204 protein-coding genes, 15 tRNA genes, 6 rRNA genes, 12 pseudogenes and 3 riboswitches (2 of these 240 cut by a window edge) are annotated in these 230,686 nt (G+C 46.1%); of the genes and pseudogenes, 74 read left to right on the forward strand and 163 right to left on the reverse strand.

All coding sequences use genetic code 11. The features are described from left to right. Positions 1-114: riboswitch (adenosylcobalamin (AdoCbl) riboswitch) on the forward strand; it begins 34 nt to the left of the window's first position. A gap of 35 nt (positions 115-149) precedes the next feature. The 3 genes from NST20_RS14125 to NST20_RS14135 are packed head-to-tail and all read left to right on the forward strand — an operon-like array spanning position 150 to position 2,921. Further along, positions 150-1,583 carry a terpene cyclase gene (locus NST20_RS14125; protein ID WP_342399711.1) on the forward strand — a complete coding sequence of 478 codons (1,434 nt, stop codon included), beginning with the start codon at positions 150-152 and terminating at the stop codon, positions 1,581-1,583. A 6-nt stretch (positions 1,584-1,589) separates the two neighbouring features. Continuing rightward, positions 1,590-2,345 (forward strand): DUF4430 domain-containing protein, encoded by a 756-nt coding sequence (locus NST20_RS14130; protein ID WP_342399712.1) that lies wholly within the window; start codon positions 1,590-1,592, stop codon positions 2,343-2,345. Between the two features lie 12 nt (positions 2,346-2,357). Further along, entirely contained in the window at positions 2,358-2,921 is a 564-nt protein-coding gene (locus NST20_RS14135) for an ECF transporter S component (RefSeq protein ID WP_342399713.1), read from the forward strand. Positions 2,922-3,846: 925 nt separating this feature from the next. Here the strand turns inward: NST20_RS14135 and NST20_RS14140 are convergent. The 5 genes and pseudogenes from NST20_RS14140 to adhP all read right to left on the reverse strand — a co-directional run bounded on the left by NST20_RS14140 (position 3,847) and on the right by adhP (position 7,523). Next, positions 3,847-4,452 (reverse strand): class I SAM-dependent methyltransferase, encoded by a 606-nt coding sequence (locus NST20_RS14140; RefSeq protein WP_019721595.1) that lies wholly within the window; start codon positions 4,450-4,452, stop codon positions 3,847-3,849. A 44-nt stretch (positions 4,453-4,496) separates the two neighbouring features. After that, positions 4,497-5,618, reverse strand: coding sequence for an FAD-binding oxidoreductase (locus NST20_RS14145; RefSeq protein WP_342399714.1), 1,122 nt, complete (start codon positions 5,616-5,618; stop codon positions 4,497-4,499). Positions 5,619-5,621: 3 nt separating this feature from the next. After that, positions 5,622-5,996: pseudogene (locus NST20_RS14150) on the reverse strand (DUF86 domain-containing protein). A gap of 34 nt (positions 5,997-6,030) precedes the next feature. Then, the gene (locus NST20_RS14155; protein WP_258921009.1) at positions 6,031-6,186 is read right to left on the reverse strand and encodes a nucleotidyltransferase domain-containing protein; all 156 of its coding nucleotides are present in this window, start codon (positions 6,184-6,186) and stop codon (positions 6,031-6,033) included. Between the two features lie 314 nt (positions 6,187-6,500). Further along, on the reverse strand, positions 6,501-7,523 hold the full coding sequence (adhP, locus tag NST20_RS14160; RefSeq protein WP_029141879.1) for an alcohol dehydrogenase AdhP: 1,023 nt from the start codon (positions 7,521-7,523) through the stop codon (positions 6,501-6,503). Between the two features lie 199 nt (positions 7,524-7,722). Here adhP and NST20_RS14165 point away from each other — a divergent pair, with 199 nt between their 5' ends. Next, a complete protein-coding gene (locus NST20_RS14165; RefSeq protein ID WP_019721598.1) occupies positions 7,723-8,088 on the forward strand; it encodes a hypothetical protein in 366 nt (121 codons plus the stop codon). Between the two features lie 307 nt (positions 8,089-8,395). Here NST20_RS14165 and NST20_RS14170 read toward each other — a convergent pair whose 3' ends face one another. Genes NST20_RS14170 through NST20_RS14180 form a run of 3 tightly spaced genes read right to left on the reverse strand, consistent with a single transcriptional unit; the run spans position 8,396 to position 10,588 of the window. Further along, the gene (locus NST20_RS14170; protein WP_342399715.1) at positions 8,396-9,757 is read right to left on the reverse strand and encodes an LXG domain-containing protein; all 1,362 of its coding nucleotides are present in this window, start codon (positions 9,755-9,757) and stop codon (positions 8,396-8,398) included. A gap of 4 nt (positions 9,758-9,761) precedes the next feature. Continuing rightward, a complete protein-coding gene (locus NST20_RS14175; RefSeq protein WP_118498860.1) occupies positions 9,762-10,040 on the reverse strand; it encodes a DUF5344 family protein in 279 nt (92 codons plus the stop codon). 2 nt (positions 10,041-10,042) lie between these two features. Then, positions 10,043-10,588: a DUF5082 family protein gene (locus tag NST20_RS14180; RefSeq protein ID WP_342399716.1), complete on the reverse strand. Its 546-nt coding sequence runs from the start codon at positions 10,586-10,588 to the stop codon at positions 10,043-10,045. A gap of 323 nt (positions 10,589-10,911) precedes the next feature. On the opposite strand from NST20_RS14180, the gene NST20_RS14185 reads away from it, so the two are divergent. Next, a complete protein-coding gene (locus tag NST20_RS14185; RefSeq protein ID WP_029141881.1) occupies positions 10,912-11,742 on the forward strand; it encodes a DUF1835 domain-containing protein in 831 nt (276 codons plus the stop codon). Positions 11,743-12,387: 645 nt separating this feature from the next. On the opposite strand, the pseudogene NST20_RS14190 reads toward NST20_RS14185, so the two are convergent. Next, a pseudogene (locus NST20_RS14190) lies at positions 12,388-13,723 on the reverse strand (IS1380 family transposase). 511 nt (positions 13,724-14,234) lie between these two features. Here NST20_RS14190 and NST20_RS14195 point away from each other — a divergent pair. The 10 genes and pseudogenes from NST20_RS14195 (at position 14,235) to NST20_RS14240 (ending at position 22,714) form a co-directional block, all read left to right on the forward strand. Then, complete coding sequence (locus NST20_RS14195; protein WP_326244632.1) at positions 14,235-15,380, forward strand: HesA/MoeB/ThiF family protein; 1,146 nt, start codon at positions 14,235-14,237, stop codon at positions 15,378-15,380. 123 nt (positions 15,381-15,503) lie between these two features. Continuing rightward, a complete protein-coding gene (locus NST20_RS14200; RefSeq protein ID WP_161655975.1) occupies positions 15,504-16,685 on the forward strand; it encodes an arginase family protein in 1,182 nt (393 codons plus the stop codon). Then, complete coding sequence (locus tag NST20_RS14205; RefSeq protein WP_161655976.1) at positions 16,682-17,218, forward strand: isochorismatase family cysteine hydrolase; 537 nt, start codon at positions 16,682-16,684, stop codon at positions 17,216-17,218. Before NST20_RS14200 ends, NST20_RS14205 begins: the two co-directional genes overlap by 4 nt. Next, positions 17,202-17,447, forward strand: a complete 246-nt coding sequence (locus tag NST20_RS14210; protein WP_342399717.1) for a hypothetical protein — start codon at positions 17,202-17,204, stop codon at positions 17,445-17,447. Before NST20_RS14205 ends, NST20_RS14210 begins: the two co-directional genes overlap by 17 nt. Positions 17,448-17,631: 184 nt before the next feature. Then, positions 17,632-17,904 (forward strand): transposase family protein, encoded by a 273-nt coding sequence (locus tag NST20_RS14215; protein WP_166633702.1) that lies wholly within the window; start codon positions 17,632-17,634, stop codon positions 17,902-17,904. A 230-nt stretch (positions 17,905-18,134) separates the two neighbouring features. Then, positions 18,135-19,040: pseudogene (locus NST20_RS14220) on the forward strand (transposase); the annotation flags it as partial. Between the two features lie 259 nt (positions 19,041-19,299). Further along, positions 19,300-19,695, forward strand: a pseudogene (locus NST20_RS14225) (transposase); the annotation flags it as partial. 203 nt (positions 19,696-19,898) lie between these two features. Further along, entirely contained in the window at positions 19,899-20,978 is a 1,080-nt protein-coding gene (locus NST20_RS14230) for a transposase (RefSeq protein WP_342399718.1), read from the forward strand. A 218-nt stretch (positions 20,979-21,196) separates the two neighbouring features. Further along, positions 21,197-22,183: a hypothetical protein gene (locus tag NST20_RS14235; protein ID WP_342399719.1), complete on the forward strand. Its 987-nt coding sequence runs from the start codon at positions 21,197-21,199 to the stop codon at positions 22,181-22,183. Positions 22,184-22,207: 24 nt separating this feature from the next. Beyond that, on the forward strand, positions 22,208-22,714 hold the full coding sequence (locus NST20_RS14240) for a S4 domain-containing protein (RefSeq protein WP_035191108.1): 507 nt from the start codon (positions 22,208-22,210) through the stop codon (positions 22,712-22,714). A 272-nt stretch (positions 22,715-22,986) separates the two neighbouring features. Here the strand turns inward: NST20_RS14240 and NST20_RS14245 are convergent, their stop codons facing one another. Then, a complete protein-coding gene (locus tag NST20_RS14245) occupies positions 22,987-24,000 on the reverse strand; it encodes a hypothetical protein (RefSeq protein ID WP_013860571.1) in 1,014 nt (337 codons plus the stop codon). A gap of 282 nt (positions 24,001-24,282) precedes the next feature. Between NST20_RS14245 and NST20_RS14250 the strand changes: the two genes are divergently transcribed. Then, positions 24,283-25,587: an IS1380 family transposase gene (locus NST20_RS14250; RefSeq protein ID WP_342399525.1), complete on the forward strand. Its 1,305-nt coding sequence runs from the start codon at positions 24,283-24,285 to the stop codon at positions 25,585-25,587. Positions 25,588-26,033: 446 nt separating this feature from the next. On the opposite strand, the pseudogene NST20_RS14255 reads toward NST20_RS14250, so the two are convergent. Together NST20_RS14255 and NST20_RS14260 are read right to left on the reverse strand one after the other, a co-directional pair. Further along, a pseudogene (locus tag NST20_RS14255) lies at positions 26,034-26,533 on the reverse strand (LURP-one-related family protein). Beyond that, complete coding sequence (locus NST20_RS14260) at positions 26,499-26,711, reverse strand: hypothetical protein (RefSeq protein ID WP_342399720.1); 213 nt, start codon at positions 26,709-26,711, stop codon at positions 26,499-26,501. The pseudogene NST20_RS14255 and the gene NST20_RS14260 overlap by 35 nt, the downstream one beginning before the upstream one ends. A gap of 232 nt (positions 26,712-26,943) precedes the next feature. On the opposite strand from NST20_RS14260, the gene NST20_RS14265 reads away from it, so the two are divergent. Next, positions 26,944-28,167 carry an IS110 family transposase gene (locus NST20_RS14265; RefSeq protein ID WP_237349286.1) on the forward strand — a complete coding sequence of 408 codons (1,224 nt, stop codon included), beginning with the start codon at positions 26,944-26,946 and terminating at the stop codon, positions 28,165-28,167. Positions 28,168-28,951: 784 nt separating this feature from the next. Next, a complete protein-coding gene (locus NST20_RS14270) occupies positions 28,952-30,415 on the forward strand; it encodes a transposase (RefSeq protein WP_342399478.1) in 1,464 nt (487 codons plus the stop codon). A gap of 296 nt (positions 30,416-30,711) precedes the next feature. On the opposite strand, the gene rlmD is transcribed toward NST20_RS14270, so the two are convergent. Next, the gene (gene rlmD, locus NST20_RS14275; RefSeq protein WP_342399721.1) at positions 30,712-32,085 is read right to left on the reverse strand and encodes a 23S rRNA (uracil(1939)-C(5))-methyltransferase RlmD; all 1,374 of its coding nucleotides are present in this window, start codon (positions 32,083-32,085) and stop codon (positions 30,712-30,714) included. Between the two features lie 233 nt (positions 32,086-32,318). On the opposite strand from rlmD, the pseudogene putP reads away from it, so the two are divergent. Then, a pseudogene (putP, locus tag NST20_RS14280) lies at positions 32,319-33,755 on the forward strand (sodium/proline symporter PutP). A gap of 276 nt (positions 33,756-34,031) precedes the next feature. Here putP and NST20_RS14285 read toward each other — a convergent pair. After that, positions 34,032-34,946, reverse strand: coding sequence for a diacylglycerol kinase (locus NST20_RS14285; RefSeq protein WP_061575004.1), 915 nt, complete (start codon positions 34,944-34,946; stop codon positions 34,032-34,034). A 343-nt stretch (positions 34,947-35,289) separates the two neighbouring features. Beyond that, positions 35,290-36,090, reverse strand: coding sequence for an arylamine N-acetyltransferase (locus NST20_RS14290; RefSeq protein WP_342399722.1), 801 nt, complete (start codon positions 36,088-36,090; stop codon positions 35,290-35,292). A gap of 514 nt (positions 36,091-36,604) precedes the next feature. Between NST20_RS14290 and NST20_RS14295 the strand changes: the two genes are divergently transcribed. Further along, positions 36,605-37,051, forward strand: coding sequence for a general stress protein (locus NST20_RS14295; protein ID WP_342399723.1), 447 nt, complete (start codon positions 36,605-36,607; stop codon positions 37,049-37,051). 244 nt (positions 37,052-37,295) lie between these two features. Here NST20_RS14295 and NST20_RS14300 read toward each other — a convergent pair whose 3' ends face one another. From NST20_RS14300 to NST20_RS14375, 16 genes and pseudogenes are all read right to left on the reverse strand, one after another. Continuing rightward, positions 37,296-37,502 (reverse strand): hypothetical protein, encoded by a 207-nt coding sequence (locus NST20_RS14300; protein WP_029142031.1) that lies wholly within the window; start codon positions 37,500-37,502, stop codon positions 37,296-37,298. 100 nt (positions 37,503-37,602) lie between these two features. Further along, complete coding sequence (gene gatB, locus NST20_RS14305; RefSeq protein WP_342399724.1) at positions 37,603-39,036, reverse strand: Asp-tRNA(Asn)/Glu-tRNA(Gln) amidotransferase subunit GatB; 1,434 nt, start codon at positions 39,034-39,036, stop codon at positions 37,603-37,605. Positions 39,037-39,048: 12 nt separating this feature from the next. After that, positions 39,049-40,506, reverse strand: coding sequence for an Asp-tRNA(Asn)/Glu-tRNA(Gln) amidotransferase subunit GatA (gatA, locus tag NST20_RS14310; RefSeq protein WP_017552719.1), 1,458 nt, complete (start codon positions 40,504-40,506; stop codon positions 39,049-39,051). A 12-nt stretch (positions 40,507-40,518) separates the two neighbouring features. Beyond that, a complete protein-coding gene (gatC, locus tag NST20_RS14315) occupies positions 40,519-40,809 on the reverse strand; it encodes an Asp-tRNA(Asn)/Glu-tRNA(Gln) amidotransferase subunit GatC (RefSeq protein WP_013860580.1) in 291 nt (96 codons plus the stop codon). A gap of 244 nt (positions 40,810-41,053) precedes the next feature. Then, on the reverse strand, positions 41,054-42,331 hold the full coding sequence (gene aceA, locus NST20_RS14320) for an isocitrate lyase (protein ID WP_029142032.1): 1,278 nt from the start codon (positions 42,329-42,331) through the stop codon (positions 41,054-41,056). A 217-nt stretch (positions 42,332-42,548) separates the two neighbouring features. After that, positions 42,549-44,144: a malate synthase A gene (aceB, locus tag NST20_RS14325; protein WP_029142033.1), complete on the reverse strand. Its 1,596-nt coding sequence runs from the start codon at positions 44,142-44,144 to the stop codon at positions 42,549-42,551. Positions 44,145-44,316: 172 nt separating this feature from the next. Next, complete coding sequence (locus tag NST20_RS14330) at positions 44,317-45,483, reverse strand: CamS family sex pheromone protein (protein ID WP_017552723.1); 1,167 nt, start codon at positions 45,481-45,483, stop codon at positions 44,317-44,319. Between the two features lie 41 nt (positions 45,484-45,524). After that, positions 45,525-47,531, reverse strand: a complete 2,007-nt coding sequence (gene ligA, locus NST20_RS14335; protein ID WP_342399725.1) for an NAD-dependent DNA ligase LigA — start codon at positions 47,529-47,531, stop codon at positions 45,525-45,527. A 72-nt stretch (positions 47,532-47,603) separates the two neighbouring features. After that, positions 47,604-49,172, reverse strand: coding sequence for a 3'-5' exonuclease (locus NST20_RS14340; protein WP_342399726.1), 1,569 nt, complete (start codon positions 49,170-49,172; stop codon positions 47,604-47,606). Between the two features lie 67 nt (positions 49,173-49,239). Then, positions 49,240-49,551: an HNH endonuclease signature motif containing protein gene (locus NST20_RS14345; protein WP_342399727.1), complete on the reverse strand. Its 312-nt coding sequence runs from the start codon at positions 49,549-49,551 to the stop codon at positions 49,240-49,242. A gap of 140 nt (positions 49,552-49,691) precedes the next feature. Next, complete coding sequence (ltrA, locus tag NST20_RS14350; protein WP_342399728.1) at positions 49,692-51,104, reverse strand: group II intron reverse transcriptase/maturase; 1,413 nt, start codon at positions 51,102-51,104, stop codon at positions 49,692-49,694. A gap of 707 nt (positions 51,105-51,811) precedes the next feature. Beyond that, positions 51,812-52,492: pseudogene (locus tag NST20_RS14355) on the reverse strand (UvrD-helicase domain-containing protein); the annotation flags it as partial. Between the two features lie 37 nt (positions 52,493-52,529). Beyond that, positions 52,530-53,225: a heptaprenylglyceryl phosphate synthase gene (locus tag NST20_RS14360; protein ID WP_110134318.1), complete on the reverse strand. Its 696-nt coding sequence runs from the start codon at positions 53,223-53,225 to the stop codon at positions 52,530-52,532. Between the two features lie 301 nt (positions 53,226-53,526). Next, entirely contained in the window at positions 53,527-53,859 is a 333-nt protein-coding gene (locus NST20_RS14365; protein WP_342399729.1) for a YerC/YecD family TrpR-related protein, read from the reverse strand. A 68-nt stretch (positions 53,860-53,927) separates the two neighbouring features. Beyond that, positions 53,928-54,935 carry a DUF3048 domain-containing protein gene (locus tag NST20_RS14370; RefSeq protein ID WP_342399730.1) on the reverse strand — a complete coding sequence of 336 codons (1,008 nt, stop codon included), beginning with the start codon at positions 54,933-54,935 and terminating at the stop codon, positions 53,928-53,930. A gap of 134 nt (positions 54,936-55,069) precedes the next feature. After that, complete coding sequence (locus tag NST20_RS14375) at positions 55,070-56,812, reverse strand: adenine deaminase C-terminal domain-containing protein (protein ID WP_342399731.1); 1,743 nt, start codon at positions 56,810-56,812, stop codon at positions 55,070-55,072. A 105-nt stretch (positions 56,813-56,917) separates the two neighbouring features. On the opposite strand from NST20_RS14375, the gene NST20_RS14380 reads away from it, so the two are divergent. Continuing rightward, the gene (locus tag NST20_RS14380) at positions 56,918-57,148 is read left to right on the forward strand and encodes a DUF2892 domain-containing protein (protein WP_014096909.1); all 231 of its coding nucleotides are present in this window, start codon (positions 56,918-56,920) and stop codon (positions 57,146-57,148) included. Between the two features lie 94 nt (positions 57,149-57,242). Here the strand turns inward: NST20_RS14380 and purD are convergent, their stop codons facing one another. From purD to NST20_RS14450, 14 genes are all read right to left on the reverse strand, one after another. Continuing rightward, a complete protein-coding gene (purD, locus tag NST20_RS14385) occupies positions 57,243-58,493 on the reverse strand; it encodes a phosphoribosylamine--glycine ligase (RefSeq protein WP_342399732.1) in 1,251 nt (416 codons plus the stop codon). 222 nt (positions 58,494-58,715) lie between these two features. Beyond that, the gene (purH, locus tag NST20_RS14390; protein WP_342399733.1) at positions 58,716-60,245 is read right to left on the reverse strand and encodes a bifunctional phosphoribosylaminoimidazolecarboxamide formyltransferase/IMP cyclohydrolase; all 1,530 of its coding nucleotides are present in this window, start codon (positions 60,243-60,245) and stop codon (positions 58,716-58,718) included. Continuing rightward, the gene (purN, locus tag NST20_RS14395; RefSeq protein ID WP_342399734.1) at positions 60,242-60,835 is read right to left on the reverse strand and encodes a phosphoribosylglycinamide formyltransferase; all 594 of its coding nucleotides are present in this window, start codon (positions 60,833-60,835) and stop codon (positions 60,242-60,244) included. Before purN ends, purH begins: the two co-directional genes overlap by 4 nt. Beyond that, positions 60,828-61,874: a phosphoribosylformylglycinamidine cyclo-ligase gene (gene purM, locus NST20_RS14400; protein WP_013860597.1), complete on the reverse strand. Its 1,047-nt coding sequence runs from the start codon at positions 61,872-61,874 to the stop codon at positions 60,828-60,830. The genes purN and purM overlap by 8 nt, the downstream gene beginning before the upstream one ends. Positions 61,875-61,893: 19 nt before the next feature. Further along, positions 61,894-63,318: an amidophosphoribosyltransferase gene (gene purF / locus NST20_RS14405; protein ID WP_342399735.1), complete on the reverse strand. Its 1,425-nt coding sequence runs from the start codon at positions 63,316-63,318 to the stop codon at positions 61,894-61,896. Continuing rightward, entirely contained in the window at positions 63,303-65,552 is a 2,250-nt protein-coding gene (purL, locus tag NST20_RS14410; RefSeq protein ID WP_342399736.1) for a phosphoribosylformylglycinamidine synthase subunit PurL, read from the reverse strand. Before purL ends, purF begins: the two co-directional genes overlap by 16 nt. Next, positions 65,536-66,219: a phosphoribosylformylglycinamidine synthase subunit PurQ gene (gene purQ, locus NST20_RS14415; protein ID WP_017552973.1), complete on the reverse strand. Its 684-nt coding sequence runs from the start codon at positions 66,217-66,219 to the stop codon at positions 65,536-65,538. Before purQ ends, purL begins: the two co-directional genes overlap by 17 nt. Continuing rightward, positions 66,216-66,470: a phosphoribosylformylglycinamidine synthase subunit PurS gene (purS, locus tag NST20_RS14420; RefSeq protein WP_342399737.1), complete on the reverse strand. Its 255-nt coding sequence runs from the start codon at positions 66,468-66,470 to the stop codon at positions 66,216-66,218. Before purS ends, purQ begins: the two co-directional genes overlap by 4 nt. Then, a complete protein-coding gene (gene purC, locus NST20_RS14425; RefSeq protein WP_029142044.1) occupies positions 66,463-67,173 on the reverse strand; it encodes a phosphoribosylaminoimidazolesuccinocarboxamide synthase in 711 nt (236 codons plus the stop codon). Before purC ends, purS begins: the two co-directional genes overlap by 8 nt. Positions 67,174-67,262: 89 nt before the next feature. Next, positions 67,263-68,558 (reverse strand): adenylosuccinate lyase, encoded by a 1,296-nt coding sequence (purB, locus tag NST20_RS14430; RefSeq protein ID WP_342399738.1) that lies wholly within the window; start codon positions 68,556-68,558, stop codon positions 67,263-67,265. Further along, positions 68,551-69,711: a 5-(carboxyamino)imidazole ribonucleotide synthase gene (gene purK, locus NST20_RS14435; RefSeq protein WP_328005183.1), complete on the reverse strand. Its 1,161-nt coding sequence runs from the start codon at positions 69,709-69,711 to the stop codon at positions 68,551-68,553. Before purK ends, purB begins: the two co-directional genes overlap by 8 nt. After that, positions 69,692-70,192 carry a 5-(carboxyamino)imidazole ribonucleotide mutase gene (purE, locus tag NST20_RS14440; RefSeq protein ID WP_118498877.1) on the reverse strand — a complete coding sequence of 167 codons (501 nt, stop codon included), beginning with the start codon at positions 70,190-70,192 and terminating at the stop codon, positions 69,692-69,694. Before purE ends, purK begins: the two co-directional genes overlap by 20 nt. Before the next feature lie 117 nt (positions 70,193-70,309). After that, positions 70,310-70,410: riboswitch (purine riboswitch) on the reverse strand. Positions 70,411-70,458: 48 nt separating this feature from the next. Continuing rightward, on the reverse strand, positions 70,459-70,671 hold the full coding sequence (locus tag NST20_RS14445) for an NETI motif-containing protein (RefSeq protein WP_013860606.1): 213 nt from the start codon (positions 70,669-70,671) through the stop codon (positions 70,459-70,461). After that, on the reverse strand, positions 70,668-71,210 hold the full coding sequence (locus NST20_RS14450; protein WP_013860607.1) for a DUF2179 domain-containing protein: 543 nt from the start codon (positions 71,208-71,210) through the stop codon (positions 70,668-70,670). The genes NST20_RS14445 and NST20_RS14450 overlap by 4 nt, the downstream gene beginning before the upstream one ends. A 150-nt stretch (positions 71,211-71,360) precedes the next feature. On the opposite strand from NST20_RS14450, the gene NST20_RS14455 reads away from it, so the two are divergent. Beyond that, positions 71,361-72,089 (forward strand): DsbA family oxidoreductase, encoded by a 729-nt coding sequence (locus NST20_RS14455; RefSeq protein ID WP_342399739.1) that lies wholly within the window; start codon positions 71,361-71,363, stop codon positions 72,087-72,089. Positions 72,090-72,241: 152 nt separating this feature from the next. On the opposite strand, the gene rrf (NST20_RS14460) is transcribed toward NST20_RS14455, so the two are convergent. From rrf (NST20_RS14460) to NST20_RS14485, 6 genes are all read right to left on the reverse strand, one after another. After that, positions 72,242-72,357 (reverse strand): 5S ribosomal RNA (gene rrf, locus NST20_RS14460). A 244-nt stretch (positions 72,358-72,601) separates the two neighbouring features. Then, a 23S ribosomal RNA gene (locus tag NST20_RS14465) occupies positions 72,602-75,534 on the reverse strand. A gap of 88 nt (positions 75,535-75,622) precedes the next feature. Next, a tRNA-Ala gene (locus NST20_RS14470) sits at positions 75,623-75,695 on the reverse strand. A gap of 13 nt (positions 75,696-75,708) precedes the next feature. Next, positions 75,709-75,785: transfer RNA gene (locus NST20_RS14475), tRNA-Ile, on the reverse strand. Positions 75,786-76,040: 255 nt separating this feature from the next. Beyond that, positions 76,041-77,594, reverse strand: a 16S ribosomal RNA gene (locus NST20_RS14480). Together the 16S, 23S and 5S rRNA genes with 2 tRNA genes alongside form the textbook arrangement of a ribosomal RNA operon. Before the next feature lie 334 nt (positions 77,595-77,928). After that, positions 77,929-79,239, reverse strand: coding sequence for a transposase family protein (locus tag NST20_RS14485; RefSeq protein WP_013858128.1), 1,311 nt, complete (start codon positions 79,237-79,239; stop codon positions 77,929-77,931). Positions 79,240-79,680: 441 nt separating this feature from the next. On the opposite strand from NST20_RS14485, the gene NST20_RS14490 reads away from it, so the two are divergent. Continuing rightward, on the forward strand, positions 79,681-80,931 hold the full coding sequence (locus NST20_RS14490) for a dicarboxylate/amino acid:cation symporter (RefSeq protein ID WP_017551439.1): 1,251 nt from the start codon (positions 79,681-79,683) through the stop codon (positions 80,929-80,931). Positions 80,932-81,108: 177 nt separating this feature from the next. Here the strand turns inward: NST20_RS14490 and NST20_RS14495 are convergent, their stop codons facing one another. The 3 genes from NST20_RS14495 to NST20_RS14505 all read right to left on the reverse strand — a co-directional run bounded on the left by NST20_RS14495 (position 81,109) and on the right by NST20_RS14505 (position 85,786). Beyond that, positions 81,109-83,088 (reverse strand): beta-glucoside-specific PTS transporter subunit IIABC, encoded by a 1,980-nt coding sequence (locus tag NST20_RS14495; protein ID WP_340703061.1) that lies wholly within the window; start codon positions 83,086-83,088, stop codon positions 81,109-81,111. Between the two features lie 408 nt (positions 83,089-83,496). Further along, positions 83,497-84,342: a transcription antiterminator gene (locus tag NST20_RS14500; protein WP_342399740.1), complete on the reverse strand. Its 846-nt coding sequence runs from the start codon at positions 84,340-84,342 to the stop codon at positions 83,497-83,499. 115 nt (positions 84,343-84,457) lie between these two features. After that, entirely contained in the window at positions 84,458-85,786 is a 1,329-nt protein-coding gene (locus NST20_RS14505) for an NCS2 family permease (RefSeq protein WP_013860613.1), read from the reverse strand. A 131-nt stretch (positions 85,787-85,917) separates the two neighbouring features. After that, positions 85,918-86,019, reverse strand: a riboswitch (purine riboswitch). A gap of 259 nt (positions 86,020-86,278) precedes the next feature. Here NST20_RS14505 and NST20_RS14510 point away from each other — a divergent pair. Further along, positions 86,279-86,632 (forward strand): hypothetical protein, encoded by a 354-nt coding sequence (locus tag NST20_RS14510; RefSeq protein WP_342399741.1) that lies wholly within the window; start codon positions 86,279-86,281, stop codon positions 86,630-86,632. Between the two features lie 80 nt (positions 86,633-86,712). Here NST20_RS14510 and NST20_RS14515 read toward each other — a convergent pair whose 3' ends face one another. Beyond that, positions 86,713-88,428: an ABC transporter ATP-binding protein gene (locus tag NST20_RS14515; RefSeq protein WP_342399742.1), complete on the reverse strand. Its 1,716-nt coding sequence runs from the start codon at positions 88,426-88,428 to the stop codon at positions 86,713-86,715. A 21-nt stretch (positions 88,429-88,449) separates the two neighbouring features. Beyond that, positions 88,450-89,667 (reverse strand): MFS transporter, encoded by a 1,218-nt coding sequence (locus tag NST20_RS14520; protein ID WP_342399743.1) that lies wholly within the window; start codon positions 89,665-89,667, stop codon positions 88,450-88,452. Positions 89,668-89,891: 224 nt separating this feature from the next. Here NST20_RS14520 and NST20_RS14525 point away from each other — a divergent pair. Then, positions 89,892-89,975: pseudogene (locus NST20_RS14525) on the forward strand (DNA-binding response regulator); the annotation flags it as partial. A gap of 240 nt (positions 89,976-90,215) precedes the next feature. Here the strand turns inward: NST20_RS14525 and NST20_RS14530 are convergent. Together NST20_RS14530 and NST20_RS14535 are read right to left on the reverse strand one after the other, a co-directional pair. Further along, a pseudogene (locus NST20_RS14530) lies at positions 90,216-90,497 on the reverse strand (ISLre2 family transposase); the annotation flags it as partial. Beyond that, on the reverse strand, positions 90,466-90,621 hold the full coding sequence (locus tag NST20_RS14535) for a hypothetical protein (protein WP_013860619.1): 156 nt from the start codon (positions 90,619-90,621) through the stop codon (positions 90,466-90,468). The pseudogene NST20_RS14530 and the gene NST20_RS14535, both read right to left, overlap by 32 nt. Before the next feature lie 346 nt (positions 90,622-90,967). On the opposite strand from NST20_RS14535, the gene NST20_RS14540 reads away from it, so the two are divergent. Both NST20_RS14540 and NST20_RS14545 read left to right on the forward strand, forming a co-directional pair. Beyond that, a complete protein-coding gene (locus NST20_RS14540; RefSeq protein ID WP_013860620.1) occupies positions 90,968-92,449 on the forward strand; it encodes a DASS family sodium-coupled anion symporter in 1,482 nt (493 codons plus the stop codon). Positions 92,450-92,487: 38 nt separating this feature from the next. Continuing rightward, positions 92,488-92,937 carry a hypothetical protein gene (locus tag NST20_RS14545; protein WP_237348639.1) on the forward strand — a complete coding sequence of 150 codons (450 nt, stop codon included), beginning with the start codon at positions 92,488-92,490 and terminating at the stop codon, positions 92,935-92,937. Here the strand turns inward: NST20_RS14545 and NST20_RS14550 are convergent. The 6 genes from NST20_RS14550 to NST20_RS14575 all read right to left on the reverse strand — a co-directional run bounded on the left by NST20_RS14550 (position 92,871) and on the right by NST20_RS14575 (position 98,351). Next, a complete protein-coding gene (locus NST20_RS14550; protein WP_342399744.1) occupies positions 92,871-94,559 on the reverse strand; it encodes a hypothetical protein in 1,689 nt (562 codons plus the stop codon). The two genes, NST20_RS14545 and NST20_RS14550, sit on opposite strands and share 67 nt — an antisense overlap. A gap of 170 nt (positions 94,560-94,729) precedes the next feature. Beyond that, the gene (locus NST20_RS14555; RefSeq protein WP_046721966.1) at positions 94,730-95,371 is read right to left on the reverse strand and encodes a hypothetical protein; all 642 of its coding nucleotides are present in this window, start codon (positions 95,369-95,371) and stop codon (positions 94,730-94,732) included. Positions 95,372-95,586: 215 nt separating this feature from the next. Further along, complete coding sequence (locus NST20_RS14560) at positions 95,587-96,417, reverse strand: hypothetical protein (protein ID WP_327076966.1); 831 nt, start codon at positions 96,415-96,417, stop codon at positions 95,587-95,589. Positions 96,418-96,429: 12 nt separating this feature from the next. Beyond that, positions 96,430-97,128: an ABC transporter ATP-binding protein gene (locus NST20_RS14565; RefSeq protein ID WP_026104572.1), complete on the reverse strand. Its 699-nt coding sequence runs from the start codon at positions 97,126-97,128 to the stop codon at positions 96,430-96,432. Between the two features lies 1 nt (position 97,129). Then, complete coding sequence (locus tag NST20_RS14570) at positions 97,130-97,495, reverse strand: GntR family transcriptional regulator (RefSeq protein ID WP_014096861.1); 366 nt, start codon at positions 97,493-97,495, stop codon at positions 97,130-97,132. 295 nt (positions 97,496-97,790) lie between these two features. Then, complete coding sequence (locus tag NST20_RS14575; RefSeq protein WP_327076965.1) at positions 97,791-98,351, reverse strand: PadR family transcriptional regulator; 561 nt, start codon at positions 98,349-98,351, stop codon at positions 97,791-97,793. A 113-nt stretch (positions 98,352-98,464) separates the two neighbouring features. On the opposite strand from NST20_RS14575, the gene NST20_RS14580 reads away from it, so the two are divergent. Continuing rightward, positions 98,465-98,968: a phenolic acid decarboxylase gene (locus NST20_RS14580; RefSeq protein WP_327076964.1), complete on the forward strand. Its 504-nt coding sequence runs from the start codon at positions 98,465-98,467 to the stop codon at positions 98,966-98,968. A 174-nt stretch (positions 98,969-99,142) separates the two neighbouring features. On the opposite strand, the gene NST20_RS14585 is transcribed toward NST20_RS14580, so the two are convergent. Further along, positions 99,143-99,784 (reverse strand): NAD(P)-dependent oxidoreductase, encoded by a 642-nt coding sequence (locus tag NST20_RS14585; protein WP_046721962.1) that lies wholly within the window; start codon positions 99,782-99,784, stop codon positions 99,143-99,145. 147 nt (positions 99,785-99,931) lie between these two features. Here NST20_RS14585 and NST20_RS14590 point away from each other — a divergent pair, with 147 nt between their 5' ends. The 6 genes from NST20_RS14590 (at position 99,932) to NST20_RS14615 (ending at position 104,827) form a co-directional block, all read left to right on the forward strand. Then, positions 99,932-100,369 (forward strand): Rrf2 family transcriptional regulator, encoded by a 438-nt coding sequence (locus tag NST20_RS14590; RefSeq protein WP_029142964.1) that lies wholly within the window; start codon positions 99,932-99,934, stop codon positions 100,367-100,369. A gap of 169 nt (positions 100,370-100,538) precedes the next feature. Further along, a complete protein-coding gene (locus NST20_RS14595) occupies positions 100,539-100,688 on the forward strand; it encodes an epipeptide YydF family RiPP (protein ID WP_029142965.1) in 150 nt (49 codons plus the stop codon). Positions 100,689-101,612: 924 nt separating this feature from the next. Beyond that, positions 101,613-102,596: a YydG family radical SAM peptide epimerase gene (locus NST20_RS14600; protein ID WP_029142966.1), complete on the forward strand. Its 984-nt coding sequence runs from the start codon at positions 101,613-101,615 to the stop codon at positions 102,594-102,596. Then, the gene (locus NST20_RS14605) at positions 102,577-103,335 is read left to right on the forward strand and encodes a hypothetical protein (RefSeq protein ID WP_035181029.1); all 759 of its coding nucleotides are present in this window, start codon (positions 102,577-102,579) and stop codon (positions 103,333-103,335) included. Before NST20_RS14600 ends, NST20_RS14605 begins: the two co-directional genes overlap by 20 nt. Positions 103,336-103,453: 118 nt before the next feature. Beyond that, on the forward strand, positions 103,454-104,083 hold the full coding sequence (locus tag NST20_RS14610) for an ATP-binding cassette domain-containing protein (protein WP_029142978.1): 630 nt from the start codon (positions 103,454-103,456) through the stop codon (positions 104,081-104,083). Between the two features lie 21 nt (positions 104,084-104,104). Then, positions 104,105-104,827, forward strand: a complete 723-nt coding sequence (locus NST20_RS14615; RefSeq protein ID WP_029142979.1) for a peptide ABC transporter permease — start codon at positions 104,105-104,107, stop codon at positions 104,825-104,827. 677 nt (positions 104,828-105,504) lie between these two features. On the opposite strand, the gene NST20_RS14620 is transcribed toward NST20_RS14615, so the two are convergent. Then, a complete protein-coding gene (locus tag NST20_RS14620) occupies positions 105,505-106,887 on the reverse strand; it encodes a transposase (RefSeq protein WP_342399745.1) in 1,383 nt (460 codons plus the stop codon). Between the two features lie 406 nt (positions 106,888-107,293). Here NST20_RS14620 and NST20_RS14625 point away from each other — a divergent pair, with 406 nt between their 5' ends. Continuing rightward, positions 107,294-107,488: a hypothetical protein gene (locus NST20_RS14625; RefSeq protein ID WP_029142980.1), complete on the forward strand. Its 195-nt coding sequence runs from the start codon at positions 107,294-107,296 to the stop codon at positions 107,486-107,488. 419 nt (positions 107,489-107,907) lie between these two features. Here NST20_RS14625 and istB read toward each other — a convergent pair whose 3' ends face one another. Both istB and istA read right to left on the reverse strand, forming a co-directional pair. Continuing rightward, a complete protein-coding gene (istB, locus tag NST20_RS14630) occupies positions 107,908-108,660 on the reverse strand; it encodes an IS21-like element helper ATPase IstB (RefSeq protein WP_035180281.1) in 753 nt (250 codons plus the stop codon). Beyond that, complete coding sequence (gene istA / locus NST20_RS14635; RefSeq protein ID WP_342399746.1) at positions 108,657-110,162, reverse strand: IS21 family transposase; 1,506 nt, start codon at positions 110,160-110,162, stop codon at positions 108,657-108,659. The genes istB and istA overlap by 4 nt, the downstream gene beginning before the upstream one ends. A gap of 709 nt (positions 110,163-110,871) precedes the next feature. Between istA and NST20_RS14640 the strand changes: the two genes are divergently transcribed. Beyond that, the gene (locus NST20_RS14640) at positions 110,872-111,087 is read left to right on the forward strand and encodes a transposase (RefSeq protein ID WP_029142982.1); all 216 of its coding nucleotides are present in this window, start codon (positions 110,872-110,874) and stop codon (positions 111,085-111,087) included. Positions 111,088-111,480: 393 nt separating this feature from the next. Here the strand turns inward: NST20_RS14640 and NST20_RS14645 are convergent, their stop codons facing one another. The 6 genes and pseudogenes from NST20_RS14645 to NST20_RS14670 all read right to left on the reverse strand — a co-directional run bounded on the left by NST20_RS14645 (position 111,481) and on the right by NST20_RS14670 (position 118,116). Next, positions 111,481-112,785 (reverse strand): IS1380 family transposase, encoded by a 1,305-nt coding sequence (locus NST20_RS14645; protein ID WP_061566667.1) that lies wholly within the window; start codon positions 112,783-112,785, stop codon positions 111,481-111,483. A 527-nt stretch (positions 112,786-113,312) separates the two neighbouring features. Continuing rightward, entirely contained in the window at positions 113,313-114,011 is a 699-nt protein-coding gene (locus NST20_RS14650) for a Crp/Fnr family transcriptional regulator (protein ID WP_029142983.1), read from the reverse strand. 533 nt (positions 114,012-114,544) lie between these two features. After that, positions 114,545-114,697, reverse strand: a pseudogene (locus NST20_RS14655) (sulfurtransferase TusA family protein); the annotation flags it as partial. Between the two features lie 18 nt (positions 114,698-114,715). Further along, a pseudogene (locus NST20_RS14660) lies at positions 114,716-115,067 on the reverse strand (YeeE/YedE thiosulfate transporter family protein); the annotation flags it as partial. A 51-nt stretch (positions 115,068-115,118) separates the two neighbouring features. Continuing rightward, complete coding sequence (locus NST20_RS14665) at positions 115,119-116,582, reverse strand: PLP-dependent aminotransferase family protein (RefSeq protein ID WP_029142985.1); 1,464 nt, start codon at positions 116,580-116,582, stop codon at positions 115,119-115,121. 310 nt (positions 116,583-116,892) lie between these two features. Beyond that, positions 116,893-118,116 (reverse strand): IS110 family transposase, encoded by a 1,224-nt coding sequence (locus NST20_RS14670; protein ID WP_237349286.1) that lies wholly within the window; start codon positions 118,114-118,116, stop codon positions 116,893-116,895. A gap of 410 nt (positions 118,117-118,526) precedes the next feature. Between NST20_RS14670 and NST20_RS14675 the strand changes: the two genes are divergently transcribed. Further along, the gene (locus tag NST20_RS14675; protein WP_026684643.1) at positions 118,527-119,150 is read left to right on the forward strand and encodes a LysE/ArgO family amino acid transporter; all 624 of its coding nucleotides are present in this window, start codon (positions 118,527-118,529) and stop codon (positions 119,148-119,150) included. Positions 119,151-119,874: 724 nt separating this feature from the next. Here NST20_RS14675 and NST20_RS14680 read toward each other — a convergent pair. The 6 genes from NST20_RS14680 to NST20_RS14705 form a co-directional block, all read right to left on the reverse strand. After that, the gene (locus NST20_RS14680) at positions 119,875-120,066 is read right to left on the reverse strand and encodes a hypothetical protein (RefSeq protein WP_234969536.1); all 192 of its coding nucleotides are present in this window, start codon (positions 120,064-120,066) and stop codon (positions 119,875-119,877) included. A gap of 33 nt (positions 120,067-120,099) precedes the next feature. Next, a complete protein-coding gene (locus tag NST20_RS14685; RefSeq protein ID WP_026104574.1) occupies positions 120,100-120,315 on the reverse strand; it encodes a hypothetical protein in 216 nt (71 codons plus the stop codon). A 33-nt stretch (positions 120,316-120,348) separates the two neighbouring features. Beyond that, a complete protein-coding gene (locus NST20_RS14690) occupies positions 120,349-120,528 on the reverse strand; it encodes a hypothetical protein (protein WP_326241547.1) in 180 nt (59 codons plus the stop codon). 33 nt (positions 120,529-120,561) lie between these two features. Then, positions 120,562-121,494, reverse strand: a complete 933-nt coding sequence (locus tag NST20_RS14695) for an Rpn family recombination-promoting nuclease/putative transposase (RefSeq protein WP_342399747.1) — start codon at positions 121,492-121,494, stop codon at positions 120,562-120,564. 372 nt (positions 121,495-121,866) lie between these two features. Beyond that, a complete protein-coding gene (locus tag NST20_RS14700; protein ID WP_014096852.1) occupies positions 121,867-122,091 on the reverse strand; it encodes a sulfurtransferase TusA family protein in 225 nt (74 codons plus the stop codon). A 13-nt stretch (positions 122,092-122,104) separates the two neighbouring features. Further along, positions 122,105-123,166, reverse strand: coding sequence for a YeeE/YedE family protein (locus tag NST20_RS14705; protein WP_046721781.1), 1,062 nt, complete (start codon positions 123,164-123,166; stop codon positions 122,105-122,107). A 276-nt stretch (positions 123,167-123,442) separates the two neighbouring features. On the opposite strand from NST20_RS14705, the gene NST20_RS14710 reads away from it, so the two are divergent. Further along, entirely contained in the window at positions 123,443-124,645 is a 1,203-nt protein-coding gene (locus NST20_RS14710; RefSeq protein ID WP_342399748.1) for an AGE family epimerase/isomerase, read from the forward strand. A 105-nt stretch (positions 124,646-124,750) separates the two neighbouring features. Here the strand turns inward: NST20_RS14710 and NST20_RS14715 are convergent, their stop codons facing one another. Beyond that, positions 124,751-125,650: an SDR family oxidoreductase gene (locus tag NST20_RS14715; RefSeq protein ID WP_342399749.1), complete on the reverse strand. Its 900-nt coding sequence runs from the start codon at positions 125,648-125,650 to the stop codon at positions 124,751-124,753. Between the two features lie 230 nt (positions 125,651-125,880). Between NST20_RS14715 and NST20_RS14720 the strand changes: the two genes are divergently transcribed. The 4 genes from NST20_RS14720 to NST20_RS14735 all read left to right on the forward strand — a co-directional run bounded on the left by NST20_RS14720 (position 125,881) and on the right by NST20_RS14735 (position 129,069). Next, entirely contained in the window at positions 125,881-126,954 is a 1,074-nt protein-coding gene (locus tag NST20_RS14720; RefSeq protein ID WP_014096843.1) for an iron ABC transporter permease, read from the forward strand. Positions 126,955-126,959: 5 nt separating this feature from the next. Beyond that, entirely contained in the window at positions 126,960-127,721 is a 762-nt protein-coding gene (locus NST20_RS14725; RefSeq protein WP_035190149.1) for an ABC transporter ATP-binding protein, read from the forward strand. A 15-nt stretch (positions 127,722-127,736) separates the two neighbouring features. Beyond that, positions 127,737-128,744, forward strand: a complete 1,008-nt coding sequence (locus NST20_RS14730; RefSeq protein WP_014096845.1) for an ABC transporter substrate-binding protein — start codon at positions 127,737-127,739, stop codon at positions 128,742-128,744. 133 nt (positions 128,745-128,877) lie between these two features. Beyond that, entirely contained in the window at positions 128,878-129,069 is a 192-nt protein-coding gene (locus NST20_RS14735) for a YbxH family protein (RefSeq protein WP_013860638.1), read from the forward strand. A 265-nt stretch (positions 129,070-129,334) separates the two neighbouring features. Here the strand turns inward: NST20_RS14735 and NST20_RS14740 are convergent, their stop codons facing one another. Both NST20_RS14740 and NST20_RS14745 read right to left on the reverse strand, forming a co-directional pair. Next, the gene (locus tag NST20_RS14740) at positions 129,335-130,474 is read right to left on the reverse strand and encodes an IS110 family transposase (protein ID WP_327076948.1); all 1,140 of its coding nucleotides are present in this window, start codon (positions 130,472-130,474) and stop codon (positions 129,335-129,337) included. A gap of 241 nt (positions 130,475-130,715) precedes the next feature. Continuing rightward, complete coding sequence (locus NST20_RS14745) at positions 130,716-130,901, reverse strand: DNA-binding protein (protein ID WP_342399750.1); 186 nt, start codon at positions 130,899-130,901, stop codon at positions 130,716-130,718. 410 nt (positions 130,902-131,311) lie between these two features. Between NST20_RS14745 and NST20_RS14750 the strand changes: the two genes are divergently transcribed. Continuing rightward, complete coding sequence (locus tag NST20_RS14750; RefSeq protein WP_237349286.1) at positions 131,312-132,535, forward strand: IS110 family transposase; 1,224 nt, start codon at positions 131,312-131,314, stop codon at positions 132,533-132,535. Positions 132,536-132,909: 374 nt separating this feature from the next. Beyond that, entirely contained in the window at positions 132,910-133,470 is a 561-nt protein-coding gene (locus NST20_RS14755; RefSeq protein WP_013860643.1) for a hypothetical protein, read from the forward strand. A gap of 246 nt (positions 133,471-133,716) precedes the next feature. Here the strand turns inward: NST20_RS14755 and NST20_RS14760 are convergent. The 3 genes and pseudogenes from NST20_RS14760 to NST20_RS14770 form a co-directional block, all read right to left on the reverse strand. Next, a pseudogene (locus tag NST20_RS14760) lies at positions 133,717-133,971 on the reverse strand (transposase); the annotation flags it as partial. Positions 133,972-134,086: 115 nt separating this feature from the next. Beyond that, on the reverse strand, positions 134,087-134,935 hold the full coding sequence (locus NST20_RS14765) for an MFS transporter (protein ID WP_342399751.1): 849 nt from the start codon (positions 134,933-134,935) through the stop codon (positions 134,087-134,089). After that, the gene (locus NST20_RS14770; RefSeq protein WP_017550689.1) at positions 134,892-135,551 is read right to left on the reverse strand and encodes an MFS transporter; all 660 of its coding nucleotides are present in this window, start codon (positions 135,549-135,551) and stop codon (positions 134,892-134,894) included. The genes NST20_RS14765 and NST20_RS14770 overlap by 44 nt, the downstream gene beginning before the upstream one ends. Positions 135,552-136,038: 487 nt before the next feature. On the opposite strand from NST20_RS14770, the gene NST20_RS14775 reads away from it, so the two are divergent. The 3 genes from NST20_RS14775 to NST20_RS14785 are packed head-to-tail and all read left to right on the forward strand — an operon-like array spanning position 136,039 to position 136,692. Next, positions 136,039-136,278 carry a helix-turn-helix transcriptional regulator gene (locus tag NST20_RS14775; RefSeq protein ID WP_029142769.1) on the forward strand — a complete coding sequence of 80 codons (240 nt, stop codon included), beginning with the start codon at positions 136,039-136,041 and terminating at the stop codon, positions 136,276-136,278. Next, positions 136,262-136,465, forward strand: a complete 204-nt coding sequence (locus NST20_RS14780) for a hypothetical protein (RefSeq protein WP_118498498.1) — start codon at positions 136,262-136,264, stop codon at positions 136,463-136,465. The genes NST20_RS14775 and NST20_RS14780 overlap by 17 nt, the downstream gene beginning before the upstream one ends. 29 nt (positions 136,466-136,494) lie before the next feature. After that, positions 136,495-136,692, forward strand: coding sequence for a DUF4177 domain-containing protein (locus NST20_RS14785; RefSeq protein WP_029142767.1), 198 nt, complete (start codon positions 136,495-136,497; stop codon positions 136,690-136,692). Positions 136,693-136,815: 123 nt separating this feature from the next. Here the strand turns inward: NST20_RS14785 and guaA are convergent, their stop codons facing one another. From guaA to NST20_RS14810, 5 genes are all read right to left on the reverse strand, one after another. Continuing rightward, positions 136,816-138,369 (reverse strand): glutamine-hydrolyzing GMP synthase, encoded by a 1,554-nt coding sequence (guaA, locus tag NST20_RS14790; protein ID WP_342399752.1) that lies wholly within the window; start codon positions 138,367-138,369, stop codon positions 136,816-136,818. Positions 138,370-138,640: 271 nt separating this feature from the next. Then, a complete protein-coding gene (gene nadE, locus NST20_RS14795) occupies positions 138,641-139,471 on the reverse strand; it encodes an ammonia-dependent NAD(+) synthetase (RefSeq protein ID WP_342399753.1) in 831 nt (276 codons plus the stop codon). 70 nt (positions 139,472-139,541) lie between these two features. After that, positions 139,542-141,008, reverse strand: coding sequence for a nicotinate phosphoribosyltransferase (locus tag NST20_RS14800; protein ID WP_017552455.1), 1,467 nt, complete (start codon positions 141,006-141,008; stop codon positions 139,542-139,544). Between the two features lie 28 nt (positions 141,009-141,036). Next, positions 141,037-141,591 (reverse strand): isochorismatase family cysteine hydrolase, encoded by a 555-nt coding sequence (locus tag NST20_RS14805; protein WP_328013525.1) that lies wholly within the window; start codon positions 141,589-141,591, stop codon positions 141,037-141,039. A gap of 93 nt (positions 141,592-141,684) precedes the next feature. Further along, positions 141,685-142,749 carry a dipeptide epimerase gene (locus tag NST20_RS14810; RefSeq protein ID WP_013860654.1) on the reverse strand — a complete coding sequence of 355 codons (1,065 nt, stop codon included), beginning with the start codon at positions 142,747-142,749 and terminating at the stop codon, positions 141,685-141,687. Between the two features lie 212 nt (positions 142,750-142,961). On the opposite strand from NST20_RS14810, the gene NST20_RS14815 reads away from it, so the two are divergent. Genes NST20_RS14815 through NST20_RS14825 form a run of 3 tightly spaced genes read left to right on the forward strand, consistent with a single transcriptional unit; the run spans position 142,962 to position 146,091 of the window. Further along, positions 142,962-144,635 carry a DUF6044 family protein gene (locus NST20_RS14815; protein WP_342399754.1) on the forward strand — a complete coding sequence of 558 codons (1,674 nt, stop codon included), beginning with the start codon at positions 142,962-142,964 and terminating at the stop codon, positions 144,633-144,635. A gap of 30 nt (positions 144,636-144,665) precedes the next feature. Continuing rightward, entirely contained in the window at positions 144,666-145,670 is a 1,005-nt protein-coding gene (locus tag NST20_RS14820) for a glycosyltransferase family 2 protein (protein ID WP_013860656.1), read from the forward strand. Positions 145,671-145,701: 31 nt separating this feature from the next. Next, positions 145,702-146,091: a GtrA family protein gene (locus NST20_RS14825; protein WP_013860657.1), complete on the forward strand. Its 390-nt coding sequence runs from the start codon at positions 145,702-145,704 to the stop codon at positions 146,089-146,091. A 397-nt stretch (positions 146,092-146,488) separates the two neighbouring features. Here NST20_RS14825 and groL read toward each other — a convergent pair whose 3' ends face one another. Both groL and groES read right to left on the reverse strand, forming a co-directional pair. Continuing rightward, complete coding sequence (gene groL, locus NST20_RS14830; RefSeq protein WP_118498513.1) at positions 146,489-148,114, reverse strand: chaperonin GroEL; 1,626 nt, start codon at positions 148,112-148,114, stop codon at positions 146,489-146,491. Between the two features lie 53 nt (positions 148,115-148,167). After that, positions 148,168-148,452 carry a co-chaperone GroES gene (groES, locus tag NST20_RS14835; protein WP_017552449.1) on the reverse strand — a complete coding sequence of 95 codons (285 nt, stop codon included), beginning with the start codon at positions 148,450-148,452 and terminating at the stop codon, positions 148,168-148,170. Positions 148,453-148,821: 369 nt separating this feature from the next. On the opposite strand from groES, the gene NST20_RS14840 reads away from it, so the two are divergent. Both NST20_RS14840 and NST20_RS14845 read left to right on the forward strand, forming a co-directional pair. Further along, the gene (locus NST20_RS14840; RefSeq protein WP_019720792.1) at positions 148,822-149,550 is read left to right on the forward strand and encodes a CPBP family intramembrane glutamic endopeptidase; all 729 of its coding nucleotides are present in this window, start codon (positions 148,822-148,824) and stop codon (positions 149,548-149,550) included. Then, complete coding sequence (locus tag NST20_RS14845; RefSeq protein WP_013860661.1) at positions 149,547-149,744, forward strand: YdiK family protein; 198 nt, start codon at positions 149,547-149,549, stop codon at positions 149,742-149,744. The genes NST20_RS14840 and NST20_RS14845 overlap by 4 nt, the downstream gene beginning before the upstream one ends. Before the next feature lie 37 nt (positions 149,745-149,781). Here the strand turns inward: NST20_RS14845 and tatC are convergent, their stop codons facing one another. After that, positions 149,782-150,546, reverse strand: a complete 765-nt coding sequence (gene tatC, locus NST20_RS14850; protein WP_342399755.1) for a twin-arginine translocase subunit TatC — start codon at positions 150,544-150,546, stop codon at positions 149,782-149,784. 150 nt (positions 150,547-150,696) lie between these two features. Next, positions 150,697-151,380, reverse strand: coding sequence for a redox-sensing transcriptional repressor Rex (locus NST20_RS14855; protein ID WP_019720794.1), 684 nt, complete (start codon positions 151,378-151,380; stop codon positions 150,697-150,699). A 313-nt stretch (positions 151,381-151,693) separates the two neighbouring features. On the opposite strand from NST20_RS14855, the gene NST20_RS14860 reads away from it, so the two are divergent. After that, entirely contained in the window at positions 151,694-153,613 is a 1,920-nt protein-coding gene (locus tag NST20_RS14860) for an ABC-F family ATP-binding cassette domain-containing protein (RefSeq protein WP_029142999.1), read from the forward strand. Between the two features lie 303 nt (positions 153,614-153,916). Here NST20_RS14860 and tsaD read toward each other — a convergent pair whose 3' ends face one another. The 21 genes from tsaD to NST20_RS14965 form a co-directional block, all read right to left on the reverse strand. After that, positions 153,917-154,933 carry a tRNA (adenosine(37)-N6)-threonylcarbamoyltransferase complex transferase subunit TsaD gene (gene tsaD / locus NST20_RS14865; protein ID WP_013860665.1) on the reverse strand — a complete coding sequence of 339 codons (1,017 nt, stop codon included), beginning with the start codon at positions 154,931-154,933 and terminating at the stop codon, positions 153,917-153,919. Further along, positions 154,934-155,389 carry a ribosomal protein S18-alanine N-acetyltransferase gene (gene rimI, locus NST20_RS14870; RefSeq protein WP_013860666.1) on the reverse strand — a complete coding sequence of 152 codons (456 nt, stop codon included), beginning with the start codon at positions 155,387-155,389 and terminating at the stop codon, positions 154,934-154,936. A 2-nt stretch (positions 155,390-155,391) separates the two neighbouring features. Beyond that, the gene (gene tsaB, locus NST20_RS14875; RefSeq protein WP_061567074.1) at positions 155,392-156,093 is read right to left on the reverse strand and encodes a tRNA (adenosine(37)-N6)-threonylcarbamoyltransferase complex dimerization subunit type 1 TsaB; all 702 of its coding nucleotides are present in this window, start codon (positions 156,091-156,093) and stop codon (positions 155,392-155,394) included. Beyond that, a complete protein-coding gene (gene tsaE, locus NST20_RS14880) occupies positions 156,090-156,545 on the reverse strand; it encodes a tRNA (adenosine(37)-N6)-threonylcarbamoyltransferase complex ATPase subunit type 1 TsaE (RefSeq protein ID WP_013860668.1) in 456 nt (151 codons plus the stop codon). The genes tsaB and tsaE overlap by 4 nt, the downstream gene beginning before the upstream one ends. Positions 156,546-156,742: 197 nt before the next feature. Then, positions 156,743-156,816, reverse strand: a tRNA-Met gene (locus NST20_RS14885). A gap of 16 nt (positions 156,817-156,832) precedes the next feature. Continuing rightward, positions 156,833-156,948: ribosomal RNA gene (gene rrf, locus NST20_RS14890) — 5S ribosomal RNA — on the reverse strand. Between the two features lie 412 nt (positions 156,949-157,360). Beyond that, a 23S ribosomal RNA gene (locus NST20_RS14895) occupies positions 157,361-160,292 on the reverse strand. 319 nt (positions 160,293-160,611) lie between these two features. After that, a 16S ribosomal RNA gene (locus NST20_RS14900) occupies positions 160,612-162,165 on the reverse strand. A 120-nt stretch (positions 162,166-162,285) separates the two neighbouring features. After that, positions 162,286-162,359 (reverse strand) — tRNA-Gly (locus tag NST20_RS14905). A 7-nt stretch (positions 162,360-162,366) separates the two neighbouring features. Continuing rightward, positions 162,367-162,440, reverse strand: a tRNA-Pro gene (locus tag NST20_RS14910). A 121-nt stretch (positions 162,441-162,561) separates the two neighbouring features. Then, positions 162,562-162,635, reverse strand: a tRNA-Arg gene (locus tag NST20_RS14915). 5 nt (positions 162,636-162,640) lie between these two features. Next, positions 162,641-162,725 (reverse strand) — tRNA-Leu (locus NST20_RS14920). 61 nt (positions 162,726-162,786) lie between these two features. After that, positions 162,787-162,861 (reverse strand) — tRNA-Gly (locus NST20_RS14925). Positions 162,862-162,877: 16 nt separating this feature from the next. Continuing rightward, a tRNA-Leu gene (locus NST20_RS14930) sits at positions 162,878-162,959 on the reverse strand. A gap of 7 nt (positions 162,960-162,966) precedes the next feature. Then, positions 162,967-163,042 (reverse strand) — tRNA-Lys (locus NST20_RS14935). Positions 163,043-163,047: 5 nt separating this feature from the next. After that, positions 163,048-163,122: transfer RNA gene (locus NST20_RS14940), tRNA-Gln, on the reverse strand. A 1-nt stretch (position 163,123) separates the two neighbouring features. Continuing rightward, positions 163,124-163,199: transfer RNA gene (locus tag NST20_RS14945), tRNA-Asp, on the reverse strand. A gap of 24 nt (positions 163,200-163,223) precedes the next feature. Next, positions 163,224-163,295: transfer RNA gene (locus tag NST20_RS14950), tRNA-Glu, on the reverse strand. 21 nt (positions 163,296-163,316) lie between these two features. After that, positions 163,317-163,407 (reverse strand) — tRNA-Ser (locus NST20_RS14955). A 4-nt stretch (positions 163,408-163,411) separates the two neighbouring features. Then, positions 163,412-163,486: transfer RNA gene (locus tag NST20_RS14960), tRNA-Asn, on the reverse strand. A 111-nt stretch (positions 163,487-163,597) separates the two neighbouring features. Then, the gene (locus NST20_RS14965; RefSeq protein WP_017553282.1) at positions 163,598-164,089 is read right to left on the reverse strand and encodes a SprT family protein; all 492 of its coding nucleotides are present in this window, start codon (positions 164,087-164,089) and stop codon (positions 163,598-163,600) included. Positions 164,090-164,238: 149 nt separating this feature from the next. Here NST20_RS14965 and cmpA point away from each other — a divergent pair, with 149 nt between their 5' ends. Then, entirely contained in the window at positions 164,239-164,355 is a 117-nt protein-coding gene (gene cmpA, locus NST20_RS14970) for a cortex morphogenetic protein CmpA (RefSeq protein ID WP_100181618.1), read from the forward strand. A gap of 22 nt (positions 164,356-164,377) precedes the next feature. Here cmpA and NST20_RS14975 read toward each other — a convergent pair whose 3' ends face one another. From NST20_RS14975 to acpS, 14 genes are all read right to left on the reverse strand, one after another. Then, on the reverse strand, positions 164,378-166,555 hold the full coding sequence (locus NST20_RS14975) for a Tex family protein (RefSeq protein WP_342399756.1): 2,178 nt from the start codon (positions 166,553-166,555) through the stop codon (positions 164,378-164,380). A gap of 74 nt (positions 166,556-166,629) precedes the next feature. Further along, positions 166,630-167,223: a PP2C family serine/threonine-protein phosphatase gene (locus NST20_RS14980; protein WP_026684338.1), complete on the reverse strand. Its 594-nt coding sequence runs from the start codon at positions 167,221-167,223 to the stop codon at positions 166,630-166,632. A 5-nt stretch (positions 167,224-167,228) separates the two neighbouring features. After that, entirely contained in the window at positions 167,229-168,008 is a 780-nt protein-coding gene (gene sigB / locus NST20_RS14985) for an RNA polymerase sigma factor SigB (RefSeq protein ID WP_014096815.1), read from the reverse strand. Beyond that, positions 167,986-168,456, reverse strand: a complete 471-nt coding sequence (gene rsbW, locus NST20_RS14990; RefSeq protein WP_342399757.1) for an anti-sigma B factor RsbW — start codon at positions 168,454-168,456, stop codon at positions 167,986-167,988. The genes sigB and rsbW overlap by 23 nt, the downstream gene beginning before the upstream one ends. 3 nt (positions 168,457-168,459) lie before the next feature. Then, positions 168,460-168,795: an anti-sigma factor antagonist gene (locus NST20_RS14995; RefSeq protein ID WP_026104587.1), complete on the reverse strand. Its 336-nt coding sequence runs from the start codon at positions 168,793-168,795 to the stop codon at positions 168,460-168,462. Positions 168,796-168,864: 69 nt separating this feature from the next. Further along, positions 168,865-169,875, reverse strand: coding sequence for a PP2C family protein-serine/threonine phosphatase (locus NST20_RS15000; RefSeq protein WP_342399758.1), 1,011 nt, complete (start codon positions 169,873-169,875; stop codon positions 168,865-168,867). Positions 169,876-169,889: 14 nt separating this feature from the next. Continuing rightward, complete coding sequence (locus tag NST20_RS15005) at positions 169,890-170,291, reverse strand: anti-sigma regulatory factor (protein WP_014096811.1); 402 nt, start codon at positions 170,289-170,291, stop codon at positions 169,890-169,892. Between the two features lie 4 nt (positions 170,292-170,295). Further along, entirely contained in the window at positions 170,296-170,652 is a 357-nt protein-coding gene (locus NST20_RS15010) for an STAS domain-containing protein (protein ID WP_017553290.1), read from the reverse strand. A 3-nt stretch (positions 170,653-170,655) separates the two neighbouring features. Beyond that, positions 170,656-171,483, reverse strand: coding sequence for an RsbT co-antagonist protein RsbRA (locus tag NST20_RS15015; protein ID WP_342399759.1), 828 nt, complete (start codon positions 171,481-171,483; stop codon positions 170,656-170,658). Between the two features lie 565 nt (positions 171,484-172,048). After that, a complete protein-coding gene (locus NST20_RS15020) occupies positions 172,049-172,399 on the reverse strand; it encodes a type II toxin-antitoxin system PemK/MazF family toxin (protein WP_013860680.1) in 351 nt (116 codons plus the stop codon). A gap of 4 nt (positions 172,400-172,403) precedes the next feature. Continuing rightward, positions 172,404-172,682: a hypothetical protein gene (locus tag NST20_RS15025; RefSeq protein WP_014096808.1), complete on the reverse strand. Its 279-nt coding sequence runs from the start codon at positions 172,680-172,682 to the stop codon at positions 172,404-172,406. Positions 172,683-172,834: 152 nt separating this feature from the next. After that, a complete protein-coding gene (alr, locus tag NST20_RS15030) occupies positions 172,835-173,986 on the reverse strand; it encodes an alanine racemase (protein WP_342399760.1) in 1,152 nt (383 codons plus the stop codon). A gap of 206 nt (positions 173,987-174,192) precedes the next feature. Beyond that, complete coding sequence (locus NST20_RS15035; RefSeq protein WP_342399761.1) at positions 174,193-175,209, reverse strand: outer membrane lipoprotein carrier protein LolA; 1,017 nt, start codon at positions 175,207-175,209, stop codon at positions 174,193-174,195. A 140-nt stretch (positions 175,210-175,349) separates the two neighbouring features. After that, positions 175,350-175,700: a holo-ACP synthase gene (gene acpS, locus NST20_RS15040; protein ID WP_029142790.1), complete on the reverse strand. Its 351-nt coding sequence runs from the start codon at positions 175,698-175,700 to the stop codon at positions 175,350-175,352. A gap of 281 nt (positions 175,701-175,981) precedes the next feature. On the opposite strand from acpS, the gene NST20_RS15045 reads away from it, so the two are divergent. After that, complete coding sequence (locus tag NST20_RS15045; protein ID WP_342399762.1) at positions 175,982-176,581, forward strand: rhomboid family intramembrane serine protease; 600 nt, start codon at positions 175,982-175,984, stop codon at positions 176,579-176,581. A gap of 236 nt (positions 176,582-176,817) precedes the next feature. On the opposite strand, the gene NST20_RS15050 is transcribed toward NST20_RS15045, so the two are convergent. Beyond that, complete coding sequence (locus NST20_RS15050; protein WP_019720981.1) at positions 176,818-178,242, reverse strand: DEAD/DEAH box helicase; 1,425 nt, start codon at positions 178,240-178,242, stop codon at positions 176,818-176,820. Positions 178,243-178,895: 653 nt separating this feature from the next. Here NST20_RS15050 and NST20_RS15055 point away from each other — a divergent pair. Beyond that, entirely contained in the window at positions 178,896-179,516 is a 621-nt protein-coding gene (locus NST20_RS15055; RefSeq protein WP_029142425.1) for a LysE family transporter, read from the forward strand. Between the two features lie 174 nt (positions 179,517-179,690). On the opposite strand, the gene NST20_RS15060 is transcribed toward NST20_RS15055, so the two are convergent. Next, positions 179,691-179,816, reverse strand: a complete 126-nt coding sequence (locus tag NST20_RS15060; RefSeq protein WP_257677603.1) for a hypothetical protein — start codon at positions 179,814-179,816, stop codon at positions 179,691-179,693. 64 nt (positions 179,817-179,880) lie between these two features. Here NST20_RS15060 and pgmB point away from each other — a divergent pair, with 64 nt between their 5' ends. The 10 genes from pgmB (at position 179,881) to NST20_RS15110 (ending at position 193,843) form a co-directional block, all read left to right on the forward strand. Continuing rightward, positions 179,881-180,564, forward strand: coding sequence for a beta-phosphoglucomutase (pgmB, locus tag NST20_RS15065; protein WP_342399763.1), 684 nt, complete (start codon positions 179,881-179,883; stop codon positions 180,562-180,564). Positions 180,565-180,570: 6 nt separating this feature from the next. Beyond that, positions 180,571-181,527, forward strand: coding sequence for a LacI family DNA-binding transcriptional regulator (locus tag NST20_RS15070; RefSeq protein ID WP_342399764.1), 957 nt, complete (start codon positions 180,571-180,573; stop codon positions 181,525-181,527). Positions 181,528-181,687: 160 nt separating this feature from the next. Further along, a complete protein-coding gene (locus tag NST20_RS15075; protein WP_342399765.1) occupies positions 181,688-183,379 on the forward strand; it encodes an alpha-glucosidase in 1,692 nt (563 codons plus the stop codon). 19 nt (positions 183,380-183,398) lie between these two features. Then, positions 183,399-185,204: an alpha-glycosidase gene (locus NST20_RS15080; protein ID WP_342399766.1), complete on the forward strand. Its 1,806-nt coding sequence runs from the start codon at positions 183,399-183,401 to the stop codon at positions 185,202-185,204. Positions 185,205-185,409: 205 nt separating this feature from the next. Continuing rightward, positions 185,410-186,681: an extracellular solute-binding protein gene (locus NST20_RS15085; protein ID WP_342399767.1), complete on the forward strand. Its 1,272-nt coding sequence runs from the start codon at positions 185,410-185,412 to the stop codon at positions 186,679-186,681. Between the two features lie 86 nt (positions 186,682-186,767). Then, positions 186,768-188,075 carry a sugar ABC transporter permease gene (locus tag NST20_RS15090; protein ID WP_342399768.1) on the forward strand — a complete coding sequence of 436 codons (1,308 nt, stop codon included), beginning with the start codon at positions 186,768-186,770 and terminating at the stop codon, positions 188,073-188,075. Position 188,076: 1 nt separating this feature from the next. Continuing rightward, positions 188,077-188,928: a sugar ABC transporter permease gene (locus NST20_RS15095; protein WP_251460121.1), complete on the forward strand. Its 852-nt coding sequence runs from the start codon at positions 188,077-188,079 to the stop codon at positions 188,926-188,928. 96 nt (positions 188,929-189,024) lie between these two features. Continuing rightward, positions 189,025-189,867 (forward strand): DUF1189 family protein, encoded by an 843-nt coding sequence (locus tag NST20_RS15100; protein ID WP_342399769.1) that lies wholly within the window; start codon positions 189,025-189,027, stop codon positions 189,865-189,867. Positions 189,868-189,896: 29 nt separating this feature from the next. Continuing rightward, a complete protein-coding gene (locus NST20_RS15105) occupies positions 189,897-192,179 on the forward strand; it encodes a glycoside hydrolase family 65 protein (protein WP_237348671.1) in 2,283 nt (760 codons plus the stop codon). Next, a complete protein-coding gene (locus NST20_RS15110; protein WP_342399770.1) occupies positions 192,176-193,843 on the forward strand; it encodes an alpha-glucosidase in 1,668 nt (555 codons plus the stop codon). Before NST20_RS15105 ends, NST20_RS15110 begins: the two co-directional genes overlap by 4 nt. Before the next feature lie 83 nt (positions 193,844-193,926). Here the strand turns inward: NST20_RS15110 and murF are convergent, their stop codons facing one another. The 3 genes from murF to NST20_RS15125 all read right to left on the reverse strand — a co-directional run bounded on the left by murF (position 193,927) and on the right by NST20_RS15125 (position 197,445). Continuing rightward, on the reverse strand, positions 193,927-195,303 hold the full coding sequence (gene murF / locus NST20_RS15115) for a UDP-N-acetylmuramoyl-tripeptide--D-alanyl-D-alanine ligase (RefSeq protein ID WP_342399771.1): 1,377 nt from the start codon (positions 195,301-195,303) through the stop codon (positions 193,927-193,929). Positions 195,304-195,362: 59 nt separating this feature from the next. Beyond that, a complete protein-coding gene (locus NST20_RS15120; RefSeq protein ID WP_019720996.1) occupies positions 195,363-196,430 on the reverse strand; it encodes a D-alanine--D-alanine ligase in 1,068 nt (355 codons plus the stop codon). A 241-nt stretch (positions 196,431-196,671) separates the two neighbouring features. Next, positions 196,672-197,445: a hypothetical protein gene (locus NST20_RS15125; RefSeq protein ID WP_019720997.1), complete on the reverse strand. Its 774-nt coding sequence runs from the start codon at positions 197,443-197,445 to the stop codon at positions 196,672-196,674. 442 nt (positions 197,446-197,887) lie between these two features. Between NST20_RS15125 and NST20_RS15130 the strand changes: the two genes are divergently transcribed. The 3 genes from NST20_RS15130 (at position 197,888) to NST20_RS15140 (ending at position 201,253) form a co-directional block, all read left to right on the forward strand. After that, the gene (locus tag NST20_RS15130) at positions 197,888-199,201 is read left to right on the forward strand and encodes a hemolysin family protein (RefSeq protein ID WP_017554381.1); all 1,314 of its coding nucleotides are present in this window, start codon (positions 197,888-197,890) and stop codon (positions 199,199-199,201) included. 158 nt (positions 199,202-199,359) lie between these two features. Beyond that, entirely contained in the window at positions 199,360-199,788 is a 429-nt protein-coding gene (locus tag NST20_RS15135) for a MerR family transcriptional regulator (RefSeq protein WP_061574549.1), read from the forward strand. Between the two features lie 82 nt (positions 199,789-199,870). Continuing rightward, on the forward strand, positions 199,871-201,253 hold the full coding sequence (locus tag NST20_RS15140) for a hemolysin family protein (RefSeq protein ID WP_019720999.1): 1,383 nt from the start codon (positions 199,871-199,873) through the stop codon (positions 201,251-201,253). A 95-nt stretch (positions 201,254-201,348) separates the two neighbouring features. Here NST20_RS15140 and NST20_RS15145 read toward each other — a convergent pair whose 3' ends face one another. Further along, positions 201,349-201,492 carry an Lmo0850 family protein gene (locus tag NST20_RS15145; protein WP_013860706.1) on the reverse strand — a complete coding sequence of 48 codons (144 nt, stop codon included), beginning with the start codon at positions 201,490-201,492 and terminating at the stop codon, positions 201,349-201,351. A 352-nt stretch (positions 201,493-201,844) separates the two neighbouring features. On the opposite strand from NST20_RS15145, the gene NST20_RS15150 reads away from it, so the two are divergent. From NST20_RS15150 to NST20_RS15160, 3 genes are all read left to right on the forward strand, one after another. Beyond that, complete coding sequence (locus NST20_RS15150) at positions 201,845-203,443, forward strand: SWIM zinc finger family protein (RefSeq protein ID WP_342399772.1); 1,599 nt, start codon at positions 201,845-201,847, stop codon at positions 203,441-203,443. Continuing rightward, a complete protein-coding gene (locus NST20_RS15155; protein ID WP_342399773.1) occupies positions 203,427-206,228 on the forward strand; it encodes a DEAD/DEAH box helicase in 2,802 nt (933 codons plus the stop codon). Before NST20_RS15150 ends, NST20_RS15155 begins: the two co-directional genes overlap by 17 nt. Before the next feature lie 89 nt (positions 206,229-206,317). Further along, on the forward strand, positions 206,318-206,752 hold the full coding sequence (locus tag NST20_RS15160) for a DUF4944 domain-containing protein (protein ID WP_013860709.1): 435 nt from the start codon (positions 206,318-206,320) through the stop codon (positions 206,750-206,752). A 23-nt stretch (positions 206,753-206,775) separates the two neighbouring features. On the opposite strand, the gene NST20_RS15165 is transcribed toward NST20_RS15160, so the two are convergent. Beyond that, positions 206,776-207,198 (reverse strand): YwpF-like family protein, encoded by a 423-nt coding sequence (locus NST20_RS15165; RefSeq protein ID WP_013860710.1) that lies wholly within the window; start codon positions 207,196-207,198, stop codon positions 206,776-206,778. Positions 207,199-207,547: 349 nt separating this feature from the next. Between NST20_RS15165 and ssb the strand changes: the two genes are divergently transcribed. Then, positions 207,548-207,907, forward strand: coding sequence for a single-stranded DNA-binding protein (ssb, locus tag NST20_RS15170; RefSeq protein WP_013860711.1), 360 nt, complete (start codon positions 207,548-207,550; stop codon positions 207,905-207,907). A gap of 6 nt (positions 207,908-207,913) precedes the next feature. Beyond that, positions 207,914-208,078, forward strand: a complete 165-nt coding sequence (locus tag NST20_RS15175) for a hypothetical protein (protein ID WP_013860712.1) — start codon at positions 207,914-207,916, stop codon at positions 208,076-208,078. A gap of 186 nt (positions 208,079-208,264) precedes the next feature. On the opposite strand, the gene fabZ is transcribed toward NST20_RS15175, so the two are convergent. The 26 genes from fabZ to NST20_RS15305 form a co-directional block, all read right to left on the reverse strand. Further along, positions 208,265-208,690, reverse strand: a complete 426-nt coding sequence (gene fabZ / locus NST20_RS15180) for a 3-hydroxyacyl-ACP dehydratase FabZ (protein WP_019721004.1) — start codon at positions 208,688-208,690, stop codon at positions 208,265-208,267. A gap of 130 nt (positions 208,691-208,820) precedes the next feature. Further along, positions 208,821-209,651: a flagellar hook-basal body protein gene (locus NST20_RS15185; protein ID WP_342399774.1), complete on the reverse strand. Its 831-nt coding sequence runs from the start codon at positions 209,649-209,651 to the stop codon at positions 208,821-208,823. Positions 209,652-209,678: 27 nt separating this feature from the next. Next, complete coding sequence (locus NST20_RS15190; protein ID WP_019721006.1) at positions 209,679-210,467, reverse strand: flagellar hook-basal body protein; 789 nt, start codon at positions 210,465-210,467, stop codon at positions 209,679-209,681. Positions 210,468-210,505: 38 nt separating this feature from the next. After that, entirely contained in the window at positions 210,506-211,507 is a 1,002-nt protein-coding gene (locus tag NST20_RS15195) for a rod shape-determining protein (protein WP_017553084.1), read from the reverse strand. A gap of 393 nt (positions 211,508-211,900) precedes the next feature. Then, positions 211,901-212,167: a sporulation transcriptional regulator SpoIIID gene (spoIIID, locus tag NST20_RS15200; protein WP_017553086.1), complete on the reverse strand. Its 267-nt coding sequence runs from the start codon at positions 212,165-212,167 to the stop codon at positions 211,901-211,903. Between the two features lie 323 nt (positions 212,168-212,490). Further along, positions 212,491-213,261, reverse strand: coding sequence for a M23 family metallopeptidase (locus NST20_RS15205; RefSeq protein ID WP_013860719.1), 771 nt, complete (start codon positions 213,259-213,261; stop codon positions 212,491-212,493). 81 nt (positions 213,262-213,342) lie between these two features. Continuing rightward, entirely contained in the window at positions 213,343-214,353 is a 1,011-nt protein-coding gene (spoIID, locus tag NST20_RS15210) for a stage II sporulation protein D (protein WP_013860720.1), read from the reverse strand. A 371-nt stretch (positions 214,354-214,724) separates the two neighbouring features. Next, positions 214,725-216,038 (reverse strand): UDP-N-acetylglucosamine 1-carboxyvinyltransferase, encoded by a 1,314-nt coding sequence (gene murA / locus NST20_RS15215; protein ID WP_041819519.1) that lies wholly within the window; start codon positions 216,036-216,038, stop codon positions 214,725-214,727. A 32-nt stretch (positions 216,039-216,070) separates the two neighbouring features. Then, complete coding sequence (locus tag NST20_RS15220; protein WP_013860722.1) at positions 216,071-216,811, reverse strand: YwmB family TATA-box binding protein; 741 nt, start codon at positions 216,809-216,811, stop codon at positions 216,071-216,073. Between the two features lie 232 nt (positions 216,812-217,043). Next, positions 217,044-217,280: a DUF1146 family protein gene (locus tag NST20_RS15225; protein ID WP_013860723.1), complete on the reverse strand. Its 237-nt coding sequence runs from the start codon at positions 217,278-217,280 to the stop codon at positions 217,044-217,046. 131 nt (positions 217,281-217,411) lie between these two features. Next, positions 217,412-217,822 carry a F0F1 ATP synthase subunit epsilon gene (locus NST20_RS15230; protein ID WP_013860724.1) on the reverse strand — a complete coding sequence of 137 codons (411 nt, stop codon included), beginning with the start codon at positions 217,820-217,822 and terminating at the stop codon, positions 217,412-217,414. A gap of 22 nt (positions 217,823-217,844) precedes the next feature. Further along, entirely contained in the window at positions 217,845-219,266 is a 1,422-nt protein-coding gene (atpD, locus tag NST20_RS15235) for a F0F1 ATP synthase subunit beta (protein ID WP_265114654.1), read from the reverse strand. Between the two features lie 75 nt (positions 219,267-219,341). Next, entirely contained in the window at positions 219,342-220,199 is an 858-nt protein-coding gene (gene atpG / locus NST20_RS15240) for an ATP synthase F1 subunit gamma (protein WP_071452167.1), read from the reverse strand. Between the two features lie 142 nt (positions 220,200-220,341). After that, positions 220,342-221,856 (reverse strand): F0F1 ATP synthase subunit alpha, encoded by a 1,515-nt coding sequence (gene atpA / locus NST20_RS15245; RefSeq protein WP_013860727.1) that lies wholly within the window; start codon positions 221,854-221,856, stop codon positions 220,342-220,344. Between the two features lie 23 nt (positions 221,857-221,879). Next, positions 221,880-222,416: a F0F1 ATP synthase subunit delta gene (locus NST20_RS15250; RefSeq protein WP_017553094.1), complete on the reverse strand. Its 537-nt coding sequence runs from the start codon at positions 222,414-222,416 to the stop codon at positions 221,880-221,882. Next, positions 222,413-222,934: a F0F1 ATP synthase subunit B gene (atpF, locus tag NST20_RS15255; protein ID WP_017553095.1), complete on the reverse strand. Its 522-nt coding sequence runs from the start codon at positions 222,932-222,934 to the stop codon at positions 222,413-222,415. Before atpF ends, NST20_RS15250 begins: the two co-directional genes overlap by 4 nt. A gap of 184 nt (positions 222,935-223,118) precedes the next feature. Next, positions 223,119-223,331, reverse strand: coding sequence for a F0F1 ATP synthase subunit C (atpE, locus tag NST20_RS15260; RefSeq protein WP_026104500.1), 213 nt, complete (start codon positions 223,329-223,331; stop codon positions 223,119-223,121). A gap of 65 nt (positions 223,332-223,396) precedes the next feature. Continuing rightward, entirely contained in the window at positions 223,397-224,113 is a 717-nt protein-coding gene (atpB, locus tag NST20_RS15265) for a F0F1 ATP synthase subunit A (RefSeq protein ID WP_014096761.1), read from the reverse strand. A 16-nt stretch (positions 224,114-224,129) separates the two neighbouring features. Continuing rightward, positions 224,130-224,504, reverse strand: a complete 375-nt coding sequence (locus tag NST20_RS15270; RefSeq protein ID WP_017553097.1) for an ATP synthase subunit I — start codon at positions 224,502-224,504, stop codon at positions 224,130-224,132. Positions 224,505-224,999: 495 nt separating this feature from the next. Further along, a complete protein-coding gene (gene upp, locus NST20_RS15275) occupies positions 225,000-225,629 on the reverse strand; it encodes a uracil phosphoribosyltransferase (RefSeq protein ID WP_013860732.1) in 630 nt (209 codons plus the stop codon). A 244-nt stretch (positions 225,630-225,873) separates the two neighbouring features. Continuing rightward, a complete protein-coding gene (glyA, locus tag NST20_RS15280; protein ID WP_342399775.1) occupies positions 225,874-227,118 on the reverse strand; it encodes a serine hydroxymethyltransferase in 1,245 nt (414 codons plus the stop codon). A 134-nt stretch (positions 227,119-227,252) separates the two neighbouring features. Continuing rightward, positions 227,253-227,816, reverse strand: coding sequence for a TIGR01440 family protein (locus tag NST20_RS15285; protein ID WP_041819525.1), 564 nt, complete (start codon positions 227,814-227,816; stop codon positions 227,253-227,255). Positions 227,817-227,830: 14 nt separating this feature from the next. Next, positions 227,831-228,271 (reverse strand): ribose 5-phosphate isomerase B, encoded by a 441-nt coding sequence (gene rpiB / locus NST20_RS15290; protein ID WP_019721016.1) that lies wholly within the window; start codon positions 228,269-228,271, stop codon positions 227,831-227,833. A gap of 260 nt (positions 228,272-228,531) precedes the next feature. Next, the gene (locus NST20_RS15295) at positions 228,532-229,821 is read right to left on the reverse strand and encodes a methyl-accepting chemotaxis protein (protein ID WP_237348682.1); all 1,290 of its coding nucleotides are present in this window, start codon (positions 229,819-229,821) and stop codon (positions 228,532-228,534) included. Between the two features lie 3 nt (positions 229,822-229,824). Further along, the gene (locus tag NST20_RS15300; RefSeq protein ID WP_019721019.1) at positions 229,825-230,274 is read right to left on the reverse strand and encodes a low molecular weight protein arginine phosphatase; all 450 of its coding nucleotides are present in this window, start codon (positions 230,272-230,274) and stop codon (positions 229,825-229,827) included. 346 nt (positions 230,275-230,620) lie between these two features. Continuing rightward, positions 230,621-230,686, reverse strand: partial view of a transposase gene (locus NST20_RS15305; RefSeq protein WP_342400433.1) — the end only. Its footprint extends 162 nt past the window's final position; the window shows 66 of its 228 coding nt (coding positions 163-228); its start codon lies off the right edge, out of view; it ends in the stop codon at positions 230,621-230,623.

Genomic DNA, 230,686 nt, shown 5'->3' on the forward strand with positions numbered 1-230,686 from the left:
GGTGAAATTCCTGTACGGTCCCGCCACTGTGATGGAAAAAATTTTCCTAAGTCAGATCTTTCTCCCAAGCTGTCGGTTTATTTGAAGCCTACGAGGTATAGGAGAAAAATTTTTGCCCTTGTATACCTCTTTTTGTACAGGGGTTTTTTATGGAAAGGAGAGCGGTAATGGTGGGGAAAAAATGGTTCGGGATTCTCTGGGGAATTGTTCTTATTTTTGTGTTATCTTTCCCGTCCGAAAGCTTTGCAGCAGTATCTGTCAGCAAAGACATAAAGAATACAGCATCATATTTTAAATCTTCCGCTTTAAACTCTGATTTTGCAGTAGCCGCACTGGCAAAGGAGAATTTGCTAACAGCCAATGAGATAAAGCAGTACCGGAAAGTTTTAACAGACCGGGTGAATGCCAAAAAGGTAACCGGTACGGAACTCGTTAAGACCATCATCGCTCTAAAAGCGATTGGAGAGGATCCGGAAAACTTTCAAAAGCAGAATTTGATCAAACGCGTATACGATACGGCGGCAGAAAGCTCGGTAACCGGATATGCCTATGATTTAATCGCTTTGAATACGGATGACTATGAGATTCCGAGTGATGCACCGAATACTCCTGCTAAAATTGCAGCAAAACTGGTTGATGCGGAACTTCCGGACGGCGGTTGGAGCTGGAGTTCTTCCGCCAAAAATTCGGATGTTGACTCAACCGGCATGGTACTGACCGCACTTGGCACTTATCAGGATAAACATGATAAAGATGTGAACACGGCAATCCGTGACGGCATTAAATACTTGAAGGCAGCAGAAAAAGAAAACGCCAGCTTTGACAACTACGGCATTAATTCGTGCACAACCGCCCAGGCCATCATCGGTCTTGTCTCTGTCGGCGTTGACCCGACAACCCGTGATTTTGTTAAAAAGGGCACGAATCCTATTTCTGCACTCAGCACATATAAAGATTCCAAAAACGGCGGATACAAATGGAAAACGACAAGCGAATCTTCAGACAGCTTTTCAACAGAACAGGTTTTCCAAGCCCTTGTCGCCTATGACCTTTTTCTAAAAGGAGATACCCTGTATAACTTCAGGAATATTAGCAGATCCCATGCCGGCAGTACGGGCGCAACTGATTCGGATGCCGGGGACAAGGATTCTGGCAACGACACTTCTTCAAATGGTAACGGGGCGGACAGCAGCAGCGGCCACAGCCCGGCTGCAGCCGCTACAAAAGTGGTTGAAAAGCATACGAAAGAAGTCGTAACCAAAACGAACACCATTACGAATACGAAAGACCATACGATTACGCATAACAACACCACTACAAAAACCAATACGGTGGAAAAACCGGCCGCAGCCAAAAAACAAACGCCGGCAAAAACAAAAACAGCTTCAAATGCAAAAAAAGAGGACAAACCTGCAACTGCAGCTGCCCAGGCACCCCCTGCAGAAGATGCGCAGCAAGAGCCGAAAAAAGTCGTCATTACCAAAACAACGGGTGTTTCTCCTGTGCACGGCTGGGTCGGTTCCCTTTCTGCGGGTGCAGGCGTCATCCTGCTAATCATCCGTAAAAAATTTCTGGGGGTATGAGCAGGAATGAAATATAAAAGTATCATTATTGATAGTATTGCCGTTTTATTGATTGCATTCGGCACCTGGTTTTTTATCGACGGTTTCCATTTTGAATCGAAAACCGTTAAAACTTATTCTGAAACAACACAAGTTGCAAACACTTCAGCGAAGGAAAAGGATACGGCAGCAAAAGACAGTACAACCGGAAAGAAAACGGACGCCGCCGGCAGCAACAAAACGGATGAAAAAAGCAATACGGGCGGATCCGAAAGCAATGCGGCGGATTCAGCTGCCCACTCCAAAAATGCTGAAGAAAAGGCTTCTGCAGACAGCAAGACGGATAAAGCACCTGCCACAAATACCAAAACGGCGGTCACATCCAGCACATCAACGAAAACGACAACCGGGGCTTCTTCGTCCGGGTCCGGCAGCAGCCACGCTTCCGGCAACACCGCAGCGCCATCTAAAGCAAAAGCCGAAACGGTTTCTTTAACCGTAAAGGGCTACAAAGGGCCGGTTTTCAGCGGCAAATACAGTTATAAAAGCGGAGACACTGCATTTTCCGCTTTAAAAAAAGCCGCCGCTTCTGAAGGCGTAAGCCTCGATTATTCCGGGTCCGGTGCAACCGTCTATGTAAAGGGCATTAATGGCCAGTATGAAGGGGATCAAGGCGGCATGAGCGGCTGGAAATATAAAGTAAACGGAAAAGAGCCAAACGTTTCCGCAGGGTCGTATAAACTAAAAACCGGCGATCAGGTTGTCTGGTTCTATTATAAATAGGAGATGCATAAAATGGGGAATCAGCCGCTTGAAAAAAGGAAGTCAGCGAAAACCGCTTCACGGCTGACAAGGAGAATGGCGCTTCTTGCCATGCTGGCGGCCCTGAGCGTCGCCGGGCGGATTTTGATGGCATCGGTCCCGAATGTCCAGCCGTGCACCGTGATCATCATTTGCAGTTCTTTTGTTTTCGGCATCCGCTTCGGTTTGGCGCTTGCCTTTTTGACGGTCTTCGGTTCCGACATGTTTCTCGGCATGGGGCTGTTTGCGATCATGCAATTTCTTGCGTGGGGGAGTATCGCGGTGCTTTCCGGCCTGCTCGGCAAGAAAGAGTTATACAAAAAAATCCCGCATCTCGTGTTATGTCTGTATGCAGCTTTTACCGGCTTCCTGTTCGGCTTTATGGTTTCATTAAATTATTTATTTATCGGCGGGCCGTTTGCGTTTTGGACATACTACCTCGGCGGGCTGTTGTTTGACAGCTACCATGCCGCGGGAAACTTCTTCTTTTATTTAATTTTAGGGCCGCTTTTAATCAAACTGATTGCAAAAGAAAAAACACGAATCGAACGCATTTAGCCTAAGGCTGCCTGTTTCACGCAGGCAGCCTTGTTTGGCTGTTGTCTGATATGGAGCACAACAAAAGATGTTGGGTTAACTTAATGGAGAGAATTTAAGTGAACTATTTGAGGTTGGTAATACTTTCGAGTTTATATAATGTTTTAACTGCTATGAGTCTTTCAAGATTCCATTGAATAGCACAATAAACAACAGCACCTCCTTCGTATCCATCAAAGGAAGTGCTGTCCTGTATACTTATCAACTATATAATGCTTACAAAGACGCTAAACCAAATACAAAGTCTTTCTCATCCCTGAAAAATCAAGTTGAACAGTTTGAAATGCAAGTCACACGGGACTCCATTCAAGAAAATAAATCAATTCGCAAGGCGGCTGAAAAGTTGGGCGTAAGCCATTCTACACTGGTCAAAAAAATGAAAAGGTGGAAAATGATCATAGAATAATGTTGAATTACCAAAATCCACTAGCCTTTTCCCCTCCCCCGGAATGCATAAAGAATCTAAGATCTACTGAAACAGCTCAAAGATACTTGAAAAGTAATGCTGCCTATCAATATTCTGGCAAAAAACAGCCGTTTCTAATAGAACTTACTATGGAACGGCTATTTTTTTCAGGGGTGCCCACTCCTCATCCATGTCCCCAGATAACCTTCCAATACGAATTCTTTTAACCCAGTCCATCAACGATGGCCATTTTTCAGGGGTATGGCTGGCTTTTACCTGGAAAAAAGCTTTATACCAGACATATGCCGTTCTGCGGCCATGGTGTCATGTCCGTACAATTCGGAAATTCGATGTCCTCAGCGGCTTTTTCAATATCTGCTGAGTGGGCGGGGGAAGGCGGATCAAAGTAAGCCTTCTCTTATCCAAGCATTCACTTCCTATGAAACCAAAGCTGAGTATCCATTCATTTCACCATCATCCTCACGCAAGCCGGTACACGACAAATTTTTCGTATGGATTATGCTTGTATAAAAGCGTTAGCGGGACTTCGAGTTTTTTTTCAAATGGTGTATGGTCTTCAAGGAAGTAAATATAGTCCTGCGACGGATAATATAAAATAATGTCTGTTTCCCGGTATGCTTCTTCCACCGAGCGTAAAATATTTTGCACAACCTTCATAAAGATTTGAACAGAAAACGGATTAAAAAAGTAAAAACGGTTGTCGTCCGGCAGTATCTTATAATTTTCGGCAAGGCAGCATATAAACCGAATACGGGCGGGCTGAACCGGGAATTTTCTCTCATAGCGTTTCTTGTTTTCGAGGGCTTCCCGGTACAACCATTCATTCATTTCAATGCCGGTCACGGTTGCGCGAAACAAATGATGGATATAAAAATTGAGCCGCCCTTTGCCGCAACCGAAGTCTACCACATGGTCGCTTTTATCCAGTTCATAATGATCGAACAGTTCATCAAGCGCATGATAAGGCGTCGGCTCATAACGGTTGTAATGCAGTGATGCATTAAACCCTTTTTGCTCACCGGTTGTTTTGATATGCAAAATTCCGTCAAAGTAGGAATCGTTCATTGTTTCGCTCCTGTTTTTTCTTGATAAAAGACCGGCCCTGCTGTTTATAAAGGGGCAATTGCCTGTTCCAGCCCGTACGGTGACAAATCCAGTTCTGTTTTCCGGCCGAGTGCAAGCCTTGCAAGCTCAGCGCCGAGAAAAGGGCCGGCCGTTAAACCGGATGCCCCGAGCCCGTTTGCGCAAAGTAGCCCATCATAACCGGGCCATGTGCCGATCACAGGCAAAAAACCCGGCGTGAACGGCCGGAATCCGACTTTCACATCAACAAGGTAAGCTTCAGCCAAACCCGGTGCAACCGGCAGCACTTTATTTAAAACTTCGTGGACCCCTCCGGCTGTTGTGTGCAAATCAAAAGCTTCCGTGTTTTCATGGGTGGCGCCGGCAATGATACGGCCGCCATCGAATGCCAGCAAATACTGATCATTCGGCGGCATGACGACCGGCCAGCTGCTTGTGTCCATACCTTGCAGTTTTAAATGGAGAATCTGCGCTTTTTGGTGGCTGACTTGAAAAGCCGCACTGAGCGGTTTGAACAAATCTTTTGCCCATGCACCCGCTGCCACAATTGTTTTGTCCGCATGCAGCGTGCGGCTTCCGACTTCAACCCCGATGACTTTTCTGCCTTCCACAAGCAGCCGGGCATTGCCATGAATGACTTTGGCTCCGCGTTTGCAAGCAGCATTTAACAGGCAATTGCGCAATGCCTTCCCGTTTACGCGCGCGGCACCGCCGGCATAGACCGCACTGAACCCTTCGTCCAGAATCGGAAACATGGCATGCGTCTCGGCGGCAGACAGCCGTTTTACTTCCCCGATTTCAGGCGCATCTTCCCTTCGCTTTAACGCGCGTTCCTGCATTTTATCAAGCTTTTCTTCATCTGTATGTATGCTGAGAGCGCCAGTCCGTTTATAACCGGTTTCCGTCTCCCCGTCTTTTTCCAATTGGGCAATTAAATCAGGATAGTATTTTGCACCTGCTTTTGCGAGCCGGTACCAGTCTTTGTTGCGCCGCTGCGACAGCCACGGGCATATGATACCGGCAGCCGCTTCCGTTGCCTGCCCGGGATCCGCCCGGTCAACCAGTGTAACAGCTGCGCCCGCTTTTGCAAGATGGTATACAGCAGATGCCCCAAGCACCCCGCCGCCAATTACGATATATGATAGCATGAGTTACGCCTGCTTTCTGTAAAATAAGATTTGCTTTAAAATATCCAAATCAATGGCCTGGTCATCATGAACAGCGATATTCTGAAACCCAACCATTGCCTTTCATTTTGCGGCCGTTTCTTCATTGATCAACCCCGTTCGCTTTCAGCAGATCAAAAGCCTCCCTGCTCGTCTGTGGGAGCCCGAGCTGTTCTTTTGCAGCAATGTGCATGGGCCAAGTCAATCGATGCTTCACAAGCACGCTGGATATTGAGAATGATGGAGTCCTGTTTCGTAAAGTCCTCTAAACTTGCAGGAGAGCCGCTAATACACTTCCCGGACACGTTTCAGGCAGCGCTCAATGGTACTTATCTTGTTCAAGACCACTTCATCTTCCATACACAGCCCCGTTTTTTGCAATATTTTTCAATATTTAGGCACGTTCCTCGTTAAGCTTTGCATACAAACGATACGCCAGCATTCGTTTTACATTCAGGGCATTTTCATTTTTCATATCCATGACGATGCCGGTTGCAAAAATCTGCGCCTGAAATACAGTAGGGGCCTGGTTCAGATCAATAAGATCCACATCCTTATTTAATCTATCTGCAAGTTCCTGGGCAAATAAAAAACATTCATAGGGTGCCAGTATACCGCCTTCTTTGTAAAAGCGATGTCAACATCACTATCCGGCCGGGCATATCTTTTGCATACGAACCGAACAATGATAAAATCCGGATCTATTTTTTCTTTTAAAAAAGCAATGATTTCCCTCCGCAAGTTCGGCGCCTCCCTGTACACGGTACTCATCCCTATTATACGAACAAACCGGCAAAAAAGCGAAAAATCCCCGTGCAAACAGGGATTTTCATTTTCGCTTACTTTATGATGTTTTGCCTGCACTTATTTCAACGACATATCCAGAACCATCCTGCCTTGTATTCTGCCTTCTTCCATTTCCTTAAAAACATCTCCAACTTCTTCCAGCCTGCGCGTTTGCACAACCGGGACGACTTTTCCTTCCGCACCGAACATAAAAGCTTCCTCAAGGTCTTTTCTTGTGCCAACCAAAGACCCGACGACTTCTATCCCGTCAAGGACTGTTTTCACAATTTCAAGATCCATTGTTTCCGGAGGGAGCCCGACAGCAACGACTTTTGACACCGGCCGTACGGAGTGGACAGCCTGGTTGAATGCCTGTTTTGAAACAGCCGTTATCACTGCAGCATGCGCGCCGCCAACTTCTTTCTGAATCCACTCAGCCGGATCGCCATCCGTTTTGGAATTAAAGGTGAGATCAGCACCGACTTCTTTTGCCAGTGAAAGTTTGTCGTCATTGATATCGACCGCAATGACTTTCGCATTAAATACATGTTTGGCGTACTGGACAGCAAGGTTCCCGAGGCCCCCTGCTCCATAAATGACAATCCATTCGCCCGGCTTCACATCTGCGACTTTAATGGCTTTATAAGTGGTTACACCGGCACAAGTAATGCTTGTCGCCTGCCTTGGATCCAGCCCTTCCGGCACTTTTACGGCGTAATCGGCTTTGACAATGCACTGCTCTGCCATGGCCCCGTCGACACTGTAGCCAGCATTTTTCACTTCACGGCAAAATGTCTCATTTCCCGTTAAACAGTACTCACAATGCCCGCAGCCTTCAAAAAACCAGGCAACGCTTACACGATCGCCCACTTTAAGAGAAGTGACACCATCCGCGACTTCCCTGACAATGCCGACCCCTTCATGGCCGAGAATGCGTCCCGGCACATCGCCAAAGTCGCCCTTTGCCACATGCAAATCCGTATGGCAGACACCGCAGTATTCGATATCCACCAAAGCTTCCCCGTACTCAAGCGGACGCAACTGCACATCTTTGACCTCTACCAGCTTTTGCTTATCAGAACTGACGACTGCTGCTCTCATGCAGATCCCTCCCGGAAAACTAGTTTGATACTTTGCAATCTTCATTTTCATTATAATGGCCTCTCTCTGGGCGATCAAGATTTTTTTGGAAATTTTTCGGGTTTTCCACCCCGTATATGTCTGGCTTACCTTCTTTGAAACAGGGTATAAAAATAAAAACCTCTCTGCCATACTGCGATGAGAAAATAGGTGAGTACGCATGAATATGGAAAAGCTGAGTAAAGTGACCCCGGGTGTTTATAAAATTGAAGAAAATTATGTTGGCGAAGCCATGAAGAACCTTCAGGAAAACCAATTGATCATTCAAGGCGATATTTTTTGGCACAGCCATGAAACAAAGAAAGTGAAACTGATGAAGCGTGCCAGTTATTTAGTCGGATACAATCCGTTCATGAAAATGGATTACGACTATTTAATAGAATTAAAAAGTTTGCTGGAAATTTTGCTTGAAGACAAAGATCCTGACCTCGTCCATTGCACAATTAAAAATGCCAGATGGATTACAAAAGATTATATATACACGATCACGGATAACAAAATCAACATTGAAGTGAACCTGGCTTAACTTTTTAGGGCAGGGCCTTTGTGAAGGCTTTTACAAAGCAGGGGGCCCGGAGCCTCTGGGCCCCGGCGCCGAAATCCAGATCATGAAAGGAGCGCAGGCAAAGACAAGGCTTAAATTTATACTTACTTGAATGAACAGACAGGCTTGGCGGTTTAACCCCCGGGCCTGGTTTCATGATTTAAAGTGAAATAGGCATTGGTTTTTAAACCACTAAAACAAAAAATTTATCATTTTGACGAACCTCGAGGATGATGTTTTCATGTGTGCGTCGTAAACGAATTCATCCCCTTTTTTGCATAGAGAACTTTTATGTTGCCTTCTGAATCCTGACTCCCAGCTCATCCAGCTCATCCATCACATTATACGGAATTTTTACAGGCCCTGCCCCGGCAGCTTCAAGTGCAGGAGCAAACCCTGTATTGACTTTCAGATTCCCGGTCTTGGCAACTTTCGCAGCTGTGCCCAGTTTGCTGAGGCCTTTGTCGCCAAGAAGAGAAATTCCAATAGAAGCAAGCCCGTAGGTGAAGAACTCAGTCCGGCTTTTGGCATCGCCGTGGATGACATCCCGTTCAAAAGCTTTTTGGACAGCAAGCCCCATATACTTTGCCATATCGACCGATTTATGTGCCGTGCTTTTCAAGGTTGCAATTGGGGAGGATAAGCGCTTGTTTCCATCATTTCCGAGTGCAGCATAAGTATCTTGATCTAAAACGGACTTTCCTAATGATACAAGACCAGTGTAAATTTCACCGACGGTCTTTCCGGCGCCGTCATAAAATCCATTCCAAATGTCAACCAGCAGCGGGTCGTCCGGATTTTCTGAACCGGGGATGGCCTCTTTTGGGATTTCATTGACCAGTTCATAATAGGGCTGCTTGCTCGCGGGCTTGCGGTATTCCATCACCATGGCTCCGTCTTCATAGAAATGGAACTTAACGGACAAATGGCCTTCAAAGTCCTTGACGTCTACGGTTTGAACCGGTTTTACGCCGGCTTTTTGAATGAGCCCGCCTTCCAAACTGCGGTAGGCTTCGGTTGTGACAAACTGTTTCGGGTTGTAAGTGGCAATATCAAACGAACCGCTACCCGCCATCGATTCCATTTGCCGGACAAACTTCACCATTGTATCGATGTCCTGGTCTAAAGCTTCGAGGGAGCGGGTGGCTTTTGTATCAAAGTCATATAGCTGTTCCAGCGTCCTGGTTGCTTTTTTCCGCGCTTTTTGGATTGGATACAGTTTTTCATCAATGTCCAGTTTGGGCAGTGCAACAAGATCCGAAACTTCCTGTATTGCAGTATTGGCGTCTTCCAGCAAGTGTCCAACGGTATTTTCCAGCTTTTTCAGTGCGGGGATGACGCTGTCCTGGATAAAAGCTTCTTGAATATAGCCGTTCGGATCGGGCTCGAGAGCTGATAAGTCTTTAAGAATCTCGTTCAACTGCCCGTTGTACCCGACTAAAAATGACTGCAGGTATATGAGAAACGGCTGGTGAAAATCCCGGAAGTAGCCGCGTATGGCATTCCCGGCCTTTCCTTTAAATGCATCTTCCATATTTACAAAAGAGTCGATCGCCTGCTGAAGGCCCGTGATATGTTCAGCCTTCTCCTTCAAATCCCTTTGCATGTCCGTGGCCGCTTGTTCAAATGCTTGGACATCAAGAATTTTCATTGCTTCACCTGCTCATCGCCCGGCCTTCGAAACCTTTTTCCAATTGTTCATCATATTCTTTCATGGCATGGACGGCTTTTTTAGCTGCAGCCTCATTTTTTAATGTGACGGCCTGATATGCAGTGAGCAGGTTCTCCAGTTTTTGGTTCAAATAAGCAAGCTGCTGAAGGGAAGGTAAAGGATACGAACCCCTGCCATCCATTGAAATGTCCAAATTTTGGGCTTGTGAGCGAATCTTTGCAAGCGACTTTTCAACTGATTCGAACTGGATTTTGACTTCCATCTTCACACCTCTTTTTTGCGCATTTTTACAATTTCGGCTTGGATGGCTTTTTCAATCTGGATGTTTTGAGTGATGAGCTTGCTGATTTTCTCGTCCAGCAGTTGCAGGGCTGAATTGATTTGCTTTTCCGTTGCGTTATAGCTTTCAAGCAGTTCGTTTTTTCGGACTGCCTGGAACTGCTTCGCGAGTTGCCCCTCCCAGGTTGAGGCGGACAGGGCGGGCTGGAGAGAGCGCTTTTCTTTCTCCGCCAGTGCGTGCTTTGATTCCAGCAATGCCTGTTTGCTTTTTTTCAGACGTTCCAATTCTTCCTGGTTTTGTGAGAGTTGAAGATTCATTAACGGAATGATACTCATGTTTACCCCCGGATTTCGTAATATTTTGGTTTTATTATCCAGCGAAGCGGAAACGTTGTCAATTTGGTGAACGGCGGCACATAGGTAAATGGAAGGGGGAGATGACAGAAAAACACAGAAATATGCACTTATTTGAAAGCCAATCTGACTCTTTTTCCATAAAATTTTCCAAATAACGGCAATAAAATAGGCCATTCGATGCAGATTTTAGAATGGCCATTTTGCAATCTTTCATTGTGGCACACAAAAGTTTACAGGGGACTAGATCTTGCATAACTCGGCATAAAAGCATCACCTCTTTTTTCTCCAAAATTAAATGTTAAAATAGAAGAAAAAAATAAATGGTGTGGTTCAATTCACCTGAAGGCTTAACGAATCTCTCTTATCATATACGACACATGAAGGATTTGATAGGTTTTCTATTCGATCTGTATCCAATAGAAGGTTTCTCGGGCAATTTCTGGTTTGGTTTGGATGGAAGGAAGGAAAACGGCAAAACTAAAGGAGAAAGATAAAGAATGATACATATTCTATTTGGTGCCTCCGCTTCAGGCAGCTTGAAACATGCATTAAGAAAAATGGGGCTTGACAAGAAGGATAAGGTCATCTCCTTTTCGGATATATTTTCCATTGGCCCCATTTACAAGTTAAATAAGGAAATCGGAGTTAAGTCCAGATTTAAGTGGATGGAAAAGTGCATGAGTGATGAATTTGATGAACTTCCAGATTATCTCAAAGAATTTAAAAGATCACTCAATCAGATCATCTCAGTAGCTGAAGGGGAGCATGTAACAATTTGGGCCGCTGATAATGCACACGAACAAGCAGGATTGCGATTTGCTGTATATCTTTTAAAAGATAAAAATATTGATATAACCGTTATAAATACGTCAAAAGAGTATGAAAAGCGATTTCCGGTAAAAAAGGTCAAATATACATTGCTTCATTCAGGCGAAATGATCCCTGAAAAATTCCAACACTTATATGAACATGGAACTGGAAATCTGTTAACGGACCATGATAGAACAAGTTTGAAAAAAGAATGGCTTAATCTTGCAGAAACCCGGGAGACTTTACGGATTTGGCAGAATGGAAGAATATTTGGCGTTTCAGAAGACTATTTCGATGAATTTATTACAGGCAAAGTAAAAAAACTGCATGGTACAGGAAAGGAAAGAGCATTTATAAAATCAGCCCGGGTCATTGGTGAGGTAATTGGGCATTTAGACCAATACGTGGGGGATTCATTTCTCGAATATCGCGTAAGAAAGCTAATTGAAGCTGGCGTATTTGAATCGAAAGGCCGACTTGAAGCGATGCGCTTTTACAGCATAAGACTTAAATGCTGACATTATGGTTGCAAAGTATAAATGATTGCTTCCTGGAATAGAAATGCAGAATCATAACATAAAAATGTTCTCCATGGTCTTGCACGAAAACTGCAGCGAGAACCGGATTCTAAATAGGCAGTGATTACCAGCAACAGAGGAAGCAGCAGATCTTTTTCCCTCTTTTCAACTAATGATTCCATGAAACAGTACATTTATTTCATTGCCCCTTCCCCGGTTTTTCCGGGGAAGGGCCTTCAGTATACCCAACTTTTGTGAATTAACGCGGCAGCCTTGCCCGCCTGTCCGGAATCGGGTCCAATGCCCCTTCTGCGCAATTTTGATACCAATACGCAACGGTTGACACGTCATCTTCCCTTTCAAATAGGTGAATATCATCATTTCCTATTTGCTGTAATGTTACTTTTAAATTTTCCCTGAATCCGTGACGAAAATATAACAAACGCCGTTAATAGGTAGATTTCCCAAGAGTAAGGATATAGTGGTGTCCGACTATTCGATAAATGCACTTTTAGTGATTCAGTATGTAAAAATTTCCCTGTTTCATTCGTTTTTGTGCACGCCAAATAAATCTGCAAATTTCCATTTTTTGCAAGTTTTCGTTTTTTTATTTCTTTTTTCCTAGTAGTCTATTGATCGGGATGTTTAGTAAAAGGCTTGATACAAACGAGTAAAGACCGGTAACCATTTGTTGGTCTCCGCGACTTTTAATTTCCATTGCCGGCCACGGAAAACCAGCTTTGAGGCCAGTGTGATCATATTCTGGATGACGGTTCGGATTCTTCTTCTTGTTGTTTTCTTTTTCAATGGCGTATCTTGTTTTTTCAAGCTTTCTTGTCCAATCAAGCGAAGCAGGTTATACGCAAATACACCGAAATGGAGCACAAGGCCATTCGTTTCATATTTGCCCGATGGCAACCGTTCCAGATCCAGTTCTGATTTAATTTCACTGTGAAACTGTTCGCATGTGCCATGGTCATGATAGAGAGAGATCACCACATGAGGCGGCACTTCAAGATCTGTCCAGTAGGTTTCAAATTCATATTCGGGAATCAAAAAAATCTGGCCGTCTCTTGAGATGGTTCTTTCGATCACTTTAAAGACTTTTCGGATGGTTCGTATCTGGTCTTTTAATTGAATGGTTTCGGGGATGGATCCAAGGTAAACCTTCTTTCCTTCCCGTTCTTCACAACAGATCCCATATTTTTGGGCAATATGAAGCCAGTCTTCTGCTTTTTCCTTACGAGGATTGCGTTTGATAACAAAGCTTGCATGTTCTTCCAAGAAAATGATGAGATTATCCCGGCTGTCATTTCCGGAATCAAGCCTGATAAGCAATGGCTGATCCGTTAATCTCCTGGCAGATTGGATGATTTCCTTGATAAAATTCAGCGTACCTTTTTGGCAGTGGTCATTTCCCTTTCACATCTCAACATGCAGGCAGTAGCCTTCCTGCCCAATGTAAGCGAACATAGGTGCATAACCGTCGCAGCCTTTATAGGTTCTTTCCACTTCTTCTTTTTTTGTTTTGGAGTTATCAAAAGGGGAGACATCCAGATCAACCGGGATATACGGCTTGTCTTTGGCGTAAACTGGGCTAATTTCCGCATTTGTATGCGGTCAGATTCAGCGATTCTTCATGCAAGATCGCTTTCCATTTTTCCGTCAAGGCGGCTTGATCCAATCGCTGCCTTAAAGTCGGGCTGGAAGGAACCCTTTGGATATCCAAAGCCAGTGCAAAAAAGGCATCTTTGCCGAAGGTTTCAATATTGTCATAATCACTTTTTCCTTGGCAAAGCAGGCCAATATAGGATTTGGCTACATCAGCATTGGAACAAACGGGATTTCTGGAAATATCAGGGAGTCAATAGGCATTTAACCTGAAAGCTAAATTCGTTTGATTTAGTAAAATTCCTACTAACGCTAAACCGCTTTGGGCAACAATCCGTTCTTTCGTGGCTTCTATCACTAACTTTTTCATTAGATCACCTGAATGTGGAATGAGTTAAATTTAATGGATATGCTTATTATACTAGATTTCATGCGAATGGGTTAACGTTAAGTGAAAATTCCGTCACGGATTCAGGTTATTTTTTAATGTTGCACCTCAAAAGGGTACCCGTTATACAGTAACAGGTACCCTTTTCTTCTCAGCTAATTTCGGTGATGCAAGGATACCAACGTTTGGTAAGCTATCAAATGGTAACCTGTGAATGGGGTATGAGGAAATGTAAATGGGTGAATGATTGACCCAACTTACCTGAAGACTAATCTTTCTCCCTCATTATCATGATGCAGCGATTTCATATACGACGCATGAGGAATATGGAGGATTTTGGAGTATCCTTTAGAAAAAAAGAGTAATATGGGGATGGGGCTTTATTTTTGGGGGAATATTGCCAAATTGAAGCCTAATTAGGATTTTACAAATATTTATATTCTATGTACAATTCTGTATATAAGATAAAACACAAAGACTAGGGGGAGGTATTTTGAAGTATCCATTAGTACGTAAGCATCTCATGATGGTACCCTTCGGTAAGAAATTGTCTATAGGAACTACTCCTAATGTGGCAATTGAAATTGAAGATCCTGATGGAGTGATTTATTCTGTATTATCCATTTGTGATGGAAAAAGAACAGTAGAGGAAATACATAGAACTGTATTGGACAAATTCCCCCATACGACATTAGAGAATGTAATGGAAATAATAGAACAGGTTTCATCAATGCCTTATATTATGGATGATGCAGCACTCGCTGAAGAATCCAATTTGAATGAATATTTAAGGGAAAGGCATAGCAGAAATATTAACTTTTTAACTAATTTTGACCCCGACGGTAACAAAAAGTTTGAATATATGCGAAAAATCATAAATACTACTGTTGTTTTAATAGGACTTGGCGGGGTAGGTTCTTCAATTTTATATAATCTTGCCTCACTTGGAGTAAAAAAAGTAATTGGAATTGATTTTGATAAAGTAGACCTATCAAATTTAAACCGTCAGATTTTATATAGAGAAAAACATGTTGGTATATATAAAACAGAAGCTGCTTCAGAAACAATTCGGGAATTTAATTCTGACGTTGAATTTATTCCTATTAATATGAAACTAAATAATTACAATGATATTTTAGACATCCTCAAGGAACATGATGCCGATTTTGTAATCTGTGCAGCGGACAAGCCGCCCCTTTGGATTTACAGATGGACAAACCAGGCATGTTTGGAAATGAATATACCTTGGATTTATGGGGGGAATAGCGAAACCACTTCTTATTTCCAGACGATTATTCCTTATGAATCCGCTTGTTATCAATGTAAAGAAAAATATATTTTTGCTAATTTTCCAGAGGCCGTAGAGAAATACGAGTCGATTTTAGCTGGAGGATATGAAGCACAAAATAACTGCTTGACTGCATCTTCAAATGTCCTTGGTTCTTTTATTATATTTGACTTCATTAGAATTAGGACAGGTATGGCGCCTCCACTTTCAACAAATAAGTTGACTTATTTTAATTATAAAACATATGAAATTGATAGGGAAGATGTACCCATTATGGATACGTGTGATTGTCAAAGAGGAATATTGAAAGGGGGTGAAACCAATGAAAATCACAATCAAAGTATTAAATGATGTAGAGTTGACAAAACGTGGCGGACGCAACACTCTTAACCCAGAATCTTAATAAGTTTTTTCTAAACCGGACTATTGAATGGCAGTTCGATAGTCCGGTTTTACTAAAAGGGAGGAATATTTATGCTAACTCTCAACAAAGAAATTATTTCTCTAAAAAAAGTTAATGATTATTATCATCTGAATAATATAATAACGGGTCAAGGCATAGAAATAAACAAGGAAACTTTGGAGTTCATTCGAGGGTTTGAAGCTGAATTATCTCTTAAAGATATAGAAGGGAAATTTGGATTGGATCTGAACGAAAGCAAAAATATTATAGAAACTTTGGTAATGTTGGGTTTTCTTAAAAATAGTCAAGTATCAGAAAACGTTGAGATTATTAATAACTCACTTTTTGAAAAACGAAATAAGAATAATTTATTTTTTGACAGTTCTAGTGAGCCAAGTAATGAGTATCAAATTGGTTTGCTTGGTATTCCATATGATGGTGCTGTAACCGGTATTCCCGGAACAAAATTAGCACCAGACAATATTAGACAATTTACCTCGGGGTATACCTCCAATATTACTAATATTGACGGAGTCGAAAAAGTTTATACTTTAAGTTCAGCTCTATACAACCAACAATTAACTTTCGATTTAGGTAATATTCTTTATATTCCAGGGGAATCTTCTTCAAGTTTACATAAAAGAATTGAAACTGCATACCGCTTTTTAAAGAAATCATTCAAACAGGTATTCTTTGCTATCGGAGGTGATCATTCAATAACTACACCAATTTTGAAATCGTTCGATGAAGAAATTACCTTAGTTAAAATAGATGCCCATTATGATTCAGTGATACCCTTTAAAAATCAGCCCATAAACCATAATAATTTTATAAATTATGTACGGGAAATTGAAAATATAACAGAAATTATACATATAGGTGTAAGAGAGCCTTTAACCCCTTCTATGATATTGAAGAATGATAAGGTAATTACTTCAGAAGAGATTATTCACACTCAATGGAAGGAAAAGTTGGAAAGGTCTATTAATAGAAATAATAGTATTTACATTTCTATTGATATAGATGTATTAGACCCTTCAGAATCTCAAGGTACAGGGTATTTGGTTCCTTTTGGACTTAAACTAAATCATTTGATTGAAGTAATAAACTTTTTGACTGGTTATAAAGTAATTGGAGTTGACCTTGTTGAATTTAATCCATTATTGGATAAGAACAACCAAACAATGTATGTACTATTGAATGTTATTGAGAATACTATTAAAAAACTGGTTAAAAAGGAGATTCTTTTATGAAAGCACTACTTGTTTTAGATATGCAAAATGGAATATTAGAAATGAAAGACTTTAGTGAAGAAAGGAATAAAATCAAGAACATTATAAAAAGGTTTAAAGATGCGAAAGATTTGGTGGTATTAACAAAACATATAGATAAGGATCCAAATAGTCCGTTAGCCGAAAATAATGAAAAGAGTGATATTGATAAGGAATTTGCTCAATATGCGGATCTTACTATAACCAAAACCACTCCAAGTGCATTTTTTGGTACAAAGTTAGATTCTATTTTAAAGGAAAAAAATATTGATCATCTATATATTACAGGATTTAATACAGAGTATTGCTGTTTATTTACTGCTATAACTGCATTTGAAAAGGGATATAAAGTCACTTTTATCGAAGATGCAACAGGAACTGTTAATGATGATGATACCTATGAAATGAAGGGATTGGATATAAACGATTTTGTAGGTTGTATATTGGATTGGTCGGGTATAATTGAGGTTCTTTACTACGAGGAGTTTGAAGAGCAATATGCTGCATCAATATGAGAAGGCTATTGTATCAATAAATAGTGACCAGGATGTATCTTGTGAATTTTTTGAGGACTTAGTTGTAACCGATGAAGGTGAAGAAGAGATTTATGTCGGAAGAACCTTATTAAATCGTTTCATTTTAGTTCCAAGAATTGCTGGAGAAATTATTAGAGAGATAAAAAGTGGGAAGTCTATAGCTCAAGTTTCTTCCCTTTTGGATAAAAATAACAGCTCTGAGGAGTAAAAATTTTTCGTGATAATTTAACTATTCCCCCCCAAAAATGCGGCTAAATATGTAATAATTTAAATAATTAGAGCTTGCTGGACGAATATTTTGGCATGGCTTAGTGACAAGTCGAATACAAGCTAAAATTTGATTCGTTCAGCAAGCCCTAATTAAACTTGGCTGTTTTGAGGGGGTTTTTATTTTGGTTACTAGAAAAGAAAAAAGAAATCGTGAAAAAGAAGCAAATTATTTTTTCGAGTTCCTTAAAATTCAGAAGCATTTTTTCAAAGACCTGATGAATAACCTAAAAAAGGTAGCAGACCACCGACATCAAAGCTATATCACTTATGGTCCAGAGGTCCTTTTATTTACGATGATGTTGAAAAATATGACCGGCCTAAAATCCATGAGAAACATGAGTGAGAGTTTTAATAAAGAAGAATGTATTAAAAATGTAGGGAAGGTGTTAGGCTGAGGTAATTGCGATGTTACAGACTCCTTGTAGCCCAAGGGTTTGAAAAAAGGATAAAAAAATTTTCCCCCTAAAAAGAGGGGGAAACAAGCAAAAATGATAAAAAAATAAGGAGTGGACAAAAATTCCACCCCACTGAAACAAAAACAGGTGAACCCGTTTCCCCAGTAGGTTAAAATAGTTTTAGGACTAACATCTTAACACTGGGAGTTAACACTGGGAGGTTCACCTGTATGGCTATTATACCACAAATGAGTCTGTTTACATGGAAAGAAATTGAGATTCTTGGAGATTTAGACCGTCTTCGCCTTGTACTGGACTACATGCCTGATGAAGCGTTCATGCAAAGCCTTGAAAAGAAAAGGGGGAAGGGCCGTAATGACTACCCCGTTCGTGCCATGTGGAATTCTATCTTGGCAGGCATTGTATTTCAACATGAAAGCATTGAGAAATTACGCCGTGAACTCTCCCGTAATGGCCAATTAAGGGAGATGTGTGGCTTTGAAGGGCAGGTTCCAACTTCATATGCCTATACGCGCTTTCTAAAATCCCTAATCCGTGACGAAGAAATGATGGATAAAATGTTTGAGACTTTGGTAGAACAGCTCCTGGAACGGTTGCCGGATTTTGGTAAACGCTTGGCAATCGACAGCAAGGCGATCTCATCGTTTTCTAAACATCCGAACAAGCATGAAACCAAGGATGGCCGCCGGGATCTGGATGCAAATCATAGCCAGAAGGTTTACAGTGGTGTGACAAAAGAAGGCAACCCATGGCAAAAAGTTGTGAAATGGTTTGGCTACAAACTGCATCTGGTGGTGGATGCAACCTACGAGTTACCGGTAACATTCAAGGTTACAAAAGCGTCTGAGTCAGACATTACGGAAGGGCATAAACTCTTAGAGCAAATGGAAGAAAAGCAGCCAAAGCTTCTGAAAACAGCGGAAACGATGGCGGGAGACCGGGGTTATGATGACACGAAGCTGATTACGAAACTCTGGGATACGTATAAGATTAAGCCCATCATTGATATTCGCAATATGTGGAAAGACCCCGACAAAACACGATTACTCCCGGGAAAGGAAAACGTCGTTTATAACTACAAAGGAACCGTATCCTGCGTATGCCCTGAAACAGGTTGTTTATTGCAAAATTAAAGTGCAGAGATGTGCAAAATTCCTATGCAAATGGTTATGCAGAGGGGCTTTACATGGAGGGGTAGCCATGATAACCTGTTTTGGTTTGCCAAATCTGTTACAGCTGGCCGCTTGGCAAAAGAATCATGGCTGCAGAGGCTCCATGTCAAGCCCTTAATAGCGAGAATTCAGATTGAATTTTTATGCGGTATAAACGAATTTATATACTGCAATACTCTGCACTTTTTTCTTGCAAAAAACAACAGGTAAACAACGGGAAATGTGCAACGGGGGATTTGAGAAAGACCGCCAGAAACTAAAAAAACTTTGCCCGGCGAAACAAATGGGAGTGACATGTGAAGGCAAGGCTCAATGCCCCGTGGCACAAGGGCTCCGTATCTCATTATCTGAAGACAGGCGTATTTTTACACCCATTGATCGATCGAGCTATAAGTGGAAAAAAGAATACAACAGACGTACAGCTGTAGAGCGCGTGAACAGCCGGCTTGATACTTCTTTCGGCTTTGAACTTCATACAATTCGGGGAATGGCTAAAATGAAGCTGCGTTGTGGACTGGCACTCTGTGTCATGTTAGCCATGGCCTTAGGCCGGATCAAAGAAAACCAGGCTGAAAAAATGAGAAGCCTCGTTTCTTAACTTATCCACATAAAGGAAATGAATTTCAAAAAAAGCGCTTGTGGATCATTGGATTCGTGCGCCCTTTTTTAGATACATTTCTATATTTTTTCAACAATTATCTGATAACAGTACATTTTTTAAGCGTGCAAAATTGACTTTATAGTGAAAATGGGCATATATTTATCTGACAATATTATATTTCTGGTGGTGTTCTATTTGCATTGAAAGAAAAATTGTTAACATCGCAAAAAGCTCTAGGCTTAGATTCTCTTGAAGAACTTCCACATTATGATACAATTAACGACTTTTTATCTGGCTTAGATGTAAATGAATTAGAAAAAATTAGAACGTATATGATTAAAGAATTATTGAAAAAAAGGTCTCTCGAGTCTTATCGAATTGAAGGAAAGTACTGGGGTGTCATCATTGATGGAACTGGATTACACACCTTTCATGAGAAACATTGTAAACACTGCCTGAGACGGGCATATACAAATAAAGAAACAGGAGAAACGAACGTACTTTATATGCACCATGTACTTGAAGCCAAGCTTGTCGTGGGGGATATGGTCTTCAGTATTGCCTCCGAATTTATCGAAAATGAATCAGAAAATGTTTCTAAGCAAGATTGTGAATTAAAAGCCTTCGACAGGCTGGCAAAGAAAATAAAAAAAATATTTAAAAGACTACCGATTTGTATCTTGGGAGATAGTCTCTATGCATGTGAAACGGTATTTAATCTGTGCAGGGCGCACAAATGGAAATATATATGCAGATTTAAGGAAGGGAGAATTAAAAGTATCTCGACGGAGTTTAAGGCAATAAAAGAGCTGGAACAAAGTAAGGATCAGAATTCATTAGTTTGGGTGAATGATATTGCCTACAAAGACAGAACGGTCAATCTGATGGAGGCCACAATGAAAACAGAGGATGGGAAATCGAAAGAGTATGTATTTATAACGGATATTAAAATCACGAAAAAGAACGTGGAACGACTCATCGCTGCAGGAAGAAGCCGCTGGAAGATTGAAAATCAAGGATTTAACGAACAAAAAAATAATCGTTACAATATAGAACATGCCAATAGCCAAAACTACACAGCCATGAAAAATCATTATTTATTAGTTCAAATAACAGATATTATTAGACAGCTGTTTGAAAAAGGTTCGTCAATCTTAAAAGCACTCAAAAAAACGGCAAAAGAAAAATCCTCAAATCTGTTGGAATCGTTTCGGACACGTATTTTAACAGACGAGGATTTCACCCATTTAAGTAAGCCAATACAAGTAAGGTTTACTTAATGGTTATATTATAGCAAAGGATGTGATGTAAAAAAAGGTTTTTTTGAAGTTATCCACAATTTTAAAAAAGAAATTTGCAAATTCGGCTCTTTTTGACTTTGAAAGCAGAAAAAATAGATGGAAAAATTTTCTAAATGTGGATAAGTCATTTTATCATAAAACATCTAAAAATTGATGAATTTACTCTTCAGAACTGTAAAAATAAGATTGAGGTTGACTTGAAAGATTTTCTTACTAATCTAATACACTTGAATTTTATAAAAAGGGTAGGTACTATTGATTTGCCTTCTGAAGAAATACCCAAAAGTGAAGGTATCACTTTTAGATTTATTAAACAAAAATATGTAAAGTGGATTTTTACTATACCTACTGGAATTGCCTATTTAATTTTTGTTTCTGTATCGCTCTTTTTGTTAATAAGTGGAAGAACGGGATTACCAATACCTACATTTGATGAAGTGTTTTGGAGTAAATCATTGTTGAAAGTGGTTTTAAGTTTAATAATACTTGATGTAATTTTTAGTTCTTGTCATGAATTATTTCACTTTTTATCAATAAGGGCAATTAGCGGCGGTCTTGGTTTTATGTCCCTTGGAAGGAGACTTACTCATTTGGTTTTTCAGACTAAAATCGAAAACATATGGGTAATACCCCGGAAGAAGAGATATATTATTTATTTATCTGGTATGCTTTTTGATTTATTTTTAATAAGTATTTTTACGTACGTTGCGTATTTTCAAGTTGGAGAGCAAAATTTGATATATCATTTATCAAGATTTTTGATCTTACTATTAATAATGGGAATGATATTTGAATTTCGATTTTATATGAAAACGGATTTATACTACGTAATTAGCGATTTATTAAAGTACCCAACTTTGTTTGAAGAGTCACTTGAAATTGTTAAAAGTATGTTAACATTTAGTAGGATTAAAGGGAACTATTTGAAAAAGGTTTGGGTCTATTCTCTATTTATGTTTTTGGGGAGCATTATTGATATTTGGATTACTATTAAATATTTTATTCCATCAGTTTTATCTGTGTATTCTAATATAACAGATTCATTTGTTTCGGGTAACACTGGAGAAATCATTGCAAATATATTAACAATATCACTAATAGGAGTAGAAGCGCTATTCGTCATTTATTTCTTTTTGAGAGATAAATATAAACAAAAGAAGCAAAGATTAGTAAATTTAAAATGAAAATTTCCATTGAGGTGTGTAACGATGAATATTATTACCTACAATTGGTCCATTCATAACGGGGAGAAAGTTGAAACTGTGGTCAAATATTGCCCAAATTGCGGAAAGGTAGTAAATTTTTATGACACATTAATGAGAAGACATAATTCAAACGGAAAAAATATTTATAAATTTACTATTTTTAAATGCGAAAAAAACCACACTTGGAATAGAAAAGAGAAAATCTTTAAATCGTATGACCCTAAGTTGGAAATTAAAAATAGGGATTTTCCGAATGAAGCACCTCGGAATTATAACGAAAAAATCAACTTGGTTACACACTTAAAAAACGGTTTTAATAAGATTTGTATTAATATAAATTATTTAGATAAACCTGTTCGTATCGATAAGTTGCTTGGAAATCACCTCATTGATATAAGTAGGAATCAAATTTGTTCATTAATTAAAGAAGGGAAAATACTATTAAATAAAAATGTAATTAAAAATAATACTCTTGTTAAAGAAAAAGATACAATAGAAATATTCATTTGATAAGAAATAAATTTATTTAAAGAGAAATAAAAAAGTAAATGATTATTTTCAGGGGATCAGTTTTATATTTTTATATTTAACCTGTAAAATTGAATAAGGAGATACCAAATCTTAACAGTATCCGAAATCCCATTGTTTTAACTTCTGATTACGAATATAGGAATCTACCACCTCTACCATCCCAATTACCAACCTTCTTACAGGTGAATATACGGAACCAAGGATTGGCGTGCCAATCCTTGGTCCTTGTTGAAGAATGTTACTGCATGTCTTCATTTATTGTTAAATTCGCCGTTTTCTTTTAAATATTGATAGGTAAATTGCAGCTCTTCCCTCGGCCTTATGCCTTTTTTTACAGCCGCCTCGTATTCTCTTAGCCAATAATCTTTCTGATTGTATGTTTTAAGCTTATTAAGCAATCTAAACAATGCGTCTTCTTTAGATTCTTCCTGAATATTGCTTTTAAAATAACGGATAGCTGACTCATATTCACACAGTTCCATCTTTAGTTTGAAAACCGTTTCAACCAATTCATTTATATTTCGCTCCCGGCTATATTCGTCATCCTTCCAAACCCATGTCTCTTCTGGCGTTATCGTTCGCTGCTTCAATCCCATTAGAAACTGATGGCATTGTTCGATTGCTATTTCTTTAGCATCCACAGTTCTCAAATTCGCAATGAACACGTTGAATAAATATGACCGCAGTGTATCCATGTCGAGATGATAATTAATAATTTGTTTCAGGGCAGAACTTATAGTTTCTTTGTTAATCCCCATACTAAATTTTCTTTTTAGAATAATATCGAATAATTCCACTTGCTCCATACCAATAGATCTAAAGGGATTGTCTGTGTTAAAGATGTAATAGCCACACCCATAACATAACATTTCATATAGTTTTTCGAGTAAATCTGTAGCACGCTTCCCTTCGTTTCCTTCAACGGGTACCTGTTGCAATTGTTTTATGTATGATTTGACCTTGAATCGCCACTTGGGACGTTCCTTTTTGCTAACATACCGATTTGGGGCAATGTAATTTTGTTTATAAGCATTTTGAATGAATTGCGTAATTTCACGTTCCAAATCATTAAGGTCAACATGTTTTTCTTTCTCTTTTTTTATCTTTTCAGCTTCTTTGTACTGCTGAAAATCTTGCAACATCCCATCAATTTCTTTTTCATCACGCACTTTTTTCGGTATCGCCTTATACAATTCAATCATCATTTTGCTTAAGTCGTCCTTACTGTATTTTTCAAGGAGCTCTCTCAGCTCAGTGACACGCATTTAACATCCCTCCCATTCTTTTAAAAAACTCCCGGATTCCCGGCATTTGCTTGTTTCAATCAACAAATGTTACTCAATGGTATCTATTTTATTTACCATGTAACCCTCTGTTTAAATAAAAATTTTAAGTGATAAACTTCGAAGGTAAATTACTTATAACAAACTGTTTTTATCCTGAATTACGAGAGTAAAGCAGAAGCTTAAAATAAAAAGGTGCCCCGAATCTCTGGTATAATTGGGTTTGTATAGAACTACCAAACCAGAAAGGAGGGCACCTTTAAGGTGAATTATATCACTTCTGTCTCGAAAATCAAATATGCGTTTCGTTTAAAGAAGAGTACGAATTTTAGCGGGCTGCTCCCGATTTTGCAGTTTCTGGAAAGAATGAAGATTGAACAGACCTTCCGGGATTTTGACTGCTTGAAAAAATACAATGCCAAATATCCTTTAAGCAAAATCTTTATATACCTGGTGATTGGCTGGCTGTCCAATTGTTCCCGGCTATCTCATTTCCGGACTTTGCAGGATGATCCTTTAATCATGGCATTTATGGGCGGGAAATGCCCGCACTATACCCTTTTAAATAAAGACCTGCTAAGAATTGAAAAGTTGGAGGGCGCTGATCTTGAATTCAAAGAACGCATGATGGATTTGATTGAACCCTGGCTTGACAAGGAGCTCATTCTGGATTTTGATTCAACCGTGGAAACCGTCTATGGGGGCCAGGAAAAAGCAGGGGTCGGAGTAAATCCCTACAAGCCGGGAAGAAAAAGTTATCACCCTCTTCTTGTATTTGAAGGGAAATCCCGTCTTTGTTTAAACGCCAGGCTGAGGGAGGGAAATTCCCATTCTTCTCAAGGGGTACTCGGTTTTGCAGAAGAGACCTATCAGCTGCTTTCTCCCCATTACCCTATTCGTTATACCCGTTTTGACAAAGGATTTGGTGGAGAAGATTTCTACAGTTACTGGGAAAACGGTGGGATTGGCTATACCGGCAAACTGAGGTGGACTTCGAGACTTAAAAAAAGGGTTGAAAACGATGATTCACCGTGGATCCGCTATGTTGACGACGAATTGACCGTGATAGAGGGAAAAGCCGTTGATTACCAGGCAAGTTCCTGGAAGAAGCCAAGAAGAGTTGCGGTAATTCGTAAAGCTGACAAATATGAGGAAAGTCAGCTTCAAGCTTGTGATTTTTTATGGAAGTATGAAGCGATTGTGACGAACATGGACTGGGAACCCATTGATATTTGGAGATTCTATAACCAAAGGGCTTGCATGGAAAACTACATCAAAGAGTCAAAATATGGATTCTCGATGGGCAAGATTTCAACGCATTCATTTGACGCCAACCAAATGGATCTGCTGATTAAACTGCTGGCATACAATTTATTCGAGATCTTTAAAAAAGAACACTGTCCGCCAGCGTATCGCTCTTATACGATCAGGAGATTCCGGAGGGAATTCATCTACGCGGCTGGCGTGCTGGTCTATCACAGCCGAAGTGTCATTTTAAATATTTGTGAAACATACGCCCATAAAAAGGCATTCCGGCAAATGATTCAAAGTGTACGGCTGATTGACTGAGTGTGAAGGCTGAAACAGAATACTGGAAATTGAAACGCCCGCAAATGTGGGGAGGGGGCAACTGTGGCCTTAATAACCCAAAAATAGGCAGTTGTGATTCCATTTTTGATAATATTATCCATTTATTTTCCATATGATTCCAATTACCTGCATCAATCTAGTAAAGTTTTGCACTTTCTTAATTTGGGTTTATGTTTTCATTGGATATAGTTTTTCCTATCTGGTTCTTTCATTATATTTACACTCCTTTCATTTTTCAATATATCTTTTATAAGTTCACATTTTTATTTGAATTACATAATTAATCCGCTTTCATCCAGCTTTTAATCCTTTTCTTCGGTATCACACTCTTCACATCTGTCAAATCTATGGAAATGTGTATGTGCAAACCATAAGTTTAAAAAAAGGGTGTGATACCCAGAGTGATTAAAGTGTCACTTTTCCCTTTAATATGTTGCTGGCGAGTTTGCAGCTGCCTGATCAGCCTTTACACAATCGATGGCGACAACGATAGCTATGAGAATCGTTTCCATTTCTTCTTTTAAGATTTGAATTTTGTAACTATCGCCCCAAGTAAACCATTCCTTACTAACTTTACCGACCACTTCTCACCGTGCCGCAACACTTCAAAATCCATATCCAGCCAATTCCCACGCACTTCAATTCCTGCCGCATCAATCGTATAGCGTGCCTTAAAGAAGGATAGCTCTTTCTTTATTGTTAACACTTCTCGTCCATTTACCTCGACAATAAACTTTGGAAGAAAGCTAAACGCCTTTTTCGTAATAAGCGCGACTTCCTCTCGTTTTGTATTCATAATCGAGAACGTCTTAGGGATTTGCAAAAAGCTGCCCTCAACATAATAAACATCTCGTTCCTGTTGATCCTTGACCGTAAATTTGCCGCTTAAACTAAAAACCTTCTGCTTCATATATAGCTGCTTCATACCCGTCCTCCTCGTATAATAAGTTTAAATCCAAAGTGGATGTCAATTTCCAGTTCATTCTGCTGCTCATTGACAAGTGAATATAAGATTTTGTATTCCGGGCGAGCCCGGAATACAAGTTCGGACTTGGACGCTTCGCGATGTTCCCGGATAATGGTCTTAGGATCGTTTGGGTCAATGCTTCCCCTCCTTGTAGCCTGACTACTCGAAAAGTCTGCATCCCCAGGTTCTTGCTTGAACGTCTAACCCGTAGGCCGTTCCTCCGGATCTCCGTGCTGGAAATGAGCAGTTCCAGGCAGCCCACGGCCCGGATGAGTTCTCATACGCGAGGCTGACAGATCGGCAAGCCATCTGGGGATATCCCGAAGCGTCCGATTCCATCGATCCCAATACAGAGAGGAGGAAATCATATGCCCTTATTTGTCGGTATTGACGTGAGCTCCAAAAACCTCGATGCCTGCCTGATGGATGGAATGGGGGAAACGTTAGCCACCCAAACGGTGACAAACAATCTTCCCGGTGCCTCTGAGTTAAGAGACACCATCCTCCAACATGCGGAGGCGGATGACACCATCCAGATCGCCATGGAGGCCACATCTGTGTATAGTTGGCACCCGGCAATGTTTTTCCATGAAGATCCCGAGCTGAAACAGCGTCGTACAAAGGTGTTTACCCTGAATCCGAAGCTGGTGAGAAATTTCAAAAAGGCTTATGCCGAGATGGACAAGACCGATCCCAAAGATGCCTGGGTAATTGCGGACCGCTTGCGTTTCGGGAGATTGCCGAAATCCGTGATTCAGTCAGAACAATACCTTGCCCTTCAACGGTTAACACGGATGCGCTATCACCTGATTCAAAGTTTAACCCGGGAACAACAGGTATTTTTGAATCATCTGTTTTTCAAATTCAGTGCCTTTAACCTTGAAGTGGATACATCGGTCTTCGGCCATGCCATAACGGAATTTTTGCTTGAGGCCTATAGCCTCGATGAAATTGCCCAAATGCCTCTGGAGGACTTAGCGATGTATCTCCAGACCAAAGGCCATGGCCGCTTTAGCGATCCCGAGGATTTGGCCGCATCCATCCAAAAAGCTGCCCGGTCCTCTTACCGGCTTTCTAAATGTGTGGAGGATTCGATTGACTTGGTCCTGGGCAGTTCTATTGAGATCATCCGGCATCTTAAACGCCAAATCAAGGATTTGGATAAGGCGATTGCCCGCGTTCTTGATGGAATCCCGAATACCCTCCAGACCATTCCGGGAATAGGCCCGGTGAGCTGTGCTGGGATTCTCGCTGAAATCGGCGACATTGAGCGCTTTGACGACCAAGCCGCGATCGCAAAATTTGCCGGATTGTTCTGGCCCCGCCACCAATCGGGTGATTTTGAGGCTGATGACAAAATGCTTGCGCGTACAGGCAATCGTTATCTCCGGTATTACCTGGTTGAGGCTGCCAATCTGGTCCGGCGACACGAACCTGAGTACCGCGCCTTTTACCAAAAGAAATATCGTGAGGTGCATAAGCACTCACACAAACGCGCCCTCGTCTTAACGGCAAGAAAACTGGTGCGCCTGATCGATGCGCTGCTCCGCAACGATCAAATTTATGCGCCGAAAAAGAAGGTGACGCGATGAGGTAACCAGGTAACCATCATCGATAGCCTGAACTTGAAAACTTCCAGATTATTCCAATTATCTGGAGGCTTAGTTCAGTATTGCCATTTTTATGACATAGAGCCAACAAAATTTCCAATTCACTTGTTTTTAACCCTTGACATCACACCGTAGGACTTTATTTTAAAGGAATTTTTTATGATTCTATTCTCTCACATTATACCGAATCCACCAATGGGTTGACATGGCTGTTTGTACTAGAATAGAAAAATAATCTTGAATATAGAAGTTAAATTAAATGCTCGTTTGTTTAATAGTCTTTGGACACTATATAAAATGCACTAAACCTTGTTATTCTGTTTCCTAGCCCTGAAGTTACAAAGGCTCAAGACATTCCTTTTGCACAAAAAATAATTCGATAAGATATTGTAGGAAAAGTAATCGAAAGAGACATCGTAATTTAGAGCCCTTGCCAAAATGCTATATCCCCTGAAACTGTAAGCAGTCAGACAATTAAAGGTCGTTGATTTATTCCACTAAAGAAAAAAGACGTTTGTAGGAACATTATGACAAATGTAAAAATAAATTGTGAGTTTTTGATTTTAATGGGGTAAATTTATTTATTATAAGTGTCTAAATTTTTCCACTTTGGTCGGTTTTGGGCGGGTTTCAATAGATTAAGCTACTCATTCCTGTGGTAAATATTGTAAAACGGAAAAGGATGATTTTTTTTGAAAAAAAAGAGCCATGAAAGCCACTCCTTTGTTAAGATATAAGTACGACCAAATATCCAGGGAGTGATTTCATGACTATTTCTATTCTAACACAAACCAGAGACTTTTCAATACAACAAAATTTGATTCCCCACAATTGGCAAGACTATGCCGATATACCATTTGTCATTCCAGCCATGTGTTTCCCATGGGAGATTTTTAAGCCGATTGAACGAGAATACTACACCCTTTTATATTTGCACCTAAAAAATGAAAGAGCACATGATCCTTCTAATGAAATACAACCGGCACTATTTTCAATAACGGAGGAAGAAGACAAGTCTGCGTCTTCATTATTTCGTCCCTCTCCCGCAGGGAGAAAACCGCATCCTTTCATGCCCTTTTTTCGTGCTTTTGAACTGGCCTCTTTACAGTATATTGAAGTGATGGTGGAGAGTGTCTATTTGCAAGTGAAATCAAACCCGCTATTTGCCACCATGTGTGGATTTACGGAGAAAATTCCGAGCTACCGTTCCTTTGCTCGTTTTGATCAAATCATGACAACAAATGGTCTTTGGGAAAAAGCCCGGCTATTGGTTGTTGAATATAATAAAGGGGAAGGCGTGGTTGAAACGAATGAGGAAGCAGCCGCCGTGGATACATCGCATATAGAGGCAGAAGCAACCTTGAATAAAACAAGGAAGACGTGTTCTTGTGAGGGTAATTGCGATTGCCCCAGAGTCCTTACGGACGACAATGTAGGGGTAATGCGTAAAAGTAATGCAGTCTCCTATATTGCGCATAAATTATCAATGGTATGCGGGGTGAGATCCGGTTTGCCTTTGACGCGGGAAGTATTTAAAGGAAATACACCCGATGGGAAAACATTAGAACCGACATTGGAAACGTTTAAGACAGAGCACCCCGAGATGGCTGAGCAGTTGAGCTTTATCCTGGCAGATGGAATCTACCAAACGCCGGAAAATCAAAAAGTGACAAAGGATGTATTACAGGCGAAATTGGTGGCACCGATCAATCCACGGAACCGTAAAGATAAACCAACTACCGCCCGAGGGATTGAAAAAATCAACCGGTACGGCACTCCCATCTGTATCAGTGGGCATAAAATGGAACTTAGAGGATCTGATCGGGAAAAGGGGCAATATATTTACACTTGTCCTGTATTTCATCCAAATGCCAAGCAAGAAGGTCTCACCTGCCCGCTAGCGAATCACGCGGAATGTTGTAATGGGGCAGCACAAGGAAGAGTATTTAGGATAGACTTTGATCAAACGCCTCAAGTAGATGTCGAGTTGCCTCAACATGGGCGCACATTTGAAGTGTTATATAGTGCCAGGACGATCATCGAAAGAATCTTTGGCATTCTAAAAGACGGATACAGTCTCCGTCGTGTTCACAAGCGTGGGAAACAGGCAGTTGAAGCTCATGTAGATCGATGCATGATATCTATGCACATCATGGCAAATATGGCGTACCATCAGACAGGAAAGGCCAATTGTGGATGGACACGCAATCGGCTGCAAAGAGCAAATTAAGTTATTCACAGGTGGATATGTGAATAAATAAAATGAGCGTTTCCTTTCCACAAAGGGTAGTGAAAAAAACCCATTTTGTGAAGGCGGGATACGTATGCCCTTTTTTTGAAGGAAAATGACCGTTTTACTTCTATTGAATTGAAAATCTGGATGAAAAGGCAAAAAAACCGGGATAATTAATTTTCCAGAGCCTCGCTCAAGGGTATATTTTTATTTTGGCAGAGGCTCTTAATATGAAAAAGACCCAGAAATCGAAAATGAAATCCGGGTCTGAATGGGAAATGTTTTATATTATTCTACATCCCAAACAGCAATTTTGTGACGACTTCCACATGTGTCGTATGCGGAAACATGTCAACAGGCTGTACTTCCACTGTACGGTATCCTCCCGTTTCCAGGAACCGCAAGTCTCTTGCCAATGTTGCCGGGTTGCAGGAGACGTAGACGACTTTTTGCGGTTTCATCTCCAGGATGGTTTTGAGCAGGGCTTCGTCACAGCCTTTGCGCGGCGGGTCAACCACTAAGACATCTGCCTTGTTGCCTGCCTCGTACCATTTTGGGATGACCGTTTCCGCTGTGCCCGCTTCAAACTCCACATTCGTGATACCGTTGAGCGCCGCATTTCGCTTTGCATCTTCAATCGCTTCCGGAACGACTTCGACTCCGAACACTTTGCGGGCTTTTTGCGCCAAAAACAGTGAGATCGTGCCGATACCGCAATAGGCGTCAATCACCGACTCGTTGCCGTTCAAACCCGCGTATTCAAGGGCTTTATCATAAAGCACCTTTGTCTGGACGGGGTTGACTTGGTAAAAAGAAAGCGCGGAGATGGCGAATTTCACATCCCCGATTTTATCGTAAATGGCCTCATTTCCCCACAGTACTTTGGTTCTCTCCCCCAAAATCACGTTTGTGCGCCTCGGGTTGACGTTGTGCACGATTGACTTCACCTGTTTCAGGCGCGACACAATCGCATCCACGAGTTTTTTCTGGTGCGGCAGTTCCGCTGTTCTCGTGATCAGCACGACCATCAGCTCGCCGGTCTCCCTCCCGTAACGCGCCATGATGTGGCGGAGGACGCCGCTGTGATGTTCTTCGTCGTAAGCCGGGATGCGAAGTTCCCGGCAGATTTCTTTTACTGCCCGGACAGCTTCGTTTACCGCCGGAAGCTGGATTACGCTCTCATCGGCATCGAGTATTTCATGGGTTCTCGGTTTGAAAAAGCCGGCTACAAGTTTTCCGTCTTTTTCGCCGACCGGCACCTGGGCTTTGTTCCGGTAATGCCACGGGTTGTCCATGCCGATAATCGGGTGGATGCTGGCGCCTTCAATTTTCCCAATCCGGGCAAGTGCCTGACGCACCTGATTTTCCTTGTACTTGAGCTGGCCGGTATAGCTTATATGCGCAAGCTGGCAGCCGCCGTATTTCGGCGCCTCTTCTTTCGGGATATCGACACGGTACGGGCTCTTTTCGTACAGCTCAAGGAGGCGGCCGATCCCGTAGTTCTTGTTGGCTTTGATGACTTTAATACGAGCTTTCTCCCCCGGCAGGCCGTTTTTAATAAACAGCGGGTAGCCGTCCACCTTCGCTACCCCTGCGCCGTCATGCGTCAAATCTTCAAAAACAACCTCTATTTCTTCGTTCTTTTGGACCGGTAATGTTATTTTCATGGCTGTCTTCCTTTTCGTCTTAATGGCTACGGAAATTTTAACATATAGCGGCCTTGAATGCGAAAAACAATCCGTTGCCGCAGACTGTTTTCTTGAATATTCGGCCGGTTTTAAAAATACACCTTTATTAAACAGATATTATGATGATAAAATGTTGTTGAAAGGACCAAAAACAAAGGGGGAAACGCTTCTTGAGTGATCAAACATTAAAAATGATTTCCATCGCCATTTATATGGTGCTGATGCTCTGGATCGGCTGGGTGGCTTACCGGCGGACGAGCAACCTCGATGATTATATGCTCGGCGGTCGTTCGCTCGGCCCTGCTGTTGCCGCTTTAAGCGCAGGCGCTGCTGATATGAGCGGCTGGCTGTTGATGGGATTGCCGGGGGGCATTTATCTGACCGGGCTTGCCGATGCATGGATTGCGATCGGGTTGACGATCGGGGCATATTTAAACTGGCGGCTTGTGGCACCGCGTCTCCGCTCCTATACAAAGGTGGCCGGTGATTCCATAACGATCCCTTCTTATCTTGAAAACCGTTTTAAAGACCCGACCAAAATGCTGCGGCTTGTTTCCGCACTTGTCATTTTAATTTTCTTCACGCTTTATGTTTCTTCTGGGATGGTATCCGGAGCCGTCTTTTTTGAAAACTCATTCCATACGTCCTATTATGTAGGGTTGGTCATCGTGGCGGGCGTGGTTGTACTGTACACGCTTTTCGGCGGATTTCTCGCTGTTTCATGGACTGATTTTGTCCAGGGGCTGATCATGGTCATCGCACTCGTGCTCGTGCCGATTGTCGCTTTTACCAAAACGGGCGGGCCAGTTGAAACCTTCCATACCGTGAAATCGATCAATCCGGATTTGCTTGACTTTTTTAAAGGGACAACGGCATTGGGGATCATTTCCGCGCTCGCGTGAGGGCTCGGCTATGTCGGCCAGCCGCATATTATTGTCCGTTTCATGGCAATTAAATCGGTAAAAGAAACAAAAAGCGCGCGCAGAATCGGGATCAGCTGGATGATTTTATCGCTGATCGGCACATCCCTTACTGCGCTGATCGGGATCGCTTATTTCCATCAGCCCGGCCATAAATTGGATAATCCGGAAACGGTTTTTATCCAGCTTGGGCAGATTTTATTCCATCCGCTCATTGCCGGATTTGTGCTGGCAGCAGTGCTTGCGGCGATTATGAGCACCATCTCATCCCAGCTGCTTGTCACTTCAAGTGCGCTGACAGAAGATCTGTATAAGCTCTTCTTCCGCCGCAATGCTTCGGATAAAGAGTTGGTATTTTTCGGCAGGCTCGCGGTGCTTGTCGTTTCTGTTGCCGCCGCGCTGCTTGCTTTAAACCGCGATTCCACCATTTTGCAGCTCGTCAGCTATGCATGGGCCGGGTTTGGCGCATCATTCGGGCCGGTGATCTTTTTGAGCCTGTTCTGGCGCAAGATGAACCACTGGGGTGCCCTTTTCGGTATGATTGTAGGTGCCGTGACAGTGATAGTCTGGACCGTGTCCGGCCTGGATGCCAAATTATACTCCATGGTACCGGGATTTGCCTTTAACCTGATTATCAGCATGATTGTCAGCATCGCAACCTACAAACACCATGCGGGCATCGAAGAAGAATTTAACGACAGCCTTTCCGCAATGAAAAAGGAAAGTTGATTGTAAAAAACGTCGGAAGCTTTTTATACTGCTTCCGGCTTTTTCAATGGAGCAGGGGTTGCACAAAATGCCGGGTTGGACTACAGATTTAAAAAACGCCGGCAGTCTGCGTGTATGCTTCCGGCGTTTAATCTTGTCCTACAGGCATTATTTCCAATCAGAGATGGCTCAGATTTCCAAAATCTGGGACTGCTTTCCGGTCTTTTCACCAAGGCGGTTGGTGCTAAAAACCCAGGATGACAGTGTTTTCACAAAAGCCCGCTTCCCGTTCTTTTGTCAGTCAACCCTGTCTTGCGGGCGGATTTTGTCAAGCGGCGCAAAGACTTCGAGATGGCGGTACAAGTTTTCAAAAACGGCAGGGGCTTCTCCGCCGAGTTCGCCGTCCAGATTTAATAAAATTTTATCCGGCGAATGAACTTTTACGCGGCTGGCGGAGGTGTAAATGACGTTCGGGTCATTCAGATGTTCGCCGCGCAGCGCAAGGGTAACAGCCCGAATGAACTCGGCCAGGTTCGTTTTTTTTAAAATCATTAATGTAAACAGGCCGTCATTGATCGAAGAGTCCGGAGCAAGTTTTTCAAAACCGCCGATGGAATTCGTCAGGCCAATTAAAAACATCATCGCTTCGCCTTCAAACAGCTTCCCGTCATATTCAATCGTCATCTGGGTCGCGCGGATCGAAGGCAGCATTTCAATTCCTTTTAAATAATAAGCGAGCTGGCCGAGCATCGTCTTCAGCCGGCTTGGCACATCATATGTCAGTTCCGTGAGCCGCCCGCCGCCTCCGATATTGATAAAATATTTCTCATTCATTTTCCCGATATCAACCGGAAGGGTATCGCCTTTTACGATAATTTCCGTTGCCGCCTGCACATCACGCGGGATTTGCAGTGCGCGCGCAAAATCATTTGTCGTACCCATTGGGATGACGCCGAGTTTCGGCCGGTAATCCTGTTCGGCAATGCCGTTGACGACTTCGTTGATCGTGCCGTCCCCGCCGGCTGCCACGACAATATCATACTTGCGTTCAACCGCTTTCCTTGCCGCTTTGATGGCATCGCCGGCGCCGGTTGTGGCATGGCAGGATGTTTCATATCCGGCCAGCTCTAATTTTTGCAGCACATCCGGGAGATGGCGCTTAAACGCTTCACGGCCGGAAGTCGGGTTATATATGATTCTTGCTCGTTTCATTCGCATCATCCTTATTTATGTTGATGTACATGCGTATTATGTAATCCCGTTTCGTGCAGGCAAAGGACAGTTTCCCCAAAACAGATCCGGATAGGGAAACTGATCGATATGTTGTCCGTTCTTTCTGCATGGGGCAAATCCTTCATGCATCCACTGAATTATCATACAACTTTTTTGGAAAAAAATCCACTAACAGCGCGGTGCGGTGTGCGCCTTGGCTGCAAAAAGGCGCCTTTTCGGCTGCCGTGTTCGTGGGGGCTGCCTTATGTGGTTCAAGAAAAGGGAACGTGCAGGCACGGATGATTTGTGCGTGCACCCTAAAACTCTCCATACTTGCGCATCATCACCGGCTGAACAACCGGATGCCGCGCTCATCCAGAAATTGAATCGTTTCCAGCAAAGCATCTTCGCCGATCTGGTACACTTCCCCGATGGTATCTTTCCAGCGGCCGAAGTCCCGCATGTGCAACTCGCGGATATTGCGGTAGTTCATAATCTTTAATGAGCGGTCGCGCAAATAGTAGCATTCCCGCCCGTTGAAGCGCACGGCGGTCACCCTGCGCATCGTCTGGTTGGCGTTGTCGTCAAGGTAAGATGCACGGATATCTTCTTTCAAATCGTCTTCCGTAAGCGGCAGCCACTCAATCGTTTTTTTCACAAAAGATTTCCCGTTGGAACGGCGGTCGATTTCGTAACGGCCGGGCTCAAGCTGCGTAAAAATGATGTCTTCGCCAAAACCGTGGAGCACGTAGCGCCGTTTTGATTCAAGTTCAACCGGCTTCATGATCGGGGAGCCGTAGCCGACATCCACATACAGTTTTTTTCCGTTCAATAAAACCATCAGCGCAACATGGCCGGGCACCACACGCACAAAGGAGCATTGAAAACCGAGGCTGCGCAACAGCCGCGCAAAATTGATGTTTAATGTAAAACAGGTGCCGCCCCATCCTTTTTCCCATAAATGCTCCACAAAAGTCTCAAACGGAGGTATGTAAATCCCCTCACGGAAGTAATGAAACTTGCTGAACGTTTCATAGGGGACACAAGAAAGATGGTGCTGGATGAGCCGCTGCAAAAAATTCAGCCCCGGCTCTTCATGTTCAAGCTTTAAGTAATTCAAATAAGCCTCCACCTGTTCTTCCATTTTCCTTTCCCCTTTCAAGTGCTTTATCCGTTCTTTTCGCTCCCCGGCATAGAAAAACCTTTTTTTCGCAACAACAGCGATGAAAAAAAGTGACCGGCAGGCCCGGCTTGCAATCCTCCATTCTATTATAAACGTTTCGGTACTAGACGCGCAGCTTGCAAGTTCCATCTCCTTTCGGGTTCAGATCCAGGCCTCTTTTAAAACCTTTTAAAGGACAGCACGTCCGGAACCCCAACGTTTTTTGAATATTTCAAAAATAAAATTGAGACCCTCTTTTGTCTAAAGGACAATTTGCTTTTTTGAACCATTCAAAAAAGACAATTTGCCCCCATCCCGGGTTCCGGCCTCCCAAAGGATGCATGTCCGTTTTTGCAACGTTTTCCGGCCGGGCGCTGCTTAAAGATGATTCCATTTTTGTCTATTATTTTTTAGTTGAAGTTTATTCCTGCTGGACGGTGGTATATATGTTGCCGTAAGCGATATTCACAATCACCGAACAAAGGAGAGATTTTGAATGGCAGACAAAGATAAAAAAATGACAGTAGAAGAAGCAGGTCGCAAAGGCGGAGAAGCTACTGCTGACAGCCACGATAAAGAATTCTATCAGGAAATCGGCAAAAAAGGCGGAGAAACCACTGCCGAAAAACATGGCAAGGAATTCTATCAAGATATCGGCAAAAAAGGCGGAGAAACCACTGCCGAAAAACATGGCAAGGAATTCTATCAAGATATCGGCAAAAAGGGCGGGGAATCTACTGCTGACAGCCACGACAAAGAATTCTATCAGGAAATCGGCAAAAAAGGCGGAGAATCTACAGCGGAAAATCATGATAAAGAATTCTATCAGGAAATTGGCAAAAAAGGCGGAGAAGCCACTGCTGACAGCCATGACAAAGAATTCTATCAGGAAATCGGAGAAAAAGGCGGTAACGCAAGAGCGAAAAACAACGGTGAAGATTAAGAGGAATGATTTCACCCAAACCGGTTCAGCCCGCACGCTGAACCGGTTTTTTGCCGTTGTTCGCACTCTCTTTCTTTTTCTCCAATTGTCATCATTATTATAGCACAGCCCGCCGGATTTGGCAGTACATTTTGAAAAGATATTCATTTTGGATGTGCTTACATAAAAAGAGCCGGCATCCATTTTGCCCGCTCTTTTTATGCATTCAACCTTCTATTCAACTGGCAACTGTATCGCAGGTATTTTAAGCTTCTACCGGATTTGCCTGTTTTTCAACGGTTTCTTCGATCAAATTCCGGATTTTCACTTTTAAAAAATGTTTTTTGCAATAATAACCGAGCAGTTTGTTTGTTTTCCAGTCATACACCGGATAAACAGCATCAATTTCTTTGCCGGCTTTTCTCAAACAATATGCACACGTGGTTGTCAGTTCAAATAGGCGATCACACATTGTTTGCAGCCTCCTATCGTCAATTTCACCCTTTCGTTATATACCCGATCTCCGCATTTTAAAACAAAAAAGCGGTGGGGCGCACCGCTTTTTTGAAAAATTACCGTTTATTCATTTCCTGGATCAGCAGTTTATTGACAATCGGCGGGTTGGCCTGCCCTTTTGTCGCTTTCATGACCTGCCCGACCAAAAAGCCGAGCGCCCGGTCTTTACCGTTTTTATAGTCAATAATGGATTGTCCATTTTTATCCAGTACTTCTGTCACAATCTTTAAAAGCTCGCCTTCATCAGAAATTTGCACAAGCCCTTTTTCCTTGACGATTTTTTCCGGGTCGCCGCCTTTTTCGACCAGTTCGCGGAAAACCTTCTTCGCCAATTTTGAAGAGAGCGTGCCGTTTTCGATCAATTTGATCATGCCGGCAAGGCTTTCCGGTGTAAGCGCAATATCATGCAGTTCTTTCTGGGCTGAATTCAAGTAAGCGGACACTTCGCCCATCAGCCAGTTCGATGCCTGTTTTGCATCGGCGCCGGCTGCGATCGTCGCTTCAAAAAAATCGGACATTTCTTTCGTGAGCGTGAGCACCATGGCATCATAAGCAGGGAGCCCGAGTTCTTCTGTGTAACGCTTTTTCCGTTCGTCCGGCAGTTCCGGAATTTCGGCGCGCACCCGTTCCTTCCAGGCGTCATCAATATATAGATCCACAAGGTCCGGTTCCGGGAAATAGCGGTAATCGTCCGAGCCTTCTTTCACCCGCATCAGAATCGTTTTGCCGGTTGCTTCGTCAAAACGGCGCGTTTCCTGTTGGATCACATCGCCTGCAAGCAGCACTTGTTTCTGGCGTTCCTGCTCATACTGCAGGCCTTTGCGCACATAGTTGAACGAGTTCAGGTTTTTCAATTCAGTTTTCGTGCCGAATGTTTCCTGCCCAATTGGACGGATGGAAATATTGGCATCGCAGCGGAGCGATCCTTCTTCCATTTTGCAGTCGGAAACGCCAGTATATTGAATGATGGATTTTAATTTTTCAAGATAGGCATACGCTTCTTCCGGCGTGCGGATATCCGGTTCCGAGACAATTTCAATAAGCGGCGTGCCCTGGCGGTTCAAATCGACGAGAGAATACCCTTCATTTGCCGCGTGGAACAGCTTCCCGGCATCTTCTTCCATATGGATGCGGGTAATGCCGATCTTTTTCTTTACGCCGTCCACTTCAATTTCAATCCAGCCGTTTTTCCCGATCGGTTTATCAAATTGGGAAATCTGATAAGCTTTCGGGTTGTCCGGGTAAAAATAGTTTTTCCGGTCGAATTTCGTTTCGGTTGCAATTTCGCAGTTCAGCGCCATTGCGGCCTTCATTGCGTAGTCAACCACTTTTTTATTCAGTACCGGAAGCACGCCCGGATAGCCGAGATCGATGACATTGGTGTTCGTATTCGGTTCTGCCCCGAAATGCGCAGGCGCCGGCGAGAAAATTTTTGTATTGGTTTTTAATTCAACGTGCACTTCAAGCCCGATCACTGTTTCAAAATTCATCTTTTTCACCCCTTACAATTGCGGTTTTTGGTTATGGAAGTCCGTTGCCTGTTCAAATGCATGGGCAACGCGGTACACAGTGCTTTCGTCAAAATGCTTCCCGATGATTTGCAGCCCTAATGGCAGCCCGCCTGCAAACCCGCATGGAAGAGAGATCCCCGGGACGCCTGCCAGGTTGACCGGAATGGTTAAAATATCATTCGCATACATTGTTAACGGGTCTTCAATTTTTTCCCCGATTTTAAAGGCCGCAGTCGGCGTGGTCGGCCCGATGATGACATCATATTTTTCGAGCACATCATCAAAGTCTTTTTTGATCAGGGTGCGGACCTGTTGTGCTTTTTTGTAGTACGCATCGTAATAACCCGCGCTTAGCGCAAAAGTCCCGAGCATAATGCGGCGTTTTACTTCGTCCCCGAAACCTTCCGAACGGGTCTTTTTATATAATTCTTCGAGGCTGGTTGCATTTTTCGAACGGTAGCCGTAGCGGACGCCGTCAAAACGGGCCAGGTTGGAAGACGCTTCGGATGAAGCAAGCAGATAATAGGCGGCCACGCCGTATTTCGAATGCGGCAGCGACACTTCTTCCCATGTGGCGCCGAGCTTTTCCAGCACTTTCAAGGCATCGAGAACAGCCTGGCGCGCTTCTTCGCTGACGCCTTCGCCTAAGTATTCTTTCGGCACGGCAATTTTCAAGCCTTTTACATCGCCTTTGAGCGCCTCCACATAATCCGGCACTTCCACATCGGCGGAAGTGGAGTCATGCCGGTCAAGCCCGGAAATTGCCTGTAACAGATAGGCATTGTCTTCCACGGTCCGGGTAATCGGCCCGATCTGGTCAAGAGAAGAGGCGAATGCGACAAGGCCAAAACGGGAAACACGCCCGTAAGTTGGCTTCATTCCGACAACCCCGCAAAATGCGGCCGGCTGGCGGATCGAACCGCCTGTATCAGATCCAAGCGCAAACGGCACTTCCCCCGCTGCCACCGCTGCAGCCGAACCGCCGGAAGAACCGCCCGGCACCGTATCCAGGTTCCAAGGGTTGCGGGTGATTTGGAATGCGGAATTTTCCGTCGACGAACCCATCGCAAACTCATCCATATTCAATTTGCCGATTGTGATCGTATTTTCCTTATGTAATTTCTCCATGACCGTGGCATCATAAATGGGATCGAAGTTTTCAAGGATTTTGCTAGCACAGGTTGTCCGCAAATCTTTCGTGACAATATTATCCTTGATTCCGATCGGCATGCCGAACAGCATATTTTCAGCTTCCGGCGAGCCGATTTTGCCGTCCAGTTCCGCTGCGGTTTTGCGGGCCCGTTCTTCATCCAATGTTAAAAAAGCTTTCACTTTGCCGTCTGTTTCTGAAATCTTTTGATACGCTTCATCAACAAGTTCTGAAACTTTAACTTCCTTATTATGTAAAAACTCGTGAAGTTCCGAGATTTTATGGTCAAATAAAGACATGCTTTCCCCTCCTTATTCTACGATTGTCGGCACACGGATCATTCCGTCCTGGGTATCCGGCGCATTTTTCAACACAAGCTCGCGCGGCAGTCCTTTTTCCACCGTATCTTCGCGCATGACATTGCGGATTTCAAGCACGTGCGTGGTCGGCAGAACCCCTGTTGTGTCAAGTTCATTTAATGATTCCGCAAAATGGATAATATCCCCCAGCTGTTTCGCAAATTTCTCCGTTTCCGTCTCATTCATTTCAAGGCGCGCTAGGTCGGCAACGTGTTGGACTTGTTCTTTTGAAATATCAGGCATAGCCTTTCACCTCCGTTATAAAAGTCGCATCAATTGTACGTGGAACCCAATCGGGCGTGCAGTTCATTGCCCCGCAGCACGGCCCGGAAAGCGGGGCCTGACTGTCCGTTCATATGGGGCGAATCGAACCCTGCAATACTATTGATCATAGCAGAAAAGCCCGCCCTTAAGCAAGGGGGGCGCCGGGGGTTGCAAAAAAGAAAACGGAGAAGCTGCTTCAGCCTCTCCGTTTTACGGGTCCCCATTAATGGGTGAATTGTTCTTGCTCGGTCGATCCTGTAAGTGCGGTAGTAGAAGAAGTGCCGCCTGAGATGACCATCGATACTTCATCGAAATAGCCGGTGCCGACTTCGCGCTGATGGCGTGTTGCCGTGTAACCATATTGTTCGTTCGCAAATTCTGCCTGCTGCAGTTCGGAATAGGCCGCCATGCCGCGGTCGCGGTAGTTGCGGGCCAGTTCAAACATGCTGTGGTTCAAGGCATGGAAGCCGGCAAGCGTGACGAACTGGAATTTATAGCCCATGCGCGCAATTTCTTTCTGGAAGTTCGCGATCGTTTTGTCATCAAGTTTCTTCTTCCAGTTGAAAGACGGCGAGCAGTTGTAAGCCAAAAGTTTGCCCGGGAATTTTTCATGGATCGCTTCTGCAAACCGGCGTGCTTCATCCAGATTCGGCTCGCTCGTTTCGCACCAGATCATATCGGCATATGGCGCATAAGCAAGTCCGCGGGCAATCGCCTGGTCTATGCCTGCCTGCGTGCGGTAAAAGCCTTCCGCTGTCCGTTCCCCGGTGATAAATGGCGCATCATACGGGTCAACATCGCTTGTGATCAGATTTGCCGCATTTGCATCCGTACGGGCAATAATAACGGTCGGCACGCCCATGACATCAGCAGCAAGGCGGGCTGCAATCAAGTGGCGGATGGCTGTTTGTGTCGGCTGCAACACTTTGCCGCCCAAATGGCCGCATTTCTTCTCGGAAGAAAGCTGGTCTTCAAGATGGACAGACGCGGCGCCCGCTTCGATCATCGCTTTTGTCAGTTCGAATACGTTTAACGGGCCGCCAAAGCCGGCTTCTGCATCGGCAACGATCGGTGCAAACCAATCAATCCGTTCGTCCCCTTCTGCATGGTGGATCTGGTCGGCGCGCTGCAAGGCCTGGTTGATCCGTTTGACGACATTCGGCACGCTGTTCGCCGGATACAGGCTTTGGTCCGGATACATTTGCCCGGCCAGGTTCGCATCAGCTGCAACCTGCCAGCCGCTTAAATAAATGGCTTTCAATCCGGCCTTTACCTGCTGGACAGCCTGATTTCCCGTGAGTGCGCCCAATGCATGGATATAATCTTCCGTATGCAGCAGGTTCCAGAATTTTTCCGCCCCCCTGCGCGCCAAAGTATATTCAATTTGAACAGAACCCCTCAGTTTGAGCACGTCTTCCGGAGAATACGGGCGGACAATCCCCTGCCACCTTTCATCTTTCTCCCAGCTTCGTTTCAGTTCAAGCGCTTTTTCGTTTACCATCAAAAATTCCTCCCATTTTTTCAATATAATGTAAAGCCGCAGGCAAAATAAGGCTTCCTCGGGGTTCAAACGATTCCCCTTTGTTACAGCTGCGGCGAAAGCAGCTAACATATAGAGCGATTTGTGATATTCACACGATTCCTCTCTATATGGCTCAAGAGCCTTTCATTGCACGTCTCCCCTTGTTGCGTTCATTCATTGTCAAATTGCCATTCTATCAGCCCAGCAGTTCATACGCCGGCAAGGTTAAAAATTCAATAAATTCATCTTCTTTGACAAGCCGGTCAAACAAGGCCACTGCTTCTTCAAAACGGCCGGCCCGGTAATATTCCTCCCCGATTTCCCGGCGGATGCGTTCCAGTTCTTCCGCTTTGATTTGTTCATATAGCTCAATCGTCACTTTTCTGCCATCTGCAAGCACGCCTTTCGGATGGCGAATCCAGTGCCAAAGCTGGGTGCGTGAAATTTCAGCCGTCGCCGCATCTTCCATTAAGTTCGAGATCGGCACAGCGCCCCTCCCCCGGAGCCAGGATTCGATGTACTGGATGCCGGCATAAATGTTTTCGCGGATGCCTTTTTCCGTAATTTCCCCTTGCGGCACAGCGAGCAGATCATCTGCCGTTGCCGTAAAATCCATCTGCTTGCCGGAATGGATTTGGTTCGGCTCGGGCATTTCTTTGTTAAATGCTTCCATGGCAACCGGCACAAGCCCCGGATGCGCGACCCAGGTGCCGTCATGCCCGTCTCTTGCTTCCCGCTCTTTATCGGCGCGCACCTTTTGGAAGGCTTCTTCATTTTTTGCCGGGTCGTCTTTTACTGGGATCTGCGCAGCCATTCCCCCGATTGCCGGCGCATTCCGGCGGTGGCACGTCTTAATGGTCAAAAGCGAATAAGCGCGCATAAACGGTACCGTCATGGTGACGAGAGACCTGTCCGGCGTAATAAACTGCGGATTGGTGCGCAGTTTTTTAATATAGCTGAAAATATAATCCCAGCGCCCGCAGTTGAGGCCTGCCGAATGCTCTTTCAGTTCATACAGGATTTCGTCCATTTCAAATGCAGCCATGATCGTTTCAATCAGGACAGTTGCTTTAATGGTGCCTTTCGGGATACCGATATACTTTTGCGCAAAGATAAAAACATCATTCCAAAGGCGCGCCTCCAGATGGCTTTCCATTTTTGGCAGGTAAAAGTACGGGCCTGTGCCGTTTTCAAGGAGCCTGCGGGCATTATGGAAGAAATAGAGCCCAAAATCTGTTAAACTGCCGGATACGGGTTTGCCGTCTACTAAAATATGTTTCTCTTCCAAATGCCATCCGCGCGGCCTGACAATTAAGACAGCGGGATGATCGGCCAGCTTGTATTCTTTTCCGTTCGGGCCGGTAAACGTAATCGTCCGGTTGACCGCATCACGGAGATGGATCTGGCCTTCAATGATATTCTCCCACGTCGGGGAAGTGGCATCTTCAAAGCAGGCCATAAATATTTTTGCGCCTGAATTCAAAGCATTGATCACCATTTTCCGGTCAACCGGCCCGGTAATCTCCACACGCCTGTCCTGCAAATCTTCGGGAAGCGGGGCAATGGTCCAGTCGGATTCGCGGATGGAGGCCGTTTCTTCGAGAAAATGCGGAAGCTTGCCCGACTTGATTTCTTCATCGCGTTTTTTTCTGTAGGCCAGCAGTTCGCGCCGCCTTTCGCCGAAATGCCGCTCCAGCTGTTCCAAAAACTGCAGCGCTTCCGGGGTCAATATTTCGTCATACCCGTCCTGGATGGATCCCGTTACGGTAATGCCTGGTGCTTTGGTCTCCATATCTGCACTCCCTTTCTTGTTATAATACAGTATGTTTTGCATGTTTTTATTATATAACAGAACTTTCAAAAATGGTAGCCTTTTTTTGAAAAAAATTTAAAAAATGTTTTCCTTTTTTGAAATGTGACATACTAAAAAGAGCAGATACATTTTTCATGTATCTGCTCTTTTTTCAGTTATAAATATGGACGGTTGGGTCTTTTGCTTTTGAATTCCTTACAATGAGCGCTTTTGCTTCATTGTTGGCCGTGATGCTCACCTGTAGATTGACGTAATCTGGGAATGTTTTGACCACCAGGCCGGCGACATATTGCGTAAAAGCAATGACTTCCGCCTGCCCGTAAAACTGGATCGGAATGTCGATGCTTAAATCAGCAAGCTGCCCGTCACTGTATCTTGCCCTGCCAATGCATCCGGTATAATTCGGGAAAAAGTCTTCAATGTCCGTTTTAAAATGCTCAAATGTTTTCTCATCGTCACGATGAGCTTTTTCCGCATCGTCGGACGGGAACAAATAATATTTTTCATTGATGTTTTTCCAATCGTCTGCAGAGGTGCTGTTTGCCGGAACGGTAGCGTAAGCAAAATAGTTTCCGGGAATCACGGAATCCTTGCTCTGCTGTTTGTACAGCCCGACCGTAATCGGGACATTTTTCAATGCATTTATATTGCGCAGGCGCCGGACGACTTCCGATGCAATCTGCTTCCCTTTTTCGTCTAACGTTTTTTGGGGAATATTGACGTCATACGTGGAACCGTACTTTTCCGTCTGATAGTAATAAACTGAGTTCAGGGCAAGCCCGATGGCAACGCCGGACAGTTTGACGTTCCCTTTGCTGTCTTTTGTTAAATAATCCTGTTCGAGAATTTGCGCCAAATAAATCGGGTTTTTCTCGTTTTGCTGCTTTGCCGATCCTTTTCCATCATTCACCGGATTCAAGCCGACATTGTCCTGTTCTTTCAGGCCTTTCTTTTTCAACTGGTTTGCCGTATATTTCCGGTTCAGCCATTTTGTAATGGTGTCGGAAGTCAAATACTGGCCTTCCTGAAAAAGATAGTCATCCGGCGGGTAATTTCTCTGCGCAACCCGCATCAGGCCGGTTTCAAATTCCTCGATATCATACGAAGTGTTTAAGTTGCTGACAACTAGCCCCCGCGATTTGCTCGTTTTATACGGGTAAATATTTTTATAATACTGGTCGGAAATCTGGTAACTCGAAACAACGGACGTTTCTTTTTTATTGTTGCTTTTCTGGACCACTTTGTTATCCGAGCCGAAACCCGGTGTACAACCAGCCAGTAAAACCATCGATATGATGAGGGGGTACCATTTTTTCATACTGCCTTTCCACCTTTTTGATTTCTCGCTTTCCCTTGCATTTATGAATTGAGCCGTTCCAAAAACGCTGCTTCATCCCATACTTCAATGCCGAGCTGTTCCGCTTTGGCCAGCTTTGTGCCCGCATCTTCCCCGGCGATGACAAGGTCGGTATTTTTGCTTACGCTGCCGGTCACATTTGCCCCGAGCGCCTCCAGTTTTTCTTTTGCTTCGTTGCGGGTCAAGTTCACCAGTTTCCCGGTTAAAACGACCGTCTTTCCGGCAAAAGGCGAATCTGCATTGCGCTTTTCCGCACGTTTGGGGCCTTTATAAACCATGTTGACCCCGAGCACAGCCAATTCCCGGACCAGGCCGAGCGCTTCTTCATTTTCAAAATACGCAACAATGGAATCCGCCATCTTTTCGCCAATATCGGGTATGGCTTCCAGTTCTTCACGCGTTGCTTCAGACAGCCGTTCCATTGTTTCGAAATGCTCTGCTAAAATTTTCGCAGCTTTGGCGCCGACATGGCGGATGCCGAGGCCGAACAGCAATTTTTCCAGCGAATTCTTTTTTGAGGCTTCAATTGCGGCAAGCAAATTGGAAACCGATTTTTCCCCCATTCTTTCCAATTGCAGCAGTTCTTCTTTTTTCAGCCGGTAAATATCCGCGACATTGTGGATCAATTCATGCGCGAACAGCTGGCTGATGACCTTTTCCCCCAGCCCTTCAATATTCATCGCATTCCTTGATACGAAATGGATCAGCCCTTCGCGGATCTGCGCCGGGCAGTTCGGGTTAATGCAGCGGAGCGCCACTTCATCTTCGAGCCGGACAAGCTCGCTGCCGCAGTCCGGGCAGTGGGACGGCATGGAAAATGCCCGCTCCTCGCCGGTTCTCCGTTCGGGAATCGGGCGGACCACTTCGGGAATGATGTCGCCCGCTTTTTTTACTATGACATAGTCCCCAATCCGGATATCTTTTTCGCGGATCAGATCTTCATTGTGGAGCGTGGCCCGCTGGACGGTTGTTCCGGCCACTCTTACCGGATCCAGTATCGCAGTCGGCGTGACGACCCCGGTGCGGCCGACTTTTACTTCAATGCCGGTCAGTTTTGTGACTACTTCTTCGGCAGGAAATTTGTAAGCAATGGCCCAGCGCGGGCTTTTCACCGTTGTGCCAAGGGCGGCTTGCTGGGCATAGTCATTTACCTTAATAACAATGCCGTCAATTTCATACGGGAGGGCCGGCCGTTTTTCCGTCCATTCCGCGATAAATTCGAGCACTTCCCCGATATCCCGGCATATCCTTGTTTCTTTATTGACCTTAAGGCCGAGCTTTTCCAAATACGCAAGCCCTTCGCTATGGGTGGCAATATCGAGCCCGGTTGTATCACCGATCGCATACATAAATGTATCAAGGTTCCGGGATGCCGCAATTTTCGGATCGAGCTGGCGGAGCGAGCCGGCTGCCGCATTGCGCGGATTGGCAAACGGTTCTTCCCCGTTTTCTTCTTTGATACGGTTCAATGCCTCAAAAGACTTTTTCGGCATAAAACATTCCCCGCGCGCCTCGATGGTGACCGGTTCATTCAGCCTGAGCGGTATCGAGCGGACGGTTCTGAGGTTGGCCGTAATGTCTTCACCGATCGTCCCGTCCCCTCTTGTGGACCCTTGGACGAATAAACCATTCTCATATTTAAGCGAAATCGCCAGCCCGTCGATTTTCAGTTCGCACACGTATTCATATGGATCGCCGGCCGTCTCCCGGACTCTGCGGTCGAAATCGCGAAGGTCGGCTTCGTTAAAGGCATTTGCCAGACTGAGCATCGGTGTATCATGGACCACTTTGGCAAATCCGGATAAAGGTTCTCCTCCGACCCTTTGCGTTGGTGAATCCGGCGTGATCAACTCCGGAAGCGCATTTTCGATCTCCTGCAGTTCACGCAAAAGCCTGTCGTATTCCGCATCCGGGACGCTCGGGCGGTCGAGCACATAATATTCATAACTGTACTGGTTCAGCAGTTTGCGCAGTTCGGCTGCCCGGGCGGCTGCCGCGTGATTATCCATGTGCAACAATCCTTTCCATCAGGGCAAAAGAGGCATTTGCCGCCTGTGTCCCTTTCGTTGTCCAGACTTATTCTATTCTACTTTTGTAATCGGCGCAAACTCGGCTAAAAGCCGTTTGATGCCGACAGGGCTCGGGAATGCAATGTCAAGTTCGGCTGATTTGCCTTCTCCCTTGACACTGACAACCGTGCCGATCCCCCATTTTTTATGTTCGGCTTTATCGCCCACTTGCCAGGAAAGATTGCCGGCCCCGTTTTGTTGCCAGGCAGGAACAACAGGCGGCCGTTTCTCTTTTCTTTCCGTTTTGCCGCGCGAAACCTGGCGGAAATCGAGCCGGTCTTTTTCCTCCTTGCGAATATCCTCGATCAATTCTTCCGGAATTTCATTGATAAACCGTGAAACCGGATTGATATTCATGCGCCCGTAAAGCGTCCGCACTTCGGCATTGGTCAGGTACAGCTCCTCCTGTGCCCGCGTGACGCCGACATACATGAGCCGCCTTTCCTCTTCCATTTCCGCTTCGTCCATAAGGGAACGGCTGTGCGGGAAAATGCCCTCTTCCATGCCGATCAGGAAGACAACCGGAAATTCAAGCCCTTTGGCAGCGTGCAATGTCATTAATACAACAGCATCTTTTTGTGCATTATCTTCTTCAAGCCGGTCAATATCGGCGACAAGCGCCAAATCCGTCAAAAAGGCGACAAGGCTTTTGTCATCGTTCTCTTTCTCAAATTCCTGGGCAACCGAAAGAAATTCATCGATATTTTCGAGCCGGCTTTCGGCTTCAAGCGATTTTTCCAGTTTCAGCGCATCCCTGTAGCCGGACTTGTCCAGCAATTCTTCCACCAGTTCGGTAACGGATAAATATTCCTGCATCCGGGTAAAATTGCTGATAAGCTCGTAAAATTCTCGGCAGGCTTTGGTAATTTTCGGACTGAGGCCGATAAAATCAATTTCCTGAAGTGCCGTAAATAAGGAAACATCCTGGTCCGCCGCATAACGCACGATTTTATCCAATGAAGTCTGACCGATCCCGCGTTTCGGCACATTGATAATCCGGGTCAGGCTGAGGTCGTCATCCGGATTGGCGATGACCCGCAAGTATGCCAGAATATCTTTAATTTCTTTCCGGTCGTAGAAACGGGTGCCGCCGACGATATTGTAGGCAATGTTCGATTTCATCAATACTTCTTCGATGACACGGGACTGGGCGTTCGTGCGGTACAAAATCGCAATATCGGAGTACCGGCGTTTGCCCGATGCAGTGAGTTCCTTAATTTTTCCGGCAACAAACTGTGCTTCCCCCTGTTCGCTGTCCGCCCGGTAATAGACGAGATTTTGCCCCTCATCGTTTTCCGTCCATAAATTTTTCTTTTTCCGGTTTGCGTTGTTTTCGATAACTTTATTGGCCGCCTGTAAAATTTTCTTCGTCGAGCGGTAGTTTTGCTCGAGCAAAATGACTTTCGCGTTCGGGTAATCTTTTTCAAATGACAAGATATTGGCAATATCCGCACCGCGCCAACGGTAAATCGACTGGTCATTATCCCCGACAACACACAAATTCTGAAACCTTGAAGCCAACAATTTCACAAGTGTATACTGGGATTTATTGGATATGGATAGGTAAGCCTTTGAAGTCATCTCCAGCTTTCCCCCCCATTCACACCGTACGTGAGAGTTTCCCCTCATACGGCGTTCCATCAATTTGTTATCGCGTTATAATACCTACTATTTTATCGTTTCCAACCAAAACACGAAGTTTGTTGATTTTATCTAGGGCATTCTCGTCTAAGTTCAGCTTTTGGAGATATTTCTGGATGGTCACTTTTTCTGTTGAGTGAATCAACTTGTGAACATCCTTCCTTATGAATATAAGATTTCTATACTCATCACTTCCACCTTGATTTCTTGGTATCTTGTGATGAACTTCCATATCTCCAAGTTCTAATGGTACATTTGTTACTGCACATTGTCCAAGTTGTCCTACGTAAAGGGATATGCGATTATCATTATATTCCATGCTTTGATCAGGTAAAGGATTATACATAAGATGATGAATGATTGCCTGATTACATCCCTTAAGTTGATCATGTATCTTCTGTCTTCCCAAATCTGTATAAGGGCAAATATCCTGACTAAAATTAGTTGGATATTTAGTTCTTATATGATCAATTGGAAAACATTTACTCCATGGATAAAAATCACTTTCCCATTAAATTTCGGATACAATTTTTTAAATGTGTTTGACTTTGTACCTTTCTGACTTAGAATAGCTTTCGTTCGGTTGTACAGGATCTTTCTGACCGAGAAGCCAATTTTACTTAAATCAACAGTGATATGAGTCGCATACCGGTAATAATTTTGGATTCCTACAATCGTTGCATTTAGCTTAGATACCTCTCGCGGGCTGTTCTCAACCTTTTTGATTTGGCCACGTAATTTTGCAATGGCCTTCTTTTTCGCTTTATCACTCATATTTGTTTTAGCTACAAATTTGTCTTTTTTCGGGATAGCTTTCATTTTAAACCCAAGGAACGTAGAATGCTTTTTCCGCAAATTAATTACCCCAGATTTTTCAGGACTGGTTTCTAGTCCCAACCTTTCTTTCAGCCATTTCTTCACGGCTTCAAAAATAGCGAATGCATCTTTATGATTACGGCAAAAGATTTTAAAATCATCGGCATATCGGACAATAAACATTTCCTTCAGTCCAGTTTTTCTCAATGCTCGATATTTTGCACTTTGATCTAATACCAGCCTTTTGCCAATCATTCGTTCCCGATTGTAATTCTTTTTCGTTTTGAAAGTTTCCCATTGGCTGCTGATCCACCAGTCCAGCTCGTTTAAAACGATGTTGGATAGTAGTGGTGAAAGAATTCCGCCTTGTGGCGTTCCTTTTCCTGGTATACCAACACCCTTGATTTCCGCTTTAAGCATTTTGGATAAAATACTAATGACCTTCTTATCCTGAATGCCCAGTGACCATATCTGCTTCAGTAGCTTGCCATGGTTAACATTGTCAAAGAATCCCTTAATATCAATGTCCACGGCATAATGGAGTTTGTTTTTGTTTACCAAGGTTACTGCCCTTGATAATGCATGATGTGCACTCCGGTTTGGACGAAAACCATAACTGTGTGGATGAAACTTTGCTTCACAGATAGGTTCAAGAACTTGTTTCACACATTGTTGAATCAAGCGGTCTTCAATAGTTGGTATACCTAAAGGCCTCATGGTCCCATCCAGTTTAGGGATCTCTATCCTTCGGACAGGATGTGGTTTAAAATTAGACATCCTTGCTCTTACATACTTTATAAGAGACGAAGGATCCTTTTCCCCAATATCAAGAATGGTTTTACCATTCGTCCCACTCGTTTTGCTTCCGCGATTCTTTTTGATATTTCGGAAGGCCAACTTAATATTTCTTTCATCAATGATAAGATCATACAGCTCTCGGAATTTGTAGCCATTTTTACTTTGAGCGTAAAGTGTATCTAACGCTGCTTGCATATTGTAGTATTCATTATTACGCAATTTTTGTTTCTTCTTTAGCTTTTGGTTGTTATCAGTCAACTAATCACCACCCGGTTACTGGCAGCTTTCGTTTCTCTTAGTCATACTCGAACCTGATAGACGATAAATGTAGTTGCTTTAACAAATTGACTAGTGGCTATCCCTCCATGATGTTTCCATCACCTCAACGGTACTGTGCCACCACTTTCACTGACATAAAGATAAGTTATAGCCTTCGCTTTTCCTTATCACCGCTTCATTGGCCGGTAAGTCCTCCGCGTTGTCAGCTTCCCACGTTCCGATGATTCTATCTGTACATACACTTTTAGGTGAATCCTCTAGTCCTGCTAGCTTGGACGTGCCTGTAACACGTCAAGGTGTTTCATAAAGACAATTCTTACTCCACCTCACTAGCGCCACGTACCGTGACAATGCCATTTCTAGCATCTATACCTCTAGAACCGTACATTCGGATTTTCGTCAGTTAGTTGTTGTTCACTAACATTCTCACCATGAGTGTTTTATAGACCCCCGGCTTATTTGCTGCACCTTCCACCTCTGGAAAGCTTTCGTCAACTTGACTTGTTACGGCAGCATTCAGCCGACTTCACCGAGCTTATAACCTCAAGATCCTTACCTATCTTGACGCTATTCGGAGGATCAGGGAGAGCCTTTCCGGGCGTTACTCCTTCATTCGACTCTTCGAATCATCAGTTCTCCCAGCTTTCGCTGGTGGCTAATCTTTTCAATTAGCAACGTGTCGCACTATCCTGATACTCATCAACGTGGATGTATTGGAATTTTCTTTGGTAGTATTCGAGGACTTCCGGGACGCGCTTGAACAATTGGATTGTCATCATGATCAGATCGTCAAAGTCAAGCGACTGGTTTTTCTTCAGGCGTTGCTGGTAAGCCTCGTATACGTCACTGACAATTTGGTCAAAAAAATCGCCCGCTTGTTTGGCGTACTGCTCAACATCAATCAGTTCATTTTTCGCGCTGCTGATTTTCCCTAAAATCGCCCGTGGATCAAATTTTTTCGGATCCAGATTTTTTTCTTTTAAAAGGTTTTTAATGACCGATAGCTGGTCGGTCGCGTCAAGGATTGAAAAATTGCGGTTAAAGCCGATCCTGTCGATATCCCTCCGCAAAATGCGCACGCACATCGAATGGAAGGTGGATATCCACACTTCCTCAGCGGCACCACCCATGATCCCGGCAATCCTGTCTTTCATTTCGCGGGCGGCCTTATTGGTAAACGTAATCGCTAAAATATTATACGGATTCACGCCTTTTTCCACCATTAAATAGGCAACGCGGCGAGTCAGCACCCGCGTTTTGCCGCTTCCCGCCCCGGCAAGAATCAAAAGCGGCCCTTCCGTTGTTTTGACCGCTTCTTTCTGTTCGGGATTCAGCCCGTTTAGAATACGGTCGGTTAAAAATTGCATGATTTCACCACCACATGAGAATGTTTGTTCTATTTTATCACAAACCTGTTTGCTTTACAACCCGAACCGTTTTCACGGCCTCGTGTATATCTTCATAAACCACATTGCCGACGACCACTACATCTGCAGCCCGTGCCATCTCCGCAGCCTGTGCCGCAGTGCGGATGCCGCCGCCGTAAAACAAAACGGTATCTTCCAGTACTGTTTTCACTTTTTCGACAAGCTTTGGATCTCCGTAAGTGCCGCTGTATTCCAAATAAAAAACCGGAAACTTGAACATATGCTCCGCCATGCTTGCATAAGCGAGAACGTCGTCGTCGTCAAGGCCGGTTGCTGCTTCTGCAAGCTGAGCGGCTTTACAGTCCGGATTTAAAATACAGTAGCCTTCCATGACAATCTCATTCCAATTCATCCATTCCCCGTATGCTTTCACTGCTTTATGGTGGGCACCGGTGATCCAAGTTGTATTTTGGCTGTTTAAAACCGCCGGAATCAAGTAAAGGTCATAAGCTGGTGCGATTGCGTCCGGATCCGATACTTCGAGGCAGCACGGCACGGCGTATCTTCTCACCCTTGACATTAACTGTAACGTGTTATCAAGGGTGACACCGTCCGTTCCACCGATAATCACTGCATCCGTGCCGGACTCGCAAACTTTTTCCAAATCTTTTTCCGAAATATCTTTATTCGGATCCAATTTGAAGGCATGCCGCCATTCACGCACATCATACATCAACCGGAAATCCTCCATTCTTCATCCATCATAACCCATTATAGCATTTGAAGGTACAGGCAAAAAAGCTTTTCATCGGAACGGGAAAATATAACAGGCCTGCCCGGAAACGCCGCGCTTTCCCCCCGTTAAAGCCGGAAAATCTCTCCTGTATGCTTATGCAAAAAAGCGGTGCCGGCAGAAGGAAAAATGAAAAGCGCAACTTTTCCAGCAAGATGCGCCAAGCCCCGCGATTCTATCACGAAAAGCGGTTGTTCTGCGTAAAAAAAGCCCTTCTTTTAAAAGAAGAGCTTTTTTCTTTTTATTCTAATGGTTCTTCTTCTGTACGGTTTTCCTGCCTTTGTTTTTTTTCGATCCGGTCGAGGACCATTTGGTAGGAATCGTTGCCGTAATTCAGGCAGCGTTTGACACGGGAGATAGTAGCTGTGCTCGCGCCGGTTTCCGTCTCAATCGCATGGTACGTCTTATCGTTGCGCAGCATTCTCGCCACTTCCAGGCGCTGCGTCATCGCCTGAATTTCGTTGACGGTGCATAAATCGTCAAAAAAACGGTAACACTCTTCAATCGTTTCAAGCGACAGGATCGCTTCAAACAGCTGATCCAGCGCTTTTCCGCGTAATTTGTCTATTTGCATAAACGTTTTTCTTCTCCTTTACTCTATTGCTTTCCAGCACGGCTCTGCCAGACTGCCCGAACCCCTGCCTAATCTGTAACGGTAACACTGCTTAAAGTTGGTACAATATTGATCCATGTTTTTCCCGGCACCAGTTTGACCGGTTCCCCGTTTTGATACGGAAGAATCCTGCCGTTGTCATTTTCCCATTCGACTTCCCGGAGCTTTCCCTTTTGGATGAGATACGCTTTGCCTCCAGATGTTAAATCAATATCCTTGCGCCCGTGACTGTCAATCAGCTTATGTTTAGCAGCAACAATGAACAAATTGTCGATGAGGACCGGTTGATCGTTATTTGCATCCACCGTCTCCACCCCGCCAGCGTAGCGGTCATACTTTCCTTTTTCTGCGTTATACCGGTACACGGCATTTAAATTGTCCCGGCTTGAATAACGGATACTGACTTTCCCCGCAGAAATGCCCGAAATGTTTTTCACTTCTTTTGCAGAGGCAAAAGAAAGGGGAGACGGGGGCTGGTTCATCACATAGCCTTTTTTCCGTGCACCTTTTAAAATGTTCTGATAAGTGATATAGGAATTATGGGGCGCTTTTCTGGCTGCCGACCGTTTGAACAAAGTGCCGTCATACTGCATGCCGTTCAGTTCATCGACATAGCCCGAATCAAGCAGCTTTTTCGCGCCCGGGCTGTAGCCATGGGCAATGTATAAAGCATCGTATCCTTTTGCCAGCTTGATGAAATACGGCCTGGCGCTCCGGACCGGCCCGAATTTGGCCGGCATATGGCTTTCAAAAATTGCGACAAACCGGGTGATTTCCCCTTCCGCCAGGGCTTCATAAACAACATCGGCTGAACTAAGCCCCGATTGCGGGCGTGCAAGCGGGTGATTGTTGATCATGACGGCAACCGCCCGTTTTGCCGGCCTGTTTGTTGTCCGGATCCCTGTCAGCGGTGCTGTCCACTGGTGTGCCGCAGATTTTCCGGTTCCCTGCTGATTTCCGCCTGTACCATGCTGGCGGCCGCATGCCGATAGCACCAGCAGAAGGAACATCAGGCCAATCAGTCGTTTCTTTCCCATTTTTGCAACTCCAATCACGCTTTCTTAAATGCACCGAACAGCAAATCACAGCCAGCCGTATAGAAAGAGGTTTTTCGGAAACGAACGATCTCCCTTTTTACGACCCGCTTTAAAATTTCCGGTACTTTATTATTTTAACGCATTATTGTTGGAAAGAGTATCGTTTTCTTCATCACATCGTACATTCCTTTGGAAGTGATCCGGATATAGGGCAAATGGGTCGCGCATAAAAAGAGCAAAGAATACATCGGATCATCATATGCATAGCCGCGGTCCCTTAAAATACCGGCAAATTTTTTCATATCCCCGATCAGTTCATCCATGCTTTTATCCGACATGATCCCGCCGACCGGGAGCGGAATTTCCTGGATGATTTTCCCACTTTCCGCAATCACGATGCCGCCGCCCATTTCTTTCATCCGTTTAAACGCAAGCAGCATATCGCTTTTTGATTTTCCAATGCAAAGAATGTCCCCTGTCGATGAATAAGAAGAGGCAAGGCCCATCAGATTTTTGGCAAATCCTTTCACCAGTGTGTTGATCCGCCATTTTCCTTTTTTATCAATTAACATAAGAAAATTGTCCTCATAGGCGTCCGGCAGCACCTCATACGATACGTCATACGAAATGGAGTACGGTTTTGTAATGACGCTGTTGGACATCTCCAGCCCGAACGGCATGGAAAATTGCAGGTCGTCGTACCCGAGATCCCAATCCAGTTCAAGCGGGCCTTGACCGTACAATGCCCAATCGACCGGTTCTTCCGGTTCGATTCCTTTGCCATCTTTTTTCAACCATACTCCTTTCGACAGAACCGAAACAGGCACCGGATTTGTTTCGCTCTCCAAGAAATTGATGCTTGCCACCCGGCCTGTTGCAATGATACCGTGCAAATGCTGGATATTGTAGTAACGCGCCACATTGTAGCTTGCCATTAAGTATGCGTCCACCGGGGGCACCCCGTGTTCCATCGCGATTTGAATCATCCTGTCGATCACGCCTTCTTCGTAAAAAGCAGGCGAGCTGCCGTCGGTTGTAAAAAACATTTGATCATACTGGTCAATGCCGAGCGCTTTCATTTCATCCAGTAACACAGGCAGATCGGGGCGGATGGATGAGTGGCGCAAAGACACCGTGTATCCCTGCATCAACCGGTTCAGTACTTCCTTGCCCGTCATCGCTTCATGGTCACAGTCTGCCCCAAACAGCATCATTTTTGCCAATGTTTTCTCGGAGGCACCCGGGAAATGGCCTTCAATTTTTTTCCGCATCCGCTTGGCTTCCTGAATCCAATGGAGCATTAAGTCGTCGCCGTCCGCCAGTTTCGGCCAGCCGGTCAATTCCCCTCCCTGCAGGACAGCATCATGCTCGAGCCACGATTTTACACACTCGTGAGAAAAAACCATTTCTTCGTCCACAAGCTCCGTCTGCCCGTCGAACCGGGCCCACCAATACATCGTAACCGGTGAATGGCGGAGCTTTTGCATCAGAGAAAACGCTTTCTTTTTGTCTGTTAATAAAACGAGCATGAGGTTATCGTTGATCAATGTTGTTGTCCCTTTTTGCGCTGCATAATGGGCAAAGGTTTGGGGATTATAAAGTTGAAACGGATGGACATGCGGTTCAATATACCCGGGCACAAGCCACTGCCCCGAGCAATCGGTGATTTCGCATCCGGATGTCTTTTCAGGCAGTTTTTCCCCGGTGTATACAATCCGGTCCTGATAAATCCAAATATTGCCCGTAACCCATTTTCTTAACGTCGAATGAAGAAACCGGGCATTTGTTAAAACCATGTCTGGCGAAAGCTTGCCGTCCAGCACGGCGACATGTTCCCTGATTTGTTTGTTTTTCCATCTGTAACGTTGGTCAAGCATTGTCTCATTCCTCCCTAGGGAGACCCTAATATATTCATATATTACCATATTTTATCCATTAAAGCAGTAAAGAAGTTCGAAAACATGGGAAAGGAGATGTTCATCATGAAAATCGCACCCAATATTGGCATTTTAAATGCCTTAATCCGGATTACGTGCGGGCTCACTTCGCTTGCATGGGCCACAGCTAAATTATCGAAAAAACCGGGGCGCTGCAGCTATTTATGTGTTGCGCTCATGGGTGCCATGAAAGTGGGAGAAGGAATTGTCCGCTACTGCCCTGTGACGGATCTCATTCAAAACAGGCAAATGAATGGCGGCCAGGAAGAAGTGTAGACCAGAAGGCAACATGCATGTGGGAAACATTACCACCTGTGCAAAAAGCTACCGGGCAAAAGGCCGGAGATTTTCCGGCCTTTTGCCTCAGGGACTAATCCTGGTTTCTTTTGCCGATATCCTTCCGGTAGAAAAAACCATCCAAACGGAGCCTTTCCAATTCGTGATACAGTGCTTTTCCCGCTTCTTCCAGCGTACGGGCTTTCCTTCCGACAAAAAGTACCCTGCCGCCGTTTGATACAAGCCTTTCCCCCTCCACGCATGTGCCGGCATGGAAAACAAAAGACTGCAATTTTGAAAGCGGCGGAATTGGAATCCCTTTTTCGTACGCACCCGGATAGCCGTTTGCCGCAATCACAACTCCCAATACAGCTTCCTTGCGCCACTTGATGCAAGGGCTTTTTCCGTCCAACAGATCCAGAAAAATTTCCGCAAGGTCCGATTCAAGCCTTTCGAGCACAACCTCCGTTTCCGGGTCGCCGAAACGGGCGTTGAATTCAATCACTTTCACACCGTTTTCCGTCAGCATCAAGCCGGCATACAAGACCCCGGTAAACGGGCAGCCTTCCTCTTTCAACGCTCTGGCTGCCGGGCGCAAAATATGTTCTACTGCCTTTTTCACTTCTTCATCTGGGATTTGCGGAACCGGGGAGTAGGCGCCCATTCCGCCTGTATTCGGCCCGCTGTCGCCATCATATGCACGCTTATGGTCGCGCGCAATCACCATGGGATACACTTCCTCTCCCCGGACAAACGCCATCAGGGAAAATTCTTCCCCTTCCAAAAATTCTTCTACAACCACCTGGTTTGAGGCTTCCCCGAATTTCTTCCCGATCAGAGCGGCACGGAGCGCTTCCTTTGCTTCTCCCGGTGTCATCGCAACAGTCACGCCTTTTCCGGCTGCGAGGCCGTCTGCTTTAATGACGATCGGGGCGCCTTTTTCCACGATATATTTTTCCGCCTCCGCATAGTCGGAAAAAACGCGGTAATCCGCAGTCGGAATGCCGTTTTTTTGCATCAGTTCTTTTGCGAATGCTTTGCTGCTTTCAATCCGCGCCGCCTGCTTTGACGGCCCGAATATTTTCAGGCCGGCATTCTGAAATTCGTCGACAATCCCCGCGCTTAAAGGGGCTTCCGGGCCGACAACCGTCAGTTCAATGCCTTTGTCTTTTGCAAAAGCGAGCAGAGAAGCCGTGTCCGTTTCGCGGATCGGAACGGTTTCAGCGATTTGGGCGATGCCACCGTTTCCCGGTGCGCAATAAATTTTGCCAACGCGGGGGCTTTCCGATAATTTTTTGCAGATGGCATGCTCGCGGCCACCGCTCCCAATTACAAGTACTTTCATTTTAACGTGGCCTCCTCTCTTTGTCCATCATTTTGTAAGGTCTTCCGACTAATTTTATGATCGGATACAATAGAACCCGGGGACTGCCGGGCAGGACAGTCGCCTCCGCTTTTCTGTTTGTCCGGCTCTGCTTCCCGGGCTTGCATACTTCTGCACCTTTTCCCTGCGGTAAGCAGCATCGGTCCTCCAACGAATAAGAAGCCCGTATGCCGCGCTTTTCTGTTAGTGCTTAAAGTGGCGGATGCCGGTGAAGACCATCGTGATGCCGTATTCATCGGCTTTTTTGATGGAGTCTTCGTCGCGGATGGACCCACCCGGCTGGATGATGGCAGTAATGCCGGCTTTGGCAGCTGCTTCGACGGTGTCGTCCATCGGGAAGAATGCATCGGATGCCATCGCGGCTCCTTTTGCTTTTTCACCGGCCTGGGCCAACGCAATTTCCGCCGAGCCGACGCGGTTCATCTGCCCGGCGCCGATCCCGAGCGTTTTTTCAGCATCCGTCACCACAATCGCATTCGATTTCACATGTTTTACCACTTTCCAGGCCAGTTTTAAAGCCTTCCATTCCTGTTCTGTCGGCTCACGTTTTGTGACAGTTTTCACTTGGGCTTCATCTAAAGTATAGGTGTCCTGATCCTGGATCAGCAGCCCGCCTTCTACGGAAGTAATGATTTTTTCCGGTTTGTGCGCTTCCGTAAAAGGCACAGTCAAAAGGCGGATATTTTTCTTGCTTGCCAAAATGTCAAACGCTTCGTCCGCAAACGACGGGGCAATTACAATTTCGAGAAAAATTTCATGTAGCAGCTTGGCCGTTTCCGGGTCAACAGGCCGGTTGAATGCGACGATGCCGCCGAAAATCGATTTCGAATCTGCCTCGTACGCTTTTTTATACGCTTCAAGCGCCGAATCTCCGACCCCGATGCCGCACGGATTCATATGCTTTACGGCTACAGCTGCCGGTTCCTTGAAATCTTTTACGATCTGCAGGGCGGCATCTGCATCGCGGATATTATTGTACGATAATGCTTTGCCGTGCAGCTGCCTTGCATGCGCAATCGAAAACGGCGAACCAAGCGGGTTAATATAAAAGCTTGCTTTTTGGTGCGGGTTTTCCCCGTAACGGAGCGTTTGCTTGAGCTCATATGTAAAAGTGACATTCTCCGGGGCCTCTTCGCCAACAAGCGTTGTCATATAATCGGCAATCATGGCGTCATACGCTGCTGTATGGCGGAAAACTTTTGCAGCCAACGCTTTTTTCGTATCTTTCGTCACATCGCCGTGCGTTTTAATTTCGTCAATCACTTTGCCGTAGTCCCCTGCGTCCGTAACAACGGTGACATATTCAAAATTTTTCGCGGCCGCACGCAGCATGGACGGTCCGCCGATATCAATATTTTCAATGGCCTCTTCTTCCGTGACATCCGCCTTTGCAATCGTCTCTCGGAACGGATAAAGGTTGACACAGACAAGGTCAATCGGTTTGATCCCGTGCGCTGCAATTTGCTGTTCATGTTCCGGCGTCCGTTTTGCCAAAAGCCCGCCGTGGATATTTGGATGGAGCGTTTTTACCCTGCCTTCCAAAATTTCCGGGAAACCTGTTACCTCTTCCACCCCCGTAACAGGCACGCCGGCTTCTTCCAGCGCTTTTTTCGTGCCGCCGGTTGAGAGAATTTCAAAGCCGAGCCCGCTCAAACTTTGTGCAAATGCCGTTACCCCTGTTTTATCCGATACACTGATTAATGCTCTTTTCATTCTGGTAAAACCTCCATGTTGGTTTGATTTTCCACTAGCTTCCTGAGCACATCCGGATACAGCACATGCTCTGTCTGATGAATTCTTGCCGCCAGTGTTTCGTATGTGTCCCCGGCAAGCACAGGGACAGCCGCCTGTGCAATAATCGGCCCGGTATCCATGCCTTCATCGACGTAATGAACGGTTACGCCCGTTATTTTAACGCCTGCCGCAAGCGCCTTCCCGATCGCATCTTTGCCCGGGAAAGCCGGCAGCAACGACGGATGGATATTAATAATCTTCCGCGGATACGCATCCAGTAGCACCTGACCAATCAGCCGCATATAGCCGGCCAAGGCAATCCATTCAATTTGTTTTTTCTGTAATTGCGCCAAAATTTCCTGCTCATACGCCCGCTTATCCGGGTACGTTTTCGGATTGAATACAAACGCCGGGATGTTTTCTTGTGCTGCCCGGCGGATGGCATACGCATCTTCACGGTCGCATACTAGCAGTTCAATCGCGGCATCCAGTTCCCCTTTTTTAGCTGCATCACAAATCGCCTGGAAATTTGTGCCGCTGCCCGATGCGAAAACAGCCATTTTATGCATCGCCTCTGCTCCCTGCTGCAAAACGGACACCCGCCGTATTTGTAACATGGCCGATGATAAAAGCTTGTTCCCCGGACTGGTTGAAAAAGGAAACAGCAGCCTGTGCATCTTCCGCATTCACCGCGAGGACAAACCCGATTCCCATGTTAAAAACGTGAAACATCTCATCGCGGCTGACGTTTCCGTAAGATTCCACAGCGGAAAAAACGGGCGGGACCGGCCATGAACCAAGGCTGATCTCAACACCGAGCCCGGCTCTGAGCATGCGCGGCATATTTTCATAAAACCCGCCGCCTGTTACATGTGCCATTCCTTTGACCTCAAATTTTTTTAACGCGGAAAGCACCGGTTTGACGTAAATTTTTGTCGGGGTTAGCAGCACTTCCCCAAGCGGCCGGCCCAGTTCCGGCAAAATCGTATCAACGGTCATCGCATGGTCTTTTAGAAAAATTTTCCGGATCAGCGAATAGCCGTTACTGTGGATGCCACTTGACGCAAGGCCGATTAAAACATCTCCGGGCGCGGTGTTTTTCCCCGTGACAAGCGCCTCTTTTTCACATGCGCCAACCGCAAATCCCGCCAGATCGTATTCGCCTTCTTCATACATATCCGGCATTTCCGCCGTTTCTCCGCCGACAAGCGCGCACCCTGCCTGCACGCATCCTTCCGCCACGCCTTTTACAATTTGCTCAATCGTTTCCGGGTTCTGGTTGCCGCAACCAATATAATCGAGGAAAAAAAGCGGTTCCGCCCCCTGGACAATAATATCATTGACGCACATGGCGACACAGTCGATGCCGATTGTATCATGCTTGTTTGTTAAAAAGGCAAGTTTCAGTTTTGTGCCGACGCCGTCCGTTCCGGAAACAAGCACGGGCTTGCGGTAATGGAGCGCAGATAAGTCAAACATGCCGCCAAATCCGCCGAGTGCACCGATTGCCCCCGCCCGGTTTGTCCGCGCCACATGCTTTCCCATCCGTTTGACCGCTTCATAGCCTGCTTCGATGTCGACGCCTGCATCCCGGTATGTGTTTGCCATAGGAATCCTCCGTTAATTGCTATTTTTGAATCAGTTCTTTTTCATGCGGCAGCACCGTATCCGGATAAATTTCCGTCGGATACTTGCCGGTAAAACAGGCAAGGCACTGGCCGCATGTTTCATTGATCGCCGGCCTGCCGATTGCCTCGAGCATATTGTCAACCGTCAAAAAAGTGAGGGTGTCTGCGCCGATGATCTGGCGGATTTCCTCCACGCTGTGGCGGGCTGCGATCAGTTCTTCATGCGTCGATGTGTCAATGCCGTAAAAACACGGATGTTTCATCGGCGGCGAGCTGATGCATACATGCACTTCCGTTGCCCCGGCATCGCGGAGCATGGTGACGATCCGTTTGCTTGTCGTTCCGCGCACGATCGAATCATCAACCATGACCACCCGCTTTCCTTCGACGATGGCGCGCACCGGCGACAGTTTCATTTTCACACCCTGTTCGCGCAGCGACTGCGACGGCTGGATGAACGTGCGCCCGACATAACGGTTTTTGATCAGGCCCATTTCATAAGGGATGCCGGATTGTTCCGCATAACCGATCGCCGCCGAAATGCTTGAATCCGGCACGCCGGTTACGACATCCGCGTCAATGCCCGCCTGGATTGCAAGCCTTCTCCCCATATTCTTGCGGGCGGCATGGACGTTGATGCCGTGGATATTGCTGTCCGGCCGGGAAAAATAAACATATTCCATTGTGCAAATGGCCGGATTCGCAGCATACGCATACTGCTCCGACTCAATGCCGCGGCTGCTGATCGATACGAGTTCACCAGGACGGATATCGCGGATAAACTCAGCCCCGACAATATCAAGCGCGCATGTTTCCGACGCAACGCAATAAGCGTCGCCGATTTGTCCGAGTGAAAGTGGGCGCAAACCGTTTGGGTCAAGGGCGACGAGCAGCTCATCTTCAGTCATAACAGCAAATGCATACGCCCCCTTTAGCATCGTAAGCGCGCTTTTCATCTGTTCTTTCATGGTACGGTAGCCGCTTCTTTTCATTAAATGGGCGAGCACCTCTGTATCGGATGTCGTCTGGAAAATGCTGCCCTGCATTTCAAGCTGGTGCTTCAATGTATGCGCGTTGACGAGATTGCCATTATGCGCAAGCGCAAGGCTGCCGTTTTGCGAATGGAACAGAAGCGGCTGGACGTTTTCAATCCCGCCGCCGCCCGCTGTTGCGTAGCGGACATGCCCGAGGGCTGCATCCCCGTCAAGCCCGGCAAAAGACTGGGCTGAAAATACTTCCGTCACAAGCCCTTCCCCTTTTTTTCCAATGAGTCGCCCGTTTTGTTTGACTACGATACCCGCACCTTCCTGCCCCCTGTGCTGCAGGCTGTGGAGCCCGTAATAGGCAAGTTGCGCTGCATCTTTGTGGCCCCATACCGCGAAAATCCCGCATTCCTCATTTAATCCCTTTATTTCAGCAAGCATCTTAAGGCTCCTTTCCAAGCCGTTTCACATTCCGCTGTATCCGCCAGAATCCACGTCTCCCCGTTTTCCCCTTTGATGGTTATTTGCTTATCATCCGTGACATGGCCAATCCAAACAGCCTCATTCACCAAATTTTGAAACGCCTGCTGGTGCTCTTTTTTCACTGACACAATAAATCGTGACTGGGTTTCACTGAATAACGCCGTAACCGGGTTGCCCTTTAAAACGACATTGGCCCCCAAATTTTCCGTCCCAAACAGGCATTCGGAGAGTGCCGGTGCAAAACCGCCTTCCGAGACGTCATGGGCGCTTTGCACAAGGCCGGACTGGATCGCAGCAAGCAGTTGGTGCTGGCGCCGGGCTTCAGTTTCCAAATCGAGTGCCGGCGGTTTTCCGGAAATTTGGCCGTCCGTAAGCTTTTGCAGTTCGCTGCCGCCGAATTCCGGTTTTGCTTCCCCGATCAGATAGATGAGGTCACCAGCCTGTTTAAATGTCTGCGTGGTCACATATTTGATGTCTTCGAGAAGTCCGACCATGCCAACAACCGGTGTCGGATATACAGCCTGTACGGACACTTCCCCGTTTTCTGTTTTTTGCAATGTTTCATTATACAGGGAGACATTGCCGCCAATGACCGGGGTTTCAAGCGCGCGGCATGCTTCGCTCATGCCATCTGCCGCTTTTTCGAGCTGCCAGAAAATTTCCGGCTTTTCCGGTGCGCCAAAGTTCAGGCAGTCTGTCACGCCAAGCGGCTGGGCTCCGGAACAGATAATGTTGCGTGCCGCTTCCGCCACTGCGATTTTCCCGCCTGTTTCCGGATCCAAATAGACGTAGCGGGCGTTGCAGTCCGTTGTCATCGCGAGCGCTTTTCTTGTCCCGCGGATCCGGATGACGGCTGCATCCGAGCCCGGCATGACCACCGTGTTCGTCCGCACCTGAGAGTCGTACTGTTCATACACCCATTCTTTGCTGGCAATGGTTGGCTGTTTGAGCAATTGGAAAAAGGTTTCCTGAAGATTTTCCACCGCCGGAATTTGTGGTTTCATCGCTTGGCAGGCTGCAAAATAAGCCGGCATTTTGGACGGTTTATGGTAGACGGGCGCATCTTCTGCAAGCGCATCGGCCGGCACATCCGCGACAAGTTCGCCGTTGTGGTACAATTTGAGCATTTTATCGCCGGTTACCGTTCCGATAGCAACCGCATCAAGCCCGTATTTTTGAAAAAGGCGGATGATTTCCGGTTCCCGGCCTTTTTTTACGACAATCAGCATCCGTTCCTGCGATTCGGAGAGCATCATTTCATATGGCGTCATCCCAGTTTCGCGCTGCGGAATGCGGTCAAGATTCATTACAAGCCCGACGCCCGCCTTGCTGGCCATTTCGGAAGAGGAGCTGATGAGCCCGGCCGCCCCCATATCCTGGATGCCGACGAGCGCATCATGGCGGACAAGTTCGAGGCAGGCTTCAAGGAGCAGTTTTTCCATAAACGGATCGCCAACTTGGACTGCCGGGCGCTTTTCCTCCGAATCTTCGCTGAGCTGCCCGGAGGCAAAGGTGGCGCCGTGGATGCCGTCCCTTCCTGTTTTTGCGCCAACATACATGACCGTGTTCCCGATGCCGCGCGCCTGCCCTTTTTGAATGTCTTTATGTTCGATCAGGCCGACGCACATCGCGTTAACGAGCGGATTGCCGTCATAACACGGATCAAATGCCACTTCCCCACCGACTGTCGGAATCCCGATGCAATTGCCGTAGCCCGCAATTCCGGCAACGACTTCTTTGAAAAGACGTTTCACCCGCGGGGAATCGAGTTCGCCGAAACGGAGCGAATTGAGAAGCGCAACCGGCCTTGCCCCCATCGAAAACACATCGCGGATAATCCCGCCGACGCCCGTTGCCGCGCCCTGGTACGGTTCAATCGCGGACGGGTGGTTATGGCTTTCAATTTTAAAAACAACCGCCAGCCCGTCGCCGATATCAATGATGCCGGCGCCTTCCCCGGGCCCCTGGAGAACGCGTTCGCCTTTTACCGGAAACTTTTTTAAGACCGGCTTAGAGTTTTTGTAACTGCAATGTTCCGACCACATGACGGCAAACAGCCCTGTTTCGGTATAGTTCGGCGTCCGGCCGAGAATCGTTTCGACTCGTGCGAATTCTTCGTCTGTCAGCCCGATTTCACGGTAAATCTTTTGGCTTTTGATTTCGGCCGGTCCTGGTTCAAGCAATAACGGCATGGGATTCCCTCCAGTTTTTTACAATGGATTTAAACAGCTTCAAACCGTCCGTGCTTCCGAGTAATGCTTCAACGGCCCGTTCCGGATGGGGCATCATCCCGAGCACATTGCCTTGTTCGTTCATAATTCCCGCAATATTGGCAATACTCCCGTTAGGATTTTCCCCGTACGTGAACACAATTTGCCTGTTTTCTTTCAGCTTTTCGAGCGTTTCCGCATCGCAAGTATAGTTCCCCTCCCCGTGGGCAACCGGAATCCGGATCGTTTCCCCCTGCTCATACAGGGAAGTAAACATCGTTGCGGCATTTTCGACTACAAGCGGCACCGTTTTGCAGACGAATTTCAAGCCTGCGTTCCGGAGCATGGCCCCCGGCAAAAGGCCGGCTTCAAGCAAAATTTGAAATCCGTTGCAGACGCCAAGCACCGGTTTGCCCTCTTCAGCAGCTCTTGCAACAGCCTGCATGACCGGCGAAAAGCGTGCGATCGCGCCTGTCCGCAAATAGTCGCCGTACGAAAACCCGCCCGGCAGGAGGATCCCGTCAAAACCATCTAAGCTATCCGCATCATGGCGGACGTATGCCGCTTCTTCACCAAGTGCATCTTGAATCGCATGAAACATATCGGTGTCACAGTTCGATCCCGGAAAAACAAGACATGCAAACTTCACGGCGCAACACACTCCTCAATTTCATAGCGGTAGTCTTCGATGACAGGATTTGAGAGCACCCGCCCGCACACTTCCCGGATGACGTCATCCAGGTCCCGGTCCGTTTTTTCTATAAGCAGCTCCAAATATTTTCCGGCCCGCACGTCCTGCACTTCACTGTAGCCGAGCTGGACAAGCGACTGGTTGATGGCAGCCCCCTGCGGATCAAGGATGCCCTCGCGCAAGGTGACATAGACTTTCACTTTATACATGCGAAATATCTCCTCTCAAGCGATTTAAGATTTCCTGGTAAACTTCCGTTAAACTGCCCAAATCCCGGCGGAACACATCTTTATCCAGCTTTTCATTCGTTGCCCGGTCCCAGAGCCTGCACGTATCCGGGGAAATTTCATCGGCCAAAAGGATCGCCCCGTCACGTCCGCGTCCGAACTCGAGTTTGAAATCCACAAGGCGGACGCCGATTTCCGCAAACAGCGCCGTTAGGCTCTCATTGACAACGAGCGCCTGTTTTCTTAAAAACTGCAAATCTTCCGAACTTGCAATCCCTAAAAGCCGTACATGGTCTTCTGTAATGAGCGGGTCGCCGAGTTCGTCCTTTTTATAATAAAATTCGACAACCGGCTGCCCGGCCGGCGTTCCTTCTTCAAGCCCGAGGCGCTTTGCAAGGCTGCCCGCCACGACATTGCGGACGACTACTTCAAGCGGGATGATCTCCACCCGGCGCACAAGCTGTTCGCGTTCCGATATTTTACGGATAAAATGGCTCTTGACCCCTTTGTCCGCAAGCCGCTTAAAGATCAGGCTTGAAATCTCATTGTTCAGCTTCCCTTTTCCTTCAATCTCCGCTTTTTTCACGCCATTAAACGCGGTGGCCGAGTCTTTGTACTCGACGCGCAATACATCCGGATCCTCTGTTTCATACAACCGTTTTGCTTTCCCCTCGTATACAAGCATGCGCCTGCCTCCTTAGCCTGCTGCGCAAATTTCGCAGCCGCTTTTTATTTTCCGGGACAGCCGGGCTGAATTCACCCGGCCGCCCCGGTTCAGTTCAGCCCGAGACGGTCAAAAATCGTATCGACATGTTTCAAATGATAATGGTAGTCAAAGCATTCCTCGAGTTCTGCTTCCGTGAGCCTGCTTTGGATGGCCGGGTCTTTTTTCAACAGTTCCTTAAACGGCACTTGTTTTTTCCACGACTCCATTGCTTTCGGCTGCACCGTATCGTATGCAGCTTCACGGGACATGCCTTTATCAATCAGGGCAAGCAAAACCCGCTGTGAATAAATGAGACCGAGCGTTTTGTCCATGTTCCGTTTCATATTTTCCGGGAAGACGGTCAGGTTTTTCACAATATTGCCGAACCGGTTCAGCATATAATTAATAGCAATCGTTGCATCCGGCAAAATAATCCGTTCCGCGGAAGAATGCGAGATGTCGCGCTCATGCCAAAGGGAGACATTTTCATACGCCGTTACCATATAGCCGCGCAGCACCCGCGCCATCCCGGTCATATTTTCCGAACCGATCGGATTGCGTTTATGCGGCATCGCGGACGATCCTTTTTGCCCTTTGCTGAAAAACTCTTCCACTTCACGGGTTTCGCTTTTTTGCAGCCCCCTGATTTCCGTAGCAAATTTTTCAATCGATGTCGCGATCAAAGACAAGGTCGCGATGTAATAAGCGTGGCGGTCGCGCTGCAGCGTTTGCGTGGAGATGGGCGCCGGCTTTAAGCCGAGTTTCCCGCAGACATACTGCTCAACGAACGGGTCGATGTTGGCATAGGTCCCGACAGCACCGCTTAATTTCCCGTAACGGATGCCGTCCGCCGCTTGCCTGAAGCGTTCGAGATTCCGTTTCATTTCTTCGTGCCAGAGCGCCATTTTCAGGCCAAAAGTGGTCGGTTCGGCATGGACGCCGTGGGTACGGCCCATCATGACGGTGTATTTATGTTCAATTGCTTTTTGCTTTAAAATTTCAATAAAACGTTCAAGGTCTTTTTCAATGATTTCATTTGCCTGTTTGATCAAATAAGAAAGCGCCGTATCGACCACATCCGTGGACGTCAGCCCGTAATGCACCCATTTTCTTTCTTCGCCGAGCGACTCCGAAACGGCCCTTGTAAAAGCGACAACATCGTGGCGCGTTTCCTGCTCAATTTCTAAAATTCTTTCAACATCAAATCTGGCATTTTCACGGATTTTTTGCACATCTGCTTTCGGGATTTCCCCAAGCTCCGCCCATGCTTCACAGGCAAGGATTTCCACTTCAAGCCATGCTTTGTATTTATTTTCGTCTGTCCAGATGGCGCCCATTTCAGGCCTTGTATAGCGTTCAATCATTCACTGCTGCCTCCGATCGTTTCTGTACATCCTGCCATACACCGGACTGTTCAAGGGAAAGCAAAGTCTCTTCGATTTCCTCTGTCAGCACTGTAATATGGCCCATCTTTCGCTGGAATTTCGCTTCTTTTTTGCCGTAAAGATGGACCGACCATTCCGGCTGGTAAGGAATTTGCGTAAGCGCCCTTTCGACGTGCTGGCCGAGCAGATTATTCATAACAGCCGGCTTCAAAAGTTCCACTTTGCGGAGCGGCCAGTTGCAGATCGCGCGGATATGCTGGCCAAATTGCGAAATCGAACAGGCTTCAATCGAGTAATGCCCGGAATTATGCGGGCGCGGCGCCAGTTCATTGACATAAAGCGTGCCGTCCGCTTCTAAAAACATTTCGACTGCAAGCGTGCCGGTTAAATGAAGCTGCTCTGCCACCTTTAGGGCGAGTTGCTCCGCCTCTTTTTTCACCGTATTTTCCACCCGTGCCGGCGCGATTGTTTGATGCAAAATATGGTTGTGATGAATATTTTCAACTACCGGAAAAAGGCTCGTTTCCCCTGTTTCATTCCGGGTGATGATGACAGAAAGTTCTTTTGTAAATGGAATCATTTTTTCAAGGACACATGCGCCGTGGGCAAGAAGCGGATCCGTTTCCTTAAAATCCCCTTCATGCCGGAGCGTGATCTGCCCTTTTCCATCATAACCGCCGCGCGCCGTTTTTAAAATACATGGATAGCCAATTTCCCCAACAGCTTCTTTCAAATCCGCCGCGTTTTCAACGATGCGGTACGGCGCAACCCGGACACCTGCTTTTGCAACTGCTTCTTTTTCAAAAATACGGTTCTGCGTGATCCGGATCAGTTCCGCTCCTTGTGGCACATGGGCAAATCCGGTGGCCTTTTTCAATGTTTCATAATCGATATTTTCAAATTCATAGGTGAGCACATCGCATCGTTCCCCGAGCTCCCGCAATGCCGCTTCATCATTATATGGCGCCGTGATCTGCCCGTCCGCCACCTGCGCACACGGGCAATCCGGCACAGGATCAAGGACAATGATCTTAAAACCCGCCTCTTTTGCGGCAAGGGCCATCATTCTCCCGAGCTGGCCGCCGCCGATGATGCCGATTGTACTCCCCGGTTTAATTATTTTCCTGTTCAAGTTGATCACTGCTTTCATATACGGTTTTCGAAAGTCTTTCCCGTCTTTGTTCAAGCCTTTTGGCAATATGTTCGTTTGTTGTGGATAAAATTTGGGCGGCAAGCAGTCCGGCATTTGTTGCGCCCGCTTTTCCGATCGCGACCGTTGCAACCGGGACACCGCCCGGCATCTGCACGATTGAAAGCAAAGAGTCAAGGCCGTTCAGCGCTTTTGACCGGACCGGCACGCCGATGACTGGCAACGTCGTTTTTGCTGCGACCATCCCCGGCAAATGAGCCGCGCCGCCTGCTCCCGCAATGATGACTTTTACGCCCCTGCTTCTTGCCTGTTCTGCATATTGAAACATCAGATCCGGCGTCCGGTGTGCAGAGACGACTTTTTTCTCGTAAGGCACGTTCAATTCATCCAGCACGCCGCATGCATGTTTCATCGTTTCCCAGTCCGAAATGCTGCCCATAATGACGCCAACTTCAACTGCCACCTGCATCCCTCCCCTGTTTATGTACAAAAAAACCCGGACGGATCTGCCCGCTCTATTTTAGAGAGAAAGCAGTCCATCCGGGTGCAGCACAAATAAGCATGGAAAACCTTGTGATTCCCAACTTCCGCTTTCCCTCATAGTCCGGTTATTTACGGTAACCGGGTAGAGACGTATGGGCCGTATTCCCATTATATATGAGGGTCATATTCACTTTGTATTTTTATCTTAACAGGGAGGCTTGTTGCTGTCAACGAATAATTGATGTTTTACAGGCCGGTAATGTTCGGGTCTGAACTTGATTTCCTTCCTTCAAATACAATTTTTCTAGTGGCCGGCTCATATTCTTTCCTGCCGTTTTTCTTGACTTCCCGGAACACCGGCTTTTCGATTCTTCTGACCGGCCGGAAGCCCTCTTTTTCCATTCTTGCCAGACAGTCCGCAATGGTCTCATTTTCAAGCACTTCAAACTGTTTTTTCATTTGCTCAATTTCCCTTTCTTCACCGCTTTTACCCAAAAACCGCCGTAAATGGTTTTCGGCTCGTATGCAATGATAAAGGCCTTTGGATCAATCGTCTGAATCGCGTGGTATAATTTCAGCTCATATTTCCTCGGCGTCAAAACCTGGAGGGCAATCCGGTCGCCTTCAAGCCCGTGCGCATCCCATGTAGTAACGCCGTAGCCACTTTCCCGCAATTTTTTTGCCAAATCCAGATTTGCCCCTGTTGTAATGACATTGACCGTAATATAGCCGAGCGCCAGTTTTTCTTCAATTTTCATCCCCACCATGACGCCGATTCCATAACCAGCCGCATACGCAATAATGTTTTGAATCTTATTCAGATTATCAAGAACAAGCCCGAGACCGATGATATACACGATAATTTCAACCATGCTGACAAAAGCGGCAATATACCGGTATCCTTTTAACGTTAGAATCATCCTCGTTGTCGAAAAGGATACATAGATAATATTAACAACAAAAATAATCAGTACCATGACAATACTATTGTGGAGCAATGATGTTCCCCCTCCTCATCACACATTCATTTTGCTTCTTTTCCATCATATCACGGCCGGAGCAAAGTAAACGTGTCCATAAGCATGATTTTTTATGATAAAACTTTTTTATGATACGATAGGGGGTAATCGAAGAAATGGGGTGTTCATATGAAAATTGAAGTGTGGTCTGACTTTGTCTGCCCATTTTGCTATATTGGAAAACGGCGTTTGGAAATGGCGCTGGCACAATTTCCGCACCGGAACCAGGTGGAAGTTGAATTTAAAGCGTTTGAACTTGACCCTGCTGCCGAAAAAGGCATCGGCAAAAATATCCACGAAGCGATTGCTGAGAAATACGGCATCAGCATGGAAGAAGCAAAAAAGGCAAACCGCGGGATCGGTGAACAGGCGGCAAGCGTGGGGCTTCATTATGATTTTGACAACATGAAGCCGACAAACACGCTGGATGCACACCGCCTTGAAAAGTTTGCCGCGACTGAAGGCAAAGGGGCGGAACTCGCCGAAAAACTGTTCCACGCCTATTTTACAGAAGGAGCGTATATCGGTGACCACGAAACACTTGCCGCAATCGCCGAATCTGCAGGCCTCAGCCGGGAAAAAGCTTTGGAAGTGCTTCGTGACCCGAATGCCTATTTAAATGACGTACGCGTGGATGAAGCCATCGCACAGCAATACGGCATCACCGGCGTCCCGTTTTTTATTCTCAACCAAAAATACGCCATCTCCGGCGCCCAGCCGCTCGAAACCTTTACAAGCGCCCTTCAGAAAGTATGGCAGGAAGAAGCCGCAGCGCCGGTGCTGCAAGACCTGTCCACCGAAGAAGACGTTGCCTGTGCAGATGGAAGCTGCATTATACCCGGGAAGGAAGAAAAGTAACCATGTTATAAAAGGCAGGGATATTCCCTGCCTTTTTAAAATACGCCTATGGGCACTCTTTCTGTATCCGCTGATGGTTAGAAAAATTTGTTCGCGGATTTAGAAAAAGCAAATAAAAAAACGCAGACGATTTGTCTACGTTTTTTTATTTGGCCCGGCAACGTCCTACTCTCGCAGGGGGAAACCCCCAACTACCATCGGCGCTGGAAAGCTTAACTTCCGTGTTCGGGATGGAAACGGGTGTGACCTTTCCGCCATCATCACCGGACCAGTATAATTTTGGGGTGTGTTCCCTGAAAACCGGATGGGAGAAAAAACTGTAAACTGAGAATAGCTTTGGTTTCTAACTTTGAGAATTGTCTAGCTCCAGCGCCTATCGGCTAGCGTATTTCTGCGCTTTCTCCCTACGATAAGCGGGCATCGGCTCGCCTTTAGGGGCTCGCCGTGTTTCCTTTATCTCAGTCGAAAGCTCCGAAATCCGTACGCCGATGACCAAGGCGCTTCCGCTTTTCGTGGTTAAGTCCTCGATCGATTAGTATCCGTCAGCTCCACGCGTCGCCGCGCTTCCACCCCGGACCTATCAACCTGATCATCTTTCAGGGATCTTACCAGTATAAACTGTGGGAAATCTCATCTTGAGGGGGGCTTCATGCTTAGATGCTTTCAGCACTTATCCCTTCCGCACATAGCTACCCAGCGATGCCTTTGGCAAGACAACTGGTACACCAGCGGTGCGTCCATCCCGGTCCTCTCGTACTAAGGACAGCTCCTCTCAAATTTCCTGCGCCCGCGACGGATAGGGACCGAACTGTCTCACGACGTTCTGAACCCAGCTCGCGTACCGCTTTAATGGGCGAACAGCCCAACCCTTGGGACCGACTACAGCCCCAGGATGCGATGAGCCGACATCGAGGTGCCAAACCTCCCCGTCGATGTGGACTCTTGGGGGAGATCAGCCTGTTATCCCCAGGGTAGCTTTTATCCGTTGAGCGATGGCCCTTCCATGCGGAACCACCGGATCACTAAGCCCGACTTTCGTCCCTGCCCGACTTGTAAGTCTCGCAGTCAAGCTCCCTTATGCCTTTACACTCTGCGAATGATTTCCAACCATTCTGAGGGAACCTTTGGGCGCCTCCGTTACCTTTTAGGAGGCGACCGCCCCAGTCAAACTGCCTGCCTGACACTGTCTCCCACCCCGGTAAGGGGTGCGGGTTAGAATTTCAATACAGCCAGGGTAGTATCCCACCGATGCCTCCGCCGAAGCTGGCGCTCCGGTTTCCAAGGCTCCTACCTATCCTGTACAAGCTGTACCAAAATTCAATATCAGGCTGCAGTAAAGCTCCATGGGGTCTTTCCGTCCTGTCGCGGGTAACCTGCATCTTCACAGGTACTATAATTTCACCGAGTCTCTCGTTGAGACAGTGCCCAGATCGTTACACCTTTCGTGCGGGTCAGAACTTACCTGACAAGGAATTTCGCTACCTTAGGACCGTTATAGTTACGGCCGCCGTTTACTGGGGCTTCAGTTCAGAGCTTCGCCTTGCGGCTAACCCCTCTCCTTAACCTTCCAGCACCGGGCAGGTGTCAGCCCCTATACTTCGCCTTGCGGCTTCGCAGAGACCTGTGTTTTTGCTAAACAGTCGCCTGGGCCTATTCACTGCGGCTTCCCGGGGCATACACCCCAAAAAGCACCCCTTCTCCCGAAGTTACGGGGTCATTTTGCCGAGTTCCTTAACGAGAGTTCTCTCGCTCACCTTAGGATTCTCTCCTCGCCTACCTGTGTCGGTTTGCGGTACGGGCGCCTTTCACCTCACTAGAGGCTTTTCTTGGCAGTGTGGAATCAGGAACTTCGGTACTTTAATTTCCCTCGCCATCACAGCTCCGCCTTGGCGCGAAGGATTTGCCTCCGCACCGGCCTAACTGCTTGGACGCGATCAACCAGTGTCGCGCTTGCCCTATCCTCCTGCGTCCCCCCATCGTTCAAACGGTGAAGAGGCGGTACAGGAATATCAACCTGTTGTCCATCGCCTACGCCTTTCGGCCTCGGCTTAGGCCCCGACTAACCCTGAGCGGACGAGCCTTCCTCAGGAAACCTTAGGCATTCGGTGGAAGGGATTCTCACCCTTCTTTCGCTACTCATACCGGCATTCTCACTTCTAAGCGCTCCACCGGTCCTTCCGGTCCGGCTTCAACGCCCTTAGAACGCTCTCCTACCACGGACACCAAACGGTGTCCATCCGCAGCTTCGGTGATACGTTTAGCCCCGGTACATTTTCGGCGCAGCGTCACTCGACCAGTGAGCTATTACGCACTCTTTGAATGATGGCTGCTTCTAAGCCAACATCCTGGTTGTCTAAGCAACGCCACATCCTTTTCCACTTAACGTATACTTTGGGACCTTAGCTGGCGGTCTGGGCTGTTTCCCTTTCGACCATGGATCTTATCACTCACAGTCTGACTCCCAAGCATAAGTTTTTGGCATTCGGAGTTTGTCTGAATTCGGTAACCCGATGAGGGCCCCTCGTCCAAACAGTGCTCTACCTCCAAAACTCTCCGCTTGAGGCTAGCCCTAAAGCTATTTCGGAGAGAACCAGCTATCTCCAAGTTCGATTGGAATTTCTCCGCTACCCACACCTCATCCCCGCACTTTTCAACGTGCGTGGGTTCGGGCCTCCAGCAAGTGTTACCTTGCCTTCACCCTGGACATGGGTAGATCACCTGGTTTCGGGTCTGCGGCCTCATACTCTTTCGCCCTGTTCAGACTCGCTTTCGCTGCGGCTCCGCTTCTTCAGCTTAACCTTGCATGAGACCGTAACTCGCCGGTTCATTCTACAAAAGGCACGCCATCACCCGTTAACGGGCTCTGACTACTTGTAGGCACACGGTTTCAGGATCTCTTTCACTCCCCTCCCGGGGTGCTTTTCACCTTTCCCTCACGGTACTGGTTCACTATCGGTCACTAGGGAGTATTTAGCCTTGGGAGATGGTCCTCCCGGATTCCGGCGGGATTCCTCGTGTCCCGCCGTACTCAGGATCCACTCGGGAGAGAACGAAGTTTCAGTTACAGGGCTTTTACCTTCTCCGGCAGGCCTTTCCAGGCCGCTTCACTTACCCCGTTCTTTTGTAACTCCCATATGAGTGTCCTACAACCCCGGAAGGCAAGCCTTCCGGTTTGGGCTGTTTCCTGTTCGCTCGCCGCTACTTGGGAAATCGCAATTGCTTTCTCTTCCTCCGGGTACTGAGATGTTTCAGTTCCCCGGGTGTGCCCTTCCTGCCCTATGGATTCAGGCAGGAATCCTGTCCGATTAAAGACAGGGGGTTTCCCCATTCGGAAATCTCCGGATCAAAGCTTACGTACAGCTCCCCGGAGCATATCGGTGTTTGTACCGTCCTTCATCGGCTCCTAGTGCCAAGGCATCCGCCGTGCGCCCTTTCTAACTTAACCATAAAAGGTTTAAATCCAAAAATAAGCGATTCTCGGTTTACTTGGTTTATTTCTCCTATCCGGTTTTCAAAGAACACGTTTATAAAGGTGGAGCCTAGCGGGATCGAACCGCTGACCTCCTGCGTGCAAAGCAGGCGCTCTCCCAGCTGAGCTAAGGCCCCGATCATTAAGGAATGGTGGGCCTGAATGGACTTGAACCATCGACCTCACGCTTATCAGGCGTGCGCTCTAACCAGCTGAGCTACAGGCCCTTAATGAAAGGAAATATAAGGAAGGATTGAACCTTCAAAACTGGACAAAACGGAAACGCCAAACTTGATTTTGGAAAACGAAGTTTTCCTTTTCTGTCTAGCTCCGGGCGCTATCGGCTAGCGTATTTCTACGTCTTCTCCCTACGATAAGCGGGCATCGATTCGCCTTTAAGGCTCATCGTGTTTCCTTTATCTCAGTCGAAGACTTCGAAATCCGTACGCCGATGAACGAGCGCCCTACGCTTTTCCCCTTAGAAAGGAGGTGATCCAGCCGCACCTTCCGATACGGCTACCTTGTTACGACTTCACCCCAATCATCTGTCCCACCTTCGGCGGCTGGCTCCGTAAAGGTTACCTCACCGACTTCGGGTGTTACAAACTCTCGTGGTGTGACGGGCGGTGTGTACAAGGCCCGGGAACGTATTCACCGCGGCATGCTGATCCGCGATTACTAGCGATTCCGGCTTCATGCAGGCGGGTTGCAGCCTGCAATCCGAACTGGGAATGGTTTTCTGGGATTGGCTTAACCTCGCGGTCTCGCAGCCCTTTGTACCATCCATTGTAGCACGTGTGTAGCCCAGGTCATAAGGGGCATGATGATTTGACGTCATCCCCACCTTCCTCCGGTTTGTCACCGGCAGTCACCTTAGAGTGCCCAACTCAATGCTGGCAACTAAGGTCAAGGGTTGCGCTCGTTGCGGGACTTAACCCAACATCTCACGACACGAGCTGACGACAACCATGCACCACCTGTCACTCTGTCCCCCGAAGGGGAAGGCCCTGTCTCCAGGGAGGTCAGAGGATGTCAAGACCTGGTAAGGTTCTTCGCGTTGCTTCGAATTAAACCACATGCTCCACCGCTTGTGCGGGCCCCCGTCAATTCCTTTGAGTTTCAGCCTTGCGGCCGTACTCCCCAGGCGGAGTGCTTAATGCGTTAGCTGCAGCACTAAAGGGCGGAAACCCTCTAACACTTAGCACTCATCGTTTACGGCGTGGACTACCAGGGTATCTAATCCTGTTTGCTCCCCACGCTTTCGCGCCTCAGCGTCAGTTACAGACCAGAGAGCCGCCTTCGCCACTGGTGTTCCTCCACATCTCTACGCATTTCACCGCTACACGTGGAATTCCACTCTCCTCTTCTGCACTCAAGCCTCCCAGTTTCCAATGACCGCTTGCGGTTGAGCCGCAAGATTTCACATCAGACTTAAGAAGCCGCCTGCGCGCGCTTTACGCCCAATAATTCCGGACAACGCTTGCCACCTACGTATTACCGCGGCTGCTGGCACGTAGTTAGCCGTGGCTTTCTGGCCGGGTACCGTCAAGGCGCCGCCCTGTTCGAACGGCACTTGTTCTTCCCCGGCAACAGAGTTTTACGACCCGAAGGCCTTCTTCACTCACGCGGCGTTGCTCCGTCAGACTTTCGTCCATTGCGGAAGATTCCCTACTGCTGCCTCCCGTAGGAGTTTGGGCCGTGTCTCAGTCCCAATGTGGCCGATCACCCTCTCAGGTCGGCTACGCATCGTTGCCTTGGTGGGCCATTACCCCGCCAACTAGCTAATGCGCCGCGGGCCCATCTGTAAGTGGCAGCCGAAGCCGCCTTTCCTTTTTCCTCCATGCGGAGGAAAAAACTATCCGGTATTAGCCCCGGTTTCCCGGCGTTATCCCAGTCTTACAGGCAGGTTGCCCACGTGTTACTCACCCGTCCGCCGCTAACCTTTTAAAAGCAAGCTTTTAAAAGGTCCGCACGACTTGCATGTATTAGGCACGCCGCCAGCGTTCGTCCTGAGCCAGGATCAAACTCTCAGTAAAGATGTTTGATAAAAGCTCAAAAAGAATTTGACGTTTCGTTTTGTCCAGTTTTCAAGGAACAATCTTTGCTGTTCTTAACAGCGACTTAATTATTGTATCAAAATATCAATTCGCTGTCAACATCTTTTTTATCAGACTCAGTTCTGAAGAGTAAATTCATCAATTTTTAGATGGTTTATGATAAAATGACTTATCCACATTTAGAAAATTTTTCCATCTATTTTTTCTGCTTTCAAAGTCAAAAAGAGCCGAATTTGCAAATTTCTTTTTTAAAATTGTGGATAACTTCAAAAAAACCTTTTTTTACATCACATCCTTTGCTATAATATAACCATTAAGTAAACCTTACTTGTATTGGCTTACTTAAATGGGTGAAATCCTCGTCTGTTAAAATGCGTGTCCGAAACGATTCCAACAGATTTGAGGATTTTTCTTTTGCCGTTTTTTTGAGTGCTTTTAAGATTGACGAACCTTTTTCAAACAGCTGTCTAATAATATCTGTTATTTGAACTAATAAATAATGATTTTTCATGGCTGTGTAGTTTTGGCTATTGGCATGTTCTATATTGTAACGATTATTTTTTTGTTCGTTAAATCCTTGATTTTCAATCTTCCAGCGGCTTCTTCCTGCAGCGATGAGTCGTTCCACGTTCTTTTTCGTGATTTTAATATCCGTTATAAATACATACTCTTTCGATTTCCCATCCTCTGTTTTCATTGTGGCCTCCATCAGATTGACCGTTCTGTCTTTGTAGGCAATATCATTCACCCAAACTAATGAATTCTGATCCTTACTTTGTTCCAGCTCTTTTATTGCCTTAAACTCCGTCGAGATACTTTTAATTCTCCCTTCCTTAAATCTGCATATATATTTCCATTTGTGCGCCCTGCACAGATTAAATACCGTTTCACATGCATAGAGACTATCTCCCAAGATACAAATCGGTAGTCTTTTAAATATTTTTTTTATTTTCTTTGCCAGCCTGTCGAAGGCTTTTAATTCACAATCTTGCTTAGAAACATTTTCTGATTCATTTTCGATAAATTCGGAGGCAATACTGAAGACCATATCCCCCACGACAAGCTTGGCTTCAAGTACATGGTGCATATAAAGTACGTTCGTTTCTCCTGTTTCTTTATTTGTATATGCCCGTCTCAGGCAGTGTTTACAATGTTTCTCATGAAAGGTGTGTAATCCAGTTCCATCAATGATGACACCCCAGTACTTTCCTTCAATTCGATAAGACTCGAGAGACCTTTTTTTCAATAATTCTTTAATCATATACGTTCTAATTTTTTCTAATTCATTTACATCTAAGCCAGATAAAAAGTCGTTAATTGTATCATAATGTGGAAGTTCTTCAAGAGAATCTAAGCCTAACACCTTCCCTACATTTTTAATACATTCTTCTTTATTAAAACTCTCACTCATGTTTCTCATGGATTTTAGGCCGGTCATATTTTTCAACATCATCGTAAATAAAAGGACCTCTGGACCATAAGTGATATAGCTTTGATGTCGGTGGTCTGCTACCTTTTTTAGGTTATTCATCAGGTCTTTGAAAAAATGCTTCTGAATTTTAAGGAACTCGAAAAAATAATTTGCTTCTTTTTCACGATTTCTTTTTTCTTTTCTAGTAACCAAAATAAAAACCCCCTCAAAACAGCCAAGTTTAATTAGGGCTTGCTGAACGAATCAAATTTTAGCTTGTATTCGACTTGTCACTAAGCCATGCCAAAATATTCGTCCAGCAAGCTCTAATTATTTAAATTATTACATATTTAGCCGCATTTTTGGGGGGGAATAGTTAAATTATCCCGAAAAATTTTTACTCCTCAGAGCTGTATCAGACTCCCAATATTTATCAGTTCCTGTCGAGTCAGCCTTATTATCATACCATCCGTGTTATCCTAAGTCAATATAAATTGGCATGAAATTTTTTCCAAACCCAATCCATCAAATTACCAACAAAAAGACCGACACACGGGGATCTTTTGGGCAAAATCAAATTGACTTCTTTTTGTTATCAGTGGAAAATGAAAACGTGTAGGAGCGATGCATTTTCCATTTAAGGAGAGGTTGAATTTGAAAACATTTTTTCGCAATTACAAATCCACTGCCATATTGCTGGCTGCCATCATCATTGGCGGCATTGCGGGCGTGGTTGCAGGCTCAAAAGCAGAGGTTGTAAAACCATTCGGGGATTTATTTTTAAATTTAATGTTTACGGTTATTATTCCGCTTGTGTTTTTCAGCATTTCTTCTGCCATCGCAAATATGGCCGGCCTTGGCCGTTTGGGCAAAATTTTAGGGAGCATCATTCTTGTGTTCCTTGGCACTTCCCTCTTGGCAGCCATCATTGGTTTTGGCGGCACTTTCATCATCAAGCCGCTTGCGCATACAGATACAACCGCCATAGAACAGATGATGGCAAAAGCAGACGGAAGCCGGCAAAGCGGCACCAATCCGTCTTTTCTCGAACAGCTTGTTCAAACATTCACAGTGCCTGATTTTCCAAATTTATTTACCAAAACGAATATGCTTCAGCTGATTGTTTTTTCCGTTCTGTTCGGCCTGGCTACCACATTGGCCGGGGAGAAAGGAAAGCCGGTTGCTGCTTTTTTGGCATCGGGAACAGCCGTCATGATGAAATTTGTTAAAATCATCATGTATTATGCGCCAATCGGGCTCGGGTGTTACTTCGCTTCCATCATCGGCACACTCGGCCCGCAAATTTTGGAAGGATATGCGCGTTCGTTTGGTTTATACCTGATCTTAACGGTCATTTACTTTTTCGGCTTTTTTACCTTATATGCCTTTATGGCCGGGGGGGCAGAGGGGATCAAAGTTTTTTGGAAAAATGCGGTCCCCCCTTCTGTTACGGCTATTGCTACCTGTTCAAGTGCTGCCTGCATTCCGGTTAATTTGGAAACTGTTCAAAAAATGCATGTGCCTTCCGACATCGCGGAAACGGTGATTCCTTTAGGCGCGAACACGCATAAGGACGGCTCGGTGTTTGGTGGCGTGCTGAAAATCGTTTTTTTGTTCACCTTGTTCGGGAAAGATTTGACAAGCCTGCCCCATATGCTGGCTGTCATTGCCGTTGCATTTCTTGTCGGCGCGGTAATGGGGGCGATCCCAAGCGGCGGCATGATCGGGGAGATGCTGATTTTAAGCGTTTTTGGATTCCCGCCGGAGTCGCTTCCGATTATTGCAGTAATTAGTACGATTATTGATGTTCCGGCCACGCTTTTAAATTCGACCGGAAACACGGTAAGCGCCATGCTCGTTTCCCGGCTTGTTGAAGGAAAACATTGGCTCAGCCGCACGCAGTAAAAGAAAGAACCAGGCAGCCCGTTTCTCAGGCGGAAGCCGTGGAGTGCCGGAGAAGGAGCCGGATTTCCGCCGGTTTCTTAAAAGAACCGCTGTTTCAGAAAAAACATTATGGAAATGGAAAAACCGCCGGGGAAAATGATTTTCCCGGCGGTTTTTTGTTCAGGGTTGCCCGCAAAATTAGTTTTTCACAGCTGTTTCCTGTTTTTTGTACAGATTCAGCAAAGCTTCGCCCGCATATGTTTCGTCAACTGCGGCTTGTTCAACTGCATCATATGCCATCGTGTTGGTTACGATCACCATCGTTGTCGTGTCATAGCCGGCTTCTTTGATTTTTTCCGGGTCAAAGGTGCCGAGTACGTCACCCTTCCTGATGCGGTCCCCGGTTTTTACATTGGAATGGAAGTGTTCCCCGTTTAAGTTGACGGTATCGATGCCGACGTGGATCAATACTTCCGCTCCGCGGTCGGATTGCAGGCCGTATGCGTGGCCGGTCGGAAAAGCAACGGATACTTGCCCGTCAAACGGGGCTGCCACTTTTCCTTCTTCCGGCACAACGCCAACCCCTTTCCCCATCGCTTCCGAGCTGAAAACAGGGTCATTCACAGAGGTTAACGGAACAACGCGGCCCTTTACCGGATTATAGACAATTTCGTTCAGTTCCATGCCGGCCGTATCCACTTTCGGCAGTTCTTTTTGTCCCGATTCCATCTTGCTTTCCACAGCTGCCGTTTTCTTTTCCGTCAGGCTTTTCTTGCCCATTTGGACATTTGCGAGCATTTTTTCATTGTTTTCTTCATTAAAACCGAAAATCAATACAAGTACGAATGCAATCGCCCATGCGGCAATACCCGCAACGGCTTCCATGGCAACGCTTGAACCTTTGCCGATAAACAGCGGAAGTTCAAAGAAATTCATAATCGGCGTGTACTGGAAAGCTTTTACACCGGCAAAACCGGCAATGGCGCCGCCGATCGCACTGCCGGCCAAACCGAAAATAAAACCTTTTTTGTATTTCAAATTGATGCCGTATATCGCCGGCTCCGTAATGCCAAAGAAGTTACTGATTGCAGCGGAAACGGCGATTTCCCTGTTTTTCGATTTTTTTGCTTTAAAAATCGCGCCTGTCACCGCGCCGAACTGTCCGAAGACGGCAACAAACATCATCGCCAGCAGCGTATCATAACCGTAGTTTTGAATGTTAATCAGTGAGATCGGCAAAATTCCCCAGTGCAGCCCGAAGACGACAAACACCTGGAACAGCCCGGCCAGAATAAATCCGGCAACAGCAGGGCTCAAGCTGTACAAGTATTGATAGCCATAAGCAAGGCCCATGCCGATCGCATTGCCTAATGGGCCGATCACGATAAAAGTGAGGGCGCCGGCAACAAGCAATGTGAAAAACGGCACAAATACAAGCTGGGCAACAGCCGGTAAATGTTTCTTAAACCATCTTTCAATATAACTCATCATCCAAATGGCCAAAATGGTCGGGATTACCGCACCGCCGTACTGTTTAAAATTGATGGCGTACCCGGCAATGTGGCCGATTTTCGGAATGCTGCTGTCTGTCAGCGGGTAAATCATCGCGGCAGCAAGTGCAACAGAGATAAACCGGTTTGTATTAAACTTATCCGCCGCCGTAATTGCAATAAAAATCGGCAGCAATGTAAACACGCCGGTTGCGAGCGCGTCCAAGATGCTGTACCAGGCGGATGATTCAGACACGATATGGGTATTTGCCAAAAGGATGGCAACGCCTTTTAAAACACCGGCACCGGCCAGGACGGAGATAAACGGTGTGAAAATACCGGAAAGCACTGCCACAAAGCGGTCGAAAACATTGCCTTTTTCTTCGCTTTCTTCCGCCGCCGCATCGTTTTCAACCCCCGCATCGGAAGCCGTAAAATGATATTCATCCATAATGGCGTTATAAACTGGAACGACCTCATCCCCGATCACGACCTGGTACTGTCCTCCTGCATTCACCGCCGTAAGGACATTTGGCAAGCTTTCCAGCGTTTCTTTGTTTGCCTTGCCTGTATCTTTTAACCGGAAGCGCAAACGGGTGGCACAGTGCACAAGCGACTTTACATTATCAGGCCCTCCGACATTTGCCACAATATCGCGAGCAAGCTGCGCGTAATCTTTCTTTGCCATGCAAAATCCTCCTCAAATCATGATGGTTTCCGGAAACAGACGTGCAGCAATTCCCCGGGAAAATAAAAAGGCATGAGGAAAAAGCGGGAAGGCCATGGCGGCTGCCACTCCCGGCATCTTTTTCACTCATGCCTGATCGAATCAGTAACACGTTATGATAACATTTGATTCATTTTTAATGTGGAACCCGTTTCAGACGCATGCTACCGGATAAAGGCTGCTGCATCGTACACCGGTTTTTCCTGTTTGCTGCATCATTCACAATTTCCATGACAAATTATAGCACCGCAGGCATCCCAGTTGCAAGAAAAAATTAAAAAAGCATTTGGCATCCCGACATGAACAATGACGGCGTTTTGGCATTATTCAGCCTTTCATCACGCATGCCATGTATAATCAGGAGGCCTTTTATGATTCTATTTTGGATTGGATCCGTTGCAGGTGCATCGTCAGGTAAACGGCTTCTGCATCGTACACCGGTTTCTGTAATGCTTGCTGCATGATTTTGATCAATTTCCACGACAGGTTATAACACCGCGGGTATTCCTGTTGCAGGAAATGATTCAATTTCTCGGGCTCCTCCACTTTTTCCCCCGTCAGCACGCGGTCAATTGTATAGCGCAAATGGCGGACAAGGCGCATATAATGAATGCTGTCTTTGTCAAAAGTCATTTTAAATTCATACTCAACGGTGGAAATGAGCTGCCCGATCAGATGGGAATGCCGGCTTAATTCGGAAAGCTGCTTATCCGTAACAGCACTGTGGATGTGCAACGCAATAAATCCGGCTTCCCCCTCCGGCAAATAGACGTCCGTTGCTTCATTGATATAGTCCACCACTTCGCAGGCAATTTCGTATTCGCGCGGATAGAGAATTTTCGTTTCGGCAACGAACGGATTTTTGACAGCCAGCCCTTTCCGGATCCGGTTGATCGCAAAAGCAACATGGTCTGTCAAGGCAACATGGATATGTTCATTTAAAGGAGAATCAGCCCGGCTGCGGATCATCTCAATGGCCGAAATGACCACTTCAAGGGTTTGATTATCAATAGAAGGAATCAGCTTCATATACTGTTCCTGTTCTGTTTCGTTCTTCAGCACAAACATTTTTTCAGCCGATGCCTGCGGGATGGCCTCCCCTTTTTTCCGGTTAAAACCAATCCCCTTTCCGATCAACACCGTTTCTTCATAGCGGGGGTGGGAGGCAACAAGTACATTATTGTTTAAAACCTTTTTGACGATAAAAGCTTCCATTTCAATCCCCCTCGGCTATAGTGCAATACGATTAGTTTAAATGAAATGCGCCGGTTTTTCAATTTCTGCTGCCGAAAAAAACTTGCAGAGCGCGCTCTGCAAGTTTTTTTCGGTACTATTTTAAGAAAATAAAATACAGTAAGAAGACGACAAAGAAGAAATACATGACCGGATGGATTTCTTTGATTCTTCCTTTTACAATCATCGTAATCGGATAAAAGATGAAACCAATGGCAATCCCGGTTGCGATGCTGTAAGTGAGCGGCATGGTAATCAATGTAAGGAAAGCCGGGACGGCAATTTCGAATTTATCCCATTCAATATGCCGCAAGTTCGATACCATCAGCACACCGACAATGATCAGCGCCGGTGCTGTGACGTTTGAAGTAATGACCGACAAAAGCGGGAAGAAAAAGATTGATAGAATAAAGAAACAGGCCGTGACAAGAGAAGCAAATCCGGTTCTTGCCCCTGCGGCAACCCCTGACGAAGATTCAACAAAGGATGTTGTCGTCGAAGTCCCGAGCACAGACCCGATGATGGTCGCAATGGAATCTGACAAAAGCGCCCGGCCTGCATTAGGCAGTTTGTTGTCTTTCATGAGCCCTGCCTGGTTTGCAACCGCCACAAGCGTTCCGGCATTATCAAAAAAGTCAACAAAGAAGAATGTTAAAATGGCGCCAATCATTTGCGCTGTCCAGAATGATGAATCCCCGAATGAACTGAACAACGCGCCGAACGTCGGGCTTAAACTCGGAACCGGACTGACGACTTGATGTGGCACCTTCAGCAATCCAAAAATCATGCCAACAATACTTGTAAGGATAATGCCGTAAAAAACGGAACCTTTTATCCCTCTTGTCATCAGGATAACAGTCACAACAATCCCGAAAATGGAGAGCAGAACAGGGCCTTTTGACAAATCCCCCAAAGTGACAAACGTTGCATTATCACCGACAATAATACCGGCATCTTTCAGCCCGATAAACGTAATGAACAGGCCGATGCCTGCGCCGATCGCGTGTTTTAACTGAACCGGAATGGCGTTAATCAATTTTTCGCGAATGCCCGTCAGTGTGAGCAGAAAGAAGAAAACGCCGGAAATAAAGACAGCGGCGAGTGCGTGCTGCCAGGGAATTTTGTAGCTCAGGACAACCGTATAAGCAAAAAAGGCATTCAGTCCCATGCCGGGAGCAAGCGCGAGCGGATATTTCCCGAAAAGCCCCATCACAATCGAACCGATCGCGGAAGCAATTGCGGTGGCCACAAATACAGCCCCCTGGTCCATATGCATAGAATCCGGAAGCCCCTTTACGCTGGCAAGCGATAATGTCAGCGGGTTTACGGCTAAAATATAGGCCATTGCCAAAAAGGTTGTCAGTCCCCCGATAAATTCCTGGCGGTAGCTTGTCCCCAGTTTTTCAAACTCAAAATAGTTCTTCATTTTGCCTTATCCCTCCTGTGGAATTTCCCAAATCGCCATAACAGAAAAACGTTCCGAACGTAAACGCCCGAAACGCCAGACTTAAGGAATGAGGAGGGGCAAAGGTTGCTATTTTTATACGATTGCCCTCTGACTCTATCTCATTACCTCGTAGTCAAGCTATTTACGGCAGCTTGGTAGAAACGTTCAGGCCATATCCCTGAATATATACGATGGTATTGCATAGTAAATTGACAAGATTGATTGTAACGGGAAAATGAAAAGAAGTCAATAGAAAACACGAACATTTTCTTCTTGTTTCGGGTTAACATTCGTTCATTTGCGGGCCGCTTTTTTGTTGAAAATAAAATTTTCGGGCTGGCAGGGAACCGGTTTTTCAGTTATCCGCCCCCGATTCACGCAATAGCAGGCCCTATTTTTTGCTTTTCGCCAGTTGCAGGACAGGGCATCATCCCTTAGAATAAGCATATATTCGACAAAGGAGGCGGAAAAATGGCGGAAGTCACAAACGAAATGCTGCTTACGGCCATCAAAGAACTGTCCGGCGAAGTCCTTTCAATGAAGGCAGAGATGAAAGAAATGAAAACGGACATCGCCGGGCTGAAACAGGATGTTGCAGGGCTGAAACAGGATGTTGCAGGGCTGAAACAGGATGTCGCAGGGCTGAAACAGGATGTCGCTTCCCTGAAAAGCGAGATGGCGGAAGTAAAACAGGATATCGCAGACATGAAAAAAGATATAAGCAGCCTTGACAGCTATTATGGCAGGCTGGATGATAAAATGGATGTCTTATTCGAAGATATCATGAATGTCAAAGTGGATATCCGCCGCTTGAAAAAAGTCTGATAAGAAGCCCCATTTTTGCGCAGCGGATCGCCTGCGTTTTTTCTTTTTTCAAAAACCCCGTGCCCAAAGGCGGGCCGGATCTACTGCTGGTACTGGGCCTCGTGCAGTTTTGCAAAAATCCCCCCGCGGGTAAGGAGCTCATCATGGCGCCCTTGTTCGGCAATCCCGTCCCTGGTGACAACAACAATCCGGTCAGCATTGCGAATGGTCGCCAGCCGGTGCGCAATGACAAGCGTTGTCCGGTCTTTTGCCAGTTCATCCAATGCCGCCTGGATTTGCCTTTCGGTTTCCGTATCAAGGGCAGATGTAGCCTCATCCAGGATTAAGATGGGCGGGTTTTTCAAAAACATGCGCGCAATCGCCAGCCGCTGCTTTTGCCCGCCGGAAAGCTTAAGGCCGCGTTCGCCGATTTGCGTATCAAACCCGCCAGGAAGCGCACGGATGACCTCTTCCAAATGGGCGCGCCGGGCTGCTTCTTCAATTTCTTCATCTGTAGCATCCAATTTTCCATACGCAATGTTTTCGCGGATGGTGCCGGCAAAAAGGAAGACATCCTGCTGGACAATGCCAATCTGCGAGCGGAGCGATTTTTTCGTCATATTGCGGATATCCATGCCGTCAATGGCAATGCTGCCGCTGTCCACATCGTAAAAGCGCGGGATCAGGGAGCAGATGGTCGTTTTCCCTGCACCCGAAGGCCCGACAAATGCAACCGTCTCCCCGGCGCGAATTTTGAGATTCAGCCCCTTTAACACAGGCTGGCCGCCCGGATAAGCGAAGCTGACATTGTTGAACGCGATGTTGCCGTTTAACGCCGGAACTTCGACCGCATTTTCCCTGTCCCGGACGTCCGGCGTGCGGTCCAGTAATTCCGTAAACCGTTTAAACCCGGCCATCCCTTTCGGATACAGCTCCATGATCGCACTGATTTTATCAATCGGCTTGAACAGCACATTCACATACAGCACAAAGCCGACCAGCTCGCCGTATTTCAATTCCCCGCTGTATACCAGCCATGCCCCGTATACAAGGACGGCAAGGACGATCAGCCGGCTCATCATATACGTGCTGGAATTGGTCAGCGCCATCGTTTTATACGCAAGCAGTTTCGCTTTCCGGAACCGTTTGTTATTTTTCTGGAACTGCGTGATTTCATAATTTTCATTCGTAAATGACTGGACGACGCGGACCCCTGCCACACTGTCCTCGACACGCGCATTCACTTCGGCAATCTCGCCGTACATTTTGCCCCATGCCTCGTTCATTTTCATATTGCAATACGTGATGATCCAGACCAAAAACGGCACAATAATAAGGGTGACAAAAGCCAGTTTGGCATTGACCATAAACATAATGCAAAACGCGCCGAGAAACGTCATGACGGCAATAAAAGCATCTTCCGGACCGTGGTGGGCAAGTTCGCCGATGTCAAAAAGATCGTTTGTGATCCTGCTCATGACGTGGCCGGTTTTCACATTATCAAAAAATGAAAAAGACTGCCGCTGCACGTGTACAAACAATTCTTTGCGCATATCCGTTTCAATATTGATGCCGAGCTGATGCCCCCAGTAGGTGACGATGTACTGCAAATATGTGCTGATCAAATAGAGGAAAAGCAGCGCGATGCTGACGCTCGTAATCGTTGCCCATTTTCCGCTCGGCAGCAGGCTGTCAATAAACCACTGGACACAAAGCGGAAAGGCCAGTTCAAAAACAGCGACAATCACCGCGCTCGTAAAATCCAGAATAAACAGCTTTTTATGCGGCAAATAATAGGAAAAAAAGCGGCGTAACATATGTCCCCTCCTGTCAAAAAATTAGTTGGAAGCATGCCGTGTAGAAACAAGCCATTTTCTCTTTGCAATCACGGCCAGCCGGACCGAAAACACAATGGCCAGCACCGTCAGCGCAGCGATCATCAGCACAACCCCGTTCCATCCGAGCCGGCTGTAGAACACGCCCCCGACTGTCCCGCCGATGCTCGAGCCGATATAATAAAAGAATAAGTACAATCCGGAAGCCTGCGCTTTATCATGGGAGGAAAGGCGGCCAACCCAGCCGCTTGCGATCGAATGGCCGGCAAAAAAGCCGAATGTGAACACGGCAATGCCAAAAATTTTCAGCCATAAAGATGGAACAAGCGTAATCGAGGCCCCCAGGAGCACAATAAGGAGCGAAAGCTGCAAAATTTTCCGCCTGCCGTGCCGGTCCGCAAGCATCCCCATCCATGCCGAGCTGAATGTACCGACAAGGTAGACGATAAAAATGAAGCCGACGACCGTCTGGCTCAGCGAATACGGCGGCGCAATTAGCTGGAATCCGATGTAATTATACAGCGAAACAAAGCTCCCCATTAATAAAAATCCAATCAAAAACAAATAAATCAGGCCCGGTTCCGCAAGCTGGCGGACAAGGCTTCCCGCCAGTTTCCCGATTTCAAAGTTCCGGGCAGTAAAGTGGGAAGACGGCGGCAGCACGGCCCAGAACAGGATGCTTGCGAGCAGGCTGATCACCCCGATCGACGCCAGTGCCACATGCCAATTGAAAAAGTCGGTCAAAGTTCCGCAGATGATCCGTCCTGCCATGCCCCCGATCGAATTTCCGCTGATATATAACCCCATCGCAAGTCCGAGGCTTGACGGCAAAATCTCTTCTCCCAAATAGGCCATGGCAACAGCCGGCAGCCCGGCAAGCACAAGGCCCTGCAGCACCCGGCAGACAATCAGCAAATGATAAGTCGGGGCAAAAGCAGTCAGGATGCAGAGGGCAGACGAAGCAATCAGTGAAAAAGACATCACGGATTTTCGCCCGAACACTTCCGACAACGATCCGGCAATCAGCATGCTCACGGAAAGCGTTACGGTGGTAGAAGACAGGCTCAGGCTCGACATTGTCGGCGACAGGTGAAACTGCCTGGCAATATCCGGCAGAAGCGGCTGCATCCCCCAGAGAATCGCAAACGTATTGAATCCCCCGGCAAATAGCGCAAGATTTGCCAGGCGGAATTTTCTTGTCCCTTGCTCGATGTATTTCATGTCTACACAAACCCCTTTGCTGCAAATTCCAAAAATTCCGTACCATACTATCTATCATAACCTTTTTTTCTTTCTGTTCCAATCATTCAATCCCACACGCCCATGCCGCAAAGAATGCGCCCGCAAAATAGAAAGAACAAAGCGGAAAGATAAAAAACAGAATGTATGCCGGGTGCAATTCAGCTATAATGGAAAGAAGAAAAGGCGGGGACGGAGGGAAAAGGATGGATAAAATTAAAATTGTGATTGCCGATGACAATTCCTTTATACGCGAAGGGTTAAAAATCATTTTATCGTCATACGAAGAGGTATGTGTCAAGTTTTTCTCGATAAGGTTTAAATATCGGGATTCCAAGACACTCTTTTTGTACACTTTCGTATAGATTGATAACGGGGGTGTTGATGCGCGCGAAATTCACTCGCTTTCCGCGGGCGGCCGGCGAGCCTCCTCGCTCGTACCTCGCTGCGGGGTCTCTCCTGGACCGCTTTTCCCGCAGGAGTCTCGTAAATTTCGCGCGCATCAACGATCAGTCCCCCACATACCAGGCTTAAAACGAAAGCTCTACTATTTTGCTTAAATGCCCCATTGCCGATGAACAGCTTGAATACAGGGAAACTGATCCGTGCTTTACGCCGATTGACGGGCGTACAGGCTGCTTGAATCGTTGAGACATCCTGATGGATTGTTGCAAGCTCCGTTGCTTTCTCGCGCTTCTTGAACGGTGTTTCAGATAGGTTTCCTGCAATGTCCCGTTAAGCATGCCCTGTTTCACCTTTACCATGGCTTCGGCGCCAGCTTTACTCCAATGCATCCCCCTTTTCTTCATTCTTCTCAAATACGTCCCCAACCCATTGTGTAAAAACTTTTTGCATCAGAATTTTAACCTGTTCTTCAAATTCAATAAGACTCTTTGTATCCTTTAATAATCCAGCAATTATTGATATAATATCCATGGGAAGACCTCTCTCTAGATGTTCATTTCATGGTGTACATTTAGATGATAGAGTGTCTTCCTATTTTTTCCACTCATCTGCCCCTGCGAGTAAAATTTTACACATACCGGGCCGGGCTGGTTTTCTTCCCTGTTTCTTTTAATCTTCTCCCTGTAAATGGTCCCATAAATATCCGTCTCCTTTTATATCCACCTGAGTGCTTAGAAATTTCCTATTTTATGGATCCTGCTGAAATCTACGGAACCGCTTGCAAAAATACACCAATTTTTAACATTTTCTCTCCTGCCACTTTGCTATAATTCATATAGGGTAAATATTTGGAAGAATTCACAAGGGAGTGATCAAAATGAATGGCGCCAACCAGCAAACGAAGAAAACCAAATGGCAATGGGTTTGGATCGCTACTGCTTTTGCCGCTCTGATTGCGATTACGCTTCTCCCGCATACGAAAGGCCTGCCGGTAGCCGGCCAACGTGCACTCGCCATCCTTGCCTTCGCCCTGATTTTATGGGTGACGGAAGCCGTTTCCTATCAGGTCAGCGCCGCCATGATTGTCGGGTTAATTGCACTCTTGATCGGGCTTGCGCCAAGTATCCAGGATCCTGCACAAATGACGGGAACAGGCAATGCCCTGGCCATGGCTCTCAGCGGATTCAGCAGCTCTGCCGTTGCTCTTGTGGCCGCTGCCTTATTTCTGGCTGCTGCCATGCAGGTAACCAATCTTCATAAACGGCTTGCCCTCTGGATCTTGTCCCGTGTCGGCACGAAAACGAGCAACCTCGTCTTTGGCGCGATCCTTGTTTCCATCGTATTGGCATTTTTTGTCCCGAGCGCCACTGCCCGTGCCGGTGCCGTGGTCCCGATTTTACTCGGAATGGTGGCTGCATTCGGGCTGCCGAACAACAGCAAACTCGGCGCATTGCTGGTGATTACTTCCGTACAGGCAGTTTCCATTTGGAACATCGGCATCAAAACGGCGGCCGCCCAAAATATGGTCGCACTCGGGTTTATTCAAAAAGAATTTGAAACAGACATTACATGGAGTTCCTGGTTTTTATATGCCGCTCCGTGGGCAATCATCATGTCCATCCTTTTGTTTTTCGTGATGACCCACTTAATCAAGCCGGAAACAAAAGCCCTTGAGGCAGGAAAAGATTTAATCGAAAACCAATTAAAAGAACTCGGCCATTTAAAAGCTTCTGAGATCCGTTTAATCGTGATTTCCCTGCTTTTATTGCTTTTCTGGACGACGGAAGGAAAACTTCATCCTTTTGATACGACCACTGTAACAATTGTTGCGATTGGGATTTTACTGGCACCAAAGATCGGGGTTTTTGATTGGAAAACAGTTGAGCATCTCATTCCGTGGGGAACCGTGATCGTGTTTGCAGTCGGCATTTCGCTCGGTACGGTTTTGTTGGATACCCGCGGGGCACAGTGGCTGTCTAACAAAATATTCGGCTCGCTCGGTCTGGAAACGATGCCGCTCATCGCTACGATTGCCCTTGTAGCTTTGTTCACTATCCTGATTCATCTCGGCTTTGCGAGTGCGACTAGCCTGTCTTCAGCACTGATTCCGATCTTTATTGCACTCACCTCCACGATCCATCTGGGTGACAACCGGATCGGATTTGTCCTGATCCAGCAATTTGTCATCAGCATCGGTTTCCTGCTCCCGGTCAACTCGCCGCAAGCCATGCTTGCATACGGGACAGGCGCTTTTACGGCAAAAGATTTTCTGAAATCAGGCCTGCCGTTGACTATTATCGGTTATCTATTAGTCTTATTGTTCAGCATGACATACTGGAAATGGGTCGGATTGCTGTAAACAGGCTCTTTGATATAAAGGCAAATGGGGATGGTTTAATGGACAGCAACCGGGATATCATTTTGGAAAAAATCAGGAATAACCAGGCATGGTATGAATACGGCACTGCCCGGTTCAGAAAGATTTTGTCGGAGAACAAAGGAAAGATGCAGGCGGATGGCACACATTATTATGATGAAAAAACAGACCGGCTTGAGCAACAGCGTTATTACCGGAAAGCCCGAAAGCACCCTGCATCCGGCCCGGCGTTATTTGCACTTTACCATGATCTCGTGCAAAAAACGCACAAAAACCGGCTGCCGTACCATGTCAGCAAAAACCAGTATTTGGTACATGTGTGGGCCTGCATCCGGACCATGAACGGCCGCACAGCTCATTTTTTGCCTAAAAAAACAGGGGTTTTCTGGCCCCTGTTCTGCTTTTACTTCCCAATCCCCTTTATCTCCATTGCCTTCACTGGTAAAAAGGTTTCACCGGTACTGAGGTAAGTCACTTTCACCTGATCTCCTTCTTTCAAATAAATGGCCATTGGGACGGTATCCGAGCTGACGGTAAAGTTTTGGCCGCTAGCAAGCAGGAAGGAGACACTGGTATAATCGCCCGTTTTTTCTTTATATACACGGAGCACCTTGCCGGAGACGGTTTTCGTTTCCGAACCCGATGAGCCGTCAACACTGCTGCCGCTACGCCGGAGGGCAATTTTATACAACTTAAGCGCAGCATCGGGTGTCGAAGCATTCACCGAGATTTCCGGATTGGCCGCGGAAACGATAAAATACGTCTGCAGAAAACCGTTGGAGTCAAGCACAGGCGTCAGCCAGCTGGCTTCTCCGTAAAAATTGTACAAAATCGGCATCGAGCCTTTCCATTTCTTCTCGATAAATTTTTTCTCGACAATTTGCAAATTGCCTTGCGAATCCATATACGATTCCTGCAAATTACCTGTATAATATGTAGCCTTCCCGGTCCGCGCGTTTGTAAGCGAATAGCCAAGCATCGAGTCCACATCTTTTTTCGGGCTGGTAAAATCGGTAAAATAATACATCGTCCCTTTATCATCAAAAATCGGGCTGACATTTGCTTCTGTTCCTTCATCCGTTGGGAGTTTCACATCCCGCTTGCCGAACAGCGTGTTCCAGTAACCGTGGACAAATTTGCCGAAATAACTGTTTTGCAGGCTGACGGCTTCCGGAGAAACAGCACCGTCAATAAAAGCAGGCGCCTGTTTTAAAGAATAGGACTTCATGGCCCCTGATTCCGGATCCACAAGTACAATGCCTTCCGCCTTAAATCCGTTCCTTGCCGATATAAAATGGCCGTAAGTCCGGATATAATACGATTTGCCGTGATCATCCACTTCCACTTGCGGCTCGCCGTAAAAAATCTTTTTCGGATAATGGAGGCGAATGTGGCGGGACAGGTTCTTCTGTAAGAAAGAAGAAGGCGTATAGCGCATATTTTGCTTTACAAATTTTGGATTGTCATCCGCATCTGTTGCGCTCATCACAAAATATCCGGGTGTTTCCCTGCCTTTTAGCCATTTAAAAAATCCGGAAAATTCCACCGGCGCAATATAAACGTATTTGCCGTTCACTTTCTGGATTTGCAGATTTCCCAACTGGTAATAACTTGCATTCGGAACCTGGCCGAATGACTTCTTCATTTTATTGCGCGCAAACTTCGGCGGCACGCTCGCCGGTGTTTCCCGCTCATCAAACGGCTCAATTTCCGTTTTTTGCGCCATTTTCGCTGTATGGTATTTTTCCCTGGCATTCCAAAACGGCGCTGTCAGCATATACCCGGCGATGCCCAGGGAAACAAGCAAAACGAGCCCCTTTACGAGCTGTTCTTTTCCACTGGCGAGAAAAGCGCCGGAAAGAGAAGCAAAAAACAGTGCCGGCCAGAAAACCGATGGGTTCATATCCCTTTTCGTCACGTAGAAAAAAACAGCAGAAAGCACCCACACTAACAGGAATAAAGATAAAAATGTCTTCAGTTTTTCTCCATTTTGCGGCTCGCCGGCGTGTTTCAATTTTTTATCTGAAAAAGGAAATACCAGCACCGCGGCAACCATCGCAAAAATGGCCGTAAAAATGATGAGTAACCCCACATCAACCACCCTTTCTGATCATCTATACGAAAAACTGGAAAAGAAGTTTCATTAAAATAGAAGATGGATGGCATGCGGGGGAGGACTTTTGAAACGGTTTTTGTCAATCTCCAGTTTTAAGCCCCTCTAGCTTCTGGCCGCACAATGGATCATCATGCGGGTCCCGTTACTCAATGCATGCGGCCCGACAGCAGTAAAATGGCCAGCCAAACCGTCCATAAAAAGGCCGGGCCTGCCGTAACCGGAATCACGAAATAGCCAAAATCAAAATGCAGGCACGTGATGATAATGCCAAAAAAGGCGAGCAGGCCGGACCACCGGGCAGAAGCAGAAAACCATTTCGGAAAAGTGCCGCCGGACTGTTTCATCGCCATGCCGTAGCAAAAAATGCCGATCCAGCTGCAGGCAAAACCGAAATAGCCGGACAAAAGCCCGAAGGAAAAAACCGCTTCCCACACTTTGACATCTGTGCCTTTGTTGCCGAGAATCGGGAGAATGGTTAATTCCGAGGCAAGGATCAATATCCAGGCTGCCAGTGCCACAAACATCATCCCTGCGCCAAAATCGGAAGTTTTATTGTTCCTTGCCATGTATGCTTTACTTGCTGCAAGCCCGGCCAGCCATAAGCTGATCGCAATGAGCATGAGGATATGGTCGCCTATCCAAAACTGTGCATGCTTGAACTCGTGATAAGCTTTTTGAAGGTCATATGGATCGACAAGCGGCGGATGCAAAATCGTAGCGGCGAGCATCAAAACCGCGCCAAGCAAAATGAGCCAACCTTCCGGGCGTGCTTTTTTGAATGGATTCATCATAAGCCTCCGCATTCCAGGTTTCTTTCCATTATTTTCTCCTCCGCGGCCGCGCTTCAAACCCACCCCCGGATGTTAAAAACAGGCGTTGAATTTTCATCGCCATAAAAAAAGGGGGGCAATGCCTGCTCGCGGCACCGCCCCTCCTGACATGTTAGCAGCAGAAGTTGATAAACGACCGCTGACACAGCTTTATCATCACTTTTCCTGCGCGATTACAAGTCTATTTTCTTCTCAATCAGATACCCTGTCCCTAAGAATAAGGCGATCATCAACGCCAAATGATAAACAAAAGATGCGATATTTGTGGCGGCAGATCCTGCAATTACATTAAAGTGCAGCCCGGCGCTATGGTAGTGCATCTGAAGCAGATCATGGTAGGAAGCGGGTGTTTCCACATGGAAAGTGCTCAGGTCTAAATAATACGGAATCCATTGGCTGATTTCGGCGTCAATATAGCCGAATACGCCGCTTAAAATGATGAACACGACGAACCATAAACCGCCAATCTTTTTATGGCGGAACGTTACTTTGCTGAGTGCCATTGAAAAATAGATCAGCAATAACACACTGACACCGCTAAAAACCATAGATAATGTCATGTAAATGCTCGCTTTTATGGATAGAACTTTTGAGATCGCAGTGAAAAGTTTTGATATGTGATCAATATGGAATGGGCAGAAAATCATCACCATTAAGAAGTTGAATAGCACAACGCCAATGCCTAACACCATAAACCAAAACAAAGCAGCGATGAGTTTAGATCCAAGTATTTGGTTCCCTGTCAGCGGCAATGTAAAGGTAAGGTAGCCGCTGTCATCATACAATTCTTTTCGAAACGAGCCGACGATGTAGAGGAATGCAGTGAGAGCCGCACCAAATAATAGCATAACGCCAATCGGCATAAAGATTTGCACTGAATGGAACAGCGAGCCTTCCTGATTAGAGGAGGCGTACATGCCGGCCAAGAGGATGAATACCAAAGCCAATATCCCCAAAATAAATTTGTAAGTCCCTCTTATTTCATACTTCATATATTTCAACATCCGTTTTCCCTCCTATGCCCCGAAAACTTCTTTATAAATTGTGTCGATTTGCTTGCCCTTTTCTTCCCGCAATTGCTCTGCATTTCCCGCCAGAACAATCCGGCCGTCTTTTAAGAAGACCACTTCGTCCAATATGCTTTCCATATCCCTGACTAAATGCGTCGTAATGATCATCGAACTGTTTTCGCGGAAGTTGCCGATAATCGCATCCAATATTTGGTCTCTTGCAACCGGGTCGACGCCGGCGATTGGCTCATCCAGAATATATAATTTTGCATCTCTTGCCAGGACAAGCGAGAGGTTCAGTTTTTCATGCATGCCTTTTGACAACGTATCAATTTTCATGTCTTTTTCCAACTTCATAAAATCAAGTAATGCTTCGAACTTCTTTTCATCGAAATCCTCATAAAAATCCTGATATAATTTCAAAGCATCCTTGATCCGCATCCATTTATACAGAAAATTGCGGTCAGGCAAATAAGAAACAATGGATTTTGTTGCCACGCCCACTTTGTATCCGCCAATCCGCACTTCTCCGCCTGTTTGCCGTAAAAGGCCGGTTAAAATTTTAATCAGCGTTGTTTTTCCGCTTCCATTCGGGCCTAATATTCCAACGACTTTTCCTTCCTCTATCGTTAAATTCAACTGATCCAGGGCTTTTTTACGGAAATAATGCTTTGCCAGCCCGTTTATTTCTACGATATTCTTCATTTTATTCATTCCCTTCCATAAACCTTTCCGATATCATTTTTTTAATTTCATCAGGCTGGAAACCCAAATTTTCCATTTCCCTGAAAAAACGGTCTATGACCGCTGCAGCCATGCTTTGTTTTAAATGGCTGATGATAAGGCTGTCCTCTGTTACAAAAGTTCCCATTCCTCTTTGCGTTTTCACCAGCTCTTCCCGCTCCAGTTCCTGATAGACTCTTTGGATTGTATTCGGATTGACTTTTAATTCCTTTGATAATTCCCTGACCGATGGCAGTTTTTCCCCTCTGTCGATTTCACCGGAAACCACCTTAGTCTTAATTAAATTCATGATTTGAATATAAATGGGCAAAGAACTGCTAAATTCCACCTTTTCACCTCCAGTTATGGTGTATTAGTGTACTATATAAATAGTACACTAATATTCCGGTACTGTCAACGCCATATTCCCTTTCCGGGGCTGGCCCGGCATGGCCAAACGAAAAGGCCCTGAAATCGGAAAAGATTTTTCACGAAATCAGGGCCTTATTTGAAAACCAAAATGCCTTTTTGCTTAAGCCGGGCAACGATTCAATGATCCTATCCCGAAAATATACGCTTAGCTGAATTTCTTCTTCTGCCGGTGCCGCGTTCACTCCCGCATGGCGTCTAATGGTAAGGAACGTTCACCTTTTTTGCCTGATAAACCGGATGCTTTTTTTCAGCCAGTCTACATAGCTTTCTTCCCGGGAGATCGCTTTTGTCAGGACAAGATAATGCCCTAACTCATCTGCTGCAAGTCCCATTTTCTCTTCTCTTTGCGCAAAAATAAACTGGTAACGGGATTTCAGCTCCGATAATTTTTGCTCCCGCTGATCCAATTGGTCCTGGAAAAGCGGAAGAATTTTTTCTTCGGGAATGTATTGGATAAAATAAACTTTTAAAGCAAATGTATCTTTCTCCGTCTCGGGAATTTGTTCCGGGTGCATCAGCCACTGTGCCAGTTCCTTTTTTCCTTCTTCTGTCAGCTTGTACATCTTTCTTTCCAGTTTGACGCCCGATATTTCAATATATTGTTCGATCAGTTTTTCATCCAGCAGTTTTTTTAATTCGGTATAAATCTGGCTGTGTTTGGCACTCCAAAATTGGGAAATTTCCTTTGTAAACTCGGCCGTAATATCATAACCGCTCATATCTTGTTTTCTCAACAATCCCAGAATCGCGTGTTTAAGGACTCTTTTTGCCATCGGCTAACCTCCGTCACGATTTATTGACATTATTATAGCATAGGTATAAAATAAAACATGTAAATATTGACATGTTTAATATTTAATGATTTATTAAATACAGGAGCTTTATAATGAAAACATTAGAAGAATTTTTAGGCACCCATATGATCTATACGTATGAAAATGGCTGGGAATATGAATTTTATGTAAAAAATCAAAATACCGTTGATTATCGCATCCACAGCGGAATGGTTGGCGGCCGCTGGGTCCACGGCCAAAAAGCAGATATCGTGAAGATCACGGATGGCGTTTTTAAAGTTTCCTGGACAGAACCGACAGGCACAGACGTTTCCCTGAACTTCATGCCGGATGATAAACGGATGCACGGTGTAATCTTTTTCCCGAAATGGGTACATGAACACCCGGAAATCACGGTCTGCTATCAAAATGACCATATCGATTTAATGGAAGAATCCCGTGAAAAATATGAAACTTACCCGAAATATGTGGTTCCGGAATTTGCGGATATCACTTACATTAAGAATGAAGGCATAAACAACGAAAAAGTGATTTCAGAAGCACCTTATGCAACGATGGCCGATGACATCCGCTCAGGAAAACTAAAATTTTCATAAGCAGAAAAGCTCACAAAAACAAAAAACGGTGAGACATCATGTCTCACCGTTTTTTTACAAATCAAAATAAACGATCACTTTTTTCAGTGCCTTCACTTGATTTTCTTCTAAGATATTGGCTGTAGAAGGTCAGAATCACGCAAATGTGATAGTCTTTTTATACAGCAAGTGTTGTTATTCCGCTTCGCCGACAACAGAGAATCGTTCGTTTTTATGCTGTGGATTTTCAATTTCATCCAGGATTGCAATCGCAAAATCTGCATAGCTGATGTAGCTTTCCCCTTTTGAGTTCAACGTCAGCACATCCCCGCCTTTTTTGTAGGAGCCGGTTCGTTTGCCTGCCGGATCAAAGAGCGCGGCCGGGCTTACAAAAGTCCATTGGATACCGGTGGAATGCTGCAGGTCTTCTAAATTTTGCGCCTGGCTTTTCGCAGTTGGCAGGAATGCAGCGGGAAAATCGGGTGTGTCCATGACCCGAACGGTTTTTGATTCATCCGCAAACAGGCTGCCGGCACCCCCTACAACGACGAGGCGTGTGCCGGGCGCCCCTTTTAAAGCTTCAATTAAAACCCGGCCGGCTTCCACATGCTGGTGTTCCTTTCCTGGAGCAGCACCAAATGCATTGACGACCACATCATATTTTTGAAGATCTCCGGATTTGATATCGAAAATATTTTTTTCTACCACATCAACCCGTTTGTCTTGAATTTTCGCTGCATTCCGTACAATTGCCGTCACTTCGTGGCCCCTGTCAACCGCTTCTTTGAGAATAAGGCTGCCGGCTTTCCCGCTGGCGCCAATGATTCCAATTTTCATATGGCATTCCTCCTGTAATATGTAATCAACTTTATTACATGTAATTATTATAATTACAAGATGGCAGGCATGTCAATGATATTTATTTCCTTTAGGAGTTATACTATACTTGTAATTATATGAATTACATGAGGATGGTGACTGGAAATGTCGATCAGCAGTCGTTTTGCTGTTGGAATCCATATATTGGCGTTGATTGAAATGAATAAAGATGGCGTGAGTTCTTCCGAGTTTTTAGCGGAGAGTGTGAACACAAATCCTGTTGTCATCCGGAAAATCATGGGGATGTTGAAAAAATCCGGCTTAATAGAAGTCCATCCGGGAAAAGCAGGGGCAAAGCTGGCAAAAGCGCTGTCCGATATTACACTCCTTGATGTTTATAAGGCCGTGAATGTCGTCCAGGATAAAGCGTTATTCAGCATTCACCGTAACTCGAACCCGAAATGCCCTGTGGGAAGAAATATTCAGAACACCATTGAACCGATATTTGAAGCATCCCAGATTGCAATGGAGAAAGTTTTGGAGCAAGTGACATTGGAAGACGTGGTAAAAGACATTGCTAAAAAAGAAAACACCATCTGTTAAAGTCCAAACAATTAAGCAGCTATTTCTCTATTGGAGAAAAAAGTTCTCTGTGAAAATTTTTGCTTTAGTATAAGGTTTAGAAAAATATATTATTTCTGTGACTATAGTCACAGAAATAATGAATATAATGAGATAATATTTATAGTATAAGAGAAGGAGGTGATAGATAATGAGTAAGGAAAATACACAAAATAGTAATGTGAAAAATTTGGAATTTAAGAGCTTGGTAGAAGAATCTCAAAAGTTGGCCAAAGTTAACGATCTTTGGTACTTTGTGAAATCAAAGGGGAACCGTTGGATAGTTGGAAGTGGACATTGATAAAAGTCACATATAGTAGACTTTGTCTCTTATACTTAACTAGCAAAAAATTTCTTTCTTAAATCATGAGTTTAGAAAGGGCCAGGGCTTTGCAGAAATCAAAGCCTGAGCCATACTTGTTTTTAATTTTGATTCCTACACTTCACTGTCTAAATCAAAGAATAAGGAGGAAATCGTCCGATTGGATCCGAGATCGCTTTAAGCTAAATTCTCCAGTGTATCTTATGAATCTTTGTCACAAAAAGAAGAGATGACAATATAAAATTTAGATAAGTTTTTCGCGCCAAAATTAATCATGACCCGGATAGATATTGACTTCTGGCAATACATAGGCAATGGCAAAATTTAGTTCAAATTATATAACAAAAAAGTCATTCTCAAAACATGAAAGCACTAGTAACATAGTAAGACGAATAGTATCTTATTTTGAAGCTTTACTCTGCTATATAAAGCGAACTTAAGTTATTCGCGTCAAAATCAGTTATAGTCATGACAGATGACATTGCTTCTGGCTACACATCATGAGTAGTAATGTTTAGTTCAAATTATATAGCGGGAATTTTATATACCGACTATCTTTGTTTTGTTAAAGCAAAGACAGTTATTTATATTTTCGATACTAAAAGTATACACACTTGTAACAATCCATATTGAAGAACGATTAAACTCAATTGATGGGATTCGTCATAAAGCTAAAAAACAATTCTGTATAATCATATTTTTATGCAGCTGTTTCCTTCTAAATAGGAATGAGGCTTTTTTACGATATTTGGAGTCTATGGCACGGGGGCTTATCAACAAATTTGATATTTTTACAACGGCTGTTTTTTGTTCGTGCAAAGACTAATTTAGGAAAACAATGATTAGTTTTTCTAAGCTTAACATGGTCAGTAATTTTTGACTATTAAAGGGGATGAATATTTAATGTATAATAAGACAGTAGCAATTAATTTAGATTCAAAATGTAATGCATCTTGTGATCATTGCTGCTTTTCTAGCTCACCAACTTCTGAAGTAAAAATGGAAAAAGACTATATAAGGAATTTAGTAAATGAATTTGCAAGAAGCAAAACAATAGAGGTAATTTCATTCACAGGCGGGGAAATCTTTTTAGATTATAAATTTTTAAAAGAATTAATGGAAATAATAAAGCCTTACAAAAAACAAATAACATTGATTTCTAACGGGTTTTGGGGAGGTAGCCAAAATAAAGTTGAGGAATATTTTAAAGACATGAACTCTTTAAATGTGGTAGCATTAACTATAAGTTATGATGAGTACCATGCTCCTTTTGTAAAATTATCCAGTGTCAAGAGAATATTTGAACACAGTAGGAAATATCCAGATATTGACGTTTCTCTAAATATGGCAGTCACCAAAGATAAGATGTCAAATCGTATTTTGGAGGAATTGGGTGACTCAATCTTAGGAATTAAGATTACAAAATTTCCATTGATCCCGGTTGGTGCTGCTAAAAATAGAATTAGCCAGGAAAATATACATAAATTTTATAATCTTGATGATGAAGATTCTCTGCAATGCCCTGGCTACGAAATTGTTTATCACCATGATGGAGAGATATATCCATGCTGTTCCCCTGCTATTTTCGAAACAAAAATAACTTTAAGAGAGGAATATAGTCAAACTTATGAAAGAACTGTAGAAAAATTGCAGTCTAACCTACTCCTGTTTATTATAAGAAAAGAAGGATTTAAATGGTTTTTAAATATTTTAAAAGAGAATAAAAAAATAGAGGAATTTGGTATTCCCTATGAGTTTTCTTCTATTTGCAGTTTGTGTGTTTCATTATTTAATTCCGAAGACAAAATAAATTATTTTCATAATTTTATGGAAGATTACTACTACGCAAACTATGGAAATAAAGATCATGAAACCGCTAAAATTTGAAGATGAAGACTATGAAATTTTCGTGCAAAAACATGTTTTTATAAAAGACAAAAAAAGTGGGGAATATTATAAAAACAGGCTAGACTCTCTTACTGAGAAGCAATTAACACGCTTGAAGACTTATAAAGAAAAAGTACCAACAAAATTATTTTACGCCTTTTTATGCGTTATAGCTATATTATTTGTATTTAATTATACTCATTTAATGAAATTGCAACATGAATTATCCCCTCTAATTTATGGTTGGAAAATGTGGATAGTTATAGGCGGTTATTTCATAGTAAATATATTTTTTCATGAACTGGGACATATCTTGTCTTTGAAATTCTTTGGGAAAAAGTTTGATAAATTTGGATTTAAACTGAATTTTTACGTTTTCCCTGCATTTTATGTTCAAATGAATGAGACTTACATGCTTTCTAGGAATGAAAAGATTATTGTTCATGCAAGCGGTTTGTTTATCAATTATCTTTTTGTTAATATTGTTGAGACCGTGAATCAACTTACTTTTTCTTTTGAACCTTTAACAAAAGCATATATGTTTTTCTCAAGCACTTTATTGTGGAATTTAGTCCCCGTATTGAATTCTGATGGTTACAAAATTGTTCTAGCCTTTCTTGATTTAGACGAATATAATAGTATTAAAAAAAACCATTGGCTTGTACTTACTATTCAAATTATTGGGGTATGCATTGCAGCAAACACCATTGTACATTGGATATTGTATTTTGCAAACTAGTGATAAAGAGATAAACAAAAAAATTTATTGTGTTTATAAAAGCAATCATTAATAATGAAAAGAAGAAATAATCATCCCATTTTGTTTAAAAAGTTATTTGTTTAAAAGGAGCTCGTGTATGAACATTTCAAACTACACTTTAAGAGTAAAAGGTAAGACGTTACTTAAGAACACGAACCTACATTTCTCAAATGGAAGAATCAGTCACATCTTAGGAAAAAACGGAGTTGGAAAATCTCAACTTGCCAAGGACTTTCTATTAAACAATAGTGGACGGATTGGAAAAGATATTAGTCAGAACATTTCTCTAATATCCAGTTCATCTAATATACCTAATGATGTTTCCAAGGACTTTTTAATAAACTTTTTAAATAATAAATTTGATTCCAAACTGATAAGTAAAATTGCTGTCTTACTGAACCTTGAAAATATTGACGGAAAAGTTCTAATTAAAAATCTTAGCGATGGTCAAAAGCAAAAACTAAAATTACTTAGCTTTTTGTTAGAAGATAAAAAAATTATCGTTTTAGATGAAATAACAAATGCCTTAGACAAAAAAACAGTAATGGAAATACATCGTTTTCTGAATGAATACATTCACGAAAATCCGGAAAAAATTATTATAAATATTACACATAACTTATCAGATTTGAAAGCCATTACAGGAGATTATTACTTATTCAATAATCAATCAATTCAAAAATATGATTCTATAGATAAGTTGATCGAAGTATATATAAATGAGTAAGTATATTGTGGGAGGGCAACGATGAAACTGGAGTTTAAAAAAAGTATTAATAACAAGGTTTTAATTATACTGGGATCTATGTTTCTGTTTGTTTTTTTACTCGGGTATTTTCTACCGATTGGAATAGACAGGGTTAGCAAAGTTACATATCATATATTCTTCTTTAGCTCCTATACAGTTGCTACAGAGTTTGGTTTTATGTTGTTTTCATTCGTTATAGCTTTCTTTATCAACAGGGAGTATACTAATAAAAATATTTTATTTTATAAGTTAATAGGGGAAAATATTTTTACCTTCTTTTATAAAAAAGTGGCGGTTTTGTTCATAGAATGTTTTGTGTTTATATTGCTCGGCTTATTTTTGATATCAATAATATATCACAACTTTTCACATTTTACTTTGTTGCTATTTTTATTTTCAGCTGTTGTTTTTCAATATATCGTCATTATTGGAACGTTTAGTATATTAAGCCCAAATATATTGATTAGTATTGGCATAAGTATTGTTTATTGGATAACGTCCGTTATTTTAGTAGCCATAAGTACGAAAATTTTTGGATTTATCGCTCCCTTTGAAGCAGGTAACACGATGTACGCACGAATAGATAAGGTGCTTCAAAGGGATAGTATGACACTTGATACCAAGGATATCTGGTCTATTGTGATATATTTAGCCTCTATTGTTATTATAAATATTATTATCCTAAGTCTTTCTAAAAAAAGATGGATTAAATTAGGAATCTAATAACCTATAGGAACTCGGCTAATATATTGTTCAACCATCAACGCAAAATTACTTTTTAACTAATAGGATGGAGATTAGCCACAATAAATTGGGATATTGTCTAAGAGCCTCTGCCAAAATAAAAATATACCCTTGAGCGAGGCTCTGGAAAATTAATTATCCCGATTTTTTTGCCTTTTCATCCAGATTTTCAATTCAATAGAAGTAAAACGGTCATTTTTCTTCAAAAAAAGGGCATACGTATCCCGCCTTCACAAAATGGTTTTTTTCACTACCCTTTGTGGAAAGAAAACGTTCATTTGAGTTATTCACATATCCACCTGTGAATAACTTAATTTGCTCTTTGCAGTCGATTGCGTGTCCATCCACAATTGGCCTTTCCTGTCTGATGGTACGCCATATTTGCCATGATGTGCATAGATATCATGCATCGATCTACATGAGCTTCAACTGCCTGTTTCCCACGCTTGTGAACACGACGGAGACTGTATCTGTTTATTGCAAAATTAAAGTGCAGAGATGTGCAAAATTTCTATGCAAATGGTTATGCAGAGGGGCTTTACATGGAGGGGTAGCCATGATAACCTGTTTGGGTTTGCCAAATCTGTTACAGCTGGCCGCTTGGCAAAAGAATCATGGCTGCAGAGGCTCCATGTCAAGCCCTTAATAGCGAGAATTCAGATTGAATTTTTATGCGGTATAAACGAATTTATATACTGCAATACTCTGCACTTTTTTCTTGCAAAAAACATGTATCCGTCTTTTAGAATGCCAAAGATTCTTTCGATGATCGTCCTGGCACTATATAACACTTCAAATGTGCGCCCATGTTGCGGCAACTCGACATCTACTTGAGGCGTTTGATCAAAGTCTATCCTAAATACTCTTCCTTGTGCTGCCCCATTACAACATTCCGCGTGATTCGCTAGCGGGCAGGTGAGACCTTCTTGCTTGGCATTTGGATGAAATACAGGACAAGTGTAAATATATTGCCCCTTTTCCCGATCAGATCCTCTAAGTTCCATTTTATGTCCACTGATACAGATGGGAGTGCCGTACCGGTTGATTTTTTCAATCCCCCGGGCGGTAGTTGGTTTATCTTTACGGTTCCGTGGATTGATCGGTGCCACCAATTTCGCCTGTAATACATCCTTTGTCACTTTTTGATTTTCCGGCGTTTGGTAGATTCCATCTGCCAGGATAAAGCTCAACTGCTCAGCCATCTCGGGGTGCTCTGTCTTAAACGTTTCCAATGTCGGTTCTAATGTTTTCCCATCGGGTGTATTTCCTTTAAATACTTCCCGCGTCAAAGGCAAACCGGATCTCACCCCGCATACCATTGATAATTTATGCGCAATATAGGAGACTGCATTACTTTTACGCATTACCCCTACATTGTCGTCCGTAAGGACTTTGGGGCAATCGCAATCACCCTCACAAGAACACGTCTTCCTTGTTTTATTCAAGGTTGCTTCTGCCTCTATATGCGATGTATCCACGGCGGCTGCTTCCTCATTCGTTTCAACCACGCCTTCCCCTTTATTATATTCAACAACCAATAGCCGGGCTTTTTCCCAAAGACCATTTGTTGTCATGATTTGATCAAAACGAGCAAAGGAACGGTAGCTCGGAATTTTCTCCGTAAATCCACACATGGTGGCAAATAGCGGGTTTGATTTCACTTGCAAATAGACACTCTCCACCATCACTTCAATATACTGTAAAGAGGCCAGTTCAAAAGCACGAAAAAAGGGCATGAAAGGATGCGGTTTTCTCCCAGTGGAAGGGAGATGAAATAATGAAGACGCAGACTTGTCTTCTTCCTCCGTTATTGAAAATAGTGCCGGTTGTATTTCATTAGAAGGATCATGTGCTCTTTCATTTTTTAGGTGCAAATATAAAAGGGTGTAGTATTCTCGTTCAATCGGCTTAAAAATCTCCCATGGGAAACACATGGCTGGAATGACAAATGGTATATCGGCATAGTCTTGCCAATTGTGGGGAATCAAATTTTGTTGTATTGAAAAGTCTCTGGTTTGTGTTAGAATAGAAATAGTCATGAAATCACTCCCTGGATATTTGGTCGTACTTATATCTTAACAAAGGAGTGGCTTTCATGGCTCTTTTTTTTCAAAAAAAATCATCCTTTTCCGTTTTACAATATTTACCACAGGAATGAGTAGCTTAATCTATTGAAACCCGCCCAAAACCGACCAAAGCGGAAAAATTTAGACACTTATAATAAATAAATTTACCCCATTAAAATCAAAAACTCACAATTTCTTTTTACATTTGTCATAATGTTCCTACAAACGTCTTTTTTCTTTAGTGGAATAAATCAACGACCTTTAATTGTCTGACTGCTTACAGTTTCAGGGGATATAGCATTTTGGCAAGGGCTCTAAATTAATTTGAGGCTGCACCTCCTGGTACTATGAACGTATCAATTAAAGGAGGTGCTTTTCTTTGCCAAAACAAAAACTAACCATTGTCCCCGTAACATTACAAACTGAAAATGAAAATACTCCTGGAATAACCCCGCCCGTGCTGTCCTCGAAGCCTGCTTGCACGATCAAAACGGCAATCGCAGAGATTTCCATCTTCAACGACGTAGATAAGCACACCATTCAAACGGTCATGAAGGATTTGAAAAATCTATGAGATAGGACAACACAAGCATGAAAAACATTCATATAAACTTCTGGAAAACAGATATGCGGAAAGGTATTGATGGACTATATAAAATGAACTTAAGTTTTTTACATCAAGCCCGGGCGCCATTTGCATAAGGGTTACTTTGTACAGCAAGCAACAGAGCCGTGATATTTTATTCATTTTATATAGCAACGCTGATTCAATTAACCAACACCAAAAGGTGTATTCTAAATTTGCATATTTTTATCCCGCTTTGTCATTCGCTATGGTATACTAACGTTAACTTATATGCGAAAATTGGTGACTTTTATGGTTAATGCCTCTCCCAATAACGAGAAAATAATTTGACTTCTCGAGTGTTTTTTGCAAGCAAAAAGTGCAGAGAATTGCAAGAAAAAATACATAGGCTTGCCGGCTCAATGAATTTACCTTTCAACCGAGCGAGAAGGGAGCGACTGAACGGCAGAAAGCGCGTGCCGCAAGCGGTAGCTCTCTCCCGTAAACGCGAGAATGTGGGCGTGATGGACCAAACGATCCACCAGCGCTGCCGTCAGGCGGTTGTCCCCAAACACTCGATTCCACTGTCCAAACTCTAAATTCGATGTCACGATGACACTTTTTCGTTCATAACAATCGGCAATGATGTGAAACAGCAGTTCCGATCCCTGCTTTTGAAAAGGTACATAGCCGAGTTCGTCCAAAATCAACAGCTCGCATGTGTCGATTTGCCGTTTGAGCCGTCCGAGGGTGCCGCCTTTTAACGCTTCTTCGAGCTGGGCGACAAGATCGGCGACACGGAAAAACCGAACTTCATGGCCCCGTTCACACGCTTTTAATCCTAATGCGGTGGCGAGATGGGTTTTTCCTGTTCCCGGCGAACCTAAAAGCAGGACGTTCTGTTTTTGCTCCAAAAAGCGAAGGTCGCAAAGTTCTTCCTTCGAGGTCGTGGTCGGCCAATGAATCTGATCCGACCATTCATAATCTTTGAGCCATTTCAACTCCCGGAACTTCGCCTTCTTGATCAATCGAGCCTGTTTTGCTTTCTGACGGAACGACAGCTCCAACGCCAACACATCACGCAAAAACTGTTCCTTGGTCTCGTAGGCCACCTCCTCGAATCGATCCGCGATGTACGCCAAATGCAGGGCTTTACAAATCTCTTTTAAATCCATCTTCATGCCCGGATTCCCCCTTCCCTTGACGGACAAAGACGTTGATCATACACATGTAAATCGGTTTCATAGTCGACTAAAACGGAAGGGGTATAGGCTTCTTCCCATTTCGCGGGATACTCCGAACGCTTCGCCTCCATCAACACCCCGATCTCATGGGGCGTCAAATCCCACCGTTGATACTTGTCAAGCCACTGGGCGATCTCATAGACGGTGTACCGCTCCAGCAGCTTCTGCACTCCTCGAATGCGTGATGCCGTCTGTTTCGGTTGTTCCATGAAGTATTTCCTAATGGCCTCCGGCAAGTAAACTCGAAACCGCGAATACTCCACCACCCGGGGCTTTTGCGCCCATTCCGCCAAAATGTCCTTCCAAGGGAGCTCCCGTCGCTTTTTCGTGTACGGCCTTGGCGCTTCCAGGTACACCTCCCCTTCCTGGGACAAAACCATGAAACGATCCCATTCCTTTTTGACAAGGACACGGTTGGGAACCGGGATCCCATGAACCACAAACGCCTCCCCATCCACCGTTACTTCCCCGTATTTATTGACATTAGCGTGGTGGAAGGAGAAGATCGGGAGATCTCTCTCCGGCAGGACAAGCAACTCCTTTTGTTCTTCCTGCCATAATTCCTCAATGGTTCTCCCTTTTTCATAGTGGGGGCGGGCTCGATCTTCGATCATCTTGCGATGCAGCCACTCCGCCAGTTCTTCATCCCCCTCGATCAACGGAGCAGGGACAAAGCAGTGTTGACGAGTATAGTAAACTTTCCGTTCGACATTCCCTTTTTCGTGTCCGCTATACGGATTGCACGCCTGTACGTCAAACCCATAATGAAGCCGGAATCGCTCAAATGCTTCAGTATATTGACGTTCGCCTCCTTTTCGAATCGAAACCACCGCCGCCGCCAAATTGTCGATGCGCAGTTTTCTCGGGACGCCTCCGGCTTGGCGAAACAGCTGAGTGAGCCCGTAAAGAAAACATTCGCTGTTTTCCGCCGGCAATGGATACGCATACGCGGCGTTGCTGTACGGAAAGCTCAAAATCAGAATTGATCGGTCTTCCTCTTTTCCTTCCTTCGTCACAACGGACATGGTGCCGAAATCCACCTGCGCTTCCCCCGGAGGGTGTTCCAGCCTCTCGTAACGCCGTTCCTTCTCCAGCTTAAGCTGAGGTCTTCGTTTTTGAACGTAGGCGCAAACCGTTCGATAAGACCCTTTAAAGCCATGTTCCTGCTTTAATTGTTCGTACATCTTCTTGCTTGTCCGCCGTTGTTTTCTTGGCAGTTTGGCGTCCTCCTCCAGCCAGTCATCAATGATTTGACCGTATCCTTCTTCCTCCATCATTCCCCGTTTTCTCTTTATTTTTTGTCTGACCGAAATGTCTCCATCCGCATATTTCTTGACTGTTCTCCAGTTAAATCCCGTCCTGCGGACAATTTCGGAAAGCGATAACCCTTTCTTTTCACGCAAATGTTTGATATGATGAATTTCAGGCATTGCTAGCATCCTTTCTTTACCTCCACTGTTTTGTTCTTCACAACCTTAACAGTAGAGGGAATTTTAGGAGCTGGCAAGCCTTTTTTTATGCCATGAAGCTCTGCACTTTTTTGTTGCAGAACTCTGTACTTTCATTTTGCACTAAACACTCGAGGAACAACTGACTTATTTAAATCAACAAAACAAAGATTTATCAAAAAAGCTTGATCAGTCGAATAAACAGATTGGAGCGTTAACCGAACAAATTCGCCAATTAACAAAACTTTTATATGGATCTAAAACAGAGAAATAAAAATACAATGTGCCCGATGGGCAAGCTTCCTTATTTGAGGATGGCCCTTCTTTTAATGATCCTGAGCATACAGAAGGACAAAGCCAACAGACGATTTTTTAAACTGTTGTACGGAAAGCAAAAAATAAAAAAAGAAACGAATCCTTGTGTGATGACATAGAAGTAGAGGTCATTCATTCTCACCCGGAAAGTAGGATTCGTAACCGTTGTCAGAAAAAATGTTCGAAATCGGCAGCACTCTCGTACGTGAAGAGGTAGAGTTCAATACTGGGATGACTTATTCTAACTCGAAAGGCAATTCAAGCATTTGCCTCCGAGTAAACGAAGAAAAAATCGCCACTCGAGGCCAATTGTCGAAAAGTTTCTGGACGGGTGGAAAAATCGTCATTTTAACGAAAGAGCGCACTTACAAAGGCAGCAGAATACATGCTCAATAGAGTGAATGGACTAAAAGCGTTTTTGAATGATGGACGAATTGAAATAGATAATAATCTAGCTGAAAACGCCATCCGTCCGAATGTCATTGGCCGAAAAAATTGGCTGTTATCCGTATGCGAGGCCGGTGCAAAAGTAAACGTCATCTGTTTAAGTATCGCAGAAACGGCGAAAACAAATGGGATAGTTTCTATTGGTACCTTGTGAAACTACTAACGGAACTACCGAATTTAGAAATTCATAGAAATCCGGAAATTTTAAACCAATATTGTCTTGGTCAAAACGATCCAGGCAGTGGAAAATATCCGTTGATTTGCAAAAAAATCCATGATAAGCGGCTATTTGTGATGCGTACCGAAAAGGTCCGCTTATTTTTATATAAGTAGGGCTTCCTGAAAGAATCATTTATAAACCCAAATTACGAAAGTGCAAAATTGCACTAGATAAAATCCTGTAAATTGGAATTATACGTAAGTAAAATGGAAACATGGACCAAATATGGAACTGTGGTGGCTATTTTCGGGTTGTTAAGGTCATACTTTCCCCCTCCCCACATTTGCGGGCATTTCAATTTCCAGTATTCCGTTTCATTCGCCACGTTCAGTCAATCAGCCGTACACTTTGGATCATTTGCCGGAACGCCTTTTTATTGACGTATGTTTCACAAATATTTAAAATGACACGCCGGCTGTGACAGACCAGTACGCCAGCGGCGTAGATGAATTCTCTCCGGAACCGCCTGATCGTATAGGAGCGATACGCTGGCGGACAGTGTTCTTTTTTAAAGATCTCGAATAAATTGTAGGCCAGCAGTTTAATCAGTAAGTCCATTTGGTTGGCGTCAAATGAATGCGTTGAAATCTTGTCCATTGAGAATCCGTATTTTGACTCTTTGATAAAGTTTTCCATGCAAGCCCTTTGGTTATAGAATCTCCAAATATCAATCGGTTCCCAGTCCATACTTGTCACAATCGCTTCATATTTCCAGAGAGCATCACAAGCTTGAAGCTGGCTTTCTTCATACTTGTCCGCTTTGCGAATGACCGCAACTCTTCTTGGCTTTTCCCAGGTACTTGCCTGGTAATCAACGGCTTTTCCCTCTATCACGGTCAATCCGTCATCAACATAGCGGATCCACGGTGAATCATCGTCTTCAACCCTTTTCTTCAGCCTCGATGTCCACTTCAGTTTGCCCGTGTAACCGATCCCTCGTTTTTCCCAGTAACTGTAGAACGGTTCTCCGCCGAACCCTTTATCAAAACGGGCATAACGAATAAGGTAATGGGGAGAAAGCAACTGGTAAGTTTCTTCTGCAAAGTCGGTTACTCCTTGAGAAGAATGGGAATTTCCCTCTCTAAGCTTGGCGTTTAAACAAAGACGGGATCTCCCCTCAAACACAAGAAGAGGGTGGTAACTTTTTCTCCCCGGTTTGTGGGGATTTCCCCCAACCTCCGCATTCTCCTGATCTCCATAGACGGTTTCCACGGTTGAATCAAAATTTAGAATGAGCTCCTTGTCCATCCAGGGTTCAATCAGATCCAGCATGCGTTCTTTGAATTCAAGATCAGCTTGCTCCATCTTTTCCAGCCTTAACAGGTCCTTATTTAAAAGGGTATAGTGCGGGCATTTCCCGCCCATAAAAGCCCTGATTAAAGGATCATCCTGCAAAGTCCGGAAATGGAACAGCCGGGAACAATTGGCCAGCCAGCCAATCATCAGGTATACAAAGATTTTGCTTAAAGGATACTGGGCATTATAATTTTTCAAGCAGTCAAAATCCCGGAAGGTCTGTTCAATCTTCATTCTTTCCAGAAACTGCAAAATCGGGAGCAGCCCGCTAAAATGCGTACTCTTCTTTAAATGAAACGCATAGTTGATTTTCGAGACAGAGATGGTATAATTCACCTTAAAGGTGCCCTCCTTTCTGGTTTGGTAGTTTTCTTCAAACCCAATTATACCAGAGGTTCGGGGCATCTTTTTATATTATGCTTCTGCTTTACTTTCGTAATTCAGGATAAAAATTTAATCAGAAAGCTCTACTTCAATATTTGTCAATCGGAGAGATATTTGCAAGGACAGGCTAATTTTCTCTTCTTCCTCCATTAAAATGGCTTCCGAGTCCAGAGTTTTAAACCATTGCTTTTAAAATTTCGTTAAAGCTCTGTCAGAATCATTATCCTACTGTTCTTGACTTGTTGAAATGAAAACCGTGGATATATCCATGAGCTGTGGAGCAACGCCATTTGAAGGCAAGCAGCGGAAGCCACGCACCTTCAAAATTGAGTCCGTAAGCAATATCCTACTTTCGCAAAACAATCACAGTTAGTGTCTCGAAAAGTCAAAAAAGTAATTGCAAATAGCTTGAGTTAAGGATTCAATACTATGCCGTTTGCTCAATTTAAATAGTGAAAAAGTGAATATTTTACCATTCTCTATGAAAGTTCACAATAATGTAAAGGACAAGATTCGCAGTGTATGTAATTCCTTAAAAAGGTTATATTTTTGACGATAATACAATGATCCACACTATCATATGAAATAATTCCGTCTTTTTTTAACTGGTTCATATTTCTTGAAATAAATTCACGTGTTGTTCCACAAATCTGGCTTAGTTCTTCATGAGAAAGTTTTAATAAAATTTTATATCCATGTTCTTTTGGAACACTACATGTATTTACTAAACGAATTAATGTTGAATACAGTGTTCCCTTTTTCCCAAATAAAGTAAAGTCTCTTATTATAAGATTCTTTTTGTTTACCTGATTGTAAATGTATTCCTCCCATTTTTCTTTTAACATCTTGTTATCGCCTATCGCCTTACTGAAAGTTTCTTTAACTAGTTTTACCAAACGGCAATCTGTTTTTGCTAATGCAAAGTATTGGTAATTGATACTTTCATAGTCGGATATATCTAGCAAAAAGAAATGGCCAGGGTTCATGATTTTTATGATTAGTTCCTTCCCCTGACATGATAACTGTTTAACAAACATATAGCCATCTATCAGAGCATATATAAAAGATTGCTTTTCCGTATCCATATTGATGATCTGTCCTTTTTCATAGAAACAGGAACGCCCTTTTTTTGAAATAAAATTGAATATTTCTTCGTTTATAATTTTGTTTGTATACATAATACAGACCTCCGTTTCATCGTTTATTATACTTTTTATTTATTCCCTATTTAGGGCAACCTGAACGAATCGGATTTTGGCAATTTATCCGATCCTCCCAGCAAGCCGGTTTTAATGTTTACCACCAATAGAAGAGATATTTGCAAAAGGGGGGATTCTGTCCTCTTCTAACCATCGAAATAGCTTTCAATCGCATTTTTTTCTGTATTTTCTTTAAAACTCTTGCGTTAAAGTTCTGCAAAATCTTAAGAATCCTTGCCAATTCTGAGAATCTCGCTTATTCATCAACCTCTATTTATATTGGCTCTAAAAGTCCTTGTCTGGTGGTTTTTACAATGGTCATCAGCCAACCATAAACCTGAGAGGCTCAAACAGCAATATTCCCGAGCAGCCCAAAAATTCCTCTACTAATGATTATAAAAGATAAAGAATGGAGATGAAAGCAATTACAATAAATTGTTTAAAAATTTTATTTTTCCGGACTGTAATCGCTATGCTGCTTCATCAAGTTGTTCAAAGTTTGTGACAGTTTAGCCTGCTTCAGCTCGCGGGATGCTTACCGTTGCTTGCGTGCAGTCAAAGTGGCTGACAAGGTCATCCCCCGACTGCATTTCTTCAATGGCTTTCTTTGCTTCAATTAACGGGAACGGGCAAAGTTGGCCCATGACTCCCAATACTTTTTCCATCTTGCATTCCTCCCTACGCTATGGGGACGGCCTTTTCACCGCGGTTTTTTGGCGCTTTATTTGCGGACGGATAAACATGAAATAGGAAGCCGTCCATGCGCCAAATATCATAAACAGCAGTGCCAACCAGCCCTGCCATGTCATCATTTCCGTTTTGACGAGGCCGTTGCCGATCGAACAGCCACCTGCGACACTGGCGCCGAATTCCATCAAAGATCCCGCCAAGGAAACTGCGGATACCTGTCTTTGCGTCCGGCATTCTAAAACGAAATTCGCGGCTTGCTTTTGCGGCGATAAAAGAATCGAGAAAAATGCCAAGCACGAGAAAACGCCCCAGTTCTTCAAACGTTTGGTCGCCCGTTACAAGGAACGGTTACCACTATCGGCAGCTCGTGAAAGCGAGAACTTTCCGTCTTTCTTACTATTGTTTTGTTTCTTTTGCTATTTGTTTGACTATAATGGCTAGTCGGGCAATGGCGTCTTCAATGTCGGATAAAGGTGCATAAGCATAGGAAATTCGCAAGTACTGTATTGCATCGCGATCATACAGATTTCCCGGATTAAGTAATATCCCTTCTTTTAATGCTTTTTCAAAAAGTTCGCGAATCGATAAAGATGGAGTGAGATGGACCCAGACATAGAATCCCCCCTTTGGAAAATTCCACGTAGCGATATCGGTAAAGTGTTTCTCGAGTGACCGAACCGTTGCGTTACGACGAATTTTTAACTGTTCCCTAATATAACACATATGTTCATCATATAAGCCACTAGAAAACCATTCGGCAGCTGCCCATTGAGATAATGAACTTGAACCATAATCTGTTTGCATTTTTATATCTGCAAGTCGTTCGATTACAGCTTCCGGCCCCACAATCCACCCAATTCTTAACCCTGGACTTATTGTTTTTGACATACTTCCTAGGTACAAAACCATTCCATTCTTATCCTCTTTCTTTAAAGGATTTGGGGGTGGAGAATCGATCCATAAATCACGATAAACATCATCCTCGATAATAGGAAGACTCTCCTGTTCACATATCGCCATCAGTTGCTTTCGTTTTTCTTCCGTCAACAGTACCCCTGCTGGATTATGGAAGGAGGGGATCGTGTATAACAAGGAAGCATTATATTGTTTTTTATACTTTTTGATTAATGACGTTTGAAGACCAGTCTCATCCATTGGCACTCCATATAATCTCATACCAGCAGATTGAAATACTTGAACAGAATACAGGTAAGAGGGTTTTTCAAGTAAAATATTTGACCCCCTATTTAATAGACCAATGGAAATCAGTTGTAATGCTTGAAGCGCTCCTGAGACAATTAATATCGATGCGGGAGAGGCATTAATCCCTATCTTTTTTAAGTGTTCCGTTAGTTGCTGTCTTAAAAACAAGTCGCCTTTTGGCTCTTCGTATCCTAATGAGGCCATTCTATTAGGAAGTCTCTGGAATACATCTTGCATTTTTTTATACGGTAATAGTTCCGGTGAAAGTTCTCCGGTTCCTAAACGAATGATATTTGGCCTGAATTCTGCTTCATTAATATCTTGAATTGCAGGTAAATTGGGTTGATAACTCCCTGCCTTCACATACGAGTTCCAGTCGGGAGGATGGTTGGATACTAACAGATTCCATGTATTATTTATCACTTTTGTCCCACCCCCGGTTTTTCCTTCGATTAAACCAAGGGCAGTTAATTCATCCAATGCTGTTACGACGGTACTACGATTCACCCCAAATGTCTCGGCTAGTACCCTCTGTGAAGGTATTTTTGTACCGACAGTCCATTCTCCGTTTATAATCTTATCTTTTATGTACTTTTCAATCTGCTTATATAAAGCAACTGAAGACGACCTATTCGGTTTCCACTCTAAATGTTGCATGTCTTTTTCTCCCATCCATTTTATATTTTCATTATAAAATTTGGTTGGTTTAATATCCATCAAATTTGGATGGATACATATGGGGGATTCTCCTCTAAAATAGTCATAGGTTAATCAATCATAAGGAGTTACCCTTTGAATTTTCTTTTTGAAAGTCCTACGGTGTGATGTCAAGGGTTAAAAACAAGTGAATTGGAAATTTTGTTGGCTCTATGTCGTAAAAATGGCAATACTGAACTAAGCCTCCAGACAATTGGAATAATCTGGAAGTTTTCAAGTTCAGGCTATCGATGATGGTTACCTGGTTACCTCATCGCGTCACCTTCTTTTTCGGCGCATAAATTTGATCGTTGCGGAGCAGCGCATCGATCAGGCGCACCAGTTTTCTTGCCGTTAAGACGAGGGCGCGTTTGTGTGAGTGCTTATGCACCTCACGATATTTCTTTTGGTAAAAGGCGCGGTACTCAGGTTCGTGTCGCCGGACCAGATTGGCAGCCTCAACCAGGTAATACCGGAGATAACGATTGCCTGTACGCGCAAGCATTTTGTCATCAGCCTCAAAATCACCCGATTGGTGGCGGGGCCAGAACAATCCGGCAAATTTTGCGATCGCGGCTTGGTCGTCAAAGCGCTCAATGTCGCCGATTTCAGCGAGAATCCCAGCACAGCTCACCGGGCCTATTCCCGGAATGGTCTGGAGGGTATTCGGGATTCCATCAAGAACGCGGGCAATCGCCTTATCCAAATCCTTGATTTGGCGTTTAAGATGCCGGATGATCTCAATAGAACTGCCCAGGACCAAGTCAATCGAATCCTCCACACATTTAGAAAGCCGGTAAGAGGACCGGGCAGCTTTTTGGATGGATGCGGCCAAATCCTCGGGATCGCTAAAGCGGCCATGGCCTTTGGTCTGGAGATACATCGCTAAGTCCTCCAGAGGCATTTGGGCAATTTCATCGAGGCTATAGGCCTCAAGCAAAAATTCCGTTATGGCATGGCCGAAGACCGATGTATCCACTTCAAGGTTAAAGGCACTGAATTTGAAAAACAGATGATTCAAAAATACCTGTTGTTCCCGGGTTAAACTTTGAATCAGGTGATAGCGCATCCGTGTTAACCGTTGAAGGGCAAGGTATTGTTCTGACTGAATCACGGATTTCGGCAATCTCCCGAAACGCAAGCGGTCCGCAATTACCCAGGCATCTTTGGGATCGGTCTTGTCCATCTCGGCATAAGCCTTTTTGAAATTTCTCACCAGCTTCGGATTCAGGGTAAACACCTTTGTACGACGCTGTTTCAGCTCGGGATCTTCATGGAAAAACATTGCCGGGTGCCAACTATACACAGATGTGGCCTCCATGGCGATCTGGATGGTGTCATCCGCCTCCGCATGTTGGAGGATGGTGTCTCTTAACTCAGAGGCACCGGGAAGATTGTTTGTCACCGTTTGGGTGGCTAACGTTTCCCCCATTCCATCCATCAGGCAGGCATCGAGGTTTTTGGAGCTCACGTCAATACCGACAAATAAGGGCATATGATTTCCTCCTCTCTGTATTGGGATCGATGGAATCGGACGCTTCGGGATATCCCCAGATGGCTTGCCGATCTGTCAGCCTCGCGTATGAGAACTCATCCGGGCCGTGGGCTGCCTGGAACTGCTCATTTCCAGCACGGAGATCCGGAGGAACGGCCTACGGGTTAGACGTTCAAGCAAGAACCTGGGGATGCAGACTTTTCGAGTAGTCAGGCTACAAGGAGGGGAAGCATTGACCCAAACGATCCTAAGACCATTATCCGGGAACATCGCGAAGCGTCCAAGTCCGAACTTGTATTCCGGGCTCGCCCGGAATACAAAATCTTATATTCACTTGTCAATGAGCAGCAGAATGAACTGGAAATTGACATCCACTTTGGATTTAAACTTATTATACGAGGAGGGAGAAGATGTTAGAAGCATTTTTACATGGATTTGTTTTAGCCTTTGGTCTCATTTTACCTTTAGGTCCACAAAATGTTTTTGTCTTTAACCAAGGTGCTTTGCAATCAAATCTTATAAAAGCTCTACCAGTAGTAATCACAGCAGCAGTTTGTGACACAATCTTAATTACTTTGGCCATTCTAGGTGTTTCAGTTATTGTTTTATCATTTTCATGGCTTCAAACCATTGTTTATGGGATTGGGTTTTTATTTTTAATTTACATGGGATGGTCGATTTGGAAATCTGCTCCTTCAAAGGACGAACAAGTAGAAAGTAAGATGTCAGCAAAAAAACAAATGACTTTTGCAATTTCTGTTTCCTTATTAAATCCTCATGCCATATTGGACACAATTGGGGTGATCGGTTCTAATTCAATAAGCTATACTGGTTTAGATAAACTTGTTTTTACAATAGCCTGTATAGGTGTGTCCTGGATATGGTTTTTTAGTTTAGCTGTAGCAGGTAGCGTGTTAGGTAGGGTAGACACAACCGGTAAATGGATGATTCGGTTGAACAAATTGTCTGCACTTATAATTTGGCTAGTTGCTATCTTCATTGGGAAAGAGCTAATCATCTCGCTATTTAAATAAAGAATATAAAATGAACTGAAGTTTTTACATTGACAAGTTCATCCATTTGCATGATGATTTTTTGCAGCCGGCAACAAAGTAGCAATGTTTAGTTCATTTTACAAAGGAGCATTAAAATGGAGGTTACCCTCAAACCTTATGTGTCCTATTAAGCATACGGCTTTTGAACAAATATTATTTTGCGGAGGAAGGCAGCAGTATCCGCATATTGGTTTTATGACCAACCAGAACTTGAAAAGTCAGAGGCCGTCTCGTGATCAACATTGGCAAAAAGACGGCCTCTGATTATAACGGTGGAGTAAAAGACGTTGTTAACAATGGATTCTTTGCTCCACTTCCAAAGTCGCTCCCGTTGCAATACGTACATTTGTTGTGTAACCTTTATTAAGAAAATTAATTGTTGTTGCTAATGTTGACGTTGGCGAAATAGGATTTCCATATGAATCATGTTGGACTACGCTAACAGCAGTTGGAGCAACTTCTGAACGAACATTGTCAGTGTTGGTTTCGTTAGTAACTGTTTGGTCTGAAGTCGTGTCATCCTAATGTAAAGGTGTCATCTGTTAAAGCTTGATCAGTTGAAGAACGTTTGATCTTTAGTTGTTGGATCAGTATCGGTATTTCCAATTCCGCTAGCTTTTGCAATTCTTCTTTTCTCCCTTCTTATCTTAGTTCATCCGCATACGTTTCATCGTGCCGCCCTCCCGTTTCAATACCATTCGCCTTATTCTTTTTCCAGCTCCTCCTTTATTTCAAGGATCTTTTTTTCAGAAAAGCCAGTTGCTTTTTTGATAAAATCGAGGGGTATCCCAAGTTTAATAAGGTTTCGGGTAATTTCAATTTTTTCTTCTTGTCTCCCTTCTTCTCTTCCTTCTTTTCTTGCTTCTTGCTTTAGTTCATCCTCATACGTTATCATCGTGCCACCCTCCCATTTCAAAGCCATCAGCCCTTATTCCTTTTCCAACTTCTCCTTTATTTCAAGGACCTTTTTTTCGGAAAGGCCTGTTGCTTTTTTGATAAAATCGAGGGGTATCCCAAGTTTAATAAGGTTTCGGGTAATTTCAATTTTTTCTTCTTGTCTTCCTTCTCGTTTACCTTCTTCTCTCCCTTCTTCTCTTCCTTCTTTTCTTGCTTCTTGTTTTAGTTCATCTTCATACGTTATCATCGTGCCGCCCTCCCATTTCAAAGCCATCAGCCCTTATTCCTTTTCCAACTTCTCCTTTATTTCAAGGACCTTTTTTTCGGAAAGGCCTGTTGCTTTTTTGATAAAATCGAGGGATGACCCTAGTTTAATGAGGTTTCGGGTAATTTCAATTTTTTCTTCTTGTCTCCCTTCTTCTCTTCCTTCTTGCTTTAGTTCATCTTCATACGTTATCATCGTGCCACCCTCCCGTTTCAAAGCCATCAGCCCTTATTCCTTTTCCAACTTCTCCTTTATTTCAAGGACCTTTTTTTCGGAAAGGCCTGTTGCTTTTTTGATAAAATCGAGTGGTATCCCAAGTTTAATAAGGTTTCGGGTAATTTCAATTTTTTCTTCTTGTCTTCCTTCTCGTTTACCTTCTTCTCTTCCTTCTTTTCTTGCTTCTTGCTTTAGTTCATCTTCATACGTTATCATCGTGCCGCCCTCCCAATTTTTGATTTCCTGGTTAAACTCCTGTTGGTATTGACTTTCGAGTTTTATCATGTGGTCCATGAAAATGAAAAGTGTCAGTAAATCCTTTTTATCGAGCTGCAAGCGATCTTTCATAACAGCTAAAACCCGGAGCAACTGCTTTTTCAATTCTAATTTGGTTGGCTGTGCAGCTGTTTTTCCATACAGGGCTTTTTTTGCCGCAAGGATTACAAAAGCAAATGGATTAGTCGATTGCAACAATTCATTTTCATCTTGTTCCGCTATTTTATACACATTGTATTCATAATTCAATTTTGTCCCGAAAAAGTTGTATTCATAACGGGGTGGGGTATACGTTTCGGAGTAATCTTCGGTGTAAATCACAAGCGCAAATATCTTTTTATCATACGCATCAAAAATCCGGTAGAAGTATTGAAACATTCTTTCTGCAAAACCAGTATCTTTCCACCCCTGCACTTCGATATGGACAAGTATCCACTGTTCGCTACCATTTTTCAAATACACTTTAAAAAGCCCGTCTGCTTCCCGGTCACGGCTTTTGCCGTCCGGATTCAGCTTTTGGAACTCCTTATCCAGGTCGTCAGGTGGCTTGTCCCAATCAATCATCTCATACAAGCCTGGTGAAAAAAACGCAACAAAATCTTCAAACAGCGAATGAATAACCCGCTTCCAATGACGGTCATATTCATTGCGCCCTGTCCGATTATCCATCCCATTCCCCCTTTTCAAGTATTAAAACTATTCCGTTTTTATTATACAACATTTTTGAAATGAAGGGAACACCAATTCGACAAAAATGATGATTTCAAAATTTTTCGTCTTTTGACCCAAAACGTAGATGGGTGTGAAAACGCGACTATATTTCAGAGGTCTCCGCTGATTTCCGTGAAAATAGACGTTACCCATGGAAAACGCCGCAGATTTTATAAACCAGCCTTCTTGAGACCCACTACAAGCCTGTCGAGCATCGATAGCCAAGATTTCTCCTTGCTCAAATTTCATCGGCGAGCGCCAAGCAGCCATGCACGGCGCACCGAAAAACAGGCTGCCCCTTGTGAGACAGCCTGCGTTAGAAATCAAGATTTATTTTTTCCGGACTGTGATCGTCCATGCTGCTTCATCAAGTTGTTCAAAGTTTGTGACAGTGTGGCCTGCTTCAGCTGCCCAGCGCGGGATACTTTCCGTTGCTTGCGTGCAGTCAAAATGGATGACAAGGTCATCTCCCGGCTGAATTTCTTCAATGGCTTTTTTTGCTTCGATTAACGGGAATGGGCAAACCTGGCCCATGACTTCCAATACTTTTTCCATCTTCCATTCCTCCTTATGCAGTGGTGACAGCCGTTTTCGCCGCGGTTTTTTGGCGCTTTGTTTGCGGGCGGACAAACATGAAATAGGAAGCCGTCCATGCGCCAAATATCATAAACAGCAGTGCAAACCAGCCCTGCCATGTCATCATTGCCGTTTTGACGAGGCCGTTGCCGATCGAACAGCCGCCTGCGACACTGGCGCCGAATCCCATCAAAATACCGCCAAAGAAACTGCGGATACCCGTTTTTGCATCCGGCATTCTAAAACGAAATTCGCGGCTCGCTTTTGCGGCGATAAAAGAACCGAGAAAAATGCCGAGCACGAGAAAAACGCCCCAGTTTACAAATGTTTGGTCACCCGTTACAAGGAACTGCAGAAGATTGGCAGTCGGCGTTGTAATCCCGAGGCCATCCATTCTTCCGGTTGCTTCGCTTAAAGGCCACGCTAAAATCGCAATAAGTCCGATAAGTACTGCTGTAAAAAACGGGTGCCAGCGTTTTTCAAACAAAAGATGCGCAAGCCCTTTGCGTTTTGCCTTCATCGCCGGAACCGCCACTTTCGGCTTCCGCATTTCCCTGATTAAAATGGTCAGTACAATCAGGGAAAAGACTGCGATAATGATCCAAATGTTAATCCCCAGTGTATCTGCAATCGCGTTTTTCGGAAGCTGTACGGACTGAAGGGAAGTGGTTACCGGTAAAAGCACGCCGGATTTCATCACGGCACTCATGACCATGTAGCCAAAGAGCGCGATCCAGCTGCCCAAAAGCCCTTCGCCGGCACGGTACCATGTCCCGGTTGCGCAGCCGCCGGCCATGACAATCCCTATCCCGAAAATATATGAACCAATGATAGCAGCAACCCACGGGAATGTGCCTGCAGCATATTTGATCATGCCAAGCTGAATAAGTGCGTAAACTCCGATGCTTTGAACGGCGATCGCAATTAACAGCGCATAAAACATGCGATTGTCTTTTGCAATATACATATCACGGAAGCCGCCCGTCAGGCAAAACCTGCCCCTTTGCATCACAAAGCCGAGCAATGCCCCGCAAATTAACCCTGTTAAAAGCATAAAACTCCCCCTTTAATCCTCACTAAATTTATGGGATTAATTATAGTAATATTCCGCCCCATTTTCAAGTGTTAGACACCAAAAAAGGACACCACAAATTTTCCCAGCCCAGGTTTGCTTTTACGGCGTTTACAAAAAGCCCCCTCAAAGTACGCCTCCATATTTTGCGGGTTCCGGCATTAGACCGGCAGCAAAGCCCCTGCTTATTGCCGTTTGCTGCTCTCATATTTGCCGCAAGCGGATCATAAAGTACTTTTTATAAGGAGTGATGCGAAGATGGAGCAAAAATTGCCGAATTTTACATCCACCCGTTTTCTGAAACAGCATATTTTGGATACGGTAAACTTTTATGCACCGCGCTGTATAGACAAAGTGTCCGGCGGATATATCAACTGCTTTCTTGATGACGGCACAGTATGCGATTATGAAACGAGACAACTTGTAGGCCAGGCAAGGTTTGTGTTTATTTTCAGTGTGGCGGCGTTGCTGGAGCCCGGCCAAGCGTACCGGGAACTGGCGGAACATGGCATTTCGTTCTTGCAGCGTCACCAGCGCGACCACAAACACGGCGGGTATTATTGGGAATTAAAGGGCCAGTCTGTATCCCATTCAGTGAAAAGAGCATATGGCCATGCCTTTGTTTTGTTAGCCGCAGCGATGGCAGCGAAAGCAGGCATATCATCTGCTTTTCCGATGATTGCGGAGACGTTTGAAGTATTGGAACGCCATTTTTGGAGGGAAAATGAGGGGCTGTATGTTGATGAAATCTCAGCCGACTGGTCAGAAGTCTCCCCTTATCGCGGACAGAATGCCAATATGCATCTGTGCGAAGCGATGATGACAGCGTATGAAGCAACCGGCAACAAGCGGTATCTTGAAAGAGCAGAACGCATTGCCGAGTCGGTCATGTTTCGCCTTCTCCCCCAGTCAGGTGGGCTGATTTGGGAGCACTATCATGAAGATTGGACGATCGATTGGACGTACAATTACGGCATTACAAAAAGTGAGCTTCATCCTTATGGCTTTATTTTCGGCCATTCGATCGAATGGAGCAAGCTGTTGCTGTTATTAGATCGGCTTGCTCCAGGCAATTGGCGGAAACCGGTGGCACAATCTTTATTCCAATCCGCTATTCACTTGGGCTTGGACCGGAAAAATGGAGGCATTTTTTTCAGCATGGCTCCAGGCGGGCGTATGATCGATTGTGATAAATATTACTGGGTCATGGCTGAAGCGATCGGTGCATCATCCCTGCTAGCCGCATCTGACCGCAATGCCTTGCAACTGTATCGTGATCTGTTTACCTATTGCTGGACCTATTTTGTTGATCAACAAAGAGGCGGCTGGTATCAACTGCTTAATCCGTGCAACCGCCGTTACAGCAATATAAAAAGCCCGCCGCCCAAAACAGATTACCATCCTGTAACGAATTGCCTCATCGCGCTTACGTCTTTTTCCCCATCCGGACTTACCGAATAGGGTTTGGGCACTGGTTCTGCATGTAAAAAAGCTACAGCGTAGCAAAACGGAGGTTAATCCATTTGGCAGCAGGTTTTTTAGGATACGGACAAAAGCTAATCCCGGTTATGAAGCGACAAAACCGCCCCCGTTCACATGAATAGTCTGGCCTGTGATATAAGAACCGTCGCTTGAAGCAAGCAACACATAGACAGGAGCCAGTTCATAAGGCTGGCCTGCGCGTTTCATTGGTACGTTATTTCCAAACGTTTTTACCATATCAGGAGAAAAAGTCGCAGGAATAAGCGGTGTCCAGATTGGGCCCGGGGCTACCGCATTCACCCTAATCCCCTGGTCAACGATGTTATTAGCAAGCGCACGCGTAAAGCTGACGATTGCCCCTTTCGTAGCTGTATAATCAATCAAATCTTTCCGGCCGATATAGGCGTTAATCGATGCAGTGTTGATAATGCTGCTTCCTTCAGTCATATAAGGAAGTGCGGCCTTTGTCATGTAAAAAAACGGATGCAAATTTGTATCAAACGTCGTATGCCACTGTTCGTCGCTAATATCCAAAAACCGGTTTTGAACAAATTGAACCGCTAAATTATTGACAAGAACATCTATTTTTCCGAATGTTTCAAGGGTGCAGGCAATGACATACTGACAGTGGTTTTTGTTGCGCAAATCCCCTGGAATCAAAAGGCAACGCTGCCCCAAATGCTCAATAGCCTGCTTCGTTTCTCTGGCGTCTTCATGTTCATCAAAATAAGCAATGACAATATCTGCTCCTTCTTTTGCAAAAGCCACTGCTACAGCCCTGCCAATTCCGCTGTCACCCCCACTAATGATCGCAACCTTGTTGTTCAGTTTTCCTGTTCCAATATAATGGGGATTGTCATAAACAGGACGGGGAATCATCAAATATTCAAATCCCGGCTGCCTCGTCTGGTGCTGGGGCGGAAATGTGTTCGAGACTTCTTCACACTTGATTTCTGATCCATAATAAGAAGATTTTGAATCCATGATTACACCTCTTTATCCATTTTCCTTAATGTATTCAGGCGAAAAAATAACGTTAATGCTCTATGCTCGGAACGGCAGAATGGATGGCCCCGATCCGCCGGTATGCGGGAGCTGGGCAAACATGGCCGTGTGGGGGATATAGCACGGTTATATTTCTTAATGGGCAGCTAAAAAATTCTTTTAAAGGGTATAATCAATCATAATGGCACCTTATTGAAGGAGGTGTTTTTTTGAAAGGGACGAGCAACGGTGTAATCGGGAAAATTTATTATCCTGTTATCTTTCTCCTTATCTGTATGATTGCGTTTTCCGCCATTTATTCGGTTTCAATTGGAACGGTCCACATACCAATTGAAAAATCAATGAATGTTTTGCTGCACGTCCTGACAAATGGCAAAATGGGGCACATTAAAGGGATGGAAAACTCCTCCTATTTTAATATCATTTATCAAATCAGAATGCCCAGAGTTATTTTTGCTTTATTGATTGGGATGGGCCTTTCTTTGTGCGGAATTGTGATGCAAGCAGTTGTGCAAAACCCGCTCGCTGATCCATATATTATCGGGATTTCTTCAGGAGGAACGCTTGGTGCGACCATTGTCATTTTGATCGGGTTTGGAAGCAATGCCTTGTTTGGCACATTTAGCATTGCATTTGGCGCTTTTATGGGTGCGATGGCAACATCCGTAGCAGTATTGCTTTTGTCAAGTGTTGGCGGAAAAGCAACATCTGTAAAACTGGTATTGTCAGGCGTCGTTGTCGGAGCATTGTGCAGTTCTTTTTCCAGCCTTGTGATTTACTTTGCCAACAATGCAGAAGGGATTAAAGACGTTACGTTCTGGACAATGGGAAGCCTTGCATCGGCGAGCTGGGAAAAGGTGCCGGTTTTGTCTGTTGTGGTCCTGATCGGCTCTTTGATTTTTCTTTTTCAGCACCGTGTGTTAAATACGATGCTACTCGGTGATGAGTCTGCCGTCACATTGGGCATTCATTTAAGTTTATTCCGCAAGCTCTACATGGTGGTCACAGCATTGATAACGGGTACGATGGTTGCTTATGCCGGCACAATCGGATTTGTTGGTCTGATCATTCCGCATATTTGCCGGGGTATTTTCGGCGCAGATCACAAACAGCTGCTTCCGGCAACAATCCTTTCAGGGGGGCTCTTTTTAATATGGGCGGACATTTTGTCCCGAATTCTAATCCAAAATGTAGAATTGCCCATCGGCATCATTACATCAGTGATCGGCTCCCCACTCTTTATCTATATGATTGTGAAAAAAGGCTATCAATTTGGAGGTTGAGGGAAGTGGAATTAACGGCGGAAAAGCTGCAAGTAAAAAGAGGCAGGAAAGAGATCATCAAAAACATGTCCGTGTTTGTCAAAGATAAACAGTTTGTCGGTTTAGTAGGCCCGAATGGATGCGGGAAGTCAACTTTGCTCAAAAGTATCTATAAAAGTCTTGTGCCGCAAAATGGGAGCGTTTTTTTAGATGACCTTAATGTACTGAAAAGCTCGGCAAAAAAAGTTTCAAGGCATTTAGGCGTAGTAGGGCAGTTCAATGAAATGAATTTTGATTTAACAGTCGAGCAAATGGTGCTGTTGGGGCGGACACCGCACAAGAAGTTACTGGAATCGGACCAGCCGGACGATTACAAAATTGTTGAAGAGGCATTAAGGAAAACGCAATTGCTTGAATATAAAACACGCAGCTATTTGTCATTATCAGGCGGGGAAAAGCAACGGGTGATTCTTGCCCGTGCCATAGCCCAACAGCCGGACTTAATGATTCTCGATGAACCGACCAACCATTTGGATATTCGCCATCAAATCGAAATTCTTTCCTGTGTCAAGCAATTTGGCATTAGTGTGCTGGCGGCTCTCCATGATTTGGATCTGGCTGTCGCCTATTGCGATTATTTATATGCCGTGAAAGGCGGAGAAGTATATGCACATGGAAAACCGGAAGAAGTGCTGACCTCGGAATTAATTGAGGAATTGTATGAAATCAAATGTCAAACTTATGTGAATCCTGTGACCAACCGGCTTGGATTTGCATACGAACTTTAAGGAGGATGGACAGACATGAAAAAAGGAATCTTTGCCGGTTGCCTCATCGCACTGCTTGTCCTTGCGGGTTGCGGGAACAGGGAAACGACCGGGTCGGAAAAAAATATGAAAAGCAAGTCGAATTATCCGCTGACGATTCATAACTATACAAAAGCAGAGGGCGGCACTACATATAAGAAAAAGGATCAGGTATTCAAGGAAGCCCCGAAACGGGTGATGGTTACGACAAGAACGGCGGCGGAACTGCTCCTTCATCTTGGCCTGAAAGATAAGATTGTCGGGGTAGGCGGGAATTTTGGCGCCCCGGACAAATCGGTTGAAAAAGACTATGCTTCATTAAAGATACTCAGTAATTCGTATGTCGGAAAAGAAGCGGCGCTTGGGACAAACCCGGACTTAATTGTCAGTCGCGGCGGCTTATTCGATAATGCCGACTGGGGTGTCGGAACGGTTGATTCTCTGAATGATATGGGGATTCATACCTATATTCTTGAATCATCCATTCCGGGCGGGACCTATGACTCAATATATAAAGATATTGACAATCTCGGAAAAATTTTTAATGTCCAGGAAAAAGCAAAACTATTTTCCAACAAATTAAAGGCGCGCCAGAAGAAGATTACATCGGAACTGTCAGGCATTCAAGAAACGAAGACATTCGCCTATTTACACATGTCTGATCCGAAAGAAATCAACATCTACTCTGCTTATAATGAAACTTTTTTCAATAATGCTTTTGGTATGTTAAAACTCAAAAACATATTTCAAAATGTGCGGGGGACTGTTAGTGTAGAGCAATTAGTAAAAGCCAATCCCGATGTATTGATTGTACTGAATTGGGAAAACAATGCCGATAAGGTCAAAAAGGCTCTTTATGAAAATCCCAAATTATCGAGTATGAAAGCAATCAAAAATAAGCAAGTTTACGCGATGGATTATAATGAGCTTTTCGGCTACAGCTACAACACACTCGATGGAATAGAACAACTGGCAAAGGAAATGTACCCTGATCAATTTAAATAGGTTTTTCTCCGTAACCCAAAGTTGGGAAACAAGGGAAGAACATTAGCCCATATGATTACGATGCATGCATTTTGTAATTTCCAGCATCCTATAGGTAAAACCAAAAATGATGGTGGAAAGGAAACGATACAGGATGGGTGCAATCAAGCATAATGGGTATACCTTTGAACCGGAGTTCAGTGTGGTCAGCCAAACCGGTGCCATTCATGTTTATCATGGAGAAAAATTTATTGAAGAAATCCGATTCGAATTTAATGGTGACTATCCCCAGCATGATTTAATAGAAGAATTGGTAAATCACTATTTGTATGAAAAACACCTTTAGTTCGTTAAAATGAAACCCAATTTGCCTGAATCCATACAGGCAAATTGGGTTTTTCCTTGCTGCACTCTGCCAGGCATTACCCTATTCTTCTAGGATCAGATGAACGTTCAGTTCCTGCATTTTTCTGTGAAAATAATTTCCTAGGTTTCCTCGTATATTACGGGCGGAAGCAGGCAAACCTAAACAAAGACCGAAAAAAGTCAATAAGAAAGCAGAGCTACCTGTGGGAGGTAACTTTGTATAAATCTTTTTGACTTTGGTTATACTAGTTAATTTGCTTTTCTTTAAAAGCCTCCTTGTTGATAAGCATGGAGTAAATGATCCGAAGCATTCGATGCGATGTGGCAACGAGTGCTTTTTTCTTTCCTCGTCGTGCTGCCAATGACCAATATTTTGCTGCTAACCATCTGTTTCGGCATCTTGACACTGCCCAAGCCGCCTCGCACATGGCGGATTTGATATGTGGATTCCCTTTTACCGTCCTTGTACTATACCGTTTTCCTGCACTTTCTTTGTTCCCTGGACACACTCCCGCCCATGATGCTAAATGTTGTGATGTTGGAAACTGACTCATATCTACACCCATTTCGGCGATAATGACGGCTGCTGTGTCTTTCTTAATGCCGGGTATCGTTAGAAGTAATTGAAGTTCTTCCTGATATTTCTGTAATAAAACATCAATTCTTTGTTCAATTTCGGTGATGAGGGATTCCAAATATTCAATGTGCTGCCAGGACTGACGAATCAGAAAAAGCTGATGCTCGTTTATTGTTCCAAATAAGGAATCCGCAATCTGCTGCTTTTTCGAAGCCATTTTCCCATGAATTCTTTCTTCAACATCCTTTACATCTACATATCCTTTTTCGATGAGGCGATTGAGCAGCTTTTTTCCTGAAACCCCAAACACATCTGAAATGACCGTACTTAATTTAACATTTGAGGCTTCCAATACTTTCTGAATCCTGTTCTTCTCAGAAGTTACGTGGCCAATCCATTTCTTTCTCAGCCTTGTTAAATCACGCAGCTCCCGAATATCTACCGGAGGGACAAAACTCTTTTCAATTAATCCATGGCGCAATAATTTTGCAATCCATTCAGCGTCAGAAACATCCGTCTTCCTTCCAGGTACGTTTTTAATCCTCTGGGCGTTCGCCAGGGTTATATCGAAGAAGTCCTCTAAGATATTGAACACGGGTTTCCAGTAGACTCCCGTACTTTCCATCGCAATGTGGGTCACATCATGGTCTTCGAGCCATTTTAACAACCGGAATAAATCTTTGGTCAAAGTCGGAAAGGTTTCTGTTTCCTTAATTAGTTCATCATCCTTTGAACCAATCAGAACACAAGCCACTATGGTTTCTGAATGAACATCCAATCCTGCACATCTTTCAATAAATACTTCCATCCAATCACTCCATAAAGATAGGATCACAAACAGTGAGTGAATTTGAAAATAAGCATTTTTCTGTACGTAGTCATCCTTCCATTTGGAAAGAGCTAACAAAGGGTTGAACACCAAATTCACTCAAACAGTTTTGTGTTCAGGGTCGAACCACCAAAAAAAGCCACGTATTATGAACTGTTTGTGTCTTTACCAATATGGACGGGAAGGAACTATTTTCATGCACGGGTTGGGAGAGAGACGATCATGAATGTTTTGTGATGATTTCTCTTTGCGTCAATTGTCCGGGGTTAAATTCAATTTTGATCTCTCCGTCATTTGTATCAGACAATCCGCGCTCAATCCCGTCCATCTTTTTCAATTCATGCTCGATCAACTGAATTTGGGATGGATCGGTTGCATTTTTGGCGTAAACGGTCATATTTTCCATAATATTCCTCCTCGTATAATAAGTTTAAATCCAAAGTGGATGTCAATTTCCAGTTCATTCTGCTGCTCATTGACAAGTGAATATAAGATTTTGTATTCCGGGCGAGCCCGGAATACAAGTTCGGACTTGGACGCTTCGCGATGTTCCCGGATAATGGTCTTAGGATCGTTTGGGTCAATGCTTCCCCTCCTTGTAGCCTGACTACTCGAAAAGTCTGCATCCCCAGGTTCTTGCTTGAACGTCTAACCCGTAGGCCGTTCCTCCGGATCTCCGTGCTGGAAATGAGCAGTTCCAGGCAGCCCACGGCCCGGATGAGTTCTCATACGCGAGGCTGACAGATCGGCAAGCCATCTGGGGATATCCCGAAGCGTCCGATTCCATCGATCCCAATACAGAGAGGAGGAAATCATATGCCCTTATTTGTCGGTATTGACGTGAGCTCCAAAAACCTCGATGCCTGCCTGATGGATGGAATGGGGGAAACGTTAGCCACCCAAACGGTGACAAACAATCTTCCCGGTGCCTCTGAGTTAAGAGACACCATCCTCCAACATGCGGAGGCGGATGACACCATCCAGATCGCCATGGAGGCCACATCTGTGTATAGTTGGCACCCGGCAATGTTTTTCCATGAAGATCCCGAGCTGAAACAGCGTCGTACAAAGGTGTTTACCCTGAATCCGAAGCTGGTGAGAAATTTCAAAAAGGCTTATGCCGAGATGGACAAGACCGATCCCAAAGATGCCTGGGTAATTGCGGACCGCTTGCGTTTCGGGAGATTGCCGAAATCCGTGATTCAGTCAGAACAATACCTTGCCCTTCAACGGTTAACACGGATGCGCTATCACCTGATTCAAAGTTTAACCCGGGAACAACAGGTATTTTTGAATCATCTGTTTTTCAAATTCAGTGCCTTTAACCTTGAAGTGGATACATCGGTCTTCGGCCATGCCATAACGGAATTTTTGCTTGAGGCCTATAGCCTCGATGAAATTGCCCAAATGCCTCTGGAGGACTTAGCGATGTATCTCCAGACCAAAGGCCATGGCCGCTTTAGCGATCCCGAGGATTTGGCCGCATCCATCCAAAAAGCTGCCCGGTCCTCTTACCGGCTTTCTAAATGTGTGGAGGATTCGATTGACTTGGTCCTGGGCAGTTCTATTGAGATCATCCGGCATCTTAAACGCCAAATCAAGGATTTGGATAAGGCGATTGCCCGCGTTCTTGATGGAATCCCGAATACCCTCCAGACCATTCCGGGAATAGGCCCGGTGAGCTGTGCTGGGATTCTCGCTGAAATCGGCGACATTGAGCGCTTTGACGACCAAGCCGCGATCGCAAAATTTGCCGGATTGTTCTGGCCCCGCCACCAATCGGGTGATTTTGAGGCTGATGACAAAATGCTTGCGCGTACAGGCAATCGTTATCTCCGGTATTACCTGGTTGAGGCTGCCAATCTGGTCCGGCGACACGAACCTGAGTACCGCGCCTTTTACCAAAAGAAATATCGTGAGGTGCATAAGCACTCACACAAACGCGCCCTCGTCTTAACGGCAAGAAAACTGGTGCGCCTGATCGATGCGCTGCTCCGCAACGATCAAATTTATGCGCCGAAAAAGAAGGTGACGCGATGAGGTAACCAGGTAACCATCATCGATAGCCTGAACTTGAAAACTTCCAGATTATTCCAATTATCTGGAGGCTTAGTTCAGTATTGCCATTTTTATGACATAGAGCCAACAAAATTTCCAATTCACTTGTTTTTAACCCTTGACATCACACCGTAGGACTTTTTGCTTCTAATGATAATGAAAATCATTATCATTTATACATCCATTTATCATTATAAATGCTTCCTTGTAAACGTCAAGCAGATTTTTGTGTATTCATAAAACTTTTTAGGTGCCTAAATTGCAACATTAAATGCAATACTTAATGAAATACCCGTAAACCTGAGATATAATAAACTGTGTTATGAAGCAATAAAACTAAATAGGTAGGGGATATAATGAAAAAGCAAATTATTCATGTCACAGTTGCGAGTTCTATTTTGTTTAGTGTGTCTGTTCCTTTTACAACTCATATAAAAGCAGCAGAAGTATCTAATCAGCAAGAAAATGTTCATTTAACAAATACTGAAACTCAAAACTTATTAAAGTTACAAAATGAATTGCAAGCTCATGGAATTGCTGAGACAGACATTGTAAATGGGATTCAATCAAGTTTATCTGGAGAAGACACTGAAAACCATGTTGTTACAACATTTGGCGTGAAATCGAAAGCAGCTAAAGTAGCGGCAAAGTCCATGATAAAAAAACTCAAAAAAATTGGTAGAATCTCATGGGATAGAACTGTAAGGAATTATGTTAATAAACTGCCTATTTCAAAAGGCTCGAAAAGTACCCTGAAAAAATATTTAAGTTACGAATTTGTAATGAAGACCCTTAATATTGTGGTAGACTTTGAGGGCACAATAACGAATGCACTAACAACTCAATTAAAAAATATGGGTGTACCTAGTTGGTTAGCTGGAACAGCTGCAAGAGCATTGGTAACCTTATTACTTTGAGAGAATAAGGATATAGGAGTGGGTATTCTATGGAGTGGTTCTTAAAATCATTGATAATCATAACAGGAGTATATGTTATTGCCAATATCCTTTTTGATTTAAATTTCAATCCTGAAATACATATTGTAACAAAAATCATTCAAGCTTTGTTCTTTCTATTGTTATTAATCTATATTGTTTTTTTTAAGACCGGATCAAAAAATAAATAATTGGAGCTTGCTGAACGAATCAGATACAAGCCCAGTTTTAAAATATAAAATAGTAAAGTGCAAATATTTCAAAAATAGCCCTGAGGTTTCCCTCCAGATTCATTTTGAGAAACTGAAGGGCTACTACTGTTTCACTGGTCTCCTGAAAGCATGTTCGAATAAGGCTTAACCCGCACCTGTGCTTACCTTCGCAAAAATCTTCCTTCAGCGGCGCTACGTTCAGAGGTATCCTGTCCTGCAACACGTTCTAAGGTTTTTCTTCCGTTTTGTATGGACGCCCCAACTTTGGCCCCCCAAAGAAACAAAAACAGGTGAACCGCACCCTCAGTGGGTTAAAATAGTTTTAGGATTAACATCTCACACTGGGAGGTTCACCTATACATAGCATAATTAAATATAAAGAAAATTTATTTTAATTCGTTGGTTGAAAGTCGCTTTGCATTTTTTCGTACAAAAGCGCATGCTATACAAGCCAAAGCAATAGCAGCCATCGGCAATAATAAACTTTCACGCAATGCTGTTAAATAACCACTTAAATGGCCGCCAAATTTTGTTGAAATATCAAAGACCGATTCAAATTCCGAACCATGATTCATGGCAGAAATTCTATTTTGTAATAAAGCCCCAACAGCCGCACTGCCTCCAACTGTTCCCAATTGGCGGACAGTATTCATCACCCCGGATGCTGCACCTGCAACTTCATCCTTCACTTCTTTCACGGCAACTGCTGCCGTCGGTGAAATTAATAACCCGTTTCCAAACCCAGTAATCACCATCGACAACATAAATTGCACCCAATAGTTATGGCCATTCATGATAAAAATAACCCATATCATCCCGATCAGGGTCAGCGCTAATCCTGCAAGCACAAGGTATTTCCCACCTATTTTATTTGAAAATTTTCCGGCAAATGGAGATACACACATGGAAATAAGTGATGCAGGAACTAACGTAAGTCCCGCCCTAAATGCATCATATCCCAAAATGGACTGAAAATATATCGAGAGAAGCAGCATTAACCCAAGGACGCCAATAGAAAAAAAGACTCCTACCACATTCATTAACGTGTAATTACGATCTTCAAACAAAGCAAATGGAATTAACGGATCCCGCTTCTGACGCAATTTTTGTTGAACATAGAATATGATAAAGATAACTACGGAAATAATAAGAATGCCGACAATGTACATGGACCATTTAAAGTGTTGGCCTTCAATTAATCCATAGGTTAAAAATAAACACGATAAAGAAACCAAGAGAACCCCCCATCAAGTCAAGCTGTTGTTTTGCTGAATTTCGGATTTCCGGGACAAATAGATAAGTGAATATAAAAATCAATACTCCGATTGGAACATTTATATAAAAAATCCAGCGCCAGCCTAACACACTGACTATGAATCCGCCTAAACTCGGACCTGCAACAGCAGCAACTCCACCTACCATTCCCCATATTCCAAGGGCCGTTCCACGACGCTCGGAAGGAAATAATCGTATAATAAATGTCATTGTCTGCGGTAAAAGCAGAGCTGCACCAAGTCCTTCTATAGCCCTAAATACAATGAGTTCCAAAGGGCTTGTGGAAAGTCCGCATAACAAACTAGAGATGGTAAAAAGGACAATTCCAATTGAAAACAATTGTCGTATACCAAATAGATCGCCAAAACGGCCGGCCGTAATTAAAAAAACGGCAAGCACCAATATGTATATATTTAGAACCCATAGCGCCTCATTAATGGATGCATGTAATGTTTCCATTAAATTCGGAATCGCAATGTTAACAATTTGTAAATCCAATTGAGTCATAAAAAAACCAAACGAAAGAATCGTCAACACTAACCAGGGATTTCCCTTCCATTTTTGAATATCAAGCATTTTTTCACCTCAAATCTATTAATTGTTCAAGAACTGCAATGGGCAGACCATCCTCTCAGCAGAGTAACAATGGCTAATACAGAACCAGTAGCATTAATTACGTTTACAACCCATCTCGGTGCAATCATCTCTGCACGATGCAGAATCTCAATTACATCCATCTTTTAAAAATTAGAATGGCTAAAGTAACAGCTGTAGCGGCAACTAAAACCATAACTGCCTTTGAACTTTATGATTTAAGAAGTTGACCTTTCAACAATAATTGCATCTGTATCCCTCCCTTCATTTTTATTACTGTATGGCCACCAATCCCCCTAGCAATCTCTATATTATATTTTCATATCCGAAAAATAAATAATATTTAATAAAATGTAAAATAAGATGCTTTAGAAATTATTGTGTAAAAAATATTTGACATTTTGTTTGTAAGGGGATACAATAATGCCAGTACAGATGTAAAAAGTTTTTTACACTAATTGGTGATTATATGCAAAATAACATTAAAAAATACAGGAAAAAGAAGCAGATGTCGCAGGAAGAGTTGGCAAAAAAATGTAATGTCACACGACAAACCATAAATGCTATTGAGAATAGCAAATATGACCCTTCTCTTCGTTTAGCGGTACTCATCTCACAAATTTTAGAAGTAAGGATAGATGAATTGTTTATTTTTGATTCGATAAATAAAACTATTAAAAGGAAAGATGAAAATGAGAAAAATGGATGAAATGGAAAAGGATCATTCCGGAAAAGCAGCAAGACTAGCATTTAGCTACTATACTTTGATTTTACTCATATGGTCCCTTGTGGATTGGTTTAAAACCAAAAGCACTGGAATAGAATTTCCAATTCTTATGATTGGTTGTGCCATTTATGCTGGAGTACAAGTATATTTGCTTCGAAAAACAAAATAAATCATTTTTTACAAATTTTAGGAAGAATAATGTACCGTTATAAATTTGTTAAGATAAAAATCAATCGGTGGAAAGGACAACCGGAAGTCGACTACAGACAAATTATAGAGGAAAATGCATCGGAAGGTTGGGGGGTGGTTCAAATATTTGCCCCTCCTATTTCCGGGTTTGGGGCAGCAGACCATTTTGAATTAATTTTTGAGAAATATATTGAAAACCCCAACTGAAAAAGTATAGTGAAATAACTGGTGGTGAAATCAAGTTAAAAGAATGCTTTCGCTATTTAATTGAGCTGACATAGAAAAAAACAGCGATCCCTTAATATTCCTAGGATCGCCGTTTTCCTGTTCCTACTCCCACTCAATCGTTGCCGGCGGTTTGCTCGTGATGTCGTAGACGACGCGGTTGACGTGCGGAACTTCGTTCACGATGCGAGTTGAAATTTTTTCAAGTACTTCCCACGGGATGCGCGCCCAGTCGGAAGTCATGCCGTCGATGGATGTGACAGCACGGATGCCGATCGTATAATCGTATGTGCGGGCATCACCCATAACGCCGACGCTGCGGATATTCGGCAGCACCGTAAAGTATTGCCAAATGTCGCGATCTAGCCCGGCCTTTTTGATTTCTTCACGCAAAATATAGTCGGATTCGCGCACCATTTCCAATTTTTCTTCGGTAATCTCGCCGAGCACGCGGATGCCGAGGCCCGGACCCGGAAACGGCTGGCGCCAAACGATTTCATCCGGGATGCCGAGTTTGGTCCCGACCGCACGCACTTCATCTTTAAACAATGTATTGAGCGGCTCGATTAAGGTGAACTGCATATCTTCCGGAAGGCCGCCGACATTGTGGTGCGATTTGATTGTCTGAGCGGTTTTGGTCCCACTTTCGATAATATCCGTATAAAGCGTGCCCTGGGCAAGGAACTCAATCCCTTCCAATTTCGCCGCTTCATCATCAAACACATAAATGAACTCGTTACCGATAGTCTTCCGCTTTTGCTCAGGGTCTGAGACACCTTCCAATTTTTTCAAGAACCGTTCTTTTGCATCGACTTTGATGACGTTCATATGGAAGCCTTCCGAGAAAGTTTTCATGACGCTATCGGCTTCCCCTTTCCGGAGCAGGCCGTGGTCAACGAAGATGCAAGTAAGCTGGTCGCCGATCGCTTTATGGATCAATACCGCGACAACGGAAGAGTCAACCCCGCCGCTTAAGGCGCACAGCACTTTCTTGTTCCCTACCGTTTGCCGGATTTTTTCAATTTCCATCTCGATGTAGTTTTCCATTGACCAAGTTCCGCTGCAGCCGCAAATTTTAAAAGCAAAATTGCGCAAAAGTTCATTGCCGTAAACAGAATGGCGTACTTCCGGATGGAACTGGACGGCATACAAATGTTTGTCCGTGTTGCTCATTGCAGAAATCGGGCAGTGGTCACTGCTTGCATCTACCGTAAATCCGGCCGGTACTTCCGTCACAAGATCCCCGTGGCTCATCCAAACCACCTGATCTTCCGGAAGCCCGTCAAATAACCGGCCCCCGTTTTCGACATGAATCGTTGCTTTTCCGTATTCACGCTGACTGGCGGGTTCAACTTTGCCGCCATATTTTTTTGCCATAAGCTGCATGCCGTAGCAGATGCCCAAAATCGGCACGCCAAGGTTGAAAATTTCTTCGTCAACATGGAAGGCATTTTCATCATAGACGCTGTTCGGGCCGCCCGAGAAAATAATGCCTTTCGGGTTCATGGCCTTGATCTCTGCCGCTGTCAAAGTGTGCGGATGGAGTTCGCTGAATACGCCAAATTCGCGGATCCGGCGCGTAATCAGCTGGTTATATTGGCTGCCAAAATCCAAAACCACAATTTTTTCTATATCTTTCACATCGAATGCTTTTGCCATTGAATTTCCCCCATGTACTTTTATCCAAAAAACGGAACCTGATCTTTCAAGCAGGATTCCGGCCTGATTTTTTTAAATAGGTGAGACTACTCAGCCGGGTCCCTGTGCTCCCTTCCCGGCGGAATTTTCCCGCTTCCTTCATCTGGAAGCCCTCTATATTCACTTTTCACAGAAATTTTGCTTCCTTCGCCTGGAAGCCGGCTGCTTTCACTCGCGGCCAAAAATTTTGCCGGGTTCCTGCACTTGGAACCGCTTTGGGAGGCCGGCTTTATCATGATTTCCAAAAATCATCAAAAATCGTAATCGGCATATGGCGTTTGTGCTGCCCTTTTACATACCAGGACTCGATGGTGGCTTTTGCTTTCGGGGAAACTTCTTTGCCTTCCAGGTAATCATCAATGTCATCATAGGTTACCCCTAATGCCACTTCATCGGCAAGCTGCGGGCGCTCGTCTTCGAGGTCGGCAGTCGGCGTCTTCATATAAAGGCGTTCCGGGCAGCCGAGTTCTTTTAACAGCATTTTCCCCTGGCGCTTATTCAGCCTGAAAATCGGCACAAGATCTGAACCGCCGTCACCGTATTTCGTGAAAAATCCGGTTACATTTTCCGCAGAATGGTCCGTCCCAAGCACGACGCAATTTTCCATCGCAGCAATGCTGTACTGGACTTTCATTCTTTCACGCGCTTTTTCATTTCCTTTTGCATAGTCGGAAAGGACGATGCCCGCTTTTGCCAGAGAAGCTTCACTTGCATCGACAGCCGGTTTAATATTAACGGTAATGTCCTTGTCCGGCTGAATAAACTGGACGGCCAATTCAACATCGTCCGCATCTTTCTGTTCGCCGTATGGCAGCCGTACCGCAATAAATTTATATTCCTGGTTGCCGGTTTCTTCTTTCATTTCATTGATGGCGATCTGCGCGAGCTTCCCTGTCAAAGTGGAATCCTGGCCGCCCGATAAACCAAGCACGAATCCTTTCAGGAACGGGTATTTTTTTAAATAGCTTTTCAAAAAATCAACACTTTTACGGATTTCTTCTTTCGGGTCAATGACCGGTTTTACTTTCATTTCTTCCACAATTCTTTTTTGCATTGCGTCCATTTTTTATCCTCCTTATCCGCATCTACTGTCTTATTGCCACAAAACAGATGGGAAAAACCGCCATCATCATTTAATCTTCTTCAAACCGCATCACTTTTTGCCGCACTTCTTCTATATTGCGCATTTTGTTGTCCCAGCATTTCTGGCTCAAATCGACCGGGTATTCTTCTGGATTGAGAATGCGTTTATATTCGTCCCACAACAGGTCCAAATTATCTCTCGCATATTGTTTGATCGCATCCAGCGGCGGAAGTTCATATACGAGCCGCCCCTTGTCAAAGATGGTTTCATGAATATGGATGGCTTCAAAGTTTGTGACATATTTGCTGATAAAGGTATGGACAGGATGAAACATCTTCAGCCGCTTTTCCGCTGCCGGATTTTCGTCCTGCATGGCAATATAGTCGCCCTCCAGCTTGTTTGTCCGTTTGTTTAAAATACGGAATACTTTTTTCAGCCCCGGTGTTGTCACTTTTTCGGCATTGCTTGAAATTTTAATCGTATCCTGCATTTCCCCGTTCCCGTCTTCGATGGATACCATTTTATATACCGCACCGAGCGCCGGCTGGTCAAATGCGGTAATCAGTTTCGTCCCGACGCCCCATGCATCAATCTTCGCGCCCTGGGCTTTTAAATGGAAAATCGTATATTCATCCAAATCACTGGATGCAAAAATTTTCGCATCCGTAAACCCCGCTTCGTCGAGCATTTCCCGCGCCTTTTTCGATAAAAAAGCCATGTCGCCGCTGTCCAGGCGGATACCGAGAAAATTGATTTTATCGCCAAATTCTTTTGCCACTTTGATGGCGTTCGGTACGCCCGAACCCAGTGTATCATATGTATCGACAAGAAAAATGCAGTTCTTATACGTTTCCGCGTATTTTTTAAAAGCGGTGTAGTCATCCCGGTATGCCTGCACCATCGCATGGGCGTGCGTGCCGCTCGTCGGCATGCCGAACACTTTCCCGGCCCGGACATTACTTGTTCCGTCAAATCCGCCAATGTAAGCCGCCCGCGTTCCCCACACGGAAGCATCCAATTCATGGGCGCGCCGTGAACCGAATTCGAACAAGGCAGCATCATCGCCGGCCACCGACCGGATTCTCGCAGCCTTTGTCGCAATCAGCGTCTGGTAATTGATGATATTTAAAATGGCGGTTTCGATGATTTGCGCTTCAGCCAGAGACGTTTCTACCTGGATCAGCGGTTCGTTGCCAAAAACGAGCTCCCCTTCGCGGACGGAGCGCAATGTTCCGGTGAAGCGCATTTCCGACAAGTACCGCAAAAAATCCTCGCTGTAATGGCCGGTGCTGCGCAAATAGGCGATATCTTCTTCAGTGAAGTGAAAGTGGTTCAAATAATCTACAATTCGCTCAAGCCCCGCAAAGATGGCGTAGCCGTTCCCGAACGGTATTTTTCTGAAAAATGCTTCGAACACCGCCTTCCGGTTGTGGATGCCGTCTTTCCAATAGGCCTGCGCCATGTTGATTTGGTATAAATCTGTGTGAAGCGCTAAACTGTCATCTTTATAACGCATGCTTTCGAATCACTCCTACCTAATGGGTTTACCGCACTTCCGCTCCGAGCGAACCTTTAAAATGGCTTAATGCCCATTTGTGCCCGTCCGGATTAAAACTTGCCACCGCGTTTTCGTGGACCACCAGCTTGAACCCTTTATTGTAAGCATCCACTGCCGTATGCAGAACGCAAATGTCAGTGCACACCCCGCATAAATGGATTTCTTCTATCCCCCGCTCCCGCAGCCTGAGCTCCAGATCCGTCCCGCAAAAAGCGCTGTAACGGGTTTTATCGATGACATGCACATTTTTCTTTCCTTTCCACGCTGTAAAAAGCGGCTGCAGTTTCCCGTACAGCTCGCGGCCGGGCGTGCCATTGAGATTATGGGGAGGGAACAATTTCGTTTCCGGATGATAAGGATCGTCTTGCTCATGGCAGTCGATCGCGAAGACCACATAATCGCCGTTTTCAAGAAATGACTTCGTAAGCGCCACAATGTTTTCTTCAATCTGCTGCCCCGGTTTGCCGCATGTCAACCGGCCGCCGTCAGCTACAAAGTCATTTGTATAATCAATATTGATTAACGCTTTTCGGGCACCCATTGCATCGCATCCTCCGTTCATTTTAAATTATCCTTATTGTACACGAAAGATGGCTTCCGGCAAAATGTTTCATGCCGGAAGTTTATGGATAACCTACACAGGCTGGACGATGCCGATGCCGGGCTGGTCAGAGAGCAGGACGTCCTCGCCGTCATAGGTTAAATGATCCGGTTCTTCGGACAACCAAAGCGGCGCGTCCAGATCCATATAGGCCACATTCGGATGGGCGGCCGCAAAGTGGGCAGCTGCCGCCACAGAAAGAGAAGGCTCCATCATGCTGCCGACCATGCATTTCACGCCGTTTGCTTCTGCAATGTCCGCGATTTTCCACGCTTCAGAAATCCCGCCGCATTTCATCAGTTTAATATTAATCAGGTCGGCAAATCGGCCCGCGATCAATTTCAGCGCGTCTTTTGCCGAAAACAGGCTTTCATCTGCCATGACCGGCAGCTTTGTTCTTTCCGTTACAAACTTTAACCCTTCCCAGTCATCGGCACGTACCGGCTGTTCGACAAACTCAATTCCGAAATCTTTTTTTTCCAACTCTTGTAAAATTTGCACCGCTTGCTTCGGTTCCCACGCCTGATTGGCATCAAGGCGCAGTTTGACATCAGGCGGAACAGCACGCCGGACCGCTTCAATCCGTTCGAGATCGATTTCCGGATATGTGCCGACCTTGATTTTCAACAGATGAAAACCGGCTTCCACGCTTTTTTCCGCATCCCACGCCATTTTTTCGGGCGTATCCACCCCGATTGTCATGGAAGTCCGGAGATTTTTCTGCCCGCCAAGATAGGCATACAGCGGAATGTTCAACCATTTGCTGTATGCATCGTAAAGTGCAATGTCGGCAGCAGCTTTTGCGCTTGTGTTGCCCGTACAGCACCGCTGCACTTTTTTCAGGGCGCCCTGGAAATCACGCAAGTCATGCCCGGACAGTGCCTCTTTGACAGGCCCTGCCGCAACAGACATGATGCTTTCGGTTGAATCGCCTGTAATGACAACGGTTGGCGCAGCTGCCCCTGTGCCCTTTATGCCATTGTCCAGTGTGATTTCCACTTCAATGCTGTCAATTTCATTGGCTTGCCGCAATGCTGTTTTAAACGGAACGAGCAGCGGAATGTTCCGGTAATGCACTTGCACATCTTTTATGATCATGGCAGCTTCTTCCCTTCATCCTGGCATCGAATGCCATTTTATGCTGGTTTTATTATATCATTAATAACGGGCCGATGATTTAAACCCCGCATCATTTTTGCCTGTATTTTTTTATGTGAACTTTTCCCTGGTTGCCCGCGTCTATTTAAACGTGTTTATGGAGAGAAGGAACAATACATCCAAAAATAGAAACGGGATGGTGTCAGACCGGAATGAAGATCAGTAAAGAAAGAAAGGCTTTATGGCTGGCCGTATGGATGCTGGCCGTCTATCTTGCGCCAATGTTTATACTTGGCGGCAATATGCATATCCGAGTCCACGACAACCTGGATTCGAATATCGCCTGGTACCGGGTGCTCGACCGCAGCGGGGAGCTGTTCGGCCCTCTGAATGCGACGATTCCACAAATTATGAACGGGCTGCCGCGAAATGCGTTCGGGACAGAATTCAGCGGAATCCAGTGGCTTTACGCCCTGTTCCCTTCGGTTGTGGCTTATACATTCAGCCAGACGATTACAAGGGTCTTCGCTTTTTTAGGAATGTACCTGTTGCTAAAACGGCATTTTGTTCAAGAGCAGAACGGGTACTTTATCAGGGTATGGGTTTCTCTTGCTTTTGCGATGACCCCGTTTTGGCCGTCCGGCATGTTAAGCACATTGGGGATGCCGCTTGCGCTTTGGGCTTTTTTAAATATCCGGAACCGGCAGGCCACATGGAAAGAGTGGCTGGCGCTGACCCTTTTGCCTTTTTATTCCAGCTTTGTGCTCGGGTTCTTCTTTTTTCTGGCGGCGATGGGGCTTTTGTGGATACGGGATATGTTTGTGAAACGGGAGCGCAACTGGAAGTTCTTTTTTGTAATCGGCTGGATGCTGGTGCTGTATTTAGGGATTGAATACCGGCTTGTGTATTCCCTTGTCTTTTCCCATGAGCCGACAAGCCGGAATGATTTTGTCAGCTCAAAACTCGGCTTTTGGCACACGCTCCGGCTTGCGTTAAAAAATTATGTGTTCGGGCATACACATGATATGACCGTGCACACATTTGTCATTCTGCCGTTCTCTTTTATCGCCATGTGGCTGATTTATAAAACAAAAGCATGGAGAAAGGAAAAACGGTATGTGCAGCTTTTTATTCTGAATGCCGTTTTATCGCTCTGGTATGCTTTCTGGTTCAACAAGGCATGGGAACCGTTAAAAGAAAAGATCAGCCTGCTGAATACGTTTAACTTTGCACGGTTTCATTTTTTGCGGCCGCTTATCATTTATACGATGTTTGCGGCGGGGGCATGGTTTCTTTGGAAACGCGGCAGAAAGTGGAAGGCATTCGTAAAAATTTGCCTCATCGCCCAGGTGGTTGTCCTGTTTGCGTTTAACCCTGAAATTTATTACCGTTTTGCCGGGAAACCTTCGTTCAACCAGTTTTACGCGACGGGCCAGTTTCACGCAATCGGCCGCTACATCGGAAAACCGAAAAGCGCTTACCGTGTTGCCAGCATCGGGATCTATCCGGCCATTGCCCAGTACAACGGTTTCTACACCTTAGATTCATACAATAATTATTATCCGTTGTCTTATAAAAGGAAATTCCGGAAAATCATTGCCGGGGAACTGGATAAAAGCCCACAATTAAAAACGTATTTTGACCAATGGGGAAACCGCTGTTATATTTTTGTCAGCGAACTGGGCAAGCATTATGAGTTCCGGAAAAACAGCGGCATCAAAATCCATCATCTTGACATCGACACAAAAGCATTTAAAGCGCTTGGCGGGCGGTATATTTTCTCGGCTGTCCCGATCCAAAACGCAGAAGAAGAGCATTTGCGGTTTTTAAAAACTTTCCGAAATGCCGACTCGGCGTGGACCATTTATTTATACGAAGCAAAATAAGCATCATGCTGGTAAAGGAGATGCTGTAGAATGAGTCAATATCCGAAATTAACGATTGTTGTTCCTTGTTATAATGAAGAAGCCGTATTGCATGAAACGATGAAGCAGCTGTCCGGGGTGCTCGAATCCCTGATCCAGTCCAAACTGATTGCAAAAGACAGCACGCTCTTGTTTGTCGATGACGGGAGTCGCGACAAAACCTGGCAGATCATTGAATCCGCTTCGGCCCGCCATCCGTTTGTAAAAGGCATCAAACTGTCGCGCAATGCCGGGCACCAGAATGCGCTGCTTGCAGGGCTAACGGTCGCCAGTGAGCATTCCGACTGCGTCATCTCCATTGATGCCGATTTGCAGGATGATATCCGGGCGATCCGGGCATTTATGGAAAAATACTGGCAAGGCTATGATATTGTATACGGCGTCCGCGACAGTCGGGAAACGGACACTTGGTTCAAACGGACAAGTGCGGAAGGGTTCTACTGGCTGATGGGAAAAATGGGGATTCAGCTGGTGCCGAACCATGCTGATTTCCGGCTGATGAGCAAGAGGGCATTGGAGGAACTTTTAAAATATAAAGAAGCGAATCTGTTTTTGCGCGGGATTATCCCTTTGCTCGGGTTTCCTTCCGCAAAAGTGTATTACGACCGGAAAGAGCGGATGGCCGGGGAATCAAAATATCCGTTAAAGAAAATGCTCGCTTTTGCCCTGGATGGCATTACGTCTTTCAGCATAACCCCGGTCCGTTTTGTGACGGCCCTCGGGTTTATCACGTTTATTTTAAGTGCTTTTGTCGGCCTTTATGCCCTTATAGAGGAACTTGCCGGCCATACCGTCTCCGGCTGGGCTTCCCTGATCATCTCTATCTGGCTCCTTGGCGGCCTGGAGTTGATGGCGGTAGGGCTGATCGGGGAATACATCGGCAAAATTTTTAAAGAAGTCAAAAGGCGCCCGCGCTATACTATTGAAACGAATTTATATAAAGACGGGAAATCTTCTTTCGCCTTAAGCCAAAACAGTGATACAATGAAAACTTGAAAACACAACTTACGAAAGGTTTGCTGGACCCATGCTCAAACAATATGCCGCTTTTCTTAAGTTTTGCATTGTCGGCGCCGGAAATACGCTTGTTGATTTTCTCGTATTTTTTCTGCTCACATCATTCCATGTGCCTTATCTTGTTGCACAGGCCTGCTCTTATACGGCCGGCATGGCAAACAGTTATTTGCTGAACCGGTTCTGGACGTTTCAAGTAAGAAAAAAAGCAACATGGGGCGAGGCTTCACGGTTTATTGCCGTCAATTTAATCGTCTATGCGCTGACTTCCCTTCTGCTTTTCCTCTTTCACCAGCAGTGGGGCTGGCCGCTTTTATATGCGAAGATCATCGCCACGCTGGCAGGGATGGCCGTCAATTTTCTTGGCACAAGGCTCTGGGTATTCCGTGAACACGCGGAATAACCGGGCCGGCATGCCTAAGCCTTCGTTTTCCTGTAAACCCGCCCAGACCCTTCATTCCGCGGCCGCCACGCTCACGTTTGCCGCTTGCCTCTCCCCCCCATCATCACGGCTTACGGGTATGCCTCCATTTCGCAATCACTTTACTCACGGTTTATACACTCCCTTCATTCCGCGATCACCACGCTTACATCTTATGCCGCTTTCTTTTCGGCTCTTGATAGGCCAACATCCTATCCGCATGCAAACATTCGCAAAAAGGGTATAAAAAAAGAGGCGCCCGGTCACTTCACGGGAGCCTCTTTGAAAACAGATGGTCTAAAACATGAACCGAAACATGGACATGGTACAAGGATTGAACGTCTGTAAAGGTTGTTATACCAGCATTTTCAGGCGCTTATTACATCATGCCGCCCATACCGCCCATGTCAGGTGCGCCGCCTGCAGGTGCCGGCGGTTCAGGTTTGTCGGCAACAACCGCTTCTGTTGTAAGCAGCATTGCAGCAACAGATGCAGCATTTTGAAGAGCGGAACGGGTTACTTTCGTCGGGTCCACGATACCCGCTTCAATCATGTTGACCCATTCGCCATTGGCTGCATTGTAACCAATGCCGACTTTTTCTTTTTTCAGGCGTTCCACAATAACCGAACCTTCAAGGCCGGCATTTTCCGCGATTTGGCGTACAGGTTCTTCCAAAGCGCGTGCAACGATATTGATGCCTGTTTTAACGTCGCCTTCTGCCTCAATGGAAGCGACTTTCTTGATGACATTGATAAGCGCCGTGCCACCGCCTGCTACAATGCCTTCCTCAACAGCAGCACGCGTAGAGTTCAAAGCATCTTCAATGCGCAGTTTGCGTTCTTTCAATTCGGTTTCTGTCGCAGCACCGACTTTGATGACTGCTACGCCGCCAGCCAGTTTTGCAAGGCGTTCTTGTAATTTTTCGCGGTCAAATTCGGAAGTTGTTTCTTCCAATTGCATGCGGATTTGGTTTACACGTGCAGAAATTGCAGCAGAGTCGCCTGCCCCTTCCACGATTGTCGTTGTTTCTTTTGTAACAACCACTTTTCCGGCACGGCCGAGCTGGTCAATTGTTGCAGATTTTAAATCAAGACCGAGTTCTTCTGTGATCACTTCGCCGCCTGTCAGGGTTGCAATATCTTCGAGCATCGCTTTGCGGCGGTCACCGAAGCCAGGCGCTTTCACCGCAACTGCATTGAATGTGCCACGCAGTTTGTTGACAACGAGTGTTGCAAGAGCTTCCCCTTCAACATCTTCCGCAATCAGCAACAGTGGTTTGCCTTGTTGGACAACTTGTTCGAGAACAGGGAGGATTTCCTGGATATTGGAAATCTTCTTGTCTGTAATTAAGATATAAGGGTTATCCAGAACAGCTTCCATTTTGTCGGAATCTGTTACCATGTAAGGCGATGCATAGCCACGGTCAAACTGCATCCCTTCCACAACGTCCAATTCCGTTGAGAAGCCTTTTGATTCTTCAATGGTAATGACGCCGTCGTTGCCCACGCGTTCCATTGCTTCAGCGATCAATTCGCCAACTTCTTCGTCAGCAGAGGAAATTGCAGCAACTTGGGCGATGGAAGCTTTGCCTTCGATTGGTTTCGAAATGGCTTTTAATTCTTCGACAGCAGCCGCAACCGCTTTTTCAATCCCTTTGCGGATGCCAACCGGGTTTGCGCCTGCTGTTACGTTTTTCAGGCCTTCACGGATCATTGCCTGGGCCAGAACGGTCGCAGTGGTTGTACCGTCACCAGCTACATCGTTCGTTTTGCTGGCCACTTCGGAGACAAGTTTGGCGCCCATGTTTTCAAACGCGTCTTCGAGTTCAATTTCTTTTGCGATCGTGACACCGTCATTTGTAATCAGCGGAGAACCGAATTTCTTTTCCAGAACGACGTTGCGTCCTTTCGGGCCCAATGTCACTTTTACAGCATCTGCCAGTTTATCCACACCACGAAGCATACCGCGGCGGGCTTCTTCGCCGAATTTAATTTCTTTTGCCATTTATAAAACCTCCTCATGTCATATCGTTATTTCTATGTTTCAACAAGCCAGGCTTATTCCACAACCGCCAGAATATCGCTTTCACGAAGAATTAAGTATTCTTTTCCGTCATATTTCACTTCAGTGCCGGCATATTTCGAGAAGATGATGCGGTCGCCTGCTGCTACATCGATGGCAACACGTTCACCGTTATCAAGGGTACGCCCGGAACCGACAGCCACTACTTTGCCTTCCTGCGGCTTTTCTTTTGCCGTGTCAGGCAGGACAATACCGCTTGCTGTTTTTTCTTCCGATTCAACTAATTCAATGACAACGCGATCACCCAGTGGTTTTAACACGTGAAACAACCTCCTTAATTCGTATTATGTAAAATTTTGGCCAATATTAGCACTCACATAAGTTGAGTGCTAACACATTTATTATAATAAATAATTCCTTGCTTTTTTGCAAGTCTTCTCATCCAACTTTTTTTATTTTTTTCGGGTCCTGCACTCTTTAAAGAGCCCTGTCAAAGGATGGCGGTTGCGCGCCTCCGTTTCAGCCGCTTGCCCCTTTATAAGTATGCTTGATCACCATCCGGATATGCAACTGAAAAGGCTGGCCCGGCGCACGGCATTTGAACCCCGCCCGGTTCAATAGTACAATGAACATATTGGACGAATTTGCGATCCTTTAAACTTTGAACTGGCAAGAAAGGAAAAGAGCGCGTGAAAAAAGAGTATGTGTATATTCTCGTGACGTACATCCTTATGCTGCTGTCCGGCGCCATCGGGTATCCGTTGCTCTACTATGCCGGGGTGAACGTTTTCCACGAACCGGCAGACAGCATGCGGACATTGACGCCCCCGCTTTGGACCGTCATCAGCTTTATCATCGGGCTGATCATCGTCCTGTACTTTTTAAGAAAAGCCGCAAAAAAAGAAACAGACCGGGCCGAACCGCTTCCGGCCGCGCCATCCGCCATATGGGCAATAAGCGGCGTCTTTCTTTGTTTCTTTGCCCAGACTGCAGCCGCTATCATTGAATCATTGTTCGGTGCCCCAGCTGCCTCCAACAATACGCAGCAAATCATGGCGCTGATTGAAAGATTTCCGCTTGTCATCCTCATCAGCTCGATCGCCGGGCCGATTCTCGAGGAAATCGTCTTTCGGAAAATCATTTTCGGCACGCTGCGCAGGCGCTTTTCTTTTCTTTTGTCCGGTATTGTCAGCTCGGTTATTTTTGGGCTCGCGCATACCGAACCGAGCCACTTGTTTTTATATTCCCTTTTAGGGCTGACGCTCGCTTATTTATATGAGAAAACAAACCGGATCACCGTTTCCATGTTTGCGCATGTTTCCATGAACACAATTGTGGTCGTGAGGCTGCTTTTGCACCCGTCCGTTCTGCAGACATCCGTACATGAAATTTACAGCTCAATTGGAGGACTTCTATGATGAGACCACTTTTTTCAGGAATTGTAAACTGCCTGCTCGGGGCCTTGTTCACTTATTTTGCCATTCAGCAGGTACAAGTGGGCGGCTGGGGCTTTTTTTCTTATTTACTGCTGTTGATTGCAACATTGGATCTGGGTTCCGGAATCAGGCTGATCTTTCTCCATTTCAAGCTGAAAAACTCAGTGAAAAAATAAAAGCCGTTTTTCCGGTTCCGTCCGGAAAACGGCTTTCTTATTCAGAAGGAATCGTCTGTTCATCCATTGGCATTTCTTTTGCCGCTTTTTGGGCATTGCGGTACGCCATTTTCGAAATCAGCGTGCTCGCTTCATACAGCAAAACGAGTGGGACAAAGGTAATCAGCTGCGAAAACACGTCCGGCGGGGTAATGATGCCGGCTGCTGCAATCAGAGCAAGATACGCATATTTTCTTGCCTTTTTCAACAGCCTCGGCGTAATGATGCCAAGCTGGGTCAGAAACAGGACCACGACCGGCATTTGGAACACAAAGCCAAACGGAAGCGTGATTTCCAGCAGAAACTGAATATATTCCCTGATCCCGATCACCGCACGAATGCCCATTTCATTTGACAAGCCCATCATAAAATTCACCATCAGCGGACAAAGCACGAAATAGGAAAAAGAAACGCCGGCTATAAAAAGCAGGATGGAAACAGGAATGTAACTTAATGTCAGTTTCTTTTCTTTCTCATACAGCCCCGGGCTTATAAACGCCCAAAGCTGGTACAAAATCACCGGCAGGGTCAACAGGCATGCGATCACAACCGAAACTTCCATAAAAACCTTAATGGGATCGGTTACCCTGAAGGCATTCATCATGAACATGCCGGCATTTTCGGCGTGCTGCAAATAACGTATAACAGGCTTTGCGGTAAAAAAGCCAACAACCAGGGCGAACAGAAAGAAAATGAGAACGGTGATTAACCGCTTTCTCAATTCCTGGATATGTCCGGTAACCGGCATTTTTTTCGCATTCATCGCCGTTCTCCTTTAAGTGCCGGCGTGGAATCCGCCCTTTTCCCTTTGCACGCCAGAGCCAAACCCGGCCATTTCCATTTGCGCCTGCATTCCGTTTTCAAACGGGCCACCCCCTGTACCCATTATGATAACGGAAAAAAAGCTTTTTGGCTATGGCTTCGCAACCGGCTCTTTTGTTTCTTTCAAATTTTCTTCATCATTTGAATAATGTTTTAAAAAGTAGATCAGTGCCTGCAGTTCCACGGCCAGGTCAATATGATGGACACGGATATCCGGCGGCACGTTCAGCCGGGCAGGCGTAAAGTTTAAAACGCCTTTTACATTCGTACTGGCAAGCTCGTCTGTCACCGCCTGCGCACTGGAAGCGGGGACCGTTAGAATCACGACCGTTACATCTTCCGCGCAAAGCCGTTCTCTTAATTCGTCCATGCTGTAAACAGGCACATTGCCAACATGGCTCCCCACCTTCCCGGGGTCATTGTCAAATGCCATAACAATCCGCGCGCTGTTATTCTTCGAAAAATTGTAATTCAAAAGGGCTGTACCGAGGTTCCCCACGCCAATCAGCGCTACATTTGTGATCTCATCCTGGTTCAGCGTCTTGCCGAAGAAAGACAATAAATATTTTACATTATAACCATAACCTTTTTTCCCAAGTGCCCCGAAGTAGGAAAAATCCCTGCGTATCGTGGCGGAGTCGACTTTCACCGCTTCACTCAGTTCCGCCGATGATACCCTTTGCTTGCCGAGTGTATATAAATTTCTCAGGTACCGGTAATATAATGGAAGCCGTTTTGCGGTGGCTTGCGGTATTTTTACTGATTCATCCTTCATGTGAAATCCCCCAAGTTGAAAGCTTAAATTTTTCGTGCTGCTGGTTCCAATCGTGCGTCCATTCCGGAATGGCAGCGCTGCCATTCCTCATTATAATATTACTCCTATCTGAACAAAGAAAAAATATGTTTTAAAAAATGTCTGCATGCGTCTTTTTCTCTCTCCAACTATGTTAAATATATCACAAATGAGCATTTTTTTCATGGGTTTTTACGGATTTATGTGAAAAGTTTTTTGACAAATTTCGATCACGCCGGTTGAGTTGCAGTTCGCCTTCCTGTACACTTACAATGATATAGAGGTGAACATAACGATGATGTTGCTGCAAGTTCAACAAGTCACAAAATATTATGGCGCTGAACTTATTTTATCGGATATAAAATTAGAAATCCAAACAAAAGACCGGATCGCTTTGGTCGGGAGAAACGGGGCCGGAAAATCGACCCTGCTGAAAATCATTGCCGGCCAGCTTTCTTATGACGAAGGTTCCATCATTGTGCCGAATGGTGTCGAAATCGGTTATCTTGCCCAAAATGCCGGGCTCGAATCAGATTTGTCCATTTGGGACGAAATGATGTCGGTTTTTAAAGATTTGCTGGATATGGAAAAACAGCTCCGCGAATATGAACAAAAAATGGCCGACCCCGCGATTTATAACCGCCGGGCGGAGTATGAAAAAGTGCTGCACGCTTATGATACTTTGCAGACACGCTTTAAAGATGGAGGCGGATATCAGATCGAAGCGGATATCCGGTCCGTTCTGCATGGCTTCCGTTTTGACCAGTACGACTACAGCACCCCGATCCGGACGTTAAGCGGCGGGCAAAAAACACGCCTTGCATTGGCGAAGTTGCTGCTCACAAAGCCGGATATCTTAATTTTGGATGAACCGACAAACCATCTCGATATCGAAACGCTCACCTGGCTGGAGCAGTATTTACAAGGCTATGAAGGCGCCATTCTGATCGTGTCCCACGACCGTTATTTTCTGGATAAAGTCGTCAACCAGGTCTATGAAATCTCAAGGCATTCCATCAAAAAATACCACGGCAACTACAGCCGGTACCTGGAACAAAAGGCCGCCCAGTACGAACGGGAAGTCAAGCAATATGAAAAGCAGCAGGAAGAAGTTGCGAAATTGCAAGCATTCATCCAGAAAAACATTGCCCGGGCCACCACGACAAAGCGGGCACAAAGCCGGCGGAAACAGCTGGAAAAAATGGAATTGATGGACAAGCCGCTTGGCGATGAAAAATCCGCCCGGTTTTCGTTTGAAATTGCCAAACAAAGCGGGAACGAAGTCCTTCATGTCCGGGATGCTGCCATCGGCTACGGTGGGGAGCCGGTTGCCAAAAACATCCATCTTTCAGTTAAAAAACAAGACAGCGTTGCCCTTGTCGGCCCGAACGGCATCGGCAAATCAACGCTTTTGAAGTCGATTATACGGAGAATCCCGCTGATATCCGGCACGATCGAATACGGCTCAGGCGTTATGACCGGCTATTACGATCAAGAACTGGCCGACCTATCTTCCAATAAAACGGTCCTCCGGGAATTATGGGATGCATACCCGCTGAAAACAGAAAAAGAAATCCGCACGGCACTCGGGAATTTTCTTTTTTCCGGCGATGACGTTTTAAAAACCGTCTCATCCTTAAGCGGCGGCGAAAAAGCCCGGCTTGCCCTCGCCAAATTGATGCTGGAAAAGGCGAACTTTCTGATTTTAGATGAACCGACAAACCATCTTGATTTGGACAGTAAAGAAGTGCTGGAAAATGCGCTAATTGATTACCCGGGAACCATTCTGTTCATTTCCCACGACCGCTATTTCATTAACCGGATCGCCACAAAAGTGGTGGAGCTCTCGCCGGAAGGCACCCGTGAATTTCTCGGTGACTATGATTATTATGTGCAAAAAAAAGAAGAAATGCTGGAAATTGCGCGCCTGGAAAACGCGAAACAAGAAAAGGTAAAAGCGGAACAGCCGGCGAAAAACAACTATCGGCAGGATAAAGAAGCAAAAAAACGCGAGCGGCAAAAAAAGCGGAGGATTGAAGAAATTGAAACTAGAATTGAAACGTTGGAAACAGAAATTCATGACAGGGAAGAAAAAATGGCCGACCCGGAAATCTTCCAGGACCATATTAAAATCCGCGAGCTGACAGAAGAACTGGAGCAGCGGAAAACGGAGCTGGACGCGCTGATGGAAGAGTGGGCCGAACTGGCGGAGTAATGTTGGACCTGTGCGGAAATGTTCTGCACAGGTTTTTATTTTTGGCATCGCGTGCCATGCACAGATTTATACACAGGCGGTATATTGATTTCTTGCTTTTTAAAACGTTTTTCCACAAAATCCACAATTATCAACAGATTTATCCACAATACCCACAACCTGTCCGGAAAAAAATTTAAAAGTTTTGCACAAGTCCAATCATTTATCAACAACTTTTCCACAGATTGTGCACAATTCCCCTGCATATCTCCAAAAAAACCGGTGTATGGGCGATTCCCATACACCGGTTTTTCACAACCCTTTTTAAAAGTTTTCAATGTCCAGCCCGGGATAAGCATTTAAATCAAGGGCGCTTCTTTTTCCCTTTTCAAAAAGCACCGTCCCGCATGCGGCAATCATCGCCGCATTGTCTGTGCATAACTGGACCGGCGGGATGCGCAAGTCCACTTCAGGAAGATCCCGGAATGCTTCTGAAAGGGCAGCGCGCAATCCTTTGTTCGCGGCAACACCGCCGGCGACCAGCACTTCTTTGACGCCGAACGTTTTTGCCGCCTCCACAGTTTTACCGACCAATACATCAATCACACTTTGCTGGAAGCTTGCAGCCATATCTTCAGGCCGAATGCTTTCCCCGCGCTGCGCGGCATTATGGAGGGTATTAATGACGGCTGATTTAAGCCCGCTGAAACTGAAATCATAAGTCCCTTCCAGCCAGGATCGCGGCAAATCAACATCCGGCTTTCCTTCATGGGCAAGCCGGTCAATCTGCGGACCGCCCGGATAAGGAAGGTTCAACGTCCGCGCCACTTTGTCATAAGCTTCCCCTGCCGCGTCATCTCTCGTTTCGCCGATTACTTCAAACTCGGCATGGCCCTTCATCAGCACAAGCTCCGTGTGCCCGCCCGAAACGACGAGCGCAAGCAGCGGAAATTTCATCTCATGCCCGATCCGGTTCGCATAAATATGGCCGGCAATATGGTGGACGCCGACAAGTGGAATCTGATGCGCAAAACTGAGCGCCTTTGCAGCATTGACGCCAACAAGCAGCGCACCCACAAGCCCGGGCCCTTCTGTCACGGCAATCGCATCCAGGTCTTTAAAAGCCGCGCCTGCCTGCTGCATCGCTTCCTCAATGACAATGGTAATCTGCTCGACATGGTGGCGGGATGCAAGCTCCGGCACCACCCCGCCGAACCGTTTGTGGCTTTCAATCTGGGAAGCGACCACATTGGAAACAATTTCCGTCCCGTTTTTAATGACAGCTGCAGCCGTTTCATCGCAGCTCGTTTCTATGCCTAATACCAACAAATCTTTTTCCATTTATAAATTCACCCACATCACAATTGCGTCTTCATAATTATCCGTGTAATAGCCTTTCCGGATGCCGCCTTCCCGAAATCCGAGCTTCCTGTATAAGGAGCGCGCAACTATATTGCTGACGCGTACCTCCAGGCTGAGCGTTTTGGCATGGTTCAATGCGGCATAAGCCATCACATTTTTTAACAGCGTCTCTCCCAGTTTCCGGCCCCGGTACTCCGGGAGCACCGCAAGATTGGTCACGTGCGCCTCATCGACAATGACCCACACGCCGCAATAACCGATGACCTTTTCATTCTCGACAAGCACAAGATACGTGGCAAAGTGATTGTGAACCAGTTCGTTGTAAAATGCTTCACGTGTCCACGGCATCGTAAAAGATCGCATCTCTACATTATATATTCCGTCCAAATCTTTAAGCGTGGCTTTCCGCAGCGTTATTTTCCCCGTTTTTTCCATTTTTAATGACTCTCCCGTTTATGCTTTTCAAGCCATTTGGCTTCTGCCTCTACTAACCGTATGTAATTTGGAACGAAAGTGTGTATCTCCGCGCCCGGTTCATCCATCCCGAGCCTGGCCAGTTCGCCCGGCCTCGGGTTATGCAGGGTCCAATCCGCTACCGTCATTTTGTCTCCCAGTTTTTCCGCAAGAACGGCTTGATGAAGGGCAACATGCTGGCCGATCAATAACACAGGCGCCCCCAGCGCACTTAACCGGGTGCCCCATTCAGCGGATGATATATTGCAATCTTCCACTGCCGTTTGCAAAATCCCGTTTTCATAGCGGTACAAACCGGTATAAATCCGCCCTCTGCGCGCATCAAAAAGCGGGGAAATATACCCGTCAAAATAACGGCCGGACGCCGCCAACAACTTCAGGCTGGAAACCCCCGCCAATGGAATTTGAAGGCTCCAGGCCAGCGTCTTTGCGATCGTGACGCCAATCCGTATGCCGGTGTAAGATCCGGGCCCCTTTGCCACCACAATCTTATCCAGCTCAGCCGGCTTTATCCCGCACGCCACCATGACCTCCTGCACAGCCGGCATCACGCGAACACTGTGATTTTTTTTCAAGTTTGTCATATATTCGGCCAGCACAACATGATCATCGGCCAATGAAACGCCCAGCACTTCATTTGAAGTATCGATTGCCAAAACTTTCATCCAAAAATCTCCTCACATAATGATACATAACGGACCCCAAACGGTTCCGCTTCAATAAGCCTGCGGTCTCCTTCAAAGCGGAAAATGCGGATTTCCAAATAGCTCTCAGGCAGCAAATCTTTGATAAAATGTGCCCACTCCACAACCGTCACGCCATCACCTTCAAAATATTCATCAAAACCAAGGTCCTCCTGTGCATCCTCCAAACGGTATACGTCCATATGATACAGCGGCAGTTTCCCCCGGTACTCCTTTATAATGGTAAAAGTCGGGCTGTTCACGGTACGGCGAATGCCCAGCCCGTTCGCAATCCCTTTTGTAAAAACCGTTTTTCCTGCCCCCAGGTCACCCTCCAGCAGAAGGACATCCCCCGGTTTCAGATGGGCAGCCATTTTTTCCGCGAAAGAAAAAGTCTCTTCAGGGCTGTTGGAAATGAAACGATAATTTCCCATTTGCCGCCTCTCCTCTACAACTTTATCGCAAATTGCCGTCAATCCCAAGTACGGCACCCCTTATAAAAAAAACCTTAGGAATGTTCCTAAGGATGCTTCAATCCAATTCTAGTTTAACCGATTTTGGGCAATTACGCAAAAACACGATAAAAAAATATAAAGAACAAGCAGGCAAACCGCTGCTTGTTCTGGATCGATTGCGGGGGCAGGATTTGAACCTGCGACCTTCGGGTTATGAGCCCGACGAGCTACCAGACTGCTCCACCCCGCGATAATAATATATTCAGGCCCGGCAGCGTCCTACTCTCGCAGGGGGAGACCCCCAACTACCATCGGCGCTGGAAAGCTTAACTTCCGTGTTCGGGATGGGAACGGGTGTGACCTTTCCGCCATCGCCACCGGACCTTAATGACAAGAAATAGTATAACACAGTTGCTGTTATTTATCAAGAGAAATAATTGTATTCCCTGAAAACCGGATGGGAGAAAAAACTGTAAACTGAGAATGCGTTTCTGCTTCTAACTTTGAGAATTGTCCAGCTCCAGCGCCTATCGGCTAGTGAACTTCCCGTCCCCCTTTCCTACGATAAGCGGGCATCGACTCGCCTTTAGGGCTCGTCGTGTTTCCTTTATCTCAGGCGGGGGCCTTGAAGTTCATACGCCGATGACCAAGGCGCTTCCGCTTTTCTATTGTCTAGCTCCGGTGCCTAGCCCCTCGAGGTCGAATCACCTGCCCGTCACGGAGCCAAAAGACGGCTCCATGCCGGTCAGAACATTCGCTTGTCGGGGCTAAACAAGGCACCTTCGCTTTTCTATTTGGTTAAGTCCTCGATCGATTAGTATCCGTCAGCTGCACGCGTCACCGCGCTTCCACCCCGGACCTATCAACCTGATCATCTTTCAGGGATCTTACCAGTTAAACTGTGGGAAATCTCATCTTGAGGGGGGCTTCATGCTTAGATGCTTTCAGCACTTATCCCTTCCGCACATAGCTACCCAGCGATGCCTTTGGCAAGACAACTGGTACACCAGCGGTGCGTCCATCCCGGTCCTCTCGTACTAAGGACAGCTCCTCTCAAATTTCCTGCGCCCGCGACGGATAGGGACCGAACTGTCTCACGACGTTCTGAACCCAGCTCGCGTACCGCTTTAATGGGCGAACAGCCCAACCCTTGGGACCGACTACAGCCCCAGGATGCGATGAGCCGACATCGAGGTGCCAAACCTCCCCGTCGATGTGGACTCTTGGGGGAGATCAGCCTGTTATCCCCAGGGTAGCTTTTATCCGTTGAGCGATGGCCCTTCCATGCGGAACCACCGGATCACTAAGCCCGACTTTCGTCCCTGCCCGACTTGTAAGTCTCGCAGTCAAGCTCCCTTATGCCTTTACACTCTGCGAATGATTTCCAACCATTCTGAGGGAACCTTTGGGCGCCTCCGTTACCTTTTAGGAGGCGACCGCCCCAGTCAAACTGCCTGCCTGACACTGTCTCCCACCCCGGTAAGGGGTGCGGGTTAGAATTTCAATACAGCCAGGGTAGTATCCCACCGATGCCTCCGCCGAAGCTGGCGCTCCGGTTTCCAAGGCTCCTACCTATCCTGTACAAGCTGTACCAAAATTCAATATCAGGCTGCAGTAAAGCTCCATGGGGTCTTTCCGTCCTGTCGCGGGTAACCTGCATCTTCACAGGTACTATAATTTCACCGAGTCTCTCGTTGAGACAGTGCCCAGATCGTTACACCTTTCGTGCGGGTCAGAACTTACCTGACAAGGAATTTCGCTACCTTAGGACCGTTATAGTTACGGCCGCCGTTTACTGGGGCTTCAGTTCAGAGCTTCGCCTTGCGGCTAACCCCTCTCCTTAACCTTCCAGCACCGGGCAGGTGTCAGCCCCTATACTTCGCCTTGCGGCTTCGCAGAGACCTGTGTTTTTGCTAAACAGTCGCCTGGGCCTATTCACTGCGGCTTCCCGGGGCATACACCCCAAAAAGCACCCCTTCTCCCGAAGTTACGGGGTCATTTTGCCGAGTTCCTTAACGAGAGTTCTCTCGCTCACCTTAGGATTCTCTCCTCGCCTACCTGTGTCGGTTTGCGGTACGGGCGCCTTTCACCTCACTAGAGGCTTTTCTTGGCAGTGTGGAATCAGGAACTTCGGTACTTTAATTTCCCTCGCCATCACAGCTCCGCCTTGGCGCGAAGGATTTGCCTCCGCACCGGCCTAACTGCTTGGACGCGATCAACCAGTGTCGCGCTTGCCCTATCCTCCTGCGTCCCCCCATCGTTCAAACGGTGAAGAGGCGGTACAGGAATATCAACCTGTTGTCCATCGCCTACGCCTTTCGGCCTCGGCTTAGGCCCCGACTAACCCTGAGCGGACGAGCCTTCCTCAGGAAACCTTAGGCATTCGGTGGAAGGGATTCTCACCCTTCTTTCGCTACTCATACCGGCATTCTCACTTCTAAGCGCTCCACCGGTCCTTCCGGTCCGGCTTCAACGCCCTTAGAACGCTCTCCTACCACGGACACCAAACGGTGTCCATCCGCAGCTTCGGTGATACGTTTAGCCCCGGTACATTTTCGGCGCAGCGTCACTCGACCAGTGAGCTATTACGCACTCTTTGAATGATGGCTGCTTCTAAGCCAACATCCTGGTTGTCTAAGCAACGCCACATCCTTTTCCACTTAACGTATACTTTGGGACCTTAGCTGGCGATCCGGGCTGTTTCCCTTTCGACCATGGATCTTATCACTCACAGTCTGACTCCCAAGCATAAGTTTTTGGCATTCGGAGTTTGTCTGAATTCGGTAACCCGATGAGGGCCCCTCGTCCAAACAGTGCTCTACCTCCAAAACTCTCCGCTTGAGGCTAGCCCTAAAGCTATTTCGGAGAGAACCAGCTATCTCCAAGTTCGATTGGAATTTCTCCGCTACCCACACCTCATCCCCGCACTTTTCAACGTGCGTGGGTTCGGGCCTCCAGCAAGTGTTACCTTGCCTTCACCCTGGACATGGGTAGATCACCTGGTTTCGGGTCTGCGGCCTCATACTCTTTCGCCCTGTTCAGACTCGCTTTCGCTGCGGCTCCGCTTCTTCAGCTTAACCTTGCATGAGACCGTAACTCGCCGGTTCATTCTACAAAAGGCACGCCATCACCCGTTAACGGGCTCTGACTACTTGTAGGCACACGGTTTCAGGATCTCTTTCACTCCCCTCCCGGGGTGCTTTTCACCTTTCCCTCACGGTACTGGTTCACTATCGGTCACTAGGGAGTATTTAGCCTTGGGAGATGGTCCTCCCGGATTCCGGCGGGATTCCTCGTGTCCCGCCGTACTCAGGATCCACTCGGGAGAGAACGAAGTTTCAGTTACAGGGCTTTTACCTTCTCCGGCAGGCCTTTCCAGGCCGCTTCACTTACCCCGTTCTTTTGTAACTCCCATATGAGTGTCCTACAACCCCGGAAGGCAAGCCTTCCGGTTTGGGCTGTTTCCTGTTCGCTCGCCGCTACTTGGGAAATCGCAATTGCTTTCTCTTCCTCCGGGTACTGAGATGTTTCAGTTCCCCGGGTGTGCCCTTCCTGCCCTATGGATTCAGGCAGGAATCCTGTCCGATTAAAGACAGGGGGTTTCCCCATTCGGAAATCTCCGGATCAAAGCTTACGTACAGCTCCCCGGAGCATATCGGTGTTTGTACCGTCCTTCATCGGCTCCTAGTGCCAAGGCATCCGCCGTGCGCCCTTTCTAACTTAACCATAAAAGGTTTAAATCCAAAAATAAGCGATTCTCGGTTTACTTGGTTTATTTCTCCTATCCGGTTTTCAAAGAACACATACTGAAGGATTGGACCTTCAAAACTGAACAAAACGGAAACGCCAAACTTAATTTCGGAAAACCGAAGGTTTTCCTTTTATGTCTAGCTCCGGGCGCTATCGGCTAGCGTATTTCTACGTCTTCTCCCTACGATAAGCGGGCATCGATTCGCCTTTAAGGCTCATCGTGTTTCCTTTATCTCAGTCGAAGACTTCGAAATCCGTACGCCGATGAACGAGCGCCCTACGCTTTTCCCCTTAGAAAGGAGGTGATCCAGCCGCACCTTCCGATACGGCTACCTTGTTACGACTTCACCCCAATCATCTGTCCCACCTTCGGCGGCTGGCTCCGTAAAGGTTACCTCACCGACTTCGGGTGTTACAAACTCTCGTGGTGTGACGGGCGGTGTGTACAAGGCCCGGGAACGTATTCACCGCGGCATGCTGATCCGCGATTACTAGCGATTCCGGCTTCATGCAGGCGGGTTGCAGCCTGCAATCCGAACTGGGAATGGTTTTCTGGGATTGGCTTAACCTCGCGGTCTCGCAGCCCTTTGTACCATCCATTGTAGCACGTGTGTAGCCCAGGTCATAAGGGGCATGATGATTTGACGTCATCCCCACCTTCCTCCGGTTTGTCACCGGCAGTCACCTTAGAGTGCCCAACTCAATGCTGGCAACTAAGGTCAAGGGTTGCGCTCGTTGCGGGACTTAACCCAACATCTCACGACACGAGCTGACGACAACCATGCACCACCTGTCACTCTGTCCCCCGAAGGGGAAGGCCCTGTCTCCAGGGAGGTCAGAGGATGTCAAGACCTGGTAAGGTTCTTCGCGTTGCTTCGAATTAAACCACATGCTCCACCGCTTGTGCGGGCCCCCGTCAATTCCTTTGAGTTTCAGCCTTGCGGCCGTACTCCCCAGGCGGAGTGCTTAATGCGTTAGCTGCAGCACTAAAGGGCGGAAACCCTCTAACACTTAGCACTCATCGTTTACGGCGTGGACTACCAGGGTATCTAATCCTGTTTGCTCCCCACGCTTTCGCGCCTCAGCGTCAGTTACAGACCAGAGAGCCGCCTTCGCCACTGGTGTTCCTCCACATCTCTACGCATTTCACCGCTACACGTGGAATTCCACTCTCCTCTTCTGCACTCAAGCCTCCCAGTTTCCAATGACCGCTTGCGGTTGAGCCGCAAGATTTCACATCAGACTTAAGAAGCCGCCTGCGCGCGCTTTACGCCCAATAATTCCGGACAACGCTTGCCACCTACGTATTACCGCGGCTGCTGGCACGTAGTTAGCCGTGGCTTTCTGGCCGGGTACCGTCAAGGCGCCGCCCTGTTCGAACGGCACTTGTTCTTCCCCGGCAACAGAGTTTTACGACCCGAAGGCCTTCTTCACTCACGCGGCGTTGCTCCGTCAGACTTTCGTCCATTGCGGAAGATTCCCTACTGCTGCCTCCCGTAGGAGTTTGGGCCGTGTCTCAGTCCCAATGTGGCCGATCACCCTCTCAGGTCGGCTACGCATCGTTGCCTTGGTGGGCCGTTACCCCGCCAACTAGCTAATGCGCCGCGGGCCCATCTGTAAGTGGCAGCCGAAGCCGCCTTTCCTTTTTCCTCCATGCGGAGGAAAAAACTATCCGGTATTAGCCCCGGTTTCCCGGCGTTATCCCGATCTTACAGGCAGGTTGCCCACGTGTTACTCACCCGTCCGCCGCTAACCTTTTAAAAGCAAGCTTTTAAAAGGTCCGCACGACTTGCATGTATTAGGCACGCCGCCAGCGTTCGTCCTGAGCCAGGATCAAACTCTCAGTAAAGATGTTTGATAAAAGCTCAAAAAGAATTTGACGTTTCGTTTGGTCCAGTTTTCAAGGAACAATTTCAAGCAGCAACTTATTAAGTATAGCATGATAACAAGTCACTGTCAACATAAAATTTGGAGCGGGTGATGGGAATCGAACCCACGACAACAGCTTGGAAGGCTGTGGTTTTACCACTAAACTACACCCGCATGCAAATCGGGAAAACAGGATTCGAACCTGCGACCCCATGGTCCCAAACCATGTGCTCTACCAAGCTGAGCTATTTCCCGCTTTTCCCTGGCCCAAAAAACTATAAAACCAATGCCTGTTTTTATAAAGTTTTCAACTGCTCGATAAGCTTTTAAGCTTTTTATGCAGATGGAAACCGATCTTTTTTTGCATGAAAAATAGCGCGCCCAAGAGGAGTCGAACCCCTAACCTTTTGATCCGTAGTCAAACGCTCTATCCAATTGAGCTATGGGCGCGTAAATGCGGCCGAGAGGACTTGAACCTCCACGGGATTTAACTCCCACTAGGCCCTCAACCTAGCGCGTCTGCCATTCCGCCACGACCGCGTTATTAACTTGACACCTTTACATTATATCAAAGGGTTTTGTGGATGTCAATCATTTTTTATGGAGCGGAAGACGGGATTCGAACCCGCGACCCCCACCTTGGCAAGGTGATGTTCTACCACTGAACTACTTCCGCATATCATACTAAACAGTGCGGGTGAAGGGAGTCGAACCCCCACGCCGTGCGGCGCCAGATCCTAAGTCTGGTGCGTCTGCCAATTCCGCCACACCCGCGGATAAATGGTGAGCCATGCAGGATTCGAACCTGCGACCCTCTGATTAAAAGTCAGATGCTCTACCAACTGAGCTAATGGCTCAAAAATGGCTGGGCCAGCTGGATTCGAACCAGCGCATGACGGAGTCAAAGTCCGTTGCCTTACCGCTTGGCTATGGCCCAATGGCGGTTCCGACGGGAATCGAACCCGCGATCTCCTGCGTGACAGGCAGGCGTGATAACCGCTACACTACGGAACCACTGATGATATGATAAGTTTTAAATGACCCGTACGGGATTCGAACCCGTGTTACCGCCGTGAAAGGGCGGTGTCTTAACCGCTTGACCAACGGGCCGCGATTACTGCTTTGTATGTATGGCGGAGAAGGAGGGATTTGAACCCTCGCGCCGCTTACGCGACCTACGCCCTTAGCAGGGGCGCCTCTTCAGCCACTTGAGTACTTCCCCAAAATGGCTCCGCAGGTAGGATTCGAACCTACGACCGATCGGTTAACAGCCGATTGCTCTACCACTGAGCTACTGCGGAATAACAAGCAACATCTTGTCGACTCTTAACATTATAATGACGGGACACGAAGGTGTCAACCCTGTTTTGAAATTTATTTTTAAAGCTTGTTTCGAAGATGCTCCATGCCCATTATTTCCGGCCCGGTTCAGCATACATTTTGTGCAGCACCAGTTTGCCGCCGCATCTTCCGCAAACGTACCGGTTGGTGTTGACCTTTCTTTGCCTTCTGTATAGGATGCCGCATTCCCTGCAGACATATTCGTAACGCGGGGACGGGCGGCGGGACGGGCGGGAAGCTGCTTTACTCGGCAGGACGGTACAATAGCGGGGCGCGTCCGTTTCCTTTAACAATTGTTTGAAATCCGCATCCCGGTGCCGGTATCCTTTCCCTTCCAGATGAAGATGGTAATGGCAAAGTTCATGTTTGATAATGCCGATCAGTTCTTTTTCCCCGAGTTCTTCTAAATATTTTTTATTGATTTCGATATTGTGGCTTTTTAACAAATATCTTCCCCCGGTGGTCCGCAGCCGGGGATTAAATGAGGCTGCATGCCGGAAAGGTTTGTGAAAATACTCCATCGATATTTTTTCCACAAGACCTTGCAGTTCCTTGTTATCCATGGCCGTAAGCCCCCTTACTCATAATGAAAATAGATGCCGCGGGCACCCGCGCTTTTCTTTTCACATGACAAGTTATTATAGCATATACTTTAGTAAAAAGTGCGGGGGATTGGTTTTGTTTCAGCATTCAGGAACAAGGGGGCGTTTGTGTGCCGGTATGGTTTCAAAACCAAATACGGAGAGCTTTTTGCGAGAAAAGGCGCAGTGAAATTAAACTGCTAAATGAATGCTGGTTTTTTTACAATGAAAAGAAGATGCGCGCATGACCGGCGCATCTTCTTTTCGCTTTTAAGCGTTCGGAAGCATGGTGAGCGATAATCTTCCTTTTTGGACGTCCACTTTCTCCACCCACACGGTGACAATATCGCCGACCGAGACGATATCAAGCGGATGTTTAACAAAACCTTTACTTAATTTCGAAATATGGACAAGCCCGTCTTCTTTCACGCCGACATCGACAAACGCCCCGAAATCGACGACATTCCGGACGGTTCCTTGCATCTCCATCCCCGGTTTCAGATCTTCCAGTTTCATAATATCCTTTTTCAAAAGCGGTTTCGGCAGTTCGTCGCGCGGGTCGCGGCCCGGTTTTTTCAAGGCTTCAAAAATATCTTGCAAGGTCAGTTCGCCGATGCCGAGTGTCTTCGCCATTTCCGGGACAGACAGCGCTTCAAGCGATTGGATCAGCTTTTCTGTCCCGATATCCGCTGTCGTCATGCCCAGTTCATTCAGCAAAGCTCTTGCCGCATCATAACTTTCCGGGTGGATCGGTGTTTTGTCAAGCGGTTCTTCCCCGTCCGGTATGCGGAGAAAGCCAATACTTTGTTCGTATGTTTTTGCGCCGAGGCGGGGAATCTTTTTCAGTTCGGCCCGGTTTTTGAATTTGCCGTTCTCGTCGCGGAATTTTACAATATTGCCCGCTACAGTGCTGCTGAGCCCGGACACATATTGCAAAAGAGACGGGGATGCGGTATTGACATCGACCCCGACCTGGTTGACGGCCGTTTCAACGACGAAAGTGAGCGATTCATTCAGTTTCTTTTGCGAAACGTCATGCTGGTACTGCCCGACACCGACCGATTTCGGATCGATTTTCACAAGCTCTGCCAGCGGATCCTGGAGCCTGCGGGCGATGGAGACAGCGCTCCGTTCTTCGACATGCAAATCGGGAAATTCTTTGCGTGCAAGGTCGGATGCGGAGTAGACGCTTGCCCCCGCTTCATTGACGATCACATAGGAAACATCTTCTTCTATTTCTTTTAAAATCCCGGCAATCCATTGCTCGGTTTCCTGTGAGGCTGTGCCGTTTCCGATCGCAATGACCTCCACCTTAAAATCCCGGATGATACTTTTTACGATCGCTTTGGCTTCTTCTGTTTTCGGTTTTGGCGGATGCGGGTAAATCACGCCGATTTTCAGCACTTTGCCCGTTTCATCCACGACTGCGAGTTTGCAGCCGGTCCGGTACGCCGGGTCAACCCCGAGCACCGTTTTTCCTTTTAAAGGCGGCTGGAGAAGTAGGTTCCTTAAATTTTCGGCAAAAATATGGATCGCCCGGTCTTCCGCTTTTTCGGACAGTTCGTTGCGAATTTCCCTTTCAATGGCGGGCTCAATCAGCCGTTTATAGCCGTCTTCCACCGCTTCCTTGACGATGCCGGCTGTAATGGAGGCTTCATTCCGGATCACTTGCCGGTTCAAATACGCCAAAATCCGCTCGGTGTCCGTCTCAACGGATACGCGCAAAATGTTTTCTTTTTCGCCGCGGTTAAGGGCAAGCACGCGGTGAGGAACAATTTTGCGGACCGGTTCTTCGTAGGCATAATACATTTCGTATACCTTTTTCTCATCTTTTTCCGCGTCTTTGACGGTGCTTGCCATCACGCCTGTTTTAAACGTTTGGCCGCGGATCCAGCCGCGGTATTTCGGCTCATCCGAAACCATTTCGGCAATTATATCTTTTGCGCCCTGCAATGCTTCTTCGGCAGATGCCACCTGCTTTTCCGCTGATACGTACGATGCCAGTTCAGCATCCAGATCGCCTTCAGCCGGAAACGAAAGCATCCAGCGGGCCAGCGGTTCCAGCCCTTTTTCCTTTGCAATCGTGGCCCTTGTCCGGCGTTTTTGCTTATACGGGCGGTAGAGGTCTTCTACCAGCTGAAGCTTTTCTGCCTGTAAAATTTTTCCTTTCAGTTCTTCTGTTAATTTTCCCTGCTCATCGATCAGGCGGATGACTTCCTCTTTTCGCTGCTCAAGATTTTGCAAATAGTTCCACCGCTCCATAATGTCACGGATCTGCACTTCATCGAGCGCACCGGTCATTTCTTTCCGGTAACGGGCAATAAAAGGAACGGTATTGCCGTCTTCCAGCAAACCGATGACATTCCGGATGCTCTTTTCTGGGAACTGCAATTCTTTTCCCAGCCGGCTGATCAGCCTTGCCTGTTTTTCTTCCAAATTAAACACCACACTTCTGATTACTCTTCTGTTATTTTATCATGCTTTACGGGCTGAAAAAAATTGCAAAATAAAAAAGCTTGCCTTTACTGCAAGCTCCCAATAATAAATGTAGCATCATCATCCATGGTCTGTTGTTCTTTTAACCGGTCGGCAATCCGTTCGATGGACTCACATTTCTTCAAAAAAGATTGGACATTCCGCTCTTTCACGCCGTCTGAATGGATGACGAACCTGGAACCCGGTTCATAGTCAAAAATCTCGGTTTTGAATTGCTGCGGCTTGCCGGACAAGTACCCGGTAATCGGGATCGGATAAGTCAGTTTGCCGCCCGGTGCCACCATAAAAAAGCGGATGTTGCCGACACAGCTGTAAACAAATTGGCGTGATTTAAAACAGGCTTTGAAAATGGCAACCGCTGCGCCCCGCTTCCGGTACAAAGCACGATTGCATGCGTCCATCAGCGTGTCAACATCGTCATCCGATTGTTCTTTCACGACTTTCGCAACAGCCTGGGAAGAGTAGTAGGCAAATTCCCCGCTCCCCAGCCCGTCTGCCAGCACACAGAGGAAATAGTCATCCGTTGCCTTCATAAAATAGGCGTCTCCGCACAGGTCCCGGCCGGCCTTTGTTGTCTGAAATCCATATACTTCTACTTGCTTTGAACTAAGATAATTCATAATGGCTAATTCTCCACATGTTGCAGTTCACCTTCTATGGCGTCCCGCAGTTTTTTGATCGCACGGCGTTGCAGGCGCGAGACGTGCATTTGCGAAATCCCCAATTTCTCGCCTGTGTCCTTCTGGCTTAAATTTTCAATATACGTGTAGTGGATGACCTGGCGTTCCCTCTCGCTCAGTACGTGCAACACTTTTTCAAGCACAAGCCGCTGGTTGACTTTTTCATATCCGTCATCTTCACTGCCGACCATATCCAGCAGGGTCACGGTACTGCCGTCTGAATCCGACTCAATCGAATGGTCAACGGAAAGTGCGTGGTAGCTTTTGCTCATTTCCATTGCTTCCAGCACTTCTTCTTCTGAGATTTCAAGATGTGCAGCAATTTCAGCGATTTTTGGCGAGCGTTGCAGTTCGTTCGTCAGTTTTTCAACAGTGGATTTAATCCGCGGGCCGAGTTCTTTAATCCTTCGGGGGACGTGGACACTCCATGTTTTGTCTCTCAAAAACCGCTTAATTTCTCCGATGATGGTCGGAATCGCAAAGGATTCAAAGCTTTTTCCAATATTCGGGTCAAAGCGCTGAATGGCGCCGAGCAGGCCGATAATCCCCACCTGGAAAATGTCCTCCTGGTAGGCTCTTCCTTTCGAATATTTGCGGGCAAGCGACTCCACAAGTTTCTGGTAGTGCGCGACAAGTATTTCCTGCGCCTCTTTGTCGCCGTTTTGCTGAAAAGATTGTATCAATTGATTGACATCAATCTGATCAGGTTGAGGCAGTTTTGACATTCGTCTCCACCTGCTCCCCTTGAAGGTACTTGGTCATCATGACTGTAATCCCGCCATCATAATGTATGCGGACTTCATCCATTAAACTTTCAATGAGATAAAGGCCCAATCCTCCTTCTCTCATAAATTCGATCTGCACATCTTCCGTGTAAGGCCCAGCAAGTTTCCTTACCTTTTCCAGATCAAAACTGTCTCCCTTATCGGAAACCATGACTTCAAGGCGGTCTGGATAGAGGCTGAAATCGATGCTGACTTCCCCGTCCTCCTTGTCCTTATAGGCATGCTGGACAGCATTGGTAATAGCTTCGCTCGCGGCGATCTTCAAATCCTCGATGAGTTCGTAATCAAATCCCATGCGGCTTGCAATACCGGAAATGGTGAGGCGGATGACTCCGACATATTCCGCTTTGGCAGGGATTTTCATACTGATATGATCAAACTCCTCCATGTCTCACACTCCACCTTCTATTTCGGTATTAATCTTCATGATGTCGGAAAGGCCTGTAATATCAAACAGCCGTTTCAAACGGTCGGAAAGCCCCGTCAACGTGAGCATCCCGCCGTTTGCCCGCAAGCTTTTGAACAAACCGACCAGAACACCCAGCCCGGTGCTGTCCATATATGAAACATTGGTTAAATCTATTAAAACTTCCAAACCTGCTTTTCCTTCATATGGTTCAAATGCTTCTCTTAATTTTGGAGCTGTAAATGCGTCAATTTCCCCCGAAATGGTTACGTTTAAGGTATTTTGACTTTCCTTTTCCTTTACATCTACTGCAAAGTCCATTTCTTTCACCTCTTTAACATTCATCACTAAGTGGTTCATACCCTTTCCGGGCTGATGGCAAACCTGCTTTTAGGCAGTTCTTTTTAAAATCAGCAAGGTAAAATCATCACGCAATTCAAATTCCTGCCATCTTTCCAGCTCCCTGTACACATTTTCCACGATTTCCTGTGCGCTCTTTCGAATATTTTTCCGGATCAGGCCGGTAATCGTTTCCCGGCTGACAAATCCTTCCTTTGTCCGGCATTCCGTTACGCCGTCTGACAACAGCACAATCATATCGCCGAGCTGTACATCTTTTATATATTCATGATACTTCGATTTTTTTTCAATGCCCAAAAGCAGCCCTTTTGCGATTAAATCCTCAAATTCATCCGTTTCCGCATGATAGTAAAAACCGGGCTCGTGCCCGGCGGATGCGTAGGAGAACTTATGTACTACCGGGTCATACATACCGTAAAACATCGTGATAAACATACTCGGGTCGACATTCTGTTCAACGACGCGGTTCAGATTTTCCAAAATGATATGGGGCTGGTGGCTGTATTCCGGCAAACTGTCCATCGCGTATTTGATCATGGACATGCAGAGCGCCGCCGGGATCCCTTTCCCGATCACATCCGCGATTGCAATACCGATACGGCGGTTCTCATCTTCAATAAAATGATAATAATCGCCGCTCATTTGTTTGGCCGGCATGCTGATCACGCCAATATCGATGCCATCCTGCTCCGGGACATTCGCCTTGAGCAGGGTTTGCTGCATGCCCGCAGCAATCTCAATTTCGCTCTTCAGTTCTTTTTGTTTTGTCCGGAGGCTTTGCTGTTCCCTGTAAACGAGCCCGTAGGCAAGCATGACTTCCAGCAGGACATCAAAGGACTGCTGCACCGTTTTGGAAAGCCCGGGTTCGATTTGCTGCAAAACAGAGCGGTGGCACATAATCATGTCTTCAGGAGAGATCCGGTTTTCAATCAGTTTGCGGCTGAACTTCTCGCACTGGTACAGCGCCTGTTCATCCGGATGCTGTAAAAAATGGCTGAGAATCTCTTTATATTCCTGCTCCATTGCATCGCGGAAATCCATCTTTTTTCCTCCTATCATCGTATCCACTTGATTGCGGTAACGGTTGTTCCCTCATTCGGCGCCGAAACGATATCAAATTCGTCCATCAGGCGCCTTACTCCCGGCAGGCCTGCCCCAAGCCCTCCGGATGTGGAATAGCCGTCTTCCATTACTTTCCGGATATTTTCAATCCCCGGCCCTTTATCTGTAGCGATCACTTTCAGCCCTTTTTTCCCGTCTTGCAGAACTTTCTCAATCCGGATTTCCCCTTGTCCTGCGTATATAAAAATATTGCGGGCGAGTTCGCTGATGGCCGTTGTGATTCTTGCCTGGTCGACAGCACCGAAATGGAGCTCCCTTGCAATGTTTCTCCCAAGCTGGCGGGCGGCCACAATATCCCACTCATTCAAAATTTTTACACAGGAATGGTTATCCATACAGCTAGTCCCCCAATTCCTGTTTTAATTTCTCCAGGCCGCTTTCCAAATCCAGTGCCGTCATGACGCCCTCCATCGTAATCCCCAACTCGATCAGGGTAATGGCGACTGCAGGCTGGATTCCGGTGATGACCACTTTTGCGCCCAGCATTTTGGACATATTGACCACATCGCCCAGCACTTTTGCGATGAATGAGTCAATAAAATCGATAGAGGTGATGTCGATGACAACACCGCTTGCATTCGTTTCGTATATTTTTTGAAGCAAATCTTCCTGAAACTCCAAAGCTGTCTGGTCATCAAGCTCCCATTGGATCGAGACCAGCAGGCAGTTTCCCAGCTTTAAAATGGGTATGCGCATCAATCAACCCTCCCATTCTACGATTTTCCTCCCTGTCATTTCAAGAGCCTGTTCAATTCCTCTTTGCAGTGTACTCGTTGTTGTAATATGATTTAATTTGATTCCCAAATTTGTTAACGTATGTGCAATTTCAGCGCGGATGCCGACAAGCATGCAGCGGGAGCCGACAAGCCGGACAGCATTTGCCGCCTGAATGAGATGATGGGCAACAACCGTATCAACAACCGGCACGCCCGTAATGTCGATCAGTACCACCTCCGACTTGTTTTTCACAATGCCGTACAGCAGGTTTTCCATAATCTGTCTTGCCCTTTCCGAGTCAATGGTGCCGACTAATGGAAGGACGGCAATTTTGTCAAATACCGGAATCAAGGGGGCGGACAATTCCTTTAACGCACTTTGCTGAAGCGAAATGGTTTTTTCCCAAATGGTGGTATAAGCATTGACAAATTCATTTTGGACGGCATTGGTCCATTCCCGAAAGATTTCCCAGAATTCCTGGTGCTTTTCAAACACCGCATCCGGGTTGTGGTTCATCATCAGGTTGTAAACAATATCCCCGAGAATTTGAATGCCGGTCGTTGCAAAAGTGAGCGGCCAGCCCAGCGTCACGATTCTTTCGGAAAACTCGCCGAGCTGTTTCTCATATTCGTGATTGCTTTTCGTCAGCCGCGCAAGAATCACTTCGACAAAATCCCGGCTTGTTTTTTCAAACACCACACCTTCATCGAAGTGAAATGGGGCACCACCTTTTTCCTTCATGCTTTTCATCCATTTGTCCAGTATTTCATCTTTATGTTCCGGTATAAATTCCGCTAAATATGATTGCATGGTCAACCCTCTTTCCTCCGAACAGTTTGAAGCGCCCGTCTTTGGCAGCCGGCGGCAGACATGCCGGGCTTTTCCGGAAGGCTTGCAAAAAGACAAATGAGCTGCTGCCTTTAGCCCCGGCGGATTTTCTGAACCGGTTTGTTGAAAAAAACAGGGAAATCCATTTGATTTATATGTTATTATATCTGTTTTTGCCAGCAACCGGAAAATATTTTTTATGTAAATGGCACAGAAATCGGGCAAAAGGCATTTTTCCGGAAAATTTCTTTCGTTCGTCTTATAACGTTGTCATATACCCGCTATAAGACAGATTTAAACCCCTTTTCCTGTATTTTTTGAAATCAGGTTTCATTATTTCAGTCCCGACGCGTGAAAAAAATGTGATTTTTTACGTTTGAATTTCAGGCCGGACGAAAGGCGTGAAATTCCAAGAGGGTAAAATTCTCGATGAAAAAACTGCAACACCCGGCCTGAAGCTTGAAAAAATCCGAAAAAGTATAAGCTGCTCCTTATTAGCCGGCAATGAGCCAGTAGCATGAAAAAACGCCCTTTAAAAAGAGCGTTTCTAAAATTCGACCAGTCCCAGGCTGATTTGCAGGGCGTCGTCAATTTTCTCCATGACTTCTTCATCAAGATGCGTAATCTTATCCGTTAAGCGTTGTTTATCGATTGTGCGTATTTGTTCAAGCAATATCACAGAATCCCTCTCCAAACCGTAACGCTTTGCATCGATTTCCACATGCGTGGGCAATTTTGCTTTCTGGATTTGCGCTGTTATAGCGGCAACAATGACAGTGGGGCTAAAACGGTTTCCAATGTCGTTTTGTAAAATGAGGACAGGACGTACGCCTCCCTGCTCGGAGCCGACCACCGGAGATAGATCGGCGAAGTACACGTCTCCACGCTTAACAATCAAAGGATTACCCCCCGCTTACTAGGCTTTCAACTGTATGTTCTGCTTCGTATTCAGCCTGGATCGCTTCGGAGGCAATCGCCAAATTAATTTTTGCCATTTCCATGTAGCCACGCCTCATCGTTTCGCGGATTTGGCGTTTTTTCCGTTCTTTTAAATACATTTTTGTGGCACGGTAAATTAACTCATTGCGATTCATATTTTCAGTTTCAGCAAATCCGTCCAATTCCGTCAACAGCTGCTGCGGCAAGCGGACTAAAATTTCTGTTGAAATAGGTTCAGACACCTGCTACACCTCCACGCACTAGACACCGTTTCTGCTTTCCATTCCCTTTTCATCATACCATCAAATACACTATATGCAAAGGCCAAATCACCATTCCTGTCTATTATCGGCAAAAAAATCATGCCATTATTCAAAATTCGCCAAAACATTTTTCACCCTTCAAGGACCGGATTCGACACGCCCGCGGCATCGTTCCCGTTTTTCCGGAAAACGCGCGGGACCCGGCTTGAAATGGAACAGGTCACCTCATAGTTGATGGTATCGAGCTTTTTGGCAATTTCATCAACAGGAACGGACAAATCCCCCTGTTTTCCAATCAGCGTTGCTTTTGTCCCGACAGCAACCGGACGGGGGATCCTTACCATACACTGATCCATGCAAATCCTGCCGACAATAGGCGCTCTTTCCCCGTCGATGATCACTTCCTGACCTGAAAGCCTGCGAATCCAGCCATCTGCATATCCAATCGGCAGCGTGGCGATCCATTCATCGCCGGAAGCCTGATAAGTGGCACCATAACTCACCGTGTCCCCGGCATGGATTTGTTTCACATGCGTCACCTTCGTATGAAGGGAGAACGCCTCTTTTAACGGAAACGGCAAAACCGGCTTGATGGCGGGCGATGGGGAGAGCCCGTACATCGCAATGCCGAAACGGACAGCATTAAACGGAGACTGGTCAAATCTCAAAGCGGCGGCGCTGTTTGCGCAGTGCACATACGGCGGGCGGGTTTCGAGGTTTAAAACCATATCCTGAAACCGGCTGTACTGCTTTTCAAACAAAGCCGTATCAATTTCATCCGCTGTCGCAAAGTGGGTAAAGATCCCTTCAAAAGAGAAACAGGATTGTTGGTTCACGATTTTTTCCACTTCTTTTAATTCCTGTACGGTTCTTACGCCAATCCGGCCCATTCCGGTATCACATTTAAGATGGACGGACAGTTTCCGCCCGGTTAAATGCCGGCTTGCTTCCTCCAGCCAGTCTCTTTGAAAAACAGTCAGGGAGATGTTTTCTTCAGCCGCGATTCCGGCATCTTCCGGACGGGCTGCCCCCAAAACAAGTATCGGAGCGGTAATCCCTTTTTTTCGTAACGCGAGCGCCTCGTCCAAAAATGCAACCGCAAGCGCTGAAGCTCCGGATGCAAGCGCGGTTTTCGCCACATATTCCGCGCCGTGCCCGTAAGCATTGGCTTTTACAACCGCAATGATTTGCGTATGCTCCGGCAAAAGGCGGCGCATATTTCCGACATTTTCCGAAATGGCATCCAAATCGACTTCCACCCATGTATCCCGGTAAAAAGCCATGATTACACTTCCTTTATCATTCCATATCCTGATTATCGAACGCGCAGACCGCGTTGTCAATGGTTTTTAAAAGGAAGTCTTATCAATCCGGTTTGGGGCGGGTTGCCGGAAGAGACGTGCTGTAACCGCATCAAGAAAAAAAACCCGCAGAGAATGGCTGCGGGCTTGTGCTTTTTGTGCTTACGAACGGGTTGGTTATCCGCATTTTATTTTTCCGGTTCTCTTCCGACAGACTGGGCGACTTCCATCATTTCCGCAGCCGATAGCGATTTGGAGGCAAGCGTGTATTCGACACCGTTCACCGTCCAGGACAGGGAGTCACCTGTCTTGATCCCGAACGCAAACCCGAGATCCGCCATTTCCCCGTTTGCAGGAATCGGTTCTGTGGAAGCAGCTGGAAGTACCTCTGCCTTTTCCTCAATCAGCGTATACGTTTTATCGCCCGTATAGGTCAAAATAACGCGCTTACCGTTTGCAATGGCAACTTCCTGTTCATCGAGCAGCGTCGTTCCCCCGATTTTTGCCGTTGGATATTTTACCGAAAACTCTTTGTTGCCGACTTTTCCATCCACCGGCACTTCGAGTTTCGCTCCTGTCATATTTTTTTTCGTGTCAAACGCGTTGCTGTCGAATTTTGCATTAAAATCCACTTTTGTAAAAAGCACACTGACAAGCGTATTGCGGTCCGTGTCCATCACTTTCACACTGACTGGTGCAAGCGTCCTTTTGTCAAAAGTAATTTGCTGGTACGGCAGCATCTTATGATTTTGATAGCGTGTCTTCGTCTCAAACACATATCGGTTCTTTTTCACCGTCATCTTTGCCTCTTTATCTTTCAATATGTCTTTCACAAGCGATTCATAAAGGTACGCCTGGCTTGTGTTGTTCGGCCAGTCGCTTTGAAATTTGTAGCTTTTGTTGAGGGCGGGCGTGACCACAAACACGCCTTCTTTATTGCGCAAAATCATCTGGCTTTGCCCCTCGCCCGCATTTTTCAGGTTGACACGGTAATATCCCGGCCGGTTGTGCCAAACTTCAATATTGTATGTCCGCGGTTCATTGCCCGTTTCAAGCGTCATTTTCGCATTCAGCTTGTAGCCGTCCATCTTCTCCACTTTTTCATTTAATTTTCCGGCCACATCCTGCGGTTTTTTCGCTCCGCAGGCGGAAAGCAGAAAAATAACAAACAGAGCCGCAAACAAAACCCAGTACTTTCTCTTCATCCTTTCAACCCCTTTATTGTCTCAAATCTTATGAAGAGAAAGGCTTCATCAAAAGCCCGTGCCTTGTCTCTCCTCTCTTACTTTGAATATATGAGACAACCCGGGCCTGTATGATGGGGAATTGAAAAAACGTTATAGCTTCAGTCTTCCAGAATCACTTGGGCGAATGCACATTCACGGCTGTGCGTGATCGACAAATGGGCGCGGGGCCCTGCCGGCTTTGAAAAATACGGGCGGCCGTTCTTATCTTTTGCGATTTCAATTTCCTGAAAAGATAACGCACCCCCGATTCCCGTGCCAAAAGCTTTGGAATATGCTTCTTTCGCCGCAAATCTGCCGGCAAGGAATTCAATTTTCCTTTTTTCTGCCAATTTGCCGAACTGTTGCTGCTCCACTTTCGTTAAAATCCGCCCCGGGAACCGCGGCTGCCGTTCATACAGCTTTTTTATCCTTTCAAGCTCGACAATGTCAATGCCAATGCCTTTGATCATGTGCTCACCTTCTGTTTTTCCAGAGTATAAACCACAAAATTTCCGATACCCGATTTTCACACTGCTGCCGGTGCCTCTGCCTTCCGTGAAAATATGCGCCGGTAAATCGTTCTGCTGGTATCCATGATGGCGGTTCGGCCCTTTTTGAAAATACGAGCCGGATTTGGGCTATCCCTTTTTCCATCCTGCTGGCGGTTGCGGTTAGAAGCAAACCGGACGTCTAATTCGTCATTTCCGGCATATGTATAAATAGAGCTTTTCCATCGAAAGGAGTATTTGCAATGCTGATCCGCCCGATCCGCTTTTCTGCTTTTATTGGTTCCTATCCCGTCGTATTTGCCATTTTCCTGGCCCAGTGCCTCCTGTTTGCGGCCATGCGGCTTCCGGTTTTACCAACACAAACCCTTTATGAAGCACTGTCCGGTGTGAACCTTTATATTGCCCAAGGGGAAATATGGCGGCTTGTCTCCCCTGTTTTTGTCCATATTGATTTCAGCCACCTGCTGTTGAATTCCTTCTCCCTTTTGCTGCTCGGCCCCTGTCTCGAACGGCTGGCCGGAAAATGGAAGTTTATCCTGTTATATTTTGGCTGCGGATGCTGCGCCAATATCGCTTCTTTTTTTCTGCTTCCGCTTACCTATTCCCATGCCGGTGCGAGCGGTGCCCTGTTCGGCCTGATCGGCGCATATGTCGCCCTTGTCTGGGTCGGAGAAGATATACCAAAAACAAGCCGGCAAACCATTTTATCGATCGCGGTCATTTCCGTTGTAACGGCTATGATGCAGCCTGGCGCCAATCATACAGCCCATCTTTCCGGACTCGTTGCCGGCATGCTGCTTGGAGGCATGCTTTTGCAAAGAAAAGCGGCTTCTCCCGCTTAAAAAAGCCAATTCTCCGGACTCGTTGCCGGCGTGCTGCTCGGGGGAATGACTTTTACGAAAAAAAACGAATTCTTCTGCTTTAAAAAAAGCAACGGGAGCTGCCGTTGCTTTTTTAATGGGGCGCCGGCACTTTTGCCATACCGGCATTTTTACTTGTAAAGAGTCGCAGCCGGATACAAACCGGCCCGCTCGTAAAGCTGATGATGCTCTATTTTTTTGGCCCCGCCTTCGTTTGGTTAAAATGGTTTGCGGTTTGTTGTTCTTCTCGGCTTTCTTCCCTTATTGTAAGACCCTTTGTAGGACCCTGCAGGCTTGCCCCGTCTGCTATGGTCTTTTTTATGCGGAAGCGGCCGTTCTTCTGAAATATGAACCGGTGTTTTATCCGGCTCTTTCGTCATCAGTTTCAAAGCAGCTGCCGTGACCTCAGCCGGGTCATATTCTGCAAGCAGCTCTTTCGCTACCGACATATATTCATCAATATTGCCTTCTTTGATGGTTTCCCCGATCCGTTCCATGGTGACGCGCTGCTGCCCTTCAAACGCTTCATCCCAGGTCGGCGGGCGCATCGGGAGCATTCTCTTTTTCGTTGTCTGTTCAACCGTTTTGAGATAGCCCATTTCCCGCGGCGTGACAAAGGTCATTGCCATGCCTTCCCGTCCGGCACGGCCCGTTCTTCCGATCCGGTGCACATAGGATTCCGGGTCCTGTGGAATATCGTAATTGTAAACATGGGTTACACCCGAGATATCCAGCCCGCGTGCCGCAACATCGGTGGCAACAAGCACATCAATTTTCCCGTCTTTAAACTTTCGGAGTACCGATAAGCGTTTCGCCTGGCTCAAATCACCGTGAATACCTTCTGCAAGATAGCCGCGCAAGGTCAGGGCATTCGCCAGTTCATCAACTCTCCGCTTCGTGCGCCCAAACACAATCGCAAGGTCCGGAGACTGTACATCCAAAAGCCTTGACAATACATCGAATTTTTCACGTTCCTGGACTTTAATGTAGTATTGTTCAATAGACGGAACGGTCATTTCTTTTGCTTTCACACGGACAAGTTCCGGGTTGTTCATGAAGCGTTCGGCAATTTTCCGGATCGGATCCGGCATGGTTGCCGAGAACAGCATCGTTTGGCGGTCTTTCGGCACGGTGGAAAGAATGGCTTCAATGTCATCAATAAAGCCCATATTCAACATTTCATCCGCTTCGTCAAGCACAAGCGTATGCACATGGTCGAGTTTCAGGGTCCCCCGGTGTATATGGTCAAGAATCCGTCCCGGTGTCCCGACAATAATTTGTGGATGGTTTTTCAGCGCGCGGATCTGGCGCGAAATATCCTGGCCGCCGTAAACAGCCAGCACATGAACGCGCGAATACTGGCCGATCCGGTACAATTCTTCAGATACCTGAATGGCAAGCTCGCGGGTCGGCGCGATAATGATTCCTTGAATATTACGGCTTCTATGATCAATCTTTTCAATCAACGGTATGCCAAATGCTGCAGTTTTTCCCGTACCTGTCTGCGCCTGGCCGATAATATCCTTCCCTTGCATGGTAAGCGGAATGGTGGCTGCCTGAATCGGCGATGCCTCTTCAAACCCCATTCTTTTCACAGCTTTTAAAATTGCCGGGCTTAAATTTAATTCTGAAAACTTCGTCAATCTTCTCAATCTCCTTCTAAACGTTCAACAGGGCCGCATATCTCCCTTAGGGGTTTTCCCTTTTCGGCAAAAAAATATACTCTTTTGAGCATTGTCAGCTAAAAGCGTAAACGATGTACGGTAATCGTAACATGAATACGGCAAGATTTCAACGAATATGGAGCCGTGGTTTTTTCACAATCATTTTGGGACTTTCAATTTTTCGGTACCAATGGTCGCCGCTAGTTAGCTGGCTTAGCTTCTTAACCTTAAGCCAGCTAACCCAAAGGGTTGGTTTTTAGCAACTTGACAAAGAGCCTCTGCGGGCATGGCTACCAGCCATGAAGCCAGGTATACGGTACTGGCTGGGCCAACCAGGCTACCATGCCCGCCACTCCACGTCAAGTTGCGCAGCGTGTCCCGATTCTACTTAATCATGGGTTATCTGGTCTTTCAATACTTGTTGCATTTAATATTGCAATTTAAGATTTTTATTTCTTCAATCCATGGAAGAATAATGGCGCACTTTTAACCCATCGACTCTGTTTATGCACTTTCATCGTTTGGGTTCATTTTTTCCATTTATGGCATCCATTTTGCTTTTATTAGTTGTACAGGCTATGGTTTCTGAATACAAATATATCAATCGCATGATGGAAAGGCTGGGGAAAATGATGGAAAGCATGTTTAGTTATATTTTTCTGGGGCTATCGCTTGCTGCGCCGATCGGGCCGGTGAATGCCGCTCAAATTGACAAGGGGATTAAAAATGGCTTTCTCCACTCATGGCTGCTCGGAATCGGCGCCATGGCAGCAGACGGTTTGTATATGCTGCTCGTTTATCTCGGTGTCGTCCATTTGCTCAGCATCGGATTTGTAAAATCATTCCTTTGGTTTTTCGGATGCTTTGTCCTTACATACACCGGCATTGAAAGCATGATTGCAGCCAATCAGCCGATTTCCGGTTTGATGAGAAACAAAGAAAAATTGTCAAAATCATTCCTGACCGGTTTTCTAATGTCTCTGACCAATCCGCTCACCATTTTATTCTGGCTCGGCGTTTACGGTTCCGTGCTTGCAAAAACAGCTGAATCCGTAGGCCCACAGCAGTTTCTCCTCTACAGCCTGGCCATCTTTATCGGGGTGGCGCTGTGGGACTTTTCGATGGCTGCCGTCTCAAGCAGCTTCGGAAAACTGTTAACCAACCGTTTGATTCTTTTCATTTCGAGACTGTCCGGCCTGTCTCTTGTCGGTTTCGGCATTTATTTCGGCATTCAGGCGGTCAAGAGCCTGTAGCATAAGCAAACAAAAGGCCCGCCGGACTCTTGTACCTTTTCGCTGGTTTTCCGGAAAAAATCAGCCCGTTCTTGCTTTCCGCCCGCTTTTTCCCGTCCGGCCCTTTTTGCCGATTCAGTCACCCTTTTTTCAAATAAAGGGACGATTTCTGAAGTGGGCATGGAATCCTTTCATTTAAACCGCGCTTTTCGAAGTGCACCGGGTTTTTCCCCTTTTCGCCGGTTCTTTCGCTTTTTCCGGGTCTTTTTCGCCTTTTCTGCTGATTTCGACAAGCAACTTATATAGTTCTATAGTTTTCAAGAGAAATTTCCCGTATACTAATCATAACAGCAATCAAACTTTATAAGTTGGAGGAGAATTGTCAATGGCAGCATCACATATCCAAGCCGTTCTCTTTGATTTAGACGGGGTCATCACAGATACTGCGGAATACCACTACTTAGCATGGAAAAAGCTGGCTGATGAGCTGCAGATTCCTTTTGACCGCCATTTTAATGAAGCGCTTAAAGGGCTTAGCCGCATGGACTCTTTAAAGAAAATATTGGAGAACGCCCGGCCGGAGCCTTCCTTTTCCGAAGAAAAGCTGAACGAGCTCGCGGACAGGAAAAATGAATATTACAAAGAACTGATCCGCCAAATTTCCCCTGCCGATTTGCTTCCGGGCATCCACAACCTGCTCGAAGATATAAAGGAAAGGGGAATCAAAACAGCGCTGGCTTCCGCGAGCAAAAACGCTATGTTTGTCATCGACAGACTGGGGGTGGCTTCCTTTTTTGATGAAATCGTGGACGCTGCCCGCATTCAGCACGGTAAGCCGGATCCGGAAATCTTTTTAACCGGCGCCCGCAAGCTGGACGCGGATCCGGCATTTTGCATCGGCATTGAAGACGCGGAAGCCGGCATCCAGGCCATTAAAGCGGCCGGTATGTTTGCAGTCGGGGTCGGCACGCCGGATAAAATGAAGCAGGCGGATTTCCTTGTTGAAGGAACCCGGGACCTTGATTTTGAAAAAATTGAAAGCGCATTTCTTCTGAAAAATAAAGGATGAGGCGTGATGGCTACCATTTCCGATGTCGCAAAACAGGCGAATGTTTCAAAGATGACGGTTTCACGGGTCCTTAACCACCCCGAACAGGTTAGAGATGATTTAAAAAAACTGGTATATGAGGCGATGGAGCAGTTGAACTATGTACCCAATTATGCGGCACGTGCCCTCGTCTCCAACCGTACCCAGGTCATCAAGTTCCTGATATTGGAAGAAATGGACACGACAGAGCCGTATTATATGAACTTGCTGACCGGCATTGCCAAGGAGCTCGACCAAAACCACTACTCGCTTCAGCTGGTCACACGGAAATCGAAGGACATCGGCCAGTGCGACGGTGTGATTGCGACGGGTGTCCGCAGCCAGGATTACGATACCATTTTAAAAGAATTTTCCAAACCGGTGATTTTATTCGGGCAAAATGACAGAGGGTTTGATTTTATTGATGTGGACAATGAAAAAGGCGTACGGCTGTTAACAGAGCATGTCATTCGCCGCGGATTTAAAAAAATTTATTTTTTCGGCATTGACCTGCAAGAGCCCTTTATGTTTGCGAGACAAAAAGGTTATCTGGATGCAACCGAAGCAAACGGATTGCCGCCGTTTCTTTGCAGGGTCAAAAACAGTTCAAGCGCCGCCCAGCAAGAAGCGGAAAAAATTTTATCCAGCCGGAAGGAAAGATGCGCGTTTGTATGCGCAAGCGACCGGATTGCCCTCGGTGTGATCAGAGCCGCCCAATCGCTGCAGCTCGCCATACCAAGTGAGGTTGCAGTCACCGGTTTTGACGGGGTGTTTCTTGACCGGATTTCCGCCCCCCATATTACAACCGTGCGCCAGCCCGTTGTAAAAATGGGGGAAGCGTGTGCACGTATGCTGTTGAAAAAAATTCAGGAAAACGGGAAATCCCAGGGGCACCGGTTTTTTGAACCGGAAGTGGTCATCCGCCCCTCCACCGTCTGTGAATAAGCAGTCTTACACCGGTTGCTTATTTTTTTCAGGATGGGCTTGGGCCAATCAAACCCGTAAAAAGTATTTTGTTAACGGTAACACCGCTGAAAAATTTGTTCCGCATAAAGGGGTGATGATACGTTGAAAGAGTATAGAAGAAACGTGGAGGTGAACCGCTTTGCAAGATGCGTGGTGGAAAGATGTCATTTATCAGGTATATCCGCGCAGTTTCAAAGATACAAACGGGGACGGCGTGGGCGATATCCCGGGCATCATTGAAAAGCTGGATTATATCCGCGATCTCGGGGCAACGGCCATCTGGCTCAATCCGATTTTCGCATCGCCGCATGTGGACAACGGCTATGATGTCAGCAACTACGAAAAAATCGACCCGGTTTTCGGCACGATGGAAGATGTGGAACACCTGATCAAGGAAGCGAAAAAACGCGGGCTCAAAATCATTCTGGACCTCGTGCTGAACCATACATCAGACCGCCACCCGTGGTTCCAAGAAGCGCGGAAAAGCAAAGAAAATCCGTACAGGGATTACTACATTTGGCATGACCCTGTCAAAGGGCGTGAACCGACGAACTGGGCGAGCTTTTTCGGCGGCAGCACATGGACATTGGATCAACAAACCGGGCAATATTATTTTCATCTATTCAGCGACAAAATGCCCGATTTGAACTGGGAGAACAAAAAAGTGCGCGAAGAAATGGCAAAAATCGCCCTATTCTGGCTGGATAAAGGTGTGGATGGATTCCGGCTGGATGCGGTGATTCACCTGGCAAAGGACACCCGTTTTCTTCCCGTTAAAACAAACTCGGAAGAAGCGTTTGTGCTTGCAGAACAGTATTATGCCAACCTGCCGCGTGTCCATGATTATATCCGTGAATTTAACCGTACGATTAAAGCGAAGCATCCGGAAGCTTTTTTAATCGGGGAAACAGCTTCCGCCGACACGAAGCTTGCCCGGCTTTATTCAAGTCCGGACCGCGAAGAATGCGACTGCATCATTACCTTTAACTACTTAGGGTTTGACACAGAAGCAAAAAAACCGGGTATCCCGCAAAACTGGCAACAGGGAAAATGGGATTTGCTTGCTTTTAAAAAAGCGATGTCCCAGTGGCAACATGACTTGTACGGAGAAGGCTTCAATTCGCTCTACTGGAATAATCATGATATGCCGCGGGTCTTGTCGCGTTTCGGGGACGAAGGCAAATACCGGGAAAAAAGCGCAAAGATGCTTGCCACTTTGATGTATTTGCAATGGGGGCTGCCGATTTTGCTGCAGGGCGAAGAAATCGGCATGGTGAATTTGAAGCTCCCGCGGCTTGAAGACTATGAAGACCCAAGTATCAAAGGGCTCGCCACAATTGCGAAAAAGAAAGGCGTTGCGGAGGAAGAAATTTTAAAAATGGTGCAACAGCGCTCTAAAGATACGTCAAGAGGCGCTATGCAGTGGAACAGTGATCGATACGGCGGCTTTTCTACATATGCTCCGTGGCTCGGCATCAATGAAGATACGCGGGCCGTAAACGTGGCGGCGCAGGAAAAAGATCCCGGCTCCGTGCTGCATTATTACCGGAAACTGCTCAAACTGAAAAAAAACATGCCTGTCTTTACGGCCGGAAGCTGGGAAATGCTCGCTGATGAGGACCCGGACATCTACGCGTATATACGGAAGCATGAAGGCAGCTGTGCCATGGTTGTCTGCAATACATCGAAAAAACTGCAGACCTTTACCTGCCCGGAACTTACCCGCCACAGATGGGCATGCCTGCTCAATAACAACGGCTATCATAGCAAAGCGGTGCCAAGCAAACTGATGCTATCGCCTTTTGAATGCTTTGTCTTATTACAAATGTAGCATAAGAGGAGGAGAAAAGATGGAATTTGCAGGAATTTTTCATCAGCCGTTCAGCGCGGATGCGTATATATATGACAAAAAAACGATGCACCTGAAGCTGCGCACGAAAAAAGGGGACATTCAGAAAGCCGTCCTCATTTGGGGAGACCCGTATTTATTTAAAAAAAAGGAAGACGGGGAATACCACTGGGAATCTGAACGCCTTGAAATGGAAAAAAAGGCTGAAACAGAGGCGCACGATGTCTGGTTTGCCGAAGTCTGCCCGCCGCACCGCCGCCTGCAGTACGCCTTTATCCTTACCGGCACGGATGGCAGCGACATTTTTTATGGCGGGCGCGGCTTTTACCCGGTAAATGAAGATACACTGCGGGTGCCCGACTATTATTTTAAATTTCCGTTTATGCACGAAACCGATATGTTCAAGGCGCCTGACTGGGTGAAGTCCACCATTTGGTACCAGATTTTTCCTGAACGGTTTGCAAACGGAAATCCCGCCATTTCTCCGGAAAATGCCCTGCCGTGGGGAAGCAAAGACCCGGGCGTGGACGACTTTTTCGGCGGCGACCTCGAGGGGATCATCGGCCATCTCGATTATCTCGCCGATCTTGGCATTAACGGGATTTATTTGACGCCGATTTTCGAAGCCCCTTCCAATCATAAATATGATACATTCGACTATTTTACGATTGACCCACATTTCGGCGATAAAGAAACATTCCGCAAACTGGTGGAAGAAGCCCACAAACGCGGGATCCGGATTATGCTCGATGCGGTGTTCAACCATATCGGGAAAAATTCAAAACAGTGGCAGGATGTGCTAGAAAACGGGGAGAAATCGCGCTACAAAGACTGGTTCCATATCCACTCTTTCCCGGTCCGCGAAGGCGAAAACGGGAACATTGACGGGCAGGATACGCTCTCATTTGATACGTTTGCTTTTACGACAAGCATGCCGAAGCTGAATACGGCCAATCCCGAAGTGCAACAGTATTTGCTCGATATTGCGACTTACTGGATCCGTGAATTTGACATTGACGGCTGGCGCCTTGATGTCGCCAACGAAGTCGACCATGCTTTTTGGAAAAAGTTCCACCAGGCCGTTGTAGGCGAGAAACCGGATGTTTTTATTCTCGGCGAAATTTGGCATGATGCATGGCCTTGGCTTTTAGGCGATGAGTTTCATTCGGTCATGAATTATCCATTTACGCAGACAATAATTGAATACTTTGTGGATGAAAAAATTTCCGCCGAAAAACTGATGCACAGCCTCAACCAGCAGTTTATGCATTATATGCAGTCCAACAACGAGGTTTTGTTTAATATGATTGACAGCCATGACACCCCGCGGATTTTGACAAAGGCAGGCGGCGACAAGCAAAAGGTGAAGCTTGCCCTTGCCTTTACGTTCGCGCATACCGGTTCGCCGTGCATTTATTACGGCACGGAGGTCGGAATAGACGGCGCAGGTGACCCGCTTTGCCGGAAATGCATGGTCTGGGATGAAGACAAGCAGGACCGCGACATGCTCGCATTTATGAAAAAGCTGATCCGCTTCCGGAAAGACCATCAACAAACCTTGACATACGGCGATCTCGTCTGGCTGAAAACCGATAACGAAAAACAAGTGGTCAGCTTCCTGCGCAAAGGGGAAAAATGCACCTTGCTGTTTGCCTTTAACCGTTCGGACCAAGAACAGGCCATCCCGTGGAGCGAGCTGGATGTAAAACCGGACACCGTAAAAGACGCGTGGGAAAACAAACCGGTTCCAAACAAAACCCTTGTCCTCCCGCCAATGGACTTTGCGATTCTGGAAATCACAAACTGACCTGGCCGGAGCGTTCGTGAAACCCATTCGTCGCTTCCCATTGCGTTTCTAAAAATCACAAACTAACCCTCCCCCTTGCCGGATACCTAGCAGGGGGCTTTTTATTCTGTTACCGTTAACAGAAAATTTTACATTGTAATCGTTTTCTACTCTCTTCTATAATAAGGTTGAATAAGGTTGTACCAAAAAAAGGGAGGTTCATAAAATGAAAGTATTCAAGAAGCTGTTCGTGCTTACACTTGTCTTGGGCGTCATCATGGCGCTCGCCGCGTGCGGGGGATCGAAAAAAACAAACAGCGGATCTTCTCAAGACAGCGGCGGCAAAAAGACGCTTACGGTTTCCGTGGAAGAAAAATATGCCGATTATGTCAACAGTATTAAGGGCGATTTTGAAAAGAAAAACAATTGTACTGTAAAAGTGGTCAAAAAGCCGATGTTTGACCAGCTGGAAGCACTGCCTTTGGACGGCCCGGCAGGAAAAGCCCCGGATGTGATGCTCGCTCCTTATGACCGGATCGGTGGCCTCGGCCAGCAGGGGCATCTGCTTAAACTGTCCAAAAAAGATGTCAGCGCCTTTGATGCAAAAGACCAGCGCCAAGTCATGATCGACAACAAAGTTTACGGCGTCCCGTTCGTCATTGAAACGCTCGTCCTTTATTACAACAAAGATTTGTTGAAAAGCCCGCCAAAAACATTTGCCGACCTTGAAAAACTGGCGAAAGACAGCAAATATAATTTTTCATCCGAACCCGGAAAGAATACAGGGTTCCTTGTTAAATGGACGGACTTCTACTATTCTTACGGCTTGCTCGCAGGTTACGGCGGCTATGTGTTCGGCGATAACGGCACAAATACAAAAGATATCGGATTAAACAATGCCGGTTCCGTAAAAGCCATTACGTACGCCACACACTGGTTCAAGGATATCTGGCCGAAAGGAATGAAAGATACAAAAAGCTCCGGCGACTTTGTAACAGAAGAATTCTCAAAGGGCAAAGCAGCTGCCGTCATTGACGGTCCTTGGTCGGCGGAAACCTACGCGAAAGCAAAAGTAAATTACGGCGCAGCCCCGATCCCGACGCTTCCGAACGGCAACAAGTACGAAGCATTCGGCGGCGGAAAAGGATGGGTCGCTTCCAACTATACGAAAGAACCGAAACTTGCGGAAAAATGGATTCAATACGTCACCAACTCCGCAAACAGCTACAAATTCTATGAAAAATACAAAGAAGTCCCTGCCAACCCGGCTGCGCGCGAAAAAGCGGCTGCGACAAATGACGAACTGACAAAAGCGGTTGTTGAACAGTACAAATCTGCCCAGCCGATGCCAAACGTTCCGGAAATGGCAGAAGTCTTTCAAGGTATGGAATCGACGATGTTTGACGCAGCGAGCGGCAAGAAAACACCAAAGCAGGCAGCCGATGCAGCGGTGAAGACGATCAAAGACAATATTGCCCAAAAGTATTCCAATAAATAGACCGCTTTATTCATTTCCAGGTGGGGCACTCCCCCACCTGGTTTTCAAAATGGTTAGCAGACCAATATAGAAACGAGGCAATCAAAATGGAAACCGAACTGAATAAACTGAAGGATGTCCGAAAAGCCGGCCTCTTCTCCCTGATCCCGGGGCTCGGCCAGTTTTATAACAAGCAGCCTTTTAAAGGCGTCCTTTTTCTGGCCATTTTTATCCTTTTTGTCATCCAAATGGTCATAGCAGGCATCCCGGCAATAAACGATTTTATCACGCTGGGTTCTGTCCCGCGGGTTGACCATTCGCTGTTTCTGCTGATCAAGGGTTCCCTGCAAATCATCTTGATCGCCATTTTTCTTGCTTTTTATTTGCTGAATATTTATGATGCCCGGCGTGTTGCCGCCATCTGGAACTTAAAGGGGACAGCCAACACATCTGCCAATACCATTTTAAAAAACGCATGGGATGCAGGCTTTCCTTATTTGCTGACGATTCCGGCCTATGTGGCCATGACATTCGTCATCATTTTTCCTGTGCTTGTGACGCTGTTCACTGCTTTTACAAACTATGATTTTTATCATATTCCGCCTTTCCGCCTAATTGACTGGGTCGGAATCAAAAATTTCTTAAATATTTTTTCGCTCAGCTCGTACCGGGCCACGTTTACAAGTGTGCTCAGCTGGACAATCATCTGGACATTATGCGCGACCACCGGCCAGATTGTGCTCGGCATTTTAACAGCCTGTGTGGTAAACCAGCCTTTTATCAAAGGAAAAAAACTGTTTCGGATCATTTTTTTGCTACCGTGGGCGGTGCCAGCCTTTATTACCATTATGAGTTTTTCCAATATTTTCAATGACAGTATCGGCGCCATCAATGCCCAGGTCATTCCGCTGCTTAACCATCTTCCGTTTACCGACATTCCGGCCATCTCGTGGAAAACGGATCCGTTCTGGACAAAAGTGGCCTTGATCATGATCCAGACATGGCTCGGTTTCCCGTATATTTATGTGATGGTCACCGGCGTTCTGCAGTCGATTCCGGGCGATTTATACGAAGCCGCCATCATTGACGGCGCGAATTTCTGGCAAAAGTTCCGCAGGATTACCCTGCCGATGATTTTATTTGCCACCGCGCCTGTTCTGATCACCCAGTACACATTTAATTTCAATAACTTCACGATTATTTATCTCTTTAATAACGGCGGGCCGGGCAGTGTTGGAGCGGGGGCCGGGTCGAGCGATATTTTAATTTCCTGGATTTATAAACTGACGACCGGGACATCGCCGCAGTACGCGATGGCCGCGGCGATTACCCTTATGATTTCATTTATTGTAATTGCCGTCTCGATGATCGCCTTTAAAAAGACGAACGCTTTCGGCAATGAGGAGATGATGTAGGATGAAGGCGTTAATGAAAAATCAAAAATTCACCCGTTTCTGGAACCGGTTTTTCACCTATGCGTTTTTAATCCTGTTAAGTGTGATCATTCTGTACCCGCTGCTGATTACGGCGTCGTCTGCTTTCCGGGAATCCAATATCGTTTCCTTCCAGCTGGATTTTCATTCCCATTGGACATTGGACAATTTTCGCCAGCTGTTTACCCAGACGCTGTATCCGGAATGGTATAAAAACACGCTTATCATCGCGGTTGCAACGATGGTTTTGCAGGTCGTCATCGTGACCCTTGCTGGCTACACTTACAGCCGCTACCGTTTTAAAGGAAGAAAGTACAGCCTTGTCTTTTTCCTGATCATCCAAATGGTTCCGACAATGGCGGCCCTGACCGCATTTTATGTACTGGCGAATATCCTGGACGCGCTGGACACGTACTGGTTTTTAACCTTGCTTTATGTTGGCGGCGGCATTCCGATGAATACGTGGCTGATGAAAGGGTATTTCGATACGGTGCCGCGCGATTTGGACGAATCTGCAAGAATTGACGGGGCCGGCCATTTGCGCGTATTTTGGCAAATTGTGCTCCCGCTTGTTAAACCGATGCTTGCCGTCCAGGCACTCTGGGCATTTATGGGGCCGTTCGGGGATTTTTTGCTGGCCAAATTTTTGCTCCGGACACCGGAACATTTAACCGTGGCAGTCGGCCTCCAGCAATTTATTTCCAACCCGACCCAGCAAAAGGTGACGCTCTTTGCTGCCGGCGCCATTTTAGCCGCGCTGCCAATCTGTATTTTGTTTTTCTTCCTGCAAAAAAACTTTGTATCCGGGCTGACGTCGGGCGGCACAAAAGGATAAAGGGCGTAACGGGATGGACAGCTTTAACAGTCGCCGGCCCGGGCGGAAAAAACTTGTAAAAAACATAGCATACTTTATTGAAATGTGGGATTGCTTATGGAACAGATTCAAAGATTCCCTGCTGGTTATTTTGCGATGATCGTTTCACCTGTAAAAATTTTCCGGTACCGGGGTGCGCTTAACGTTTGGAAACTGATTCTCATTTTTCTCTTTTTAAACGCCTGCCTGATTGCCCCGCTTTCACTCTCTTTTGCGCGGGCAGGAAATATCAGCTTAGAGCAAGTGGCGCCGCATTTAAATGCAGCGATACAAACCGGGTATACCGGGCAGAACGCCGTCCTTTCCTTTCAAAACGGCGTGCTCCAATCCGGCAACGCGTGGACAAAGGAGCACGGAGATACGATTATCTCCTTTGATCCGCGCAAAACCACGGCCGTTTCGGAAAGCCGTTACCATACAAAAGTCGCGCATTACAAAAATGCGCTCCTTTTCCGGAAAGACCGGCTCATTCTGGCTGATGAAAACGGCTTTGGCTTTTCCGTCCGCTACCCGGCCGGAAACGAGAAGATCATCATCCAAAACGGCCGTGATCTTGCTTCTTTTGCCGGCGCTCTCTGGTTCCGGCAACATAAAGTCATCCTGATTCCGCTTGTTTCATGCCTGATCGGAATCCTGTTTCTTTTCAGCAATATGCTATTAATGGGGGCAGTGTCCCTGATACTTTGCCTGACACGTTTTTCAAGTTTTTCCGGCATCCGGTCATTGAAACAGGCTGCAACCATTACGCTGTCTGCAGCAGGGGTTCCATCCATTATTGCCATGTTGGCAGGCTTTGCCGGCGCAGGTGCTGCAACTATGATGATGATCCAATCACTGGGCATGGTGCTTTTCATTGCGATGATTTTTTTAAAAACAAAATTTCTGACGGACGACATGTAAGTACAAGATGCTGACGAGGAGGATTTCTAATGTATTACAACCGGCTTTTCGATGTAGATGAATGGACTTTAAAAACAACGAAGCTCCACCGTGAACATATCCGGCTTCAGGAAAGCATTACTTCTTTAGGAAACGGCTATATGGGAATGCGCGGAAATTTCGAGGAGTCTTATTCCGGGGATCATCACCAGGGCACATATATTGCAGGGGTCTGGTACCCGGATAAAACAAGGGTGGGCTGGTGGAAAGTCGGCTATCCCGATTATTTCGGAAAAGTCATTAACGCGGTCAATCTTGCCGGGTTGCGCGTCTGGATTGATCAAGAGGAAATTGACCTGTTTCTGGACCCGCTCGAACAATTTCAGCTGGAACTTGATATGAAAAATGCCGTCTTGCGCCATTCCTATCTTGTCGAAAAGTCCGGCAAGAAAGTCAAAATTGAATTTGAACGCTTTTTCAGCATTGTCCATAAAGAAATTGCCGCGATCCGAATCCGTGCCACCAATCTTGGCAATCCGGCCGTACTCACATTAAAACCTTTTCTGGATGGCAATGTCAAAAACGAAGACGCCAATTATGATGAAATGTTCTGGACGGAAATCCGGTCTGAGGCAACGGAAGACAAGGCCGCGGTTGTCACGGAAACAATTGAAAACCCGTTTGGCGTTCCCCGTTTTACCGTAGCCGCCGCCATGGGCAATCTGACGGAGGCAACGCTTGCTTCCTGTGAGTCGGATACGCTTTATGCCGGCCATGTATATGAAAAAACGCTCGGCGAAAACGAGTCGCTCCTTCTGGATAAAATGGTTTCTGTCACGACAAGCCGGGACTATGAAAAGGATGCGCTCCTTCCCCGCGCCTACGAATTGCTTGAACAGGCTTTGGAAAACGGGTACGAAAAGCTGTATGAGGAGCACGCAGCAGCCTGGCATAAACGGTGGGAGAAAGCAGACGTCCGCATTTCCGGCGATCCGGAAGCCCAGCAAGGGATCCGCTTTAACCTATTTCAGCTTTTTTCGACCTATTACGGCGATGATCCGCGCTTAAACATCGGCCCGAAAGGTTTCACCGGCGAAAAATACGGCGGCGCGACGTACTGGGATACAGAAGCCTATGCCGTACCCATGTATCTGTCTGTTGCCACGCCGGAAGTCACAAGAAATTTACTGCTCTACCGCTACCATCAGCTCCCCGAGGCGTATGAAAATGCAAAAAAACTCGGGCTGAAAGGCGCTTTATACCCGATGGTCACTTTTACCGGAATCGAATGCCATAACGAATGGGAAATCACATTCGAAGAAATTCACCGGAACGGCGCCATTGCTTATGCCATTTACAATTATGTCAATTACACCGGCGATAAAGCCTACATCAGCCAGTACGGGATTGATGTCCTCGTCGGCATCAGCCGCTTTTTCGCCGACCGCGTCCATTTTTCCGAGCGAAAGCAAAAATACATGATCCATGGCGTAACCGGCCCGAACGAGTATGAAAACAACGTCAACAACAACTGGTACACAAACCGAATTGCCGTCTGGACGCTTAAATACACCCTTGCGTCCCTTGACTTTGCCGGTGCGGAAAAAGCAGCCGCGCTGAATGTTACGGATGAAGAACGCGCGCATTGGCAGGATATTATCGGCCGGATGTATTTCCCGTATGATGAAGAGCTGGGCATTTTTCTGCAGCAGGACGGCTTCCTGGATAAACCGATCAAACCGGCCGCCTGCCTCCCGAAAGAAGACCTGCCGCTCAACCAGCACTGGTCATGGGACCGGATCCTCCGCTCCTGTTATATTAAGCAGGCAGACGTCCTGCAAGGGTTTTATTTCTTCAATGATGAGTTTACAATAGAGGAAAAGCGGCGCCATTTTGAATTTTACGAACCGCTCACCGTCCATGAATCGAGCCTCTCCCCTTGCGTCCATGCGATTCTGGCGGCTGAGCTCCGGAAAGAAGACAAAGCGGTCGAACTGTATAAACGCACGTCCCGGCTTGATCTTGACAACTATAACCATGATACGGAAGACGGGTTGCACATCACGTCCATGGCCGGAAGCTGGCTCTCCATTGTCCACGGGTTTGCCGGCATGCGCACCTTCCATGAAACCTTGTCGTTTGCGCCGTTTTTGCCGAAAGACTGGGGTGAATACGCATTCAAAGTCAATTACCGGCACCGCCTCCTTGAAGTAAAAGTGAACAAAAGAGAAGTCGCCGTCTCCCTTCTGGAAGGCAAACCGCTTCAATTGAAGTTATATGGGGAATTCATCCATCTAACAAATACGTACACGAAGGAGTATAAGCTGTCATGACAGAATGGTGGAAAAAAGCCGTTGTTTACCAGATTTACCCGCGCAGTTTTTATGATACAAATGGTGACGGGATCGGCGATTTGCGGGGAATTATGGATAAGCTCGACTATTTGAAAACACTCGGGATCGACTGCATCTGGATCAGCCCGGTGTACGACTCGCCGCAGGATGACAATGGCTACGATATCCGTGACTACCGCAAGATCGACAAGATGTTCGGGACAAATGAAGATATGGACCGCCTGCTTGACGAAGCCCATGCACGCGGGATTAAAATCGTAATGGATCTTGTCGTGAACCATACCTCCGATGAACATGCCTGGTTTGTCGAAAGCCGGAAATCGAAGGATAATCCGTACCGCGACTTTTATTTTTGGAAAGACCCGAAACCGGACGGCACCCCTCCGAACAACTGGGGTTCGATGTTTTCCGGTTCCGCCTGGGAGTACGACGAAACAACCGGGCAATACTATTTGCACTATTTTTCAAAGAAACAGCCTGACTTAAACTGGGAAAACGAAAAAGTGCGGAAAGAGATTTACGATATGATGAAGTTCTGGATGGATAAAGGGGTGGACGGCTGGCGCATGGATGTGATCGGCTCGATTTCCAAGTTTCTTGATTTTCCTGATTATGAACTTCCGGAAGGGCAAAAATACGGCATTGGCAAGTATCATGCAAACGGGCCGCGCCTCCATGCGTTCATCCAGGAAATGAACCGCGAAGTGCTGTCAAAATACGACTGCATGACTGTCGGGGAAGCCATCGGATCCGATGTCGAAATCGCCAGGAAATATACAGGGCCGGACCGCCATGAACTCAATATGATTTTTAATTTTGAACATATGGATGTCGATACGAAACCGGGCAGCCCTGCCGGCAAATGGGCTTTGAAGCCTTTTGACCTGGTCGAATTGAAACAAATCCTTTCCCGCTGGCAATATGAGCTCGCGGATACCGGCTGGAATGCGCTCTATTTTGAAAACCATGACCAGGCGAGGGTGGTATCGCGCTGGGGCAATGATACAACGTACCGGGCAGAATGTGCCAAAGCGTTTGCCACCATTTTGCACGGGCTGAAAGGGACCCCTTTTATTTATCAAGGGGAAGAAATCGGGATGGTGAACGCCGATCTCGAACTCGAAGAATATGATGACATTGAAATCCGGAATGCTTATCAAGAGCTTGTGATAGAAAACCATATCATGTCGAAAGATGAATTTTTAACAGCTGTCCGAAAAAAAGGACGTGACAATGCACGGACGCCGATGCAGTGGGACGGCAGCCTGAATGCCGGCTTTACAACCGGAACACCGTGGCTTAAAGTCAATTCCCGCTATTCGGAGATCAACGTGGCAAAAGCGCTTCAAGAGCCTGATTCGATTTTTTATTACTATCAATCTTTGATTAAGCTGCGGCATTCATACGATGTGTTTACAGACGGCCGGTATGAGCTGCTGATGCCGGACCATCCGCATTTGTACGTGTACACGAGAGAAAATGAATCGGAAAAACTGCTCGTTGCCGCCAACTTAAGCGAAAACACGGTAAGCTTTGACCAGCCGGATGGCAACTGGAAACTGCTGCTTGGAAACTATGAAGATACTGGCACAAGCACGCTGTTCCGCCCGTATGAAGCGGCCATTTACTATCTGGAAAAATAGTTTTTTGCGTGCGGTTTTTGCCCGATGGCCTTTTTATGCAAAGAGCCTCCATACTGCGTATGAGGGGCTCTTTGCTGTTTCCTTTATGAAACTGTAATGGCCTTTACCACTTCTTCTAGCTGCATGCCTCTTGAGGCTTTGACCAGAATCAAATCGCCGGCTCCGATTCTTCCTTTCAACATATCGATCAGCCGCTCCTTGTCCTCAAACGCAAACACGCGGTTGCCCGGAAAATCGCAAGCTTCCGCGATCAAACGGCCCAACTTGCCATATGTAAAAACAAAATCAATTTTTTCAGGGTTCAAGCTGCGGCCGACCTCCCTGTGAAACGCCGCTTCCTTTTCACCTAGTTCAAGCATATCCCCGAGCACGAGGATTTTCCGGCCCGTTCCTTCAAACTGCTCCACAAGCCGGATGGCCGCACGCATCGACGTCGGGCTTGCATTATATGCATCGTTGATGATTTTTGAACCGTTGATGCCATCCGCCATTTCCATCCGCATTGCGCTCAGCCTCGTTTTCCCTAGGCCTGCGCGGATTTCCTCAAATGGCATGCCAAACTCGCGGCCGGCAAGAATGGCGGCAAGCGAATTGATAACATTGTATTCGCCAAGGACAGGCAGATGAAAACCGATATCCCCCGAAGCATTTGTCCGGAACGCGCTGCCGTTTGTCTCTTGTCTCCATCCCACCGGATAAAGATCATTTCCGTGCCCTTTGCCGAACGTCTTTGTCCGGATGCCGGTAATGTTTGGCACCCGTTCCTGCAAAAGCGGTTCGTCCCCCATATAGATCAGCAGCCCGTTTTCCGGAAGGCCTTCTGTAATTTCGAGTTTTGCATCGGCAATCGCTTCACGGGAACCGAGATTTTGAATATGCGCCTCGCCAATATTTGTAATAATGGCCACATCCGGGCGGGCAATCGATGTTAGAAAAGAAATTTCCCCTTTTGCACTCATGCCCATTTCCACCACGGCGATTTCCGTATCTTCATCAAGGGACAGGAGCGTTAACGGAACGCCCTGGTGGTTGTTAAAATTGCCTTCTGTTTTTTGCACTTTAAATTTTTCGGAAAGGACGGAGGCGACCATATCTTTTGTCGTCGTTTTCCCGTTGCTGCCGGTAATGCCGACGACTTTTGCCCGCAAGGCGTTCCGGTAGCTTTTTGCCAATTCCTGCAGGCTTTTCTCTGTATCTTCCACGATAAGAAGCGGCACGTGCGCCGGCGGGTTCGGCACATCTTTTTGCCAGAGGGATGCAGCTGCGCCTCTGCGAAATGCGTCCTCCACAAATTGATGGCCGTCCGCATGCCTACCTGTAAGCGGCACATACAGATTGCCTTTTTCGATTTTGCGCGAATCAATGCATACACCTTGTACAAGCGTTTCGTTGCGCTGCAGTTCTTCCCCGTTTTCCACATGGATCATTCCGGTCATTTCCCGGATCGTCCGTCTGATCATTTTCGCTCTTTTCCTCCTTGAAAACAGAACGGGAACCATTGTCAATGGTTCCAAATTCGTTACAAAGTATATTTAATCCGCTGTTTTTCAGCATGCCGCTCCAGGGCAAGTTCAATCAGCTTTTCGATCAGCTGCGGGTAATCCAGCCCCGCCTCTTTCCACAGAAGCGGAAACATGCTGAATGGCGTAAATCCGGGCATCGTATTGATTTCATTGATGATCACCCGTTCGTCTTCTGTCACAAAAAAGTCAGCGCGCACCAGCCCCGAGCAGTCGAGTGCTTTAAATGCCGTAATCGCAGCTTCGGTTAGCTTTTTATATACCGTTTCGGAAATTTCGGCCGGAATGATTAACGCCGTATCCCCATCTTCGTATTTCGCTTTATAATCGTAAAAATCTTTTTTCGCGACAATTTCGCCGGCAACGGAACATTGCGGATCGTCATTCCCGATCACGCCAAGTTCAATTTCCCTTGCCGTGACGCCTTCTTCAACAATGATTTTCCGGTCGTATTGAAAAGCTTCCTTAAATGCGGCTTCCAGTTCTGTGCGGTCTTTACACTTACTGATCCCGACACTTGAACCGAGATTCGCCGGCTTGACGAAACAAGGGTAACCGGTCTTTTCTTCCACTTGTTGAAAACAGGTTTCGGGCGCTTTTTCCCATTCGCTGCGGATAAAAGAAACATATTTCACCTGGTCGAGCCCGGCTTGCGCAAACAGGTTTTTCATAATCACTTTATCCATTCCGGCTGAAGAGGCAAGCACGCCATTTCCAACATACGGCAGATTTAACAGTTCAAGCATGCCCTGTACGGTGCCGTCCTCCCCGTTCGGCCCGTGCAACAGCGGAAAAATGATGTCATAGCCGCCCTTTTCGTCCGATACGGTGGTTAAAAGCGCATTAGGGGCCATTTTCTTTCCGTCATGGAATTCAAGCTGTTTCACGGTTTCAACAGGCCCGGTTAAAAGCGGCCCTTTTATCCAGTCCCCTTCCGTTGTAATGAAGATAGGGTAAATATCGTATTTTTCGTGATCCAAGGCCTGTATTACAGCTTTGGCGGTTTGCAGGGATACTTCATGCTCAGCGGATTTTCCGCCGTAAAGCAAACAGATTTTCTTTTTCATTGTCATCCTCCATCATACGAACAGGATATTCCTATTTTAACATTTTACACACCCGGTGTGCGCCAAATTTGCCATTTTGATTTGTTCAGTTTCTTCCCTATTGTATGTCAAAACAGGCATTTGTGTAACACGTGTATAATGAAAAGCGGGGTGGCTTCCCCGCTTTTCTATCCTAAAACATTGCGCCAGCTGCTTTTCATCCATCTGCTGCGCTGGTACAGCGTTCACCGCACATGGGCGTCTAATGGATTAAAATTTTCCATTCCTGCATCCTGCGGTCATAGACCATTTTTCCATCGATTGGCGTGCCGGAGATGACGGCATATTCTTCGTGCATTTCATCCATATCATGAAAATCGCCGATCGTCCAAAACGGGATTTCAATTTGCACCCGGGTCTGCACGGCATATTCCATTGAAATGACCATCCCTTCCTTCATTTTATCCAAAAGAGGCAACAGCACCTCCACCGGGATAGCAGGCAGCGCTTTCCGCTTTTTCCGCCCGAACAGAAACGGCTTCTCTCCTTTGATCCTGTTGATCCGCTCGGCAACTACACAGCCAAGCATCGCATAAAAATCACGGAAAGAACGGAAATAAATTTTGCTGTAGTAGCCGTCATCCTGCGATAAATAGACGAAACGGTTATTTAATTTCCGGTAAAAAGGCCTCCGCAAATGATGTTTCATATGGCTCAGATACAGCAATTCCGCAATTTCATACCCCTCCAGCAGATCGAGCCCTTCCTCATCCTCAAAATCAACCCAGCAAAAATCCCCGTAGCTGTATATGTCTTCTTCCAGCAGCCGCCCGATTGTTTCTTCATCCGCATATTCAAACAGCGTATGTAAATTTACAGTGCCCGCCTCAAATTGATGACGGAGAAGAAGGAGATTCGTCAAATTGGGGAAAGCATGGTAAAATTCATAAAAACAGATGCCGTGCGATAAAACATAGTGATTCACTTCATTCGCGTGAACGTAAATGAGCTCCCTGTTGCCACCATGGTTTTTCAAACTATTACCCCCGATTGTGCAAAGCATGTTATGAACTAAAGCCCGCCAGTTCTCATAATTTTATTTTAACAAAGTTGGCGAAAAAATTGGATTTTTATTTCATTCCTATCTGAAAAAGGGGCATCCTTTATCCTCACTGATGATTATAATGTATTTCCGCTAAATGCAAAACCATATACTACTGTTTACCCCCTCACCAGCATTGCCATTTTTTAACCGGGAAAAGACGCCCTTGTGCTTGCAGTTCCTATTAAAATGATTCAAAATATGGATAGGAATATACAGAAAACGACGGGTACTTTCTTGTTCCCGGGCAAGCCCCGTTTTTTCTCCTGTTTTTCGGGAACAGTATACAGGAAGAGTCTCTTAAGGAGGTGCATGTCTTGCCGAATCAGGGGCCATGTAAAACGATTCATTTTTGCATCTCTTGGCAGGACAAACCATGCTGACGATCAAATTGCTCATTATTGTCTTATTAATCGGGGCCAATGCGTTTTTTGTCGCCTCGGAATTTTCTCTCGTAAGGGTGCGAACATCGAGAATTGACCAGCTCATTGCGGAAGGCAACAAAAAAGCCGCTTCCGCCAAAAAGGTAATTTCCAGCCTGGACAGCTATTTGTCGACAACACAGCTGGGCATCACCGTGATTTCTCTTATTCTCGGGTGGCTGGGCGAGCCGACATTAAGGGTGATTTTTAATCCGCTTTTAATCAAACTCCATGTTCCCGGGACACTCATCCACGTGGTGACCTTTATTCTTTCTTTTCTCATCATCACCTTTTTCAGCGTCGTGGTTGGGGAGCTTGCACCGAAAAATATTGCTATCCAGACAGCAGAAACGATTGTGCTGCTCGTCGCCAAACCGCTGATTTTCATCAACAAAATCATGTATCCCTTTACGTGGACGCTGAACAAGTCGTCACGGTTTGTGACAAAAGCGCTCGGTTTCGACATGCAATTGGACAATGAAATCACCCATTCAGAGGAAGAACTGCGGATTATTCTGTCGGAAAGCTTAAAAAACGGTGAAATTAACCAGTCCGAATATAAATATGTCAACAATATATTTGAATTCGATAACCGGATCGCAAAAGAAATTATGGTCCCCCGAACAGAAGTGGTCACCGTCGACAAGAGCGACCGGATTGCCGATCTCATCCGGCTTGCACAATCGGAAAAATATACGCGTTACCCGGTTACAGACGGGGACAAGGACAATATCATCGGCGTGCTCAACATGAAAGAAGTGCTGACGGATTATGTTTCAAACCCGGATCTCCGGGACGATGCGACGATTGAACCGTATATTAATCCAATTATCCATGTCATTGAAACGGTGCCGATTCAGGGTGTCCTTGCCCGCATGCAAAAAGATAACACTCATATGGCCGTTTTACTGGATGAATATGGCGGGACTGCCGGCATTATTACAGTCGAGGACATTTTAGAGGAAATCGTCGGTGAAATCCGGGACGAGTTTGATACGGATGAAATCCCGCTTATCCAAAAAATCGGGGATGCGCATTATATTTTGGACGCCAAAGTGCTGATTGAAGATGTAAATGATCTCCTTGCGATCGAAATTCCCGATGATGACGTGGACACGATTGGCGGATGGCTGCTGACACAGAAATACGATTTAAAAAAGGGCGATTCCGTGCCATTCCAATCGTATGATTTCAAAGTAAAAGATATGGAAGGTTCGCACGTCCTGTATGTGGAAGTATCAAAAAAACAGGAAGCGGCTTCCTCATAACGGGGGGCTGCAAACTGGTTTTCCACTTTTAAACTAATTGAATTTTCCTAATTACATTTTATTTCTAACCGGTACGTTTGACTGTATGGTATTTATGTTTTATAATAGTCATAATATAAGTGTGCTTTTTCAGAGATTGGGGTGATTCCAATGGGGCTTTGTACCGCATCGGGGAATTAGCATCCATTGCCAATGTTTCAAAACGGACCATTGATTACTACACCCGGCTTGGGCTGTTAAAACCAAAACGCACCGGCGCAAATTACCGGATTTATGACGAAGATGCCGTAAGTGACCTGCAATTTATAGAAGAATGCAAAAAAATGCATCTCCCGCTTGAGGCGATCCGGGTCAAACTGGAATGCAGAAGGAACGGCATATCGAATGCACATGCCTTGGTCCAGCAGTTGAACCTCTTTTCCGAACAGTTAAAACAGCTCAATATGGAACTGAAAGATATGACACCGAATCTGGAGAAACTACCGGAAGAGCAAAAAGAAACATTGCGCAATCAATTATCAGGAGACAGCCGGGCACTCGTCCAGTCCCTTTCCTCCATTTTAAACAAGGAAGTGGTCTGGCGCTGAAACCGGGAATAGGATCATTTAATTTTGCAAATATACAGGAGGTGACTCCTGCCCCGTCTCTATTCGGAGCAGGGAAACTTATTTGGACATATTTAAATTGGTGCTGATTTTTATTTTAATCGCACTTTCCGCTTTTTTTGTAGCTTCAGAGTTTGCAATCGTAAAGATTAGAAGTTCCCGGATTGACCAACTCATCGAAGAAGGAAACAAAAAAGCGATTTCGGTAAAAAACATCATCACAAATCTTGATGAGTATTTATCGACCTGCCAATTGGGCATCACCATCATTTCGCTTCTGATCGGATGGATCGGGGAAGAAACCGTTTCGCATCTTCTCGCTCCCGTACTCGGGCTGTTGCATCTTCCGGGGTCTTTTGGCGCCGTTTTCTCCGTCATCCTTGCCTTTTCTGTCATTACCATTGTGCATGTCGTGGCAGGAGAACTTGCGCCAAAAACAGTTGCGATTCAAAAAGCGGAAACCATTGCGTTTCTTGCAGCAAAGCCGTTAATTTTGTTCCACAGGCTGATGTACCCGTTTATTTGGCTGCTGAACAGTTCTGCCGGTCTGATTACAAAAATGGCCGGGCTGGAACCCGCATCCCGGCATGACGTCGCCCATACGGAAGAGGAATTGCGCTTTATCCTATCCGAAAGCTATAAAAATGGTGAAATCAATCAATCAGAGTTTAAATATGTAAATAAAATTTTTGAGTTTGATAACCGGATTGCGAAAGAAATTATGGTGCCGAGAACCGAGATTGTCTCCCTTTCCAAAGGGGACTCCCTCCAGACGTTCATGGACCTCGTGCAGGAAGAACGGTTTACCCGCTACCCTGTCATTGACGGAGACAAGGACCATATTATCGGGATCATCAATTTAAAGGAAGTTTTAACCGATGTATTGAAAAAACAGGCTCCCCCTTCGTCACTGGAAGCGTATATACGGCCGATTATCCGCGTGATTGACACGATTCCGATTAATGAGCTGCTCGTCATGATGCAAAAAGAACGCATTCACATGGCTGTATTGCTTGATGAATACGGGGGCACGAGCGGCATAGTGACGGTCGAGGATATTTTGGAAGAAATCGTCGGTGAAATCCGTGATGAATTTGACATGGATGAAGTGCCGCTGATCCGGAAAGTCAAGGACGGCCACTTTATTATCGATGCCAAAGTACTGATCAGCGAAGTGAACGATCTGCTCGGCACACAAATTTCCGATGAAGACATTGATACCCTCGGCGGTTGGATTTTAACCAAAAAATTCGAGGCAAAGCAGGGCGACACGGTTGAATCCGATGAATACACCTTTACGATCAGTGAAATGGAAGATATGCATATCCGCTATATCGAAGTGAAAAAGAAAGCGGCACGGCCGGCCAAACGAACTGCAAAACAGGAACCCACGCCGATGATTCAAAATGAATCCGGACATCCTGAAATGTTAAAAGCTTTTGAGTAATGGAGGGTGCCAGCTGCCCTCTGATGCCAATTCAAAATCCAAAAACGCGGGCGATCGCTTGGTCGCCCGCGTTTTTCCGCTCCGCAAAACAGAAATTAATGCTTTTTGTAAACCGGTTGCAGCTTTCTCCCTTCGAGCACTTCGAACAATTCCAGCCGGGATTTCGTAAAGGAGGTTTTGATTCCCATTTCCGAAAAAGCCGATATCATCTTTATTAAATGATCATGGTTTTTTTTCATACGACCACCTCATCTATCATGGATTTCCGTACTGTTTCCTTATCTGTATATGTATTCCCATCTATATAGGATTTTACACGGCATTTCTTAAATTTATATGAAAATTTTCTTGCCTTACTCTTAATATAGCAAAAAATTTAAAAAAATATAAGGGTTTTCATCAAAATTGTTTGATTTCCTTCCTCAAGTCTGCGAGAAGAACAAATAGACCGGTTGCGGCTGCCCTCTTTTCCGCACTGGACATCAACAGAAATGTGTATTATGCTAAATAGTTGAATTATCACTTGCCACAAACCGAAGCAGTCTGTCTGCTTTTCGTTTTACATATTTTTCCAAGGAAGTGTGTCGCCCTATGGCCGCCTTACTGAACGATTATGCCACAAAACTTCAGAACCGGTTGCAGCCGGAGCGCGAATCCCACCAGAAACTGGTGCAAAAAGGGCTGCTGTTGTACCGCCAGCATCTCGTCCATGCCAAACGGGTTTCGGGGCGGTTTTTGCGCGGGAAAGTCCAGGATGTGACACCGGTGGATTGCGAGCTGGACCTGCTTGACCCGTTGAATTTTGACTGTGCCTGCCCCCATGACGGTTTTTGCCGCCACCTGATGGCTTTGTTTTTCTCTGCCTACAGTGAAGCAAACAGTGTATTCGACTGGGTCCGCGAGTGGAAGCGCCGCAGTACGGACGGGGACATCCTGCAATCCGTGAAGCGGGCAAGCGATTTGCTGGAGAAAAAAAAGCCGGAAACAACCGGGCAAACCATCAGCATGTGGCTGGATGATTTCCATACCGCGTTTGAAGAGATCAATGTGAAGGATGAATTTCTTCTCGATCTCTCGGCAAGGGAAGTTTACCGCCGGCTCACCCTTTTTTTGCCGGTCGAACGGGAATGGGAACCGCTTTACAGACTGGCCGCTGCCTATGAATTGTTTAAATACCTTCACACGGTTTGTTTGAAAAATGGCTTTTTTTCGTCCGCGGCTCTCATGCAGTTTTTGGCCGGCGAAGCGGAAGAGGCGGCAAACCGGCTGTCGTCCGCAGCGCTCCCGTTTGTTTTTGATCCGTTTATCGCTTATTTCCGCGAAAACACCCGTGAGCTGGCAGAAAGTGTATCCCTCTACGAACTTGAAACCGTTGATTTTTACCGAATCCTCTGGTCGCGCCTGCTAAAGAAAGAAAATTGGCGGAAAGAGGAAGAGGCGCGTTTAAGGAAGGAAATTTTAAACAGCATTGATGCCGGTGAAAATCTCTCCTCCACGAAGGTGCTCTGCTTCATCCATCTCGCCTTTTTGCTCGGGAATGACGACACCGCGCTGTTTTTTCTCAGGCAGCTGGCTGCAAGCGGCACCCATACAGCCGTATATATGCCGTACTGGTTCTTGGAACTGAAAGCGGACGAGAGACTGTTCCGCTATATCTCCGCTGCCTTACCGATGATCCCGCGCCTTTTGGAAACATGCGGGGATGACTATGACAAGGCTGCCTATATGCGCATGTTTTTCCGCTCCATCAATGAACAGGCGCTCTCCGCCCAGCAGCTGAAATTACTGGAAAAACTGTACCGCGCCTTTTTGCCTGTCAGCGCCCCGAAATACGGGGATATTTTATTTTTATCCGCAAGATACAGGGAGTGGGCGGAACTCCAGACACTGATCGGCAATACACCCGAGGATATGGCAAAAGAAAAACTCGAACGGGTTGCAAAGCAAGCACCTGAAGTCCTCCTCCCTCTTTACCACCGGGCGGTCGGCATCTGTATCGGGGAAAAAAACCGGAAGTCCTATCAAAAAGCCGTCCGCTATTTGAAAAAATTAAAAGCCATTTACCGGAAACGCCATGAAGAGGAAAGGTGGTACGCATTCTTTGACGAAATCAAGGAACGGACAAAACGGATGCGCGCTTTTCAGGAAGAATGCAGGAGGGGAAATTTGACCGATGCAGATGGAATATGATGTAAAAATCAATATACAACCGGATCCGGGCGGGCGTTATTTCTTATATGCCGAAGACCGGGCCGGAAACGAAGCCGATCCTTCCTACTGGGCGCCGTCTTTGTTGATGTGGCATGAAGAAAGTTTTTATGGCGCCTTCATACCGTACACGCGTTTCGGAAACCGCAGCGGGATTTTGGCCGACAGCTTTACGCTTTTGTCCCTGCTCGGAAAAGAAGGTTTCAGTTCGATGTTGCGCTGGGATTGGGATGAACGCGGGCAAATTTATCTGGCTGCGGCTCCCGTGCTGCTTGATGCCGTTTTAAGCGGCGGCTGGCTTGCTGAGGCGGCTGCACTTTCGGAAGAAGAAGCATGGGAGATAGAGCTGCCTGATGCCGTCATCGATGAGTTCAGCCCGTCGTTTTGGGGCCGGATGCTGGATGAAAAACCTTTGTCCCGCGTCCTCTCCGAATGGCACGGAGAAGCTGCCCGTTCTTTTATCACCAGCCGGCCCAAATTGAAGCGGCAATTCATGGAGCTGAAAAAATTAGGCTTTACCTCCCGGGAACTCTCCTCGTATTTTGACAAGCGGCGTTTTCAACTATGGGCGGGCGAAGCGTCCCTCCCCTTTACGATTGGGATCCGCCTTTTTGAACCGGACGCTGACGGTGGGCGCTGGAAGCTTGAAACCGTGCTGCGCGGCCGTGATAAACCGGAACGGATGCTGGTCTACCCCCGGCAAAAGCTGTATAAAAAATGGCAGCCGTTTGAAGAAGAGGTCCGGCTCGAACAGGCAAGATGGGGAAAACTGTTCCCCTGGCTTCAAGATGAAAACGGGCAGCTGCGCAATGAACTTGAAGAAAACCGCGCATGGGAGTTCTTCGTTCATGCCAGCGAAAAGCTTCTCCCGCTCGGTGTGGAAATTATGCTGCCGTCCTGGTGGTCATCTGTTAAAAACGCCAATATGCGGCTGAAAGCAAAACTGAAAAAAAACACAAGCTACCGGTCCTTTTTCAATCTCAATACAGTGCTCGAATTTGACTGGCGGATTTCCTTAAACGGGATGGAAATGAGCGAAGAAGAATTTCAAAACCTCGTAAACGGAGGGCGCCGCTTTGTGAAAGCGGGAGAAGAGTGGATCACGCTTGATCCGAAGATGATCCGGTCGCTGCAGGCGCTCATGGAAAAGGCCAAAAAAGAGGGCCTCCATCTTCAGGATCTGCTCTCGCAAACTTCCGGATCCGAAGAGGAAACGGACGAAGAAGAAACAGAGGATATGCAGGCGCTCGCCCGGATTCAAATTGAACTGAATCAGTCATTAAAAAAATTCATCCGGAAACTTTCCAATCTGGACGAAATTCCATCCGTCCCGATCCCGCCCGGATTTCAGGGCGATTTGCGGCCGTATCAGCAGCTTGGCTTAAACTGGCTCTCCTTTTTGCGTGATTGCGGGTTTGGCGCCGTACTGGCAGACGATATGGGGCTTGGGAAAACCGTGCAGCTGATCGCTTACCTCCTCCATGTGAAACATGCAAAACAGCCGGCAAATCCGGCGCTCATCATTTGCCCGACATCTGTCCTCGGCAACTGGCAGCGGGAGATTGAAAAATTTGGAAATGGCTTAAATGCCGCCCTCCATTACGGGCCGAACCGGAAAAAAGAAAACCTGGGGGATTGCTATCAGCATGCCGATGTTGTGCTGACGAGCTACGGGATTGCCCACCTTGATTTCGAGGCATTGTCAGCTGTGGAATGGAGCACGATTGCCCTTGATGAAGCGCAAAACATTAAAAATGCAGAGACGAAACAGTCGCGGGCGATCCGGAAACTAAAGGGCAGGCATTATATTGCTTTGACCGGCACCCCGATGGAAAACCGGCTTTCAGAACTGTGGGCGATCTTTGATTTTGCCAATAAAGGCTATTTGGGCACGTTCAGGCAGTTCCAAAAACGGTTCATCGCCCCGATTGAAAAGGACGGGTCAAAAGAAAAAATCCGTGAGCTCAAGCGCCTCATCCGGCCGTTTTTGCTGCGCCGGACGAAAAAAGATCCGGATGTGGAACTGAATCTGCCCGAAAAGCTGGAGCAAAAAGAATTTTGCCCGCTGACGGCAGAGCAGGCGGCATTGTACGAAGAAACGGTGCAAAATGCTTTTAAGGGGATCGCCCAGCTGAGTGGGCTTGGCAGAAGAGCGCTGATTTTGCAGATGCTAAACCGTCTGAAGCAGTTGTGCAACCATCCTGCCCTGTTTCTGAAAGAAGAAAAACCGGCGAACCTTTTGGAACGGTCATTTAAACTGGAAAAACTGGCAACGCTGACAGAAGCCATTTTGAATACGGGGGAATCGTGCCTCATTTTCACCCAGTATATCGGGATGGGCCAAATGATCCGGCAAATGATGAAGGAGCTGTTTGGCCTTGACGTTCCGTTTTTAAACGGAAGCATGCCAAAAGCAAAACGCGACCAGTTGATCCGTGATTTTCAAAACAAGGCGTTCCCTGTTTTTCTCCTGAGTTTAAAAGCCGGGGGAACGGGGTTGAACTTAACAGCAGCCAATCACGTCATCCATTATGATCGCTGGTGGAACCCGGCTGTTGAAAACCAGGCAACGGACAGGGCGCACCGCATCGGGCAGCAGCGGTTTGTCCATGTACACAAATTGATTGCGACCGGCACACTGGAAGAAAAGATTGACGCGATGCTTGAGAAAAAGCAGGCGCTGAACGATGAAATTATCCAAAGTGACAACTGGGTTACCGAACTGTCCGATGACGAATTGAAACATTTGGTTTTGCTGCAAAGCTAAATAGAGGGGGGCACCCGCTCTGAGGTTCCCCCTCTCCTATATTTTTTGAATATTTATTATTATCAACAAAAATGGAGGGCACGTTAAACATGAAAAAACCTTGGGCTATCACAGGCATCATTGCTGCCGTTGTCGTAATCGGCATTATAGTCGGTATGGTTGTCCATGAAAAGGAAAAGCCAAGCTACCCGAAATGGGTGGGCCACAGCAAGAGCGGCAAATGGACGGCTGTATTATCGTATAACGGTGAGAAATCTGATGATGTTAATTATTCTGGAGATTTCATTTGGAATGGCTCCAAAAAAGAGAAAAATAAGGTTTCTGTTTTAAAAACACAATATTGGATCGGTGGTGAAATGGAAGCCGGGGACAAAACAGCAAACAAAGAGAAGGTATCTCCAGACACAGGATTTGTAGAATATACAGACGCGCCAAAAAAAGGAGAACATCCAGAAGCCGTCATTTATTGGGAAGAAGATAACAAAGTCCATAAGGAAGTCATCGAATTAAAAAAGCAAAAATAAAGGCGCGAAAGGGCCGCTCTGTTTTATGACGCAGAGCGGCCTTTTCCGTTTAATCTTTCTTTAAATGCCTCAATTAATTCCTCGCCTTCGTACCCTTCGCGGACCAGCTCCTCCAACAGCTTTTCCGCATACGCGATCCGCCTCGAGCGTATTTTCCCTTCGAGCAGGACGCTGATCGTTCCGTCAAATTCTTTTATTCCCCTGACCCGGGTCGAAAGTGGTGCCGGATCATTGTTCTCATACGTGATCACCACTTCAGTATCCAGCTCCGTCTGCTGCTTTTCTTTTTCCGCAAAAAACGGCAGATGCTTGCTCTCCGTGTATGCTTCAATCAGCCAGGTGCCCCGCCCATCTTCCTTGTTCAGAATCAGCCCGTCAATCAACGGAATCGGCACGCGTTCGCCGTCATTCAAAATGGTAAGCGACAGGATCTTAAACGTTTTCATCCCTTTCCTCCCTATTCGTTTGTAAAAATTATAACATACATCCAACAGACGATCACCGGCAACAGCCCATTTTCTCACCTGCATCAAAAAGGCGGAAGTCTGGACAATGCAAGTCCAAGCCGGAAAGCAGCTGTTATGTTTCCGCGGTAAAAGTTCCCATTTTCGCCCGGTTGATGCCAAAGAAAAAATTTTAAATAATGCCATAACCTCTTTTTACAGCCGAAATATGTAAAAACCAGGCGTGCAAAAATACATTTTTGCACGAAACGAAGGGGCTATTTTTGAAAAATGGCGATTTTACAAGAAAAATGAAAGCCGGTAAGATAAATGCAGGAAGGGGGTGGATCAGTTGATTAACCAGGTCACATTAGTCGGAAGGCTCACAAAAGATCCGGATCTTCACTACACAGCAGACGGAAAACCGGTGCTAAATATTACGCTTGCCTTAAACCGCCATTACCGGAATCAATTTGGCGAAACGTTAACCGATTTTGTCCAATGTACCCTTTGGAATAAAATCGCGGAGAATACAAGCAAATATTGCGCAAAAGGTTCCATGCTCGGCATTACCGGCCGGATTCAGACCCGCCACTATGATAATAAGGACGGAAAAAGGGTCTACGTCACCGAAGTCATTGCCGACACAGTCCAATTTTTAAGCAAACGGCCGGAAAACAAACCGCTGCAGGAAACCGGCCAGGGAGGGTAGCATGCAATGGAAGACGCTGCAAAACGGTTGGATGCACTTGAGCGGGTATTAGCGGATATGATCGTCAAACAGGGCATGCTGAACCGGCAGCTTGCACTTTTGATGCAGGAAGTAAAACGGATAGAGGAAGAGAGCCGCAAAATGCCCGCACTCGTGCCACATCTGAAGTAAACGTATGAGTTTTCCTTTTCCAACTTTCTTTTCCATTTTACCAGTTCCTAACGTTTCTCCTATATTGCCCCATCAGATAGAATATTTGTTGAGAATACCGATCCTCTTCTATCCCCTTCTCTTTTGGTCAGCTGGACATCCGGCTGATTTTTTTTACGGAAAAAAGCGGCAAGACCTGTTCCGCTGCTATTTTTCGAGTGCAAACATGATCTCCGCTTCACAGGCAAGCTCCCCGCCGACTGTAGCAACCGCTTTGCCTTTTCCGACCGGCCCTTTCAAGCGGATGATTTCCACTTCGAGGCGAAGCTGGTCTCCCGGTTTTACCTGGCGTTTAAACCGGCACTTGTCAATACCTGCAAAAAGCGCAAGTTTCCCGCGGTTTTCTTCCTTTTTCAACATGGCGACCGCGCCCACCTGTGCGAGCGCCTCCACAATCAATACACCCGGCATGACCGGATATTGCGGAAAGTGGCCTGCAAAAAAAGGTTCGTTTCCGGATACGTTTTTGATTCCAACCGCACGTTTTCCTTCTTCCACCTCAAGAATGCGATCAATCAATAAAAAAGGATAACGGTGCGGGAGAATGTCTTTAATTTGCTGTAAATCCAACATTGGCAAAAAATCCTCCGTTTTCAGTTTCAGTCCGGGAGAAATAAGGCGGCGGGCAGGATTCGAAACGGCCGCGTCCCCGGATACTGCCTTAAAGTACGTAAGGCAGCTGGTTTTCGTAAAAAGCGAATCATCAGGAACGGATGTTGTTTACAAGGCCCATCATCTGGTCGGACAATGTAATCGTCCTTGACTGGAACTGATACAACCGTTCTGTTTTCGTTAGCTCCGTTATTTCAGCAGAAAGGTCGACATTCGATTTTTCAAGCGCGCCCTGCTGCATAGAAATTTGGCTGCGGTTTGCCCCCTTTAAATCGGTGTATACATTTGCCGCATTGGCGTTTTTCGGCAGCCTCAGCAAGTTGTTCCCGGCCTGTTCCAGCACTTGCGGGTTGCGTATTTGGACAACGCCGAGGTTAAAGCTTTCCCGCGTGCCGTCACTGTATGCCACCTGCAAGATCCCGTTTGGCCTGATCGCGTAATCTGCTACTCTGCCCTGGAATGTAATCATCCTGTTATCCTCATCCAGGACAGGATTCCCGTTCGCATCAGTGAGCATACTTCTATTGTTTCCGAGCGGGGATACTTCCAATGCGCCATTGCGGGTAAAGGCCGTTTCATTACGGCCATTTACCCCGGCAAGCACTTTTAAGTACTGGTTTTCTTTTGTAAAGGCCATATCAAGGGCGCGTCCGGTATTTTCAAGCGCCCCCTGCGATGGGGAAAGCACCGCTTGTGCCAGTTTTGCCCCCGTGCCGGTCCGGATGCCGTACGGCGTTTTTCTGCCTGTTTCTTTGGATGGATCCGGCTGGTTGTTGATTTTCTGGGCGAGCAGATCGGTAAAGCTCGCCTGTTTGCTTTTATAGCCGTTTGTATCCACATTAGCAACATTATGGCTGATGGTATCGATTTTGTCCTGCAACTGCCTGAGCGTATTGGTTGCTGTCAACATGGATTGATTCATGGCGCTGTCTCACCCCACCATTCTCCGTTATACTTTTCCTACGTCATTTACGGCTTTGCCGAGGCTTGCGTCATAAGCCTGCAGCACTTTTTGATTGGCTTCAAAAGAGCGGTAAGCACTCATCATATCTGTCATTGTTTTTGTCTCATCGACATTGGAAGATTCCAGGCAGCCCTGCTTGATTTGAAAGCCGTTTTGGCCTGCAGCTGGCAGCGCCCCGTTATTCGCGAGCGTATATAAACCGTCGCCTGTTTTCTCAAGCTGTGCCGGATTTTGGGCGTAGGCAAGGCCGATCGTGCCCGCATACCGCCCGTTTTCCGTTACCACGCCAGCCGCATCGACGGAAAAATCGGTTCCCCCCGTCTGAATGCGGCCCCCGTTTTCATCCAGCACGTAATGGCCGGAAGCGGTCGTTAAATAGCCTTCCGGGTTCACTGTGAAATTCCCGTTCCGCGTATAGGCTTCATGCCCGTTGCCGTCATCGATGCGGAAGAACAGGCTTCCTTGCGGTGAAGCCTGATCTAATATGGCCAAATCGGTCCGGTTGCCTGTTTCTTTAAGGTCACCCTGTTTAAAAAGCGGCAGTGTTTCCTGCATATAAACACCGGTCGCAAGTGACCCGACCGATTTCACTACTTCGCCTGTTGTCCCGTTTTTATCCATATAACTGAGCAGCATTTTCGGGAAAGAGCGGATCGATGACTGGTCCGTTTTATACCCCGGCGTGTCTGCGTTGGATAAATTATTGGCGAGCAAATCCGTTTTCCGCTGCTGGGCGATCATCCCGGAAGCCGCTGTATATAAACCCCGTAACATTGCCATTCACCTCGCTGGAGCATTCATCAAACGTTTGATTAAACGAGTTTTCTTCTTGAAATTTTATCGATATTTTCAAGCATGATGCCTGTTCCGATCGCTACGGAACTCATCGGATTTTCGGCAACAAGGACCGGCACTTTAATTTCTTCGGCAAGCAATTGGTCAATACCGTGCAAAAGGGCCCCGCCGCCTGTTAAAATGACACCGCGGTCAATAATGTCGGCTGACAGTTCAGGAGGCGTTTTCTCTAAAACGTTTTTCGTGGCGTGGACAATGATGGACACGGATTCACGCAGCGCTTTTTCAATTTCAGCGGATTTGATCGTAATCGTCCGCGGCAAGCCGGAAACCATATCTCTGCCCCGGATGTCCATTTCTTCATTGCGGGCGCCCGGAAATACCGTGCCGATATTCATCTTGATATTCTCTGCCGTCCGTTCGCCGATCAGCAGTTTGTACTCCCGTTTAATATACTGCAGAATTTCATTGTCAAATTTGTCACCGGCCATTTTGATGGACGAGCTTGTCACAATGTCCCCCATCGACAGTACCGCAATATCCGTCGTGCCGCCGCCGATATCGACCACCATATTCCCGCTCGGCTGGAAAATATCCATGCCTGCACCGATGGCCGCCACTTTCGGTTCTTCTTCCAGGTAAACATTTTTCCCGCCGCTTTTTTCTGCTGCCTCGCGGATCGCTTTTTGCTCCACGCTCGTAATATTTGTCGGGCAGCAAATCAAAATGCGCGGTTTCGATAAGAATCCCTTTACATTCAACTTGTTAATAAAATACCGCAGCATCGTTTCCGTTACGTCAAAATCGGCAATGACGCCGTCTTTCAGCGGGCGGATGGCGACAATATTGCCCGGCGTCCTGCCAACCATGCGGCGCGCTTCCTCCCCGACCGCGAGCACTTTATTGGCCGTTTTCTCAATGGCTACAACAGACGGCTCATTCAGCACAATTCCCTGGCCTTTTACGTGGATCAGTACATTCGCGGTACCCAAATCAATTCCTATATCCTTTGCAAACATGTATGTGCTCCTTCCTCATTTTTCAAACTTTTTTAGGACGATTTATCTATTCGAAGTCTATCATTGTCTGTTATCCCTGATTATTTATTTTAGCATATTTTTGCCGGGTTTCGGGACCATTTGTCAAATTTTATTTTCGGGTATTTTTCAAGCGAGGCAAACGGAGGGGATTTTACGGGGGGGGCCGGTTTGCAAAAAAGCAGCTTTCGCGCGGGGTGTCCGTTTCAATTCTGCGAAAGCCGTTTACCGGATGGAAGCAGCTGCGCATCCTGTGGCCGGAACCGCTCCCAAAACGGGCCCGGACCGTAAAAAGAAGCAACCGCGCAATTCGATTGCTTCTTTCAGGAATCATGGAGCCCTCATGAGCCGGAAAGCGCTGCTGCGGTTTTTCTGTTACTCTGTGACCGGATACTCTTCTTTTTTATATTTTTGCTTTGTTGCTTCCCCTCCGCGCAAATGGCGGACAGATTTATGGTAATCGAGGATATTCTTTACCTCATTTGCCAGTTCCGGATTGATTTCCGGCAGCCTTTCCGTCAAATCTTTATGGACAGTACTTTTGGATACGCCAAACTCTTTCGCAATTACGCGAACTGTTTTCCTCGTCTCCACGATATACTTCCCAATCTTGATAGTCCTCTCTTTGATGTAATCGTGCACACTACTCGCCCTCCCCAAAAATTGGATGTGAGGCGTGTGAAATGAGACTCGCCGGATTCAATTTTGTACTGGATCCCGCAGGCTGTTCATGCTTGCGGCAGAAAGTGAAGCCTTTCTGATGGTGCAGAATATAATCAAGTCTGTAGCGAAGATGCTCCCGTCATTAACGATTCCTCACCTCAAACACTCCCGCTTTTTTGTCAAGTTTGTAACAGTTTATTAGCTTGTGTACCATTTTATGCAAGAAACTGCTTTTTTACGGGAAGCGGGCGGAAAACAAAAAAAGGACAGAGGTTTTCTGTCCTGTATACACGCGGGCTGTATTAATGGCTGTTCTGGCTGGTTGATGTTTTTTCCGAAGACCGGCTTTGCTTGGACTGGCTGCTTTCGGATGAAACTTCCGGCGTTTTGACGTCGCTGGCCGTTTTATTGAAGTAGCCTTCCGGATTGACCGCCACATCGTCTTTGCGGATTTCAAAATGAAGATGCGTCCCGGCGGCTTTGTTCAGCTCGCTCCGGCCGGCTTTTGCGATCGTTTGTCCTTGCTTGACCATATCGCCTTCTTTCACCGCAATGTCTTTCACCGATTGGTATTCGGTCGTCACGCCTTTGTCATGTTCGACTTCAATGACATTGCCCAAAACGGCATCTTCCTGCACTTTTGTGACGGTACCGCCCATTGCAGCAACAACGTCAAATGTTTTGCCATTTTTCATCGTGATGTCAATTCCCTGGTTCGGCTGATATGTGTTGCCGTATACAACGAGTGCGGCTTCCTGGTCCTTGACGGAAGCATTCGCGTCGTAAAACTTCTTCTCAATCGTGGCCAGTTCAGGTTTTTGTACCGGCATTCTGAAGTTTTCTACCGCTTTGTTTACTTCGATTGCGTCATTGCCGGATCCTTTCTGGCTGATGGATGCATCGTTTTTAAATTTTTCTTTTGCCGAATGGGTTCCAAGCGACTGATACCAAATAATCCCTGTAATCAACAGCACCGCACTTACTAAATAGATTGCCGGATAGACCCAGCGTTTTTTGAAGAAATTTTTTATGTTCTTTGGTTGAGAAGGCCGTTTCTTTTCTTCCTCTCTCATTTATCATCACCTCAGCAACCATTCTGAACATTTCTTCATTTGTTTATACATCAAGTTTAAAAAATTTTTGTCCGGGAGGGATTATCTTTTTGCCAGGGCGCCGGCGCCGGCAATTTGGCTGAATGGTTTCACCGTGACGCCTTGATAATAATACGCCACAATCGCTTTATAATCTTTCCCTTCCTGTGCCATGCCGTTTGCCCCGTACTGGCTCATGCCGACGCCGTGCCCGTATCCTTTCGTTATAATTTCAATTTCTTTTCCTTTTCTTTCCCATGTAAAATCTGAAGAAGGCAGCCCCAGCTTCTCCCTCACCTGCCTGCCGGTGAAAACTTTGCCGGCAATTTTGATTTTCGCCACTCTTTTTCCTTCTGTCCTGGATAAGACAGTTCCCGTATCATTCGCTTGAATCCGGATCCCCAGTTTTTGTTCGAACGCCGTGGCGGGGATGGATGTGACTTTCTTGAATTTAGGCGAGTTTTGATCCCACGGGCTTTTCACGCTTTTTAAATAGGGTACGGCACTGGACCAGTAATCGCCGGCATTTTCTGTGTAGCCGTTGCTGGTGGAAAAAAACGCTGCATCGATCGGCTTGTTATGGTAAGTGATGATTTCGCCTTCTGTTGCAGCAACCGCTTTGTCGATTTTCTCCATTTTTTCCTGATACGCTTTCCCCCAAACGTTTTTCAGTTCATCCCGGCTCAAATATACCTGGTCGTTGACCGTATCTGTCACATTGGCATTATCCGGCAAATCCCTGTTTCCGCCATTTAACATCCGGTTGACAATGAAAGTGCGGGCAGTCAGTGCCTGGGCTTTTAATGCCTCGAGTTTAAACGTTGCAGGCATTTCAGCTGCGACCACGCCTGCAACATAGTCTTCCATTGGCACGCGGTCAACCTTTTTCTCCATGCTTCTGTATACGGATACCTGGACGGATACCGTTGCTTTCTCCTCCTTTGGCGGTTTTTTTTCATGCAATTTTCCGCTCACCTTGTCGTTGTGGAACGGAAGGACGACAAGGGCCGGAATGAGAAAGGAAAAGGCGAGAACGAGGATCGCTGCGATTACAACGGGTTTGATTGGTTTCATGCTGACGCCTCCATATGGTCGAAGTGGTGGAAAGCCTATACTCCAATTTATGGGACGGGACAAGCATTTATGATTAAAAATGCACGCTCAAGGGTGTGCGGGGCAAGCATGGGGCAGCACCGAAAAAAAGCCGACGAACCTTCCCGGCGCGCTCTGGCGACAACCGGATAAGTTCCGGAGGCGCATCGCTTGAGGCGGGAGGAAACGCATTGGACGGCGTTTCAACATAAACTGTTTCAACAACTGCATGAAAAATCAAGGCCTGTACGTTTGAAACCGGCCTGCTTTGTCCATAATGGGAACAGCAGAAGAAAAATGGCGAAAAAAAAACCCTGCACATGGGGGAATATGTACAGAGGTTTTTATACAAACTAAAGATTGGCGTCAGCAAGCAATTGATCTTGTTTTGCCGGCGCAACTTCCGCTTCGTCGTCGACCCTTTCAATGTCGGCCCCAAGTGCAGCCAGTTTTAAATGAAAGTTCAAATAGCCGCGGTCCAGATGTTTTAATTCGGTCACCCGGGTAATGCCTTTTGCCGCCAGCCCGGCAATAATTAAAGCGGCGGCTGCCCGCAGGTCTGTTGCGGCAACTTCAGCCCCCTGCAAATTGCACGGCCCGTTCACAATAACCGAACGCCCTTCTATTTTTAAATCCGCATTCATGCGCCGGAATTCTTCCACATGCATGAATCGGTTTTCAAATACCGTTTCCGTAATCACGCTCGTGCCTTCAGCACACAAAAGGAGCGCCATCATTTGCGACTGCATATCGGTCGGGAATCCCGGATAAGGCATTGTCTTTATGTCTACTGCCTTTAATGTTTCCGGGCCGATAACCCGGACACCGTTCTCTTCTTCAATGATGGTGACACCCATTTCCTCCAGCTTTGCAATTAAGGAAGAAATATGCTCAGGTACCGCACCTTTTACCAACACATTTCCCTTTGTAATCGCAGCGGCAACCATAAATGTCCCTGCTTCAATTCTGTCCGGTATGATGGTATGATCAGCAGCATGCAGCTTCTCTACACCTTCGATCTTAATGGTTCCCGTGCCGGCACCTTTTACATTTGCGCCCATTTCATTCAGGAAATTGGCAAGATCCACAATTTCAGGTTCTTTTGCACAGTTTTCAATGACCGTTTGTCCGTCAGCCAGCGATGCGGCCATCATGATATTCTGGGTTGCGCCGACGCTTGGAAAATCCATATATATTTTCGCGCCATGCAAGCGGCCGGATACAGACGCTTCAATAAAGCCGTTTCCCACATCTACTTTGGCGCCCATTGCTTCAAATCCTTTTAAGTGCAAGTCAATAGGGCGGGATCCAATGGCACAGCCTCCCGGTAATGCGACCCTTGCTTTCCCGGTTCTCGCCAGTAACGGCCCCAGCACTAAAAAAGATGCCCTCATTTTGCGTACATATTCAAAAGGCGTTTCAATTGATAACTCCCTTGATGCATCTACAGTGATTTCATTATCCAGAAACGTAACTTCAGCATTCAAGTGGCGCAGCACTTCACTGATTGTAAATACATCGGAGAGTTGTGGTACATCACGTATGATGCTTTTTCCTTCACTTGCCAATAACGATGCAGCGATCACAGGCAATACGGCATTCTTTGCACCTTCCACTTGAACGGTGCCCTGAAGCCTGTTTCCGCCGCGGACGATGATCTTTTCCAAGAGTATTCCCCTCCGCGTCCATATTCTCTATATTAATATTCAATCGTAATGATGGGTGTGCCAATTACGACCGTTGTCTTACCGCCCAAACCGCTGTCTCGCAAACCGATTTGCACATTCATTTTCCGGTTTTTGGCATGGATATTTTCAGAAAACTTAGGTGAGTATCCGGAAACCGCATAAAAGTTCTTTTCTTCCATTGTTTCAATTTCTTGCGCATCAAGACGTTTCAGCAATTGTTCTTTTTTTCCACGTAACAAAACATGATCCATTTTATCACTGAATTCGCCTTTGATACAAGAGAAAACCATGGGCTTTTTCGTAAAAAGCGCTCGAGTGCGGGCAGATACCAATTGATTGACTTTGCGCATTTGCGCGCGGTCCCATCCTTTGCCATTCACTTCATAAATGATATACGAACCGTTTTCAGCATTTGATAGGGTCGACATCAATTTTACGGTTTCGACATAATGGCTTTTTTCCAGCTTGCCCGTGAGCACCTTCACATGCCTGTCCTTTTTTACCGACCAGTGCATTTCAGGGAATGTATCCTGCAATGTCTGCACTTTTTCGGCCCATTCCGGTTCGGACGGCGCCCGCAGGGGTTCTCTTGTATATAAAGACCATTCAGTGACTTTGCCGTTCAATTTTGCAATGGACGCCTGAAATAACTGCAATTGATCCGTAAAATTGGCCGCATCTGTCTTATTCCCCATGAAAATCAGTGTCAAACCAACAATTGCCAAAACCGGATATACAAATCGGAATTTCATCTTTGCGCTCCCCTCTCCCTTATTAAAAGTGTTAACAAGAGAGACGGCAGACATACCAGGTAAAAGTCGTCAAGTTTTGACACCCTATACACTAGTATAATGAATTTTGTCAAAAAAGCATACCTAAATTATATGCAACGGATCATTTTTTGGAAACAGGAAAAACAAACCATTTTTCAGCCTCAAAAGAACCGATCAATTGGAATTTTGAAACAATGCTTAGCGGTACCCGTCATTGGAACAGGAAATGCAGGCGCTGCGCCCATAGCAAATAGTCAAGGAAAAAATTGCTGACGCTGTATCCGATTGCGACAGAAAGGAAAATATACAAAAGCCTTGCCTGGACAATGCGGTTTTTCTTTATGATCTTGTCAATATGGACGGCTTGAAGGATCCAAAACGTCATGCCAATAAAAAACAAATTCACAAGGATGCTGAGCACTGCCTGCGTTCCGAATTCAGCTGTCATCTGTCCTCATTCCCTTCCTGTTTTTGCCCGTTCAGGCGCCTTGCCCGGCAAACCGGCTGCTTAAAGAAAAACACCTTCCGAAGAAGCAGAAGGTGCCTTTTTGATCATAAAATGACAGTAAGGAAAAGCGGTTATCTGGAAAAGTGGCGATAGACTTCAATCCGGTTCATCGCGCGTTTTAACGCAAGCTCCGCCCGTCTAAAATCGATATCATCCTGATGGGACTGGTGCAATCTTTTTTCTGCACGCTGCTTTGCTTCTTCCGCCCGCCGGATGTCAATTTGTTCGGGTGTTTCGGCAGCCTGTGCCAGAATGGTCACCTGGTTGGAGCGTGTTTCCAAAATGCCGCCGCTCACTGCAACTACTTTTTCCTGGTCGCCGTTTTTAAACCGGACAACTCCGATATCAAGCGGCGCAACAAGCGGAACATGCCCGTACAGGATACCGATCTCGCCGCTTTTGGCTTTTGCAATTACCATTTCCACTTCCGCATTGTATACCGGGCCGTCCGGAGTGACAACACTGGCTTCAAATGTCCTCATTTTACTTCCTCCCGGTCCCGCATTATGCTTTTACGCCCATGGCTTCCGCTTTTTTCACAGCATCCTCGATCGTGCCTACGAGGCGGAAAGCATCTTCAGGAAGATGGTCGTATTTCCCTTCAAGAATTTCTTTAAAGCCGCGGACAGTTTCCTTAACCGGCACATAAGATCCCGGCTGGCCGGTAAATTGTTCCGCAACGTGGAAGTTTTGCGACAGGAAGAACTGGATGCGGCGTGCGCGCGCAACAACCAGTTTGTCATCTTCGCTCAGTTCATCCATCCCGAGGATCGCGATAATGTCCTGGAGCTCGCGGTAACGTTGCAATGTTTGCTGTACCTGGCGGGCAACGTTGTAATGCTCTTCCCCGACAATTTCAGGGGACAATGCCCTGGATGTCGAAGCGAGCGGATCTACAGCAGGATAAATCCCCATTTCCGACAAACGGCGTTCAAGGTTGGTCGTCGCATCGAGGTGGGCGAATGTTGTGGCCGGAGCCGGGTCAGTGTAGTCGTCAGCCGGCACATAGATCGCCTGGATCGATGTGATTGAACCTTTATTTGTAGATGTAATCCGTTCCTGCAGCTGGCCCATTTCGGTTGCAAGGGTCGGCTGGTAACCTACCGCTGACGGCATACGGCCGAGCAACGCAGACACTTCAGAACCTGCCTGTGTGAAACGGAAAATATTGTCGATAAAGAGCAATACGTCCTGGCCTTGTTCGTCACGGAAATATTCAGCCATCGTCAGGCCTGTTAAAGCCACACGCATACGTGCGCCAGGCGGTTCGTTCATTTGCCCGAACACCATTGCTGTTTTGGCAATAACGCCGGAATCTTTCATTTCGTAGTAGAGGTCGTTCCCTTCACGCGTCCGTTCCCCTACGCCGGCGAATACAGAAATACCACCGTGTTCCTGTGCAACGTTGTTAATCAGTTCCTGGATTAACACGGTTTTGCCAACGCCGGCACCGCCGAACAAACCGATCTTCCCGCCTTTGATGTAAGGCGCCAAAAGGTCAATGACTTTAATGCCGGTTTCAAGAATTTCAACCTGCGTGGATAACTGCTCGAAGGAAGGCGCCGGTTTTTGGATCGGGTCGCGGCGCACATTGCCTTTCAGTTCGCCGTCAAGGTCAATGACTTCCCCGAGCACATTAAATACACGGCCAAGGGTTGCTTCCCCTACCGGTACAGAAATTGGCGTGCCTGTGTCCACTACTTCCATGCCGCGACGGATGCCGTCTGTGGAAGCCATCGCAATTGTGCGGACGGTATCATCGCCCAGGTGTAATGCAACTTCCAGTGTAACATTGATATCCACTTCATTGGCATTTTTTGCTTTATAATTGATTTTTAATGCGTTATAAATATCAGGGAGCTGACCGTTTTCAAACTTTACGTCAACTACCGGACCCATTACTTGCAGAACGTGTCCAATGCTCATACTGTTCCCTCCTAACTTGCTTGATGGCACATGCCCGATCCGTTTCGGCAAAAGAGCGGTTTGCCAAAACGGAAATTATTCCAGTGCAGCTGCTCCACCGACAATTTCTGTAATTTCCTGTGTGATGGATGCCTGGCGGGCACGGTTATATGTCAATGTCAACGAGTCGATTAATTCAGTTGCATTGTCCGTCGCATTTTTCATTGCAGTCATGCGTGCCGCGTGTTCACTTGCTTTGCTGTCCAGCAGCGCGCCATAAATAAGGCTTTCTGCGTATTGCGGCAGCAAAACATTCAGGATTTCTTCTGCAGACGGTTCAAATTCATAGGAAATGAGCCGGTTTGTCGCCGTTACATCCGTAAGCGGCAGCAGCCTTTTTTCCGTCACATCCTGGCTAATGGCGCTGACAAAATGGTTGTAATACAAATACAACTCATCGAATGTCCCGTCTTCATACATCGCGACCGTTTTCTTCGTGATATTTTTGATATCCTGGAATGTCGGATGGTCAGACAGGCCGACAATCTGCAGCACAACATTCATCTTTAGACGCCTGAAAAATTCGTATCCTGTACGGCCGATCACAATAATCGCATATTCATCATCAGATTGATGGCGTTCCCGGATGGTCTGGGTTACAAGCCTTAAAACGTTGCTGTTAAAAGCGCCGGCTAGTCCTCGGTCAGATGTGATCACGAAATAACCGGTCCTTTTAACCGGGCGGGAAACAAGCATCGGATGCCGGGCGCCGCCTGTCCCCTGGGAAATGCTGACTACTACATCCTGCATTTTCTCCATGTAGGGGACAAATGATTTGGCGGACAATTCCGCACGGTTCAGTTTTGCAGACGACACCATCTGCATCGCCTTCGTAATCTGGCTTGTTTTCTGCGTAGAGTTGATCCGGTTTTTTATATCGCGTAAGGATGCCACTTCACTTCACCACCCTTGTGAGTTAATCAGGATTCCAATCCTGGATTGAAATCCTTTGTCTGTCCGGCCCGTTTGCCTCGGGAATGATGCTGCAGTGAAAAAGCACGCATGCCGCGTACGGGTAACGGGGTTCTCTGTCCAATTATTGATGTTCAGATGCTACGAAGGTCTTTTTAAATGCCTGAATGGCTTCTTTCATTTTTTCATCGTCAGGAAGATTTCCGGTTGTACGGATTTCTTCGAGCAGTGATGCCCGGTTCTGGTCCAGCCAGTCATAAAGTTCCGATTCAAAACGGAGAATGTCTTCCACTTGAATATCGTCCAGCAATCCTTTTGTTAATGCATACAGGATGCATACTTGTTTTTCCACTTTGATTGGCTTGTTCAGGTCCTGCTTCAATACTTCAACCGTACGCTGCCCGCGTGCCAGTTTTGCCTGGGTGGCTTTATCCAAATCCGACCCGAATTGGGCAAATGACTCAAGTTCACGGTAAGATGCCAGGTCAAGGCGCAGTGTGCCGGAAACTTTTTTCATTGCCTTGATTTGCGCGGCACCGCCTACGCGGGATACGGATAACCCTGCATTGATCGCCGGGCGGACACCTGAGAAGAACAAGTCGGACTGCAGGAAGATCTGCCCGTCTGTAATCGAAATCACGTTTGTCGGAATGTAAGCCGAAATATCGCCGGCCTGTGTTTCAACAAACGGCAGGGCGGTCAATGAACCTCCGCCTTTTGCATCGCTTAATTTGGCGGCACGTTCAAGCAGGCGGGAGTGCAAATAGAATACGTCGCCAGGATATGCTTCACGGCCCGGCGGACGGCGCAAGAGCAAGGAAAGTTCACGGTAAGCAACAGCCTGTTTGGATAAGTCATCATACACAACGAGCACGTGTTTTCCGTTGTACATGAATTCTTCGCCCATCGCAACACCGGCATACGGTGCCAAGTATTGAAGAGGCGCCGGTTGCGAAGCGGAAGCCGTTACCACAATCGTATAATCCAAAGCCCCGAATTTGCGGAGCGTTTCAACTGTACCGCGGACGGTCGATTCTTTTTGGCCAATCGCAACATAGATACAAATCATGTCCTGGTCTTTTTGGTTTATAATCGTATCAATCGCAATAGTCGTTTTACCAGTTTGGCGGTCGCCAATAATCAATTCCCGCTGCCCGCGGCCGATCGGCACAAGTGCATCGATCGCCTTAATCCCCGTTTGCAGCGGTTCGCTTACCGATTTCCGGTCCATTACGCCAGGCGCTTTAGATTCAATCGGGCGGGTTTTCGTTGTGTTGATGGGCCCGAGCCCGTCAACCGGCTGGCCGAGCGGGTTGACGACACGGCCGATGAGTTCCTCCCCGACCGGCACCTGCATGATCCGGCCTGTACGCCTTACTTCATCGCCTTCATGAATTTCACGGTAAGGCCCGAGAATAATGATCCCGACATTGCTTTCCTCAAGGTTCTGCGCAAGCCCCATGACCCCGTTGGAAAATTCCAGCAGTTCCCCGGACATGGCCTGGTCAAGACCGTGTGCACGCGCAATCCCGTCACCGACTTCGATAACGGTACCGACATCGCTCACTTCAATTTCAGACTGGTAATTTTCAATCTGTTTTTTTATCAGCAAGCTGATTTCTTCAGCCTTAATGCTCATAAATCCAGCACCTCATTTCTCACTTAACTGATTAATGTTTTTTCAAGACGTTCCAATTTTCCGCGCAAACTGCTGTCAAAAATAGAGTTGCCGATTCTAATCTTTAATCCGGCCAGCAGACCGTCATCCACGATATTCTCAATGTTTAAAGACCGCTTTCCGACCTTTTTGGCAAATACTTCGGATATCGCTTTGCTCTCGTCAGCAGAAAGCGGGCGAGCAGAGTAGACAAGTGCATCTGCAATACCGCGTTCATCATTCACCCGTTCAATAAAAGCACGGCATACCCTCGGGATGAGCTCGTCCCTGTGCCGCTCAGTCAAGAGCAACAACAAATTCAAAGTGAAAGTGGATAATCCGGAAAAAATGTTTTTAAGGATTTCTTGTTTCTTTTCTATCGTCAATTTCGGAGATTTAAGGAGCTTTCGGAACGGTTCGTTTTCCTCAAAAACCTCTCTTACCGCCCGGACTTCTTTTTCGATTTCTTGAAGCTGCCCGTGCTCTTTTGCAAGCTCGAAAAGTGCCGAAGCGTACCGTTTTTCTACCGCCTCATTACTCATTTCATTTCTCCTGCCTCTTTAATAGAATCGAGTATGAATTTCTCGTGGTCTTTCTCGGAAATTTCTTTTTCAATCACTTTAGAGGCAATCATCACGGACAAGGATGCTACCTGTTCACGCAAAGCAGCAACAGCTTTCGCTTTTTCCTGTTCGATTTCAACTTTGGCAGCATCTTTCATGCGTTCTGCTTCCTGGCGCGCTGTTGCAACGATATCATCATGCTGCACTTCTGCCTGTTTCCTTGCATTTTCAATTAAATTCTGGCCTTCAACACGTGCTTCTTTCAGCATCTTGCGCTGTTCTTCCAAAAGCCTGGCTGCTTCTTCGCGGTTTTTTTCCGCCGTTTCAATTTCTTTTGCAATATGTTCCTCACGTTTCCTCATCATTTCAACTAGAGGGCCGTAAGCAAATTTTTTCAATAGCAGAAGCAACACAACAAACACAATGGCCTGGAATAAAATATCGCCTGTGTTGAGCTTCCCTAGCACAAATCCGAGTACTAAATCAGTCTGGGACACCCGGGTTCACTCCCTTCCACACGTTCTTAAAACATTCTTTCGCACCTTTTACCAAAAAAAGAAGCAAAATGGTTCAAAAATGATTGCCCTGAACCGCTCATAACCGAAACTACAGCTGTTCCCGGCTAAACCATAAAGGAAAGGCGAAGGTCTCTTAGAATCCGCTTCGCCGTCAACATGTTCCTTATCTTCCCAGTGCAATAAATGCGATAACAACCGCAATGATAGGAAGAGCTTCAACTAAGCCAATGCCGATAAACATTGTTGTCTGCAAAAGGCCGCGTGCTTCCGGCTGCCTTGCGATCCCTTCAACTGTACGACCGACAATAAGGCCGTTGCCGATACCGGCGCCCAATGCTGCCAAACCAACCGCGATTGCTGCTGCAAGAATACCCAAACTCATGATAAGATTTCCTCCTTTGGAATATATAAATAGATGATTTTTCAAAAATATAGAAATGGTTATTCCTCATGGGCAATCCTATGAGAAATATAAACCATTGTTAACATGGTAAAAATATATGCCTGGATCGTGCCGACAAAAATGGAAAATCCTTGCCATACAAGGGTCGGAATAATCGCTCCGATTGTCCCCCAAATGTTTGTATGCATCGCCAAAGTGCCCGCAAGCAGCGACAGCAGCACTTCGCCGGCATAAATATTCCCGTAAAGCCGGAGCCCTAATGTTAACGTGTTGGCAAACTGTTCGATCAGGTTAATCGGGACCAAAAACCATAACGGTTCAGCATAGCTTTTCAGATATCCGCCAAACCCTCTCTTTTTGACACCGTAAAAGTGGGACAGGCCCATGACCAGAACGGCCAGCGTAAGGGTAACAACCGGGTCGGAAGTAGGTGACTTCCACCAGGAATAATGATCATAAACAACCATAAACGGCAATCCGAGCATATTGGAAACAAAGATATACATGATCAATGTTAGGCCCAGAATATGAAAGACGCCGCCGGTTTTCCAGTCCATATTGCTTTTAATGATCCCTCTGACAAAATCCATGACCCATTCCATAAAATTCTGCATGCCTGTAGGTTTCAACGCCAACTTTCTTGTTGAGATGACCGCAATGATGAACACGATCAAGGATGAGACAGTAATCATCATGACGTTGGACAGGTTAAAATACAACCCCATGAATTCGACTATCGGTTGCTTATGTTCCACCGAAACTCACCTCACTTTACTTTTTTCTTTGTTGAAGCAAACCTACAAAAAAATCTATCATAATGACGAGATAAGATGTCATTATGCCAATCACTACAGCCAATAGATGAAACAAATCCGGAAAACGGAGCGCCACCGCTACCGCGAGTACGGCAGCCGCCATTCTCATCCCGGTACCAAGCGAGATCCTTTTTTTGCCCGGAGAAACATCGGTAACAGCCATTGTTTTCTTCACCATAAGCCATAAGTTAAAGAGGCTGACAGTTGTGCCAAGCAAAAGCCCGAGGAAAACAGAACGGTAACCGGGAAACATCGCCCCCGCCAAATAAAGGCACAAAAGAATCACCAAATACTTGCGCTGTCTTTTGTAAATACGTAGAAGTTCCGGCATGCCTTAAACACTCCTGACAAGGGACGCCGATCGTTTGCAGCACAGCAGGAAAGCGGTATGTCACTTCCTCACCTAGCAAATCGCAACATTCTTAACCAAAACTTGCAATTTGTTAAGGTTACGAACAGCCTGCAGCCCCGGCTTTACTGGTTTTTCACATTTCCGGCATATTAATAGTAGAATCCCAACCTCATGAAAACCTTCTCATTATGTACACTTTTTTAGCATACAATAGCGCTTATCCAATGTCAATAGGAGTTTCCTTGATATAGTCATTAGAACTTATTTTTTCAGAAAATGGCCATCCCGCTTCCCGGAACAGGAAGGAAACACCGTACACCGGCGTAAGCTTGCGCTGCTTTTCCAATCGTTTACATGCCTGGCATTCATCTCTATACCGAAAACATACCGTTATTATAGACCCTTTTTATTTTTTTACCAGCCTGTTTCTGACGGGTTAACAAAATTGTAAAACACTAAGCGCATCCATACATTTTATTTTGTCCCAAACAGGCGGTCCCCTGCGTCTCCGAGACCCGGCACAATGTACCCTTGCTCATTCAGCTTCTCATCAAGGGCTGCTGTATAAATATCAACGTCCGGATGGGCTTTCTGCACGGCTTCCACGCCCTCAGGGGATGCAATCAGGCACATGAATTTAATGTTTTTTGCACCCCGCTGTTTTAAGGACTGGATCGCATCCACGGCAGAACCGCCTGTAGCCAGCATCGGATCCACAATGATAAAATCGCGTTCCTCTACATCGCTTGGAAGTTTTATGTAATATTCAACCGGCGTCAGTGTCTTTGGATCGCGGTACAGGCCGACATGTCCGACTTTTGCAGCCGGGATTAGTTTCCGCACGCCGTCTACCATGCCCAGGCCCGCACGCAGGATCGGGACAATGCCAATTTTTTTGCCGGATAAAATTTTTGATTTTGCCTTGCAGACTGGCGTTTCAATTTCAATTTCTTCAAGCGGCATATCACGGGTAATTTCAAATGCCATCAAAGTCGAAACTTCATCGACAAGTTCGCGGAATTCTTTTGTCCCCGTATGTTTATCGCGGATATACGTCAACTTGTGCTGGATCAGCGGGTGGTCAATGACATGAAGTGTACTCAAATGAATTCTCTCCTTTAAAGGTTGGTATCAGGTTCGGCAAATGCTTACCCCAACCATTTTACACGAAAAAAGCGCCCAATCTCAAGGAAAGCCAAAAGAAAATCCTGAGGCCGGGCGAAAGGACCGGCCCCGCGGTTTACGAGGCCTTCCTGTTCAATTTTTTTGCCGGTTCGTTTTTATGCCGCATTGGAAGTGCACCAGCCAGCTATCCGTCCGGAAAAAGCGGACGCTAAAATGCGCCTGCTCAGTTTTGGCCGGCGTACAGCGGGAAGCGTTCCGTAAGATGCCGGACGCGTTCTGCCGCTTCTTTTAAGACTGCTTCGTTATCCGGATTTTTCAATGCCGATCCGATAATGGATGCCACCTCATCCATTTCTTCCAGGCCGAATCCCCTTGTTGTGACTGCAGGGGTACCGATTCTGAGACCGCTTGTTACAAACGGGCTTTCCGGGTCATACGGAATCGTATTTTTATTGGCCGTGATGCCGATATCATCGAGCACCTTCTCCGCATCCTTCCCGGTAATCCCGAAAGAACGCAAATCAATGAGAATCAGGTGATTGTCCGTCCCGCCGGATACAAGGTCAAATCCTTCTTTTTGGAGTCCTTCCGCCAGCCGTTTTGCGTTGTCCACCACTTTTTGCGAATAGGTTTTGAACCCGTCTGTAAGCGCCTCTCCAAAAGCGACGGCTTTGGCAGCAATTACATGCATAAGCGGGCCGCCCTGGATCCCCGGGAAAATCGACTTGTCCACTTTCTTTGCAAATTCCGCTTTGCATAAAATCATGCCGCCGCGCGGTCCCCGCAAGGTTTTATGCGTTGTGGTCGTGACAAAATCCGCATACGGCACCGGGTTCGGATGTAACCCTGCAGCCACAAGCCCTGCAATATGCGCCATATCCACCATTAAATAGGCGCCTGTTTCATCCGCAATTTCCCTGAACTTTTTAAAATCAATCGTGCGGGGGTATGCACTTGCACCTGCGACAATCAGTCTCGGCTTATGTACGCGCGCTTTTTCGAGCACATCTTCATAGTCAATATGCTGCGTTTCCTTATCCACACCGTATTCCACAAAATGGTACTGCATGCCGCTGAAATTGACCGGGCTGCCGTGTGTCAAATGCCCGCCGTGGGACAAATTCATACCAAGCACCGTGTCGCCGTGCTCCAGAATGGTGAAATAAACCGCCATATTGGCCTGTGCGCCGGAGTGCGGCTGGACATTGACATGTTCGGCGCCAAAAAGCTGTTTGGCCCGCTCCCGCGCAAGGTTTTCCACGATATCCACATATTCGCACCCGCCGTAATACCGGTGCCCCGGATACCCTTCCGCATATTTGTTGGTCAGAACGGAACCTTGTGCTTCCATCACTGCTTCGCTGACAAAATTTTCGCTGGCAATAAGTTCAATCTTGTTTCTTTGCCGGTTCAATTCCTGCCGGATCGCCTCGTAAACTTCCTTGTCTTGATTTGCAATATGGCTCAATTCGGTACCCCCTCAAGATCGTTTTCATATTCTTTTTTATTTTACCATAATGCTTTGCAAATTTTGTCCATTTTTTTAACAAGAAGAAAAAAACATGCCCCGCACACAACATGCGGGGCAGTACGGATGGTCCCTTATTCCGGCTGTTCTTTTTCGTAAACCGCCCGCACGCCGCCGATCAGTTTCGGCCGCGTTTTGGCAAATGTAACATGGGCTTTCCCCAGCTCTTTTCCGGAAACCCTTACAGGGACGGCAACATGCTTTAAATGCATGCCGATCAAAGTGTCCCCAATGTCGATGCCCGCATCAGCGCGGATGAATTCGACGACAACGGGATCTTCCATATGGGCGAATGCATACGCAGCCATCGCGCCGCCCGCCTTCCGGACAGGCACGACCGCCACTTCTTCCCATCCCCTTTCATCGGCAAGCGAACGGTCAACCACAAGCGCCCGGTTCAGGTGTTCACAGCATTGAAATGCCGGTTGGAACCCGAACCGGCGTGCAAACTTCTGTACGCCGCCATAAATGATTGCGGCAATGTCCATTGCCCCGGCTGTCCCGATTTTTTTCCCGGTTACTTCAGATGTCGAGCATCCAACAACAAAAACCTGTCCTTTTTTCATTGGCGCCTGCCGGAAAAATTCATCCAGCATGCGGTCCAACTGTTCCTCCAAACGTGCCGGATCTGATTGCAACAAAAACACCTCTGTTATTTTTGTTCATACTGCGCGATTTTCTCAATCCTGCGTGCATGGCGGCCGCCTTCAAACGGCGTTCCGAGCCATTCTTTCACAATTTCACAGGCAAGCCCCGGGCCGATGACCCGCTCTCCCATGGCGAGGACATTGCTGTCATTATGGGCCCTTGTAGCCTTCGCGCTGAAGACATCATGCACAAGCGCGCAACGGATGCCCTTTACTTTATTGGCGGAAATACACATCCCGATCCCGGTACCGCAAATGAGGATAGCACGGTCAAATTCCCCTTTTGCCACCTTTTCCGCAACCGGAAGCGCGTAATCCGGATAATCAACCGACCCTTCACAATCGCATCCGAAATCTTCGTACACCACACCCAGATCTTGAAGCAAACTGGCAATTTCCTGTTTGAGGCGCTTACCGCCGTGATCTGAAGCCAATGCAACTTTCATGTTTTCCCCCCTCCTTCATGCATCTGATTCTATTGTGGCACAGAACGGCGAAAAAGAAAATAAAGCGCCGCAGCCGAATGTCCGGGCCACTTAAAACGCCCGCCGTTTTCGGGAAAATGCTAGGCAACGGCCGCATGTCCCGCATCTGCCCTTATCTTCAGGGCACCTTTACGCGGAATTTCCCGGCGCGAAACCGGAATTGCCGCGGTTCTTCCAGCCAAAACCGGTGCTTCCTGTCCAAAACCAGGCGGGCGAAAACCTCACCGGATATGAAAACGGAGGGTGCTCCCTTTTAATTTCTCCGCATCCTGCTCGAGCTGCACGATAAGCCTTTTAATCAGTTCCATGTTCTGCGCCTGCTCATTCGTAATTGCCGTCACTTCTTTTGCCCCGGCAGAAGTCTGTTCGGTAATGGCCGCCACTTCCTGCGACTGGCTTGAGGCTTCGTGAATCGCATCCATTTGGTTTTTGGCCATGCCGGCAATTTGATCAACCGCCCCCGCAACCAAACGGATCGATTCCGCCATTCTGTCCATCGCTTCATTGGCCTTTTGCCCTCTGGACACTTCTTCATTGGCTTTTTGAACCTGCGCTGTAATTTGTTCGACTACACGGGTGCCTTCCTGCTCAATGTGCTGGATCATCCCGGTAATGCCTTGGACGGCTTGGGCGCTTTCATCTGCAAGCTTCCGGACCTCATTTGCGACCACCGCAAACCCGCGCCCGTATTCCCCGGCGCGTGCCGCTTCAATAGAGGCGTTCAGCGCCAGCAAATTGGTTTGCGCCGCAACTTCGCCGACAAAAGAAATGATCCCCTCCACTTTCTTCGTTTCTTCCGCAAGGCCCCGCACGGCTTCCAGCGAAATGGTATTTTCTTTCGCCAGTTTTTCAACTCCTGAAATAAGCGAGTCCATTGTCTCTTTGCTCGTCTTTAATTCGCTCAGCATGTGGTCAGAAGATTTTTTGCAAGTATCCGCTTTCCCGCGGACTTCGGATGCAAGCTGATAAGTTTTTTCAACGAGGTCAGCCGCGGATTGGGTGGCAGCCGCGGATTGCTCGGCGCCAAGTGAAATCTCTTCAACCGTCTTGTTTACATGTTCCGCCTGGCCCGCAGCCAGTGCTGTTTTTTCCGATATTTCCGATACACTTTCTTTGGTGCGTTCCACATTTGCATCAATTTGTTCAACCGTCTCCCGCAAATTCGAAAGCAAGGAATTAAAAGCAGCTGCGAGCGACTCGATTTCATCGCCCGATTTCGGCACGGGGACTTCATCTCTTAAATCCCCGCGGCTTGCTTTAAGTGCTGCATCTTCCAGCTTGCGCATCGGGCCTGCAATCAGGAATGAACCGAAAAAGCTTAAAATCCCGGACCAGATAATCCCCAATGCAAGTGTAATGACAATAAACCACGGCAGCTTTATCCAGTCTGAAAAAAACGGATAAATAAAATAAATGAAAAGGCCGCTTGCCGAATATGTAATAAAAGACAGCCCGGTTACGAACAATACAATTTTCTTCGTTAAACTGAATCTGTAGCTTCGCTTTTCCATCCGTCACACCCGCCCCTGGTTTCCCATTTTCCTGTTTTTAATCAAACGATTGATCAATGCATGCAATTGTTGATAGGTTTCTCTGTAAGCATCCAGGCTGCCGCCGTACGGGTCCGGCACATCCCCGCTGCTTCCGGCATACTCCGCCATGGTAAACGTTTTATTGCGGGCATGCGGGTACCGCGCTGCCACTGCCTGTTTGTGCCCGGACGTCATCGTAAGAATCACGTCAGCCCAATCCACCAGATTCTCCGAAAGGTTCCGGGCGTGGTGGCGGAAATCGATTCCATTTTCTTTCAGCACTTCGTATGTATGAACAGAAGCGTCTTCCCCCTCGGGCGCAAAAAGGCCGGCTGATTCCACTTCAATGCCCGGCAGCTGTTTCGCTTTTAAAATGGCCTCCGCCATCGGGCTCCTGCATGTATTGCCGGTACAAACAAAAAGGATATTCAAAGGCTGTCCCCCTCATCCAGAACGATTTAAATCTACTATTATTATAGTAAAAAAGGCCTTAATTACAAGGTTAATCTGTTAAGAGCTTTTTGCGATGTACTGATTTTCTAGATTAGATTAAAAAAATTTACTCTAAAAATTTACCACATTTTCATTTTTAGGTATGATCTTCTGCGATTTTCCTGCATTTAATGCTCTGTTTTACCTGCTTTATACAAAAAAGGGCATACGAATCCTGTTGTCTTATCCACATTTTTTGCTTGTGGATATCTTTTTTACTTTTACTTATTCACATGTGGATAATTTTTTATACAGCACAAACAAGACTCCTCATATTTTGTGCTTGTTATTCTTTTATTCTGCCTAGCGCCATGGCTAACATCACACAAAGAGCTAATCCGCATCGTACGGT

The organism is Weizmannia sp. FSL W8-0676 (genome assembly GCF_038593015.1).
Taxonomy (GTDB): domain Bacteria; phylum Bacillota; class Bacilli; order Bacillales; family Bacillaceae_C; genus Weizmannia; species Weizmannia coagulans.

Coding starts and splice junctions, on each gene's coding strand:
- NST20_RS14125 (WP_342399711.1), top strand. CDS start 150: ATGGAAAGGAGAGCGGTAATGGTGGGGAAAAAATGGTTCGGGATTCTC.
- NST20_RS14130 (WP_342399712.1), top strand. CDS start 1,590: ATGAAATATAAAAGTATCATTATTGATAGTATTGCCGTTTTATTGATT.
- NST20_RS14135 (WP_342399713.1), top strand. CDS start 2,358: ATGGGGAATCAGCCGCTTGAAAAAAGGAAGTCAGCGAAAACCGCTTCA.
- NST20_RS14140 (WP_019721595.1), bottom strand. CDS start 4,452: ATGAACGATTCCTACTTTGACGGAATTTTGCATATCAAAACAACCGGT.
- NST20_RS14145 (WP_342399714.1), bottom strand. CDS start 5,618: ATGCTATCATATATCGTAATTGGCGGCGGGGTGCTTGGGGCATCTGCT.
- adhP (WP_029141879.1), bottom strand. CDS start 7,523: ATGAGAGCAGCAGTCGTCAGTTCTGATAAGCAAAAGCTGGTAGAGGTC.
- NST20_RS14165 (WP_019721598.1), top strand. CDS start 7,723: ATGAATATGGAAAAGCTGAGTAAAGTGACCCCGGGTGTTTATAAAATT.
- NST20_RS14170 (WP_342399715.1), bottom strand. CDS start 9,757: ATGAAAATTCTTGATGTCCAAGCATTTGAACAAGCGGCCACGGACATG.
- NST20_RS14175 (WP_118498860.1), bottom strand. CDS start 10,040: ATGGAAGTCAAAATCCAGTTCGAATCAGTTGAAAAGTCGCTTGCAAAG.
- NST20_RS14180 (WP_342399716.1), bottom strand. CDS start 10,588: ATGGCCTATTTTATTGCCGTTATTTGGAAAATTTTATGGAAAAAGAGT.
- NST20_RS14185 (WP_029141881.1), top strand. CDS start 10,912: ATGATACATATTCTATTTGGTGCCTCCGCTTCAGGCAGCTTGAAACAT.
- NST20_RS14200 (WP_161655975.1), top strand. CDS start 15,504: ATGCTAACTCTCAACAAAGAAATTATTTCTCTAAAAAAAGTTAATGAT.
- NST20_RS14205 (WP_161655976.1), top strand. CDS start 16,682: ATGAAAGCACTACTTGTTTTAGATATGCAAAATGGAATATTAGAAATG.
- NST20_RS14210 (WP_342399717.1), top strand. CDS start 17,202: ATGCTGCATCAATATGAGAAGGCTATTGTATCAATAAATAGTGACCAG.
- NST20_RS14240 (WP_035191108.1), top strand. CDS start 22,208: ATGAATATTATTACCTACAATTGGTCCATTCATAACGGGGAGAAAGTT.
- NST20_RS14245 (WP_013860571.1), bottom strand. CDS start 24,000: ATGCGTGTCACTGAGCTGAGAGAGCTCCTTGAAAAATACAGTAAGGAC.
- NST20_RS14265 (WP_237349286.1), top strand. CDS start 26,944: ATGCCCTTATTTGTCGGTATTGACGTGAGCTCCAAAAACCTCGATGCC.
- NST20_RS14270 (WP_342399478.1), top strand. CDS start 28,952: ATGACTATTTCTATTCTAACACAAACCAGAGACTTTTCAATACAACAA.
- rlmD (WP_342399721.1), bottom strand. CDS start 32,085: ATGAAAATAACATTACCGGTCCAAAAGAACGAAGAAATAGAGGTTGTT.
- NST20_RS14285 (WP_061575004.1), bottom strand. CDS start 34,946: ATGAAACGAGCAAGAATCATATATAACCCGACTTCCGGCCGTGAAGCG.
- NST20_RS14290 (WP_342399722.1), bottom strand. CDS start 36,090: ATGGAAGAACAGGTGGAGGCTTATTTGAATTACTTAAAGCTTGAACAT.
- NST20_RS14295 (WP_342399723.1), top strand. CDS start 36,605: ATGGCAGACAAAGATAAAAAAATGACAGTAGAAGAAGCAGGTCGCAAA.
- NST20_RS14300 (WP_029142031.1), bottom strand. CDS start 37,502: ATGTGTGATCGCCTATTTGAACTGACAACCACGTGTGCATATTGTTTG.
- gatB (WP_342399724.1), bottom strand. CDS start 39,036: ATGAATTTTGAAACAGTGATCGGGCTTGAAGTGCACGTTGAATTAAAA.
- gatA (WP_017552719.1), bottom strand. CDS start 40,506: ATGTCTTTATTTGACCATAAAATCTCGGAACTTCACGAGTTTTTACAT.
- gatC (WP_013860580.1), bottom strand. CDS start 40,809: ATGCCTGATATTTCAAAAGAACAAGTCCAACACGTTGCCGACCTAGCG.
- aceA (WP_029142032.1), bottom strand. CDS start 42,331: ATGGTAAACGAAAAAGCGCTTGAACTGAAACGAAGCTGGGAGAAAGAT.
- aceB (WP_029142033.1), bottom strand. CDS start 44,144: ATGGAGACCAAAGCACCAGGCATTACCGTAACGGGATCCATCCAGGAC.
- NST20_RS14330 (WP_017552723.1), bottom strand. CDS start 45,483: ATGAAAAAATGGTACCCCCTCATCATATCGATGGTTTTACTGGCTGGT.
- ligA (WP_342399725.1), bottom strand. CDS start 47,531: ATGGATAATCACGCGGCAGCCGCCCGGGCAGCCGAACTGCGCAAACTG.
- NST20_RS14340 (WP_342399726.1), bottom strand. CDS start 49,172: ATGACTTCAAAGGCTTACCTATCCATATCCAATAAATCCCAGTATACA.
- NST20_RS14345 (WP_342399727.1), bottom strand. CDS start 49,551: ATGGAATATAATGATAATCGCATATCCCTTTACGTAGGACAACTTGGA.
- NST20_RS14360 (WP_110134318.1), bottom strand. CDS start 53,225: ATGTATGATGTGCGTGAATGGCGGCATGCCTTCAAATTGGATCCGAAT.
- NST20_RS14365 (WP_342399729.1), bottom strand. CDS start 53,859: ATGCAAATAGACAAATTACGCGGAAAAGCGCTGGATCAGCTGTTTGAA.
- NST20_RS14370 (WP_342399730.1), bottom strand. CDS start 54,935: ATGGGAAAGAAACGACTGATTGGCCTGATGTTCCTTCTGCTGGTGCTA.
- NST20_RS14375 (WP_342399731.1), bottom strand. CDS start 56,812: ATGCTTGACCAACGTTACAGATGGAAAAACAAACAAATCAGGGAACAT.
- NST20_RS14380 (WP_014096909.1), top strand. CDS start 56,918: ATGAAAATCGCACCCAATATTGGCATTTTAAATGCCTTAATCCGGATT.
- purD (WP_342399732.1), bottom strand. CDS start 58,493: ATGAAAGTACTTGTAATTGGGAGCGGTGGCCGCGAGCATGCCATCTGC.
- purH (WP_342399733.1), bottom strand. CDS start 60,245: ATGAAAAGAGCATTAATCAGTGTATCGGATAAAACAGGGGTAACGGCA.
- purN (WP_342399734.1), bottom strand. CDS start 60,835: ATGCATAAAATGGCTGTTTTCGCATCGGGCAGCGGCACAAATTTCCAG.
- purM (WP_013860597.1), bottom strand. CDS start 61,874: ATGGCAAACACATACCGGGATGCAGGCGTCGACATCGAAGCAGGCTAT.
- purF (WP_342399735.1), bottom strand. CDS start 63,318: ATGCTTGCTGAAATAAAGGGATTAAATGAGGAATGCGGGATTTTCGCG.
- purL (WP_342399736.1), bottom strand. CDS start 65,552: ATGCCGTTATTGCTTGAACCAGGACCGGCCGAAATCAAAAGCCAAAAG.
- purS (WP_342399737.1), bottom strand. CDS start 66,470: ATGTATAAAGTGAAAGTCTATGTCACCTTGCGCGAGGGCATCCTTGAT.
- purC (WP_029142044.1), bottom strand. CDS start 67,173: ATGCTTGTATACGAGGGGAAAGCAAAACGGTTGTATGAAACAGAGGAT.
- purB (WP_342399738.1), bottom strand. CDS start 68,558: ATGATTGAACGCTATACAAGGCCTGAAATGGGCGCCATCTGGACAGAC.
- NST20_RS14445 (WP_013860606.1), bottom strand. CDS start 70,671: ATGAAAAAACAGTTTGAAGTGCTTGAAAATGAGACCATTGCGGACTGT.
- NST20_RS14455 (WP_342399739.1), top strand. CDS start 71,361: ATGAAAATTGAAGTGTGGTCTGACTTTGTCTGCCCATTTTGCTATATT.
- NST20_RS14495 (WP_340703061.1), bottom strand. CDS start 83,088: ATGGCAAAGAAAGATTACGCGCAGCTTGCTCGCGATATTGTGGCAAAT.
- NST20_RS14500 (WP_342399740.1), bottom strand. CDS start 84,342: ATGGAAGCTTTTATCGTCAAAAAGGTTTTAAACAATAATGTACTTGTT.
- NST20_RS14505 (WP_013860613.1), bottom strand. CDS start 85,786: ATGAAGAACTATTTTGAGTTTGAAAAACTGGGGACAAGCTACCGCCAG.
- NST20_RS14510 (WP_342399741.1), top strand. CDS start 86,279: ATGGCGGAAGTCACAAACGAAATGCTGCTTACGGCCATCAAAGAACTG.
- NST20_RS14515 (WP_342399742.1), bottom strand. CDS start 88,428: ATGTTACGCCGCTTTTTTTCCTATTATTTGCCGCATAAAAAGCTGTTT.
- NST20_RS14520 (WP_342399743.1), bottom strand. CDS start 89,667: ATGAAATACATCGAGCAAGGGACAAGAAAATTCCGCCTGGCAAATCTT.
- NST20_RS14535 (WP_013860619.1), bottom strand. CDS start 90,621: ATGGATATTATATCAATAATTGCTGGATTATTAAAGGATACAAAGAGT.
- NST20_RS14540 (WP_013860620.1), top strand. CDS start 90,968: ATGAATGGCGCCAACCAGCAAACGAAGAAAACCAAATGGCAATGGGTT.
- NST20_RS14545 (WP_237348639.1), top strand. CDS start 92,488: ATGGACAGCAACCGGGATATCATTTTGGAAAAAATCAGGAATAACCAG.
- NST20_RS14555 (WP_046721966.1), bottom strand. CDS start 95,371: ATGAATCCATTCAAAAAAGCACGCCCGGAAGGTTGGCTCATTTTGCTT.
- NST20_RS14560 (WP_327076966.1), bottom strand. CDS start 96,417: ATGTTGAAATATATGAAGTATGAAATAAGAGGGACTTACAAATTTATT.
- NST20_RS14565 (WP_026104572.1), bottom strand. CDS start 97,128: ATGAAGAATATCGTAGAAATAAACGGGCTGGCAAAGCATTATTTCCGT.
- NST20_RS14575 (WP_327076965.1), bottom strand. CDS start 98,351: ATGGCAAAAAGAGTCCTTAAACACGCGATTCTGGGATTGTTGAGAAAA.
- NST20_RS14580 (WP_327076964.1), top strand. CDS start 98,465: ATGAAAACATTAGAAGAATTTTTAGGCACCCATATGATCTATACGTAT.
- NST20_RS14585 (WP_046721962.1), bottom strand. CDS start 99,784: ATGAAAATTGGAATCATTGGCGCCAGCGGGAAAGCCGGCAGCCTTATT.
- NST20_RS14590 (WP_029142964.1), top strand. CDS start 99,932: ATGTCGATCAGCAGTCGTTTTGCTGTTGGAATCCATATATTGGCGTTG.
- NST20_RS14595 (WP_029142965.1), top strand. CDS start 100,539: ATGAGTAAGGAAAATACACAAAATAGTAATGTGAAAAATTTGGAATTT.
- NST20_RS14600 (WP_029142966.1), top strand. CDS start 101,613: ATGTATAATAAGACAGTAGCAATTAATTTAGATTCAAAATGTAATGCA.
- NST20_RS14605 (WP_035181029.1), top strand. CDS start 102,577: ATGAAACCGCTAAAATTTGAAGATGAAGACTATGAAATTTTCGTGCAA.
- NST20_RS14610 (WP_029142978.1), top strand. CDS start 103,454: ATGAACATTTCAAACTACACTTTAAGAGTAAAAGGTAAGACGTTACTT.
- NST20_RS14615 (WP_029142979.1), top strand. CDS start 104,105: ATGAAACTGGAGTTTAAAAAAAGTATTAATAACAAGGTTTTAATTATA.
- NST20_RS14620 (WP_342399745.1), bottom strand. CDS start 106,887: ATGACTATTTCTATTCTAACACAAACCAGAGACTTTTCAATACAACAA.
- istB (WP_035180281.1), bottom strand. CDS start 108,660: ATGAAGATGGATTTAAAAGAGATTTGTAAAGCCCTGCATTTGGCGTAC.
- istA (WP_342399746.1), bottom strand. CDS start 110,162: ATGCTAGCAATGCCTGAAATTCATCATATCAAACATTTGCGTGAAAAG.
- NST20_RS14640 (WP_029142982.1), top strand. CDS start 110,872: ATGCTCAATAGAGTGAATGGACTAAAAGCGTTTTTGAATGATGGACGA.
- NST20_RS14650 (WP_029142983.1), bottom strand. CDS start 114,011: ATGTATACAAACAAAATTATAAACGAAGAAATATTCAATTTTATTTCA.
- NST20_RS14665 (WP_029142985.1), bottom strand. CDS start 116,582: ATGCAACATTTAGAGTGGAAACCGAATAGGTCGTCTTCAGTTGCTTTA.
- NST20_RS14670 (WP_237349286.1), bottom strand. CDS start 118,116: ATGCCCTTATTTGTCGGTATTGACGTGAGCTCCAAAAACCTCGATGCC.
- NST20_RS14675 (WP_026684643.1), top strand. CDS start 118,527: ATGTTAGAAGCATTTTTACATGGATTTGTTTTAGCCTTTGGTCTCATT.
- NST20_RS14680 (WP_234969536.1), bottom strand. CDS start 120,066: ATGATAACGTATGAGGATGAACTAAAGCAAGAAGCAAGAAAAGAAGGA.
- NST20_RS14685 (WP_026104574.1), bottom strand. CDS start 120,315: ATGATAACGTATGAAGATGAACTAAAACAAGAAGCAAGAAAAGAAGGA.
- NST20_RS14690 (WP_326241547.1), bottom strand. CDS start 120,528: ATGATAACGTATGAAGATGAACTAAAGCAAGAAGGAAGAGAAGAAGGG.
- NST20_RS14695 (WP_342399747.1), bottom strand. CDS start 121,494: ATGGATAATCGGACAGGGCGCAATGAATATGACCGTCATTGGAAGCGG.
- NST20_RS14700 (WP_014096852.1), bottom strand. CDS start 122,091: ATGGAAAAAGTATTGGAAGTCATGGGCCAGGTTTGCCCATTCCCGTTA.
- NST20_RS14705 (WP_046721781.1), bottom strand. CDS start 123,166: ATGCTTTTAACAGGGTTAATTTGCGGGGCATTGCTCGGCTTTGTGATG.
- NST20_RS14710 (WP_342399748.1), top strand. CDS start 123,443: ATGGAGCAAAAATTGCCGAATTTTACATCCACCCGTTTTCTGAAACAG.
- NST20_RS14715 (WP_342399749.1), bottom strand. CDS start 125,650: ATGGATTCAAAATCTTCTTATTATGGATCAGAAATCAAGTGTGAAGAA.
- NST20_RS14730 (WP_014096845.1), top strand. CDS start 127,737: ATGAAAAAAGGAATCTTTGCCGGTTGCCTCATCGCACTGCTTGTCCTT.
- NST20_RS14735 (WP_013860638.1), top strand. CDS start 128,878: ATGGGTGCAATCAAGCATAATGGGTATACCTTTGAACCGGAGTTCAGT.
- NST20_RS14740 (WP_327076948.1), bottom strand. CDS start 130,474: ATGGAAGTATTTATTGAAAGATGTGCAGGATTGGATGTTCATTCAGAA.
- NST20_RS14745 (WP_342399750.1), bottom strand. CDS start 130,901: ATGGAAAATATGACCGTTTACGCCAAAAATGCAACCGATCCATCCCAA.
- NST20_RS14750 (WP_237349286.1), top strand. CDS start 131,312: ATGCCCTTATTTGTCGGTATTGACGTGAGCTCCAAAAACCTCGATGCC.
- NST20_RS14755 (WP_013860643.1), top strand. CDS start 132,910: ATGAAAAAGCAAATTATTCATGTCACAGTTGCGAGTTCTATTTTGTTT.
- NST20_RS14770 (WP_017550689.1), bottom strand. CDS start 135,551: ATGCTTGATATTCAAAAATGGAAGGGAAATCCCTGGTTAGTGTTGACG.
- NST20_RS14775 (WP_029142769.1), top strand. CDS start 136,039: ATGCAAAATAACATTAAAAAATACAGGAAAAAGAAGCAGATGTCGCAG.
- NST20_RS14780 (WP_118498498.1), top strand. CDS start 136,262: ATGAGAAAAATGGATGAAATGGAAAAGGATCATTCCGGAAAAGCAGCA.
- NST20_RS14785 (WP_029142767.1), top strand. CDS start 136,495: ATGTACCGTTATAAATTTGTTAAGATAAAAATCAATCGGTGGAAAGGA.
- guaA (WP_342399752.1), bottom strand. CDS start 138,369: ATGGCAAAAGCATTCGATGTGAAAGATATAGAAAAAATTGTGGTTTTG.
- nadE (WP_342399753.1), bottom strand. CDS start 139,471: ATGGACGCAATGCAAAAAAGAATTGTGGAAGAAATGAAAGTAAAACCG.
- NST20_RS14800 (WP_017552455.1), bottom strand. CDS start 141,008: ATGCGTTATAAAGATGACAGTTTAGCGCTTCACACAGATTTATACCAA.
- NST20_RS14805 (WP_328013525.1), bottom strand. CDS start 141,591: ATGGGTGCCCGAAAAGCGTTAATCAATATTGATTATACAAATGACTTT.
- NST20_RS14810 (WP_013860654.1), bottom strand. CDS start 142,749: ATGATCATAAAAGATGTGCAAGTGCATTACCGGAACATTCCGCTGCTC.
- NST20_RS14815 (WP_342399754.1), top strand. CDS start 142,962: ATGAAGATCAGTAAAGAAAGAAAGGCTTTATGGCTGGCCGTATGGATG.
- NST20_RS14820 (WP_013860656.1), top strand. CDS start 144,666: ATGAGTCAATATCCGAAATTAACGATTGTTGTTCCTTGTTATAATGAA.
- NST20_RS14825 (WP_013860657.1), top strand. CDS start 145,702: ATGCTCAAACAATATGCCGCTTTTCTTAAGTTTTGCATTGTCGGCGCC.
- groL (WP_118498513.1), bottom strand. CDS start 148,114: ATGGCAAAAGAAATTAAATTCGGCGAAGAAGCCCGCCGCGGTATGCTT.
- NST20_RS14845 (WP_013860661.1), top strand. CDS start 149,547: ATGATGAGACCACTTTTTTCAGGAATTGTAAACTGCCTGCTCGGGGCC.
- tatC (WP_342399755.1), bottom strand. CDS start 150,546: ATGAATGCGAAAAAAATGCCGGTTACCGGACATATCCAGGAATTGAGA.
- NST20_RS14855 (WP_019720794.1), bottom strand. CDS start 151,380: ATGAAGGATGAATCAGTAAAAATACCGCAAGCCACCGCAAAACGGCTT.
- NST20_RS14860 (WP_029142999.1), top strand. CDS start 151,694: ATGATGTTGCTGCAAGTTCAACAAGTCACAAAATATTATGGCGCTGAA.
- tsaD (WP_013860665.1), bottom strand. CDS start 154,933: ATGGAAAAAGATTTGTTGGTATTAGGCATAGAAACGAGCTGCGATGAA.
- rimI (WP_013860666.1), bottom strand. CDS start 155,389: ATGGAAAAAACGGGGAAAATAACGCTGCGGAAAGCCACGCTTAAAGAT.
- tsaB (WP_061567074.1), bottom strand. CDS start 156,093: ATGAAAGTTTTGGCAATCGATACTTCAAATGAAGTGCTGGGCGTTTCA.
- tsaE (WP_013860668.1), bottom strand. CDS start 156,545: ATGGGAAATTATCGTTTCATTTCCAACAGCCCTGAAGAGACTTTTTCT.
- NST20_RS14965 (WP_017553282.1), bottom strand. CDS start 164,089: ATGGATAACAAGGAACTGCAAGGTCTTGTGGAAAAAATATCGATGGAG.
- NST20_RS14980 (WP_026684338.1), bottom strand. CDS start 167,223: ATGAATTATCTTAGTTCAAAGCAAGTAGAAGTATATGGATTTCAGACA.
- sigB (WP_014096815.1), bottom strand. CDS start 168,008: ATGTCAAAACTGCCTCAACCTGATCAGATTGATGTCAATCAATTGATA.
- rsbW (WP_342399757.1), bottom strand. CDS start 168,456: ATGGAGGAGTTTGATCATATCAGTATGAAAATCCCTGCCAAAGCGGAA.
- NST20_RS14995 (WP_026104587.1), bottom strand. CDS start 168,795: ATGGACTTTGCAGTAGATGTAAAGGAAAAGGAAAGTCAAAATACCTTA.
- NST20_RS15000 (WP_342399758.1), bottom strand. CDS start 169,875: ATGGATTTCCGCGATGCAATGGAGCAGGAATATAAAGAGATTCTCAGC.
- NST20_RS15005 (WP_014096811.1), bottom strand. CDS start 170,291: ATGGATAACCATTCCTGTGTAAAAATTTTGAATGAGTGGGATATTGTG.
- NST20_RS15010 (WP_017553290.1), bottom strand. CDS start 170,652: ATGCGCATACCCATTTTAAAGCTGGGAAACTGCCTGCTGGTCTCGATC.
- NST20_RS15015 (WP_342399759.1), bottom strand. CDS start 171,483: ATGCAATCATATTTAGCGGAATTTATACCGGAACATAAAGATGAAATA.
- alr (WP_342399760.1), bottom strand. CDS start 173,986: ATGGCTTTTTACCGGGATACATGGGTGGAAGTCGATTTGGATGCCATT.
- NST20_RS15035 (WP_342399761.1), bottom strand. CDS start 175,209: ATGAAGAGAAAGTACTGGGTTTTGTTTGCGGCTCTGTTTGTTATTTTT.
- acpS (WP_029142790.1), bottom strand. CDS start 175,700: ATGATCAAAGGCATTGGCATTGACATTGTCGAGCTTGAAAGGATAAAA.
- NST20_RS15045 (WP_342399762.1), top strand. CDS start 175,982: ATGCTGATCCGCCCGATCCGCTTTTCTGCTTTTATTGGTTCCTATCCC.
- NST20_RS15055 (WP_029142425.1), top strand. CDS start 178,896: ATGGAAAGCATGTTTAGTTATATTTTTCTGGGGCTATCGCTTGCTGCG.
- pgmB (WP_342399763.1), top strand. CDS start 179,881: ATGGCAGCATCACATATCCAAGCCGTTCTCTTTGATTTAGACGGGGTC.
- NST20_RS15070 (WP_342399764.1), top strand. CDS start 180,571: ATGGCTACCATTTCCGATGTCGCAAAACAGGCGAATGTTTCAAAGATG.
- NST20_RS15080 (WP_342399766.1), top strand. CDS start 183,399: ATGGAATTTGCAGGAATTTTTCATCAGCCGTTCAGCGCGGATGCGTAT.
- NST20_RS15085 (WP_342399767.1), top strand. CDS start 185,410: ATGAAAGTATTCAAGAAGCTGTTCGTGCTTACACTTGTCTTGGGCGTC.
- NST20_RS15090 (WP_342399768.1), top strand. CDS start 186,768: ATGGAAACCGAACTGAATAAACTGAAGGATGTCCGAAAAGCCGGCCTC.
- NST20_RS15095 (WP_251460121.1), top strand. CDS start 188,077: ATGAAGGCGTTAATGAAAAATCAAAAATTCACCCGTTTCTGGAACCGG.
- NST20_RS15100 (WP_342399769.1), top strand. CDS start 189,025: ATGGAACAGATTCAAAGATTCCCTGCTGGTTATTTTGCGATGATCGTT.
- NST20_RS15105 (WP_237348671.1), top strand. CDS start 189,897: ATGTATTACAACCGGCTTTTCGATGTAGATGAATGGACTTTAAAAACA.
- NST20_RS15110 (WP_342399770.1), top strand. CDS start 192,176: ATGACAGAATGGTGGAAAAAAGCCGTTGTTTACCAGATTTACCCGCGC.
- murF (WP_342399771.1), bottom strand. CDS start 195,303: ATGATCAGACGGACGATCCGGGAAATGACCGGAATGATCCATGTGGAA.
- NST20_RS15120 (WP_019720996.1), bottom strand. CDS start 196,430: ATGAAAAAGAAAATCTGTTTGCTTTACGGCGGAAAATCCGCTGAGCAT.
- NST20_RS15130 (WP_017554381.1), top strand. CDS start 197,888: ATGCTGACGATCAAATTGCTCATTATTGTCTTATTAATCGGGGCCAAT.
- NST20_RS15145 (WP_013860706.1), bottom strand. CDS start 201,492: ATGAAAAAAAACCATGATCATTTAATAAAGATGATATCGGCTTTTTCG.
- NST20_RS15150 (WP_342399772.1), top strand. CDS start 201,845: ATGGCCGCCTTACTGAACGATTATGCCACAAAACTTCAGAACCGGTTG.
- NST20_RS15155 (WP_342399773.1), top strand. CDS start 203,427: ATGCAGATGGAATATGATGTAAAAATCAATATACAACCGGATCCGGGC.
- NST20_RS15160 (WP_013860709.1), top strand. CDS start 206,318: ATGAAAAAACCTTGGGCTATCACAGGCATCATTGCTGCCGTTGTCGTA.
- NST20_RS15165 (WP_013860710.1), bottom strand. CDS start 207,198: ATGAAAACGTTTAAGATCCTGTCGCTTACCATTTTGAATGACGGCGAA.
- NST20_RS15175 (WP_013860712.1), top strand. CDS start 207,914: ATGGAAGACGCTGCAAAACGGTTGGATGCACTTGAGCGGGTATTAGCG.
- fabZ (WP_019721004.1), bottom strand. CDS start 208,690: ATGTTGGATTTACAGCAAATTAAAGACATTCTCCCGCACCGTTATCCT.
- NST20_RS15185 (WP_342399774.1), bottom strand. CDS start 209,651: ATGAATCAATCCATGTTGACAGCAACCAATACGCTCAGGCAGTTGCAG.
- NST20_RS15190 (WP_019721006.1), bottom strand. CDS start 210,467: ATGTTACGGGGTTTATATACAGCGGCTTCCGGGATGATCGCCCAGCAG.
- NST20_RS15195 (WP_017553084.1), bottom strand. CDS start 211,507: ATGTTTGCAAAGGATATAGGAATTGATTTGGGTACCGCGAATGTACTG.
- NST20_RS15205 (WP_013860719.1), bottom strand. CDS start 213,261: ATGAGAGAGGAAGAAAAGAAACGGCCTTCTCAACCAAAGAACATAAAA.
- spoIID (WP_013860720.1), bottom strand. CDS start 214,353: ATGAAACCAATCAAACCCGTTGTAATCGCAGCGATCCTCGTTCTCGCC.
- NST20_RS15220 (WP_013860722.1), bottom strand. CDS start 216,811: ATGAAATTCCGATTTGTATATCCGGTTTTGGCAATTGTTGGTTTGACA.
- NST20_RS15225 (WP_013860723.1), bottom strand. CDS start 217,280: ATGACAGCTGAATTCGGAACGCAGGCAGTGCTCAGCATCCTTGTGAAT.
- NST20_RS15230 (WP_013860724.1), bottom strand. CDS start 217,822: ATGAGGACATTTGAAGCCAGTGTTGTCACTCCGGACGGCCCGGTATAC.
- atpD (WP_265114654.1), bottom strand. CDS start 219,266: ATGAGCATTGGACACGTTCTGCAAGTAATGGGTCCGGTAGTTGACGTA.
- atpA (WP_013860727.1), bottom strand. CDS start 221,856: ATGAGCATTAAGGCTGAAGAAATCAGCTTGCTGATAAAAAAACAGATT.
- NST20_RS15250 (WP_017553094.1), bottom strand. CDS start 222,416: ATGAGTAATGAGGCGGTAGAAAAACGGTACGCTTCGGCACTTTTCGAG.
- NST20_RS15270 (WP_017553097.1), bottom strand. CDS start 224,504: ATGCCGGAACTTCTACGTATTTACAAAAGACAGCGCAAGTATTTGGTG.
- rpiB (WP_019721016.1), bottom strand. CDS start 228,271: ATGAAAGTTGCATTGGCTTCAGATCACGGCGGTAAGCGCCTCAAACAG.
- NST20_RS15295 (WP_237348682.1), bottom strand. CDS start 229,821: ATGGAAAAGCGAAGCTACAGATTCAGTTTAACGAAGAAAATTGTATTG.